Source organism: Streptomyces sp. HUAS MS02, from assembly GCF_055702265.1.
The window spans coordinates 4210287-4439972 of the sequence record NZ_CM146747.1; the positions used below are offsets into that span (position 1 = coordinate 4210287).

At 70.3% G+C, this 229686-nt stretch carries 196 protein-coding genes, 2 tRNA genes and 11 pseudogenes (1 of these 209 cut by a window edge); 94 read left to right on the top strand and 115 right to left on the bottom strand.

Features of this window, described 5'->3' with window-relative positions; all coding sequences use genetic code 11:
* Positions 1–309 precede the first annotated feature (309 nt).
* Positions 310–1371, bottom strand: a complete 1062-nt coding sequence (nth, locus tag ACZ9QC_RS18030; RefSeq protein WP_472921047.1) for an endonuclease III — start codon at positions 1369–1371, stop codon at positions 310–312.
* Between the two features lie 293 nt (positions 1372–1664).
* Here nth and ACZ9QC_RS18035 point away from each other — a divergent pair, with 293 nt between their 5' ends.
* The gene (locus ACZ9QC_RS18035) at positions 1665–2339 is read left to right on the top strand and encodes a Crp/Fnr family transcriptional regulator (RefSeq protein WP_005476003.1); all 675 of its coding nucleotides are present in this window, start codon (positions 1665–1667) and stop codon (positions 2337–2339) included.
* A 253-nt stretch (positions 2340–2592) separates the two neighbouring features.
* On the opposite strand, the gene ACZ9QC_RS18040 is transcribed toward ACZ9QC_RS18035, so the two are convergent.
* From ACZ9QC_RS18040 to ACZ9QC_RS18055, 4 genes are all read right to left on the bottom strand, one after another.
* Positions 2593–3423 (bottom strand): MBL fold metallo-hydrolase, encoded by an 831-nt coding sequence (locus ACZ9QC_RS18040; RefSeq protein WP_472921048.1) that lies wholly within the window; start codon positions 3421–3423, stop codon positions 2593–2595.
* 517 nt (positions 3424–3940) lie between these two features.
* A complete protein-coding gene (locus tag ACZ9QC_RS18045) occupies positions 3941–4810 on the bottom strand; it encodes an NUDIX hydrolase (RefSeq protein WP_472921049.1) in 870 nt (289 codons plus the stop codon).
* A 61-nt stretch (positions 4811–4871) separates the two neighbouring features.
* Entirely contained in the window at positions 4872–5339 is a 468-nt protein-coding gene (locus tag ACZ9QC_RS18050; RefSeq protein ID WP_472921050.1) for a RidA family protein, read from the bottom strand.
* Positions 5336–5494 carry a DUF4177 domain-containing protein gene (locus tag ACZ9QC_RS18055; RefSeq protein ID WP_086785308.1) on the bottom strand — a complete coding sequence of 53 codons (159 nt, stop codon included), beginning with the start codon at positions 5492–5494 and terminating at the stop codon, positions 5336–5338. The genes ACZ9QC_RS18050 and ACZ9QC_RS18055 overlap by 4 nt, the downstream gene beginning before the upstream one ends.
* Before the next feature lie 152 nt (positions 5495–5646).
* Between ACZ9QC_RS18055 and bagA the strand changes: the two genes are divergently transcribed.
* Entirely contained in the window at positions 5647–6624 is a 978-nt protein-coding gene (gene bagA, locus ACZ9QC_RS18060; protein ID WP_472921051.1) for an ATPase BagA, read from the top strand.
* Positions 6621–8012 (top strand): ATPase BagB, encoded by a 1392-nt coding sequence (bagB, locus tag ACZ9QC_RS18065; protein WP_472921052.1) that lies wholly within the window; start codon positions 6621–6623, stop codon positions 8010–8012. The genes bagA and bagB overlap by 4 nt, the downstream gene beginning before the upstream one ends.
* 224 nt (positions 8013–8236) lie before the next feature.
* On the opposite strand, the gene wblA is transcribed toward bagB, so the two are convergent.
* Positions 8237–8575 (bottom strand): transcriptional regulator WblA, encoded by a 339-nt coding sequence (gene wblA, locus ACZ9QC_RS18070; protein WP_033524587.1) that lies wholly within the window; start codon positions 8573–8575, stop codon positions 8237–8239.
* A gap of 575 nt (positions 8576–9150) precedes the next feature.
* Between wblA and ACZ9QC_RS18075 the strand changes: the two genes are divergently transcribed.
* A complete protein-coding gene (locus tag ACZ9QC_RS18075; RefSeq protein WP_472921053.1) occupies positions 9151–11475 on the top strand; it encodes a transglycosylase domain-containing protein in 2325 nt (774 codons plus the stop codon).
* 498 nt (positions 11476–11973) lie between these two features.
* On the opposite strand, the gene ACZ9QC_RS18080 is transcribed toward ACZ9QC_RS18075, so the two are convergent.
* The gene (locus ACZ9QC_RS18080; RefSeq protein WP_472921054.1) at positions 11974–12441 is read right to left on the bottom strand and encodes a GatB/YqeY domain-containing protein; all 468 of its coding nucleotides are present in this window, start codon (positions 12439–12441) and stop codon (positions 11974–11976) included.
* Positions 12442–12629: 188 nt separating this feature from the next.
* Here ACZ9QC_RS18080 and ACZ9QC_RS18085 point away from each other — a divergent pair, with 188 nt between their 5' ends.
* The 3 genes from ACZ9QC_RS18085 (at position 12630) to ACZ9QC_RS18095 (ending at position 14750) form a co-directional block, all read left to right on the top strand.
* Positions 12630–13562: a metallophosphoesterase gene (locus ACZ9QC_RS18085; RefSeq protein WP_184905360.1), complete on the top strand. Its 933-nt coding sequence runs from the start codon at positions 12630–12632 to the stop codon at positions 13560–13562.
* A gap of 251 nt (positions 13563–13813) precedes the next feature.
* Positions 13814–14647, top strand: coding sequence for a Pr6Pr family membrane protein (locus tag ACZ9QC_RS18090; RefSeq protein WP_472921055.1), 834 nt, complete (start codon positions 13814–13816; stop codon positions 14645–14647).
* Positions 14648–14676: 29 nt separating this feature from the next.
* Positions 14677–14750 (top strand) — tRNA-Pro (locus ACZ9QC_RS18095).
* Between the two features lie 107 nt (positions 14751–14857).
* Here ACZ9QC_RS18095 and ACZ9QC_RS18100 read toward each other — a convergent pair.
* A pseudogene (locus ACZ9QC_RS18100) lies at positions 14858–15145 on the bottom strand (tyrosine-type recombinase/integrase); the annotation flags it as partial.
* A gap of 108 nt (positions 15146–15253) precedes the next feature.
* On the opposite strand from ACZ9QC_RS18100, the gene ACZ9QC_RS18105 reads away from it, so the two are divergent.
* Positions 15254–15619 carry an ATP-binding cassette domain-containing protein gene (locus tag ACZ9QC_RS18105; protein WP_472921056.1) on the top strand — a complete coding sequence of 122 codons (366 nt, stop codon included), beginning with the start codon at positions 15254–15256 and terminating at the stop codon, positions 15617–15619.
* A gap of 57 nt (positions 15620–15676) precedes the next feature.
* Here ACZ9QC_RS18105 and pspAB read toward each other — a convergent pair whose 3' ends face one another.
* The 4 genes from pspAB to ACZ9QC_RS18125 are packed head-to-tail and all read right to left on the bottom strand — an operon-like array spanning position 15677 to position 18246.
* On the bottom strand, positions 15677–16255 hold the full coding sequence (pspAB, locus tag ACZ9QC_RS18110) for a PspA-associated protein PspAB (protein WP_472921057.1): 579 nt from the start codon (positions 16253–16255) through the stop codon (positions 15677–15679).
* A gap of 17 nt (positions 16256–16272) precedes the next feature.
* Positions 16273–17187: a zinc metalloprotease HtpX gene (gene htpX / locus ACZ9QC_RS18115; RefSeq protein WP_472921058.1), complete on the bottom strand. Its 915-nt coding sequence runs from the start codon at positions 17185–17187 to the stop codon at positions 16273–16275.
* 7 nt (positions 17188–17194) lie between these two features.
* A complete protein-coding gene (pspAA, locus tag ACZ9QC_RS18120; RefSeq protein WP_472921059.1) occupies positions 17195–17473 on the bottom strand; it encodes a PspA-associated protein PspAA in 279 nt (92 codons plus the stop codon).
* Complete coding sequence (locus ACZ9QC_RS18125; protein ID WP_472921060.1) at positions 17470–18246, bottom strand: PspA/IM30 family protein; 777 nt, start codon at positions 18244–18246, stop codon at positions 17470–17472. Before ACZ9QC_RS18125 ends, pspAA begins: the two co-directional genes overlap by 4 nt.
* Before the next feature lie 907 nt (positions 18247–19153).
* On the opposite strand from ACZ9QC_RS18125, the gene ACZ9QC_RS18130 reads away from it, so the two are divergent.
* Positions 19154–19720 carry a DUF4232 domain-containing protein gene (locus ACZ9QC_RS18130; RefSeq protein WP_472921061.1) on the top strand — a complete coding sequence of 189 codons (567 nt, stop codon included), beginning with the start codon at positions 19154–19156 and terminating at the stop codon, positions 19718–19720.
* Between the two features lie 56 nt (positions 19721–19776).
* Complete coding sequence (locus ACZ9QC_RS18135; protein ID WP_472921062.1) at positions 19777–20154, top strand: hypothetical protein; 378 nt, start codon at positions 19777–19779, stop codon at positions 20152–20154.
* Positions 20155–20180: 26 nt separating this feature from the next.
* On the opposite strand, the gene ACZ9QC_RS18140 is transcribed toward ACZ9QC_RS18135, so the two are convergent.
* From ACZ9QC_RS18140 to ACZ9QC_RS18165, 6 genes and pseudogenes are all read right to left on the bottom strand, one after another.
* Positions 20181–20906, bottom strand: coding sequence for a hypothetical protein (locus tag ACZ9QC_RS18140; protein ID WP_472922005.1), 726 nt, complete (start codon positions 20904–20906; stop codon positions 20181–20183).
* 711 nt (positions 20907–21617) lie between these two features.
* Positions 21618–21785 (bottom strand): annotated as a pseudogene (locus ACZ9QC_RS18145) (helix-turn-helix domain-containing protein); the annotation flags it as partial.
* Positions 21786–21846: 61 nt separating this feature from the next.
* The gene (locus ACZ9QC_RS18150) at positions 21847–23031 is read right to left on the bottom strand and encodes a cytochrome P450 family protein (protein ID WP_472921727.1); all 1185 of its coding nucleotides are present in this window, start codon (positions 23029–23031) and stop codon (positions 21847–21849) included.
* Positions 23032–23138: 107 nt separating this feature from the next.
* A complete protein-coding gene (locus ACZ9QC_RS18155) occupies positions 23139–24404 on the bottom strand; it encodes an MAB_1171c family putative transporter (protein WP_472921063.1) in 1266 nt (421 codons plus the stop codon).
* Positions 24401–24889, bottom strand: coding sequence for a M48 family metalloprotease (locus tag ACZ9QC_RS18160; protein WP_230215982.1), 489 nt, complete (start codon positions 24887–24889; stop codon positions 24401–24403). The genes ACZ9QC_RS18155 and ACZ9QC_RS18160 overlap by 4 nt, the downstream gene beginning before the upstream one ends.
* A gap of 737 nt (positions 24890–25626) precedes the next feature.
* A complete protein-coding gene (locus ACZ9QC_RS18165) occupies positions 25627–26082 on the bottom strand; it encodes a Secondary metabolite protein (RefSeq protein ID WP_472921064.1) in 456 nt (151 codons plus the stop codon).
* Positions 26083–26726: 644 nt separating this feature from the next.
* Between ACZ9QC_RS18165 and ACZ9QC_RS18170 the strand changes: the two genes are divergently transcribed.
* Positions 26727–31151, top strand: coding sequence for an nSTAND1 domain-containing NTPase (locus ACZ9QC_RS18170; protein WP_472921065.1), 4425 nt, complete (start codon positions 26727–26729; stop codon positions 31149–31151).
* A 286-nt stretch (positions 31152–31437) separates the two neighbouring features.
* Here ACZ9QC_RS18170 and ACZ9QC_RS18175 read toward each other — a convergent pair whose 3' ends face one another.
* Entirely contained in the window at positions 31438–32256 is an 819-nt protein-coding gene (locus ACZ9QC_RS18175) for a TIGR03943 family putative permease subunit (protein ID WP_472921066.1), read from the bottom strand.
* A complete protein-coding gene (locus tag ACZ9QC_RS18180; RefSeq protein ID WP_316726685.1) occupies positions 32253–33236 on the bottom strand; it encodes a permease in 984 nt (327 codons plus the stop codon). The genes ACZ9QC_RS18175 and ACZ9QC_RS18180 overlap by 4 nt, the downstream gene beginning before the upstream one ends.
* A gap of 169 nt (positions 33237–33405) precedes the next feature.
* Between ACZ9QC_RS18180 and rpmF the strand changes: the two genes are divergently transcribed.
* Positions 33406–33576 carry a 50S ribosomal protein L32 gene (rpmF, locus tag ACZ9QC_RS18185; RefSeq protein ID WP_033524576.1) on the top strand — a complete coding sequence of 57 codons (171 nt, stop codon included), beginning with the start codon at positions 33406–33408 and terminating at the stop codon, positions 33574–33576.
* 4 nt (positions 33577–33580) lie between these two features.
* Positions 33581–34732, top strand: a complete 1152-nt coding sequence (locus ACZ9QC_RS18190) for a GTP-binding protein (RefSeq protein WP_472921067.1) — start codon at positions 33581–33583, stop codon at positions 34730–34732.
* Positions 34733–34846: 114 nt separating this feature from the next.
* Here the strand turns inward: ACZ9QC_RS18190 and ACZ9QC_RS18195 are convergent, their stop codons facing one another.
* A complete protein-coding gene (locus ACZ9QC_RS18195; RefSeq protein ID WP_472921728.1) occupies positions 34847–36871 on the bottom strand; it encodes an NAD-binding protein in 2025 nt (674 codons plus the stop codon).
* A gap of 217 nt (positions 36872–37088) precedes the next feature.
* On the opposite strand from ACZ9QC_RS18195, the gene ACZ9QC_RS18200 reads away from it, so the two are divergent.
* Both ACZ9QC_RS18200 and ACZ9QC_RS18205 read left to right on the top strand, forming a co-directional pair.
* The gene (locus ACZ9QC_RS18200) at positions 37089–37781 is read left to right on the top strand and encodes a hypothetical protein (RefSeq protein ID WP_472921068.1); all 693 of its coding nucleotides are present in this window, start codon (positions 37089–37091) and stop codon (positions 37779–37781) included.
* A 237-nt stretch (positions 37782–38018) separates the two neighbouring features.
* Positions 38019–38660, top strand: a complete 642-nt coding sequence (locus ACZ9QC_RS18205) for a sigma-70 family RNA polymerase sigma factor (protein WP_472921069.1) — start codon at positions 38019–38021, stop codon at positions 38658–38660.
* Between the two features lie 108 nt (positions 38661–38768).
* Here the strand turns inward: ACZ9QC_RS18205 and ACZ9QC_RS18210 are convergent, their stop codons facing one another.
* Positions 38769–40598, bottom strand: coding sequence for a S9 family peptidase (locus ACZ9QC_RS18210; RefSeq protein WP_472921070.1), 1830 nt, complete (start codon positions 40596–40598; stop codon positions 38769–38771).
* Positions 40599–40805: 207 nt separating this feature from the next.
* Here ACZ9QC_RS18210 and ACZ9QC_RS18215 point away from each other — a divergent pair, with 207 nt between their 5' ends.
* Both ACZ9QC_RS18215 and ACZ9QC_RS18220 read left to right on the top strand, forming a co-directional pair.
* Complete coding sequence (locus ACZ9QC_RS18215; RefSeq protein WP_472921071.1) at positions 40806–41240, top strand: nuclear transport factor 2 family protein; 435 nt, start codon at positions 40806–40808, stop codon at positions 41238–41240.
* A 74-nt stretch (positions 41241–41314) separates the two neighbouring features.
* Complete coding sequence (locus ACZ9QC_RS18220; RefSeq protein ID WP_472921072.1) at positions 41315–42238, top strand: SURF1 family protein; 924 nt, start codon at positions 41315–41317, stop codon at positions 42236–42238.
* A 118-nt stretch (positions 42239–42356) separates the two neighbouring features.
* Here the strand turns inward: ACZ9QC_RS18220 and ACZ9QC_RS18225 are convergent, their stop codons facing one another.
* The 4 genes from ACZ9QC_RS18225 to ACZ9QC_RS18240 form a co-directional block, all read right to left on the bottom strand.
* Entirely contained in the window at positions 42357–43874 is a 1518-nt protein-coding gene (locus tag ACZ9QC_RS18225; RefSeq protein ID WP_472921073.1) for a hypothetical protein, read from the bottom strand.
* Positions 43871–44548, bottom strand: coding sequence for a SigE family RNA polymerase sigma factor (locus ACZ9QC_RS18230; RefSeq protein ID WP_472921074.1), 678 nt, complete (start codon positions 44546–44548; stop codon positions 43871–43873). Before ACZ9QC_RS18230 ends, ACZ9QC_RS18225 begins: the two co-directional genes overlap by 4 nt.
* 660 nt (positions 44549–45208) lie before the next feature.
* The gene (locus ACZ9QC_RS18235; protein WP_472921075.1) at positions 45209–46285 is read right to left on the bottom strand and encodes an aspartate-semialdehyde dehydrogenase; all 1077 of its coding nucleotides are present in this window, start codon (positions 46283–46285) and stop codon (positions 45209–45211) included.
* 109 nt (positions 46286–46394) lie between these two features.
* Complete coding sequence (locus tag ACZ9QC_RS18240) at positions 46395–47675, bottom strand: aspartate kinase (protein ID WP_472921076.1); 1281 nt, start codon at positions 47673–47675, stop codon at positions 46395–46397.
* Between the two features lie 337 nt (positions 47676–48012).
* On the opposite strand from ACZ9QC_RS18240, the gene ACZ9QC_RS18245 reads away from it, so the two are divergent.
* Both ACZ9QC_RS18245 and ACZ9QC_RS18250 read left to right on the top strand, forming a co-directional pair.
* Positions 48013–48750 (top strand): response regulator transcription factor, encoded by a 738-nt coding sequence (locus ACZ9QC_RS18245; RefSeq protein ID WP_472921077.1) that lies wholly within the window; start codon positions 48013–48015, stop codon positions 48748–48750.
* The gene (locus ACZ9QC_RS18250; protein ID WP_472921078.1) at positions 48747–50135 is read left to right on the top strand and encodes a HAMP domain-containing sensor histidine kinase; all 1389 of its coding nucleotides are present in this window, start codon (positions 48747–48749) and stop codon (positions 50133–50135) included. The genes ACZ9QC_RS18245 and ACZ9QC_RS18250 overlap by 4 nt, the downstream gene beginning before the upstream one ends.
* A 46-nt stretch (positions 50136–50181) precedes the next feature.
* On the opposite strand, the gene ACZ9QC_RS18255 is transcribed toward ACZ9QC_RS18250, so the two are convergent.
* On the bottom strand, positions 50182–50682 hold the full coding sequence (locus ACZ9QC_RS18255; protein WP_472921079.1) for an SgcJ/EcaC family oxidoreductase: 501 nt from the start codon (positions 50680–50682) through the stop codon (positions 50182–50184).
* A gap of 190 nt (positions 50683–50872) precedes the next feature.
* Between ACZ9QC_RS18255 and ACZ9QC_RS18260 the strand changes: the two genes are divergently transcribed.
* Entirely contained in the window at positions 50873–51712 is an 840-nt protein-coding gene (locus tag ACZ9QC_RS18260) for an alpha/beta fold hydrolase (protein WP_472921080.1), read from the top strand.
* Positions 51713–51796: 84 nt separating this feature from the next.
* On the opposite strand, the gene ACZ9QC_RS18265 is transcribed toward ACZ9QC_RS18260, so the two are convergent.
* The 4 genes from ACZ9QC_RS18265 to ACZ9QC_RS18280 form a co-directional block, all read right to left on the bottom strand.
* Entirely contained in the window at positions 51797–52732 is a 936-nt protein-coding gene (locus ACZ9QC_RS18265; protein ID WP_472921081.1) for a M56 family metallopeptidase, read from the bottom strand.
* A 177-nt stretch (positions 52733–52909) separates the two neighbouring features.
* The gene (locus ACZ9QC_RS18270; protein WP_472921082.1) at positions 52910–53575 is read right to left on the bottom strand and encodes a DUF5063 domain-containing protein; all 666 of its coding nucleotides are present in this window, start codon (positions 53573–53575) and stop codon (positions 52910–52912) included.
* Positions 53568–54167: a recombination mediator RecR gene (recR, locus tag ACZ9QC_RS18275; protein WP_086804188.1), complete on the bottom strand. Its 600-nt coding sequence runs from the start codon at positions 54165–54167 to the stop codon at positions 53568–53570. Before recR ends, ACZ9QC_RS18270 begins: the two co-directional genes overlap by 8 nt.
* A 204-nt stretch (positions 54168–54371) precedes the next feature.
* Positions 54372–54716: a YbaB/EbfC family nucleoid-associated protein gene (locus ACZ9QC_RS18280; protein WP_215448194.1), complete on the bottom strand. Its 345-nt coding sequence runs from the start codon at positions 54714–54716 to the stop codon at positions 54372–54374.
* 278 nt (positions 54717–54994) lie between these two features.
* Here ACZ9QC_RS18280 and ACZ9QC_RS18285 point away from each other — a divergent pair, with 278 nt between their 5' ends.
* Positions 54995–55762 carry an SLATT domain-containing protein gene (locus tag ACZ9QC_RS18285; protein WP_472921083.1) on the top strand — a complete coding sequence of 256 codons (768 nt, stop codon included), beginning with the start codon at positions 54995–54997 and terminating at the stop codon, positions 55760–55762.
* A 155-nt stretch (positions 55763–55917) separates the two neighbouring features.
* Here ACZ9QC_RS18285 and ACZ9QC_RS18290 read toward each other — a convergent pair whose 3' ends face one another.
* From ACZ9QC_RS18290 to ACZ9QC_RS18300, 3 genes are all read right to left on the bottom strand, one after another.
* Positions 55918–58575 carry a serine/threonine-protein kinase gene (locus ACZ9QC_RS18290; RefSeq protein WP_472921084.1) on the bottom strand — a complete coding sequence of 886 codons (2658 nt, stop codon included), beginning with the start codon at positions 58573–58575 and terminating at the stop codon, positions 55918–55920.
* Positions 58576–58767: 192 nt separating this feature from the next.
* The gene (locus ACZ9QC_RS18295; protein WP_472921085.1) at positions 58768–59235 is read right to left on the bottom strand and encodes a MarR family winged helix-turn-helix transcriptional regulator; all 468 of its coding nucleotides are present in this window, start codon (positions 59233–59235) and stop codon (positions 58768–58770) included.
* Positions 59232–59843 (bottom strand): DJ-1/PfpI family protein, encoded by a 612-nt coding sequence (locus ACZ9QC_RS18300; protein WP_472921086.1) that lies wholly within the window; start codon positions 59841–59843, stop codon positions 59232–59234. Before ACZ9QC_RS18300 ends, ACZ9QC_RS18295 begins: the two co-directional genes overlap by 4 nt.
* 177 nt (positions 59844–60020) lie before the next feature.
* Between ACZ9QC_RS18300 and ACZ9QC_RS18305 the strand changes: the two genes are divergently transcribed.
* From ACZ9QC_RS18305 to ACZ9QC_RS18320, 4 genes are all read left to right on the top strand, one after another.
* Positions 60021–61376 carry an aminotransferase class III-fold pyridoxal phosphate-dependent enzyme gene (locus tag ACZ9QC_RS18305; RefSeq protein WP_472921087.1) on the top strand — a complete coding sequence of 452 codons (1356 nt, stop codon included), beginning with the start codon at positions 60021–60023 and terminating at the stop codon, positions 61374–61376.
* A gap of 178 nt (positions 61377–61554) precedes the next feature.
* Positions 61555–62253: a GntR family transcriptional regulator gene (locus ACZ9QC_RS18310; protein WP_472921088.1), complete on the top strand. Its 699-nt coding sequence runs from the start codon at positions 61555–61557 to the stop codon at positions 62251–62253.
* A gap of 29 nt (positions 62254–62282) precedes the next feature.
* On the top strand, positions 62283–64739 hold the full coding sequence (locus tag ACZ9QC_RS18315) for a dolichyl-phosphate beta-glucosyltransferase (protein WP_472921729.1): 2457 nt from the start codon (positions 62283–62285) through the stop codon (positions 64737–64739).
* Between the two features lie 97 nt (positions 64740–64836).
* Positions 64837–65487 carry a hypothetical protein gene (locus ACZ9QC_RS18320; RefSeq protein WP_472921089.1) on the top strand — a complete coding sequence of 217 codons (651 nt, stop codon included), beginning with the start codon at positions 64837–64839 and terminating at the stop codon, positions 65485–65487.
* Positions 65488–65511: 24 nt separating this feature from the next.
* Here ACZ9QC_RS18320 and ACZ9QC_RS18325 read toward each other — a convergent pair whose 3' ends face one another.
* Positions 65512–65805: a DUF3303 family protein gene (locus tag ACZ9QC_RS18325; RefSeq protein ID WP_215448185.1), complete on the bottom strand. Its 294-nt coding sequence runs from the start codon at positions 65803–65805 to the stop codon at positions 65512–65514.
* 111 nt (positions 65806–65916) lie between these two features.
* Positions 65917–67200 (bottom strand): adenylosuccinate synthase, encoded by a 1284-nt coding sequence (locus ACZ9QC_RS18330; protein ID WP_472921090.1) that lies wholly within the window; start codon positions 67198–67200, stop codon positions 65917–65919.
* Positions 67201–67397: 197 nt separating this feature from the next.
* Between ACZ9QC_RS18330 and ACZ9QC_RS18335 the strand changes: the two genes are divergently transcribed.
* Positions 67398–68513, top strand: a complete 1116-nt coding sequence (locus tag ACZ9QC_RS18335; protein WP_472921091.1) for a diacylglycerol kinase family protein — start codon at positions 67398–67400, stop codon at positions 68511–68513.
* Between the two features lie 105 nt (positions 68514–68618).
* On the opposite strand, the gene ACZ9QC_RS18340 is transcribed toward ACZ9QC_RS18335, so the two are convergent.
* Positions 68619–68990 carry a peptidase inhibitor family I36 protein gene (locus ACZ9QC_RS18340; RefSeq protein WP_472921092.1) on the bottom strand — a complete coding sequence of 124 codons (372 nt, stop codon included), beginning with the start codon at positions 68988–68990 and terminating at the stop codon, positions 68619–68621.
* Positions 68987–69613, bottom strand: coding sequence for a hypothetical protein (locus ACZ9QC_RS18345; protein WP_472921093.1), 627 nt, complete (start codon positions 69611–69613; stop codon positions 68987–68989). Before ACZ9QC_RS18345 ends, ACZ9QC_RS18340 begins: the two co-directional genes overlap by 4 nt.
* A gap of 602 nt (positions 69614–70215) precedes the next feature.
* Here ACZ9QC_RS18345 and ACZ9QC_RS18350 point away from each other — a divergent pair.
* Positions 70216–70812 (top strand): hypothetical protein, encoded by a 597-nt coding sequence (locus ACZ9QC_RS18350; protein ID WP_472921094.1) that lies wholly within the window; start codon positions 70216–70218, stop codon positions 70810–70812.
* Between the two features lie 121 nt (positions 70813–70933).
* On the opposite strand, the gene ACZ9QC_RS18355 is transcribed toward ACZ9QC_RS18350, so the two are convergent.
* Both ACZ9QC_RS18355 and ACZ9QC_RS18360 read right to left on the bottom strand, forming a co-directional pair.
* A complete protein-coding gene (locus tag ACZ9QC_RS18355; RefSeq protein WP_472921095.1) occupies positions 70934–71134 on the bottom strand; it encodes a DUF397 domain-containing protein in 201 nt (66 codons plus the stop codon).
* Complete coding sequence (locus ACZ9QC_RS18360; RefSeq protein ID WP_472921096.1) at positions 71131–72000, bottom strand: helix-turn-helix domain-containing protein; 870 nt, start codon at positions 71998–72000, stop codon at positions 71131–71133. Before ACZ9QC_RS18360 ends, ACZ9QC_RS18355 begins: the two co-directional genes overlap by 4 nt.
* Before the next feature lie 183 nt (positions 72001–72183).
* Between ACZ9QC_RS18360 and ACZ9QC_RS18365 the strand changes: the two genes are divergently transcribed.
* Together ACZ9QC_RS18365 and ACZ9QC_RS18370 are read left to right on the top strand one after the other, a co-directional pair.
* Complete coding sequence (locus ACZ9QC_RS18365; protein WP_472921097.1) at positions 72184–72600, top strand: ATP-binding protein; 417 nt, start codon at positions 72184–72186, stop codon at positions 72598–72600.
* A gap of 244 nt (positions 72601–72844) precedes the next feature.
* Complete coding sequence (locus ACZ9QC_RS18370; RefSeq protein ID WP_472921098.1) at positions 72845–73057, top strand: hypothetical protein; 213 nt, start codon at positions 72845–72847, stop codon at positions 73055–73057.
* Between the two features lie 41 nt (positions 73058–73098).
* Here the strand turns inward: ACZ9QC_RS18370 and ACZ9QC_RS18375 are convergent, their stop codons facing one another.
* Positions 73099–73437, bottom strand: coding sequence for a hypothetical protein (locus ACZ9QC_RS18375; RefSeq protein WP_472921099.1), 339 nt, complete (start codon positions 73435–73437; stop codon positions 73099–73101).
* Positions 73438–73529: 92 nt separating this feature from the next.
* Here ACZ9QC_RS18375 and ACZ9QC_RS18380 point away from each other — a divergent pair, with 92 nt between their 5' ends.
* Complete coding sequence (locus ACZ9QC_RS18380; RefSeq protein WP_472921100.1) at positions 73530–74003, top strand: DNA-binding protein; 474 nt, start codon at positions 73530–73532, stop codon at positions 74001–74003.
* A gap of 20 nt (positions 74004–74023) precedes the next feature.
* Here the strand turns inward: ACZ9QC_RS18380 and ACZ9QC_RS18385 are convergent, their stop codons facing one another.
* Positions 74024–74869: a MerR family transcriptional regulator gene (locus ACZ9QC_RS18385; protein WP_472921101.1), complete on the bottom strand. Its 846-nt coding sequence runs from the start codon at positions 74867–74869 to the stop codon at positions 74024–74026.
* Positions 74870–75080: 211 nt separating this feature from the next.
* Positions 75081–75761 carry a TetR/AcrR family transcriptional regulator gene (locus tag ACZ9QC_RS18390; protein ID WP_472921102.1) on the bottom strand — a complete coding sequence of 227 codons (681 nt, stop codon included), beginning with the start codon at positions 75759–75761 and terminating at the stop codon, positions 75081–75083.
* Positions 75762–75870: 109 nt separating this feature from the next.
* Here ACZ9QC_RS18390 and ACZ9QC_RS18395 point away from each other — a divergent pair, with 109 nt between their 5' ends.
* Positions 75871–76836: an NAD(P)-dependent alcohol dehydrogenase gene (locus ACZ9QC_RS18395; RefSeq protein ID WP_472921103.1), complete on the top strand. Its 966-nt coding sequence runs from the start codon at positions 75871–75873 to the stop codon at positions 76834–76836.
* 35 nt (positions 76837–76871) lie between these two features.
* Here ACZ9QC_RS18395 and ACZ9QC_RS18400 read toward each other — a convergent pair whose 3' ends face one another.
* A complete protein-coding gene (locus ACZ9QC_RS18400; RefSeq protein ID WP_472921104.1) occupies positions 76872–77381 on the bottom strand; it encodes a GbsR/MarR family transcriptional regulator in 510 nt (169 codons plus the stop codon).
* A gap of 136 nt (positions 77382–77517) precedes the next feature.
* Between ACZ9QC_RS18400 and ACZ9QC_RS18405 the strand changes: the two genes are divergently transcribed.
* The 3 genes from ACZ9QC_RS18405 (at position 77518) to ACZ9QC_RS18415 (ending at position 80466) form a co-directional block, all read left to right on the top strand.
* Positions 77518–78435: an ABC transporter ATP-binding protein gene (locus tag ACZ9QC_RS18405; RefSeq protein ID WP_472921105.1), complete on the top strand. Its 918-nt coding sequence runs from the start codon at positions 77518–77520 to the stop codon at positions 78433–78435.
* Positions 78432–80075 carry an ABC transporter permease gene (locus ACZ9QC_RS18410; RefSeq protein ID WP_472921106.1) on the top strand — a complete coding sequence of 548 codons (1644 nt, stop codon included), beginning with the start codon at positions 78432–78434 and terminating at the stop codon, positions 80073–80075. The genes ACZ9QC_RS18405 and ACZ9QC_RS18410 overlap by 4 nt, the downstream gene beginning before the upstream one ends.
* Positions 80076–80223: 148 nt before the next feature.
* The gene (locus ACZ9QC_RS18415; protein ID WP_472921107.1) at positions 80224–80466 is read left to right on the top strand and encodes a hypothetical protein; all 243 of its coding nucleotides are present in this window, start codon (positions 80224–80226) and stop codon (positions 80464–80466) included.
* 200 nt (positions 80467–80666) lie between these two features.
* Here ACZ9QC_RS18415 and ACZ9QC_RS18420 read toward each other — a convergent pair whose 3' ends face one another.
* The 17 genes from ACZ9QC_RS18420 to ACZ9QC_RS18500 form a co-directional block, all read right to left on the bottom strand.
* Positions 80667–81908, bottom strand: a complete 1242-nt coding sequence (locus ACZ9QC_RS18420) for a cytochrome P450 (RefSeq protein ID WP_472921108.1) — start codon at positions 81906–81908, stop codon at positions 80667–80669.
* A gap of 96 nt (positions 81909–82004) precedes the next feature.
* Complete coding sequence (locus ACZ9QC_RS18425) at positions 82005–82670, bottom strand: response regulator transcription factor (protein ID WP_184905547.1); 666 nt, start codon at positions 82668–82670, stop codon at positions 82005–82007.
* Positions 82667–84013, bottom strand: a complete 1347-nt coding sequence (locus ACZ9QC_RS18430) for a sensor histidine kinase (RefSeq protein ID WP_472921109.1) — start codon at positions 84011–84013, stop codon at positions 82667–82669. The genes ACZ9QC_RS18425 and ACZ9QC_RS18430 overlap by 4 nt, the downstream gene beginning before the upstream one ends.
* 131 nt (positions 84014–84144) lie before the next feature.
* A complete protein-coding gene (locus tag ACZ9QC_RS18435) occupies positions 84145–85041 on the bottom strand; it encodes an alpha/beta hydrolase (RefSeq protein WP_472921110.1) in 897 nt (298 codons plus the stop codon).
* Positions 85042–85343: 302 nt separating this feature from the next.
* A complete protein-coding gene (locus ACZ9QC_RS18440; protein WP_472921111.1) occupies positions 85344–86696 on the bottom strand; it encodes a kynureninase in 1353 nt (450 codons plus the stop codon).
* The gene (locus ACZ9QC_RS18445; protein ID WP_472921112.1) at positions 86689–87534 is read right to left on the bottom strand and encodes a tryptophan 2,3-dioxygenase family protein; all 846 of its coding nucleotides are present in this window, start codon (positions 87532–87534) and stop codon (positions 86689–86691) included. The genes ACZ9QC_RS18440 and ACZ9QC_RS18445 overlap by 8 nt, the downstream gene beginning before the upstream one ends.
* 235 nt (positions 87535–87769) lie before the next feature.
* The gene (locus ACZ9QC_RS18450; RefSeq protein WP_472921113.1) at positions 87770–88183 is read right to left on the bottom strand and encodes a DUF3151 domain-containing protein; all 414 of its coding nucleotides are present in this window, start codon (positions 88181–88183) and stop codon (positions 87770–87772) included.
* A complete protein-coding gene (locus ACZ9QC_RS18455; protein ID WP_472921114.1) occupies positions 88180–89658 on the bottom strand; it encodes an MFS transporter in 1479 nt (492 codons plus the stop codon). Before ACZ9QC_RS18455 ends, ACZ9QC_RS18450 begins: the two co-directional genes overlap by 4 nt.
* A 73-nt stretch (positions 89659–89731) precedes the next feature.
* Entirely contained in the window at positions 89732–90754 is a 1023-nt protein-coding gene (fbaA, locus tag ACZ9QC_RS18460) for a class II fructose-bisphosphate aldolase (protein WP_472921115.1), read from the bottom strand.
* A gap of 166 nt (positions 90755–90920) precedes the next feature.
* Positions 90921–91475, bottom strand: a complete 555-nt coding sequence (gene pyrE, locus ACZ9QC_RS18465; protein WP_472921116.1) for an orotate phosphoribosyltransferase — start codon at positions 91473–91475, stop codon at positions 90921–90923.
* Between the two features lie 32 nt (positions 91476–91507).
* Complete coding sequence (locus ACZ9QC_RS18470; protein WP_472921117.1) at positions 91508–92308, bottom strand: aldose epimerase family protein; 801 nt, start codon at positions 92306–92308, stop codon at positions 91508–91510.
* Positions 92309–92494: 186 nt separating this feature from the next.
* Positions 92495–93502 carry an SRPBCC family protein gene (locus ACZ9QC_RS18475; RefSeq protein ID WP_472921118.1) on the bottom strand — a complete coding sequence of 336 codons (1008 nt, stop codon included), beginning with the start codon at positions 93500–93502 and terminating at the stop codon, positions 92495–92497.
* A gap of 123 nt (positions 93503–93625) precedes the next feature.
* Positions 93626–95266 carry a polyamine aminopropyltransferase gene (locus tag ACZ9QC_RS18480; protein WP_472921119.1) on the bottom strand — a complete coding sequence of 547 codons (1641 nt, stop codon included), beginning with the start codon at positions 95264–95266 and terminating at the stop codon, positions 93626–93628.
* 308 nt (positions 95267–95574) lie between these two features.
* A complete protein-coding gene (locus ACZ9QC_RS18485) occupies positions 95575–96096 on the bottom strand; it encodes a DUF2617 family protein (RefSeq protein WP_230214933.1) in 522 nt (173 codons plus the stop codon).
* 534 nt (positions 96097–96630) lie between these two features.
* The gene (locus ACZ9QC_RS18490) at positions 96631–97035 is read right to left on the bottom strand and encodes a hypothetical protein (protein ID WP_472921120.1); all 405 of its coding nucleotides are present in this window, start codon (positions 97033–97035) and stop codon (positions 96631–96633) included.
* A 154-nt stretch (positions 97036–97189) separates the two neighbouring features.
* Positions 97190–97411, bottom strand: a complete 222-nt coding sequence (locus ACZ9QC_RS18495; RefSeq protein ID WP_472921121.1) for a hypothetical protein — start codon at positions 97409–97411, stop codon at positions 97190–97192.
* Positions 97412–97560: 149 nt separating this feature from the next.
* The gene (locus tag ACZ9QC_RS18500) at positions 97561–97797 is read right to left on the bottom strand and encodes a hypothetical protein (protein WP_472921122.1); all 237 of its coding nucleotides are present in this window, start codon (positions 97795–97797) and stop codon (positions 97561–97563) included.
* A gap of 253 nt (positions 97798–98050) precedes the next feature.
* On the opposite strand from ACZ9QC_RS18500, the gene ACZ9QC_RS18505 reads away from it, so the two are divergent.
* The 5 genes and pseudogenes from ACZ9QC_RS18505 to ACZ9QC_RS18525 all read left to right on the top strand — a co-directional run.
* Complete coding sequence (locus ACZ9QC_RS18505; RefSeq protein ID WP_472921123.1) at positions 98051–98509, top strand: DUF8189 domain-containing protein; 459 nt, start codon at positions 98051–98053, stop codon at positions 98507–98509.
* 124 nt (positions 98510–98633) lie between these two features.
* On the top strand, positions 98634–99884 hold the full coding sequence (locus ACZ9QC_RS18510) for a pyridoxal phosphate-dependent aminotransferase (RefSeq protein WP_472921124.1): 1251 nt from the start codon (positions 98634–98636) through the stop codon (positions 99882–99884).
* Positions 99885–100155: 271 nt separating this feature from the next.
* Positions 100156–100572 (top strand): prevent-host-death protein, encoded by a 417-nt coding sequence (locus tag ACZ9QC_RS18515; protein ID WP_019524270.1) that lies wholly within the window; start codon positions 100156–100158, stop codon positions 100570–100572.
* Between the two features lie 98 nt (positions 100573–100670).
* The gene (locus tag ACZ9QC_RS18520; RefSeq protein WP_472921125.1) at positions 100671–100994 is read left to right on the top strand and encodes a cytotoxic translational repressor of toxin-antitoxin stability system; all 324 of its coding nucleotides are present in this window, start codon (positions 100671–100673) and stop codon (positions 100992–100994) included.
* Positions 100995–101115: 121 nt separating this feature from the next.
* Positions 101116–101556, top strand: a pseudogene (locus tag ACZ9QC_RS18525) (aminotransferase class I/II-fold pyridoxal phosphate-dependent enzyme); the annotation flags it as partial.
* A 335-nt stretch (positions 101557–101891) separates the two neighbouring features.
* Here the strand turns inward: ACZ9QC_RS18525 and ACZ9QC_RS18530 are convergent.
* The 4 genes and pseudogenes from ACZ9QC_RS18530 to clpB all read right to left on the bottom strand — a co-directional run.
* Complete coding sequence (locus ACZ9QC_RS18530; protein ID WP_472921126.1) at positions 101892–103541, bottom strand: M4 family metallopeptidase; 1650 nt, start codon at positions 103539–103541, stop codon at positions 101892–101894.
* Between the two features lie 233 nt (positions 103542–103774).
* Entirely contained in the window at positions 103775–103939 is a 165-nt protein-coding gene (locus ACZ9QC_RS18535) for a hypothetical protein (protein ID WP_472921127.1), read from the bottom strand.
* Between the two features lie 203 nt (positions 103940–104142).
* The gene (locus ACZ9QC_RS18540; protein WP_472921128.1) at positions 104143–104688 is read right to left on the bottom strand and encodes a YbjN domain-containing protein; all 546 of its coding nucleotides are present in this window, start codon (positions 104686–104688) and stop codon (positions 104143–104145) included.
* A gap of 293 nt (positions 104689–104981) precedes the next feature.
* Positions 104982–107588 (bottom strand): annotated as a pseudogene (gene clpB / locus ACZ9QC_RS18545) (ATP-dependent chaperone ClpB); the annotation flags it as partial.
* A 79-nt stretch (positions 107589–107667) separates the two neighbouring features.
* Here clpB and ACZ9QC_RS18550 point away from each other — a divergent pair.
* Positions 107668–108120, top strand: coding sequence for a pyridoxamine 5'-phosphate oxidase family protein (locus tag ACZ9QC_RS18550; RefSeq protein WP_472921129.1), 453 nt, complete (start codon positions 107668–107670; stop codon positions 108118–108120).
* A 319-nt stretch (positions 108121–108439) separates the two neighbouring features.
* On the opposite strand, the gene ACZ9QC_RS18555 is transcribed toward ACZ9QC_RS18550, so the two are convergent.
* Entirely contained in the window at positions 108440–108775 is a 336-nt protein-coding gene (locus ACZ9QC_RS18555) for a Rieske (2Fe-2S) protein (protein WP_033524521.1), read from the bottom strand.
* Positions 108776–108780: 5 nt separating this feature from the next.
* Entirely contained in the window at positions 108781–108963 is a 183-nt protein-coding gene (locus ACZ9QC_RS18560) for a hypothetical protein (protein WP_467317622.1), read from the bottom strand.
* A 116-nt stretch (positions 108964–109079) separates the two neighbouring features.
* Between ACZ9QC_RS18560 and ACZ9QC_RS18565 the strand changes: the two genes are divergently transcribed.
* The 6 genes and pseudogenes from ACZ9QC_RS18565 to ACZ9QC_RS18590 form a co-directional block, all read left to right on the top strand.
* Positions 109080–110099 (top strand): helix-turn-helix transcriptional regulator, encoded by a 1020-nt coding sequence (locus ACZ9QC_RS18565; RefSeq protein ID WP_472921130.1) that lies wholly within the window; start codon positions 109080–109082, stop codon positions 110097–110099.
* A gap of 24 nt (positions 110100–110123) precedes the next feature.
* A complete protein-coding gene (locus ACZ9QC_RS18570) occupies positions 110124–111134 on the top strand; it encodes a helix-turn-helix transcriptional regulator (protein WP_472921131.1) in 1011 nt (336 codons plus the stop codon).
* Positions 111131–112135, top strand: a complete 1005-nt coding sequence (locus ACZ9QC_RS18575) for a helix-turn-helix transcriptional regulator (RefSeq protein WP_472921132.1) — start codon at positions 111131–111133, stop codon at positions 112133–112135. Before ACZ9QC_RS18570 ends, ACZ9QC_RS18575 begins: the two co-directional genes overlap by 4 nt.
* Complete coding sequence (locus tag ACZ9QC_RS18580; RefSeq protein ID WP_472921133.1) at positions 112132–113124, top strand: helix-turn-helix transcriptional regulator; 993 nt, start codon at positions 112132–112134, stop codon at positions 113122–113124. The genes ACZ9QC_RS18575 and ACZ9QC_RS18580 overlap by 4 nt, the downstream gene beginning before the upstream one ends.
* 434 nt (positions 113125–113558) lie before the next feature.
* The gene (locus ACZ9QC_RS18585) at positions 113559–114377 is read left to right on the top strand and encodes an ISAs1 family transposase (RefSeq protein ID WP_472921134.1); all 819 of its coding nucleotides are present in this window, start codon (positions 113559–113561) and stop codon (positions 114375–114377) included.
* Positions 114374–114592, top strand: a pseudogene (locus ACZ9QC_RS18590) (ISAs1 family transposase); the annotation flags it as partial. The gene ACZ9QC_RS18585 and the pseudogene ACZ9QC_RS18590, both read left to right, overlap by 4 nt.
* A 371-nt stretch (positions 114593–114963) precedes the next feature.
* Here the strand turns inward: ACZ9QC_RS18590 and ACZ9QC_RS18595 are convergent.
* The 3 genes and pseudogenes from ACZ9QC_RS18595 to ACZ9QC_RS18605 all read right to left on the bottom strand — a co-directional run bounded on the left by ACZ9QC_RS18595 (position 114964) and on the right by ACZ9QC_RS18605 (position 116721).
* Positions 114964–115634 (bottom strand): annotated as a pseudogene (locus tag ACZ9QC_RS18595) (T3SS effector HopA1 family protein).
* Between the two features lie 56 nt (positions 115635–115690).
* The gene (locus ACZ9QC_RS18600; protein WP_472921135.1) at positions 115691–115972 is read right to left on the bottom strand and encodes a transposase; all 282 of its coding nucleotides are present in this window, start codon (positions 115970–115972) and stop codon (positions 115691–115693) included.
* Positions 115867–116721: an IS630 family transposase gene (locus tag ACZ9QC_RS18605; protein WP_472921136.1), complete on the bottom strand. Its 855-nt coding sequence runs from the start codon at positions 116719–116721 to the stop codon at positions 115867–115869. The genes ACZ9QC_RS18600 and ACZ9QC_RS18605 overlap by 106 nt, the downstream gene beginning before the upstream one ends.
* A gap of 81 nt (positions 116722–116802) precedes the next feature.
* Here ACZ9QC_RS18605 and ACZ9QC_RS18610 point away from each other — a divergent pair.
* Positions 116803–117882 (top strand): annotated as a pseudogene (locus tag ACZ9QC_RS18610) (IS630 family transposase); the annotation flags it as partial.
* Positions 117883–117941: 59 nt separating this feature from the next.
* On the opposite strand, the gene argS reads toward ACZ9QC_RS18610, so the two are convergent.
* Positions 117942–119603: an arginine--tRNA ligase gene (argS, locus tag ACZ9QC_RS18615; protein ID WP_472921137.1), complete on the bottom strand. Its 1662-nt coding sequence runs from the start codon at positions 119601–119603 to the stop codon at positions 117942–117944.
* Between the two features lie 137 nt (positions 119604–119740).
* On the opposite strand from argS, the pseudogene ACZ9QC_RS18620 reads away from it, so the two are divergent.
* The 4 genes and pseudogenes from ACZ9QC_RS18620 to ACZ9QC_RS18635 all read left to right on the top strand — a co-directional run.
* A pseudogene (locus ACZ9QC_RS18620) lies at positions 119741–120195 on the top strand (transposase); the annotation flags it as partial.
* Positions 120196–120476: 281 nt separating this feature from the next.
* Positions 120477–121793: pseudogene (locus ACZ9QC_RS18625) on the top strand (IS256 family transposase).
* A 394-nt stretch (positions 121794–122187) separates the two neighbouring features.
* Complete coding sequence (locus ACZ9QC_RS18630; protein ID WP_172629543.1) at positions 122188–122409, top strand: type II toxin-antitoxin system VapB family antitoxin; 222 nt, start codon at positions 122188–122190, stop codon at positions 122407–122409.
* On the top strand, positions 122406–122816 hold the full coding sequence (locus ACZ9QC_RS18635) for a PIN domain-containing protein (protein WP_472921138.1): 411 nt from the start codon (positions 122406–122408) through the stop codon (positions 122814–122816). The genes ACZ9QC_RS18630 and ACZ9QC_RS18635 overlap by 4 nt, the downstream gene beginning before the upstream one ends.
* A gap of 145 nt (positions 122817–122961) precedes the next feature.
* Here the strand turns inward: ACZ9QC_RS18635 and ACZ9QC_RS18640 are convergent, their stop codons facing one another.
* Genes ACZ9QC_RS18640 through ACZ9QC_RS18650 form a run of 3 tightly spaced genes read right to left on the bottom strand, consistent with a single transcriptional unit; the run spans position 122962 to position 123718 of the window.
* Complete coding sequence (locus ACZ9QC_RS18640) at positions 122962–123186, bottom strand: hypothetical protein (RefSeq protein ID WP_472921139.1); 225 nt, start codon at positions 123184–123186, stop codon at positions 122962–122964.
* The gene (locus tag ACZ9QC_RS18645) at positions 123186–123389 is read right to left on the bottom strand and encodes a hypothetical protein (protein WP_192362563.1); all 204 of its coding nucleotides are present in this window, start codon (positions 123387–123389) and stop codon (positions 123186–123188) included. Before ACZ9QC_RS18645 ends, ACZ9QC_RS18640 begins: the two co-directional genes overlap by 1 nt.
* On the bottom strand, positions 123386–123718 hold the full coding sequence (locus ACZ9QC_RS18650) for a transposase family protein (RefSeq protein ID WP_472921140.1): 333 nt from the start codon (positions 123716–123718) through the stop codon (positions 123386–123388). Before ACZ9QC_RS18650 ends, ACZ9QC_RS18645 begins: the two co-directional genes overlap by 4 nt.
* An 868-nt stretch (positions 123719–124586) precedes the next feature.
* Here ACZ9QC_RS18650 and ACZ9QC_RS18655 point away from each other — a divergent pair.
* The 10 genes from ACZ9QC_RS18655 to ACZ9QC_RS18700 all read left to right on the top strand — a co-directional run bounded on the left by ACZ9QC_RS18655 (position 124587) and on the right by ACZ9QC_RS18700 (position 142272).
* Positions 124587–127604 (top strand): non-ribosomal peptide synthetase, encoded by a 3018-nt coding sequence (locus tag ACZ9QC_RS18655; protein ID WP_472921141.1) that lies wholly within the window; start codon positions 124587–124589, stop codon positions 127602–127604.
* A gap of 97 nt (positions 127605–127701) precedes the next feature.
* Positions 127702–128616: a TauD/TfdA family dioxygenase gene (locus tag ACZ9QC_RS18660; protein WP_192362566.1), complete on the top strand. Its 915-nt coding sequence runs from the start codon at positions 127702–127704 to the stop codon at positions 128614–128616.
* A 263-nt stretch (positions 128617–128879) separates the two neighbouring features.
* Positions 128880–130124 carry a condensation domain-containing protein gene (locus ACZ9QC_RS18665; protein WP_472921142.1) on the top strand — a complete coding sequence of 415 codons (1245 nt, stop codon included), beginning with the start codon at positions 128880–128882 and terminating at the stop codon, positions 130122–130124.
* Entirely contained in the window at positions 130121–131464 is a 1344-nt protein-coding gene (locus ACZ9QC_RS18670) for an MFS transporter (RefSeq protein ID WP_472921143.1), read from the top strand. The genes ACZ9QC_RS18665 and ACZ9QC_RS18670 overlap by 4 nt, the downstream gene beginning before the upstream one ends.
* The gene (locus ACZ9QC_RS18675) at positions 131461–134712 is read left to right on the top strand and encodes a non-ribosomal peptide synthetase (RefSeq protein WP_472921144.1); all 3252 of its coding nucleotides are present in this window, start codon (positions 131461–131463) and stop codon (positions 134710–134712) included. Before ACZ9QC_RS18670 ends, ACZ9QC_RS18675 begins: the two co-directional genes overlap by 4 nt.
* A 41-nt stretch (positions 134713–134753) precedes the next feature.
* Positions 134754–138275 (top strand): acyl carrier protein, encoded by a 3522-nt coding sequence (locus tag ACZ9QC_RS18680; RefSeq protein WP_472921145.1) that lies wholly within the window; start codon positions 134754–134756, stop codon positions 138273–138275.
* Positions 138269–139465, top strand: a complete 1197-nt coding sequence (locus tag ACZ9QC_RS18685) for a phosphopantetheine-binding protein (RefSeq protein WP_472921146.1) — start codon at positions 138269–138271, stop codon at positions 139463–139465. Before ACZ9QC_RS18680 ends, ACZ9QC_RS18685 begins: the two co-directional genes overlap by 7 nt.
* A complete protein-coding gene (locus tag ACZ9QC_RS18690; RefSeq protein ID WP_472921147.1) occupies positions 139462–140634 on the top strand; it encodes an acyl-CoA dehydrogenase family protein in 1173 nt (390 codons plus the stop codon). The genes ACZ9QC_RS18685 and ACZ9QC_RS18690 overlap by 4 nt, the downstream gene beginning before the upstream one ends.
* Positions 140627–141514 (top strand): aminoacyl--tRNA ligase-related protein, encoded by an 888-nt coding sequence (locus ACZ9QC_RS18695; protein WP_472921148.1) that lies wholly within the window; start codon positions 140627–140629, stop codon positions 141512–141514. Before ACZ9QC_RS18690 ends, ACZ9QC_RS18695 begins: the two co-directional genes overlap by 8 nt.
* A 173-nt stretch (positions 141515–141687) precedes the next feature.
* The gene (locus tag ACZ9QC_RS18700; RefSeq protein WP_472921149.1) at positions 141688–142272 is read left to right on the top strand and encodes an NAD(P)H-dependent oxidoreductase; all 585 of its coding nucleotides are present in this window, start codon (positions 141688–141690) and stop codon (positions 142270–142272) included.
* A gap of 53 nt (positions 142273–142325) precedes the next feature.
* Here the strand turns inward: ACZ9QC_RS18700 and ACZ9QC_RS18705 are convergent.
* Positions 142326–143134, bottom strand: a protein-coding gene (locus ACZ9QC_RS18705) for an IS5 family transposase (protein ID WP_472921150.1) whose coding sequence is annotated in 2 segments (ribosomal slippage) — positions 142326–142814 and positions 142817–143134 — 807 coding nt in all. Because the reading frame shifts where the segments join, the coding sequence is not laid out codon by codon here.
* Between the two features lie 184 nt (positions 143135–143318).
* Here ACZ9QC_RS18705 and ACZ9QC_RS18710 point away from each other — a divergent pair.
* Positions 143319–143795: a hypothetical protein gene (locus tag ACZ9QC_RS18710; protein ID WP_472921151.1), complete on the top strand. Its 477-nt coding sequence runs from the start codon at positions 143319–143321 to the stop codon at positions 143793–143795.
* Between the two features lie 64 nt (positions 143796–143859).
* Here ACZ9QC_RS18710 and ACZ9QC_RS18715 read toward each other — a convergent pair whose 3' ends face one another.
* The 6 genes and pseudogenes from ACZ9QC_RS18715 to ACZ9QC_RS18740 all read right to left on the bottom strand — a co-directional run bounded on the left by ACZ9QC_RS18715 (position 143860) and on the right by ACZ9QC_RS18740 (position 150798).
* Positions 143860–144495, bottom strand: coding sequence for a transposase (locus tag ACZ9QC_RS18715; RefSeq protein ID WP_472921152.1), 636 nt, complete (start codon positions 144493–144495; stop codon positions 143860–143862).
* A 15-nt stretch (positions 144496–144510) separates the two neighbouring features.
* Positions 144511–144759, bottom strand: coding sequence for a transposase (locus ACZ9QC_RS18720; RefSeq protein ID WP_472921153.1), 249 nt, complete (start codon positions 144757–144759; stop codon positions 144511–144513).
* A 121-nt stretch (positions 144760–144880) separates the two neighbouring features.
* Positions 144881–147922, bottom strand: coding sequence for an AfsR/SARP family transcriptional regulator (locus ACZ9QC_RS18725; RefSeq protein WP_472921154.1), 3042 nt, complete (start codon positions 147920–147922; stop codon positions 144881–144883).
* A gap of 243 nt (positions 147923–148165) precedes the next feature.
* Positions 148166–148630, bottom strand: a pseudogene (locus tag ACZ9QC_RS18730) (AfsR/SARP family transcriptional regulator); the annotation flags it as partial.
* Positions 148631–148642: 12 nt separating this feature from the next.
* Complete coding sequence (locus tag ACZ9QC_RS18735; RefSeq protein ID WP_472921155.1) at positions 148643–148969, bottom strand: AfsR/SARP family transcriptional regulator; 327 nt, start codon at positions 148967–148969, stop codon at positions 148643–148645.
* 755 nt (positions 148970–149724) lie between these two features.
* Entirely contained in the window at positions 149725–150798 is a 1074-nt protein-coding gene (locus ACZ9QC_RS18740) for a helix-turn-helix transcriptional regulator (protein ID WP_472921156.1), read from the bottom strand.
* Positions 150799–151169: 371 nt separating this feature from the next.
* Between ACZ9QC_RS18740 and ACZ9QC_RS18745 the strand changes: the two genes are divergently transcribed.
* Genes ACZ9QC_RS18745 through ACZ9QC_RS18755 form a run of 3 tightly spaced genes read left to right on the top strand, consistent with a single transcriptional unit; the run spans position 151170 to position 154518 of the window.
* The gene (locus tag ACZ9QC_RS18745; protein ID WP_472921157.1) at positions 151170–152711 is read left to right on the top strand and encodes a circularly permuted type 2 ATP-grasp protein; all 1542 of its coding nucleotides are present in this window, start codon (positions 151170–151172) and stop codon (positions 152709–152711) included.
* Positions 152708–153643 (top strand): alpha-E domain-containing protein, encoded by a 936-nt coding sequence (locus ACZ9QC_RS18750; protein WP_472921158.1) that lies wholly within the window; start codon positions 152708–152710, stop codon positions 153641–153643. The genes ACZ9QC_RS18745 and ACZ9QC_RS18750 overlap by 4 nt, the downstream gene beginning before the upstream one ends.
* Before the next feature lie 5 nt (positions 153644–153648).
* Complete coding sequence (locus tag ACZ9QC_RS18755; protein WP_472921730.1) at positions 153649–154518, top strand: transglutaminase family protein; 870 nt, start codon at positions 153649–153651, stop codon at positions 154516–154518.
* Between the two features lie 123 nt (positions 154519–154641).
* Here ACZ9QC_RS18755 and ACZ9QC_RS18760 read toward each other — a convergent pair whose 3' ends face one another.
* From ACZ9QC_RS18760 to ACZ9QC_RS18775, 4 genes are all read right to left on the bottom strand, one after another.
* On the bottom strand, positions 154642–155799 hold the full coding sequence (locus ACZ9QC_RS18760; RefSeq protein WP_472921159.1) for a sugar ABC transporter substrate-binding protein: 1158 nt from the start codon (positions 155797–155799) through the stop codon (positions 154642–154644).
* Positions 155800–156334: 535 nt separating this feature from the next.
* On the bottom strand, positions 156335–157600 hold the full coding sequence (locus tag ACZ9QC_RS18765) for a zeta toxin family protein (protein WP_472921160.1): 1266 nt from the start codon (positions 157598–157600) through the stop codon (positions 156335–156337).
* Complete coding sequence (locus ACZ9QC_RS18770; RefSeq protein ID WP_472921161.1) at positions 157597–157968, bottom strand: hypothetical protein; 372 nt, start codon at positions 157966–157968, stop codon at positions 157597–157599. The genes ACZ9QC_RS18765 and ACZ9QC_RS18770 overlap by 4 nt, the downstream gene beginning before the upstream one ends.
* Positions 157969–158144: 176 nt before the next feature.
* Positions 158145–158651 carry a hypothetical protein gene (locus ACZ9QC_RS18775; protein ID WP_472921162.1) on the bottom strand — a complete coding sequence of 169 codons (507 nt, stop codon included), beginning with the start codon at positions 158649–158651 and terminating at the stop codon, positions 158145–158147.
* 261 nt (positions 158652–158912) lie between these two features.
* Here ACZ9QC_RS18775 and ACZ9QC_RS18780 point away from each other — a divergent pair, with 261 nt between their 5' ends.
* Both ACZ9QC_RS18780 and ACZ9QC_RS18785 read left to right on the top strand, forming a co-directional pair.
* The gene (locus tag ACZ9QC_RS18780; RefSeq protein ID WP_472921163.1) at positions 158913–160058 is read left to right on the top strand and encodes a hypothetical protein; all 1146 of its coding nucleotides are present in this window, start codon (positions 158913–158915) and stop codon (positions 160056–160058) included.
* 38 nt (positions 160059–160096) lie between these two features.
* Positions 160097–161866 (top strand): glycosyltransferase family 4 protein, encoded by a 1770-nt coding sequence (locus ACZ9QC_RS18785; protein ID WP_472921164.1) that lies wholly within the window; start codon positions 160097–160099, stop codon positions 161864–161866.
* 176 nt (positions 161867–162042) lie between these two features.
* On the opposite strand, the gene ACZ9QC_RS18790 is transcribed toward ACZ9QC_RS18785, so the two are convergent.
* The 6 genes from ACZ9QC_RS18790 to ACZ9QC_RS18815 form a co-directional block, all read right to left on the bottom strand.
* Positions 162043–163773, bottom strand: a complete 1731-nt coding sequence (locus ACZ9QC_RS18790) for a type IV secretory system conjugative DNA transfer family protein (RefSeq protein WP_472921165.1) — start codon at positions 163771–163773, stop codon at positions 162043–162045.
* A gap of 77 nt (positions 163774–163850) precedes the next feature.
* Positions 163851–165278: an outer membrane protein assembly factor BamB family protein gene (locus tag ACZ9QC_RS18795; protein ID WP_472921166.1), complete on the bottom strand. Its 1428-nt coding sequence runs from the start codon at positions 165276–165278 to the stop codon at positions 163851–163853.
* A complete protein-coding gene (locus ACZ9QC_RS18800; RefSeq protein WP_472921167.1) occupies positions 165275–167362 on the bottom strand; it encodes a peptidoglycan DD-metalloendopeptidase family protein in 2088 nt (695 codons plus the stop codon). The genes ACZ9QC_RS18795 and ACZ9QC_RS18800 overlap by 4 nt, the downstream gene beginning before the upstream one ends.
* Positions 167363–167368: 6 nt before the next feature.
* The gene (locus ACZ9QC_RS18805; protein ID WP_472921168.1) at positions 167369–168058 is read right to left on the bottom strand and encodes a hypothetical protein; all 690 of its coding nucleotides are present in this window, start codon (positions 168056–168058) and stop codon (positions 167369–167371) included.
* 333 nt (positions 168059–168391) lie between these two features.
* Entirely contained in the window at positions 168392–168754 is a 363-nt protein-coding gene (locus ACZ9QC_RS18810) for a DUF4913 domain-containing protein (RefSeq protein ID WP_472921169.1), read from the bottom strand.
* A gap of 48 nt (positions 168755–168802) precedes the next feature.
* A complete protein-coding gene (locus ACZ9QC_RS18815) occupies positions 168803–169420 on the bottom strand; it encodes a hypothetical protein (RefSeq protein WP_472921170.1) in 618 nt (205 codons plus the stop codon).
* A gap of 361 nt (positions 169421–169781) precedes the next feature.
* Between ACZ9QC_RS18815 and ACZ9QC_RS18820 the strand changes: the two genes are divergently transcribed.
* The 9 genes and pseudogenes from ACZ9QC_RS18820 to ACZ9QC_RS18860 all read left to right on the top strand — a co-directional run.
* Positions 169782–171578: a conjugal transfer protein gene (locus ACZ9QC_RS18820; RefSeq protein WP_472921171.1), complete on the top strand. Its 1797-nt coding sequence runs from the start codon at positions 169782–169784 to the stop codon at positions 171576–171578.
* A 59-nt stretch (positions 171579–171637) separates the two neighbouring features.
* Entirely contained in the window at positions 171638–171913 is a 276-nt protein-coding gene (locus tag ACZ9QC_RS18825; protein ID WP_184905623.1) for a TrbC/VirB2 family protein, read from the top strand.
* 52 nt (positions 171914–171965) lie between these two features.
* Positions 171966–172448 carry a hypothetical protein gene (locus ACZ9QC_RS18830; RefSeq protein WP_316726801.1) on the top strand — a complete coding sequence of 161 codons (483 nt, stop codon included), beginning with the start codon at positions 171966–171968 and terminating at the stop codon, positions 172446–172448.
* Between the two features lie 114 nt (positions 172449–172562).
* A complete protein-coding gene (locus tag ACZ9QC_RS18835) occupies positions 172563–175559 on the top strand; it encodes an ATP-binding protein (RefSeq protein WP_472921172.1) in 2997 nt (998 codons plus the stop codon).
* Positions 175560–175617: 58 nt separating this feature from the next.
* On the top strand, positions 175618–176232 hold the full coding sequence (locus ACZ9QC_RS18840; RefSeq protein WP_472921173.1) for a hypothetical protein: 615 nt from the start codon (positions 175618–175620) through the stop codon (positions 176230–176232).
* Positions 176233–176252: 20 nt separating this feature from the next.
* Complete coding sequence (locus ACZ9QC_RS18845; RefSeq protein WP_472921174.1) at positions 176253–178439, top strand: hypothetical protein; 2187 nt, start codon at positions 176253–176255, stop codon at positions 178437–178439.
* Positions 178440–178489: 50 nt separating this feature from the next.
* Positions 178490–178630, top strand: coding sequence for a hypothetical protein (locus tag ACZ9QC_RS18850; RefSeq protein WP_472921175.1), 141 nt, complete (start codon positions 178490–178492; stop codon positions 178628–178630).
* On the top strand, positions 178627–179379 hold the full coding sequence (locus ACZ9QC_RS18855) for a hypothetical protein (RefSeq protein ID WP_472921176.1): 753 nt from the start codon (positions 178627–178629) through the stop codon (positions 179377–179379). Before ACZ9QC_RS18850 ends, ACZ9QC_RS18855 begins: the two co-directional genes overlap by 4 nt.
* A 133-nt stretch (positions 179380–179512) precedes the next feature.
* Positions 179513–179812 (top strand): annotated as a pseudogene (locus ACZ9QC_RS18860) (WhiB family transcriptional regulator); the annotation flags it as partial.
* On the opposite strand, the gene ACZ9QC_RS18865 reads toward ACZ9QC_RS18860, so the two are convergent.
* Positions 179711–180091: a hypothetical protein gene (locus tag ACZ9QC_RS18865; RefSeq protein ID WP_472922006.1), complete on the bottom strand. Its 381-nt coding sequence runs from the start codon at positions 180089–180091 to the stop codon at positions 179711–179713. The pseudogene ACZ9QC_RS18860 and the gene ACZ9QC_RS18865 overlap by 102 nt on opposite strands.
* 162 nt (positions 180092–180253) lie before the next feature.
* Between ACZ9QC_RS18865 and ACZ9QC_RS18870 the strand changes: the two genes are divergently transcribed.
* From ACZ9QC_RS18870 to ACZ9QC_RS18880, 3 genes are all read left to right on the top strand, one after another.
* Positions 180254–181102 carry a hypothetical protein gene (locus tag ACZ9QC_RS18870; RefSeq protein ID WP_472922007.1) on the top strand — a complete coding sequence of 283 codons (849 nt, stop codon included), beginning with the start codon at positions 180254–180256 and terminating at the stop codon, positions 181100–181102.
* A gap of 28 nt (positions 181103–181130) precedes the next feature.
* Positions 181131–181406 carry a hypothetical protein gene (locus ACZ9QC_RS18875; RefSeq protein WP_215448046.1) on the top strand — a complete coding sequence of 92 codons (276 nt, stop codon included), beginning with the start codon at positions 181131–181133 and terminating at the stop codon, positions 181404–181406.
* Positions 181407–181535: 129 nt separating this feature from the next.
* Positions 181536–182717 (top strand): hypothetical protein, encoded by a 1182-nt coding sequence (locus tag ACZ9QC_RS18880; RefSeq protein ID WP_472921177.1) that lies wholly within the window; start codon positions 181536–181538, stop codon positions 182715–182717.
* Here ACZ9QC_RS18880 and ACZ9QC_RS18885 read toward each other — a convergent pair whose 3' ends face one another.
* From ACZ9QC_RS18885 to ACZ9QC_RS18905, 5 genes are all read right to left on the bottom strand, one after another.
* The gene (locus ACZ9QC_RS18885; protein ID WP_472921178.1) at positions 182718–182975 is read right to left on the bottom strand and encodes a DUF6406 domain-containing protein; all 258 of its coding nucleotides are present in this window, start codon (positions 182973–182975) and stop codon (positions 182718–182720) included.
* 8 nt (positions 182976–182983) lie between these two features.
* Positions 182984–184147, bottom strand: a complete 1164-nt coding sequence (locus tag ACZ9QC_RS18890; protein WP_472921179.1) for a C2 family cysteine protease — start codon at positions 184145–184147, stop codon at positions 182984–182986.
* 95 nt (positions 184148–184242) lie between these two features.
* Entirely contained in the window at positions 184243–184503 is a 261-nt protein-coding gene (locus ACZ9QC_RS18895) for a DUF6406 domain-containing protein (protein WP_472921180.1), read from the bottom strand.
* On the bottom strand, positions 184500–185744 hold the full coding sequence (locus ACZ9QC_RS18900) for a calpain family cysteine peptidase (RefSeq protein ID WP_472921181.1): 1245 nt from the start codon (positions 185742–185744) through the stop codon (positions 184500–184502). The genes ACZ9QC_RS18895 and ACZ9QC_RS18900 overlap by 4 nt, the downstream gene beginning before the upstream one ends.
* A complete protein-coding gene (locus ACZ9QC_RS18905) occupies positions 185737–188532 on the bottom strand; it encodes an ATP-binding protein (RefSeq protein ID WP_472921182.1) in 2796 nt (931 codons plus the stop codon). Before ACZ9QC_RS18905 ends, ACZ9QC_RS18900 begins: the two co-directional genes overlap by 8 nt.
* A 1174-nt stretch (positions 188533–189706) precedes the next feature.
* Here ACZ9QC_RS18905 and ACZ9QC_RS18910 point away from each other — a divergent pair.
* From ACZ9QC_RS18910 to ACZ9QC_RS18920, 3 genes are all read left to right on the top strand, one after another.
* Positions 189707–190522 (top strand): M48 family metalloprotease, encoded by an 816-nt coding sequence (locus ACZ9QC_RS18910; protein ID WP_472921731.1) that lies wholly within the window; start codon positions 189707–189709, stop codon positions 190520–190522.
* Positions 190523–190540: 18 nt separating this feature from the next.
* Positions 190541–192760 carry a hypothetical protein gene (locus ACZ9QC_RS18915; protein ID WP_472921183.1) on the top strand — a complete coding sequence of 740 codons (2220 nt, stop codon included), beginning with the start codon at positions 190541–190543 and terminating at the stop codon, positions 192758–192760.
* Positions 192761–192986: 226 nt separating this feature from the next.
* The gene (locus ACZ9QC_RS18920; RefSeq protein WP_472921184.1) at positions 192987–193190 is read left to right on the top strand and encodes a hypothetical protein; all 204 of its coding nucleotides are present in this window, start codon (positions 192987–192989) and stop codon (positions 193188–193190) included.
* Positions 193191–193670: 480 nt separating this feature from the next.
* On the opposite strand, the gene ACZ9QC_RS18925 is transcribed toward ACZ9QC_RS18920, so the two are convergent.
* Entirely contained in the window at positions 193671–194414 is a 744-nt protein-coding gene (locus ACZ9QC_RS18925; protein WP_472921732.1) for a 2OG-Fe(II) oxygenase, read from the bottom strand.
* 532 nt (positions 194415–194946) lie between these two features.
* On the opposite strand from ACZ9QC_RS18925, the gene ACZ9QC_RS18930 reads away from it, so the two are divergent.
* Together ACZ9QC_RS18930 and ACZ9QC_RS18935 are read left to right on the top strand one after the other, a co-directional pair.
* The gene (locus ACZ9QC_RS18930; RefSeq protein ID WP_472921185.1) at positions 194947–195219 is read left to right on the top strand and encodes a hypothetical protein; all 273 of its coding nucleotides are present in this window, start codon (positions 194947–194949) and stop codon (positions 195217–195219) included.
* A 192-nt stretch (positions 195220–195411) separates the two neighbouring features.
* Positions 195412–197475 carry a PA14 domain-containing protein gene (locus ACZ9QC_RS18935; RefSeq protein ID WP_472921186.1) on the top strand — a complete coding sequence of 688 codons (2064 nt, stop codon included), beginning with the start codon at positions 195412–195414 and terminating at the stop codon, positions 197473–197475.
* Between the two features lie 76 nt (positions 197476–197551).
* Here the strand turns inward: ACZ9QC_RS18935 and ACZ9QC_RS18940 are convergent, their stop codons facing one another.
* The 5 genes from ACZ9QC_RS18940 to ACZ9QC_RS18960 all read right to left on the bottom strand — a co-directional run bounded on the left by ACZ9QC_RS18940 (position 197552) and on the right by ACZ9QC_RS18960 (position 203667).
* Positions 197552–198007: a heat shock protein transcriptional repressor HspR gene (locus ACZ9QC_RS18940; protein ID WP_152174142.1), complete on the bottom strand. Its 456-nt coding sequence runs from the start codon at positions 198005–198007 to the stop codon at positions 197552–197554.
* Between the two features lie 5 nt (positions 198008–198012).
* Positions 198013–199191, bottom strand: a complete 1179-nt coding sequence (gene dnaJ, locus ACZ9QC_RS18945) for a molecular chaperone DnaJ (protein WP_472921187.1) — start codon at positions 199189–199191, stop codon at positions 198013–198015.
* 51 nt (positions 199192–199242) lie between these two features.
* Complete coding sequence (gene grpE, locus ACZ9QC_RS18950) at positions 199243–199926, bottom strand: nucleotide exchange factor GrpE (protein WP_316726821.1); 684 nt, start codon at positions 199924–199926, stop codon at positions 199243–199245.
* Entirely contained in the window at positions 199923–201770 is a 1848-nt protein-coding gene (gene dnaK, locus ACZ9QC_RS18955) for a molecular chaperone DnaK (protein WP_472921188.1), read from the bottom strand. Before dnaK ends, grpE begins: the two co-directional genes overlap by 4 nt.
* Before the next feature lie 730 nt (positions 201771–202500).
* A complete protein-coding gene (locus ACZ9QC_RS18960) occupies positions 202501–203667 on the bottom strand; it encodes an MraY family glycosyltransferase (RefSeq protein ID WP_472921189.1) in 1167 nt (388 codons plus the stop codon).
* 302 nt (positions 203668–203969) lie between these two features.
* Here ACZ9QC_RS18960 and ACZ9QC_RS18965 point away from each other — a divergent pair, with 302 nt between their 5' ends.
* Positions 203970–206264, top strand: a complete 2295-nt coding sequence (locus ACZ9QC_RS18965) for a (Fe-S)-binding protein (RefSeq protein ID WP_472921190.1) — start codon at positions 203970–203972, stop codon at positions 206262–206264.
* Between the two features lie 146 nt (positions 206265–206410).
* On the opposite strand, the gene ACZ9QC_RS18970 is transcribed toward ACZ9QC_RS18965, so the two are convergent.
* Positions 206411–207205, bottom strand: coding sequence for a DUF6281 family protein (locus tag ACZ9QC_RS18970; protein WP_472921191.1), 795 nt, complete (start codon positions 207203–207205; stop codon positions 206411–206413).
* A gap of 306 nt (positions 207206–207511) precedes the next feature.
* Between ACZ9QC_RS18970 and ACZ9QC_RS18975 the strand changes: the two genes are divergently transcribed.
* Complete coding sequence (locus ACZ9QC_RS18975) at positions 207512–208993, top strand: FG-GAP-like repeat-containing protein (protein WP_472921192.1); 1482 nt, start codon at positions 207512–207514, stop codon at positions 208991–208993.
* 193 nt (positions 208994–209186) lie between these two features.
* The gene (locus tag ACZ9QC_RS18980; RefSeq protein WP_472921193.1) at positions 209187–210569 is read left to right on the top strand and encodes an FG-GAP and VCBS repeat-containing protein; all 1383 of its coding nucleotides are present in this window, start codon (positions 209187–209189) and stop codon (positions 210567–210569) included.
* Here ACZ9QC_RS18980 and ACZ9QC_RS18985 read toward each other — a convergent pair.
* Together ACZ9QC_RS18985 and ACZ9QC_RS18990 are read right to left on the bottom strand one after the other, a co-directional pair.
* Positions 210563–210751, bottom strand: coding sequence for a DUF397 domain-containing protein (locus ACZ9QC_RS18985; RefSeq protein ID WP_472921194.1), 189 nt, complete (start codon positions 210749–210751; stop codon positions 210563–210565). The genes ACZ9QC_RS18980 and ACZ9QC_RS18985 overlap by 7 nt on opposite strands.
* Before the next feature lie 8 nt (positions 210752–210759).
* On the bottom strand, positions 210760–211605 hold the full coding sequence (locus ACZ9QC_RS18990) for a helix-turn-helix domain-containing protein (RefSeq protein WP_472921195.1): 846 nt from the start codon (positions 211603–211605) through the stop codon (positions 210760–210762).
* 207 nt (positions 211606–211812) lie between these two features.
* On the opposite strand from ACZ9QC_RS18990, the gene ACZ9QC_RS18995 reads away from it, so the two are divergent.
* From ACZ9QC_RS18995 to ACZ9QC_RS19015, 5 genes are all read left to right on the top strand, one after another.
* Complete coding sequence (locus ACZ9QC_RS18995; protein WP_472921196.1) at positions 211813–212223, top strand: ATP-binding protein; 411 nt, start codon at positions 211813–211815, stop codon at positions 212221–212223.
* A gap of 189 nt (positions 212224–212412) precedes the next feature.
* Positions 212413–212808: a nuclear transport factor 2 family protein gene (locus tag ACZ9QC_RS19000; RefSeq protein ID WP_230215013.1), complete on the top strand. Its 396-nt coding sequence runs from the start codon at positions 212413–212415 to the stop codon at positions 212806–212808.
* Positions 212809–212963: 155 nt separating this feature from the next.
* The gene (locus ACZ9QC_RS19005) at positions 212964–214439 is read left to right on the top strand and encodes an FG-GAP repeat protein (RefSeq protein WP_472921197.1); all 1476 of its coding nucleotides are present in this window, start codon (positions 212964–212966) and stop codon (positions 214437–214439) included.
* A 139-nt stretch (positions 214440–214578) separates the two neighbouring features.
* Entirely contained in the window at positions 214579–215637 is a 1059-nt protein-coding gene (locus ACZ9QC_RS19010) for a Yip1 family protein (RefSeq protein WP_472921198.1), read from the top strand.
* Between the two features lie 263 nt (positions 215638–215900).
* Entirely contained in the window at positions 215901–216998 is a 1098-nt protein-coding gene (locus ACZ9QC_RS19015) for a hypothetical protein (RefSeq protein WP_472921199.1), read from the top strand.
* Positions 216999–217287: 289 nt separating this feature from the next.
* Here ACZ9QC_RS19015 and ACZ9QC_RS19020 read toward each other — a convergent pair whose 3' ends face one another.
* The 4 genes from ACZ9QC_RS19020 to dcd form a co-directional block, all read right to left on the bottom strand.
* Positions 217288–218373, bottom strand: coding sequence for an FUSC family protein (locus ACZ9QC_RS19020; protein ID WP_472921200.1), 1086 nt, complete (start codon positions 218371–218373; stop codon positions 217288–217290).
* A gap of 237 nt (positions 218374–218610) precedes the next feature.
* Positions 218611–219183, bottom strand: a complete 573-nt coding sequence (locus ACZ9QC_RS19025) for a potassium channel family protein (protein ID WP_472921201.1) — start codon at positions 219181–219183, stop codon at positions 218611–218613.
* Between the two features lie 351 nt (positions 219184–219534).
* On the bottom strand, positions 219535–220050 hold the full coding sequence (locus ACZ9QC_RS19030; RefSeq protein WP_472921202.1) for a phosphoribosyltransferase: 516 nt from the start codon (positions 220048–220050) through the stop codon (positions 219535–219537).
* Complete coding sequence (gene dcd / locus ACZ9QC_RS19035) at positions 220047–220622, bottom strand: dCTP deaminase (protein WP_184905697.1); 576 nt, start codon at positions 220620–220622, stop codon at positions 220047–220049. Before dcd ends, ACZ9QC_RS19030 begins: the two co-directional genes overlap by 4 nt.
* 582 nt (positions 220623–221204) lie before the next feature.
* Between dcd and ACZ9QC_RS19040 the strand changes: the two genes are divergently transcribed.
* Positions 221205–221275, top strand: a tRNA-Gly gene (locus ACZ9QC_RS19040).
* Between the two features lie 337 nt (positions 221276–221612).
* Here ACZ9QC_RS19040 and ACZ9QC_RS19045 read toward each other — a convergent pair.
* The 5 genes from ACZ9QC_RS19045 to ACZ9QC_RS19065 form a co-directional block, all read right to left on the bottom strand.
* Positions 221613–224480: an FtsX-like permease family protein gene (locus ACZ9QC_RS19045; protein WP_472921203.1), complete on the bottom strand. Its 2868-nt coding sequence runs from the start codon at positions 224478–224480 to the stop codon at positions 221613–221615.
* Positions 224477–225214: an ABC transporter ATP-binding protein gene (locus ACZ9QC_RS19050; RefSeq protein WP_472921204.1), complete on the bottom strand. Its 738-nt coding sequence runs from the start codon at positions 225212–225214 to the stop codon at positions 224477–224479. The genes ACZ9QC_RS19045 and ACZ9QC_RS19050 overlap by 4 nt, the downstream gene beginning before the upstream one ends.
* A gap of 221 nt (positions 225215–225435) precedes the next feature.
* A complete protein-coding gene (locus tag ACZ9QC_RS19055) occupies positions 225436–226092 on the bottom strand; it encodes a PadR family transcriptional regulator (RefSeq protein WP_472921205.1) in 657 nt (218 codons plus the stop codon).
* Between the two features lie 96 nt (positions 226093–226188).
* Complete coding sequence (locus ACZ9QC_RS19060) at positions 226189–226452, bottom strand: hypothetical protein (RefSeq protein WP_472921206.1); 264 nt, start codon at positions 226450–226452, stop codon at positions 226189–226191.
* 598 nt (positions 226453–227050) lie between these two features.
* A complete protein-coding gene (locus ACZ9QC_RS19065; protein WP_472921207.1) occupies positions 227051–227953 on the bottom strand; it encodes a ribosome-inactivating family protein in 903 nt (300 codons plus the stop codon).
* Between the two features lie 357 nt (positions 227954–228310).
* Here ACZ9QC_RS19065 and ACZ9QC_RS19070 point away from each other — a divergent pair, with 357 nt between their 5' ends.
* Positions 228311–229686 carry the start of an ATP-binding protein gene (locus ACZ9QC_RS19070; protein ID WP_472921208.1) on the top strand. Its footprint extends 1501 nt past the window's final position, so 1376 of the gene's 2877 nt are visible here — the first part of the coding sequence; the start codon lies at positions 228311–228313; its stop codon lies beyond the right edge, outside the window.

Consider the following 229686-nt stretch of genomic DNA (forward strand, 5'->3'; position numbering starts at 1 on the left):
CCCGGAGGGCCGCTGATCGTTCCACTTGGGCCCCACGTCCCTCTTGTGGGTGGCGAAAGGCGACGGGGCGGGGAGGGCGTGTGCCGGAGTGGGGGCGCGGGACGGCGCGCGCGGTGCAGGGGATGCGAGCGCCTGCGCGCGTGCCTGAGGGGTCGGGTGTGGTGACGTGCGTGCCCGAGAGGGCGGGGGTGGTGATGCGCATGGATGAGGGGCCGGGTGTGGCGACGTGCGTGCCCGAAGGGGCAGGTGTGGTGGTGTGGGCGCCGCGGGGGCCGTCGGCGGGCAGGGCCGGGCGCTCGGTGCGGGCCGTCATCCGGCGGCTCCGAGCGGCGGGGCCGGGATGCCGCCCGCGTCCAGGTAGGACTGCGGGGGCTTGAGGCGCTGGCCGGGGAAGCCGCCCTTCTCGTACTTCAGGAGCTTCCTGGCCTTCTCCGGGTCGGTCTCCCCCTCACCGAACGCCGGGCAGAGCGGAGCGATGGGGCAGGCGCCGCAGGCCGGTTTGCGGGCATGGCAGATGCGGCGGCCGTGGAAGATCACGTGGTGCGACAGCATCGTCCACTCGCTCTTCGGGAAGAGCGCGCCGATGGCCGCCTCGATCTTGTCCGGGTCGGTCGCCTCGGTCCAGCGCCAGCGCCGTACGAGCCGTTGGAAGTGGGTGTCGACGGTGATGCCGGGGCGGCCGAACGCGTTGCCCAGGACGACGAAGGCGGTCTTGCGGCCGACGCCCGGCAGCTTGACCAGGTCTTCGAGACGGCCGGGGACCTCACCGCCGTGGTTCTCCACCAGGGCCTTGGACAGCCCCATCACCGACTTCGTCTTGGCCCGGAAGAACCCGCAGGGCCGCAGGATCTCCTCGACCTCCTGCGGGTCGGCCGCGGCCAGGTCCTCGGGGGTGGGGTACTTGGCGAACAGCGCCGGTGTCGTCTGGTTGACCCGCAGGTCGGTCGTCTGGGCGGACAGAACCGTCGCCACGATCAGCTGGAAGGAGTTCTCGAAGTCCAGCTCCGGGTGCGCGTACGGGTACACCTCGGCGAGTTCGCGGTTGATGCGGCGGGCACGGCGGACGAGGGCGGTCCGGGACTCGGGCTTGGCCGCCGGTGCCTTTCTCCGAGCCGGGGCCGCTCCCTGCGCCGCGACGGCTCCCTGCACCCGGGCGGCTCCCTGCGCCGCGGCAGCCTTCTTCACCGCCGCCGTCTTCCGGGCGGTGGCCTTCTTCACCGGGGCCGACTTGCTCACCGGAGCCGGTTGGCCCGCCGGGGCGGGTTTGCTCGCCGAGGCTGCTTTCGCCGGGGCCGTGGTCTCTCGGGCGGAGTTCTCCGCCGCTGATGGATCGGACACCTTCGTCGCCTTTGCCGTTTTGTTCGCTCCCATGGGGCCCTGTTCGCCCACAGCGGAATCACGCCGTACAACCACGCGTCCAGCCCCCTCGGCCTGTGCTCTCACCGGCGTTTTGGACACCCGGCCAGCCTAAAGCCCGGCACCGACATCCGCCCCGGGCCCAGAAGATCGGCCCCCAATTGGACCCCTGACGCTTACCCCGGGACATGTGTGCGGCATCCTTGTGACAGATCACACTGTTTGGACCGTCCGGCAAGATGGGGAACACGGTCCCCTGGTAATACGGGGAGCAAGATCCCCTGAGCAGGTCGACAAGGAGAGAACTCGTGGACGACGTTCTGCGGCGCGCCCCGCTCTTCGCGGCGCTCGATGACGAGCAGGCCGCGGAGCTCCGCGCCTCCATGAGTGAGGTGACCCTCGCGCGCGGTGACGCTCTCTTCCACGAGGGTGACCCGGGAGACCGCCTCTATGTGGTCACCGAGGGCAAGGTGAAGCTGCACCGCGCCTCGCCCGACGGCCGCGAGAACATGCTGGCCGTGCTCGGCCCCGGTGAGCTGATCGGCGAGCTGTCGCTGTTCGACCCGGGTCCGCGGACGGCGACGGCCACCGCGCTGACCGAGGTCAAACTGCTGGGCCTCGGCCACGGCGACCTCCAGCCCTGGCTGAACGCGCGGCCCGAGGTGGCGGCGGCACTGCTGCGCGCGGTCGCCCGACGCCTGCGCAAGACCAACGACCAGATGTCCGACCTGGTGTTCTCGGACGTGCCCGGGCGGGTCGCCCGCGCGCTGCTGGACCTCTCCCGCCGGTTCGGCGTGCAGTCGGAGGAAGGCATCCATGTGGTGCACGACCTCACACAGGAGGAGCTGGCGCAGCTCGTGGGCGCGTCCCGCGAGACCGTGAACAAGGCGCTGGCGGACTTCGCGCAGCGCGGGTGGCTGCGCCTGGAGGCTCGCGCGGTGATCCTGCTGGACGTGGAGCGACTGGCCAAGCGCTCTCGCTGACGCGGGGCTCGCTTTTCGATCGGTTCGTCTTTCGATCGGTTCGTCTTTCGATCGGGTTCGTCTTTCGATGGGGTTCGTCTCGTTCTCGGGGCGGACCCCATCGTTCTGTGCCGCCCTGGGCGCGCCTGGAAGGGGCTTCTGGGGCCTGAGAGGGGGCTGAGGCCGGGTGGCCGCCCCGGGCGTCCGGGAAGCCCGGAGACGGACACCCAGGCGCAAAGACGGTCAGGCTCGACCTCGGGCCGACTCGAAGCGGTCAGATCAGACCGTGTTCGGTCAGGTACTCCAGCTGTGCCCGTACCGAGAGTTCCGCGGCGGGCCACAGGGAGCGGTCGACGTCCGCGTAGACGTGGGCGACGACGTCGTCGGGGGTGCGGTAGCCGTTCTCGACGGCCGTCTCCACCTGGGCCAGTCGGTTGGCCCGGTGGGCCAGATAGAACTCGACGGCACCCTGGGCGTCCTCCAGGACGGGGCCGTGACCGGGAAGGACGGTGTGGACGCCGTCGTCGACCGTGAGGGACCTGAGGCGGCGCAGCGAGTCGAGATAGTCCCCGAGACGGCCGTCGGGGTGCGCCACGACCGTCGTGCCGCGGCCCAGGACGGTGTCACCGGTCAGGACGGCCCGGTCCGCCGGGAGGTGGAAACAGAGCGAGTCGGCGGTGTGGCCGGGGGTGGGGACGACCCGGAGCTCCAGGCCGCCGACCGAGACGACGTCGCCCGCGCCCAGTCCTTCGTCGCCGAGCCGCAGCGCCGGGTCCAGGGCCCGTACGTTCGTACCGGTCAGCTCGGCGAAGCGGGCGGCGCCCTCCGCGTGGTCCGGGTGCCCGTGGGTGAGCAGGGTCAGCGCGACGCGACGGCCGGCCTTCTCCGTCGTGGCGACGACGTTGCGCAGATGAGCGTCGTCCAGGGGACCGGGGTCGATCACGACGGCGAGGTCGGAGTCCGGTTCGGAGACGATCCAGGTGTTGGTGCCGTCCAGCGTCATCACGGAGGCGTTCGGCGCGAGCACGTTGACGGCGCGGGCGGTGGCGGGGCCGGACAGGACACCGCCCCTGGGCCGGCCGGGAAGGGCTGCTGCGTCGGTCATACGGAGGTGCCTTCCAGCGGGAGGGGAGAAGTGCGACGGTGCCGCGAGCGGGCCCGGACGGCACCCCGGCCCCCAAGCAGCGACACGAGGCACGCGGGCACGGGCTCGGACCGACCGCTCGACGGCCCCGAGCGGGCTGCGACTCGCCCGGAAAGCACTACCGCCCGACGCAGGGAGGCTGCCGCCCGCCCCGGCAACACTGTCGTCCGGCCAGGATGGGCTGCCGTCCGCCCCGGGAGCGCTATCGCCCGGCCCGGAAGGCCTGCCGCCCGACCCAGGAGCGCTATCGCCCGGCCCGAAAAGACTGCCGCCCGCCCCGCCGGCGCCGCCGTCCCGCCCGGAAGGGCAGTCGCCCGACGCGGGAGCGCTATCGCTCGGCCCACCAGCGCTGCCGATCGACCCGGAAGGACCGCCACCCGCCCCGCCGACGCAGGCGCCCGACACGGAAGGGCTGCCGCCCGCCCCGCCGTCCCGCCCGGAAGGGCTGTTGTCGCGCCCCGAACGGCTGTCGTCGCCGTCACGTCGGGTCTCCGGCGGCCGGAACTCGCTTGGTGAACTCGTCGTGGCCCGGCCAGGAGAGGATCACGTCGTCGTTCTCCAGGCGGGCCCGGGCGAGGACGGGTGTCAGGTCGCGGGCGGGGGCGGCGGCGAGCGCGGCGGCGGCCGAGTCGTACTCCGCGAGCCGGCGCAGGGTCGCGATGGTCGGCGGCATCATCATCAGCTCGCCCTTGTCGTAGCCGTCCGCCGCGTCCCGGGGCCGGATCCACACCGTGCGGTCGGCCTCCGTGGAGGCGTTGCGGGTGCGCTGGCCCTGCGGAAGAGCGGCCACGAAGAACCAGGTGTCGTAGCGCCGGGCCTCGAACTCCGGGGTGATCCAACGCGCCCAGGCGCCGAGGAGATCGGAGCGCAGGACCAGTCCCCGGCGCTCCAGGAACTCGGCGAAGGACAACTCCCGGGCGGCCACCGCGGCGCGGTCCGCCTCCCAGTCGTCGCCCGTGGTGTCGTCGATCACGGTGTCGGGGCTCGGCCCGGCGAGCAGGACGCCCGCCTCCTCGTACGTCTCCCGGACGGCCGCGCAGACGATCGCCTGGGCGTCGTCCTCGTCGACGCCGAGGCGGGACGCCCACCACGCGCGCGTGGGGCCCGCCCAGCGGATCTGGTGGTCGTCGTCGCGCGGGTCCACCCCGCCGCCCGGATACGCGTACGCGCCTCCGGCGAATGCCATGGAGGCGCGCCTGCGCAGCATGTGCACGACCGGGGTGTCGGCCGTGTCCTTGAGCAGCATCACGGTGGCGGCCCGCCTGGGGGTCACCGGTGTCAGCGTGCCGGCCGCGAGTGCGCGGATGCGGTCCGGCCACTCGGCGGGATACCACTGCCCGTTTGCCATGGGCGGAGGCTAACTCGTCACGGGCTGATGTTCGAGTGAGCCTCCGCGATCCCGGCGGGCTCTAGCCCTCGGCCAGCTCCACCTGGAGCTCCACCTCGACCGGCGCGTCCAGCGGCAGGACCGCCACACCGACCGCGCTGCGCGCGTGGACGCCCTTGTCGCCGAAGACGGCGCCGAGGAGTTCGCTCGCGCCGTTCAGTACGGCGGGCTGGCCCGTGAAGTCGGAGGCCGAGGCCACGAAGCCGACGACCTTCACCACACGCGCGACCCGGTCCAGGTCGCCCGCCACGGACTTGACGGCGGCCAGGGCGTTCAGCGCGCAGGTACGGGCGAGCTCCTTGGCCTCCTCGGGGGTGACCTCGGCGCCGACCTTGCCGGTGACGGGCAGCTTGCCCTCCACCATGGGCAGCTGCCCGGCGGTGTAGACGTACACCCCGCTGCGCACGGCCGGCTGGTACGCGGCGAGCGGCGGGACGACCTCGGGCAGCCTCAGCCCGAGTTCCGCGAGCTTCGCTTCGACGGCGCTCACGGCTTGGGCCGCTTCAGGTAGGCCACCAGCTGCTCGGGGTTGTTCGGCCCGGGCACGACCTGGACGAGCTCCCAGCCGTCCTCGCCCCAGGTGTCCAGAATCTGCTTCGTGGCATGGACGAGCAGCGGCACGGTTGCGTATTCCCACTTGGTCATGTGGCCGACTTTATCCGCTGCCCGGCCGCCGTCCGGCACGGGTTCCGCCGCCGTCCGGGCACGGGGCGCGCGGGGGCCGGGCAGACGGGAGGAGCACAAGTTGTCCACAGCCTCCCGCGTATGCCGCGCGCGGACTGGTTAGGCTCGAATACGTGAGCAGGCTCCAGGTCGTCAGCGGCAAGGGCGGGACCGGAAAGACCACGGTCGCCGCCGCACTCGCGCTCGCCCTCGCGACCGAGGGGAAGCGCACCCTCCTGGTCGAGGTCGAGGGCAGGCAAGGCATCGCACAGCTCTTCGAGGCAGAGGCACTGCCGTACGAGGAGCGGAAGATCGCGGTGGCTCCCGGGGGCGGGGAGGTGTACGCGCTGGCCATCGACCCCGAACTGGCACTGTTGGACTACCTCCAGATGTTCTACAAGCTCGGCGGGGCGGGCCGGGCCCTGAAGAAGCTCGGCGCCATCGACTTCGCGACCACGATCGCGCCCGGCCTCAGGGACGTCCTCCTGACGGGCAAGGCCTGCGAGGCGGTGCGGCGCAAGGAGAAGAGCGGGCGGTTCACGTACGACTACGTGGTGATGGACGCGCCGCCCACCGGGCGCATCACCCGCTTCCTGAACGTCAACGACGAAGTGGCGGGCCTCGCGAAGATCGGCCCGATACACAATCAGGCCCAGGCCGTCATGCGGGTCCTGAAGTCCCCCGAGACGGCCGTGCACCTGGTGACGCTGCTGGAGGAGATGCCCGTCCAGGAGACGACGGACGGCATCGCCGAGCTGCGGGCCGCGAGGCTGCCGGTGGGGCGGATCATCGTCAACATGGTGCGGCCCGAGGTGCTGGACGCGGGCGAGCTGGAGTTCGCGCGCGCGGTGCCGCGTACGGCCGTCGCCAAGTCCCTGTCCACGGCGGGCCTGGGCGGCGCGCGGCGCGGCGGCAACGCCGAGCGGCTGGTGGGGCCGCTGCTCGCGCAGGCCGAGGAGTACGCCGAGCGGTACACCCTGGAGCACGAGCAGCGGGGTGTCCTCGGCGAGCTGGGCCTGCCGCTGCACGAACTGCCGCTGCTCGCCGAGGGAATGGACCTCGCGGGCCTGTACGAACTCGCCACGGAACTGCGTCAGCAAGGGATCTCATGACTCCGGACCCGGCCGCCGAGCGCGACGCGGCGCACGACCACGACCTGGACCCCGCCCACGCCCCGTCCCAGACGCCGGACGGGCATCGTGTGATCAGCCCGACCCGGCCCCTGGCCGTGGATCCCCTGCTGGACGACCCGGGGACCCGCATCGTGGTCTGCTGCGGCGCCGGCGGTGTGGGCAAGACGACCACGGCGGCGGCCCTCGGGCTGCGGGCCGCCGAACGCGGCCGCAAGGTGGTCGTGCTGACCATCGACCCCGCCCGGCGGCTCGCCCAGTCCATGGGCATCGACTCGCTGGACAACACCCCGCGCCGGGTGAAGGGCATCGACGGGGACGGCGAACTGCACGCCATGATGCTCGACATGAAGCGCACGTTCGACGAGATCGTCGAGGCGCACGCGGACCCCGAGCGGGCCTCCGCGATCCTGAACAACCCGTTCTACCAGTCGCTCTCGGCGGGCTTCGCGGGCACGCAGGAGTACATGGCGATGGAGAAGCTGGGCCAGTTGCGGGCCCGGGACGAGTGGGACCTGATCGTCGTCGACACCCCGCCGTCCCGTTCGGCGCTGGACTTCCTGGACGCGCCGAAGCGGCTGGGGTCGTTCCTCGACGGCAAGCTGATCCGGGTGCTGCTGGCGCCCGCGAAGGTCGGCGGGCGGGCGGGGATGAAGTTCCTGAACGTCGGCATGTCGATGATGACGGGCGTCCTGGGCAAGCTGCTCGGCGGTCAACTGCTCAAGGACGTGCAGACGTTCGTGGCCGCGATGGACTCCATGTTCGGCGGCTTCCGTACCCGCGCGGACGCCACGTACAAGCTGCTCCAGGCGCCGGGCACGGCCTTCCTGGTGGTGGCGGCGCCGGAGCGGGACGCGCTGCGTGAGGCGGCGTACTTCGTGGAGCGACTGGCGGCCGAGGACATGCCGTTGGCCGGCCTGGTGCTCAACCGCGTCCATGGCAGCGGCGCGGCCCAGCTGTCCGCCGAGCGCGCGCTCGCCGCCGCGGAAAATCTTGACGAGCCCCGCATTGTGGATCAGATGGACGGGAAAGCAGTTCGTAACTCTCCCGACACGTACGACAGTTCAGCCAGTTCAGCCCGTTCCGCCAGTTCAGAATCTCCCGCAACGACCGGTCCGCAGGAGGGCTCCCCCGCCCCGGACCTGACAGTGGAACAACTCACGGCGGGCCTGCTCAGGCTGCACGCCGAGCGGATGCGTCTGCTCACGCGCGAGCAGCGCACGCGTGACCGCTTCACCGCGCTGCATCCCGAGGTGGCCGTGGCCGAGGTGGCCGCGCTGCCCGGTGACGTCCACGACCTGGCGGGGCTGCGGGACATCGGGGACCGGCTCGCGGCCATAAGGCCGGAGCTGCCCACCACCGACGACTGACGGGCCGACCCACCGACAACCGACCGGCGGACCTACCGACAACCGACCGGCCGACCCACCGACAACCGACCGGGAGACCTGCTGAACTGGCGGAAGGCCGAGGAGCCGTCCGCGGCCCCAAGGCCGATCCACGTCTCGGGGCACCCGAGAGCCGGCACACCTGCCCGACGCGCCGACACCTCAAGGGCGCCCTCGACCGACGTGGCCCGGAAGGGGCCTCGTCCTCAGCTCACCGCCGCGTAGTTCTCGTACATCTCGTCATCGTCGAGCGGCAGAATGCCCGCGCCACGCTCGTACTCCGTGCGCGCGGTCTCCAGCAGCCTGCGCCACGACGTGACGGTCGGTCGCCTGCGCAGCAGTGCGCGGCGCTCTCGCTCCGTCATTCCTCCCCACACGCCGAACTCGACGCGGTTGTCCAACGCGTCCGCCAGGCACTCCGTCCGCACCGGGCATCCGGTGCACACCGCCTTGGCCCTGTTCTGCGCTGCTCCTTGAACGAACAGTTCATCCGGATCGGTAGTGCGGCAGGCAGCCTGCGCACTCCAGTCGGTTACCCAGCCCATACCGGCGCCGTCCTCTCCCGAATCGAGGCTCCCCCACGGCGGCAGCGGCATATTCACCGCCGCCAGTTGAGGACGTTACGGAAGGTGGGCACAGCGCAACACCCCCTTCGGGCCCAATCTTGAATGGCCCGAACGGACTATGCGTAAGCGGCAGATCACCCGCGGGAGTGACCTGAGGACATACGTGACTATCCCGTCAGAACGGGACGGTTGACATGCGTCACAACGGACACCGAATGACACACGAGGTGGATTCGGACACGGCACCGGAAAAAAATCGGAAGAACGTCAGAACGATTCGGGCTCGCTGGACGTACTTGATACAAGGGCCTACGGCTGTGACAGTTGAGAGCAGCTTAGGCCAAGGCCTGCGCGCGTGTCCGGCGAATGAGAACGTAGACAGCCGTTCACGTTTCCCTCACGCCCCGACGCCGTCCGCGTCCCGAGCGCCAGGCCCTGGACCCCGGGCCTTGGATCCCGGACCCCGGGCCCCGGATGTCACGATCCGGCACCCGTACCCCTCCGGACGCACCTGCTCCTTCGGAACGGTCATCGGCACGGATTAGGCTGCCCTCATGCCAAACAAGCGCTCGGGTGGTGGTCTGTCCCCCACACAGCAGGCCGCCAAGTTCGTAGGTGTCAGCGTGCTCGCCGGCGCCGTCATGGCGGGCATCGCCCTGCCCGCCGTCGGCGCCCTGGGGCTCGCGGCCAAGGGTTCCGTCGAGGGGTTCGACGAGCTCCCCGCCAACCTCAAGCAGCCGCCGCTGAGCCAGCGCACCACGATCCTCGACAGCAAGGGCGACTCGATCGCCACGGTGTACAGCCGCGACCGTACGGTGGTCGATCTCAAAGAGATCTCGCCGTACATGCAGCAGGCGATCATCGCGATCGAGGACGCCCGGTTCTACCAGCACGGCGCGATCGACCTCAAGGGCGTCCTGCGCGCGCTCAACCGGAACGCGCAGGACGGCGGTGTCACCCAGGGCGCGTCCACGCTGACGCAGCAGCTGGTGAAGAACGTGGCGGTGGAGGAGGCCGGTGACGACCCGACGCTGGTCGCCCAGGCCACCCAGCAGACCCTCGGCCGGAAGATCAACGAGCTCAAGAAGGCGATCCAGCTCGAGGAGGAACTCAGCAAGAAGAAGATCCTCGAGAACTATCTGAACATCACGTTCTTCGGCCAGCAGGCCTACGGCGTCGAGGCCGCCTCCCAGCGGTACTTCTCCAAGTCCGCCAAGGACCTGGACGTCGAGGAGGCCGCACTCCTCGCCGGCATCGTGCAGTCGCCCAGCCGGTACGACCCGGTGAACGACCCGCAGGAGGCCACCAAGCGGCGCAACACGGTGCTGCAGCGCATGGCCGATGTCGGCGACATCTCCCAGACGGACGCGGACAAGGCCAAGGGGAAGCCGCTCGGCCTCGACATCAGCAAGCCCAAGAACGGCTGCATCACCGCGGTCAAGGGCGCGGGCTTCTTCTGCGACTACGTCCGCAAGATCTTCCTGAACGACCCGATCTTCGGCAAGACGAAGGAAGAGCGGGCCAAGATCTGGAACCAGGGCGGTCTGACGATCCGGACGACGATGGACCCGAAGGCCCAGAAGTCGGTCCAGGCATCCGTCAAGGCACACGTCCGCCAGAAGGACGAGGTGGCCACCGCCGCCACCATCGTGGAGCCGGGCACCGGCAAGATCCTCGCCATGGGCCAGTCCAGGCCGTACGGCCTGGACACCAAGAAGAACGAGACGTCCATCAACCTCTCGGTCGACGAGTCGATGGGCGGCGGAGCGGGCTACCAGCCCGGTTCGACGTTCAAGCCGATCGTCGCCGCGGCGGCCATAGAGGACGGCATGTCCCCGGGGAAGATCTACTCCGCGCCGTACAAGATGGCGTACCCGAGTCCGATCTCCACCTGCGGCGGCGGCACCTGGCGCAACGGCACCGGCACCAGCGCCGCGAAGCTCGAGAACGAGAGCGCGAGCGAGGTCGGCCCGTACTCGATGGAGAAGGCGACCGCGCTGTCGGTCAACACCTACTTCGTGCAGATGATCGCGGACATCGGCATCTGTCCGGTGACGAAGATGGCCGGGAAGATGGGCGTCGAGCGGGCCGACGGCCGCAAGATGGACCAGGCCCCGTCGATCGCGCTCGGCACGCAGGAGATGTCCCCGCTGACCATGGCGAACGCGTACGCCACCTTCGCCGCGCGCGGCATGTACTGCACGCCGGTCGCCATCGAGTCCATCACCCAGCGGGTCGGCGAGAAGTCGAAGTCGCTGGAGGTCCCGAAGTCGACGTGCTCGCGGGCCATGTCCGAGAAGACCGCCGACACGATCAGCACCCTGCTGGAGGGCGTGGTCGAGGACGGTACGGGACGGGAGGCCGGCCTCGGCCCCAGCCGCCCCAGCGCCGGTAAGACCGGTACGACGGACTTCCGTTACGCGGCCTGGTTCGTGGGCTACACCCCGAACATGGCCGGTGCGGTCTGGGTCGGTGACCCCGCGCACAAGCGCCGCATGGTGAACATCACCATCGGCGGCGAACGGCACGACAAGGTCTTCGGTGGCCGGGTTCCCGGTCCGATCTGGCGCGACATGATGTCCGGCGCACTGGCGGGCAAGCCGAACCCCGACTTCAACCGCGTCTACATCCCCGACGAGCGGCCGGACCGCGACCGTGAGGACGACGACAACGGCAATGGGAACGGAAACGGGAACGGGAACGGGAACGGCGACGACAACGGAAACGGTGACGACGGCGGCGGCTTCGTCGGCGGCAACGACGGCGGCACCAGCTTCCCGACCCCGGACTTCACCATCCCGGAGAACTGGTTCGAGGGCCAGACGAACGGCGGGAACAACGGGAACGGCAACGGCGGAGGCGGCGGCGGGTTCGGGTGACGGACGGACGGACGGACCGACGGACCGACGGACCGACGGAAGGACCGGAGCACGGCCGGGGTCCGGGAGGCGGTTCGCTGACCTCCGTGGACCGGTGACGGCCGTGGAGCCGGGCCGGGAGATATAGATACGGCGGTGGGGGGCGCCCCTGGAAAGGGGGCGCCCCCCACCGCCGTTGAGTGGGAGGGTCGGCGGGAGCCGGGGCGCAGGCGGGCGCCGCCAGGAGCCTGCCGGAGCCGGGGAGCTTGCCGGAGCCGGGGAGCTTGCCTGGCGCCGGAAGGGCGGGACGGAGCCGGAAGCCGACCGGGAGCCAGGGAGCCCTGGCTGGCCGGAACCGGAAGCCGACCGGGGAGCCGGAAAGCTTGGCCGACCGGGGCTGGAAGCCGACTCCGGAGCCAGAAGGCCGCGCCGGAGCCAGAAGGCCGCGCCGGAGCCAGGAGGCCGCGCCGGAGCCGGAAGCCGACCCAGAGCCAGAGAGCCTGCCGGAGCCAGTGGGCGTCAGCCGCCCGCGAGCTGCTGCTTGACGATGGCGGCGACTCGGCCGCCCTCGGCGAGACCGGCCACCTTCGGGTTCACGATCTTCATGACCTGGCCCATCGCGCGCGGCCCCTCGGCACCGGCGGCCCGCACCTCCTCGACGGCCTGCACGACGATCTGCCGCAGCTCCTCGTCGGAGAGCTGCTTGGGCAGGTACTCGGCGAGGAGCGCGCCCTCCGCCTTCTCCCGCTCGGCCGATTCGGTACGACCGCCCTGGGCGAAGGCTTCCGCGGCCTCGCGGCGCTTCTTCGCCTCCTTGGTGATCACCTTGAGCACCTCGTCGTCGGAGAGCTCACGCTTCTCCTTGCCCGCGACCTCTTCCTTCGTGATCGCGGTGAGGGTCAGCCGGAGCGTCGAGGAGCGGAGCTCGTCGCGCTCCTTGATGGCGGCGTTGAGGTCTTCCTGCAGCTTCGACTTGAGCGTGGTCATGGCGTCGATTGTCGCAGGTGTGGCGTGCGGAGCGCGCCTTGATTTCGCTGGTGTGTGCGGACCGGGTGCACGGAGCCGGAGTCGGTTGTCCACAGGGCGAGTTGACGACCGGTGACAATCGGCGGCGGTGAGCGGGGGTTGTCCACAGGCGGGCGCTCGGGCTCGGCGGGGTCTGACACGATGGACACATGCGAGCGCGATACGGAGTACCTCTGGGGATCGCGGCGGTCGGTGCCGCCGGTGTGGTGTACGCGGCGGGTTTCGAGGCCCGCTCCTTCCGGCTGCGTCGGGTGACGGTGCCGGTGCTGCCACCGGGCATGCGGCCACTGCGCATACTTCAGGTGTCCGACATCCACATGGTGAGCGGGCAGCGCAAGAAGCAGCGCTGGCTGCGGTCCCTGGCCGGGCTGCGCCCCGACTTCGTGATCAACACCGGGGACAACCTCTCCGACCCCGAGGGCGTCCCCGAGGTGCTGGACGCGCTGGGCCCGCTGATGGAGTTCCCCGGCGCGTACGTCTTCGGCTCCAACGACTACTACGGCCCCAAGCTGCGCAACCCCGCGCGCTACCTCCTGGAGAAGGTCCAGGGCCGACACGGTCTGAACGGCAACAAGCCGGTGGTCGGCGCCATCCACAACCCGTGGGAGGACCTGCGGGACGGCTTCGACGGGGCCGGCTGGCTCAACCTCACCAACACCCGCGGCACACTGAAGATCGAGGGCATGGCGGTCGAGCTGACCGGCCTGGACGACCCGCACATCAAGCGGGACCGGTACGCGCGGGTGGCCGGCGGCCCGTCGGACTTCGCCGACCTCTCCCTGGGCGTCGTCCACGCCCCCTACCTCCGCAGCCTCGACGCCTTCACCGCCGACGGATACCCCCTCATCCTCGCCGGCCACACCCATGGGGGACAGCTCTGCGTCCCCTTCTACGGCGCCCTCGTCACCAACTGCGATCTCGACACGGACCGCGTCAAGGGCCTCTCCACCCACACGGCCGACGGCCGCACCGCCTACATGCACGTCTCCGCCGGCTGCGGCACGAACCGCTACACCCCGGTGCGGTTCGCGTGCCCACCGGAGGCTTCGCTGCTGACGTTGGTGGGACGGGAGGAGGCGTAGGCCGAGCGGGTCAGGGCCTGGGACTGGGCCTGGGCCTGGACCGAGGTAGGGCCCGCTCGACGGGGCCTGGCCGGGCTGGACCGGGTCGAGGGGCCATGTTGTGCCCGACAGGCTCGCGCTCTGGCGGGACTTGGGCTGTGCCGCGACGAGGCCTTCGGGCGCGCCCGACATGGCCGATCCCCGCCCCTGACAACCACCCGTACGGATCGCCCTGAATAGCCCCTTTCGTCCGGTCGACTTAGCGTGAGCGCATGACCGCACCGATACCCAGGGACATCCCCGATCTGCCCGCGATCTCGGGCATCCCCGCCCCGGTGACGTCCGTCGTGCCCGCGACGGCGGTGGTGGCACCGGCACGACGCCCACTGGCAGGGACGTACCGCGCCCTGGTCGCACTGGCCGCGGCAGCGGCCGTGGTGACCGAGATGGTGCTGGGCAGCCCGCTGCGCGCGTTCAGCCATTTCGCGGTCCAGAGCGCGGTCCTGGTGGCGCTGGTCTTCGCCGTCTCGGCCCGCCGCGCGTGGACGGCCCACCGCCCCCTGCCGTCCGCGGTGACGGGCGGCACGGTTCTCTACGCCGTGATCACGGCGTCGGTGTATCACCTACTCCTGACGAACAGCCCGACGACCTTCTCGATGAGCACGTCGCCGACGGGCGCCCTGGTCACGCCCACAGGCTGGCTCGCCGTGACCGACGTCGCCCTCCACACGGTGATCCCCCTCGCGGTGGTGGCGGACTGGCTGCTGCTGACGCGCCCGTCCCCACCCCGGCTGATCCACGCGGCGGCCTGGCTGCTCTACCCGCTGGCGTACCTGGCGTCCACGCTCGGCCGTGCGGCCCTGGTGACCACCGACTGGCCGGCCCCGTACCTCTACCCGTTCCTGGACGTCGACCGCCACGGCTACAAGGGCGTCCTCGGCAACGCCCTCCTCCTGGGCCTCGCCTTCTGCGCCGCCGCCTTCCTGATCGTGGTCGTCGACCACCTCCGCCCCGACCCGGTGCACCCCCGCCGAGGGCGCCCCGACCGCCCTGACCGCCACCCCGAAAACCGGATTTCGTCTCCGGCCACCGGTGGGCTAAAGTAAACGACGTCGCCGCGACAAGCAGCGACAATCGGGGTGTAGCGCAGCTTGGCAGCGCGCTTCGTTCGGGACGAAGAGGTCGTGGGTTCAAATCCCGCCACCCCGACAGCTGGATAGCAGTTCAGAGGGCCCTTACCGAATCGGTAAGGGCCCTCTGGCGTTGCTGTCTACCTGCGTGACTATCGATCCTGAGTGCGTGCTGAGTGACTACGGCTACTGCGGCCCCGCTCCAAAGATGCCGTCCATGACGACGGCGCCAGTCTGGATCACCGGCCGGATCTGCTTACGGTAGACCTCCTCAGTGACAGCCGTCCCGGAGTGCCCGACGAGCCGCGAGATCTCTTCCAGCGGGACGCCCCGGTCGGAGAGCAGTGACACGAAGCTGTGCCGGAGCTCCCGAGGGGTCCACTCGTCGGCGTTGACCCTGTCGACGTCCTTGAGCGTCTGGCGGAAGGCGCGGCGGACGTCGGCCGCGTCGAGCGGCTTGCCGACAGCCGAGGAGAGCGGATCGAAGCCGAGGTTCGCCGTAGCGATCCACCGTTGCCGCTTCTCGTCCCAGTGCGGACCGCCGTCACCACGGCTTCGGCCCTGTCCGCCGACGCCGGCACCGTGACCCGCAGCGGGCGGCCGGGCCACTGCCCGCAGGAGCCGGTTGTCCACGAACGTCTCACCTGCGACGAACACTTCGAACTCTTCGGTCACGCCTACGGCTTGACCGACCAGGCCGAGCGCCGCGCCGGCCGGCAGCTGTACGAGGAGCTGGGGTTCGGGAGATACGCGGCCACGGGCACCGCCCGTCTCTCCGGCGGCACCCTCTCCAAACTGAACCTGGGCCTGGCGCTGCTGGCGGACCCGGAGGTGCTGCTGCTGGACGAGCCCTACGCCAGGTTCGACTTCGACACCTACCTGAAGTTCTGGGAGCTGGTCGGCCAACGCCGCCGGGCGGGAGGCTCGGTGCTGATCAGGTCGTCATGACGGGCGCAGATTCCTGTCACCTGCCACCTCCCGGACCCGGATGCCCGCGCCGGCCCTTCACAGGCCGGGGGCGCCCCACAGCGGGAACCAGCGGCTCAGGTCCTGCTCGATACGCAGGTCGTCCTTGACCACCGCCTTGACCTGGAGTTCCAGCGGGTTGTCGCGTTTCTGGTGGGGCAGCGGAGCGAAGGGGTAGAAGGTGCCGCGCTTGTAGAGGTAGACCAGTGCCAGGGGACGCAGCTCGGCGTCGTGGAAGGAGACCAGGGAGCACAGGAGTTGTGGTCCGAAGCCGCTGTCCTGCAGGGCGGTGTTCACCGCGTGCAGATCGCTCACCAGCGCGGGCAGACTGTCGGGATCGCGGCGCGAGAGCAGCCACGAGTACCCGTACTCGTCACGGCTGAACTCCACGGGCACACCTGCCCGTTCGGAGTCCGCGTCCAGCAGCGCCCTTACCTCCTGCTGGACTTGGGCGAATGCCCCGCCCTCGATGGATGCGAAGCACACCGAGCCCGCACCGGTCGGGGTGAAGCCGACGGCCGCCTGGAGGGTGATCGCCGCCGAGGGCAGGCCGAAGAGCTGGTCCAGGTCTGGCTTGACCGGCTTGGACCGGCCGAGCAGGGCGTCCAGGAATCCCACGAGCGCTCAGCTCCTTCTCATGGCGTCCGACTGCCCGGTTCGCCCAGCTCGGCGGAGATCTCCGCGAGGGCCTCCAGGCGGCTTTCCAGGCTGGGGTGGGTGGAGAACAGGTGGGCCACCGCGGTTCCGGGGCCGAGGGCGGGGGTGAAGAAGAACGCGTTGAACGCCTGGGCCGTACGCAGGTCTTGGGTGGGGATACGGGCGATGTCGCCGCTGACCTTGGTCAGGGCCGAGGCCAGAGCGGAGGGCTTGGCGGTCAGCATGGCTCCGGCGCGGTCGGCCGCCAGTTCGCGGTAGCGCGAGAGCGCGCGGATGAGCAGGAAGCTCAGCGCGTAGACGAGGGCCGAGACCGCCATCACCGCGACGAGCGCGACGGCGGCGTTCTGGTCGCGGTTGCGTCCGCCGAACAACTGGGAGTAGAAGGCGAAGCGGACGACGAGTCCGGCGATCACACCCAGGAACGAGGCGATGGTGATCACCGCCACGTCACGGTGCGCCACATGGGAGAGCTCGTGGGCGAGGACGCCTTCGAGTTCCTCGCTCGTCAGACGGCGCTGCAGTCCCGTGGTGACGCAGACGACGGCGTGGTCGGCGTTGCGTCCGGTGGCGAACGCGTTCGGCAGGTCCATGTCGGAGATGGCCACCTGGGGTTTCGGCATGTCGGCGGTGGCACACAGCCGGTCGATGACGCCGTGCAGTTGGGGTTGTTCCTCGGCTGTGACGAGTCGGCCGCGCATCGCGTAGAGGGCGATCCGGTCCGAGAACCAGTACTGCGCGGCCAGCAGCCCGGCAGCGATGACGACCACCAGGACGACGGACTTGAGCAGCACGATCAGTGCGGCAATGAATGCCACATACACCAGCCCGAGCAGGAACATGGTGACCGCCATGCGGGCGGTCAGCCGCCGGTCGGGCTCGAAACGACTGCGCATCGCGTCCTCACCCCGGGATCAGACCCTCGTCGGACAGCAGATCCCGTACCTGGGCGAGGCTGGTGCCGGCATCGGGCAGCACCAGGTCGGACGGTGTGATCCGCTCGTCCGGCAGTGCCGTGCCCAGGCTGCGTACCGCGTCCAGCAGGGCCGACAGTGCGGTGGTGAACGCCGCCTCGTCGCCCGCGTCGGCGGCCGACTGCAGGGCGGTGTCCAGCTCGTTGAGCAGGCTCAGGTGCTCTTCGGTGACTTCGTACTGGCCCTCGCCGAGAATCCGCATGATCATGATGTCGCCTCCTGGTCCGGCGAGGTCTTCGGGGGTTCGGCGCCCTCCACCGCCGCTGGGCCGGAGGCGGCCGGGAGCCGTGTCTTCATGCGGGCCAGTTCGAGCTCCACGTCCTGGCCGGCGCTCACGCGCTCGAGCTCGGCCTGGATGTCGTCCCGCCCGGCCGGCAGCGTGGCGTCCTCCAGCGCCCCGGAGGCGATCAACTCGTCAAGCGCTCCGGCGCGGGCCTGCATCTGCTCGGTCTTGTCCTGGGCGCGCCGCATGGCCAGGCCCACATCGCCCATTTCCTCGCCGATACCGGTGACGGCCTCGGTGATCCGGGTCTGGGCCTCCGCCGCGGTGTAGGTGGCCTTGATCGTCTCCTTGCGGGTACGGAACGAGTCGACCTTCGTCTGCAGACGCTGTGCGGCCAGGGTCAGCTTCTCCTCCTGCGCCCGCAACGACGTCTGCTGGTCCTGCAGATCGATGATCTGCGAGCCCACGGCCGTACGGCGGGTGAGTGCCTCGCGGGCCAGGTCCTCCCGACCGGCCGCGAGCGCCTGCTGCGCCTGGTCCTGCAGCTTGTCCGTGGACTGCCGCAACTGGTTCACCTGCAGGTCGACGCGCTTACGGCTGGTCGCCACGTCGGCCACGCCGCGCCGTACCTTCTGCAGCATCTGAAGCTGCTGTTCGTAGGAGTAGTCCAGGACTTCGCGCGGGTCCTCGGCCCGGTCCAGTGCCTTGTCGGCCTTGATCCGGAACAGGGTGGCGATACGGTGAGTGATGCTGGTCATGACGACCGCCTTCCTCTCGCCTCTTGGATGCCGGGTGACGCGGGAGAGACCGGCCGGGCCCGTTCGCGGGCAGGTGCGCGTCGGCGTCCGCCGCCGCGGTCACAGCCCGGACCATGGTTCTTCCATTGTCGGCGCGCACTGCCGGCCCGGCAGCTCCGCCGGTTCCGGGCCGGTGCGTGCCCCGGGCCGGTCATGGCGTCCTCCCGGCCCCAGCCGCGCCCTGAACGGCCCGGGTGTCACGGAGAGTGTCGGCAAAGGCGTGGGCGAGGGCCGCGGCGATGCAGAACATCATCGCCCGCCACTCACCTGCTGCAACTTGTCGGCGACGGAGAGTCGGATGGGCTTCCCCAAGGCTTTCCCGTCTTCACCCGCCTTCACCCGCATCGTCCCCTCTGCCCCATGTGGCGGTCTGGGGCCGGACGGTCCAGGAACAGTGGGCCGTTCAGCCCCTACCTGGCAGGGGTACCCGAGCGCGGATCAGCGAGCGAGGCGTGCGCAGCCCTTCGGAGACGGCGGGAAGGCGGGGCCGCCTGCGGTAGACGGCCCTCACCTCCCCCAGCCGTACGGAGCGGTGCTCGTCAGCCAGGGCCCCCGCCCAGGGTGCTGTGGTTCGGGGTCAGGCTGTTTTTCGGGGGGCGGCATCCCGGATCGGTATCCCAGGTGTTCTCGTTTTCGCAGGTGGTGGGGGTGGGATTGTTCCATCGTTGCGGGTTGGGGGGCGGGTGTTGTCCCCGGTTCGTGGGGCGGCCGAGGCTACGGGTGTCGCACCGGCTGGGGCGGTCGAGCGCCCTGCGGTGTCTCGGTGTTTCCGCCCAGCCCGTCCGCGGGAGCGTTCAGTTCTTCGAGCGCCCGGGACGCGGGCCGTGAGCGTGTGCGACCTCATGCAGATCAGCGAAGGAGCACGCACATGAACGTGAAGTCCCTTACGGGCCGTCGGGCGGCCGTGGCCGCGGGTCTCGTCCTGGCTCTCGGGTGGGGTGTGTCGGCTCAGGCCTCCGCCACCGGGCCGGTGGTGAAGAGCGGCAAGAGCGCCGTGGCCGCCTGCACGCAGAAGGTTCTCGGGGTGTCCGCCTCCAAGGAGCCGGCGGACAGCAAGGACGCCAGGCACCTCCTGCTGACCGTCCAGAACACCGGCACCAAGAAGTGCGACCTCTACCGCTACCCGCTCGTGCGGCTCGGCGACGGCAAGCGCACGGCCCCCGTGATCAAGGAGAGCGACCCGAACCCGGGGGTTCCCGTCACCCTCGCTCCGGGTGACGAGGCGTATGCCGGACTGGTCGTCAACGGTCCCATGGACGAGTACGAGGCGAAGAGCATCACCCTCGGCCTCCAGGGTCGTAAGCCCGGCAGCGGCGCGGGCAAGCCGATCGATGTGCCGATGCCCGTCGAGACGTTGTACGCCAACGACTTTCAGCGGGTCACCTACTGGACGACCGCTCCCGGTTTCGCCCTGGATTTCATCATGTCGAGGTGAGGCATCTCGATCCGTGACCGTTTCAGGCCCAACCAACCGCATTCAGTGGAGATTTGATGAGATCCGTCATCCGGAAGGTCACCGGCTTCGTGGGGGTGGGTGTGGCCGTGGCGACCATGTCCGTGACCGGCGCGACCGCCGCCCACGCGGAAGCCCCCACGCAGGGCTGCCCGTACCCCTACGTCTGCTTCTACGTGGACAACGACGCCCTGCTGGCAGGTCGGCCGATGGCGAAGTACCAGGTCGTCACCAGCGACTTCCAGTCGGTCACGCCCCGTCCGCACTACGGGGTCCTGAACACCCGCAACGACGACGTGGTGCATCTGCGGCTGCAGAGTGGGGGCTCGGTCTGTCTGGGGCCGAACTCCCACACCGTGTTCACCAACGCCTACAGGGTCAATGGGGTTCGGATCAGCAGCAGTTCCAGGTGCTGATCGCGGCTTGAGCCTTCGTCGGGGTGTCAGTCGCCGGTCTCCGATTCGGCCTCGGCTGAGGTCGTGGGGACCCAGCCGGCGTCTTGGTACCAGTAGTGCGGTAGGCCCTTGATGGTGGTGGTGCGGAAGGGGCGGCCGTGGTCGTCGATGCGCACCGTTCCCTTGCGGCCCTGTGAGGACCAGTCGAGGTCCACGTACCAGTCGCAGGTGCAGGAGTCGGTGCGTGCGGAGAGCAGCAGGACCTCCGGCTCCCGCAGGGACACCCGATAGGGGAAGTCGAGGGCCGGGTCCGGGTTGTCCGTCTGGTTTCCCGGGAGCGAACGGGCCAGGGGGCGGTGCGCGTCGAGGTCCACCGAGAAGTGGCGGGGGATCAGGATGGCGCCGCAGCCTTCGTACATGGAGTAGGCGATGCCCTTGGAAGCGGTGGAGGCAGTGGGGGCGGAGCGGCTGACCACCCGCACCCGCACTCCTTCGAGGGTGACGGGGGCGGAGCCGCTTCCCTGGACCGTGATCCGCAGATGGGTGGTACGCCCGTGGACCGCCCCCAGGGACGTGGCCCACACGGCGGCGTCCTGCGGGGCGGGGGGCGGCGGGACCTGCCGTGGGGGCTTGGCGATGACGTAGTCATGGTCGCATTCGGGTCTCCAGACGTGGGAGTCGGCCGTCCAGGTGAGGGGGACCGTGGGTGGGCGTGCGGTCGTGTCCGCGCTCGCCCGGTTGTCAGGAGGGCTGCTGTCGCCGGTGGGCATCATGGTCGGCCCTGACGTCTTCGTCGTGGGGCCGGCCGAGGTCGATGGCTCACCTGCGCCCGGGGAGGGTGTGGCAGCGGGTCCGGGGCTGCTGCCGGGGGTGGCCGATGCCCAGGGTTTCGGTGCGACGCGGGCCGAGGCCGTCGGTTCGCCGCCACCGGAGGTCGGTCCGGCGGCGGATGTGGTGAGGCCGGCGCACGTGACGGCGAGCGTGACCGCGAGTGCGATGGATCGGAGGGGGTGAGGTCGGGGGGAGCGTGGTCGGGCGGGGCGTCGGGGGGTGAGGCTTCGTGGGGTGGGCTGTCGTGGGGTGGGGTGTCGTGGGGTGGGTGCGGCTTCGTGGCGCCGGTCGGGCGATGAGGTGGGTGCGGGGGTGGGTGCGGGGGTGGCGTCGGACGATGGGATCGGGTCAGGGTTAGTGGCCGGCGACGGGGTGGGCTGCGGGCTCGGGGCGGTCTGCGCGGCCGGGGCGGTCCGCGCGGTCGGGTCGGGTGCCTCGTTCGGCGGGTCGGTGTGGCTTGGCGATGCGATCGGTGCGGTGGCGGTGCTCCCGGTGGCGTGGGAAGTCTGTCTCCTCGCCTCCGCGCGTGCTTGACGGGCCGCGGTTCGGCGTGGGCGTTGTCGTGCGGCGACTGCCAGGATCCAGCGGCGGTGCAGCTCCACGAGTTCCTCGGGCGAGGCATCGCAGAGTGCGGCGAACCGCTTGACCGTGTTGAAGTCCAGGGGGACCGCCTCGCCGGCGCAGTATCGGTGCAGCGTGGAGGCGTTCATGTCCAGACGGCCGGCCAGTGCCGCGTAACTGCGGTGCGAGCGCTCCTTGAGGCGCGTCAGCAGGAGCGCCAACTCCTCGATTTCTTCGTTGTGTTCGTGGGTTGCATCCATGTGTGTCAGTACGACGGGGAGGGGCTTTGGCGTTGCGGCGAATTGCTGCTTGAGACCACGCTCACTTGGGGTGATCTCGAAGGGTGAGGGGCAGGGACGCCAGGCCTCGGGTCAGGCGGGTGTGGCGCCAAGGGAGGGTTTCGGTGGGGGTCGCCAGGGCGGCGTGGGGGTAGCGGGTGATGACGCCGCGCAGGGCGAGTTCGGCTTCGGCTCGGGCCAAGGGGGCTCCCAGGCAGCGGTGGATGCCGTGGCCGAAGGCGAGGTGACCGGTGGCGCCGCGGGTGAGGTCCAGGCGGTCGGGGTCGGGGAAGCGGGCGGGGTCGCGGTTGGCGGCGCCGGGTGCGATGAGGACCGGCACGCCTTCGGGGATCTCGGTGCCGCCGAGCGTCAGCGCCTCGGTGCTGAAGCGGAACGTCGCGATCCCGACGGGTGAGTCGTAGCGCAGCAACTCGTCCAGCGCTCCACCGAGGAGCTGCGGCTCGGCCCTCAGGCGCGCGAGCGACTCCGGGTGCCGTAGGAGGGCCAGGGCGGCGTTGCCGATGAAGTTGGTGGTGGTCTCGTGGCCGGCCACCAGCAGGAGTGCGGCGAGCGAGACGAGTTCGTCCTCGGACAGGCGGTCCTGGCCGTCACGTACGGCGATGAGGTCGTCGAGCAGGCTGTCGCCGGGCGCGGTGCGCTTGGCGGCGACGAGGGCGGTCATGTACTCGCCGACGGCGTGGGAGGCAGCGTCGATCCGCTGCGGGTCTCCGGCGGCGAACAGGTCGCTCGACCAGGTGCGTACGGACGCGCGGTCGGACTCGGGCACCCCGAGCAGCTCGCAGATGACCGTGACGGGGAGCGGTACCGCGAGGTCGGCGATCAGGTCCACTGTTCCGTGGTCCGGCCAGGCGTCGAGCAACTCGTCGACCAGGGAAGAGATGTAGGGGCGCAGCCGCGCCACCGCCCCCGTGGTGAACGCCTTCGTCACCAGCGCCCGTAGCCGGGCGTGTTCCGGAGGGTCGGTGGCGAGCATGTTCCGGGAGACGGCCGGATGGAGATCGCGCTGCGACGGCCGGCCTGCGAAGAACCTCGCGGTGTCCTTCGAGAGGCGGGGGTCGGTGAAGGCCTCCCGGGCCTCGGCGTAGCCCGTGACCACGTAGCTGTGGCGGCCTCCCCCTGAACCGGTGGGCACCTTGTGTACCGGTGCCGCGTCTCGGAGGCGGGCGTAGGTCGGGTAGGGGTCGGCGAAGAAGGTGGGGTCCTGCAGTGGGTCGGTGGCCGAGGGTCCCGATGGGGTTGGGTGGGGCTGCGTTGGGCGGGACGGGTTGGGCGGGTGGGACGAATGGGACGAATGGGGCGGGTGGGGCGGGTCGGTCACGTTCGGGGGTCCGTTCCGGACGGTGTCAAGGGTTCGGTGGTGGGGGTGAGGGTGCGGGTGTCGTTCTGGGTGTATGCGTGGGCTACCAGGAGCAGCCATTCGGTCTCGGCACGGAGGTCGCCCGGTCGGGTTCCGGTCGTCAATTGGGTGCCGGTCGTCAATGGGGTGCCGGTCGTCAATGGGGTGCCGGTCATCGATGGAGGTCCGGTCACGGATCGGGTTCCGGTTCGCTTCGCGTGGACGGCTGCGCGGAGGATCGCGGCCTCCACGATCGCGTCGCCTTCCGGCGTACCTGCCAGGCCGCGTGCGGCGACGGCCCGTTCGGCGCTTTCCCGAACGCGCTCCGAGCGGTGGGGGCGGAGGGCGAGTACGCCGTCGTTGATCTCGATCACCCGGCGGTGGAGGAGGAAGTCGGAGTCGTCCACCTGCTGCGAGCCCTCCGAGGCCAGGACGACTTCGGGGGTCGTGTCGGTGATGTCTTTCCAGAGGGGCGCCAGCGCGGCGAACGACCTCGTCTCCCAGCGACGGCGCAGGAACTGGCTGAACGGCCAGACGACCGCCGGGAGCGTGAGCCCCAGGGTGATGAGGAGCACGGCCAGCGCCGGGGCCGTCACGCTGAACACGCAGCGGACGGGGCTGATGGGCGTCGAGCAGCGGACGCCGTGCGGCAGGAGGTTCAGTTCGAGACCGATGGAGACCAGGCCGAACACCTTGTAGGCCGCGTACAGCAGTGCGAAGACGCAGCCCACGGCGGTGATGCGCAGTCCGACGCGCTGGCTCCTGCGGCGGGAGTGACCGGCCTGCTTCCAGGTCTGCTTGCCGAAGTCCTTCGCGGTGACGCTGAGGTAGGTGATGTAGATCAGGACGTAGAGCGCGTACAGCTGGGGCGAGTCGTCGTTCAGTCGGCTGGCGGTGAACAGCACCGTCATGCCGGTGACGGAGATGCCGAGGAAGAGCACGCGCCGTCGGATGCTCCGCCGGGCCTCGTCGGGTTCCAGATCGAGTTGGAGCATGAACGCGAGCACGGCGGTCGCGGCGGCCAGGGTGAAGGAGTTGCTGAGCAGCCGCCCGCCGTCGGGGACGATGCTTTCGACGGCGTTCTCCACGACGGACACGTACGAGCCGAAGGCGCAGGCGAAGGAGACGAGCAGTGCGGCCATGGCCCAGGTGCCGGTCGGCCGGTGGCCGCCACGGCCCCGGACCCAGTAGCCGGCGGCGAGCAGCAGCACGAGGGCCACGCCTGCGAACAAGAGGTCGATCATCGGCGCCGACGGCCCTTTCTGGTGGGTTTGGCGAACAGGGCCTCCCAGCGTTCGGCGCCCTTCTCGGGCTCGCGGGGAGGTAACTCGCGTCCGCGGTAGATGTGCTGTCGGATGACGGTGGCCATCGTCTCGGCCTCGCGTTCGTCGTCCGTGGAGTAGCTGGTGCGTCCGTTCATCCGCTGGACGAGGGTGGGGTTGAAGCCGAGGGCCCGGAAGGCCTCGGGGTCCAGCTCCAGCGTGCCCGGGTGGTCGCAGATGATGTGGCTGACCTCGTGGGCGAGGATGTGGTTCTGGTGCAGGGCGGACGTTCCCTCCTCGTAGAAGAGGAGATCCGCGTCGGGTGTCTCCAGGCGGATCCCGCAGGGGGCGTCGATCGCGCCGAGGGTGCTCAGCGGTCTGAGGATGATCGGACGGCCGCGCTTCTCCGCCACGGCGTCGCAGAGGTCCCGGGTGTTGAAGCGGTGGGGGAGGTGAAGCGCGTCCACGCGTTCCTCGCACGCGCGGCGTAACCGCTCAAGGTCCATGTCCGGTCCTGACGTTGCTCGGGTCTGGCCGCCGACGGCGTGACCCCGTAAGGCCGGAGTGCGATCCGGGATCCCCGGCACCGAATCGTTCGAAAGCTTAGGCGAACGCGTAGGCCGGTCCAAGGGAATCTCCGGGCTGTGGCCGAATGGCCGGATCTCGCGTTCGGGGATCAGCGGGTGGTGCCGCGATCGATGCCGTGTCGGTGTCGTGCCGGCGCCGTGCCGGGTCCGGTGCCGGCAGCGTCGTCGGTCGGCTGCTGGAGGCCGCCAGGGTTGAGTTGAGGGGCAGGAGCAAGAGCCGGAGGCTGGGCTGGGCGGGGTGGGGCGGGGGCAGAATCCGCAACTGAGGCTGGTCGCCGGGTCCTGGGTGAGCTGGCCATCCGCCGGTCGCCGGCCCCGGAGGCGGCCGCCGAGCGTGGGATGTCGGTGGCGAAGGCGCGCTTCACCGGGTCCGGGTGCGGGTGCGGGTCAGGGGTCGGCGCAGGATTGGGGCAGGGTTGGCGCAGGGGTTGGGGCCGGGAGAGCCTTCACTCGGCCCCGGGCGAGTCGGCCGCCGGTCGCCGATACCCGGTCGCCCGTACCCGGTCGCCAAGCCACTGGCCGTCAGCCACTGACCGCCACCCCCGTTGCCGAGCGCCGCTCGTCGGCCCCGCAGCCCAGCACCGCCGCAGCCCCGCAGCCCCGCAGCCCCGCGGTAACTAATTGTCCAGGTCGAGGTCGGGTGGCAGCGTGTCGCCGGGGAGGCCTTCCAGGATGCGGGCCTGCTCGATCACCGCTGTGACCATCTGGAGGGTCTCCGCGCTCAGGCCGTTGGCCCGCAGGGCGACCGTGCGGACGTTCTGGTCCCGCATGGCGGCGAGGACGGCGATCTCCGCTCGGGTGCGTTCGGCGGCCTTCTCGTCGACGAAGTAGCCCGCGGGCACGCCGAAGAAGTCGGCCAGAGCCTTGATCGTGTGCCTCGTGGGGTTCTTCTTGGTGCCGGTGCGCAGTTGCTGGATGGCGCTCGCGGTGAGCCCCTTGCCCTCCTCCCCCGAAGCCTCTCGGATCCCTTCCGCGACCTCGGCGTACGTGTAGGGCCCGCGACCCGCAGGGTGGACCTCCTGGAAGAGGTGGTCCAGCAACTGCGCGAAGGTGCGCGGCTCGTCGTCTGTCACGTCCGGTTCGTCCTTGTCCTGATAGCCGCTGTGTCCACTCTGGTGTGTGTGAGCGCGGAACGTCGTGGCTTCTCATCAACTTTAGTTGACGATCGACCACAACTACGGTGTACGTTCTACGGGGGTCACTCACACCAGAGTGTTCCATGGCTCCGATCGGCTGTCTTCGGCGCGGGCCATGAGAGCTCCCAGCCGGTGGCCGGGTTCCGCGGGGGTGGGCCCGGCCACCTCGGAGCCGATTCCGCTTCCGCTTCCTCGCCCTCAGTTCATTTCATTCCCCGTGTACGCGTCGGCGCCTTGGGCGCCTCGTTCGGCACCGGTCCCTCCCCACGTGGGGACCGGTGCCGAACGGTGCGGGGTGTCGGTCCACGCTTGGGGACGTGGACCGAGGAGGGTGGCCAGGGGGCTTCGCCCAGGGTGGCCGGAAGCGTGCGGCATGATGGATCGGATTTGCGGGCGCTACGCCGGTGTCCCCTGCGGGGCGTGCACCGGCGTGGGCGGCTTGGGCCAGATCCTGCCAGTGGGGGCTGGTGGAAGAGGAGGGCTCTGGCGTCCGGTGGCGGCATTTCCGCAGGTCAGACCAGTAAGCCGAGTTTTCCGGTCCGGATGTCCACGTAAGCGGGGGAAGGTAAGGGGTAGATGCCTTGAGTCACGACTCAGAGGCACGCACGGCCTTCGCGGAACGTCTCGCGCTGCTGTACAAGGAAGCGGGCAACCCTCCCCTCAAGAGCGTCTCCGAGTCGGTCGTCCGGCTGCAGCGGGTCGACGAGCGCGGGCGCCCCGTGCGGGTCTCGGCCCAGCGGATCAGTGACTGGCGACGAGCCCGGAACGTGCCCGCGCAGTTCGCCGCCCTCGCCGCCGTCCTGCACGTGCTGATCCCCGAGGCACGACGGGCACGACCCGTTCCGGTCTCCAAGGGGCTGTACGACATGGCCCAGTGGCAGCGGCTCTGGGAGCGGGCCCTGGCCGATCCCGCCGGGGAGCGCCCCGGGGACTCCGCGTCCGGCGCCGCCACCGCCGCGTCGGGTACCGTCACGGACGAGCAGCCTCCCGGCGACGGCGCCTCCCTCCCCGGTGGTGTCTGCCCCTACCGGGGGCTGGCCTCGTACCGGCAGCAGGACGCCCGTTGGTTCTTCGGGCGGGAGCGGAGCACCGACGCGCTCGTCGAGCAGTTGCGTGCGGCGGGGCGCACCGGCGGTCTGGTCATGCTCGTGGGTGCCTCGGGCGCCGGGAAGTCCTCCCTGCTCAACGCCGGACTCGTGCCCGCCGTGCGCGGCGGCGCCCTGGAGTCGGACGGTGACGGCGGCAACAGCCGGCGGAGCGCGGGCGTCGGGAGCGCGGGCGTCGGGAGCACGGGCCTCGGGAGCACGGGCTCCGCCGGTGGGCGTAGGGCCGGTGATGTGCTCCAGCTCGTACCGGGAGCCGATCCGGTCGGGGAGTTGACCCGTCATATACCGGAGCTGGCGCAGGTCGTGTCCGCCGCCTACGAACCCGGTACGCCGATGTTCGCCGAGGCGGTACGGGATGCGGTCGCGGCGTGGGCACGGCGACGCGGGACCGAGACCCGCGACGGCGAGACCAGGGACAGCCGCGACATCACCAGCCACGGCACCGGCAGCCACGACAGCGCCGACACCGGCACCGGCACCGGCACCGGCAGCAGCGCCGGCGAGACCGGGAGCGCCGCCACCCCCGCCCCCCTCCGCCCCGTCCTGATCGTCGACCAGTTCGAGGAAACCTTCACGCTCTCCTCCGACGAGGCGGACCGGCGGACGTTCGTGCAGGTGCTCAGCGCGGCCTGCTCGCCCGGGGAGGAGGGCGGGGTGGCACCCCTGGTCGTGGTGCTGGGCGTACGGGCCGACTTCTTCGAGCAGTGCCTCGGCTATCCGGAGCTGGCCGACGCCCTGCAGCACCGGCACATGGTGCTGGGGCCGTTGACCACGGCGGAACTGCGGGAGGCGGTGACCGGCCCGGCCAAGGCCGTGGGGCTGGAGCTGGAACCGGGGCTGGCCGAGCTGATCGTGCGCGAGGTGAGCGCGGACGGGCCGCGCGGGGCGCACGACGCGGGCGTGCTTCCCTTGCTGTCGCACGCCCTGCTCGTGACGTGGCAGCGGCGGAAGGCGGGCCGGTTGACGCTGGCCGGTTACCGGGCGGCCGGCGGTATCCAGGGCGCGGTGGCGGCCACCGCCGAGCGGGCCTGGTCGGGGCTGGACCCGGCTGCCCGCGCGGCGGCGCGGCTGCTGTTGCTGCGGCTGGTCCGGCTGGGCGAGGACACCCAGGCCACCCGGCGCCGGGGCACCCGGCGGCAGCTCGCGGACGGTTCGGCGGACCCGGCGAAGACCGAGGAGTCGCTGGAGGCGATGGCCCGCGCCCGGCTGCTGACGCTGGACGCGGAGACCGTGGAGATCACCCATGAGGCGCTGCTGCACGCCTGGCCGCGCCTGCGGGGGTGGATCGACGAGGGCCGCAACGACCATCTGCTGCGGCAGCGGCTGGAGGAGGACGGCCGCGCCTGGGAGGACTCCGGGCGGGACTCCTCGCTGCTCTACCGGGGCTCGCGCCTCGAACAGGCGCACACCTGGGCGCAGTCCACCAGCAACGCCGGAGGCACAGGGAACGCAGGGAGCACAGGGAGCGCAGGGAGCACCGGCAGGGACGGCCGTGCCGGCCGTGCCGACGGCAAGGGGCGGAGTGGCGGGGACGGGCGCGCCAGGCACCCCAGCGGCACCGCCGACACCGCCGACACCGGGGCCGCCGGGGCCGCCGGGGGCGCCGGGGGCGCCTTCCTGACCCGTAGCGCGGTGGAGTTCCTGGCCGCCTCGGTCCGGCTGCGGCGGCGTACCGTCCGGATCCGGCGGAGTGCCGTGGCGGCGCTGGTGGCGTTCGCCCTGGTCGCCGTCGGCTCGGCGGTGGTCGCCTGGCAGCAGCGCAACGACGCGGTGTTCGAGCAGGTGGTCGCCCAGGCCGATCGGGTCCAGTTCTCCGATCCGTCGCTGTCCGCCCAGCTCGACCTGGTGGCGCACGAGCTGCGGCCCGACGACGAGGGCACCGGCAACCGGCTCGTCTCGATCGTCAACGCGCCCCTCGCCACCCCTCTCCTCGGCCACGGCGGTGCCGTCTACCTCACCTCCTTCAGCCCCGACGGGAAGTACCTGGCCACCGCCAGCTACGACCGGTCCGTACGGCTGTGGGACGTGGCGGACCCGTCCCGGCCCAAAGCCCTGGCCAAACCCCTGACCGGGCACACCAGCTGGGTGAGCAGCGCGGTCTTCGCGCCGGACGGCCGTACCCTCGCCAGCGCTGGCGACGACGGCACGATCCGTATGTGGGACGTGCGGGACCCGCGTGCGCCGCGCGCGCTGGGCGCACCGCTGACCGGCCACGACGGCACGATCTTCCTGATCGCCTTCAGCCCGGACGGGAAGACCCTGGCCTCCGTGGGCGAGGACCACACCGTACGGCTGTGGGACGTGAGCGATCCGGCGCACGCGAAGGAGATCGGCGCGCCCCTCACCGGGCACAGCGCTCCCGTACGCGCCGTCGCGTTCGGCCCGGACGGGAAGACCCTGGCGACCGGGGGCGACGACAACACGATCCGGTTGTGGGACGTGGCCGATCCGCGTGCGCCGCGCGCGCTGGGCACCGTGCTCAAGGGCCATACGAGTCTGGTGCACTCGCTGGCCTTCAGTCCCGACGGGCGGACGCTGGCCAGCGGCAGTTCGGACAACACCGTCCGGCTCTGGGACGTGACCGAGCCTCGGCGGGCGAGTGCGCTCGGCGCGCCGCTCACCGGGCACACCGGTCCCATCTGGTCCGTGGCCTTCAGCCCGGACGGCAGGACGCTCGCCGCCGCCAGCGCGGACAGTACGGCGAGTCTGTGGAATGTGGAGGACCCGGCGTACCCGTCGCAGGTCGGCGAGCCGCTGGCCGGGGCGAGCGGGGAGATGTTCGCCCTGGGGTTCAGCCCGGACGGCCGGACCCTCGCCACCGGGAGCGGCGACAGCAAGGTCCGGCTGTGGGCGCTGCCGACCTCCGACATGGTCGGCCGCAACGGGGTGTTCCGGCCGGACGGTCGGGTGCTGGCCACCGCCGGGCGCGACGGCCGGATCCGGTTGTGGAACGTGGCGGAGCCCGGTCGGCCCGTGCTGCTGGGGAAGGCGTTCACGCTGAAGGACAGCGGCAACCGTTCCCTGTCGTTCTCCCCGGACGGCCGCACCCTCTCGATCGTCGCCGGGAACCGGGCGCTGTATCTGTGGGACGTCGGCGACCCGGCCCGGCCGGTGCTGCGGGGGTCGCCGCTCCCGCTGCGGATCCGGTACACGGACGCGCAGGCCTACAGCCCGGACGGGCGTGTGCTGGCCACCTCCTACGGTGACCACGACGTGCAGCTGTGGGACGTCGGCGACCCGTCGCACGTGGTCCCGCTCGGCAAGCCCCTCACCGGCCACAAGGGCTACATCCTCGCCCTGGGCTTCAGCCCCGACGGCCGGACCCTCGCCAGCGGCAGCGCGGACGGCACCATCCGGCTGTGGGACGTGGCGGACCCGGCCCGGTCCACACGGCTCGGCGGGCCCCTGACCGCCCACCGCGGCGCGGTCAGCGATCTCGTCTACAGCCCGGACGGCAGGACGCTGGCCAGTGGCGGTGGCGACGACAAGGTCCGGCTCTGGGACGTCTCCGACCCCCGCGAGGCGAGGCGCCTGGGCGCGCCGCTCGTCGGCCACACCGAGGCGATCGTCTCGCTGACCTTCAGCCCGGACGGGCGGACCCTGGCCAGCGGTGGCAACGACAGCACCGTCCACCTCTGGGACGTCTCCCGCCCCGCCGACGCCTCCCCCATCGGCCGGGCGATGAGCCCCAACGCCAAGACGGGACAGTTCCTGTCCTTCAGCCCGAAGAGCGACATGCTCGGTGTCTCCAGCGGCGCCGACACCGTACGGCTGTGGAATCTGGACGTCGACGACGCCGTACGGCACATCTGCTCGTCGACACGCGGGGTGCTCACGCGGGAGAAGTGGGACGAGTACCTGCCCCGACTGTCGTACGAGCCACCGTGCGAGGGTTCCTGAACCCTCTCTGAGCAGCTCTTTTCCCGGTTCTCGCCGGTCCCGTCCGGCCTGCTGGGCGGGGCCGGGGGTGAGTGGAGGGGCCCGGGCTGTCGCGTGATACCGATCACAACTTGTCAACGCTATCGACCAGTCGGGTCCCGTCGCGCGAACAGCCTTGTTAGCCTTGGCCATAGCCCGGTCGCTGGTGCATCCCCCGTCGCCAGCGACCGGGCCCTTTCATGCCCGCCGGGGCTTCGCCCCCGCGCACTGGCCCCTCGCCCCCGCGCTCTTCCCTCCCCCGCCCGTCTCAGCCGTTCCAGGCCTCGTCGTACGGGTCCTGCGGTGCCTTGACCGGCTTGGTCGTCGTGACCTGGAGGTAGGGGACGGCGGTGCCGTTGAGGGGGTCCTCGGTCCGCTTCGGTGTGTAGGTGCCGGTGACCTCGATCCAGGTGTCGGGCTGGAGGACGGCGGGGAGCTCGCCGGTGAGGGCGATCTTGACGGGCTGGGCGTCCGCGGCGCAGCAGTTGAGGGCCATGCGGACCAGATACGGCCGGCCGGAGTCGTCGAAGGCGAGGAAGCCCGTGACCTTGAGCGTGCGGCCCGCGAGGGCCCGCCCCTTGTCGTAGACCGCGCGGCCCGCGTAGTCGGCGACGCTCAGGCGGAGGGTGCCGTCGGCGGGGAGCGTCGGATAGCCCCAGGGCTGCTCCTGGAGTGCCGTGCCGGTGCGCATCGCGGTGTAGGAACCGGCGGCGGGCGGGGCGACCAGGACGAGGGCGAGGAGCGGGAGGACGAGGAGCCAGGAGACCCGGGGTTCGCGGTGGGCGTGCGGTTCGGCTGCGGGCGACTGGTCGGCATGCGGCTCGTGGGCATGCGGCTCGTCGGCGTGGGTGTGCGGCTCGTCGGGGGTGTCCGGGTGGTCCCGTGTGGGCCGGCCGTCGCTCTGGCGTCGTGCCCGGCGTTCGTACCAGAGCGTGGCGACGGCGGCGGTGATCAGGACGATGCCCGCGCCTATGAGGAGAGGGCGCAGGCCGGCCTTGACGTAGCGGAGGTAGAGGTCGGTGAAGCCGGCGTGCAGCAGGGCTCCGCCGGTGAGGAACAGGACGACGGTCTGGGCCTGGCGGTTCACAGCAGCACCGCCCCGACGAGGGCCGACACCAGGATCGCGAGGGTGAAGGTGGCGGGGGCGAAGCGGAGCGCGAACGCGCGGCCGAAGGTGGCGGTCTGCATGGCGAAGAGTTTCAGGTCGATCATCGGACCGACGACCAGGAAGGCCAGCCGGGAGGTCAGGGAGAACTGGGTGAGGGAGGCCGCGACGAACGCGTCCGCCTCCGAGCAGATCGACAGCAGTACGGCCAGGACGGCGAGGGCGAGGATCGCGATCGCCGGGTTGTCGGCGGCGGCGTTCAGCCAGCTCGCCGGGACGACGGCCTTGAGCGTGGCCGCCGCCATCGCGCCGACGACCAGGAACCCGCCCGCGTGCATCACGTCGTGCCGCACCGAGCCCCAGAAGGCCGCGCCCTTGCTCTGCCCCTCGTAGGACGGCCGTTCCGGCGGGCGCATCCATTCGCCGCGGCCCACCCGCTGCCACAGCCAGCCCATCGCACACGCCACCAGCAGGCTCGCCACCAGCCTGGCCAGCACCATCTCGGGGTTCCCCGGGAACGCCACGGCGGTCGCGGTCAGCACGATCGGGTTGATCGCGGGGGCGGAGAGCAGGAAGGCGAGCGCCGCCGCGGGCGTCACACCCCGGCGTACGAGGGCGCCCGCGACCGGCACCGAGGCGCACTCGCAGCCCGGCAGCACCACCCCTGCCACGCCCGCCGCCGGGACCGCCAGGGCGGGCCGCTTCGGCAGCGCGCGGACGAAGAACGACGCGGGCACGAACACCGCGATGGCCGCCGACAGCAGCACCCCGATGACCAGGAACGGCAGGGCCTGCACGACCACCGCGACGAACACGGTCATCCAGCTCTGGGTCACGGGCGCGGACAGCAGGCCCCGCAGGGGGGCCTGCGCCACCACCGCGAGGACCAGCAGCATGGTGAGCAGCAGGGGTGGGTCGAGATGCCGGCCGCGGTGGGGGGCTTCTTCCTTGGTTGTGGCCACGGGGGACGGTACCTCCGTAGGGAACGGCTGCGCTGAGCGGGCCTGTTCGACCCTTTCCTCCCATACGGCGCCCGGCCCGCGGTTGCTCACGGCCTCCGGATCCCAATTTTAGTAATGGGATCCATTTTCATGTAGCGTTCCGGTCCATCACCCTGTGGAGGAGGACCCCATGGCCGTACCCAAGCGGAAGATGTCCCGCAGCAACACCCGCCACCGTCGCGCCCAGTGGAAGGCGAGCACGCCCCAGCTGGTGCCGTTCACGGTCGACGGCACCACCCACCTCGTACCGCAGCGGCTGCTGAAGGCGTACGAGCGCGGGCTGATCCACCCCGAGGGCTGAGGCCGTGACCACGCTCCACGAACGCCTGCCCGTCACCGTCCTGTCCGGGTTCCTCGGCGCCGGCAAGACCACCCTGCTCAACCATGTCCTCGGCAACCGCGAGGGACTCCGCGTCGCGGTCATCGTCAACGACATGAGCGAGGTCAACATCGACGCCGCGCTCGTGCGCGGGGGCGAGGCGGCGCTGTCCCGCACCGAGGAGCGGCTCGTCGAGATGACCAACGGGTGCATCTGCTGCACCCTGCGCGACGATCTGCTGGAGGAGGTGGACCGGCTGGCGCGGGAGGGTCGTTTCGACTACCTGCTGATCGAGAGCTCCGGGATCAGCGAACCCATGCCCGTCGCGGCGACGTTCGCCTTCGCGCGCGACGACGGCGCCACGCTCGGGGATCTCGCCCGGCTCGACACCATGGTCACGGTCGTCGACGCGGTGAACTTCCTGCCGGAGCTCGCGGGTGGCGACGAACTGGTGGCGCGGGGGCTCGACCAGTACGAGGACGACGAGCGCACCGTGAGCGATCTGCTCATGGACCAGGTGGAGTTCGCCGACGTGATCGTGCTCAACAAGACCGACCTGGTGGACACGGCGACCGCCGAGCGGCTCGCGGCGACCCTGGCGCGGCTCAATCCGGCGGCGCGGATCGTGCCGGTCAGCCATGGGCGGATCCGGGTCGGGGAGGTGCTCGGCACGCGGGCGTTCGATCTCGAACGGGCTCAGCAGGCGCCCGGGTGGGTGCGGGAGCTGAACGGGGAGCATGTGCCGGAGACCGAGGAGTACGGCATCTCGTCGACCGTCTTCCGCTCCGAACGGCCCTTCCATCCCGTGCGTTTGTGGGACTTCGTGACCGAGGGGCTGGACAGCGGCGCGTTCGGGCAGGTGCTGCGGTCGAAGGGGTTCTTCACGCTCGCCGGGCGGACCGGGGTCGTCGGGCTGTGGTCGCAGGCCGGGTCGGTGGCCCGCTTCGAACCGACGGCCGCGCAGGATGAAGAGGCTCCGTTCGCGCAGGAGTTGGTGTTCATCGGGACGGGGTTGCGGGGGGATGCCCTGCGGGCGGCTCTCGCGGGGTGCCTGGTGACGGAGGGCGAGGTGCGGGCCGGGGTGGCCTTCGACGACCCGTTTCCGGCGTGGGAGACGCATGGGGTGAGCTGCGAGTGAGGTTGTCTGCGGGCGCGTGGGGCTTCTCGCGCAGTTCCCCGCGCCCCTGAAAGGCCGGGGCTGCGCCCCTTGCATTTCAGGCCCGCAGGGCCGCAGACGACGCGCGGCCCAGGCCTACTCCCCCGCCCGTCTCCCCAACAACTCCGCCAACCCCCGTCGCGTCGCCGCCAGGACCACACGGTCCTCGGCCCGCAGGACGTACGTCGGCGGCAGGTCCCAGATCAGTCCCGAACCCGGCGGCGGCCCCGGGCCCCGCTCCGCGCCCGGCTCCCCGGACGCCGCCGTGTCGAGGGCCAGCACCCGCCACGCCCCCGCCCGGAACGCCTCCGCGACCGTCCGCCCCTCCAGGCGCCGGTGCCCTCGGACCTCCACGGCGGCGAAGAGGAGCACGCGGCGCTCGACGGGGATCGCGCCCAGGATCTGGCGCCCCATCATCGCGCCGGCGAACGCGGGCGCGGCCAGGTGCGTGACGCTGCGGCTGCGGGTGAGGGCGCCGGGGTGCGCGGCGCGCAGGGTGCGGTAGACGGCCGTGGCGAAGTCGTCGTCGTAGAGGCGGAGGACGACGCGCAGGTCGGGGCGTACGGAACGGGCGTACAGGCCGGCTTCGAGGTTCGTCGTGTCGGAGCTGGTGACGGCGAGGAGGGCGTGGGCGCGGTGGATCTTGGCGGCCTCCAGGACCCCCTCCTGGGTCACGTCGCCCAGGATGACCGGCACCCGCAACCGGCGGGCCTCGGCGAGACCGCGTGCCTCGGGGTCCTCCTCGACGCAGACCACCGGGATGTGGAGCTCGCGCAGCCTGGCGAGCACGCGGGTGCCGATCTTGCCGAGGCCGAGGAGGACGACGTGTCCGGACAGGCCGCGCGGCGGCTTGCGCAGGGCGGTGCCGCTGCGGAACGTGCCGAGCGCCTCCAGCACGGCGGCCAGGAGCACGGGCAGGAGGAGTAAGCCCATGAGGCCGGAGAGGAGTTGGAGGATCTGGCGGGAGTCGCTCTGGTCGGTCGCGGGGTCGGCGATCCCGAAGAGGTCGAGCAGCGTCGCGTACGTCGCCTGGAGCGGATGCTCCCCCGTGATCACCATCTGGGCCACGGCGAGGGCGAACACACACCCGATCATCCCCGCGAGGGACCACCGCAGCCGCCGCGAGAGCAGCGAGCCGACGGCGCCGAACGGACCGCCGCCGGACCGGCCGGGCGGCAGCGCGGGCCCCGTGTAGCGCACGGTGTCGAGGACGACGGTGCCGCGCCCGGTGGCCGCCGCCACCGCCGCCTCGTCGGGTAGGAGTTGGGGGCCGCGTTCCCCGCTGCCCTCGGAACCCTCGGTTCCGGCGGGGTCGTTGGTGGTGGCCGACAGCAACGCGAGGGTGCAGAGGCCGCCCGTGCCCCGTCCTCCCGAGCCCTGCCCTCCCTGACCCTGGCCTCCCTCGCCCTGGCCCGCTTGACCCGGCGGGCGTTCCACGGCCCTCAGCATCAGTCCGTCCGTCTGGACGACCTTGCTGGTCCCGGCCACGGCGGTCGCGGCCAGTGCGGGCGCGGCCGTGTCGGCGTCGGACAGGACGGTCGTCGAGGCACCCAGGCCGTCGACCCCGTCGGCGGCCGTGCCTCCCGTCGCCAACGCCGACGCTTGGTCCAGGAGTTCCTCGATGTGCTGGCCCAACCGGCGGTTGTAGAGCCTGAGAACGAGCCGCAGGCGCGGGTTGAGGCGGCGGGCGGTGAGGGCCGCACGGATGTTGGTCTCGTCGTCGTCGTACACCAGGGCCAGCGCGGCGGCCCGTTCCACCCCGGCCTCGGCGAGCACGGCCTCGGTGGCCTCGGCGGCCTCCAGGACCCGCTCGCCGCCGTCCCGTGGGCTGTTCCTGCCGCCGCCGGTGCGGTCGCCGACCACGCCGGTCCGGTCACCGGTACGGCTCCCGGAACGGTCGTCGGTCCGGTCGCCGGTGGGTGGATCGCCGTTGCCCGCCGCCCTGTTGACGGCCGCCGTCACCCGGTCGAAGAGCGCGGCGGCGGTGCGGGCGCGCCCGACGACCGGTCGCTGGGCGATCCGCGCGGTGGGCGGCACGACGAGGGTCACCTGCTCCCGGTACACGGTGCGCAGTTCGGCGGCGAGCCGGTGCGCCAGCCCGTCGTCCCCGCAGACGACCATGTGCGCGCCGGGGTCGGCGGGACCCGGCTGCCGGCCGGGGCCGGTACGGCTGTTGTGCTGCGAAGGGCTCCCCACGAGGCAGAAGACTGCCTCATCGACACCGCCGGTTCCCCAGTGATCCGGATCACAGTTGCCGGTGTGAGTGCGACGCCGGGTGGAAAAACGTACTCAAGGGGGACGGGATGACGGCGGTGTCCGGATGCGAGGATGGGGCGCCATGACCGCAGGGTGGGCTACACGCACGACACGCGCCGCGATGTTCGCGGCCGTCTGCGTGCTGCTCGCCGCCCTGGGCCACGTGTTGATGTCGGGGGCTCATGTCCCCTGGTGGGCCCTGGCCGTCGGGGCCGCCGCGACCGGTGCGGCGGGCTGGTGCCTGGCCGGACGTGAGCGCGGCCTGCCGCTGATCACGTCCGTGGTGGTCGCCGCGCAGACGGCCCTCCACTGGGGCTTCGAGCTGGCGCGGCCGTCGGGTTCGGCGGAGGCGGACGCGATGTCCGTCGGCGCACTGTCCGGCGGCGCCATGGACGTGGGCTCCGCCCACATGAATCACGCCGCCATGAATCACATGGTCCACATGGGCCCGACCGCCCACGTGGACCATGTGGACCCCACCGGTTACCTCCTGGACGGCGCGTACACGTCCTCCTCCGGCATGTTCGCCGCGCACCTGCTGGCCGCGCTGCTGTGCGGTCTCTGGCTGGCCCACGGCGAGCGCGCCGCGTTCGCGCTGCTGCGGGCCGTGGCCGGCCGACTGGCCGCACCGCTGCGGCCCCTCGCGCTGCCCCTCGCGGTGGAGCGGCCGCGTCCCCGGCTGCGGCGCAGCCGTACGGACCGCTCGCCTCGTCGACTCCTTCTCGTCCACGCGATCACCTCTCGGGGTCCACCCGCCGGGACCGCTGTCAGCTGACGACAGCCGGTGCCCCGGGGCAGCCACCACGGCTCGCTCCCGGGCTACGGCCGTACGCCGCCCACGCGCGTGCCGTACGGCCGGCTTCCCTCCCCTCCGGACCACCGAACGCGTTCCCACGCGTCCCCACGCGTCACACACGTCCGCACGCCTGCCTGCCAGCCCGCGTGCCCGCGTGCCCGCGTGCCCGCGTCGACGGATGGTCCGGGTCTTCGGACGACCCGAGAAGGACATCAGGTGATCACCCTTACTCCCCCGCCCGCGTCGATCCCGCGCGCCTCCCGGTCCACGACCGACGAGTCCATAACCGCCTGGGCGCTCGCCGCGCGCGGCGGGGACCCGGAGGCCGTCGAACGGTTCGTCGGCGCGCTCCAGCGTGACGTCCGGCGGTTCGTCGCCCACCTCTGCGCGGACCCGCAGGCGGTGGACGACCTCGCACAGGACACGTTCCTGCGCGCGCTCGGCAGCCTGCACCGGTTCGAGGGCCGCTGCTCCGCCCGTACGTGGCTGCTGTCCATCGCCCGCCGGGCGGTGACCGACAGCTTCCGGTACGCGGCGGCCCGGCCCCGGCTGTCCGACGTACCGGACTGGCGGCTGGCCGTCGAGCACGCCCAGCCGCGCGGGCTGCCCGGCTTCGACGACGGGATCGCGCTCGCCGATCTGCTGGGCGCGCTGCCCGAGGAACGACGTGAGGCGTTCGTCCTCACGCAGATGCTGGGGCTGTCCTACGAGGACGCGGCGGAGCTGACCGGGTGCCCCGTCGGGACGGTGCGGTCACGGGTGTCGCGGGCGCGGAGCACGCTCGTGCGGTTGCTGGCGGCGGCGGAGGGATGCCGGGAGGAGGGGCGGGAGGGCGAGCGCGTGCTGGTGGCGGCCTGAGGGGGTTCCGCGTCGTCGGTCGGCGTCCGGTGCCTCGCGCCGCGGGTCCGGTGGGGGTTCTCGCGCGGTTCCCCGCGCCCCGAAAGGGGCGCGGGGTGTTGCGCTCGCTCAGGGGCGTCCTCCCAGGTGGCGTGCCGCGAAGTCGAGTTCCAGGCGGAGTTGCTTGATGCGTTCGTCCACGACCAGGGAGCCGTGGCCGGCGTCGTAGCGGTAGACCTCGTGGACGGCGGAGCGGGCGGCGAGGCGGTCGACGTAGTTGTCGATCTGGCGGATGGGGCAGCGGGGGTCGTTGACCCCGGCGGAGATGTACACCGGGGCCTTCACCGCGTCGACGTAGGTCAGCGGGGACGAGGCCTCGAACCGCTCGGGGACCTCCTCGGGCGTGCCGCCGAGGAGCGTGCGGTCCATCGCCTTGAGCGCCTCCATCTCGTCGTGGTACGCGGTCACGTAGTCCGCGACGGGGACCGCGGCGATCCCGAGCGTCCAGGCCTCCGGCTCGGTGCCGAGGCCCAGGAGGGTGAGGTACCCGCCCCAGGAGCCGCCGGTGAGGACGAGACGGTCGGGGTCGGCGAAGCCGGAGCCCACCGCCCACTCCCGCACGGCCGCGATGTCCTCCAGCTCGATCAGGCCGACCCGGTGCTTGAGGGCGTCGGTCCAGGCGCGGCCGTACCCGGTGGAACCGCGGTAGTTGATGCGGATCACCGCGTATCCGTGGTCGAGCCAGGCGGCCGGGCCCGCCGCGAAGGCGTCGCTGTCGTGCCAGGTCGGGCCGCCGTGGATGTCGAAGACCGTCGGGTAAGGGCCGGACACGCCCTCCGGGCGCTGGACGAGGGCGTGGACGCGGCCCCCGGGTGTGTCCACCCAGACGTCCTCCACCGGCACCGAACCGGGAGACTTCATGCCCGGCGGATCGAGGACCACCTCGCCGGTCGTGGAGCGGACGACCGGCGGTTCGGCGGCCGAGGACCACAGGTACTCGACGCTGCCGTCGGGGCGGGCCGTGGCCCCCGACACGGTCCCTCGCGGGGTGTCCACCCGCTCCAGGACACGGGTCGCCAGGTCGTAGCGGAACAGCTCGCTGCGGGCCTCGAAGCTGTGGGCGACCAGCAGCGCGGAGCCGTCCGGATACCACTCGGCGCTCAGGTCGCCCTCCAGCCGGTCGCCGAGACCGAGGTCGGTCTCCTCGCCGGAGACCACGTCCCAGACGAGCGGCTCCCAACGGCCGCCCCGCTGGTGGCCGATGAGCAGCCGGGTGTCGCCGACGACGGGGGCGAAGCCCAGCACCTCCAGGCCCAGCTCGACCGTGCCGCCCTTGGTGTCGTCGAGCTCGGCGACCGTCGTGCCGTCCGGCCGGACCACGCGCAGCGCCGAGTGCATCGCGTCGCCGTGCTCGGTGTGCTCGATCGCGATCAGCGAGCCGTCGTGCGAGAGGTCGCCCACGCCGGCCGACTCACGGTGGCGGTAGATCTCGACGGGGGCCTCGCCCTGGCGGGACAGGTGGATCGTGGAGCCGTCCTCGTCGGTGGAGCGGCCGACGACCGCCGTCCGGCCGTCCCGGCCGAGGGCCAGGCCCGCCGGGTACGACGGCTCCAGGCCCGGGGCACCCTCCTCGTCCGGGCCGCCCTGGAACGGCTGGCGCCGCCAGATGCCGAACTCGTCCCCGTCCTTGTCGTCGAACCACCAGATCCACTCGCCGTCCGGCGAGAGCACACCGTCCGTCGTACCGTTGGCCCGGTCGGTGACCTGGCGCTGCTCGCCGGTGACGCGGTCCCACGCGTACAGCTCGTACGTGCCCGTGGCGTTGGAGACGAACAGCGAGCGGTGCGGCGCGTCCTCCGCCCAGTCCGGCAGGGACACCCTCGGTGCCCGGAACCTCTTCTCCCAGTCGGGCATGGACCCGTGCTGCTGCTGCGGGGTGGCCCCGTTGCTCTCAGTCATGGCCCCATATTGCCCCGACCGCACGGCATTGCGCCGACGAGGTCCCCAGCCTGTGGATAACTTCGGCCGCCACGGGGTCGGCCGGGCTGATCACCAGTGCCCGGGTCGGGGTCGGCCGGGCCGATTGTCAGTGCCCGGGTGCAGACTCGCCGCATGACCTCAACGACACGAAGGACGGACACGGGGACGACTACGGGGACCCCCGCGGTGACCGCTGCGGGGACGGCCGCGCGTGCCGATCTGCGCGGGACGGTCGAGCGGTTCTGGGCCACCGCCGAGGGCCGGGACTGGGCCGCGTTCGCCGAGACGCTGGCCGAGGACGTCGTGTACGAGCTGCCGCAGACGCGGGAGCGGATCCGCGGCCGCGAGCGGTACGTGGAGTTCAACCGGGAGTACCCCGGCGACTGGCACGCCCGGATCGAACGGATCGTCGCGGAGCCGCGCCGACCGGGATCACCGGGGCAGCCGGAACAGCCGGAACAGGTCGTCAGCTGGATACATGTCACCGTGGGGCCGGAGGAGATGTACGCGATCTCCTTCTTCACGGGGGACGAGGACGGCCGGATAGCCGCGATCACGGACTTCTGGCCCGAACCGTACGAGCCTCCGGCCGGGCGCGAGCACCTCGTCGAGCGGTACTGAGGGGGCGTCGCGGCGGTCTCGGCGGGGCGACCCCGGAGCCGGGGGCCCCGCGCGGGCACCGTACGGTGGAAGGCGTGTACCGGTTCCTGCTGACGCCCCGATGGTGGGGGATCAACGTCTTCGTGCTGCTCGCCATCCCGTTCTGCGTGTTCATGGGGTCGTGGCAGCTGAGCCGGTTCGAGGACCGGATGCAGGACCATCGCGCGGCGACCGAGCGGATCGACCCGGCGGACCGGGCCCCGGCACGCCCGCTGGACGCGTTGCTGCCGGTGGACAAGGAGACCTCCGGCGAACTGGCGACCGTGAGCGGGCGGTACGGCGAGCAGCTCCTCGTGCCCAACCGTGAGCTGGACGGCCGGACCGGGTTCTACGTCCTGACCCTGCTGCGCACCGGCGAGGGCAAGGCCCTGCCGGTGGTACGGGGCTGGCTGCCCGGCGCGGCGGACGCCGACCGGGCCCCGGCGGCCCCCTCCGGCGAGGTCACCGTCACCGGGTCCCTTCAGGCTTCCGAGACCCCGGGGTCGAACGGCGTGCCCGTCCAGGGCGGGCTGCCGGCCGGGCAGACCTCGGCGATCAGCGCGGCGGCGCTGGTGAACCTCGTGCCGGACGACCTGTACGACGCCTGGATCACCCTCGACAAGGGCGACTCGGGCATGAAGGCCGTCCCGGCGACGGCGCCGCAGGACACCGGGCTCGACCTCAAGGCCTTCCAGAACCTCGGTTACACCGGCGAGTGGTTCGTCTTCGCCGGCTTCGTCGTGTTCATGTGGTTCCGCCTGATCCGCCGCGAGGTCGAGTTCGTCCGCGACGCGGAACTGGGGCTGCTGCCCGACGCCGCCGAATCGGACGGGGAGGGAGACGGAGACGGTCCCGGCACCGCCGCACCGGACGGCCACGGCGACGGCGACGAGCGGGACGGCGGCGAGACGAACCGAGACGAGCCGCACGCCGACCGAGCAGACGAGAACCGCTCCCGCGAGGCCGAACCGGCCCCGTAGGACCGGCGGAGGCTCCCGCACCGGCTCACCCGACCGTGGGTGCGCCACGGTTCCGGCCTCTCCGGTTCCACCGGGAGCCTCACCGGGAGAAACCCTGCCGCACCCACCGGCAGGCCCGTCAGGTCGCTGCCATCAAACCCGTCCGGTAGACCACGCCCGCGCAGGCATTGCCGATGCCCGTCGAGAAGGTGGCGATGCCGCCCTCGGTGGTGTGGGAGACGAGGACGCTGCCGTCGACGACGCCGTCCTCGGTGAAGAGCTGGGTGGAGACGGAGTTGGAGCCGTCGGTGGTGGTGCCGGGGCTCGCCTCCCCCGTGGGCGTCGGGTCCGGTGACGGATCCGAACCGCCGGTGCCGCCGCCCGTCGTCCCGCCGGTGGTCGGACAGGGCTCGGACGGCACCCAGGCGAACCGCACCTCGTACGCCGCTCCCGGCTCCAGCACCAGCTGGGTCAGGGACAGCGACGGGTCGGGCAGTCCGGCCGCCGCGTCACCGGCGACATGGGTCGCCACGGTGATCTTCGAACCGTCCGCGGCACCCTGCGGGACGGCGCTCACGGAGCCCCCGCCGGTGACCGTACAGCTCGTGCCGGAGATGTTGGAGACGCGGAACGAGCCGTAGACGGCTCCGCCGGAGTCCGGTGCGCTCACGCTCCCGCCCCCGCCGAGCTGGGCCGCCGTGCAGAGCGCGGAGGCGGCGGCCGTCGGCGTCGCCTGCGTGCCGCTCGTGGAGCCGCTGCTCTGGCCCTTGCCCTTGTCGCCCTTGTCCTTGTCCGTGCTCTTGCCGGTCTCCTTGGACCCGCCGGAGGATCCTCCCGACGAACCGTTCCCGCCCGTCTGGCCCTTGGACTGGCCCTCGGTCTCCTGCTTGTTCGAGCCGTTGCCCATGATGGAGGTGTTGACGTCGGAGCCGGTGGAGTTGGAGACGTGCACCAGGGCCGGGATCGCCGTGCCGATGAGGAGCGCGGCGGCGGCCATGCCGACGACGGCCTGACGCTTGCGGGTCCGCCGCGCCGGTACCGCCCGCCGCAGATGCTCCAGCGTGCCGTCCCTGGGCTCGATCTCCGCCACCGCCTGGTGCAGCAGATTACGCAGCACCAGCTCGTCGGAGTCGAACGCGCCGAGGCCCTTCGCCCCGGAGCCGTTGAGCACCGAGCCGTTGAGCGCGGGACCGTCCGGCGCGGAGCCGTCCGAGGTCGCGTCGTCCGAGGTCGCGTCGTCCGGGGGCGCGTCGTCCGTACCCGGGTCAGCCGAATTCAGGTCGGCCGAACGCGAGCCGTCCGCACGCGAGTCCTCCGCATGCGAGTCCTCCGGGGCGTGGCCTTCGAGATCCTGGCCCTCGGGGTGGGGGCCTTGTTCTTCGGGGCCGTGATTCACAGTTCCGTTCCCAGCGTGCGATTGCGTTTCTTCGTGCTCATCGAGCCCGCGCCCCCCGACGCGCCCGTCCCGCCCGCGCTGCTCCGCGCGTTCGTCCCCGCGCTCCTCGGCGCGTTCGTCCTCGTCCCGGCGCCCCCAGGAGGCACGCCTCCTGGCGCCGAGCTCGTCCCGACCGCCCGGCCCGCCGTGCCTGTCGGCTCCGCCGTGCCTGTCGAGTCCCTCGCGCCCCTCGGGTCCGTCGTCCTTGCCGTGCGTGCTCATGCGGGCGCCTCCATGGCGACGCGCAGTGCCGCGATGCCCCGGGAGCCGTACGCCTTCACCGAGCCCAGCGATATGCCGAGCGTCTCGGCGACCTGGGCCTCGGTCATGTCGGCGAAGTAGCGCAGCACGAGAACCTCGCGCTGCCGCCGCTGGAGCCCCTTCATCGCTTTGATGAGCGAGTCGCGCTCCAGCTGGTCGTACGCGCCCTCCTCCGCGCTCGCCATGTCGGGCATCGGCTTCGACAGCAGCTTCAGGCCGAGGATGCGGCGGCGCAGGGCGGAGCGCGAGAGGTTCACGACCGTCTGGCGCAGATAGGCGAGCGTCTTCTCCGGGTCCCGGACGCGCTTGCGCGCCGAGTGCACGCGGATGAACGCCTCCTGGACGACGTCCTCGCAGGAGGCGGTGTCGTCGAGGAGGAGCGCCGCGAGTCCGAGGAGCGAACGGTAGTGGGCGCGATACGTCTCGGTGAGGTGGTCGACCGTCGTACCGGAGGCCGGCACCGTCGACGTGTCGTCCGAGCCGTCGCGCTGGCTGGGTATGCGGGTCGGCCGCGCCGCGGGCATCGGCGCGATCACCGGCATGCCGCCGGCCGAACCGGGCACGCGGGGACGGCGGGGTGGACGCAGGGCGGTGCCCCTCGTCTGTACCGCGGTGAAATCGAGTACCTCTGCCACGCCTGTTGGACCCGCATCCCCCCGTCGGGGTTGTACGAGACAGGCATCACTTTTGCGTCAGACCGCACACGTGTCCGTATGGCATGGGCGCTGGTCGGTATGGCGGCCACGTCCGTCGGCACGCAGCGCGCAGCCATCGGTACGACCCACCGAACACCGGACAGCGCGTCGAACGCTCTCATGCGTACCAGCTCTTCCCCTATGCCCCAAGTGGTGGCGCCCAGCCCCGCCGAAGGGCGCCCGGTAAAGACGCTCCCCGTACGCCGCGCGGTTGCGGCGGACGGGGAGAAAAATCCTCGATCACCGGGAGGCCTGAATCAACCCGGAAATCCGGCGGCGGTACGGGCGGAAATCGTCCGCCCATGGAACCGCCGACCCGAAGAACTTACACGCCACCTCTGACAAGGGCCGACGCCGCGGGGGCGGGGAGTGCGGGTTCGTCGGCGACCGCGGGCCCGGCGGGGCTTCTCGCGCGGTGCCCCGCGCCCCTGAAAGATCAGGCCCGGCGGGCCTGGACGGCGGCCGGGCCGCAGGATGAAGAGCACGGGGCGCAGCCCCGGCTTTTCAGGGGCGCGGGGAACTGCGCGAGAACCCCCACGCACCCGCACCCGCCAACGCGCCGCACCGCCCCGCACCGCAGAGCAGAGCAGAGCAGAGCGACTACGCCCCCTTCACCACCAGCTCAGCCACCTGAACCGCGTTCAAGGCGGAGCCCTTGCGCAGGTTGTCGCCGCAGACGAAGAGTTCCAGGGCCGTCGGGTCGTCCAGGGCCCGGCGTACGCGCCCGACCCAGGTGGGGTCCGTGCCCACCACGTCGGCCGGCGTGGGGAACTCCCCCGCGCCCGGATCGTCGTAGAGGACGACCCCGGGGGCCGTGGCGAGGATCTCCCGCGCCTTGGCGACCGTGACCTCGCCCTCGAAGCGGGCGTGCAGGGTGAGGGAGTGCGCGGTGACCACCGGCACCCGTACACAGGTCACGGCGACCGGCAGCTTCGGCATTCCGAGGATCTTGCGGGACTCGTCCCGCACCTTCATCTCCTCCGAGGACCAGCCGTCCGCGCGCAGGTCCCCGGCCCACGGCACCACGTTGAGCGCCACCGGCTCCGGGAACGGCCCGGTGTTGTCGCCCACGGCCCGCCGTACGTCACCGGGGGTGGTCCCCAGCTCCGTACCGGCGACCAGGGCGATCTGCTGGCGCAGGGTGTCCACGCCGGCCCGGCCCGCGCCGCTGACCGCCTGGTACGAGGAGGCCACCAGCGCTCGCAGCCCGAACTCCGCGTGCAGCGCGCCGAGCGCCACGATCATGGAGAGGGTCGTGCAGTTGGGGTTGGCGATGATGCCGCGTGGCCGGTTCCGGGCGGCGTGTGCGTTGACCTCGGGGACGACGAGGGGCACCTCCGGGTCCATCCGGAAGGCGCCCGAGTTGTCGACGACGACCGCGCCCCGGGCCGCCGCGACCGGTGCCCACCGCTCGGCGACCTCGTCCGGAACGTCGAAGAGGGCGATGTCGACCCCGTCGAAGGCTTCCTCGGCGCCCTCGACCAGCGCCGTCACCTCGACCTGCTCCCCGCGCACGGTCAGCTTGCGGCCGGCCGAGCGCGGGGAGGCGAACAGACGGATCTCGCCCCAGATGTCCGCACGGTGGGACAGGATCTGGAGCATGACGGTGCCGACGGCCCCGGTCGCGCCCACGACCGCGAGCGTCGGCCTGCCGGCGCGCCCGGCATCGACCGCCATCAGCGACCGATGCCGTGACCGCTGCGGACTCCGCCGCGGGCACCGCCGCGGAGTCCGCCACCGACACGCACGCCGGCACCGCCGTCGTACGCCCGGTACGAACGGACCGTCATCGTCCGGTGCCTCCGTAGACGACGGCCTCGTCGCTGTCGGAGTCGAGCCCGAAGGCGGTGTGCACGGCGCGCACGGCCTCCGGCACGTCGTCGGCGCGGGTGACGACCGAGATGCGGATCTCGGAGGTCGAGATCAGCTCGATGTTCACACCCGCGTCGGACAGCGCCTCGAAGAAGGAGGCGGTGACGCCCGGGTTGGTCTTCATCCCCGCGCCGACCAGGGAGATCTTGCCGATCTGGTCGTCGTAGCGCAGCGAGTCGAAGCCGATGCCGGCCTTGTTCTTCTCCAGCGCGTCGATGGCCTTGCGGCCCTCGGTCTTGGGGAGGGTGAAGGAGATGTCCGTCAGCCCGGTCGTCACGGCGGAGACGTTCTGCACCACCATGTCGATGTTGACCTCGGCGTCCGCGATGGCGCGGAAGATCGCGGCGGCCTCGCCCGGCTTGTCCGGGACGCCGACGACCGTGACCTTGGCCTCGGAGACGTCGTGGGCGACTCCGGAGATGATGGCGTGCTCCACCTTGTGGTCCCCTTGCGACTCTGGCTTCTCGTTGCTGACCCAGGTGCCCGGCAGTCCGGAGAAGGACGAGCGGACGTGGATCGGGATGTTGTAGCGGCGGGCGTACTCGACACAGCGGTGGAGCAGCACCTTCGAACCGGACGAGGCCAGTTCGAGCATGTCCTCGGAGGAGATCCAGTCGATCTTCTTCGCCTTCTTCACGACCCGCGGGTCGGCGGTGAAGACGCCGTCGACGTCGGTGTAGATCTCACAGACCTCGGCCTCCAGCGCGGCGGCCAGCGCCACGGCGGTCGTGTCCGACCCGCCGCGGCCGAGGGTGGTGATGTCCTTCTTGTCCGCGCTGACACCCTGGAAGCCGGCGACGATGGCGATGTTGCCCTCGTCCAGCGCGGTCCGGATGCGGCCGGGCGTGACGTCGATGATCCGGGCTTTGTTGTGGACCGAGTCGGTGATGACGCCTGCCTGGCTGCCGGTGAACGACTGGGCCTCGTGACCCAGGTTTTTGATCGCCATGGCCAGCAGTGCCATGGAGATACGCTCTCCGGCGGTCAGCAGCATGTCGAACTCACGCCCGGCAGGCATCGGTGACACCTGCTCGGCGAGATCGATCAGCTCGTCCGTCGTGTCGCCCATCGCGGAAACGACGACGACCACCTGGTGGCCGTTCTTCTTCGCTTCCACGATCCGCTTGGCGACGCGCTTGATGCCCTCGGCATCGGCTACGGAGGAGCCTCCGTACTTCTGCACGACAAGGCCCACGTGCGCTCCTCGCTCCGTTTCAGTCCCTTATCCGCACATACACGCACTCACACGTGCTGCGGCGGTCGGCTCAGTCTATCGAGCGGCCGAATATCCCTTCCCTGGTACCGCATGGTGAGATGTCCCGCTCACCCTTTGATCACCTGGGTTTTCTCCGGGCCTTCCACCGGTTTCACCCGGCTTCTCGTCCGGAGCCTCGACCGCTCCGGGAACGTCCCTGCCCAGGTCGTCGCCGAACAGTCGGCACGGACGGGGAAAAGTGCCTGGAGTCACACCCCGGCCCACCGCGGTCCTTCCGCCGAAGGAACCCCAACTTTCAAGCATTAAGGTCATGGCCGTGCGCGTACTTCTGGTGGAAGACGACGAGCCGGTCGCCGAGTCCCTGCGACGAGGGCTCCTGCGGTACGGCTTCGAGGTGCGGTGGGTCAACACGGGCGGGGCGGCCCTGTCGTTCGACGGCCCGTACGACGTCGTCCTCCTGGACCTCGGGCTGCCCGACACCGACGGCCTCGACGTCTGCAAGGCCCTGCGGGACCGCAGCCAGGTGCCGATCATCGTGATCAGCGCCCGCAGCGACGAGACGGACCGGGTGGTCGGGCTGGAGCTCGGCGCCGACGACTACGTCTCCAAGCCGTTCGGCGTGCGCGAGGTGATCGCCCGGATAAGGGCGGTGATGCGCCGGGTGCAGCCGCGCGCCGCCGGCTCACCCGCCGCCGGCCCCGACCGCTACGGCCCCCGCCTCACCGTCGACCGCAAGGCCGCGCGCGTCCATCTCGACGGTACGGAGGTCGCGCTCGCGCCCAAGGAGTACGACCTCCTCGCCTTCCTCACCGAGGAGCCGGGCGCCCTGATGTCGCGCGAGCAGATCATGGAGGCGGTCTGGGACGCGAACTGGTTCGGCCCGACCAAGACGCTCGACGTCCATGTGGCCGCGCTGCGGCGCAAGCTCGCCGGGGCGATCACCATCGAGGCGGTGCGGGGCGTGGGGTTCCGGCTCGTCGTCGACGAGGGCGCGGGCGCCGACGCCGGTGAGGGCCCGGGCGCCGACGGCAGTGTGGGCCCGGGCGCGTCATGATCCGTCAGCTCATCCGCAGCTACGTGTTCCTCGTGGCTGTGGCGATCGCCCTGTTCACCGTGCCCGTGGCGTTCACGCTCACGGACCAGCTGCGGGACGACACCAGCGAGGCGGTGCGGCGCGAGGCCAGGACGATGGCCCGGCTGCTGGGCGTCGGCGACACCGCCTCCTGCGCGGCCCTGGCGCGGCTGGCCGGCGCGTACCCGTCCGACGAGGAGAAGGTCGAGGTCACCGCGACCGAACGCTGCGCCCCGGAACGGCTGCGGGAACCGACGGCGGACGCGGCGCTGGAGAAGGCCCTGGAGCGCGGCGAGAGCACCGTCGACTGGGGCTCGGACGTCATCTGGGGCGAGAACCTGGTGGTCACCGTCCCCGCCTTCGAGCGCTCGCCGGACGGAGATACCCAGAAGGACGAGGTCGTCGGCGCCGTCCGGATCATGTTCTCGACCGACCACCTCACGTCCCGGCTGTGGCAGATCTGGGGCTTCCGGGCGGCGCTGGCCGTGCTGGTGCTCCTGGCGGCGGCGGTCATCGGCGTCTTCGCCGCCCGGCGCCTGACCGCTCCGCTCCGCCAGCTCAACGAGATGGCCAGCAAGATGAGCGACGGCGATCTCACGGCCCGCTCCCCCGTGACGGGCCCCCAGGAGACACAGACCCTGGCGCGCACGCTGAACCAGGCGGGCGAACGGCTGGACACGCTGATCGCCTCGCAGCGCATCTTCGTCGCCGACGCCTCCCACCAACTCCGCACCCCCCTCACGGCGTTGCGGCTGTCCCTGGACAACATCGCGGACGGCACGGACGACGAGTTCGTGCGGGAGGACGTGGAGCAGGCGACGGCCGAGGTGGTCCGGATGAGCCGTCTGGTCAGCGGTCTGCTGGTACTGGCGCGGGCCGAGGCGAAGGTGACGGCGGCGGAACCGCTGTCCCTGCGGGACGTCATCCAGGAGCGTCTGGACGTGTGGAGACCGGCCGCCGACGAGCGCGGAGTCACCATCACGCTCAGGGGGAGTGCCGACGGCCGGCCGCTCGTGCTGGCCAGCCCCGGTCATCTGGACCAGGTCCTGGACAACGTGCTCTCCAACGCCCTGGAGGTCTCGCCGGACGGTGCGACGATCACGGTCACGGTGGAGACCCGGGGTGACGAGGTGGTGCTGTCGGTGCTGGACGAGGGGCCCGGGATGACGGACGCCGAGAAGTCCCGCGCCTTCGACCGCTTCTGGCGCGGTCAGGGCCTCACCGGGAGGTCGGGGTCGGGCCTCGGTCTCGCCGTCGTCAAGCAACTCGTCACCGACGACAACGGGACCGTGGCCCTCAAGGACGCGCCCGGGGGCGGGTTGTGCGTCGCGCTCACGCTGCGCGCCGCGCGCCACGGGGGTGGCTGAGCCGGGGGGGGGTGGGGGGCTCGGCCACGCTCGCGGGGGCGGGTGCTCAGCCCTCGGGCATCGCCGACGAGTGGTGGTTCACGATCTTCCACACGCCGTTCCGCTTCTCGTACTCGTAGGTGTAGCGGGCGTCGACGCGCCGCTTCTCGCCGGTCTTCGGGTCGGTGAGGATGAAGTAGTACGAGCCGGTGTCGATGGCCGAGTTGGCGTCCAGGACGTTGATGACCGTCCTGGTCTTCTTGCCGACCGGCTTGTTCTCCAGGAAGTGGTCGAAGTAGTCGACGATGCCGGCGCGGTTCGTGCGGATCTTGTTGGAGACGGTCGGCAGGAGGACCGCGTCCTTCGCGTAGCGGTCCGCGACCTTCTTGGAGTCACCGGTCCGCAGCGCCTTGTTCCAGCCGTCGAACAGCGCCGCGATCTCCTTCTTGGAGGTCTTCTTCGGCGCGGCGTCGGCCCCGGCCATGCTGACACCGGCGGTGACCGTGCCGGCGGTGACCAGAGCGGTGGCGGTGACGACGGCGGCGCGTATCCGGTTCTTGCGGGTCATCGCGATCTCCCGTGCGAGGTGGGGGTGTTACTGCCTCCGCTTCCTGTGCGGTGGAAGTGACACAAGATTCGCGTGACGCCGGTTAGGGGCCGTGCAACGGACGTACAGCCGTGGGGCAGGGATCGTACAAAGCACAGACCGTGACGCGCCGTGCACAACTGGTGCGGGGCTGACGGGGTAACAGACAGCCATGAGCGAAGTACTGCTGAGCGAGAGTTTTCGTAGTGCGTCGGGGGCCGTGCGGTGGGGCACGGCCGGAGAGGCGGGTCGGGAGCCGGTCGTGCTCTGCCACGGCACACCCTTCTCCTCCTACGTCTGGCGCGGTATAGCCCAGACGCTGGCCGACACCGGCCGGTACCAGGTGTTCGTGTGGGACATGCCCGGGTACGGCGAGTCGGACATGCACACCGGCCAGGACGTCTCCCTGGCCGCCCAGGGGCAGGTCCTCGCCGACCTGCTGAAGTGGTGGGGGCTGGGTGAACCCCTGGTGGTGGCCCATGACTTCGGGGGAGCCGTCGCCCTGCGGGCCCATCTGCTGCACGGGGCCCGCTACCGCGCGCTCGCCCTCGTCGACCCCGTGGCGCTGGCCCCGTGGGGGTCGCCCTCCTTCCGGCTGCTCGGCCGGCACGCCGATGTCTTCGAACAGTTGCCGCCCGCGCTGCACCGGGCCCTCGTGCGGGAGTACGTGAGCTCCGCCAGCGGCCCCGGGCTGCACCCGGCGGTCCTCGACCGGCTCGTCCAGCCGTGGCTCGGCGAACACGGTCAGCCCGCCTTCTACCGGCAGATCGCCCAGGCCGACCAGGCACACACGGACGAGATCCAGGATCGGTACGGGGAGATCGGCCTTCCGGCGCTGGTGTGCTGGGGCGAGGACGACCGCTGGATCCCGCTGGCGAAGGGGCGGGAGCTGGCCGACCGCATCCCAGGGGCGCGCTTCGTCCCGATCGCGGGCGCGGGACACCTCGTCCAGGAGGACGCGCCCGCCGAACTCGCGGGCGCCCTGCTGGCGTTCCTCGGAACCGTCGCCTGAACCGGGACCGTCGCCCGAGCCGGAACCACCGCCCGAGCCGGGGCCGTCGCCCGAGCCGGGACCACCGCCCGAGCCGGGCCCGGCCTAGAGCGTCCCCAGCGCCGGGGCGAACGCGATGAGCAGCGGGAGCAGGGCCAGGAGCGCGGCGGCCGTCGTGGTGGCCGCGCGGCGGGTGCGGTCGAGGCGGGGCGGCGGCTCCAGCAGCCGCTCCACCCGGTCGCCCAGCAGGCGGCGGGTGTTGGAGCAGCTCAACACGCCCCGGTGCTGGTTGAGTTCGATGAGGGCGAGGGCGGTGGTCAAGTGCCCGCAGCGGCGCGATGCCGTGTCGTCGGCGGCGAGTTCGACGAGCCGGTGGGTCTGGTCGGCGAAGTGGGCGAAGAGGGGGACGCGTGGGAAGCCCGTGGCGAGGGCCGTGGAGAGGTGGAGCAGCCAGTCGTGGCGGGCGCGGGCGTGACCCAGTTCATGGGCGAGCACGGCGTCCAGCTGACGGTCGCTCAGCTTGCCCAACGCGCCCGTGGTGACGACCAGTCGGGGCGGCGCGCCCGGCATGAGCCACGCGTCGGGGTACTCGTCCTCCAGCACCAGCAGCGGCCCCTGCGCCTGCGGCAGGCCCGCCGGGAGATCGGGGGCCCGCTCCCGCAGGTGGGCACGGCGCAGCTGCCGTCGGCGCCGGGCCTCGACCAGCTCCCGGGCCAGCATCGCACCGCTCCAGGCCGCACCCAGGGCCAGCGCCAGCGTCAGCACGGCCGTCCAGGGCGGCGCGGCCGTGAGGTCGTACGCGGCGGTCACGGCCGGGGGCGCGGGGGCGAAGGCATGCGTGCGCACCGTCTCGAACACCGCCGCCGCGCCCAGCACCAGCGCCGCGAGGCAGCTCAGCAGCGCCGCCGCCACCAGGCACTGCCACGCCCACAGGGCGACCACGGGTTCCCGCTCGGGCCACCCCGCCTTCACCAGGGTGCGGGGGCCGAGCACGGCGGCGGTCAGCGCCACGGCGGCGAGAAGGAGCAGGAGAACGGTCACGTCACTGGGTCCGGTTCCTGTCGAGGGGCGGGGGCGGGCGACGGTGCTTACGCTACCGCCGGTCCCCGCACCCGCAGCACCCTTTGACGTGCCCGAAGCAGACGACGAAGCGGGCCCGCAGCAGGCGATGAAGCGGGCGACTAGGCAGGCGTTCGAGACGGACGACGGGCGGTGGAGCTACTTGACCTTCCGGCCCAGCCCCAGCGGCCCCGCGATCTCCTCCGCCATGACCTTGCCCGCCTCGAACTCCAGGGTCTCGTCGCCCATCAGTTCCTGGTCGGTGTCGAGGCCGTCCAGCTCGGCGAGGGGCTGGTTCAGGCGGACGTGCGCCACGAGGGACTGCAGGGCCCGCAGGGTCGCCGACGCCGTGGAGCCCCAGTTGGAGAAGTAGGAGAACTGCCACCACCACAGCGCCTCGGTGGTGCGGCCCGCGCGGTAGTGGGCCATGCCGTGGCGCAGGTCGGCGATGACGTCGGCGAGGTCGTCGGAGATCCGGGCCGGCACCGGCGCCTTGCGGGGCTCGTAGGGGTCGAAGACCTCGGAGTAGACGTCGACCGGGTCGAGCATGAGGGCGAGGCGTTCGCGCAGCTCGTCGACGTCCGGCTCGGGGCCGGGGTCGGGCTCGTAACGCTCGTCCGGGACGATGTCCTCGTGCGCGCCGAGGCGACCGCCGGCCAGCAGCAGCTGGGAGACCTCCAGCAGCAGGAAGGGGACGGCCGAGTCCGGCTCGTCGCCCTTGGCCACCTCGGTGACCGCGACCAGGAAACTCTCGATCTGGTCCGCGATCTGGACCGCGAAGTCGTCCGGGTTCAGGTCCGTCGCGTGCAGCGTGGCGTCAGACATCCAGCAATCGTCTCCCCTCGAAGGCGCGGCCGAGGGTCACCTCGTCCGCGTATTCCAGGTCGCCGCCCACCGGGAGGCCGCTGGCCAGGCGGGTGACCTTGAGGCCCATGGGTTTGATCATGCGGGCGAGGTACGTGGCCGTGGCCTCGCCTTCCAGATTCGGGTCCGTGGCCAGGATCAGCTCGGTGACCGTGCCGTCGGCCAGGCGGGCCAGCAGCTCCCGTATGCGCAGGTCGTCGGGGCCGACGCCCTCGATCGGGCTGATCGCGCCGCCGAGGACGTGGTACTTGCCCCGGAACTCGCGGGTGCGCTCGATCGCGACGACGTCCTTCGGTTCCTCGACGACACAGATGACGGACAGGTCGCGGCGCGGGTCGCGGCAGATGTTGCACAGCTCCTCCTGCGCCACGTTGCCGCAGGTCGCGCAGAAACGGACCTTCGCCTTCACCTCCAGGAGGGCCTGCGCGAGCCGCCGTACGTCCGTGGGCTCCGCCTGCAGGATGTGGAAGGCGATCCGCTGCGCGCTCTTGGGACCGACGCCGGGCAGTCGCCCCAGCTCGTCGATGAGGTCCTGGACCACGCCTTCGTACACGGACTGCCGTCCTTCCTGGTGTCTTTCAGTACGTACCGTAGTCGGCCGCCGCCGCTCCGAGGAAGGCGGTACCGGGCACGGATGGGCTCGCCGGGGGGTTGCGGGCGAGTTCTGCGGAGTTCGGAGCTGTCGGGAGGTGTTCGGCGGAAAAGTCGCGCCGGGGGCGCGGGGAGGGTGGGCAAGGGGGCGGCCGAGAGGCCCGGTTCAGAAGGGCAGGCCGGGGATGCCCGAACCGCCGCCGAGGCCCTGGGCGAGGGGGCCCAGTTTCTGCTGCTGGAGGGTCTGGGCGTTCTCGTTGGCCGCCTGGACGGCCGCGACGATCAGGTCGGCGAGGGTCTCGGTGTCCTCCGGGTCCACCGCCTTGGGGTCGATCTTCAGGGCGCGCAGTTCGCCGGAGCCGTTGACGGTGGCCCGCACCAGGCCGCCGCCCGCCTGACCGTCGACCTCCGTGCGCGCGAGCTCCTCCTGCGCCCTCGCCAGGTCCTGCTGCATCTTCTGGGCCTGCTGGAGCAGCTGCTGCATGTTGGGCTGGCCACCACCGGGGATCACGTTCAGCTCCCTCGCACGAGTACTTGCGGAGACCCGCGGGGACGGTTCTACGGACGCCCCCGGGGACCTTCTTGCGGTCGCAACGAGCCTACGTGGTCGGCACGGCCTCTGCCGCGCCACTCTTTCGAGTGAGTCGGCGGGGATTCGTATATCCGATCAAGGGCATCTTCCAGGGGATAAGCGGCGAAAACACCATCTTCGCCACCCATTGGGCGGTAGGAAGGGTCCGGCCGCGTCAGGGTGGTGCGTGAGCGCCGTACGTACGTAGGGAGTGCCGGGTGAGCCAGCCGGAGATGCAGCCCGAGGGGGGACCCCAGGACGGGCGGGGTGAGGGGTCCGGGCTGTGGGCGGAGCCGTGGATGGCCGCGACCGGACCGTGGGTGGGGGAACTGGCCGGCCGGCCGTTCCCGCAGGGGGACTGGGGGGCGCCGGCGGAGCGGCTGGAGGAGCTGTACCAGTGGGTCGAGCGGGCGGCGCTGGAGACCGCGTCGTGGTATCTCGCGGACCGGGTGTGGAAACGCCTCGCGGCGCGGGTACTGCGGGTCGGGGCGGCGACGGGCGCGCTGGTCGGGGCCGCGCTGCCGCTGCTCGACCTGACCGGGGCGGTGAGCGGGGCGGCCCCCTGGGGGTATCTCGCGCTGCTGTCCTGTGTGGCGTGCGTGGCGGTGGATCGGTTCTTCGGGGTCACCTCCGGGTGGATGCGGGACGTCGCCACGGCCCAGGCGGTGCAGCGGCGGTTGCAGATGCTGCGGTTCGACTGGGCGTCGGAGAGCGCGCGGGAGGTGCTGGGACCGGCGGAGGGGACGGCCGGGGAGGCCGCCGAGCGGTGCCTCGGGGTGCTGCGGCGGTTCTCCGAGGACATCACGGAGCTGGTGCGGGCCGAGACGGTGGACTGGATGGTGGAGTTCCGGGCGGGGGCGGCGCCGTCGGGGTTGCGGGTGGGGGGAGCCGTGGCTCGGCCTGAGGGGATGGTGAACGGGCGGGTGCCGTTGCCTCCGGGGGCTCGGCCGAACATGCCTCGGCAGCGGCCGCCGGAGGCTCGGTAGGGGTTTGTTCGCCCCCGCCGCCCCTACCCGTCCCATCGTCGCAAGGAGCTGCGCCCCTTTGACCCCCATGTGCGGCTCGGTGGGGGCCGGTCGCGCAGTTCCCCGCGCCCCTGAAAAGCAGGGGCTGCGCCCCGTGCTGTTTCACCCGCGCCGCTTCAGTCGGTCTTCGTGTACGTCACCGACTTGCCCGCCGTGTCGACGCGGCGGAGCTGTCCGTCGGGCAGGAGGGTGACGGTGGTGGCGGCGCCGGGGGAACAGGACTCGGCCGGTTCGCCGGTGGTGACGGTGGAGGGGCCGATCTGGAGCGGACCGTCGTCGTCCGGTTCGTCCGTGAGCGCCGCCTCGAACACGCAGTGGTACGTGCCGCCGCCGTCGAGCGGACCGTCCGCCGTGAGCGAGAGCACCGTGTCGCCGACCTCACCCTGCCGGATGACGAGCCGACGGGTGTTCGCGCCGTCGAGCGTGGCCTCCCAGGTGCCGAGGAAGTCCTCCGGGACGGTGCCCGCGTCGGGCGACTCGGTGGTCGGGTCCGGCGAGGTCGCGGGGTCCGTGGGCTCGTCGGTCGTCGGCCCCGGCGTCTCGGGCGCGCTCGTCCTCGTACCGCCCTTCGCGTCGTCCTTCTCGCCGCCGTCGCCCCCCTTCTTCATCAGCGCGTACACCGATCCGCCCGCCCCGAGAGCGACCACCAACGCGACGACGACGAGCAGCACGGAGCCGCGCCGGCTCCCGCGCTCCGCTTCGGGACCCCCGCCGGGGCCCGTCCCGGCCCCGGGCCCGTAGGGGGGCTCCGATCCGTAGAAGGGCTCCGGTCCGTACGGCGGGGTCGCGCCCAGCCCCGCCCCGGCGGCGCCTCCGGGCCCCTGACCGCCGCCGTACGGCGGCTGCCCGTACGCCCCGTACGGCGCCTGCGGCCCGCTCTGCGGGTAGCCGTAAGCGGGGGCGGGGGCGGGGCCCTGGCCGTAGCCACCGGCGGGCTGCTGGGTGTACGGCTGCGGGAAGCCGTAGCCGGCGGGCGCGGGCCCCGGGTTGTAACCACCGGGTGCGGCGGGCGCCCCCGCGATCCGTGTCGGCATCTGGTCCGACGGCTCCCCCGGCGGAGGCGGCACGGCGCCCTCGGGCGGGGCGGCATAGTGATCGGCCGGCGAGCCGGGGGCGCCGGGAACTGCCGCCGCCCCAGCCGCCCCACCGGAGTACGGGGACGGGGAAGCGCCCGACGCGGCTCCCGAACCACCGTACGGAGAGTGCGGATCACCCAGCGGATACACGGGCGGAGCCGACGGCGGCCCGGCGGCCCCGGCCGGGGCCGCGGGACCGGCAGACGGTGTACCCGCCAAGGCCGTACCGGCCGACGACCCCGAGGGCGGAGCGGACGGCGCGGTCGCGGGCGGGGTCGACGGCGGGGTCGACGGCGGAGTGGGGAAGTTCGGGGCCTGGCCCGCGGGCCCCGGGTGCGGGCCCGCGGCGGGCGGGGCCGAGGCCGAGGAAGTCGCTGCGGCCGGCTGCCCGGAGTGGCCGGAACCACCCGAAGCCGTAGGCCGACCGCCGACCGCCGGACCTCCCGCCGGACCTCCCGCCGGGCCTCCCGGCGCGCCGAGGCCGCCGCCCGACCCGCCCGGCACACCCGGCCCGCCCGCAGCCGCCGCGCTCGCCCCAGCCGCCGAAGCCGCCGGGCCTCCCGCCCCGCCAAGACCTCCGACAGCCTCTGAACCCCCTGCGGCACCGGAACCACCGGCCCCAGGCGCCCCAAGTGCCCCAGGCGCCCCTGGAACGCCGGGCACCCCCGAAGCCCCCGGCCCTCCCGCTCCCGGGCGCTCGGGCTGCCCGGGCCGCCCCGATCGGCCAGGTTCCCCAAGCTCTCCCGGCTGCCCCTGCTCCCCCGGCCCCCCGCTCTCCTCCGGATCCTCGGCCTCCAGCAAGCGCACCGCGTGCCGACCGAGTTGGGCGACCAGGGCGCTCGGCAGCCACGGGTCGCGGGAGCGGCCGGCGAAGACCGTGTCCTCGGCGCCGGTGCGCTGGAGGATCTGCGCCAGGGTGGGGCGGGCGGCGGGGTCCTTGCGCAGGCAGTCGCGCACGATGTCGTAGAGCCCCTCCGGCAGCCCGTCCAGGTCCGGTTCCTCCTGGGCGATGCGGTACATCAGCGCGTGGACACCGGAGTTGGCGGCGCCGAACGGCAGGTTGCCGGTGGCGGCGTAGGAGAGGACGGAGCCGAGGCAGAAGACGTCGCAGGCGGGGGTGACGCGGTCGCCGCGCACCTGCTCGGGCGCCATGAAACCCGGCGACCCGACGAGCGCTCCGGTGCGCGTCAGCCCGCCGTCCGTGACGGTCTCCAGCGCCCGCGCGATCCCGAAGTCGATGACGCGCGGCCCGTCGATGGTCACCAGCACGTTGGACGGCTTGAGGTCACGGTGGATGAGCCCGGCCGCGTGGATGTCCTCCAGCGCGTGCGCGAGCCCGGCCGCGAGGATGCGTACGGACCGCTCGGGCAGCGCCCCGTGGTCGCGCCCCACCACGGCCTGGAGGGAGGGCCCGGCGACATACCCGGTGGCGACCCACGGGATCCCCGCCTCGGTGTCCGCGTCCAGCACCGGCGCGGTCCAGTACCCGCCGACCTGCCGCGCGGCCCGCACCTCCTGCCGGAACCGCGCCCGGAACTCCTCCTGCTCCGCGAGCTCCCGCCGGACCAGCTTGACGGCGACGGTACGGCCGCGCTCGGACCGGGCCAGGTACACGTTCCCCATGCCGCCGGCCCCCAGCCGGGCGAGCAGCCGGTACGCCCCGATCCGTTGCGGATCCCCGGGCCCGAGCTTCTCCATGGCCACCGTCCCCCCGATTCCCCGTGCCGCCCCGCCGCGTCCGTGGACGCGTGCACGTATCCGTGTCTCCGTGTACTTGTACGTACGGGTACGTCGCCTACGTCGGCAACCTCATCAACGTCGTCTACGTCGCGTACGTGCGCAACGGACCGATCGTAGTGCGGCCGTGCGGGGAGGCGGATGGAGCGGTGTCTACGGTTCCGTAACAGCGTCCGGTGCCGCCGCGAGGTCGTCCAGGACGGCCGACAGCCGTTCCAGCGCCCGCACGGTCGCCGCGAACTCCTCCTCCCCGAGTGCCTGGGCGAGACGGGCGGCCAGGGCCGCGTGGCCCGGGTCGATCCGCTCGATCGCCGCACGGCCGGCGGGGGTCGGCGTGAGGAGTTTGGCGCGACGGTGGGCCGGGTTCGGCAGGTACGCGGCGAGCCCCCGGTCGACGAGGAGGTCGGCGACCCGCTGGACGCTCTGCCGGGTGATGCCCATGGCGCGGGCGACCCCGGCGACCGGCAGCGGCTCGGGCAGCACCGCGCCGAGCACCTGCCACCAGGCGGCCGTGAGCCCGGCGGGGCTCGCCAACTCGTCGGCCACGGAGAGGAACTGGCCGTTGAGCCGGAAGACGCCGAGGGCGGCGCGGCTGAGGAGGTCCTGCTGCTCGCGGCTCACTGTGCCGCCGCCTCCAGCACGGCGTACGCCTCCGCGTCGGAGTCGTGGAAGAGGCGGTACCAGGCGTCGAGGACCTCGCCCTCGTAGACGCCGAGGAGGCGGAGGACCTCGCGGGCGAAGGCGACGGGTTCGGTGGGGCCGGCGGTGACGAGCAGTCCGGAGCCGTCGGTGACGGCGTCCGCGTCGACGTAGCGCTCGCCGCCGGCGTATCCGGTGGCCGCGAGGTAGAAGGGGGCCGCGCTGGTGTGGTCCCGGTCGTCCAGGAGCCCTTCGCGGGCGAGCCCGGCGGTCGCGCCGCAGATCGCGGCGACGGGTACGCCGGCCGCGAGGAACTCCCGCGCCTTCCGGGCGAACGGCGCGAGCGTGTCCCCCGTGTCCCACAGGTCCGCGCCGGTGAGGACGAGCAGGGAGCTGTCCTCGGGCCGCAGCGCTTCCAGTGCCGAGTCGGGCTGGATCCGTACCCCCGCGATCGTCCGCACGGCGTCGGTCCCCTCCCCGACCGTCCTGACCTCGTACCCGCCCCGGGCGAGCCAGGCGGTGGTGTGCCCCGTCTCCCAGTCGGCGTAGGTGTCGTACACGGCGAGCTGAACGGGCTTCCGATTCGTCATGACAGTATCCTGACATGACGACAGTGTGCTGTCAATGAGGAGAGGGAGGGTGGCGTGTCCACTGCGGCTGAGTGGGGCCGAAGAGTTCGCGGGGGCGACACACTGTCGCGACAAACCACCTGCCCGCAGACACAAAGCCGATGTCCCCCACCCACCCCCCACCCCTAGCCTCACCTCATGACCCCTCGCCCCAACCCCCAGGCCGGCGCCCAGGTGAAGGCCACGGACCGCGCGCACGTCTTCCACTCCTGGTCCGCACAGGAACTCATCGACCCCCTCGCCATCGCCGGCGCGGAGGGCTCCTACTTCTGGGACTACGACGGCAACCGCTACCTCGACTTCACCAGCGGCCTCGTCTACACGAACATCGGCTACCAGCACCCGAAGGTCGTCGCGGCCATCCAGCGGCAGGCCGCCACGATGACGACCTTCGCCCCGGCGTTCGCGGTCGAGGCCCGCTCCGAGGCCGCCCGGCTCATCGCGGAACGCACCCCCGGCGACCTGGACAAGATCTTCTTCACCAACGGCGGCGCCGACGCGGTCGAGCACGCCACCCGCATGGCCCGTCTGCACACCGGCCGCCCCAAGGTCCTCGCCGCGTACCGCTCGTACCACGGCGGCACCCAGCAGGCCGTGAACCTCACGGGCGACCCCCGCCGCTGGGCCTCCGACACCGGCACGGCGGGCGTCGTGCACTTCTGGGCGCCGTTCCTCTACCGCACCCGTTTCCACGCGGAGACGGAGGAGCAGGAGTGCGCCCGCGCGCTGGAGCACCTGGAGACGACGATCACCTTCGAGGGGCCGTCGACGATCGCCGCGATCATCCTGGAGACCGTCCCGGGCACGGCCGGGATCATGGTCCCGCCGCCGGGCTATCTGGCCGGGGTCAGGGAGCTGTGCGACAAGTACGGGATCGTGTTCGTCCTCGACGAGGTCATGGCGGGCTTCGGGCGCACCGGCACCTGGTTCGCGGCGGACCTCTTCGACGTCGTGCCCGACCTGATGACCTTCGCCAAGGGCGTGAACTCCGGCTATGTCCCCCTCGGCGGGGTCGCCATCTCCCCCGCGATCGCCGAGACCTTCGCCCGCCGCCCCTACCCCGGCGGTCTCACGTACTCCGGCCACCCGCTGGCGTGTGCGGCCGCCGTCGCGACGATCGGCGTGATGGAGGAGGAGGGCGTCGTCACCAACGCCGCCTCCCTCGGCGCCGCCCTCATCGGGCCCGCCCTCCGCGACCTGGCCGACCGGCACCCCTCCGTGGGCGAGGTGCGCGGCACCGGCATGTTCTGGGCGCTGGAGCTGGTGCGGAACAAGGAGACCCGCGAACCCCTCGTCCCCTACAACGCGACCGGTGAGGCGAACGCCCCCATGCTCGCCTTCGGCGCGGCCGCGAAGGCGGGCGGCCTGTGGCCCTTCATCAACATGAACCGCACCCACGTCGTGCCGGCCTGCAACATCACCGAGGCCGAGGCCAAGGAGGGGCTGGCCGCCCTGGACGCGGCGCTGTCCGTGGCGGACGAGTACACCGTGTGACGCCGTGACAGGCGGCGGTGCCGAGCGGAAGGGCGGAAACTCCTCCCCCGAACCCGAACGCGTAAGGTGACGTGCTCGTAAGAGAACTCGGAAGAGCATTCGGAAGAGAACTCGTCAGAGATCGCAGAGAGCACGTACAGGACGCGTACGCGTACGCGGATGGGGGGCCCAGACCACGATGCCCGGCACCGGCGGCGGCACTGGCGCCGTGACCCGCAGCACCCTGCGGCAGCAGCTCGCGGACGCGCTCCGTGACGAGGTGCTGGCCGGCAGACTCAAGCCCGGGCAGGAGTTCACCGTCAAGGAGATCGCCGAGCAGTACGGCGTCTCGGCGACGCCCGTGCGCGAGGCGCTGGTGGATCTGTCCGCGCAGGGGCTGCTGGACGCCGTGCAGCACCGGGGTTTCGAGGTCCGCGCGTACTCGGTGGCCGACTACCGGAACATGGTCGAGGCCCGCATCCTGGTCACCGACGGCATGTTCCGGCGGCTCGGCGACCGCAAGGTCGACCCGCGTACGGCGGCCGCGCTCGCCGGGATCCGACGGCGCGGCGAGGAGGCGCGGCGGGCCGCGACCGCCGGGGACCTGGACATCCTCATCGGCTACGACCTGCGGTTCTGGCGCGAGTTGAGCGCCCTGTTCGGCAACCCGTACCTCACCGACTTCCTGCACCGGCTGCGTGTGCAGTCCTGGGTGTGCGCGGTGCAGTACCTGCGGCAGGGCTGCCACGGGGCGGACGACCTCAAGGGCCGGCTGTGGGCCGACCACACCGATCTCGTCGACGCCCTCAGCCGCCGGGACGCGCAGAGCGCGCAGGAGATCATCGCCGGTTACGACGAGCAGTCCCTGACGCTTGTGGAACGCCTGGCGGACGGATGAGCACGACCCCGAATACGGGCGACGGACGGATGGGCACGGTTCCGAAGCCGGGCGGCGGGCAGCTGAGCGTCGACCTCTCCGTGATCGTCCCCGCCTACAACGAGCAGGACCGCCTCGCCCCCACGCTCGACGCGATCATCGGTCATCTCTCGGTCACCGAGGCCGCCGCCCGCTGGGAGATCATCGTCGTCGACGACGGGTCGACCGACGCGACGGCCGAGGTCGTGGCCGCCGTCACCGCCCGCGACGCACGGGTGCAGCTGGTCTCCGGCGGCCCCCGCAACCGGGGCAAGGGGCACGCCCTGCGCCTCGGTGTCCTCGCCTCGCACGGCCGCCGGGTGCTGCTCACGGACGCCGATCTCTCCGCGCCCATCGACGAGTTGGAGCGGCTCGACAAGGCGCTCTCCGACGGCCACACGGCGGCGATCGGCTCGCGCGAGGCGCCCGGCGCCAGCATCGAGCGCCACCAGCACCGGCTGCGCGAGACGCTCGGCCGGGCCGGCAACTTCCTGATACGCGGCGTCGCGGTGCCCGGCATCCGCGACACCCAGTGCGGCTTCAAGCTGTTCGACGGCGACCGTGCCCGCGAGGCCTTCGCCGCCTCCCGACTCGACGGGTTCGGGATCGACGTGGAGATCCTGCGGTACTTCCACCGCAGCGGCTGGCCCGTCGCCGAGGTCCCCGTCCGCTGGTCCCACCAGCCCGGTTCGAAGATCCGCCCGAGCGACTACGCCCGGGTCCTCGGCGAACTCGCCGCCCTGCGGGCCCGTTCCGTCCGCCGGGCCGACGTCCTCGCGGTCCTGGGCTTCCTGCTGATGGCGGTGACCCTCTACATCGGCCGCTGGACCGACCCGAACGGCCGCTACCTCCCCGACTCCCTCCAGGACCAGAACCAGTGGGAGTGGTTCTTCGCGGTCACGGCCGACAACCTCGTCCACTTCCGCAACCCGCTCTTCACCACCTTCCAGGGCTTCCCCGACGGCGTGAACCTGATGGCCAACACGGTCATGCTCGGCCTGTCGGTGCCCTTCGCGCCCGTCACGCTCCTCCTCGGCCCGGCGGTCTCGCTCGCCCTGGTCATGACCCTGGGCCTCGCCGCCACGGCCGGCGCCTGGTACTGGCTGATCGTCAAACGGGTCGTACGGCACCGGGGCGCGGCCTTCGCCGGAGCGTCCCTCGCCGCGTTCGCGCCGCCGATGGTCAGCCACGCCAACGGGCACCCGAACTTCGTCGTCCTGTTCATGCTCCCGCTGATCGTCGACCGGGCGCTGCGCCTGTGCACGGGCGCCCGGACCCGGCGGGACGGAATCGTCCTCGGCCTGATGGCGGCCTACCAGATATTCCTCGGCGAGGAGCCCCTCCTCCTCGCCGCGATGGGCATGCTGCTGTTCGCCGTCGCGTACGGCCTGGCCCGCCCGGACGTGGCCCGCACGTCCTGGCGCCCGCTGCTGAAGGGCCTCGGCATCGCGCTCGTCGTGGCCCTCCCCCTCGTCACCTTCCCGCTCTCCTGGCAGTTCTTCGGCCCGCAGAGCTACGGCAACATCGCGCACGGCGCGAACTCCGGCAACAGCCCGCTCGCGCTTCTCTCCTTCGCCGAACGCTCCCTCCTCGCGGGCGACCGCGACCGCGCGGACGCGCTCTCCCTCAACATCACCGAACAGAACGCCTTCTACGGCTGGCCCCTGGTCCTGCTGGCCCTCGGCATCGTCGTACGGCTGTGGGAGCGCCCCCTGGTGAAGGCGCTCGCCGCCACCGCCTTCGCCGCCGCCGTGCTCTCCCTCGGCCCCGAGTTCCGCCTGCCGCAGACGGACCTGGTCCTGCCCGGCCCGTGGGCGCTGCTGGCGGAGAAGCCGCTCTTCGAGTCGGTCATCGAGGGCCGGGTGGCGATGATCTGCGCCCCGGTGCTGGGCATGCTGCTGGCGATCGCCTGCGAACGCCTGGCGGCGACCCCCTCCCTCGGCACCCGCTACGTCGGCTTCCTGTCCGTCACCCTCGCCCTGCTGCCGATCGTCCCGGCCCCGCTGAAGTCCGTGGACCGCGCCGAGGTCCCGGCGTTCTTCGCGGACGGCACATGGCGCTCGTACGTCGACGCCTCGGCCGGCGAGACCCTGGTGCCGGTGCCGCTGCCGGACCCGGGCAACGCGGAGGCGCTGCGCTGGCAGACCACGGCGGACTTCGGGTTCCGGATGCCCGGCGGCTACTTCAACGGCCCGTTCGGCGAGGACCGTGTCGGCATCTACGGCGCCGTCCCCCGCCACACCTCCAACCTGCTGCGTGACGTCCGCTACACCGGCAAGGTCCCGGTGATCGGGGAGAACTGGCAGGCGCAGGCGCGCAGGGACTTCGCGTACTGGCACGCGGGTGCGCTGGTCCTGCGCCCGCAGCCGTACGACGAACAGCTGCGGGAGGCCGTGGACAAGCTGGTCGGCCGCCCCGGGAGGTGGGTGGCCGGAGTGTGGGTATGGGACCTGCACGAAGGGGACTGAAGGCGCGTCCAGCGACTACGCTTCCCTGACCACTGTGTGCCGTACGCGAACGTATCCCTACCGTGCGTGTGCGGCCGGATGACCGAGGAGTTCTCTTTTGGCCTGTGACCTCTGGTTGGTCCCGCTCGTCGACGTGCTGTGCCACACGCCCGACAACCCCTTCGCCGAGGAACTCGCGCTCTACAACAAGCTGCTGGGCGAGGCCGGGCTGCCACCGGTTCCGGTGTACCAGTACATGCCGGGGCTGACCGGCGAGGTCGCCCCCGTCGCGGGTTTCGACTACGACGCGCTGCATTTCCTGCGCCGCGCCTATCTGTTGCAGGTGTGCGGGCTCGCGGTGACCCCGGTGGACGCGCTGGGCGGGGACTACGAGCAGCTCCTGGAGATGTTCGAGGGCACGGCCCAGCAGTCACACCTGGTATGGCACTACGACCACGCGGGCGCCTACGTCCCCGTCGACTTCCCGCAGCCCCTCTCCAGCGACGAACTCCTCGCCGGCGGCGGCCCCCTGGGCTCCTCCCAGGGCCTGCTGCGGGAACTGGAGTTCGTGGCCCCGGCCATCGGCATCGACCCGGCGAACCCCCCGGCACCGCCCGAGGCGCCGCTCACGCCCACGGAGTTGGAGGAACCGGCCGTCCCGCCGCCCTACGACCCCAGCCCGTTCGCCCGCGAACGGCACGTCTGGCTGGGCCTGCACGCGGCGACGACCCGCAGTCTGGCGCAGGGCTCGATGATCGTCTTCAGCTGAGCCCCGGTTCTCGACGACTTGGGCTCAGCGTCCCAGTGCCGCGAGGCCCTTCTGCATGTCCTCCGCGTTCATGACCGGGGTGTACGTGACCTCGGCGCCCATTTCGAGGAAGAACGGCTCGGCGATGGCGGGCATCTGCGAGCTGTCCTGCATGTCGAAGACCAGGTAACAGGTGCGCTGCCCACCGTCGGCGGTGAAGTACGCGGCCTCCGGCTTCACCTGCTCCATGGAGGCCTGCATCAGCTTCCCCAGAGTCCCGTTCCGAATGGCCTCGTTCGACTTCTCGGTGTCCAGCCGGGCCTTGAGCATCATCCGCATCACAACCACTTCCTCGGCTAGCCCGATATGCACACATTCGCGCACGTTTCCAGGATAGGCCCGGCCGGGCACGCCTGCGCGTGCCCGGCCGGGGCGGGAAGCGGGGTGGAGCTAGAGGAACGAGTTGATCTCGATCGTCTCGTCGCGGCCCGGGCCCACGCCGATCGCGGAGATCGGGGCGCCGGACATCTCCTCCAGTGCCTTGACGTACGCCTGGGCGTTCTTGGGCAGGTCGGAGAAGGACTTGGCCGAGGCGATGTCCTCGGACCAGCCCGGCAGGGTCTCGTAGATCGGCTTCGCGTGGTGGAAGTCGGACTGCGAGTACGGCAGTTCCTCGACGCGCTTGCCGTCGATCTCGTACGCGACGCAGACGGGGATCTGCTCCCAGCCCGTGAGGACGTCGAGCTTGGTGAGGAAGAAGTCCGTCAGGCCGTTCACGCGGGTCGCGTAGCGGGCGATGACCGCGTCGAACCAGCCGCAGCGGCGGTCACGGCCGGTGGTCACACCCCGCTCGTGGCCGATGCGGCGCAGCGCCTCGCCGTCCTCGTCGAACAGCTCCGTGGGGAACGGACCGGCGCCGACGCGGGTGGTGTACGCCTTGAGGATGCCGATGACCCGGCTGATCTTCGTCGGGCCGACGCCCGCGCCCGTGCAGGCGCCGCCGGCCGTCGGGTTCGACGAGGTCACGAAGGGGTACGTGCCGTGGTCGATGTCCAGGAGCGTGCCCTGGCCGCCCTCGAACAGGACGACCTTGTCCTCCTCCAGCGCCTGGTTCAGCACCAGGACGGTGTCGGCGACGAACGGCGCCAGCTTCTCCGCGTAGCCCAGCAGCTCCTCGACGACCTGGTCCACGGCGATCGCGCGGCGGTTGTAGAGCTTGGTGAGGAGCTGGTTCTTGACGTCGAGGGCCGCCTCGACCTTCTGCGTCAGGATCGACTCGTCGTACAGGTCCTGGACCCGGATGCCCACGCGGTTGATCTTGTCGGCGTAGGTCGGGCCGATGCCCCGCCCCGTCGTGCCGATCTTGCGCTTACCGAGGAAACGTTCCGTGACCTTGTCCACGGTGACGTTGTACGGCGTGATGATGTGAGCGTTGCCGCTGATCAGGAGCTTGGACGTGTCGACGCCGCGCTCGTTCAGACCGCTCAGCTCGGAGAGCAGGACCGACGGGTCGACGACGACTCCGTTGCCGATGACCGGCGTGCAGCCGGGGGAGAGAATCCCGGAAGGGAGAAGGTGGAGGGCGTACTTCTGGTCACCCACGACTACCGTGTGGCCGGCGTTGTTGCCGCCCTGGTAGCGCACCACGTAGTCAACGGATCCGCCTAGCAGGTCCGTCGCCTTTCCCTTGCCTTCGTCACCCCACTGAGCACCGAGCAGCACAAGTGCGGGCACGCGCGTACACCCCTTCCGGGCGGGGCATGTCCAAGGTCGGGGGCGTACGCGATGGCTTGTTACCGTCGCGTGCGCCGCGACCGTCGTTGGCCGCACACTGTGGACCCGGATGCCCCGGAATAGACGAAGCCCCTGGCGCAATAGCGCAAGGGGCTCTTGCACAAAGATGCTACCCGAGGAAGCGAGGCAGGACCGAGGTGGCGACTGACGACCAGCTCCTCGTGGTCATCGACCCCCTCGCCCGTCGCACGGACGGCGAGGCCGTACGGATCGCGAAAGACGTGCTCAGCGCGGGTGCGGCGAGTACGAAGGTGTGCCTTCCGGAAGGGCCCGAGGAATTCGCGCGGGCCCTCTCGCGGCGCGGTTCCCGGCGCCCGGTGGTGGTCGGCGACGACCGCGCGCTGCTGCGGGCGGTGGCTCATCTGCATCGGCGACGGGAGCTGGCGGGGTGCGCGCTCTCCCTGGTTCCCGTGGGCTCCGCCCTGGGGCTCGCCCATTCCCTGGGCGTGCCCACCGGCGCGGTCGCGGCGGCCCGCGCCGCCCTCGACGGCGTCGAGCGGCGGCTGGATCTGCTCGTCGACGACAGCGACGGCGTGGTCCTGGGCGCCCTGCGCATCCCGGCCCTGCCGGGCGCGCCCCCGGGGGACACGCCGGAGGCGGGCGGGCCGACGGCGGGCACGGCCCCGCCGGGCACTGGCAGGGGCGGCACGGCCCCGGGATCCGACAGGGGCACGGCTCCGGGCCGGGCCGGGCCGGCCTCCGGGACGGGAACCGGCTCCTCCCCGACAGGCTTTTCGGGTACGGGGGCGGGCCGGGAGGCGGGCAGCGGCGCGGGGCCGGACGGGGCGAGCCGGTCCGGGGACGGGTCGGCCGACGGTTGTGCGTCACCGCCGTCGGGCTCCCACTTCTGGCTGCGCGCCTGGCCGCAGTCCCTCGCCCGTACGTTGTCGACGCGTCCGGCGATACCCGCCCGGATGTCCCGTCCGCTGCGGCCCTCGCGCATACGGGTCGCCGCCGGGGGCGGACCCGGGCCCTCGCGGCTGCGGGTGGAGGTGGACGGGGTGATCCTCGTCGACCTGGACCAGCCCGTGGAGGCCGTGTCCGTCATGCCCGGCGTCGACGGCGGCGCCGACGTCGAGATCCGGCCGGTGTCGGTGGGCGCCGAGGCGGCCCCGCTGCTGGCGACCGGCCACCGGGTGACCGTCTCCGGCGCGGACTTCCGCTACCGGGCGGACTCCCTGGTGGCAGGCCCGGTGCGGACACGGACGTGGACGGTACGGGAGGCGGCGTGGGGGCTGACGCTGCCGGGGTGAAGGTGACCCGGGTGGTTCGCCTGGCGGCGTAGGGGGGCGGGCGTGCGTGGGGGCGCCCGGCGGGTGCCGGGCGCCCCTGGGTCATCGGATCACCGGGTCACTGGGTCAGCAGCTCATGGCCCAGGTGTGGGAGTCGCCGTTGTCGTTGGCGGCGCCGTTGTAGCCGACCTCCTGGCCGGGGGTGAGGCAGATGGTCATGTGCCCGCCGAGGTGGGCGCGGGAGTACACCCTGACGTGGTCCTTGACGCCGGGGCCGGAGACGCCGTGGTTGGCCCAGGAGGAGTCCTGGTCGGCGATGTTGCTCTCCCACCAGCGGTCGTCGCCGGGCCACTCGACCTTCATGCCGCCGAAATTGGCGTCGGTCCAGACACAGAAGTTGCCGGTGCCGCAGGCGGCGGCCTGAGCGGGCGCGGACGACGCGAGAACCAGTCCGGCGGAGAAGAGCAGGGCGGAGACCAGGGCGGTGAAGCGCTTCATTGTGGTGTGTTTCCCTTCGGGGGTGGGGGGTTGGTACCGCGGTTGGTACTGCCGATCAGAGAGGTGGCTTCGGTGAGGGCCCGGGAGCGCAGCCGCCGCCATTCGGCGAGTTCCGTACGCCGGTCCGCGCGGACCTCGGCGAGGGTGCGGTCGGTGTGGGCGGCCTCGGGAGCGAGGTTGTTGACGATCGTCGACGTACGGAACCAGCGGCTCTGGTCGCCGTAGAGGCGCCGCTGGGCCTCGGCCAGGCAGCCGTCGGTGTGGGCGCGGACGACGTGCCCCGTGGGCAGCCGCAACGACAGCTCCGTACGCCCCGCGCCGAACATGGCCTCCGCGACACGCGTCCGCCCGACGCCCGGCGGGCCGCTCTGCCCGGGCCGCGGCGGGGTGAGCCCCTGCCGGGTGAGGCAGTCGTCGGTCAGCCGCTGGGTCGCCGCCTTGATGACGTCGTCCGGGGAGAACCGGGGCGGCGGGGCCGACGCCGAGGGGGTCGGCGGGGCCGGAGAACAGGCGGTACCGGCGCCGAGGAGCAGCCCACAGACGAGGAGCACGGCGGGGGGCGTGGCGGAGGTGCGGACGCGGATGCGGGTGAGGAGGGCGACGGGGAGGACGGGTCGGCGCATGGGAGGGAGTTCCCGGAAACGGTGGTCGGTCGACAGGGGCCAGCCACAGCTGACACGGCGACCTGCCCATCGCGCACGCCGATATGCCCGTTTCCACCCGTACCGGCGAGCGTGCGGGGGGCGCGTGTTGCCGACGTCGCGACCCACACCGGAGGGCCGACGACGATATGCGCCGCCAGGCCCGCACGAGGGCGCGACACGCCGTCGCGATCACTTCCCGGAGACGGATTTCACGCGGCAGGGCGTACGGCCTTCCGGCAGGCAGTTACCGGCTCTTGAGGAACTGTCAGATACAAGCCAGAGCCGCGACCTGACGTTAATTCAGGGAGCGAGTACGTCCCGGCGCCCCCAAGAGGGTGACGACGTGTCAGCGTGTGCGGGTGTAGGTCGCGCCCGAATTCGAAATACCAGCTCATCGCCATATTTTGATGAGGCGTCAGGCACGCCGATCGTCACCCGTCAGAGCGACCGTTCATGCGGCCGTTCGGCCTCTTTTCCGGCCCCACCCCAGCCCTCCTCGAAATGACAGCGGAAATGGCCGTCATTACGTTCGTTCTCGTCGGCAGGTCCTGTCGATGAGAACGAAGAGAAGGGGAAGTGCATTGCGCACTCGTAAGATCACAGTGATCGCCGCCTCCGTCGGCGTGGCAGTCGCGGCAGCCACCGGTGTCACCTACGCCAGCTCCGCCCTGGAGTCGGCCCCCAAGTCCGCCTCGGCCGTCGCCGACGCCGCCCCGGCCCCCCGCGGCGGCAACGGCACGGGCACCAGCGCCGGCTCGAACGCGGCCAACGCCCCGGCCGACGCGGGCGCGTCGGACAGCTTCAACGGGCCCCGTAAGGGCAACGAGGGCCGCGGTCCGGGTCGTGGCGAGCGCCGGGACGAGGGTCAGATCCAGGTCAACGAGCGCGTGTACGGCGCCGAGCCGGGGTCCTGCATCGCGGTGGTCAACGTACGCCACGGGCAGAGCCAGAGGCAGGTCGCGGGCCAGGATCAGGGACAGGGACGGGTGGGCGCCGACAGCTTCAACATCCGGAACGACAGCGACAAGACCGTCGAATTCTTCAACGGGATCACCTGCGACAACGGGGCTCCCGTCGCCACGGTCGGCCCGCACAGCTCCAGCAGCGCGGTCGAAGGGGACCGGGAGGGACAGCTCCTCATCGGCAGCTTCCGCGTCGTCGGAAACGGCCACCACTAGTGATAGCCGAGAGGGCAAGCGCTCACCCCGGCATACCCAGTACCGGAAGCCCCGGCTCGCCGTAATCGAGCCGGGGTTCCGGCGCGGGGGTATCCCTACGGGATGACCATTTCCATGGTAGTCAGCGCGGCACGGCCGTTCCGGCGACGCCGCCGAGAAAAGCGTGCCATCCGGTGGGCGAGATGTGCAGGAGAGGGCCGTGGGGATTCTTGCTGTCGCGGATGACTCGGCCGCCGTTGGACACGAGGGCGACCTCGACGCATTCGCCTTGTGACGTGGAGTGCGAAGACTTCCGGAAGGGGCCTATGAACTCAGGGGTCACGATGCATCGTCCTTGCTTCTCTGTAGTGCGCGCCGGATGAGCCGCGCGCTCGCGTCCGGTGCCAGCGCGGCCGATCGTAGTTGGTCGAAGGCAAGGGTGTAAGCGGCGAGATCCTCGGGTGCCTCAAGGATGGAGGTCCCCCGCAGGTTGTCCAACGTCACCGCCTCCACGACCGGTTCGACGTCGAAGCTGAAGGAGGCGAACGCGGAGATCTCACCAGCGAGCGTCCCCGCACTCACGGGGAGGACCTGAATGGTGACGTTCTTCCGCTGCCCGACCTCCAGGATGCGTTCGAGTTGCTCGCGGTGGCTCTCGGCGCGGATCAAGGGATGAATGATCACGGGCTCCCAGATAATGGCCGTGTACGCCGCCTCCCCCTCGTCGATCTTCTCCTGCCGCGCCTCGCGCACCTTGACGAGCTGGGCCACGCGTTCCGGAGGGACATAGCTGGGCCCGGAGGTGATGACGGACTCCGCGTAGGCGGGCGTCTGCAGCAGGCCCGGCACCAGCACCTGGGCCCAGACCCGGATATGGGTCGCATCGCTTTCCAGAGAGATGTAGTCGAGGTAATTCGGCCGCAGGTGCTCGGCATGTTCGAGCCACCACCCCCGGTGCTTGGACCTCTTCGCCAAGTCCTCCAGTTTGGCCAGGACTTCAGGGTCGTCGACGCCGTACGCGTTCAGCAGCACGCGGATCTCGAGGATGCGCGCGGTCACATGCCCGCTCTCTATGCGACTGATCCGAGTCTGATGCACCCCGAGTACGTCCGCCGCCTGCGGCTGATCCAACTTGGCGGCCTGCCTGTACCTCTTGAGCGCGGCACCAAGTCGCCTGCTGCGTACGGTCGGCCGTCCCCCTGCGGGCATTGCTTCCCCTCTCCGGCGAGGTTTCAGAGCCACCACTCTAGGGCTGGGATCGCGCTCAGCAACCCCCGTTAGTGCATACATGCTCTTCATCTTGTTGCTAATCAGCAGGCCAACCATCTAGCCTCAGAGTGATCGCACCACTACTCGGCGCTACTTGCCTGCACGTCAGGGGGTTCATTCGCCATGCCCGCTCTCACCCCACGTCGCGACTCCTTCCGTATCCCCAAGCGCGTAAGACACGTCCCCGAAGCCCGCACCCACGTGCGGCGGATCCTCAAGGACTGGGCGCTCGACGGTGAACTCGCCGATGACGTCGCCACCGTGGCCACGGAACTCGTGACGAACGCGGTCCGGCACTGCCGGGTGACCCTCGCGGAGGTCGAGGTGGTGGTGTCGGTCCGGGGCTGCGGCGTACTGGTCGAGGTGTCGGATCCGGACAAGGGGAAGGTGCCGACACTGCGCGACGGGGACGCCGAACGGGACGGCGGCCGTGGACTCGTCCTGGTCGACGCGATCTCCGAACGGTGGGGCCATGAGGCGCGGCCCTTCACCAAGTGCGTGTGGGCGTACTTCGTGATCCCGGGGCGGGCAGTACGGTGAGCGCGGCGGTGCTGAGTCCGTACCGTGGGCGGTGGCGGCGCTGGGCGGCTCGCGCGGAACGGTATCGGGCCACGTACGGCCGGTGGTTGCCGTTCCCGACGCGCGAACCCTGTTGGGAGAGGCGTCCGATGAGAGCGGCGCCCGTGCGGGCCGTACTCATGGATGGACCGCACGCGGACGCAGCGGACGAGGGAGGCCTCGTGCGGGCGTATGTCACGGCGTACCTCGGGGAGGGACGTACGGCATGACCGACGGAACGACAGAACGAGCAGAGGGGTCCGCCCTGCCCTCCGACCCCGTCCTGGCCACGTTCAGCGAGTGGCTGGACCATGCCGTGGCCTGCGTGGACGCGTGCCGGCGGGACGGGGTCTCGTGCCTGCACTCGATGCGGCTGGCCAAACGTCACCGCGCGGCCAGGAAGGCGGCGGGGGCGGCGCGGCGGAACAGGCAGGACTGAGGCCGATGACGAGGTGGCTCCGGTACGCCGAAAGTCCGGAGCTAAACCGTCGGTGATGCCAGGGAAACCGTGATCACCAGCTGGGCCGGCAGCCCGGCCGCGCGCAGCCCGTCGGCGACCATCTCCACCAGCCACACGGCGATGTCCGGTGACCACTCACGGGTACGGCAGCCGAACCGGGCCACCTCACGCATCCCCTGGGTGTGCAGGACCCGGTCGAGGTCGAGTTCCAGTCCCGGCGGGCGGCCTTCCAGCAGGGAAGCATCCGCCGCGGAGACGTCCGTCACGGACTCCTGCGCCATGTCCCGCACCGCGTCGCGCACGGCCACGACGTCGTCCTCGGTCATCGCGCACTCGGCGGGGCGGCCGGAGACGGTCACCACCACCTCGTGCCGGGCGTCGGGACCTCGAAGCCCCAGGCTCGAAGCAATAAGACGTTGACAACATGTTGTTTGTCTCCGACGCTGACCGTATGACACCGCCGAACCCTCCACAACCGCCCTCCGACACCACCGACCCCGCAGGCCCCACAGCCCCGTTCACGCCACCGAGCGCGGACGAGGCGCGGGCGCAGCGGGTCCCCGCGTCCCTGTTCCGGATCGCGGAGCGCCACGCGGCCACGGACGAGCAGCGGCGCCGCCAGACCCATCCGCATGTGCTCGGGCCCCACGAGGCGGTCCGGCTGGTGTCGTTCCTGCTCAGCGGCGCCGCGCTCCTCGGCGACGGGGAGGACGAGGTCGACCGCGCGGACATCACCGCTGCCCTCACCCTCCTCCCTCTCGCCCGCGGCGAGATGGACGAACTGGAGGTCGGCCTGCTGGAGATGGCCCGGGGCAGGGGCATGACCTGGCCCGAGATCGCCTTCGGCCTGGGGCTCCAGACCCCCCAGGCGGCAAGGCAGCGCTACGAGCGCCTGGCGAGCCGTACGGAGAGGTCAGAATCCTGACGCACTGCCCACACCAGCGATCAGCTGTCGGCAGAGAGGTCCCCGTAAAGGAGCCGGCCCGTGAGTTCGATGCACCGCGTCCGGGCCGCGGAGAAGCCATAGGGCATCTTGGTGATCGCTTCGACGGCACTCATCCCGGTGTCCTCCTCGTCGCCCGTCAGGTCGGCGTCGTAGATCTCGAAGAGATTCTCATCGGCCTCGTCCAGTCCGGCCGCCGCCATGGCCTGTTCCATGGCCTTGTGGTGGGCGCAGTGCTGCGCGGCGAGTTCCTCGACCCGCGGGTCGAGAGGGTCGACGGTGTCATCGAGGGCGGCGTCGGCCGCGTCGAGGCGGTCCGCCTCGGCCCGTAGGCCGGGATGGGTGGCCAGGATGATGAAAACACTGGCCTGAATGGCGGCTCCCAGCGGCCCGAAGATCCGTTCCGTGACCAGCAGGGTGTCCAGGTCGGAGGGGCGCACTGCGCCAGGGGGCAGGTGACTGAGCCGGTCCGTGACCAACGGGGAGAGCAGGCCCAGTGGGCTGCCCACGGCTCGCAGGCGCTGGACTGCCGCGCGCTGACGCTTGATGTCGGCCTCCTGGGCGGCCAGGGTCTCCTCCAGTCGCCCCAGGACGTCCTCGACGTCCCGGGATTCGTCGAAAGCGGCCCGCATGTCGTCCAGGCTGATGCCGGCCTCGGACATCTTGCGGATCCACAGCAGGCGGATCATGTCGTCGTAGCCGTAGCGGCGGCGCCCGTCTCCGCCTCGCTCGGGCTCCGGCAGCAGACCGATCTGGTGGTAGTGACGAATGGCGCGCGGGGTGGTTCCGGCGAAGGCGGCGGCATCGCCGATCTTGACCTCGCGGGGAATCGTGACGGTGGGGTACATCGCAGACAGGGCCTTTCGTGCTGTGGTGCCCTCGACGACACCACATGCCGCTACGGCATGTGCAACCGCCCACCGCCCGGACCCTGACGGGCTGTCGGGCGGTCCCTCGCCATCGGTCCCGTCCCACCAGGACAGGCCCGGAAGGGGTGGGGAGATCCAGCCCCGGCACGGCCGCCTGAAGAGCGGGCCACGCGGCAGGCGCCGCTTCGTATCAGGCTCTGGTGGGTTGCTGTCCCTGGGAGCCGTCGGCCGCGAGCGGAAGACTGCACAGCGACAGCGCGCTCGGCGCCGGCAGCGCTCCGTGGGCCGCCTCGGCGCGGAACGACTGGAGCAAGTAGGCCACCAGGCGCCGGGACGCCGCACGGTCACCCGGCAGTGCGGTGACCAGACCGCAGTGGGACAACAGGGCCACGGCAAGGTCGGAGGGGTGGAAGTCCGCCCGCAGGGCGCCCGCGGCCTGCGCCCTGCGGACCAGGGTCATGAGGTCCCGCTCCGCCTGCTCCCGTACACGCGCGTGTTCTCGCGTGCTGTCCGGGAAGGCCGCGACGAACGCGGCCGGGAAGCCCCGTTCCTCCCGCTGCAGTTCGCAGACCGTCTCGAACAGCCGCTGGAAGCCCTGCCACGGATCGGGATCGGCCAGCGCGTCGGTGAGCGCCCGGGCACAGGTGTCCATCTGGTGCGCGAACGTGGCCCTCACCAGGGCGTCCCGCGTCGGGAAACGCCGGTACAGCGTCGCCACGCCGACCCCCGCTCGCCGGGCCACGGTCGCCATGGGTGCGTCGATGCCGTGCTCGGCGAAAACCAGGCGGGCAGCCGAGAGGATGCGCCGCCGGTTGCGCCGGGCGTCCGCCCGCAGACTGTCCTGCCCCGCGATCCGAGAGGATTCCCCCACCGTTGTCTCTCACCTCCGGTCAACTGGACGATCCCGTCCGCTTGTCAGCCTACGCTCGGCGCCACGATCCCCCGCAAGGCCACTGACAGCGAAGGTGAGAACGCAGGCGATGGACGACCGCACGATGAGAGCCGTACTGTTCGACCGCTTCGGCGGCCCCGAGGTGCTGTATGTGGGCCGGGTGCCACGCCCCGGACCGGCACCCGGCGAGGTCCTCGTGCGTGTGCACGCGTTCAGCGTGAACGGCGGCGAACTGGCCGCCCGTTCCGGTCGGGTCCGCTTCGTCACCGGCCGGAAGTTCCCGCAGCGCATCGGGCTGGACTTCACCGGCGAGATCGCCGCACTCGGCACCGGCGCGACCGGCGTGGCGGTCGGCGACCGGGTGTGGGGCGTCCTGGGCCGCACCTCCGGGTTCGGCAGCGCCGCCGAGTACGTGACCGTACGGCCCGAGCGGCTCGGCCGGGTCCCGGACGGGCTGGACCTCGTGGCCGCCGCCGCACTGCCGGTGGCCACCACGGCCGTCACGGCTCTGCGCGACAAGGCCGCACTCAGCCCCGGCGAACGGCTGCTCGTACGGGGCGCGGCGGGCGGCGTCGGCAACGCCGCCGTCCAGCTCGGAAAGGCGTACGGCGCCGAGGTCACGGCGCTGGCCCGCGCCGCCAACCTCGACTTCGTCCGTACGCTCGGTGCCCACCGTGCCGCCGACCACCGGACCGTGTCCCCAGCGGAACTGGGACTGTTCGACGTGGTCCTCGACACGGCGGGCACCGACCTGCGTACCGTACGGCGGTTGCTGAAGCCCGGCGGACGCATGGTCACCATCGCCTTCGACCTGACGCGGCCCGCCGCATCGCTGGGCTACATCGCGGTCAGCGCCGTCCACGGACGCGGCCGGGTGCGCTTCTTCAGCGGCAACCCCGGACGCGCGCTCTTCGACGATCTCGCCCGCCAGGTGACGGAGGGAAAGCTGCGGCCGGCGGTGGACACGGTCTTCCCGCTGGAGGAGACAGCGTCGGCACACCGGGCGCTGGAGGCGGGCGGGGTGCGGGGCAAGTACGTGGTCAGGGTCCACTAGGGCAGGCCCTGCGGAGAGGGGCGGCGGGGCGCCGGTCAGTCCCGGCCGAAGAGTTCGTCGCGGTGGGTGCGCCAGCGGTCCATCATCGACTCGACCTCGGTCTCGAGGAACTCGAAGAAGGCGAGGGTCTCGGAGAGCCGGCGGCCCGCCGGGCTGTCCGCGCCCAGGCTGGCGACGCCCTCGCGCAGCGCCTCCTCCCACCGTTTGATGATGGCCTCGCGGTTGGTGAGGGCCTCGTACCACTGTTCGCTGTGGACGCGGTAGCGCTCACGGCGCGACCCGGGCTCGCGTTCCCGTGAGACCAGGTGCACCTGGGCGAGATAGCGCACCGCTCCCGAGACGGCGGCGGGGCTGATCCGCAACTGCTCACCCAGCTCGACCGAGGTCAGCGCGCCGGTGTCGGAGGCCAGGAGCGCGGCGAAGACGCGGGCCGGCATACGCGCCATCCCGGCCTCGACGAGCTGCGCCGCGAAGTGCTCGACGAAACGGGAGACCGACTCCGGGTCCCGCTCCGGAACAGCCGCCTCGGCCCTCGACTCCACCATCCCTCGATCATCTCCCCTGGTCAGAGACCGCGCGCACGGCTCAGGCACCCTCTCCCGACGCCCTCGGCCAGCCTACCGGCGGTTTATACGTTTCCTTAACTTCACAAATTTCTGAAGTAAGCGTACGTTCTGAAGCATGACGACGGCCAACCCCGCCCTAGAGGTGTCCGGACTCCACAAGTCCTTCGGACGCACCCACGCCCTGGCCGGCCTCGACCTGACCGTCGAGACCGGCGAGGTCCACGGCTTCCTCGGCCCCAACGGCTCCGGGAAGTCCACCACCATCCGCGTCCTGCTCGGCCTGCTGCGCGCCGACTCGGGCGCCGCGCGGGTGCTGGGCCGCGACCCGTGGTCGGACGCGGTGGAGGTGCACCGCCGGATCGCGTACGTGCCGGGTGACGTGACCCTCTGGCGCAACCTGTCCGGCGGCGAGGTCATCGACCTCTACGGACGGCTCCGGGGCGGACTGGACTCCCGGCGCCGGACCGATCTCGTCGAACGGTTCGAACTCGACCCCACGAAGAAGGGCCGTACGTACTCCAAGGGCAACCGCCAGAAGGTCGCCCTCGTCGCCGCCTTCGCCTCCGACGTCGACCTCCTCATCCTGGACGAGCCGACCTCGGGCCTGGACCCGCTGATGGAGGAGGTCTTCCAGCGCTGTGTCCGCGAGGAGCGCGACCGGGGCCGTACGGTCCTGCTGTCCTCCCACATCCTCAGCGAGGTCGAGGAGTTGTGCGACCGGGTGAGCATCATCCGCAAGGGCGTCACCGTCGAGAGCGGTTCCCTCGCCGACCTGCGCCATCTGACCCGGACCACCGTCACCGCCGAACTGGCGTCCCCTCCCAACGGCTTGGCCCACCTCCCCGGCGTCCACGACCTCGACGTGCAGGGCAACCGCGTCCGCCTCCAGGTCGACACCGCCGAACTCAACGCCGTCCTGCGCTCCCTGACCGAGTCCGGCGTACGGTCCCTGACCTCGACGCCGCCGACGCTGGAGGAGCTGTTCCTGCGGCACTACCAGGCGGAACAGGCGGAAGAGGTGGCCGCGCGATGACCACCACCGCCGGCAGCTCGGGCGACACCGACACCGGTCTCGCGGGATCACCCGCCGTACGGTCCGGCGGGAGCCGTCAACTGGCCGGTACGGGGACCCTGTTGCGGTTCGCCCTGCGCCGTGACCGCGTGATGGTGCCGGTCTGGGTCGGGGTGACGGGGCTCATGGTCGTCTCCATGCCGAACAGCCTCGACGCCCTGTACGGCACCGCCACCGAACGCGCCGACCTCATGCGCCAGTTGACCACCAACTCCTCGCTGCGCGCCCTGGTCGGCCCGGTCTTCGACGACTCCCTCGGCGCCCTGACCGCCTGGCGCGTCGGCGTCTACGCCGGTCTCCTCGCCGCCGTCATGAGCCTCCTCGTCGTCATCCGCCACACCCGCGACGAGGAGGAGAGCGGCCGCCAGGAGCTGATCGCCTCGGGCACGGTCGGCCGCCGGGCCTCGCTGACCGCCGCCCTGCTCACGGCCGCCGTCGCCAACGGCGGGCTCGCGCTGCTGGTCACGCTGGGGCTGGCGGGGCACGGCGCGGCCGGCGCGCTGGCCTTCGGGCTGGGGATCGCGGGTGTCGGGATGGTGTTCGCGACGATGGCGGCGGTCGTGGCGCAGCTGACGGAGAGCGCGCGGCTGGCGCGGGGGCTGACGGCCGGTGCGCTGGGCGCGGCGTTCGTGCTGCGGGCGGCGGGCGATGCTTCCGAGAACGAAGGTTCGTCTTTCTTGACGTGGGTGTCGCCGTTGGGGTGGCTCGAAAACGAGCGTTCGTTCGCGGACGAGCGGTGGTGGGTGCTGCTGCTGTTCGTCGCGGCGGCAGTGGTCCAGGGCGTGGTGGCGTACGAGCTCGCCGGGCGCCGCGACGTCGGCATGAGCTTCCTGCCGACCCGGCCGGGACCGGCGACCGGCCGGCTGGGGACGGCCGGGGCGCTGGCCTGGCGGCTTCAGCGCGGCAGCGTCCTCGGCTGGAGCATCGGCTTCTTCCTCGCCGGGCTCGTCTACGGCGGCCTGACCGAGGGCACCGCCGAATTCGTCGGCGACAACGAGAACGCCCGCGAGATCTTCGAACGCATGGGCGGGCAGTCCTTGCTGACCAACGCGTTCCTGGCGTCGATGATCGGCATGCTCGGGCTGGTCGCGGCCCTGTACATCGTCGGCGCGGTGCTCCGGCTGCACGGCGAGGAGACCTCCGGGCGCGCCGAGCCGCTTCTCGCGAACCGGCTGAGCCGGCTGCGCTGGGCCGCCGGGCATCTGGTGATCGCCTTCGGCGGAACCGTCTGGATCATGGTCCTCGCCGGTCTCGGCTTCGCCCTCGGCTACGGCAAGGAGGCCGGTCCGATCCTGGGCGCGTGTCTCGTCCAGGTCGCCGGGGTCTGGGTGATCGGCGGTGCCGCCGTGCTGCTCCACGGGCTCACCCCCCGGGCGGCGCCCGCGGTCTGGGGCCTCGCCGGCGCCGTCCTCCTCATCGGCTGGATCGGCCCCGCCCTCAACGCCCCCCAGGCCGTCCTCGACCTCTCCCCCTTCGGCCACCTCCCGAAGCTGCCGGGCGGCACGATGGACTGGACGCCGGTACTGACCCTGACCGGGATCGCGGTGGTCCTGGTGGCCGGCGGTCTGGCGGGGCTGCGGCGACGGGATGTGGGCGGCTGAGGGGACGTAGACCACGGCGGGCAGGACCACGGCGGGCGGAAACGACGGCGGGCAGGCCGACGGCAGGCAGGGTCGGGCGAGGGGGCCGGGGTTGGATCGGCAGAGTGTTTCCGGGTGCGGTGGGTGTGCCCTGTCGGGGGTGGGCGCGGTGGTCGCGACGCTCGTCCGGGGGACCTCGGAACGGACCCGGCGCCATCTGGGGGGCGGCTTCGAGGGCGAGGGCACGGACTACACCGTCCTCGCCACCGAACTCCCCCTCGTCGCCCTGGCCGGAGCCGCCCTCCCTGCCGCCGTCTGCCTGGCGATCGCCCTCCTGCCGGCCCGCCGACGAAGGTCGAGGGCCGGGACGGGCACACGTCGGAGCCGGGGCCAGGAGAGCGGGCGGGAGTAGGGCCCGGGCCGGGGCCGGAGGCACAGCCGAGCGAGAGGCAAGCACCGAGGCCGGAGCCCGGGTCGGGACCGGGGGCAGACCCGGTGCCAAGGCCAAGGCCCGGGTCGGGGCCGGGGGCAGACCCGGTGCCAAGGCCAGGGCCCAGGTCGGGGCCAAGGCCCGGCCCCAGGTCGGGGCCGAGGTCGGGCGCCGCCGGACCCTCAGATCTCGACCGCCAGGCCGTCCAGGCCCCGGATCACGAAGTTCGGCTTGCGGGTCGGCTCGGTGGCGAGGGCGAGGGTCGGGGCCTGCTCCAGGAGCGCCGTCATCGAGGCCGCCAGTTCGATACGGGCGAGGGGCGCGCCGATGCAGTAGTGGATGCCCGCGCTGAAGGAGATGTGCGGGTTCTCCCGGCGGGTGAGGTCCAGCTTCTCCGGGTCGGCGAACACGGCCGGGTCGTGGTTCGCCGAGCCGAACAGCAGCGCGATCTCCGCGCCCCGGGGGACCGTCGTCCCGTCGATCTCGATGTCGTCCAGCACCCAGCGCTCGAACAGCTGCAGCGGGGTGTCGTACCGCATCAGCTCCTCGACCGCCGCCGGCACCAGCGAGTGGTCCGCGCGCAGGGCCGCCAGCTGGTCCGGGTTGCGGAACAGCGCCCACCAGCCGTTGACCGTGGCGTTCACCGTGGCCTCGTGGCCCGCGTTCAGCAGGAGCACACAGGTCGAGATCATCTCCTGCTCGGTGAGCCGGTCGCCCTCGTCGTACGCGGCGATCAGGCCCGAGATCAGGTCCTCGCCCGGCTCCGCCCTGCGGTGCGCGATCAGGTCCCGCAAGTACTCCGAGAACTCCACCGACGCGCGCACCGCCCGCTTCGCCGTCTCCTCCGACGGGCTCAGCTCGTACATCCCGCAGATGTCCGCCGACCAGGGCCGCAGCTGCGCCCGGTCCGACTCGGGGATGCCCAGCATCTCGGCGATCACCGCCACCGGCAACGGCTCCGCGACGTCCGTCAGCAGGTCGCCGCCGCCGGCCTCCACCAGCGCGGCCACCAGCTCACCGGCCAGCTCCCGCACGTACGGCTTCAGCTGCTCCACCGTGCGCGGGGTGAACGCCTTCGAGACCAGCCGCCGGATCCGGGTGTGGTCCGGGGGCTCCAGGTCGAGCATCCCGTGGTCGTTCAGGGTGTGGAACGGCTCGTGCTCCGCCGGCGGGGCGGTGCGGCCGAAGTCCTCGTGCGTGAACCGGTGCTGGTACGTCCGCCCGAGCCGCCGGTCCCGCAGCAACGCCGAGACGTCCGCGTGGTGCGGGACGAGCCACTGGTTCGTGGGCTCGAAGTACCGCACCCGGCCCCGGGCCCGCAGCTCCGCGTACGCCGGGTACGGGTCGGCCACGAAGTCGGGGTCCCACGGGTCGAAGCCGAGGTCGAAGGCGGGGGCGGAAGCGGGGTCGGAAGCAGGTGCCATGACCGGACGCTAACCCGCGAGCGGTGCCGATGAACAGGGGGAACCCGCGCGTGACCTCGCCGAAGCCGCCCCCGGAGTCCGGTCGGCCGTAGTCCGTCAGCCGGGCGTGACCAGCCGGGCCTCGTAGGCGAACACCGCCGCCTGGGTCCGGTCGCGCAGGCCCAGCTTGACCAGGATCCGGCTCACATGGGTCTTGATCGTGGACTCGGCGACCACCAGGCGCTCCGCGATCTCCGAGTTCGACAGGCCCTGGGCGATCAGGACCAGGACCTCGGTCTCCCGGTCGGTGAGCTCGCCGTACGCCAGCTGGGTGGCCGCCGAGGGGCGGGGGGCCTGGGCCAGCTTGGAGAACTCCGTGATCAGCCGCTTGGTGACGGACGGCGCGAGAAGTGCCTCCCCGGAGGCCACCACCCGCACCCCGTCGGCCAGTTGGCGGGCCGAGGCGTCCTTGAGGAGGAACCCGGAGGCCCCCGCGCGCAGCGCCTGGTACACGTACTCGTCCAGGTCGAACGTCGTCAGCACCAGGACCTTCGCCCCGCCGTCCGACGCGACGATCTCCCGGGTGGCCTCGATGCCGTTCAGCTCGGGCATCCGGATGTCCATCAGGACGACGTCCGGCGACAGCTCCCGGACCCGGTCGACGGCGTCCCGGCCGTTCACCGCCTCACCGACCACCTCGATGTCCGGCATCGCGCCGAGCAGCACGGAGAAGCCCTCGCGGACCATCATCTGGTCGTCGGCGATCAGCACGCGGATCGTCATGCGTCGGCCTCGCTCGCGCTCGGAACGGGCAGGAACACCGTCACCTCGTAGCCTCCGTCCGCCGTCTCGTTCGCCGTCATCTCGCCGTTCAGCATGGTGACGCGCTCCCGCATGCCGGTGAGGCCGTGGCCCGTGCCGTGGGTGGACTTCACCAGGTTCACCTCCGGGGACGGGCCGTTGACCACGCGCAGCCCGAGGCCGCCCAGGACGTAGCCGATCTCCACGCGGGCCGTCGCCCCGGGTGCGTGCCGCAGGGTGTTGCTGAGGGCCTCCTGCACGATCCGGTACGCCGACAGCTCCACGCCCTGCGGGAGCTCGCGGACCGCTCCGGTGACCGCCTTGTCGACCGTGAGGCCGGCCTCGCGCACATTGGCGAGCAGGCCGTCGAGGTCGGCGAGGGTGGGCTGCGGGGCGTCCGGGGCCTCGTAGTCCTCGGCGCGGACCACCCCGAGGACGCGGCGCAGCTCGGTGAGCGCGGCCACCGCGTTCTCCCGGATCGTGGCGAAGGCCTGCTCCAGCTCCGGCGGCGGGTTCTCCACGCGGTAGGGCGCGGCCTCGGCCTGGATGGCGACCACCGACATGTGGTGGGCGACCACGTCGTGCAGCTCGCGGGCGATCGTGGTGCGCTCCTCCAGGAGGGTGCGCCGGGAACGCTCGTGCTCGGTCACCGTCTGCTGGGCGGTGACCTCCCGCTGGGCCGTGCGGCGGATGGTCAGCGCGGAGACGGCCAGCAGGGACATCGCGGAGATGACGAGCAGGGGGCCCGTGTTCGACGCGTAGTGACCGCCGCCGATGGTGCTCTCCACGCACATCCCGTACGCCGCGGTCAGCCCCCACATCCAGGCGGCTGTGCGCGGCCGGCTGCGCAGGGCCACCACGGTCATCACCACGAGGTGGGTGGCGAAACTGCCGGCCGTCCACGGCCAGTCGTCCCACATGTCGCTGGACACCGAGGTCAGCGGGGTGGCGATCATGGACGCCCAGAAGGCGGCCACGGGCCGGACCATGGTCAGCAGGACCGGGATCAGGGCGAAGGCCGCCGCGATCACGGCGGCGAAGCCGTCGCCGTCCGTGGCGGAAGCGGCGATGATCATCGAGAGCAGGCCCGCCGTCACCACCACCGCGTGCGGGGCCCAGGCCACGTAATCACGGAGGCGGCCGGAGAGCCTGCTGGTGAACAGGCCGTCCATCTTCATGCGCGGCATCGGCCGGTAGGCGAACGCGTCGTGGAACAGGTCCTGCCGCAGCCTGCGCCACGCGTCCCTCACCACCCGGAACTCCGGGCTGCTCAGCCTGCCCCCGCCGCGCGAGGGCATCGTCTGCGTCTGGGTCGTCTCGGTCACGTGGAAAACGGTAGGCGGAGGGCGGGTGCGCCGTCGTCACCAGTGAGGAGGGTCTGTCCGGGTCCGTCTCAGGTACTACGGGTCGAGTGCGGGGCGGGGCCGGGAACCCGCAGGGGGCTCGGCGCCGTCGCTCACCAGGCCAGCTGGGCGATCTCCTCCACCACCACCGCGCAGGCGTCCGCCGCCGGGTCGATGAGGGGGAAGTGGCCCACCTCCTCCAGCAGGGTCAGGCCCACGACCTCCCCCGCCTTGGCCGCGGCGTCGGCGTACGCCTCGGCGACGGCCTGGGGGACGACGATGTCCGCGCGGCCCTGCACGAGGGTGGTGGCGATGCCGGTCGGGAGGAGGAGGGCCGGGTCGGCGTAGGGGCGCCGGTCCGTGAACTTGTCCTGGCCGCCGAGGAGTTGGGTGGCCGCCCCGCCGCAGACGTCGAGCTTCTCGGCCACGGCGAAGTCGGCGATCGGGGCGAGGGCCACCACGCCGCGCAGGGGGGCCGGGCGGGGGCTGCGCCACGGGGTGTCGGGCGGCAGTACGTGGCGGGCGGCGGCCCACAGGGCGAGGTGACCGCCCGCGGAGTGGCCGGTGAGGACCGTGCGGCGGGGGTCGGCCTGGGGCAGGGCCGCGCGCGCGAGGTCCGGGAGGGCGTCGAGGGCGGCGGCGGTGTCGTCGAACGTCTCCGGCCAGCGGCCCGCGACCGGCGCGGGGGTGCCGGTGGGGCCGGTCTGGGCCGGGAGTGAACTGCCCCTGCGGTACTCGACGTTGGCCACGGCGAAGCCGTGGCGGGCGAGGAAGTCCGCGAACGGGGTGATGTGGTGACGGTCGTACGGGGCGCGCCAGGCGCCGCCGTGCAGAACCACGACGAGGGGGGCGGTGGCCGAGGCCGCGACCGTGCCCCGGGGGGCGTAGAAGTCGATCACCTGGTCGGGGTGGTCGCCGTAGGGGGCGGTCGCGTCGGGGGTGACCGGGGGGTGCGAGAAGGCGGATGCCTCTTCGGCGGCATCGCGGGCTGCGGCGTCGTCGTCCGGCATGCGGCAACCTCTCGGGGGAACGGATTTGGAAGGGTTTGGGTGGGCGGGTACCGGGGAAAGGGGCGCCCGCCGTTGGCGGGGACGGTATCAGGCGGGTGACGTGCGCGGACACGGGGATGTGACGGGGGGTCAGGAGGGGTGGGGCTGGGCGGGGGTGGGTTGCGCTGACCGGCGCTTGCAGGGTGCCGCCTGCGCCCACCCTCCCCCACTCTCGGCTTCGCTCGAGCGGGAGGTGCCCCCATCGCCCCAGCGGCACGACTGCCCGCAGCTGTAGTCGCCCCGCCCCCGCCCCGCCCCGCGCGCTACCCCGCCCCCTCCAGCGTCTCCGCCAACACCCGTGCCGCTCGTTCCGCGTCCGTGAAGCTGACGTACAGCGGGGTGAAGCCGAAGCGGAGGACGTCGGGGTGGCGGAAGTCGCCTATGACTCCGCGGGCGATGAGGCGCTTCATGATGTCGCCGGCATCGTCACAGCGCAGGGCGACCTGGCTGCCGCGTTCCGCGTGGGCGGTCGGCGTGAGGCACTCCACGCGGCCCTCCGGGACGTACGCCGACACGCAGCGCAGGAAGAAGTCCGTCAGGGCGAGGGACTTGGCGCGGACCGCCTCGATCATCGCCCCGGCCTCCTGCGCCGGGCCCAGGCCCTTCCCGTCGCCGTGCTCCTTCCCGTCGACCCAGCCGTACCAGACGTCCAGTGCCGCCTCCAGGGCCAGCATGGACAGGATGTCGGGCGTGCCGACCCGGCCCCGCACCGCGCCCGGCGCGGGCTCGTAGGCCGGGCGCATGGCGAAGGGGGCGGCGTGGGAGGTCCAGCCCGGCAGGGGCGAGTCGAAGCGGGGCTGGAGGTCGCGGCGGACGTAGAGGTAGGCCGGTGAGCCGGGGCCGCCGTTGAGGTACTTGTAGGTGCAGCCGACCGCCAGGTCGACCCCGTGCGCGTCGAGGCCGACGGGGAGGGCGCCCGCGCTGTGGCAGAGGTCCCAGACGGCGTAGGCACCGGCCTCGTGGATCGCCGCCGTCAGCCCCGGGAGGTCGTGGAGGCGGCCCGTGCGGTAGTCGACGTGGTTGAGGAGGACGGCGGCCGTACGGTCGCTCAGGGCGGCCGGGACCTCCGCCGGGGTCACCGGGCGGAGCGTGCGGCCGGTCATCCGGGCCGCGGACTCGGCCAGGTAGCCGTCCGTGGGGAAGGTCGTCGCGTCGACGAGGATCTCGTCCCGACGCCCGACACCACCCCCACCGGTCCCACCGGTCCCACCGGTCCCACCGGTCGCGCCCTCCCGCGCGGCCTCGTCCTCGTCCTCATCGGCCATCCGGACCGCCGCCACGACCGCCTTGAAGACGTTCACGCTCGTGGAGTCGCCGACCACGATCTGCCCGGGGGCCGCGCCCACCAGCGGAGCGATACGGTCGCCGATGCGTTCGGGCGCGGTCCACCAGCCGCTCTCGTCCCAGGAACGGATGCGCAGCTCGCCCCACTCGCGGTACAGGACGTCCGCGAGCCGGCCGGGGACCGCGACCGGCAGCGCGCCGAGCGAGTTGCCGTCGAGGTACACCGCGTCGTCGAGGACGAAGCGGGTGCGCAGGCAGGCCAGCTCGTCGGCCTTGTCCAACTCCCTTGCCAGGGAGGCCAGTTCAGCGCTGAGCGCGGTCGGTTCAGACATGGGAGCGCGCCGTCCAGAGCTCGGGGAAGACGTTCTTGCGGGCGCGCTTCTCCAGCCAGGCCACACCGGCGGAGCCGCCCGTGCCGGCCTTGGAGCCCATCGCGCGGCGCGTGGCGACTAGGTGGTCGTTGCGCCAGCGCCACACCAGCTCGGCGACATCGGTCAACGCCTCGCCGAGGCGGGCGAGCTCGTGGTCCGGGTCGCCGGAGTACAGCGCGGTCCACACCTCCTCGACCTCGGGGGACGGCTCGTAGCGCTGGGAGACGTCACGGCTCAGGACGGACTCGGGGATCGCGTGGCCGCGCCGGGCCAGGAGCCGCAGGACCTCGTCGTAGAGGCTCGGCTCGTGCAGCGCCTTCTCCAATTCGGCGTGGACGCGGGGGGCGCCCCGGTGCGGGACGAGCATGGAGGCGGACTTCTCGCCGAGCAGGAACTCCATCCGGCGGTACATCGCCGACTGGAAGCCGGAGCCCTCGCCGAGGGCGGCGCGGTAGGAGTTGAACTGGGCGGGGGTGAGCTGGGCGAGCGGGCGCCAGGAGGCGTTCAGGGCCTCCAGTTCGCGCACGGAACGCTTCAGCGCGTCCCTGGCCCTCGCCACGTCGTCGCCCCGGATCGCGGTGGTCGCGGTCTCCCATTCGTGGACGATGACCGTGAACCACAGCTCCATCACCTGGGTCGTCACCAGGAACACCATCTCGCCGGGGTCGTCGGAGAGGGGGTGCTGGAGGTGGGTGAGGACGTCCGCCTGGACGTAGTCCTCGTACGGGGTCGTGCCCTGGAAGTCGAGATGCGGGGTCTCGGGCTCCGAAGCCTCGTGGGGCTGAGCCTGCTGGGACATCGCTGTCTCCTGTTGTGTACTCCGGGTAGCGGTCCGCCCCTGCCGAATTCCGACACGGGGGCCCCGGTCCCCACCGGCATGGTCGGCGATACCACCCCCGCACCGCAAGGTCCGCCTGGTCACACCAGGCGGACCTTGGCGAACGCCCCTCCGGCCGGCTCAGCGAGCGATCGGCGCCCGCTCGCCCCAGTGACCGATCGACGCCCGCTCGGGTCAGTACCCGAACGGCGTCCGCTCAGCTCAGCGTCTGCGCCGCCGTCGGGGAGGAGTCCTTCAGGAACTGGGAGCAGCGCTCGTACTCCTCCTGCTCGCCGATGTCTCCCGCGGCACGGGCGAGGGCGTGCAGGGCGCGCAGGAAGCCACGATTCGGCTCGTGCTCCCAGGGCACGGGGCCGTGGCCCTTCCAGCCGTTGCGGCGCAGGGCGTCCAGGCCGCGGTGGTAGCCCGTACGGGCGTAGGCGTACGACTCCACGACGCTGCCCCGCTCGTAGGCCTCGTCGGCGAGCTGGGCCCAGGCGAGGGACGAGGTGGGGTACTTGGCGGCGACGTCGGCCGGGGGCGTGCCGTTGGCGAGGAGTTCGCGGGGCTCCGGGTCGTCGGGGAGGTGCGTCGGGGGCGGGCCCCCGAGGAGGTTCTGGTGAATCGTCATGGGTTCCAGTCTGGCTCATCCGCCGCCCGGCCCGCCTCCAACGGCGGTGACACCACCCCGCAGTGCGTTCGGCACTCGGGATGGCGGCAGTCCGGCTCCGGGCGGCGGATCGTGGTGAAGGACAGCACCGCGCCCACCACCAGCGTCGCGGCGCAGACGATCATCGCCGTGCCGAACGCGTCGTCGAACTGGCTCGCCGACCGGTACGACTCCGGCCCCATCCCCGCGATCAGCGGCAACGCGGCCACGGCGACCAGGCCGGCCGCACGCGCCGCCGCGTTGTTGATGCCGCTCGCCAGGCCCGCGTGCTCGGTGTCCACGGAGGCCAGGACCGTCGCGGTCAGGGGCGCGACCAGGGTCACCATGCCCAGGCCGAGCACGAGCAGCGCGGGCAGGACGTCGAGGACGTACGACGCGTCCGGCCCCACCCGCAGCGCCAGCAGCATGCCCGCCGCGCACAGCAGCGGGCCGACGGTGAGGGGGATACGGGGGCCGATCCGTTCGCCGAGCGCGCCCGCGCGGGAGGAGAGCAGGAGCATCAGCACCGTGATGGGGAGCAGGGCCGTGCCCGCGCCCAGCGCCGAGTACCCCGACACCACCTGGAGCTGGAGCGCGGCGAGGAAGAAGAAGCCGCCGAAGGCCGCGTACACGCACAGGGTGACCAGGTTGACCGTCGTGAACTGGCGGGAGGCGAAGATCTCCGGCGGCATCATCGGGTCGGGCCGGCCGCGTTCGACGTACACGAAGGCCACGCCCGCCGCGACCCCGGCGACGGCCGAGACGGTCACCACCAGGGAGCCCTCCCCCGCCTCGATCAGGGCGTAGGTCACCAGCGCCAGCGACGCCGCGCCGAGGAAGGCGCCCAGCACGTCGAAACGGTTCTCGTGGGCCCGGCCGTCGCCCGACTCGGGGACGTGCCGGGTGGCCACGGGCACGCAGACGAGCGCCAGGGGGACGTTCAGCAGGAAGACCCAGCGCCAGCCGGGGCCGTCCACCAGCCAGCCGCCCAGGAACGGGCCGACGGCCGCGCCGATGCCGCCGAAGCCGGACCACAGGCCGACGGCCCGCGCGCGGTCGTCGGGGTGGAACGAGGCCTGGATGAGCGCCAGCGAGCCCGGGGTGAGCAGCGCCCCGCCCACGCCCTGCAGCGCGCGGGCCGCGATCAGGACGCCGACGTTCGGTGCGAGACCGCACAGCAGGGACGCCGCGGCGAACCACACCACGCCGATCACGAACACCTTGCGCCGGCCGAAGCGGTCGCCGAGAGCGCCGCCCAGCAGGATCAGACCGGCGAGGGTCAGCATGTAGGCGTTGACGGTCCACTGGAGGGCCGCGAGATCCGCGTCCAGGTCCTCGCCCATCCGGGGCAGGGCGACATTGACGACGGTGGAGTCCAGCAGCGCCATGCTGGAGCCGAGGATCGTGGTGAACAGGATCCACTTGCCCTGGGGCGAGGAGAGCCGGATGTCGGGCATGGGTCCAGGTATACAGCGAGCCCGGCGCCGTGGCGCCGGGCTCGTCGTACGGAACGGGACGGGCGAGCCGCCCTTACTTGATCTTCTGACCCGCCGAACGCAGGTTCTGCGTCGCCTCGACGACACGCGCGGCCATGCTCGCCTCGGCGAGCTTGCCCCAGGTGCGGGGGTCGTAGGTCTTCTTGTTGCCGACCTCGCCGTCGACCTTCAGGACGCCGTCGTAGTTCTTGAACATGTGCGCGGCGACCGGACGCGTGAAGGCGTACTGCGTGTCGGTGTCGATGTTCATCTTGACGACGCCGTTCTCCAGGGCGGTGCGGATCTCCTCCTCCGTGGAGCCCGAGCCGCCGTGGAAGACGAAGTCGAACGGGGACTCCTTGCCGAAGCGGGCGGCCACGCCCTCGTTCAGCTCCTTGAGGAGGTCGGGGCGCAGGACGACGTTGCCCGGCTTGTAGACGCCGTGGACGTTGCCGAAGGAGGCGGCCAGCAGGTAGCGGCCCTTCTCGCCCAGGCCGAGCGCCTCGGCGGTGCGGATCGCGTCGTCGACCGTCGTGTAGAGGGAGTCGTTGATCTCGTGGGAGACGCCGTCCTCCTCGCCACCGGTCGGGGTGATCTCGACCTCCAGGATGATCTTCGCGGCGGCGGCGCGGGCGAGGAGTTCCTGGGCGATGGAGAGGTTGTCGGCGAGGGTCTCGGCCGAGCCGTCCCACATGTGCGACTGGAACAGCGGGTTGCGACCGGACTTGACGCGCTCCTCCGACACCGCCAGCAGCGGACGTACGTAGCCGTCCAGCTTGTCCTTCGGGCAGTGGTCGGTGTGCAGGGCGACCGTGACGGGGTACTTCTCGGCCACGATGTGCGCGAACTCGGCGAGGGCGACGGCGCCCGTCACCATGTCCTTGCTGTACTGACCGCCCAGGAACTCGGCTCCGCCGGTCGAGATCTGGACGATGCCGTCGCTCTCCGCCTCCGCGAAGCCCCGCAGCGCGGCGTGCAGCGTCTGGGTCGAGGTCACGTTGATGGCCGGGTAGGCGAACTTGCCTGCCTTCGCCCGGTCGAGCATCTCGTTGTAGACCTCGGGGGTTGCGATGGGCATGGTCCGCTCCTTGTATGTGCGGGTGGCGTTGTGCTTACGGTCCCTGACCTAGGGTTGCGACGTCATCGTCGGCCCCATCCTTCCAGACGGGACCCGATGCTCCGGCCAGGGTGTCCGGAACTGGTCGGTAACCGCTGACCTTGGTGTTCCTCCCGGCGAGTCGGCCTCAGTCGAGACCCAGTTCGTCCTTCGAGAACGCGAACCGGTACGGGACTCCGGCGCCCTCCTCGATCTTCTCGGCGGCACCGGTGGCTCGGTCGACGATGGTGGCGACGGCGACGACCTCGGCACCGGCCTCGCGGACGGCCTCGACGGCGGTGAGCGGGGAGCCGCCGGTGGTGGAGGTGTCCTCGACGACGAGGACGCGACGGCCCTTGATGTCGGGGCCCTCCACCCGGCGCTGCATGCCGTGCGCCTTGGCGGCCTTGCGGACGACGAACGCGTCCAGCCTGCGGCCCCGGGCGGCGGCCGCGTGCAGCATCGCGCCGGCGACCGGGTCGGCGCCCATCGTGAGACCGCCGACGGCGTCGAAGTCGAGGTCGGCGGTCAGGTCGAGCAGGACCTGACCGACCAGCGGGGCGGCCTCGCCGTCGAGGGTGACGCGGCGCAGGTCGACGTAGTAGTCCGCCTCCAGACCCGACGACAGGGTCACCTTGCCGTGCACCACGGCCTTGTCCTTGATCTGCTGCAGCAGAGATCCACGTACGTCCACGTCAGTCATGCCAGTCAGCTTAAGGGGGCCCTTATGTCCGCTTACAGGCGACGCCAGGTCCAGGTCGTGCTCGCCTCCAGCGGGTCGATGGGGGTGACCAGCCGGGGGTGGGTGTTGAGGCCGTTCGGCGGACCGGTCTGCGGTTCGACGCACACGGCCTCGGCCTGCTCGTCGTAGACCACGACCCACTCCTCGCGCGAGGTCACCTTCAGTTCCAGCCGGTCCGGCCAGGTGAGGGTGACGTCGACGCCGCCGGGCATGCCGAAGCAGTCGTCCCAGGGGCCGGGTTCGGGGTCGACGCGGTTGCCGGTGGGGAGGTGGTCGGCCCCGCGCTCCTCCTGCCAGGCGGGGTGGAAGTCGATCCGTACGTCCGCGTCCTCGCCGCCGCCGTCCAGGTTCCGGTTGAACCAGGGGTGCCAGCCGACCTGCGCCGGGAAGGAGGAGTCGTACGCCTCCACGGACGTGGTGAGGGTGAGGGCGTCCGGGGTGAGGGTGAACACCTGGGTGACGCGGCCGGGGTAGGGCCAGGGGTCGACCAGGTCGTAGGTGAGGACGGCCTCGGTGGCGTCGTGACGGGCGACGCGCCAGGCGCCCTCGCGGGTGGTGCCGTGGATGGCGTTGGGCGGGGCGTTGAGGGGCATCTGCTGGACGGTGCCGCCGCTGAGGAACCGGCCGTCGCGGATGCGGCCGCACCACGGCACCATCGGGAAGCAGCCGAACCGCTCGCCCTGCCGCAGCAGTTCGACCCCACCGACGCGCAGCCCCGCGACCCGGCCACCGTTCCCCGGCGCCAACACGACCTCCGCGTCACCCGCGGCCAACGTGATCTCTTCACTACTCACGCCTCGACCCTACTGGTCGACGGGACGGGGGACTTACGGGACGACGGGGAGAGCCGGTGGGGCGCCGCTCGGGTGTGAGGGGGCGAGCAGGAAGTGGCCGGGCCCCGAGGGCCGGCGACACAGCCGGCGCCGACGGCAGGACCGGGCCCGGGGTACGAGGAATGGGCAGAGCCCGGCGGCGTGCGGTCAGCGGCGTTTGCGCAAGGCTCGGCTCACGATGATCGCCGACGCCACGGCCAGGGCCGCCGCCGGAGCCGCCCAGCGGAGCGCGGCGCTCGCGGAGACCGTTTCCGGGGCCGGGACCGGGGCGTATCTGCCGCGTGGTGGGGCGTGGTCCACCTCCTCCGCGCTGCGGCCGATCATCGTCCTGCGGGCGTGCGCCGCCTCGGCCGGGGGTTCGTCCCCGGCGACGAAGCCGCCCTCGCCGAAGGGGTCCAGAGCCGGGGGTGGGACGTCGGTCTCGAAGACGGAGGCCGACGGCTCAGCCTCAGCTGAGACCGGGGGTTCTTCGTCGGCGGAGACCGGGGGTTCCTCGTCGGGGGCGGGCGGGGGCTTCTCGTCGGTGGAAGCCGGGGACGCCTCGTCGGCGGTGGCACCGGGCTCGCCTTCGGCCTCGGGCTTGGCCTTGGCCTCGGGCTTGGCCTTCGCCCCGTCCTTGGTCTTGGGTGCGGTCGGCTGCTCTTCCTCGGCCGGGGCCGGGGGCTCCTCGTGGTCGTCCCGGTCGGCGGAGGCTTCGCCTTCGGATGCTTTCGGTGTTTTCTCGGCCGCCGGCCCCGCCGCCGCCCCCAGGTTCTCCGCGAACCTGTCCAGCAGACGGGTCGTCGCCGAGGTCACCGAGTCGGACGGGAGGTCGGTGATGCGGCCGGTCGCGGTGGCCGTGGCCGCGCAGCTCAGGGTGGTGCCCTCGGGGGCCGGGGCGAGGCGGAGGGTCAGGGTGAGTTTCACGGTGCCGGAGCCCCGGACCTCGGCGGCGTCCCCCTCCACGACGTAGGAGCCGTCCTCCTGCGGCGTGACACGCAGGGTGCCCCGGTAGGTGATGGTGTGCCCCGCGACCCGTACCTTCAGGCGCCCGGCGACCGGCGGCGTGCCCGCGTCCTGCTGGAGCCCGGGGACCGCTCGGGCCACCCGCTCGGGGTCGGACAGCGCCTCCCGGAGGCGGCCGACGGGAACCGGAACGAACACCTCATGCTCCATGGCAGTCGAGCCTACCCACGAGGCCCCGCACCGCACCCGTACATACGCGTTATTGCTCGTGTTCCGCCCACGCGGCCCCACACGCCCCACCACCCCCACCGCCCCCTCCACCCCGGCCACGGCTCAGCCCGCGTACCTCGGGTGCACCAGCGTCGACGGCGGCAGGTCCCGTACCCCGTCGGAGGCGCTGAGCCGCGTCGCCCCAGTGCCCAGCGCCGGGCCCGGACGGCGGCCGTCATTGGGCGAGGGACGGGTCGCCAGGACGAAGCCCCAGTCGTGCGGGGCGCGGGAGGTGTGGGCCGTACGGTCGGGGCGGGTGACGAAACCGGGATCGGCGGCCGTGACCCCGTAGGGCGTGGTGCGCAGCCCGGCGGCGCGCACGGTCGCGTCGACGGTCCAGAACACCTGCCGCCGGGACGCCACCGGCCCGGCGTGCACCACCATGCGCCCGTCGACCGCCAGGACCTCGCGGGCCAGCCCGTAGAACTCCTGTGAGTAGAGCTTGGTGCTCGCGGTGATCCCGGGGTCGGGAAGGTCCGAGATCACGACGTCGTACGGCTCGGTCGGCCGGGCGCCGCGCAGCCAGCCGAAGGAGTCCTCCGTGTGGACGCGTACCCGGTCGTCGTCGTGGGCATGGCCGTTCAGCGCGGAGAGCGCCGGGTCCGTGCGGGCCAGGCGCACCACGCCCGGGTCGATCTCGACGATGTCCACATGGCGTACGCCGTCGTGGCGGAGCACCTCGCGGGCGGCCAGGCCGTCACCGCCGCCGAGGACGAGGACGCGGGCGTGCGGTCCGGCGTTCATCGCGGGGTGGACGAGGGCCCGGTGGTAGCGGTGTTCGTCGTTGCCGCTGATGCGCAGCCGGCCGTCGAGGTAGAGGGAGAACCGGCGGCCGTCCCGGCCACCGGTGAGGACGACCTCCTGCCGGCCGGTCTGGAGCGCGACCCGGACGTCCTTGCCGTACACCGCGCGCCGGGCGGCACGCTCGAAGTCGTCCACGTGTACGGCGGCGGTGGCGAGGAGGCCGAGGACGGCGAGGTTGGTGACCAGCAGCAGCCAGCGGGCGCGGCGGGTCAGGTCGCGGTGGAACAGACCGAGGACGAGCGCGCCGCCGACCAGGACGTTGACGGTGCCGGTGAGTAGGCCACCGGTCAACTGGCCCAGCCAGGGCAGCAGGAGGAAGGGGAAGGCGAGGCCGCCGACGAGCGCGCCCACGTAGTCGGCCGCGAACAGGTCGGCGACCGCGCAGCCCGCGTCCTGGCGGCGGATGCGCTGGATCAGCTCCATCAGCAGCGGGACCTCGGCGCCGATGAGCACGCCGATGGCCAGGGAGAAGGCGACGAGGAGGTAGCGGGAGCCGCTCGCCCACATGCCGCCCCAGTCGCCGGTCCAGGCGAACGCGGCGTACAGCGCGAGGGCGCTGCAGCCGCCGACGAGGGCGAGGGCGGCTTCGATGGCGCAGAAACCGAGGGCGGCGCGGGGGCGGAGGCGTTTGGCGGCGAGGGAGCCGATGCCCATGGCGAAGACCATGACCGAGAGGACCACGGAGGCCTGGGTGACGGAGTCGCCGATCAAGTACGAGGCTAGGGCGACGAGTTCGAGTTCGTACACCAGTCCGCAGGCGGCGCAGACGAAGACGCCGGCGAGGACGAGGAAGCGGCCGAGTCCCGGGCGGACCGGGAGCCACGCCTGGGCACCCGGGCCGCCGTTGCCGCGCCAGGGGGGAGGGGCGCCGGGGGGTGCGGGGGCGTGCGGCTCGATCACTCCTGGCACGCTACCGTCACGGTCACGCTGCGCTGGGTCACCCACACGGGTGGTCTGCGACGCTTGGCCGGGTGCCTAATAGCTCGGGGGTTCGGGTGGGTGGGCGGCCGCGGGTGCGTGGGGCTTCTCGCGCAGTTCCCCGCGCCCCTGAAAAGCGGGGGCTGCGCCCCCGGCTTTTCGGACCCGCAGCCCCCGGCTCTTCAGGCCCGCAGGGCCTGATCTTTTAGGGGCGCGGGGAACTGCGCGAGACGCCCCACCGGAGCCGCACCCGCCGACGAACCCGCACCCCCGAGCTATCAGGCACCCCGTCACAGCGCCGCAGGCACCCGCACCCCCACCCGCGTTCTCGTGGCCACCAGTTGCCCGTCCTGCGGATACGCGTGCCACGTACGCCAGTGCACCTGTCCCTCGTGGCGCTGCGCCAGCATCGCCGTGAAGGCGTGCGGGCTGCCGGGGAAGACCCCGGCCAGCCCATGGGGATGGTCGGAGACGAGCGCCAGGAGTTCCTGGGCCCGGCCCGCGAAGGACCCAGGCGACAAGACCTCGACGCGCGCGGCGAATTCGTACTCCCAGTCGCCCACACGTTTGGCCACCCCGAGCGGGAGCGGCGTGCTGGATCCCGGGATGCACGCGACCGTCTCCGAACAGTGGCTCCCCCGCTCCTCCTCCAGGAGAACCTGGTGGGACGCGCCGAGCAGCCTCAACTGCAGCTTCGCACCGGTGAGTTCGAGATCGAGCGTGGCGAGCGCGGGCAGCGGCTCGCGCCCCAGCGCCCAGGCGAGGTCGGCCGCGCGCGTGTCGGTGTAGGCGGTGTTCAGGGTCGTGAGCATGGGTCGGCTCCGCAGCGACGCAAAGAGAAGAGGAGGTGGGTCCGGCGCACCCCGGTCGGCACCGGGAGCTGAGGCCCGGTCAGCCAGGTCACGTGAGGACGACGTCCCGGTCGGTCCGGTCAGCCAGGTCAGGCCTGCCGGGAGGGACGTCCGGGGGCTGCGTTGGCGATTTATAGGGAATCATGAACTGTGGCGCCACCACAGCGTTTTTACCCAACTTGACGTGCTTTCCATCCCCCCGAGGGCTGCCCAGCTCAACTGTTCAACCAGGCGTACGCCCCGTCGGTCGACGCGCTCCCCGCGCGCCCACCGGGCCGGGCGCGCGAACTCGGGGGAGCGCCTGCCGGACAACCGGGCCCACCCGGCGTACTCAGGCGTGAAGAAGCGCCGCATCGGTGCGCCTGCCCCCTCGTGCCGGACCTACACACCCGGACCTGGACACCCGGACCTGAACACGCAGACCGGGACACGCGAGCGCCCGCCGGGAGGTTCGTCCCGGCGGGCGCTCGTGTCGTGGAGCTCGGCTGCCCCGTGTCAGCTGCCTCCACCGCATCCGCCCCCGCCGCCACCTCCGCAGGAGGACCCGCCACCGCAGGACGAGCCACTACTGCTTCCGCACGAGGAACCACTGCTGCTGCCGCAGGACGAGCCACCACCACCGGACGACGAACCACGGTCGTCGCTGGAGGAGTGGGACGATCCCGAGTCGCCGGCGGTCGCCGCACCGAGCACCCACCAGCTGTTGTCGGAGCTGCTGTGGTGGGCGCCGCTGCCTCTGCGGCCGCCGCGGTACGCGCCGCCGCCCCGGGCGGACGTCCGACGGCGCCCTGCCGCCGTACGAGCCGCGTTCGCCCTGCCGCGGTTGACGGCCACGCCGACCACCGTCGTCACACAGACCACCGCCAGGATGATGCCGCCGATCACCACGATCGCGTTCATGGCGTCACCCCTCCCCTCTTGTCCTGTAGTCCCCCGAAGCGACCCCCATGGGTGCCTCGCTCAATGTCGTTGCCGCGCTTCGCTCGTGGGCGCTGTTGCCGCACTTCGCTCGTGGGCGATGTCGCCCAACTTCCTTCGTGGCGCTGTCGCGCGGTCAGCTGCCGCCACCGCAGCCGCCGCCCCCTCCGCAGGAGGACCCTCCGCCGCAGGACGAACCGCTCCCGCACGACGAACCGCTGGACGACGAACCCCCGGACGAGCCCCCGCCCGCCCACCAGCTGCCGCGCCGGCCGCGTCGCCGCGAACTCCTGACGACTCCGACGACGATGGCCAGACCGATGGCGCTGAGCACCAGGATGAGACCGACTTCCGCCATGGCCCACCCTCCCCTCTTCCTTGCTTGTGTCCCCCGAAGCGACCCCCCGTGGGTGCCTCGCTCACTTGCGTGTGGCGGGGATGCCCCCGCCGGTGACCGCTCAAAGCCGAGTTGAGCAAGTCCAGAGCTTCGCGCGCGGCGGCACGTCCTCAGCTGCCGCCACCGCAGCCGCCGCCACCGCCGCCTCCCCCGCCGCAGGACGACCCGCCGCCGCACGACGAGCCGCCGCCGCAGAAGAACCAGCTGCCTCCCCCGGACGACCGGTGGGACGACCCGCCGTCCGCCCACCAGCTGCGACGGCGGCTGCGCCGCGCGCCTCGGCCGAGCGACGACAGCACACCGATCAGGGCCACCGCGCCCAGGAAGAGAATGAAGAAGCCATCCATGACGGCACCCGCCTTTCGTTCCCCCGTACGAACCCCCCGTGGGCCGTGCGTGACGTGGGGATGCCCGGGCGTCTCACCGGTCAAAGACGAGTTGAGCAAGTTCAGAGGGTTCTCTCGGGTCAACACCTCCTGACCTGCGCAGACATGCAGCTCGGGGGTCGTCCGACTTGCGGTTCCGGGTGGCCGCACGAACGCTGGAGCCGAGGGGAGGGACATGAACGCTGTCTGGGCGTTGAGAAGGGAGTCGGATCATATGTCTGTTCGAAGCATGACGTCGGCGCGGCTCACGGACGGTCGTCCGCAGGTGTTCGCGGGGAGCAACCACGGGCTGTTCACCCGCTGGAAGGTCAGTGAGCACCCGGACGCCGGCTGGACCGACTGGCAGCCGTTCGCCTTCGACCACGGCCGCGTGGTGTCGCTCGCCGCGGCCCCGCTCACGGACGAACGGCCGCAGATCTTCGCCGTGTCCGAAACCGGCGAGCTGTGGAGCACCTGGAAGGTGACGACCGACGCGAGCGCCGCCTGGGCCGACTGGACGAAGTTCAACGGCCTGCCGGGGTCGGCCCGCAGTGTGGGTGTGGCCACCCTGACGGACGGCCGTCCGCAGATCGTGGTCGGCACCGACAACGGTTCGGTGTCGTCGTGGAAGGTGAGCACCCACCCCGACGACGCCTGGTCCGAGTGGTCCTCCTTCGACGGTCCGCCCGCCTGATCCCGGGCAGCACGGCGCCCGGCCGGGGTTTCCCGGCCGGGCGGCGCGTGGCCGGCGCGTGGGGCGACACCTCGGGCGCCACACTCCGAACGCGGGTTGAGGAACTCCGGAGCTTCGGCGCAGGATGGCGGCCATGACCTCCAGCGCCAACCCCGCCCCCGCCCCCCGCCCCGCGCTCAACCGGCGGCTCGCCGAGTTCGGGACCACGATCTTCGCCGAGATGTCGGCGCTCGCCCTGCGGACCGGGTCGATCAACCTCGGGCAGGGCTTCCCGGACACGGACGGCCCCGAGGAGATCCGCGAGGCCGCCGTACGGGCACTGCGGGACGGCCGGGGCAACCAGTACCCGCCGGGTCCCGGGGTGCCCGAGCTACGGGCCGCGATCGTCGACCACCAGCGGCGCCGGTACGGACTGACGTTCGACCCGGACACCGAGGTGCTGGTCACCGCCGGTGCCACGGAGGCCATCGCGGCCGCGCTGCTCGGGCTGCTGGAGCCGGGGGACGAGGTGGTCGCCCTGGAGCCGTACTACGACTCGTACGCGGCCTGCATCGCGATGGCGGGCGGGACGCGCGTACCGGTGACGCTGCGGCCGTCCGATGAACAGGGACAGGGCGAGGGGCCCGGCGACGAGGGCGGGGGCCGGCGGTTCCGGCTGGACCTCGACGAGCTGCGGGACGCCGTCACCGACCGGACGCGGCTGCTGCTGATCAACACGCCGCACAATCCGACCGGGACGGTCCTCACCCGCCAGGAGCTGACGGCGATCGCCGAGCTGGCGGTGGAGCGGAACCTGCTGGTGGTGACGGACGAGGTCTACGAGCACCTGGTCTTCGACGACGCCGAGCACCTGCCGCTGGCGACGTTCCCGGGGATGCGAGAGCGGACGGTCACCATCGGCTCGGCGGGCAAGACGTTCTCGTTCACCGGGTGGAAGGTGGGCTGGGCCAGCGGCGCCCCCGATCTCGTCGCCGCCGTCCGCTCGGCCAAGCAGTACCTGACGTACGTCAGCGCCGGCCCGTTCCAGTACGCGATCGCCGAAGCCCTGCGGCTGCCGGACTCGTACTTCGACGACTTCCGCGCCGACCTCCACCGCAAGCGCGACCTGCTCGGCGACGGCCTGCGCGCGGCCGGCTTCGAGGTCTACCAGCCCCAGGGCACGTACTTCATCACCACCGACATCACCCCCTTCGGCCAGAAGGACGCCTACGCCTTCTGCCGCGCCCTCCCCGAACGCTGCGGCGTCGTCGCCATCCCCAACTCCGTCTTCTACGACGACCCCGACGCCGGCCGCAGCCAGGTCCGCTTCACCTTCTGCAAGAGGGACGAGATTCTCGACGAAGCCACGAGCCGCCTGCAGCATCTCGCGTCCTGAATGAGGTCGGGCCGGCCACCTACCTGTTGGTATTGCCGTTGTGCGGTTGGTCCTGGGCGGTTGCTCCTGGGCGGCCTCTCGCGTGGATCTCACCGCCGCCGCGAGGCCGTCCGAGGTCAGCGGACGCTGCGCCGGGACGAGGCGGACGACAGGAGGCTCTGGAGCAATCCCGCCTCCAGCGACCGCACCCCTCCGTCACGTACGTGAAGTACTTGACGTACGTGACGGAGGGGTGCACGCTGGGAAGGCCGGACGATCGAGGAGGCAGGTCATGGCCGCTGTGCATTACGAGAGCTACACCCAGGCGCGCGCACACCTGAAGGACCTCCTCGACGCGGCCGACGAGGGACGGGTGGCGACCGTACGCCGTGACTCCGGGCGCTCGGCAGTCGTGGACGTGGAGCGGCTGCGCCACTATCTGTCGCTGGTGTGCCCCTCAAAGGCGGAGGTGGTCGCCGAGGCGGGCGGCTGGTCCGTCTTTCTGCCAGGCCTGCCGCTGGCCGCCGACGGGGCTACCTTCGACGAAGCCATAGGGGAGATGGTCCAGGTCCTTCGCGAGTATGCCGAGGACTGGCAGGACAGGCTGCGGACCGCACCCAACCACGCGGACAACTGGGGCCTGGTGCAGCTGATCGCTCTCAGTGACGACGGACAGTTGCGCGACTGGCTGGTGGGTGCTCCACGGTGACCTGGCCCCAGCCCGACCGCGAGAATCATGACCGTTTCTGCCGTGCCGAGAAGTGGGAACGCGTTCGGGACGCCCGCGGGCGCACCGGTACCCATCACGTGACCTACGAACTCACCCTGCACGACGGCCGGGTCCTGCGTACCAGAATCTCGCACCCGGTGGACCGCACCGCGTACGGCGCCGCGATGTGGCGACACACCCTGCGGGACCAACTGGACGTCACCGAGGACGAGTTCTGGGCCTGCGCCCAGCACGGCGAACTGCCTGACCGAGGTGCCCCCGAGCCGCCGAGCGAGGCCCTTCCCGCGGACCTGGTGCATCTGCTCATCCACCGTGTGGGCGTCGGCGAGGACACCGTGGCCGGGATGACCAAGGACGAGGCGGTCGCGCGACTCCAGAAGTACTGGACGGACGGGAGCTGAGCCCCCGTCCTGATCGCACAGTGCCGCTACCACTACGAAAGCTGACAGGACTCGGGGTCGGGCACAGTGCCCTCCTCGCGACCTGCCCCGCACCGCACACGAATAGGTGTGCGAACAGGGAGTGGGCTGGGTGACGGCCGCGCCCGAGCTGGTGACGGCGGTGCGCTCGGCGAAGCAGTACCTCACCTATGTGGCGTCCGGGCCGTTCCAGTACGCCGTCGCCGAGGCCCTCGCCCTGCCGGACAGCTACTTCGACGCGTTCCGAGCGGACATGCCGGCCAAGCGCGACCTGCTGTCGGCGGGAGTCGCGGACGCCGGGTTCGGCGTGTTCCGCACGGTCGGCACCTACTTCATCACCACCGACATCCGCCCCCTGGGCGAGAGGGACGGCTTCGCCTTCTGCCGCGCGCTGCCCGAGCGCGCGGGCGTGGTCGCCATCCCGAACGCCGTCTTCTACGACCACCGGGAGGCCGGCGCCCCGTTCGTACGGTTCGCGTTCTGCAAGCGCACCGAGGTGCTGACAGACGCGACGGAACGGCTACGCAAGGCATTCGCGGGCTGACCGCCGCCCTGCGGGACCGGTCAGGATCGCGGCCTGCTTCACGACCGGCAACCGGCTGGACCTGAGCGCCGCCGGGTGCGCCCTGCCGAGCCGTAGTGCTCCGCGGGGTCGGCCCATTCCGGTCCGCGGGTGCGTGAGGGCCGCTGCTCGCGCACCCGCGGCGGAGCGCGAGCCGATGCCGTCCCGCGGCCCGAGAGCGCTGCGGCGGAGCGCGAGCCGATGCCCGTCCCGCGGCCCGAGGGCGCTGCGGCGGGGCGCGCCGGACGGCCCGCCCGACCGGCGTCGAGCCGCCGCCACCGGCCGCGCCGTGTGACACGTCCGGGGCACGATGCCGCTCAGTTCACGTTGACCGCGCTCCAGGCCGCCGCGACCGTGTCGTACTCCGTGCTGCCCGCGCCGTAGAGGTCGCGGGCCGCGTTCAGGGTGGCCGTCCGCGCGCCGGCGAAGTTCGTCGTGGACGTCATGTAGACGGTCAGGGCGCGGTACCAGATCGCGCCGAGCTTGGCGCGGCCGATGCCCGTGACGGTCGAGCCGTTGTACGTCGGGGAGTTGTAGCTGACCCCGTTGATGGTCTTGGTGCCGCTGCCCTCCGCGAGGAGGTAGGCGAAGTGGTTGGCGACGCCGGACGAGTAGTGGACGCTGAGGTTGGCGACGGAACCGCTCCAGTAGTCCGCGGAGCCGCCGTCCCTGCTCGGCCTGTCCATGTAGCGCAGGGCGTCGCGCCCCAACCCGGAGCGGACGACCTTCTCGCCGATCAGGTAGTCGCCGGGGTCCTGCGGGTTCGCCGCGTGGAACTCGACCAGCGTTCCGAGGATGTCGGACGTCGCCTCGTTCAGGCCGCCGGACTCACCTGTGTAGACCAGTCCGGCGGTTCTCGAGGTCACGCCGTGGGACATCTCGTGGGCGGCCACGTCCAGCCCGACCATCGGCCCGAAGTGGACGCCGTTGCCGTCGCCGTACGTCATGCAGAAGCAGTCGTCGGTCCAGTACGCGTTGGAGTACTTGTTGCCGTAGTGGACGCGGTTGTAGGAGCCCTTGCCGTCGCCTGCGATGCCGTTGCGGCCGTGGACGTCCTTGTAGTAGTCCCAGGTCATGGCGCTGCCGTACTGGGCGTCGAGGGCGACTGTCGAGCGGTCGGCGGTCGTGCCCGTGCCCCAGTGGTTGTCGTCGTCCGTGAAGAGGGTCAGGGGGACACGGCCGCTGCAGGTGCCGCCGCCGCACACGTCCGTCCTGTCGGCCGCGTCACCGGTGTAGGTGTTGCCGCGCGTGGGGTCCTTGAGCTGGTACGTCGATCCCGAGAGGGTCGTCTCCAGCGGGACGGTGCCGCTGTACAGGGACTGGCCGTCGCCGGCGACGGTCTCCATGGTGTCCCAGGCGTCGATCTGGGCGCCGGTGCGCGCGTCGGACAGCACCGCGCGGGCGACCGGGTTGCCGAGGGAGTCCAGGGCGGAGACGTTCGTGCGCCAGGCCAGTCTCGGGGCACCGTGCACAGCGTCGACGACGAGCTGGGGGCTGGCCTTCACCTGCTTCAGCGTCTCGCCCGGCCTGGCCGAGCGCAGGGCCTTCGCGGCGACGTCGGCCGCCTCGGGGGCCGGCACCTTGGGGGTGGTGCTCGGCAGTGAGATCGCCGTCCTCGCCGCCCGGTCGGCGCCGCGGTACGTTCCGTCGGGCGCCAGGTGGACGACGAAGTCGCCGCCGAGCACGGGGAGTTGGCGGTACGTCCGGTTGTACCGGACGTGCTGGGCGCCGTCCTTGTCCACGACCACGTCACGCACGGAGGTGTCCTGCGCGGAGGTGAGGCCCAGGATCGCGGCCCGGTCGGCGAGGACCGCCGCCGCGTTGTCGAGGGCGGTGGCACGCGTCGGCCTGTCGGCGGCGTCGGCGGCCGGGGAGAGTGCGGCGGCCAGCAGTGTGGCGGTGGTGGTGGCGGCGATGCCGACGGTGGCGAGACGGGAACCTCGGACGTGCTGCCGTAACCGACTCATCAGTGTCTTCTGTCTCCTGGAGAAATGCCTGGGGGCGCGTGTGGGCGGCACCGGGGGCACATGAGAGGCGCTGGGGCGGCGCCGATCTTGTGTTGGCATTCAAGAGGACAGCAGCATGTCATGTCCATACCCAATACATGGGGGCAGGAGAAGGGGTACCTCACGTACTTCGACGCGCTCGACGAGAGACGTGTCGGCTGAATGGCATGACCACCGCGGTGAGGGCTGGTTGCTCACTCCGGACGCGGGAGCTCGTCGAGGTCGAGGGTGAAGGTGCGGCCGTCGGCCAAGGGGATGGGGAGCTTGCCCGTGCCGTACTTGTGGGTGTGTGCCGCGATGTAACCCGTGCCGGTCGGCTGGGTGTGGAGGACGACTTCCTGGGCGTAGGGGTCAACCACCAGGTAGGTCGGGATGCCGTCCTTGCGGGCGGAGGAGGTCGACGACCTCGGAGATCAGCAGGACTGGGGCACACCGGGCAAGGCCGCGCCCGAGCTGGTGACTGCGGTGCGCTCGGCGAGAGGGAGGGCTTCGCCCTCTGGCGTCCCTCCGGACGGCCACCGGGGGCAGTCGCCGCCGGTGGCCACGGAAGCGGGCGGGGCGGCTACGCGTCGCCCTCGTCGTCCTTGTCGTCCTTGGGCTTGTCGGCCTCGTCGACGTCCTCGGCCAGGCCGAGCTGCTCGACGAGCCACTTGTCGAACTCGATGGCGGCGCGCACCCAGCTGACCGTCGACGAGACGAAGTGCTCCAGGCTGACGCCGGTGCCGATCAGCAGCTGGGCCTCGCCGATGAGGCGGACCGTGCCGTCGTCGTGGGTGTGGCTGTAGACCTTGGGCCACAGGGTGCGGCGGTTCCAGTCGTCGATGGTCTCCAGCAGAGCCGGCTTCTCGTCGATCTGATGCGGGCGGTCGTAGAACGTGCGCACCGAGAAGACCTGCTGGTCACCCTCGCCACGGAACATGAAGTACGTACGGAATTCCTCCCACGGCGCCGCGAGGTCACCCTCGTCGTCGACGACGTACTTCAGCTCCATCTGGTCCAGGAGCTGCTTCACGAGGTCCTGATCCGGGACCACGGGGCCGGGCGGCGGGCCGGGCTGCGGCTCGGGCTGGCCCCCGAAGTTCGGAATCGAGGACGGGTCGATGCTCACCGTGATTTTCCCTTCGTACGGATTCCGCCATCCTCCCCCATGCGGGGGCGGGAGTGGCAACCCCCGCCCCGCGTGGTTCGTCGCCCTTGGCCGGATCCGGGAAGGGATTCGCCCGCGGATTCAGCTACGAGCGTGGACGGGAACCTTTCGGATACCCCCGGTCACGCGTTCTCGGGTACCCCCGGTCACGCGTTCTGCTCCTTCGACATCGACGGTCACGGGTTCTTCTTCTCCATCGACGGGGCGGTCGGGCCGTCCGTCCCGGGGGCGGTCCGGCCGTCCGTCGCGGAGGTGGCCGGTGTGCCCGTCGCCGGCCCCACGATCAGGCCCTCTCCCTCTCCGAACACGTCCACCCGGACCGTGTCGCCGTCCTTGACCTCGCCGGAGAGGATCTCCTTCGCGAGGCGGTCGCCGATGGCGGTCTGGACGAGGCGGCGCAGGGGGCGGGCGCCGTAGGCAGGATCGTTGCCCTCGTCCGCGAGCCAGGCCAGGGCCTCGGGGGTGATCTCCAGGGTGAGGCGGCGCTCGGCGAGCCGCTTGGAGAGGCGGTCGATCTGGAGCTTGGCGATGCGCTCCAGCTCCGCCTTGTTCAGGGCGGAGAAGACGACCAGGTCGTCCAGACGGTTGAGGAACTCCGGCTTGAAGGAGGCCCGGACCACGTCCAGGACCTGCTTCTTCTTCTCCGCCTCGGTGGTGACGGGGTCGACCAGGTACTGGCTGCCCAGGTTCGAGGTGAGGATCAGGATGGTGTTGCGGAAGTCGACCGTACGGCCCTGGCCGTCGGTGAGCCGGCCGTCGTCCAGCACCTGGAGGAGGATGTCGAAGACCTCCGGGTGGGCCTTCTCCACCTCGTCGAGCAGGACCACGGAGTACGGGCGCCTGCGGACGGCCTCGGTCAGCTGGCCGCCCTCCTCGTAGCCGATGTAGCCGGGGGGCGCGCCGACCAGCCGGGCCACGCTGTGCTTCTCGCTGTACTCCGACATGTCGATGCGGATCATGGCCCGCTCGTCGTCGAAGAGGAAGTCGGCGAGGGCCTTGGCCAGCTCGGTCTTGCCGACACCGGTCGGGCCGAGGAAGAGGAAGGAGCCGGTGGGGCGGTCCGGGTCGGCGATGCCCGCGCGGGAGCGCCGTACGGCGTCGCTCACCGCCCGTACGGCCTCGGTCTGGCCGATGAGACGGCGGCCCAGCTCGTCCTCCATGCGGAGCAGCTTCTGGGTCTCGCCCTCCAGCAGGCGGCCGGCCGGGATGCCGGTCCAGGAGGCGACGACGTCCGCGATGTCGTCGGCGCCGACCTCGTCCTTGACCATGGTGTTCTTGGACGCGGCGGCCTCCTCCTCCGCCTCGGAGGCCTCCTCCAACGCCCGCTCCAGCGTGGGGATCTCGCCGTAGAGGAGCTTGGAGGCGGTGTCGAAGTCGCCGTCGCGCTGGGCGCGTTCGGCCTGGCCGCGCAACTCGTCGAGCTTCTCCTTGAGTTCACCGACGGCGTTGAGGGACTGCTTCTCCTTCTCCCAGCGGGCGGTGAGGCCCCGCAGCTCCTCCTCCTTGTCGGCGAGGTCGCGGCGCAGCCGCTCCAGACGCTCGCGGGAGGCCGCGTCGGTCTCCTTGTCGAGGGCCATCTCCTCCATGCGGAGCCGGTCCACGGACCGCTGGAGCTCGTCGATCTCGACGGGCGAGGAGTCGATCTCCATCCGGAGGCGGGAGGCGGACTCGTCGACGAGGTCGATGGCCTTGTCGGGCAGGAAGCGGGAGGTGATGTACCGGTCGGAGAGGGTGGCGGCGGCGACCAGCGCCGCGTCCGCGATCACGACCTTGTGGTGGGCCTCGTAGCGGCCCTTGAGTCCGCGCAGGATCGCGATGGTGTCCTCGACGGTCGGCTCGGCGACCAGCACCTGCTGGAAACGGCGCTCCAGCGCCGGGTCCTTCTCGATGCGCTCGCGGTACTCGTCGAGGGTCGTCGCGCCGACCATCCGCAGCTCACCTCGCGCGAGCATGGGCTTGAGCATGTTGCCGGCGTCCATCGCGGAGTCGCCGCCGGCGCCCGCGCCGACGACCGTGTGCAGCTCGTCGATGAAGGTGATGATCTGCCCGTCGGAGTCCTTGATCTCGGCGAGGACCGTCTTCAGGCGCTCCTCGAACTCGCCCCGGTACTTGGCCCCGGCGACCATGGCGCCGAGGTCGAGCGCGACCAGCCGCTTGTTCTTCAGCGACTCGGGCACGTCCCCCTTGACGATCCGCTGGGCGAGCCCCTCGACGACGGCCGTCTTGCCGACGCCCGGCTCACCGATGAGCACGGGATTGTTCTTCGTACGGCGGCTGAGCACCTGCACGACCCGGCGGATCTCCTGGTCCCGGCCGATGACGGGGTCGAGCTTCCCCTCCCGCGCGGCGGCGGTGAAATCGGTCCCGAACTTCTCCAGGGCCTTGTACTGGCCCTCCGGATCGGCGGTGGTCACCCGGCGTCCTCCCCTTGCCTTCTGGAACGCCTCCTGCAACTTCCTGGCGTTCGCCCCCTGCCGGGAGAGTACGTCCCCGGCCTGGCCGCCCTTCTCCGCGATCCCGATCAGGAGGTGCTCGGTGGAGACGTACTCGTCGCCCAGCTCCTTGGCCTTGGCCTGGGCCTCGGCGACGACGCTCAGCAGCTCGCGGTTGGGCTGCGGCGGCGAGACGGTGGAGCCGGTCACGCTGGGCAGACCGGCGAGGATCTTCTCGGCGCCCGCGCGTACGGCCGCCTGGTCGGCGTCGACGGCGGCGAGCAGGTCGGTGATGTTCTCGTTGTCCTGCCCCTGGAGCAGAGCCAGCAGCAGGTGGGCGGGGGTGAAGTCGGGGTGTCCCTCGGACACGGCCCGGTTGCTGGCCGCGTTGATCGCGTCCCGGCTCCTGTTGGTCAGCTCGGCGTCCACGTTCGCGTTTCCCTCCTGGCGTCAGCCGTCGGCCATGGTGACTTGAGTAACGTACACAAAGTTGAGTCTATTCCACTCAATGTGGGGTCGGGAGCGTTCCCCGTTAGATTCCAGGACCGTGAGCACCTACCGAGTGGATCCGGGCGATCCCGACGACGCGTACCTGGCCTTCTGGCGGGAGCGCCACCTCTGCACCCTCACCACCCTCCGCGCCGACGGCAGCCCCCATGTGGTGCCGGTCGGGGTCACATACGAGCCCGGGGCGCGTCTCGCTCGGGTGATCACCAGTTCGACGAGTGCGAAAGCGCGGCATGTGGCTCTCGCCGGGGAGGAGGGCGCCCGGGTCGCCGTCTGCCAGATGGAGGGCAAGCGCTGGGCCACACTGGAAGGGCGCGCGTTCGTCCGCACGGACCGGGAGCGGATCGCGGACGCCGAGCGACGGTACGCCGAGCGATACGGCAGGGATCCGCGACCGAATCCGCAGCGCGTGGTGATCGAGATCGAGCTGACGCGGGCGTTGGGCCGGGGGTGACGGGGCCGTCGGCGGGAGGGGAGGGCTACGGGGCCGGCCGCCCGCGCCGGTGACGGGCCGCCGGGGGCGGCGGCGGGCCACCAGGGGCGAGGGCGGGCCGATCGTGACCGCCTGCTTCCGGTTGACCTTTTTTCGGACAGATGCCGGACGGACGACGGCCCGACGCCGGACCGATGGGCGGGCGGCGAGACGGCCCCGATACCGGGAGCAGTCCCGAAATATCCCCGTAAACCTGCAGCGGCGTCACCGTGTTCAGGTCACGGTGACGCCGCTGCTGGGGGGAAGCGCCTGAGCGATTTGAAACGACGGGGGAATCGCTTCAGGCACTGCGGGGGGTGGCTGAGACGGCCGTGGAGGCCTGGGTCTCCGGCTCGGCGAGCCGGTGGTCGCGCTGGTCGAGATTGACGAAGACCATCCCGTACCGAACGGCACACCGCACTGGCTGCGGCGCGCCGCGCGGTCGCCGCAGACATCGGTACGCCCGGATGTCCTCGTCCTCGTCCCGGGTCACCACCACCGGTTCGCCGAACACGGTCACCATCAACGAGTCACCGCTGTGGGGGATGGCGGTGGCCAGGTCGATGAAGTGCCAGCCGGAGCGATAGGCGGTGGCCATCTCGCGCCGGAAGGAACGGTCGTCGGGAGGAGTCGTCATGTCATTCAGTCCCAGACGCTGTCTTGTTCGCCGGTCTCCCCGGTAACACTGGCTTCGGCTGCCACCACGGCAGTCGACGCCTCGCCACCGTTCGCCGGGCGAGCACCACTCTCCGCGCCGGAAAGGCCGCTCAGCGCCCCGAAAGCCACAACGGCGGAGAAGGCGGCGACAAGCACCGAGCGAAGCATTCTGTTACGCATAGTCGGCTTCGTCCTCACTTGAAGGTCCCCTCTTCCCCCGTCGGGTATGACGATGACTCATTCGGGCACGTCATGGCCACATAATCGATGCATCATGTTCCTGCATGTTCAGGACCCTGGGGGGTGGAGATTTGGTGACAGATCCGACTAAAGCGACACATCCCCATCCAGTGACCGAGCTGTGCGAGGAAGGTGGGCGCCTCTACGCGAACGCGCTGCGGGTGGGACGTATCGCTCGCGCTGACGTAGAGTCTGCGCCCTGCCTGATGGAGTTCGCACTCCTCCACCCGGATCCGGACGACATCGGCTGGCTGCGCCCCGTGGCCCCCCTGGTCGCCCTGGCCCAGCGACTGACCCCCATAGAGCGCGAAATCAGTGAGCGCCGACGGCTGTCCATCGAACTCTCCGACGTATTCGAGCCCTTTATGGCCCTCACCGCCCAGGAGACCGCACCCACTCACTCGATCACGGTCCTGGAGGGCCTGGACCGCATCAACACGGCGCTTGACCTGGCTACCGCCGAGTGTCAGACCGAGATGCTGACGGTCCAGCCGAGTGGGCGCCGCCGACCCGAGCAGCGGCTCATCGAGGGATTGGAACGTGACCGGCCGCTGATCGAAAGAGGAGTGCGCCTGCGCACTCTCTACCAGCACACGGCTCGTTACAGCCCCGAACGTCTGGGTTACATCGACCAGATCGGCGACGGCAAGGTGGAGATACGCACGATCGACGAACTCGTCGAGCGGCTCATCATCTGCGACGAGAGCGTCGCTTTCATCCCCATCAGGGACGATCGGCAGGTCGCTCTGGAACTGCGCCATCCCGGGCTTGTCCGCTACCTGGTCAAGGTCTTCGAGTTCATGTGGGGCCGAGCTGTCCCACTGACCGCCGGCGCGCCCTATGAGACGGCCCCCGACGGCATCACGGACATCCAGCACTCCATAGCCAAGCTCCTCGTCGAGGGCCACGTGGACGAGGCCATCGCCCGCCGCCTCGGCATGAACGTCCGCACCTGCCGCGCCCACATAGCCAAGCTGGCGACCGCGCTCGGCAGCGGCAGCAGGGCCCAACTCGGCTATCTCATCGCGCAGTCGGGGATGCTGGAGCAGGGGCAGAGCCACTGAGACGGCCGAGGAAAGCGAGTACAGGTGAGCAGCGAGGTCCACGGGCATCGGACCGATGAACTGTGCGTAGTCGGCAGTGAGTTGTACGCGCGAGCGTTGCGGGAAGGACGGGTGCGGGGCGAGGAGGCGTTCGCGGCGCCGTGTCTGGTCCAGGCTGGACTGCTGCACCCGGTCGTCGAGGAACCCGACTGGCTGGAGCCAGCCGCCCCCGCCGTCGCCCTGCACCGAATGATGCGCGGCATAGCGGATCGCATCGCGGAGGATCGGCACAGGGAGGAGCGGCTGGCAGCGGCATTCGAGCCGATGCTGCGGATCGCGGAGCAGCGCACGGCACCCGCCGACAGCGACACACAGGCGATCACTTTGCTGAGCGGGATCGAGCAGATCAACGCCGCCATCGCCGAGGCCATTGCCGGGGCATCCGAGGAACTGCTGTGTATCCAGCCGCACACCAACTACTACGCCCCGCGCGGCCAGAAGGGCCAGCAGGGCCACGCCGTCGCCCTCGATCGGGATCAGTCCCTGCTGGCCCGAGGCGCCCGCATCCGCACGCTCTACCCGCACACCCTCCGGCACTCGCCCTTCGTCCTCGACCGCTACGAGCGACTGCGCGGCGACGCCGAGGCACGCACCCTGGACCAGGTCACCGACCGCCTCATCCTCGTCGACCGCACGGTGGCCTTCATCCCCGCCGACGCCGAGCGCACCATGGCTCTGGAAGTCCGGCATCCCGCACTGATCTCCTTCTTCGCCACCACCTTCGACCGCCTCTGGCATTTGGCGACGCCCATGTACCCCGAGGCCGTCCAGCTCCCCGTGATCGATGGCATCACCCCGCGCCAGCGTGCAATCGCCCGCCTCCTCGTCCTGGGTCACACCGACAGCGTCATAGCTGACCGTCTGGGCCTCAACGTCCGCACCGCCCGCCTCCACATCGCCAAACTCGCCGCCCAACTCGGCAGTGAGAGCCGCGCCCAACTCGGTTATCGCATCGCCGAGTCCGGCATTCTCAAGCAGGAGGACACGAGCCAGTGAGCGCGGAAGGACACCAGAGCCACACGACGGACGACGTGTGCGAGGCCGGCACAGAGGTGTATGCACGCGCCCTGCGCGAGGGACGAATACGCGGCGAAGACGCCAAGGCCGTGCCCTGTCTGATCGATGCGGGGCTACTGCACCCCGTGATCGGGGACCCGTCCTGGCTGGCGCCAGCCGCCCCGGAGACCGCCCTGCACAGACTGCTGCGCAACATCGAGGACCGGGTCGCCGAAGAAAGACGCCGTGAGGAACGACTGGCGACAGCATTCGAGCCGCTGCTGCGGATCGCGGAGCATCAGACGGCACCGGCCGACACCGGAACCCCGGCGATCACCCTGCTCAGCGGCGTCGAGCAGATCAACGCTGCCATCACGGAGGCCATGGCCGAGGCGACCCGGGAAATGCTCTGCATCCAGCCGCACACCCACCAACACGGCCCGCGCGGCCAGAAGGGCCAGGTCGGCGCTCTCGGCCGCGACCAGGCCTTGCTGGCCCGGGGCGCCCGTATCCGTACGATCTATCCGCACACCCTCCGTCACTCCCCTCTCATCCTGGCCCGCTACGAACAGCTGCGCGGCGACGCCGAGGCGCGCACCCTGGATGAGGTCACCGACCGCCTCATACTCATAGACCGCACGGTGGCCTTCATTCCTGTCGACGCCGAGCGGACTATGGCACTGGAGATCCGCCATCCCACACTGATCTCGTTCTTCGCCACGACCTTCGACCGGCTCTGGCATTTGGCGACGCCCATGTACCCCGAGGCCGTCCAGCTACCCGTGGTCGACGGAGTCACCCCCCGCCAACGCGCCATAGCCCGCCTCCTCGTCCTAGGCCACACCGACACCACCATCGCCGACCGCCTCGGCATGAACGTCCGCACCGCCCGCGTCCACATCGCCAAACTCGCCTCCATACTGGGCAGCGAAAGCCGCGCCCAACTCGGCTACCTCATCGGACAGTCCGGGATCCTGGAACAAGAAGGAAGCGCGCAGTGAGCACAGCGACACACACGGAACACGGCGCGGAGAAACTATGCGCCAAAGGGGCGGAGTTATACGAACGAGCCCTCCGCGAAGGACATGTACGCAGCGAGGACACAGCCGAGACCCCTTGTCTCCTCGCCTTCGGGCTCCTCCGCCCTGCCACCGACGGCCCGGGGCGGTTGGAACCCGTCTCACCCGTCGCGGCCCTCCATCGGCTCCTGCGCGGCATCGAGGATCGCATATCCCGCGAACGCCACCGTGAGGAACAGCTGACCGCGATGTTCGAACCGCTGATGCGCGTCGACACGCGCCACACGGGAATCGTGGACAATTCGGCGATCGCATTCCTCAGTGGTTCCGAGCAGATCAACGAGGCCATCACCGCGGCTGTCGCCGACGCGTCGCAGGAACTTCTGTGTATCCAGCCACACGTCAGATACCACCATCAGCAGAACCGCCATGTCGCACTGGACCGCGACCAAGCCGTGCTGGACCGCGGTGTCCGTATCCGCACCCTCTACCAGCACACCCTCCGCCACGCTCCCATGGTCCTCGCGCGCTACGAACAGCTGAAGGGCGACACCGAGGCACGCACGCTCGACGAGATCACCGACCGGCTCATCGTCGTCGACGGCGAAGTCGCCTTCATCTCCGGTGACAAGGCCGGCTCCACCGCTCTGGCGGTCCGCCAGCCAGCCCTGGTCGGATACTTCGCCACGTTCTTCGACCGCCTCTGGCGGCTGGCCACCCCGATGTATCCCGACGCGGTCCAGCCCCCAACGATCCACGGCATCACCCCCCGCCAACGCGCCATCGCCGCCCTCCTCACCGAAGGCCACACCGACACCGTCATCGCCGACCGCCTCGGCATGAACGTCCGCACCGCCCGCGTCCACATCGCCAAACTCGCCGCCACCCTCGGCAGCGAAAGCCGCGCCCAACTCGGCTACCTCATCGGACAGTCCGGAATCCTGGAACAGGAGCCGGGTACGCGGGAATGATCGGCAGCGGGTCCCTCGCCGAAGGTATCCCGGAGACACCCAGGGCTTTCGGCGTAGTCGCGTGACGCCCGATTCGTGGTGAACTGCCAGCTCAGCGGCAGTGTTCTCGGAGCGTGATAGGCACGGCTTCCAAGATCATGGAGTTCTCTACGCCCCGTGATCCAAGTGGGAGACCGTGCCTGCCGACGTATCATCTCTGATCCCTCGTGCTCTTGACCAACTGCGCGAGAATCCTCAGATCGGAACCGAGGAGGTCCCAGGCCTGCTGGAGTGGCTGGCCGAGGTGCCGGGCCCGCGTGACACCCGCGGGGTGCGCCACCGCCGGGCTGTCGTGCTCGCTCTCAGCGCGTGCGCGGTGTTGGCCGGTGCGACCTCGCTGCTGGCGGTCGGCGAATGGATCGCCGATGCCCCCGGTTATGAGCTGGAACAGGTCGGTGCGAACCCCGATCCGCTTCTGCCCAGGCGGGTCCTGCCCGGCCGAGACCACGGTCCGCCGACTGCTGGCCCGCATCGACGGCGACGCGCTGGACCGGGCGGTCGGACGCTGGCTCGCCGACCGCCGCCCGAAGGCGACCGGGCTGCGCGGCCTCGCAGTGGACGGCAAAAGCCTGCGCGGCGCGGCCAAAGCGAACGGCCCGCAAGATCCCCTGCTCGCCGCACTGGAGCACGCCACCGGCCTGGTCCTGGCCCAGCTGGACGTCGGCGAGAAGACGAACGAGATCACCTGCTTCCAGCCGCTGCTGGACACCGTCGCCGACCTGGCAGGAGCCGTCGTCACCAGCGACGCCATGCACACCCAGCGCGAGCACGCCGACTACCTCCTCGGCCGGGGTACCCACTACATCGTGATCGTCAAGGGCAACCAGTGCGCCACGAGGCGCTCTGACACATCCCCGCCACAGGCGGGACAGACTCGAAGGGAGGTCTGCTGGGTCCGATGGCTGACCTGGATCCGAAAGGTGAAGGGGACAAGAGCATGCCAGGAAACCGGCGACCGGGCCCAGGTGCCTGGAGCGGTGCGCCGGGGGACCCGCGCGGTATGGCGAAAGCTTGACTGCCTGAACCCTAATCTCCAGCGGCAGCAATTTACTGCGACCGGAACGGCACCTGAAACCGGTGCCCGTCGTGACCGGGGACGTACTGGTTCGCCCTGGTCAACCTTCGCGGCGGGAGCGATGCCCAGCGAGGGCATTGAAGGAGGGACATCGGCCACGGCCGCTCGGAGACCCGCCCGATCAAGGTCGCCACCGTGAACAGCCTCCTCTTCCCCGGGGCCCGCCAAGCCGTCCAGATCAAGCGCCGGCGCACTGACCGCAAGACGGGCAAGACCACCGTCAAGACGGTCTACGCCGTCACCAGCCTGACCGCGGAGCAGGTCACCGCGGCCCAGCTCGCCGGACTCGTCCGCGACCACTGGAAGATCGAGGCCCTGCACCATGTCCGCGACACCACCTTCGCCGAGGACGCCTCCCAACTGCGGACAGGCAACGCGCCTCGCGCGATGATCACCTGGCGCAACCTCGCCATCGGATTCCTCCGCACGGCCGGAACGAAGAACATCGCGACCGGCCTCCGCCGTAACGCCCGCGACCCTCGCCGCCCCCTCGCACTTCTCGGCCTCGGATAATCACGAACCGGACGTCACGCGACTACGCCGAAGCCCTGTGATGCCCCCCTACGACTGGACTCCTCAGCGAGGGATGTCAACAATAGGGGAGTTTCGGGGAGTTGATGTTTCGATGAATTGCAGTAAAATCAATGTTCGCCTCTCGAAATTCGCGCTCAAGGCACTCACGCAGAGGTCACCCATCACCTGCTGGCATGGCAGCGAATAGCGCGTCAGCGATAGCTGCTGCACGATGCCGACCAAAGCTCACCCCCCCCCCGCCGCCCAGGACGGGTATCTTTCGGCTCCCAAGCAAGGGCTACGCCTGGCGAAATAACCCTGGCAAACTCCGACGAAAGGTTGGGCTGACAAACTTTCTCTTTCGACTGCAACCCCTGGATTAGCGCGGGAATAATTCTCCAGGCATCTTCACCGATATAGACCACCCGACCATCTCGGCGTGGATAAAGTCGCTCAGTCGAAGTCACCTTCGCACGGTAGCAAACTCTCGCATATTCGAGGCGTCGAATAACTTCACCCACAGACGGACGCCGTCATCTGGATCATCAACCTGCAAGTAAATCCGCAGCAGCGGACCAGACGCAGGACGCCCCCGCGAACCGTCCACTAGCAGGAAGCCAGGGGAAAGCCCACGCCGCGCAGTAGGAAACCACACTTGACCGTCCTTTACCTCATCCGCCGACTCCAGAAGAATCCGAAGTCCGTCGATTACAACAATGCACGCGTCTACACAAGACCTATCGATACGGGAAATGGCTACCGGAGAGGCAGCATGCGGAATGGACGACTCCAGCCGCTTTACAAGAATTGGGTCGTGCAGCGTTCGCCGGAATGAATGTTCCGATAATTCAGAGGTGGCACTACGGCGGCCAACGTGAAACACCTCATAGATGACATTGGCAGTTTTCTGACATATATTGATCCGAAACTCAAAGGGTTCTATTCGAGGATGTAACGGACGTGCGGGCCGCCGAAGTAGCCGCGGACGATGTGTGGCTGGCGTTGGCGTCGGTGGAAGAACCGGCGGGTCTCGGCAGCGAGTTGGGCCTGGCCGCGGGCCCGGCTGTGCATCGGCAGGCTTCGTTTGAGGTCGGCGTTGACCAGTTCGTCGAGGTTCAGCTCCGGCGAGTACGACGGCAGGAAGTGCAGCTCGATTCGGTCCGGGTGATCGGCGAGCCAGGCGCGGACCTTGCGGGAGCGGTGCGCGGAGTGGCCGTCCACGACGAGGTGGACCTTGTGGTCGAAGTGGCCTGGAGCCGGTCGAGGAAGCGGCACATCACGTCGGCGTCGAAGGTTTCGGTGAACACCATGAAGTGCATCCGACCTTTCGTGCTGATCGCGGACATCGCGTTCACCGAGAACCGGTTGCCCGAGCGGTGCACTATGGGGGTGCACCTTTTGGAGCCCCAGGTGCGGCCGGTGACCTGGTCGGAGCGGATGCCGACCTGGTCGGCGAAGAGGACCTCACCGCCTTCGGCTTTCGCCTTCGCGCGGATCGCCGGCCAGGTCTCCTCCCGCCAGACGCGCACCGCCTCCGGGCTCTGCTCGACGGCCCGCTTGTCAGGGCGCTGGAACGACAGCCCCCACCGGCGCAGGTACTTGCCCACGCCCTGCTCGGTCAGCCGCACCCGGTACAGCTTCGCGATCAGGTCCCCCACCCCGGCACGCGTCCACAGCTGTCCGGCCAGCCCCAGGTCACAGGGACGGTGATCCAGCACGGCCTGTCGGATGGCCTGCTGCTCGACCGCGTCGAGCACCTGATGTTCACCGACCCGGCGCCCACGCGGCTGGGCCACGAGCGCCTCACGCCCGCCGGCCAGCCACTTCGCCCACCAGTTGTCCACGGCCTTGAGCGAGACCTGGAACACCGCCGCGACATCCTCACGAGTCCGGCCCGCCACCAACGCCGCCACCGCCCGCAGCCGAAGGGCCTCCTGTACCGACGGCGACAACTGCCGTGCATCCCCCACCAGTTCACTGCGCAGGGATCAACGACCCAGAACACCTATTGTCCTGAGTCGGTAGTTCGTTGGCGGTTGTAGTGTTGGGGGATGCCGGGCCCAAAGCCGTTGTCGTTGGAGTTGTCCGAGCGCGAACGCCGCGTACTACGAGGATGGTTGCGCAAGCGGACCGCGGGGCAAGCTCTGGTGCTGCGCGCGAGGATCGTGCTGGCGTGCGCCGAAGGCCGTCCGAACGCGCAGGTCGCACAGGAGCTCGGCGTCTCGCGGGAGACGGTGCGCAAGTGGCGGTCCCGGTTCGTGGTTGACCGCCTTGAGGGGCTTGTCGACGCTCCGCGGTCCGGAGCCCCGCGCAGGATCACGGACGAACAGGTCGAGTCCCTGGTCGCCCGGACCCTCGACCAGGCACCTCCTTCGGGGGATTCGCACTGGTCGACGCGGTCGATGGCCCAGGCTGCGGGCATGTCGCAGTCGGCCGTCTCCCGGATCTGGCGGGCCTTCGGCCTCAAGCCGCACATCGTGCAGACATGGAAGCTGTCCACCGACCCGCAGTTCGTGACCAAGGTCCGCGACGTGGTCGGCATCTACCTGTCCCCGCCGGAGAACGCCCTGGTCCTGGCGGTGGACGAGAAGTCGCAGATCCAAGCTCTGGACCGCACCCAGCCGATGCTGCCGCTGGCACCGACGGCGCCGGCGCGGATGACACATGACTACGTCCGGCACGGCACCACAAGCCTGTTCGCCGCCCTGGACATCGCCTCCGGCTCGGTCATAGCCCAGCACTACCGGCGCCATCGCCACCAGGAGTTCCTCCGCTTCCTGAAGACCATCGACGCCGCCGTACCCAAGGACCTGGACCTGCACCTGGTCCTGGACAACTACGCCACCCACAAGACCGAGACGGTCAAGAAGTGGCTACTGCGGCACCCCCGCTTCCACCTGCACTTCACCCCCACCTCCACGTCCTGGCTCAACCTCGTCGAGCGCTGGTTCGCCGAGCTGACCTGCCGCAAACTCCGCCGCTCGGCCCACCGCAGCGTCGTCGAGCTGGAACGGGACATCCGCGGCTGGATCAACGAGTGGAACAAGAACCCCAAACCGTTCGTGTGGACCAAAACCGCAGACGAGATCCTCGAAACCCTCGCCGCATACTGCACACGAACTAACGACTCAGGACACTATCGTCTCGAATCAATATCGGTAGCAGCCCAGACAGGGGCAGGCCACAAAGGTCACATACGTTCAGGCGCAGTAACGCCGAGCAGGTGGAGCCCATTACGCAGGACCACCCGGCTGGCGTCGGTGAGCCAAAGCCGGGCCTGGGTCAGCGAGGTGGGCAGTTCACCATCACGGGGCAACACCCGGCAACTGTCATAGAACCGATGGTAGGTACCCGCCAGTTGCTCCAGGTAATGCGCGATTCGGTGTGGCTCACGCAACTCGGCGGCGGTGGACACAACGCTGGGAAATTCGGCCAGCATGCGAAGCAAATCGTCCTCACGCTCGTGCGTGAGAAGGTCCGGGTCGAAGTCTTCGGCTGCGCCTCGATCGGCACTGATCGCTGCAGCCTTGCGCTGTACGGCACACAGACGGGCATGGGCGTACTGCGTGTAATAGACGGGATTGTCGTTAGTCTTCTGGGTCAATAGGTCGAGATCGAGGTCAATGGCCGCATCCACGCTGGCACGGGCGAGGGCGTACCGGGCGGCATCTACACCGACCGCCTCCACCAGGTCGTCCAAAGTGAGCACCGTGCCGGCCCGCTTACTCATCCTCACCGGTCCGCCGTCTTGAACGAGATTGACCAACTGACCGATGAGAATCTCGAGGCTGGTGTCCGGGTCATCGCCGAAGCAGGCTGCCATAGCCCGCATCCGCCCCACGTAACCAACGTGGTCGGCGCCAAGCATGATCACGACTCGGTCGAAACCCCTCTGCCGCTTGTTCAGGTAATACGCGCAGTCGGCAGTGAAGTACGTCCAGCTGCCGTCGCTCTTTACCAGCACCCGGTCCTTGTCATCCCCGAAGTCGGTGGTACGCAGCCATACCGCGCCCTGTGCTTCATAGACGTGACCGCCCTTACGCAGTCGGGACACGGCCGCATCGAGTTCGCCCCCGTCATGGAGCTCTTTCTCGTTGAAGTAGACATCGAAACGGGTGCCGAAGTCGGCGAGGGAGGTCTTGATCTCCCGGAACATCAACCCCGTGCCCACGTCCCTGAAGACGGCCAGGGCGTCGGCGGGGGGCAGTTCAAGCGCGTCCGGCCGCTGCTTGAGCACCTCGTCCGCGATCTGCTGGATATACGCGCCGCTGTAGCCGTCTTCGGGTACTGGAAGGCATTGCCCGGTGGCGAACAGCGACCTCGCGAATCGGTCGATCTGTGCTCCGGCGTCGTTAAAATAGTATTCCCGGGTCACCTGCGCACCAGCAGCCTCGAGCAGCCGGGCCAGAGCATCGCCGACCGCCGCCCATCTAGCCCCGCCGATATGGACAGGTCCGGTGGGGTTGGCAGAAACAAATTCAAGATTGAGCCGAAGGCCAGCAAGCTGGTGCGTACAGCCGTACGCACCGTCGGCTTGAACGATTTTCTGGACCAGCATGCCTTTGGCAGCCGACGTGAGGGTGATATTGAGGAAGCCGGGTCCCGCAACCTCCACAGAGTGCACCACCGGCGCGGCGTTGATGTAGGGCACCAGTGCCTCAGCGATTTCGCGTGCAGGTCGTCCGGCGGACTTGGCGAGCTGCAGCGCGATGTTACTTGCATAGTCTCCGTGACTGCGATGTCGGGGACGTTCGACCCGCACAGCGGCAGGCGGCTCAGCGGGGATGCGCGCGTCTGAGATCGCGGCGCGCACACAGTCGGCGACCAAAACTGCAAGATCGGCTGGGTTCATGCGGACAGAGTAGCGACGAAGCAGATCCTGGTGGACCCTGCAGTAAGAGATCAACCCCGCTGATCCCTCAGTAAGCCTCCAAGTCAAGTGGTTTATAGGCCAGAATTTTCCGGGACGACCGGTCGGCGCTCGGCGCAGAGGGCATGCGACTGATCGTCCGAAAGGAACGCCCCCATCCTGGCGCCCAGTTGAGGATCACGGACGCGGACGGCATGCGGATCACACCCTTGACCGGCCGATCGCCGCCCTCGAACTCCGTCACCGGCTGCGGGCCCGGGCCGAGGACCGAATCCGGGCCGCCAGGGCCACGGGCCTGCGCAACCTGCCCCTCCGCACAACAGCCCAGAACAGGGTTTGGCTGGAGATCGTCCAGATCGCCCTCGACCTGCTGGCCTGGATGCCCATGCTCGCCCTCACCGGCAAGGCACGACTCTGGGAACCCCGCCGACTGCGATTCCGCCTGTTCTCCGCAGCCGCCCAGCTCGTCACCACCGGCCGACGCCGGATTCTCCGCCTCACCCAGCACTGGCCCTGGACCAGCGAGATCACCACCGCCCTCGACCGGCTCGCGCTCCTGCCCAACCCCGGTTGACCAGCAACCTTCCACCGTCCCGACGACAACAGCACCCCCCGGGCAGTGGAACCCGGCACCCACCGACGCGACAGCCGGGCCGCCAGCCTGCCCACCATCAGCCCCTGAAAGCGAAAGGGCCCACCGACTCCATCGGCGGACCCTCACGAAAGATCGAGGCTAATGGTGCGGTTGTGGTGCGCCACCCGCGCACCGGTCTAGATAATAAAGAACCCCCGAGTCTCTGACCTGGGGGTTTCGCATGGAGCTGGAGTGTAAATCTAACGGCGGATCCGACGATCATGGGAGAACGTCAAGTGACTGATACCGCCGTGGAGTTGGAGACCGTGGAACCTGTCGAGAGTGCCCAGTCCGGGCCGTCCGTCCCCGTGTCGGATGAGCAGCTGGTCGCGATGCTGGTGGAACGGGCCCGGTCGGAGGGACTGCAGCTGACTGGGTAGGGTGGGCTGCTGCAGCAGCTGACCAAGCGGGTCCTGGAGTCTGCGCTGGAAGGTGAGATCGCCGATCACCTCGGCTATGAGAAGCACGATGCGGCCGGCCGGGGCAGTGGCAACTCCCGAAACGGGGGCCGGGCCAAGACTGTGCTGACCGACGTCGGGCCGGTCGAGGTCAAGGTGCCGCGTGACACTGCGGGCACGTTCGAGCCGCAGATCGTCAGGAAGCGGCAGCGGCGGCTGACCGGGGTCGACGAGATGGTGCTGTCGTTGTCCGCGAAGGGGCTCGCGCACGGCGAGATCGCCGCTCACCTGGCCGAGGTCTACGGGGCCGAGGTGTCCAAGCAGACCATCTCCACCATTACCGACAAGGTGATGGAGGGCATGGCCGAGTGGCAGAACCGTCCCCTCGACCGTGTTTACCCCGTTTTGTTCGTGGATGCCATCAACGTCAAGATCAGGGACGGGCAGGTCGCGAACCGTCCGGTCTATGTCGTGATGGCGGTGACGGTGGACGGGACCCGCGACATCCTCGGCATCTGGGCCGGCGACGGCGGAGAGGGCGCCAAGTACTGGCTGCACGTATTCGCCGAGCTGAAGAACCGCAACCTGGACGACGTGCTGATGCTGGTCTGCGACGGGCTGAAGGGCCTTCCCTAGGCGGTGGAGACCGTCTGGCCTCGCACGATCGTCCAGACGTGTGTGGTTCACCTGCTGCGGAACTCGTTCCGATATGCGGCCCGCCAGGACTGGGACAAGGTCGCCAAGGCTCTCAAGCCCGTCTACACCGCGCCCGGCGAGGACGCGGCGACGGAGCGGTTCCTCGAGTTCCAGGAGACGTGGGGCCGAAAGTATCCGGCGATCGTGAAGCTGTGGTCGGACGCCTGGGCCGAGTTCGTGCCCTTCCTCTCCTTCGACGTCGAGATCCGCAAGGTCATCTGCAGCACGAACGCGATCGAGAGCGTCAACGCCCGCATCCGCAGGGCTGTCCGGGCCCGCGGGCACTTCCCCAACGAGGCCGCCGCCCTCAAGTGCATCTACATGGCGCTGATGAGCCTGGACCCGACCGGCAAGGGCCGCAAGAGGTGGACCATGCGCTGGAAAGCACCCCTGAACGCGTTCCAGATCGCCTTCGAAGGCTGCCTCACCCCGAGCAACAACTGACCATCAACAACCAAGATCAGCCGTTAAATTGACACACCCCATGGAGCGGGTGACGAGAATCGAACTCGCGCTCTCAGCTTGGGAAGCGACGGCGCTTGGGTGGGTTCATTGGATCTGACCTGCACAGATGCCTTCCTTCGGCAGCGGTCGTGAGGGTGGGATCGCACCGTCGTTGACCGTGGTTGTCCGCTCTTATGGGCACGCTATGGGCACGGATGCCGGCAGCAGCCGGGCCATGCGTGCGCGCGACGCCTGCGCATATCGGAGCGCATCGAGTCTGGGGCTGATCTGGAATGCCCGTCGCGACTGCACATGCCGGGTGCCGGCACTGCCGTGGACTCGAGAATGTTGGTGACGTATTCCGTACGTCACCAACATCGCGAGGAGGTGTCGCATGTCTGTGACTCAGATCGACATCGACGACGACGCCCTGGAACGCGCCATGGCTCTGTCCAAGGTCAGGACCAAGAAAGAGGCGGTCAATCTCGCCCTGCACTTCTACGCCGAGCAGCAGGAGCGCGCGGCGCGCATCAGCCGTCACTTCGAGCGTGCGCGTGAGTGGGGTGCCGTCGAGGACGCAGAGCGTCTGCACCGGGCGGAGAAGCACAGCCGGTGATCTACTTGCTCGACACGTCCGGCCTGGTCCGGCTGCTCCGGGACCCAAGACTTCAGACGGCTTGGTACGACGCGATCGACGCCGGGGCCATCGCATCCTGTTACGTGCAGCGAGCCGAGTTCCTGTACAGCGCCCGGAACGCCCGCGAGTACGACGAGATCGCAGAGATGTTCACCGACCTCTATCCCGATGCGGCGGTACCGAAGAACGCGGGGCGTTGGATCAGCGCGGTGCCGCATCGTATGGCCCAGGCCGGGCAGCATCGCAGCGACTCGGCGGTGGACCTCGTCATCGACGCCACGGCAGCCCACCACGGCCTGGCTGTCCTCCACGACGATGCCGACTACCGTGCCTTTGCCCGGCACGCATCCGACCTGCTCGAGCACAACGTCCACGACATCGCCTGAGGCGCCCTCCCAAAAAGGGCATCGGTATCCGTCGCCTCTGCCGGGTAGCGACATCCTTCAGCCTCGTTGTGGAATGACGGGCTGAGGTCTGCTGGCGGAGGCCGACTGCGACGCGAACCGCTGAGCCGCAGGTCAACGGTGGGTTTCATTGCCGGGGCATTGCGCCCAGGGCCACCACCCGAGACCCCTGCCCTGCATGTGCTTCTTGTTGTGTGGCCTTCGACGCGCTGGAGCTGTAGCGGCTAAGGCCGGCGACGACGGCGTCAGAGTCCTGGCCAAGGCCGGTGACGAAGGTGTGCAGGGCCGGCAGGTCATCGGCCTGGACGCTGGCGATCCACTGGTCGAGGTGTTTGCTCTGGCGGTCGTTCATCAACTTGGCGAATGCGCGGACGTGGTGGGAGTCCGATCGAGCGCGGTGCAGCGGGTCAGGATCGTTTTGAGCTGCTGGGCCTGGTCGTCGGTGACGCGGTCGGGTTGGCGGGTGAGCCAACTGGTCACGTCCCGGGTGGACGATGCTTTGCGGGGCGGGTCGTGCGGGAAGTTCTCGCGGAGCTTGGCCACGTACTTCTTCACGACGCTCTCGCCGCCGGTGTAGCCGCGCTCGCGGACTTCCTCGAACAGGCGGCGGGCGACGGTGCAGCCCTCGGCCCACCGCTGGTGCAGGTGAGGCTTGCAGGGGTCGAAGATGCTGGTGCGGCTGGCCCACCGGCCGACCAGGAGCTCGTCCGGGTCCGCGGCGTCCCGCGAAGCGGCGGACCGTGTTGCGGGCCAGCCCTAGCTGGCGGGCGACGCCGCACCGGTAACTCGAGCAGCACCCGGCGTCCGCCGACCGCGCTGTCGGCGAGCCGACGTACGTATCGGCTGTGCACCCGGGACGGGTGTGTCCCGCACGCCGGACACAACCCGCTCGGCAGCAGCCCTGCTGGCCCGCACTGCCACCAACGCGCTGTCAGGCACGACGTTTTCGATCACGACACCTTCGACTGGTGGAACCACAGGTCCTGGAGGAGGACATCACCCACGGCCCTTCATGATCGCGGTCTTGGTGACTCTCCGTGGCCCTGCCACTGAAAGTGATCCAGAACCGCGGTTCAAGGAACGGCGACAGCTGGTCACCTTCGAGAGTGCGCCGATAGACGCCGATGCGCGGGAGAAACGCAACGCAAGTGGCCGCGCCCCGGCGCGGGGGTCGTGTCTTTCCCGACCGCGGACGAAGGTGGCCGCTGCTCCGAATGGATCGAGCAACACTTCCAGCGGCTTCCGCGATCCTCGGCCGTGCACCGTTTCATGGGCGCAGCACCCGCCTCGGCTGAGCCGGTGCGGGGTATCCGCCACAGGGCGTTGTGGCGAGGTTGGTCACGCCGCAGTCGACTTGAACAGACCGATATGGCCACCGATCACGCAGAACCTGCGCTGACAGAGCTCTCGAGGACGAGAGCTACCCCGATCCTCCTGCCAGATCCCGTCGGGCACTTCTCGCGGGAGCGGGACAGGACCGACGTGGGAAGCACCAGAGGAATCATGGGTGCCGGGGCGCAGCCGAGGTCCCACCGACGAGTGGCCTACTCGACGACCTGACGCGATGCCCATCAACTCGTGCTGGCTCATGGGGAGGCGGGCAGTAGCCGAAGGATTCGATGCCCGCGATGCGCTGGTTCAGTGTGCCCTTAGGACGATCACCACCCCGGACGACCGTAGGGCCGATGGCATAAAGACCCGCCGAAGGGCGCGTCGCCGGATAGCGGCGAAAGTGGCAGAAAAGGAAGAGGAATGGCTGACGAAGCAGCAGGGATACCTGTCTCTGCCGGACAAGAGCGAGTATGGCTGGCCGGGCAGGCCGTTCCAGGTTCACCCGTGTTCAACGTGCCGAACATCGTGTTGGTGCGGGCGCGGGACGCCGAGGTGATCCGGCGAGCCCTTGAGCGCGTGGTAGAGCGGCACGATGCACTGCGTACGTCCATACGTGAGGCGGACGGCAAACTGTGGCAGGTCGTACACACCACCGTGAGGGTAGAGGTGCCGGAGCATGACGTGCGCGGCGAACCGGATCCGGAGGCGGCGGCGCGGGACCTCGTGACGGGTCTGGTGGCCGATCTTCTCGCGACGGACGCGGCCCCGCTTTGGCGATCAGCTGCGATCCGCGTTGGTGACGAGGACTGGTGGGTCGCGTTCGTCGTCCACCGGATCGTGTTCGACGCGGAGTCCGCGGCCGTCTTCCGTCGGGAGCTGATAGCGCTGTGCGCCGTCTCCGGGCCGGAGCTCGCCAGCCCGGACCGGTCGTACGCGGAGTTCTCGGCCGGGCGACGTAACCAGGACAATGCGGAGCAGGTTGCGTACTGGCGGGAAACGCTGGCGGGGCTGCCCGTGGTGCACTCCCTGCCGACAGACCGCCCCCGTCCGGCGCAGCTGACCTACGACGCTGGCGAGGTCCGTTTCGAGGTTCCGCGAGGCGTGTCGGCTGGGGTGGCCGAGCTGGCCCGTCGGCACGCCGCGACCTCGTCCACGGTGCTCCTCGCCGCATACGCCACCCTGATCGCACGGCTCTCCGGTGACAGGGAAGTCGTCGTGGGGTTGACCGTGCCGGGTCGTGTCCGGCAGTCGGCCCCCGCGGTGATCGGCATGGCCGACAATCAGGTCGTCGTGCGTCTGGAAGTCTCCGGTGACCTCTCGTTCGCGGAGCTGGTGGCCCGCGTGGCGGGTAGGGTCGCCGACGCGCTCCGTCACGCCGACGTACCGTTCCAGACGGTGGTGGAGTCGGTCGCGCCTATGCGAATTCCCTCCGTGCAGCCGCTGCATCAGATCGGGTTCGACCACCACGCGGACTCGGAACTGACGGAGGTCCCCTGCCGCGGTACCACCCACGATCTGGCGATCGAGCTGACTGATGGCGAAGGCCGTCTGTGCTACCGGACCGATCTCTTCGATCACGCCACCGCGGAGGCTGTCGCCGCCCGTTACCTCCGCGTGCTCCAGGCCGGCCTGGACGCCCCGGACTCCTGCACAGACGACCTGGAGCTGCTGGACGACGCCGAACGTGCGCGCCTCTTCGCAGCGCCGCCGACCACCGCTCCGGACACGACCGTACTCGGTCTGTTTGAGGAGCAGGCGGCGCGTACGCCTGATGCCGTCGCGGTGATCAGTGGTGACCGGCGACTGAGCTACCGGGAACTGGAGGTCGCCGCCACGCGTGTCGCGGCGCGGCTGCGGGCCGCTGGGGCGCCGGCTGTGGTGGGCGTCTCGGCAGAGCCCTGCATCGAGCTGCTGCCCGCACTGCTGGGCGCCTGGAAAGCCGGCAGTGCCTGGGTCCCGGTCGACCCCGGCCATCCGGTCGACCGCGTGGCCTACCTGCTGCGTGACGCCGGGGCGCCACTGGTGCTGGCCAGGTCGGCAGGGACGTTCCCCGTGGAGGTTCTGCCGGTCGGCGACGAGCTGGGCGCGGACACGCCAGGCGACCCGGTCCCAGGTCCGCCCGGCCAGGTGGCGTACGTGCTGTACACGTCCGGGTCGACCGGTCGGCCCAAGGGCGTGGTGGTCGAGCACGGTTCGCTCGCCGCCTACCTGACCTGGGCGGCCGGTGCATACCCCGGGCTGGCGGGACAGTCCCTGGTGCACTCGACGTTGTGCTTCGACCTGACGATGACCGGTCTGTTCGGTCCACTCGTGGTGGGCGGCTCGGTGCACCTAGCCCCGCTGACGTGCAACGTGTCGGAGCGCCCCACGTTCCTGAAGGTCACGCCGAGCCACTTGCCGCTGCTGGAGGCCATCGGAGACGCCGCATCACCGACTCAGGACCTTGTCGTGGGCGGCGAGGCGCTGCCTGCCGACGCCCTCGCGCACTGGCGGGCCCGCAACCCGCAGGCGCGCGTCACGAACGAATACGGCCCCACGGAGGTCACCGTCGGGTGCGTCGCGTTGACCGTCGAGCCGGGTGCCGAGCCGCCGGTGGACGCCTCCGGCGGAGTCGTGATCGGGCGTCCGATACCTGGACACGCCGCCTATGTGCTGAACCCGGCGGGTCGGCCGGTCCCGGACGGAGCCCCCGGGATCCTGCACGTCGCGGGGCCGCAGGTGAGCCGCGGCTATCTGGGCCGTGACAGTGAGGCGTACGCGAGCAATCCCTTCCACCCGGGCCACCGGATGTACGCCACCGGTGACCTGGTGCGGCGCAGGGCGGACGGACTCCTGGAGTACCTGGGGCGCAACGACCAGCAGATCAAGCTCCGCGGGTTCCGTATCGAGCCCAGTGAGATCGAGACCCTGCTGCGCAGACAGCCCGGTGTGGAGCAGGCGGCCGTCGCCGTCCGCGGGGAACAGCTCGTGGCATATGTCGTCGGTCCGGGCCATCCCGACCCGGAGGCACTGGCGCGCGAGTTGCCCGACTACATGGTGCCCCGCATCTTGGTGAAGCTGGATGCGCTGCCGCTGACTACCAACGGCAAGCTGGACAGCGCCGCGCTGCCGACGCCCGAGATCAAGGCCGAGCCTGACTACATCGCCCCGCGTACCGACGTCGAACTGCTGGTCGCCGACCTCTTCGCCGATCTGCTCGGCGTGGAGCGGATTGGCGTGGAGGACGACTTCTTCGCCCTCGGCGGCAACTCGTTGACCGCCATCCGCACCATCGCCCGTATCCGCTCTCAGCTCGACGTCGACCTACCCGTCGGAGGGATGTTCAAGTTCACGACGGTGGCCGCGCTCGCTGCGGAGATCGAGCGGCTCATCATGGCGGACCTCGACGCCCTCAGCGACGAGGACGCAGTGCAACTCCTGCAGCAGGGCGTCGCCTGACCCTGCCCCCGCCCGACCGGTGCGCACCGCATCGCCCGGCGGCTCGACGACCTTCCCCTTGATGCGCTCACCGGAGCCGGAAAAGGAATCCGTACCCATGCAACTCATCGGTAATGAACACACGCATGTCGCCGTCTTCGACGACGTCACAGGACTGGACGACTGCCGGAATCTCCTGCGCGAGATGGACGCGGCGCTGCACGACCAGGGGGCGGTGCTGCTCCGCGGTCTTCCGGCCGATCTGGAACTCTTCGACGAGATCACCCGCCTGGTGGGCGGGTCGCCGCTGCAGTACACCGAGCGGTCCACGCCGCGGAGCGAGGTCCAGGGCGCCATCTACACGTCCACGGAATACCCGGCCGACCAGTCGATCCCGATGCACAACGAGAGCTCCTACTCGGAGAACTGGCCGCGACTGCTGTTCTTCCTGTCCGCCGTTCCCGCAGAGAGCGGCGGGGCGACGCCGGTCGCCGACAGCCGTGCGATGTACCGCCTTCTTCCGGCCGAGCTGCGCGAGCGGTTCGCCGACGGCGTTGTCTACACCCGCTCCTTCCGGGAGGGGCTCGGCCTGTCCTGGCAGGAGGCATTCCAGACCGACGACCGAGCAGCCGTCGAGCAGTACTGCACCGAGCACGGGCAGCAGTTCCAGTGGACTGCCGAAGGATTGCGGACCTCGCATCGCCGGCCGGCGTGGGAAGTGGAACCGCGCACCGGGGAGAGGGTCTGGTTCAACCAGGCGCACCTCTTCCACGCCACCAGCCTGGAGCCGGAGGTGCTCGAAGCGCTCCTCTCCCTCTACAGCGAGGAGGACCTGCCCCGGCACGCCTACTACGGTGATGGCTCCGGGATCGACAAGGCAGACCTGGACATCGTCCGGAAGGTCTACGAGCAGGTCACATTCGCCTTCCCGTGGCAGACCGGCGACGTGATGATCATCAATAACATGCTGGTAGCGCACGGTCGGCAGCCTTTCACCGGGACCCGCCGGACTCTCGTCTCCATGACGGACTAGGGGCCCGACCCATGACGATTCCCACGACGCCGGGCCTTTCCATCGATGGCGAGGAACGGCAGCACGACCCCGACCCCGAGTGCGACGTGAACGCGCCTCGCGCGTGGCTGGACTCCGTGTCCCAGGCGAAGCGCGAGTTGTTCGCGCAGCGCCTGGCCGGCCGTCGGAGCGAATCCGGCAGTCCGGCATCCCGCATCCAGCCGATGCGGGACCGGAAGTCCGTCTGGTCCAACTCGCTCAGCCCTGCGGAGGAACGCTTCTGGATGGCGTACACCTTCGAGGACCAGTCATCCGCCTACCACATCCCGATCACGTTCCGTCTCACCGGGCGCCTGGACATCCCCGCCCTGAACGCGGCGCTGCAGACGGTCATGGCGCGACATGACATTCTGCGCACCCGCTACACGCTCCTTGCCGACGGTGAGCTGACCGCGGTGGTCGAGGAGCCGCGGGCCCACGCTTTCGAGATCGTCGAGGTCCAAGGCGACCTGCAGGCATTCCTCGTAGAGTGCACGGAAGCGCCGTTCGACCTGGCCACCGGCCCGATGCTGCGTCCGGTGCTGGTGCGGATGGGTGAGGACGAGTACGTCCTGCACGTCACCGTGCACCACATCATCACCGACGGATGGTCGATCGGTAACCTCATCGACGAACTGGCGGCCGTGTACAACGCCGGCATCCAGGGCGTCGCGCCTGACCTTCCCGAACTCACCCTGCAGTACCGGGATCACGCGACCTGGCAGCGAGCGCAGACCGAGATGTTTGCCCGGCAGGCGGAGTACTGGAAGCAGGCCCTCAGCGGGGTGCCCCGCGAGCTCGGTCTGCGGACCGACCGGCCCCGGCAGTCGCGGATAACGGTGCCCGGAAGGTCCGTGACGGTCACCTTCTCCAAGGCTCCGGCCGTGGAACTGGCCCGGGCGACCAGGACCACTGTGTTCATGGTGCTCCTGGCGGCGTACTCCATTGTCCTGGGGCGGCATGCGAACCGTGAGGACGTGGTGGTCGGCACACCGATCGCCGGCCGTCAGGATCCGGCGACAGAGCCGCTCATGGGCTGCTTCATCAACACCCTGGTGATGCGGACAGACCTGTCCGGGGAGCCAACCTTCCGGGAACTGCTCAAGCAGGTGCGCAAGTGGACTCTGCGCGCCTACGAGAACCAGGACGTTCCCTTCCAGCAGGTCGCCGACGCTGCGATCGAACGTACTGGCGTGCGTAGCACGCTCATCCAGGCATGGCTGGCGTTGCAGAACATGCACAACCCCGCGCTCGACCTGGCGGGGCTCGTCTCCGAGGACGTGTTCGTCACCACCGATGCGACGAAGTTCGACGTCACGTATTACATCACCGAGCTCGAGAAGGAACTGGAACTCGAAGTGGAGTACGACAGTTCGCTCTTCAACGAGAGCACGATGCTGACCTTCGTGGAGGAGTTCTCAAGCCTTCTCGAGGCTGCGGCCGCTGATCCGGATCGTCGGCTGTCCGAGCTGCCGGGGGCGACCCGATGACGGCGGCCGCCAAGGAGCTTTCGCTCTTCCGGCAGGGGAATTTCCTGCTTCTGTGGTCGAGTCAGAGTATTTCGCTCTTCGGTGCGCAGCTGACCTACGTGGCGCTGCCACTGACCGCCGTTGTCATCCTGCATGCCACGCCGATGGAATCCGGAATACTGGGCGCTCTCACCACTCTTCCCTTCCTCCTGTTCGGCCTGGGAGTCGGCGCTCTGCTGGACCGGCGGACGCGCCGCCCCGTCCTCATCGCCGCCGATGTGGTGCGTGCTGTCGCACTGGCTTGGATTCCCATCGCGTATGCCCTCGACGTGCTGTCGATCCCGCAACTCTTCGTCGTCGCCTTTGTCGTCGGTACGATGACCGTGCTCTTCGATCTCGCCTACCAGTCCTACTTGCCGACCACGATCGGTCGGGCACGGATGATGGAAGCGAACGCGAAGATGCAGGTGTCGGAGTCGATGGCGGAGGTCGTCGGTCCCGGCGCCGCCGGAGCGCTGATTGGCCTGCTGAGCGCACCGCTGGTGATCGCAGCGGATGCCCTGAGTTACCTTCTGTCCAGCGTGGCGGTGCTCAAGCTGCCCCCGGACGAGTCGCCGGCCGGGAACAAGGAGCAGGGAGAGTCAGCCCCTTCGCTCTGGATGTCCATCCGCGAAGGCGTCGACGTCGTCAGGCGTCACCCGATCCTTCGGTGGTGCACGGCTGCCGCGGTCCTGGCGAATCTCTTCGAAAGCGCGCTGCTCTCAGTGTTCTTTCTGTTCTTGATCCGGGACGTCGGCCTCGGATCGACGCAGGTCGGTCTGATCGTCGCGGTCGGCGGTGCGGGTGCGGTCGTCGGTGCGCTGTTCGTGGAACGGCTGACCCGTCTGCTTGGAGCCGGCCCCATGCTCGTCGCGGCCATGGCCCTGCCCGGAATCGGCTATCTGCTCCTCGGGTCGGTGCACGGGGCCTCCGTGTGGACGGTCGGCGTGGCGGCCACGGCAAACTTCGTCGCGCTTTTCGGACTGCCCATCTTCAACGTGACGGTCATCAGCTTCCGCCAAGTGGTGACTCCCGACCGTCTGTTGGGGCGGGTCAACGCGACCGTGCGCACCTTCGCCTGGAGTGCGCTTTCCCTGGGGTCTCTCATGGGCGGTGCCCTGGGCTCGACGCTGGGCCTTCGAGGAACGGTCCTGGTATCCGCGTGCGGCGGGTTTCTGGCCTCCTTGCTGCTGTTCTTCTCCCCTTTGCGCAGCGTCCGTCAACTGAACGAGGCCGAAGCGGCGGAAGCGGAGTCCACCACGGATCTCGCGCTCCGGGCAGACGCCGAAGAATTTTCCGAGTCCTTGGGAGGTCCGCGATGACCGCAGCAGGTATCGAATCGGCCTATGTGCTCAAGCCGTCTACGTTCGTGCCCTTCATAGCGCCGGTCGGTGCGTGGGACGAATATGCGCCCCCTGAGACCCTGACCGTCCCCCTCCTGGGGTCCGTGGTGCAGCGCCTGCATGAGATGGCCGGTGAGCTTTCCGTGAGCGAAGCGGCGATCCTTCTGGCGGCCTGGCGGTCCCTGTACGCGCGGTACACGCAGAACCGCGACGACCAGGTACTGGTGGTGGCCGACGACCCGGTGTCGATGCGCCTGCCGCTGTCGCCGAGTGCTCCGTTCACCGATGTCGTCAAGGCGTCGGACACCGAGCTGCGGGCTGCCACAGAGACGCGGAGCCGAACGGGCACCGTCGGCGCGGCAGCGGCCGACGCCGATCTCGATCGTGGGCCGGTGCTGTCCTTCCGGTTCCGGCACGGTCCCGCGGATTCGAGCGCGGGTCAGGATGCCTTGTCCAGCGCCGATGTGCCGGGCGTCCTCCACATGCACTGTGACCGGGAGACGGAGCGTCTACGGCTCACCTTGGCCGGTACGCACGGGCGCGTCACCAAGTCCGACCTGGTTCTGATCGCAGAGGCGTTCGAGCAGTTGCTGACCGACGCGCTGGAGGAGCCAGACCGGGCGGTCGGTGTGCTCCGGCTATGTCCGCCGCGGGCCGCCGCGGCACCTCGGCACGGCCGGTACGAGTCGGTGCTGCACCGCTTCCTGGAACATGCCGAATGCCACCCCGGCCGGCCTGCGGTCCGTTGTGGAGACGAGGTTCTGTCCTATGAGGAACTGAGGGACCGTGCTGCCGCGGTCGCCGCGTTGCTGGATAAGCGTGGCGTCCGTGCCGGGGACAACGTGGCGGTCCTCGCCATGGCCTCGCAGGACACGCTGGCTGCGATGCTCGGGACCTGGATGGCAGGGGCGGCGTTCGTCCCCTTCGACGCGGCGTGGCCGGCGGAGCGGATCGCATCCGTACTGCGGCAGGCGGCGCCGCCGCTGGCGCTGGTGCCCGGTGCCGCCATGGTCGCCGACCTAGCGGTGCCCACGGCATCGGTACCGGCTGCGGTCGGCACGGGGCGGCCCGAGGGGCCAGCCCCGAACTCAGCCGACGCGGAGGGCACCGCCTACACGATCTTCACCTCGGGCACCTCGGGCACGCCCAGGGGCGTCGTCATCGGCCATGCGCAGCTGGCCCACTACGCCTCGGCAGTCCTCAACGAACTGCGTCTGCCCGAAGGGGCCGAGTTCGCGGCGGTGTCAACGCTGGCCTCTGACCTCTCCTACACGGCGATCTTCCCCACGCTGGCCGCCGGCGGCTGCGTCCGGCTGCTCGACCTGGACGACGCCACCAGCCCGCGGGCCCTTGCCGAGCGACTCCGGGCGCATCCGGTAGCCGCCATGAAGCTCGTGCCGTCGCACCTGCGTGCGCTGCTCGACGAGGCGAGCGACCCGGCAGAGCTGCTGCCGCAGGAAGCGCTCGTACTGGGCGGTGAGCTCCTGCCCCGTTCGCTGCGTGACCGGCTGCGTGAACTCGCCCCCCAACTGCGGGTCTACAACCACTACGGCCCGACCGAGACCACGATCGGTGCCTCCTGTCTGACTCTGGACGCGGCTCCAGACGAGCGGTGCGCCTCGCTTCCGGTGGGTACGGGCCTCGGCGAGAACGTCCTTACCATCGTCGACGACGAAAACAACCCGCTCCCGCCGTGGTGCCCCGGGGAGGTCCTGATCACCGGCCCCGGAGTCGGCATCGGCTACCTGTCGGAGCTGTGCGCCGGACGGTCCGGTTTCGCGGAGCGCGGGACGTCCGGGTCGTACCGGACCGGCGACCTGGGCCGTCTGGTGCCCGGCGTGGGTGTGGAGATCATCGGCAGACTGGACGACCAGGTGAAGCTGCACGGATACCGTGTCCAGCTGCGTGAGATCGAGTCGCTGCTGAACCAGCAATCCGGCGTGTCCACGTCTGCTGTGATCGCTCGCGCGGACGACAGCGGTCTCGTTTCCCACCTGGACGCCTACCTGGTGGGCGCCGGGCACCCGAGCGGCGGGACGCTCTCGCTCCCGGACGTTCAGGCGGCACTCGGCCGCCGACTCCCCGCTGCCATGATGCCGACAGGGTGGCAGATCCTCGAGCGGCTGCCGCTCACGCCCACCGGCAAGGTCGACCGCGAGGCGCTGTCCCCTGTCGAGACCCGGCAGACCCGGGTCGGCCGTCCTCGTGACTCCGTGGAGCAGCGGCTGCTGGCCTTGTGGGCCTCTGTCCTCGAAACCGACGCCCTCGCACCCGAGGACGACTTCTTTGAGTCCGGCGGTCACTCGTTGCGGGCGATCAAGCTGATCTCCCTCGTGAACAACGCGTTCGGATGCAGGCTGCCCATGTCGTCGATCTTCAGCGCCCGCACGGTGGCGGCGATGGCGTCGCTGATACGCACCAGCGAGCGACACGACTCGAACCTGGTGCCCCTGCGGGGTGCGCGGGGCGGGAAGCCCGTCTTCTGCCTGCACGCCGGCGGCGGGAACACGCTGAGCTACTGGGAACTGGCTCGCCTGCTGCCGGACGGTGTGCAGGTCATCGGCGTCGAGTCCTGGGGTCTGCATGGCCGGGAACCGCAAGAGAACTACACCGAGATGGTCGAGGAGTATGCCGCCGCCATCGCCGCCGAGAGCCAGGAACCGCCCGTGCTCATCGGCTGGTGCTTCGGCGGGGCCATGGCCTTCGAGACGGCTCAAGCACTACGCCGAGCCGGTACCGAGGTGGACAGGCTAATCCTGATCGACAGCTCCGTTCCGGGAGCCGACGGGGAGGAGTCCGACGACGCGGCCCAGGAGCCCACGCTCATCAGCCGCTTCGCCTGGCACTACGAACTGGGCCTGCCCGAGGAGACGGTTGACGCTCTCACCTACGAGGATCTCCTCTCCACGATGCAGAACAAGGGCCACCTGCCGCCCGACGCGGGAGAGGACGAGCTGCGCACTCTGCTGGCTGTGTACACGTCCAACATGACGGCATCGGAACGGCACTTCGAGAAGGAGCCGGAATTCCGGACGCCCGACTTCCCCGTCACTCTGGTCCGCGCCGAGCCCTCCGGGAAGCCCCTGGACCGGGATCGGACCTGGGGCTGGAGCAACGTGGTCGGCCAGGTCCTCGACTTCGCCTCCGCCGACGCGGACCACCACAGCATCATGCGTGAACCCGCGGTCTCCGAGCTCGCCGGTCACATCGGGCAGGTCCTGAAATGAATGGGCTGACTGCGCTCAACGAACCCCGCCCTGGCCTTACCGTGTCCGGTCTGGTAACCACGGCCGCAACTCGCTGGCCGGACCGCCTCGCACTGGTCCAGGGGGACCAGTCACTCAGCTACGCCGAGCTGGCCCAGCGTTCCGACGCCGTGTGCGCCTTCCTGACAGCGCACGGCATCGGTCCGGGAAGCACCGTGGGCGTCTGGATGGACCGCGGACCGGCCTGGCCGACGGCGCTGCTCGGCATTCTTAAGGCGGGGGCGGCGTACCTGCCGCTGGATGTCAAACACCCGCAGGACCGCTTGGAGTACATACTCAGTGACGCGGGGGCCACCTTCATCCTCGTGTCACGGGACCGTGGAGCGCCCCCTTCGGACCGGGTTCCGTTCGCCGTAGTGGAGGAAGTCCTCGACGCCAGTACGGACGCTGTGCCGCGGCCGGCCGATGCGGATCTTTCGGCACTGGCCTACATCCTCTACACCTCCGGTACCACCGGGCGCCCCAAGGGCGTGTGCGTCGACCACGGCAACCTTGTGCACACACTGCAGGCCGTCGCCGAGTGCTACGGACTCGTCCCGGACGACCGTGTGCTGCAGTTCTCGGCGCTGACTTTCGACGTCGCCGCCGAAGAGCTTTTCGCCACCCTCATCCGGGGGGCCACCGTCGTCCTCAGGGACGCTGGCCCCATGCCCGATGTCGGGGAACTGATGTCGCTGGTGGAGCAGCACGGCGTCTCGGTGCTCAATCTGCCAGCGTCCTACTGGCACGAGTGGGTCTCCGTCCTGCCCGAGTATCCGCCGTCGCGGCACGACCGGCTCCGCCTGGTCGTCGTCGGCAGTGAAGCCGTTGACGCGGGAAAGCTGGCGACCTGGCAGTCGCAGGCCCCCGCGCACGTGAGGTGGCTCAACGCCTACGGGCCGACCGAGACGACGATCACGGCAACCGTGTACGAGCCGCACGCCCCTGGTTCGGTCCCGACGCACCGGCCTTCCGGCGGCGCCGTCCCCATCGGCCGACCGCTGCCGGGAGTGCGCGCATACGTGCTCGACGCCTCGCTGAACCCTGTCCAGCCGGGCGTTCCGGGAGATCTCTACATAGCCGGCCCCGGCGTGGCGCGCGGCTATCTGGGGGACCCCGCGCGCACCGAGGCGTCCTTCCTCCCCGACCCGTGGGGTGAGCCGGGCGACCGGATGTTCGCGACGCGGGACCGCGTGCGTCGTACGGCCGAGGGAGTTCTCGAGTTCCTGGGCCGCAGTGACGATCAGGTCAAGCTCCGCGGTTTCCGTATCGAACTCGCCGAGATCGAGCACGTTTTGCGGACGCACCCCAGGGTCACCGACGCGGCTGCGGTGCTGCGCGAGGACCGACCCGGGGACCGGCGGCTCGCCGGCTATGTGACATCCAGGGCGGACGCCGGTGCCGAGGCCGGAGAGCTGTCGGCGCAGCTGGTCACCCTGATGCGGGACAGGCTGCCGGACTACATGGTGCCTGCGAGCCTCGTGGTGCTGGACGCCCTGCCCCGCAACGCGAACGGCAAGGTCGACCGCCATGCCCTGCCCGTGCCCCCGGCGTCCGTCGAGCCGCGCGACGCGGCGTCGGTGCCGCGGACGCGGACGGAGCAGCGGCTGAGTGCCATCTGGTCCGATGTGCTCGGGACGCCGGCGGTCGGCGTGGAAGACGACTTCTTCCACCTGGGCGGACATTCACTGCTGGCCACTCAGATGGTGACCCGGGTTCGACGGGAGTTCCGGGTCGAGGTGACCTTGCGCCGGCTCTTCGATCATCCCACTCTGGCCGGCTTCGCCGGTGTGATCGAGCGTGCCCCCGCCGACGGCACGGCACCGTCGGCCGAACCGATCCCGGTGACGGAGCGACCGGCACGCACTCCGCTGTCCTTCTCTCAGCACCGCATGTGGTTCATGGACCAGTTGGTGCCAGACAACGCGTTCTTCAACGTCGCCGAGGCGCTCCGGCTGACCGGCCCCGTCGACGTCGAGGCGTTGCAGGGCGCACTGAGCGCGATCGTCGAGCGGCACGAGGTGCTGCGTACGTGCTATCCGAGTCCCGGCGGCCAACCGCACCAGGTGATCGTGGCCAACGCGTCGGTACCACTGGACAAGGTCGCCGCCGGGGACGAAGAACAGGCACGGGCCGTCGTCGTGGAGCGCATCCGCCAACCGTTCGACCTAAGCCAGGGCCCGGTTATCCGGGCTGGCCTGATCCAGCTGGAGGGGTCGGACGCTGATCATGTCCTGTGGATATGCATCCACCACATCGCCTACGACGAATGGTCTAACAACCAGCTGCTGCAGGAGCTGTCCGCGCTCTACACAACGCTGACGACGGGGCGGACCATCCAGTTGCCCTCGCTCCCGGTGCAGTACGCCGACTTCGCCATGTGGCACCGCGAGTGGGTCTCCGCGACGGTTCGCGAGCACCAACTGGGCTACTGGCGACGGCAGCTGGCCGGTTCACCACCCTCGCTGCCGCTGCGCACCGATCTGCCTCGACCCAGGCGCCCCAGCCAGCGAGGGGCTGCTGTCACCTTCGACCTCGGCCCCGAAGTCACCGCCGGCCTGCGCCGCCTCGCCGACGCCCAGGGGTGCACGCCGTACATGGTGCTCCTCACCGTTTTCGGAGTGCTGCTACAGCGCTACGGAGCGGGTGACGACATCCCTGTCGCGACACCGGTCGCCAACCGGAACCGTCAGGAGACCGAGCCGCTGATCGGGCTTTTCTTCAACACGCTTGTCCTTCGGCTCGACCTGTCCGGTGAACCGGATCTCGGCGAACTGCTGCGCCGCACCAAGGACGTGGCTGTGGGAGCGTACGAGCACCAGGACTTGCCCTTCGAGCAGCTTGTCGAAGAGCTGCGGCAGCCCCGGGACCCGAGCCGCAATCCACTGGCACAAGTGCTGTTCCAACTGCACAACAGGCGCCCTGGAGCAGGGGAGCTGACACTGCCCGACGTCACCGCCGAGCGGTTCCACTTCCCATGGACAACGGCCCGGCTCGACTTGGAGTGGCACCTGCGGGAGACGGGAGACACCTTTACTGGCATCGTCAACTACGCCACCGACCTCTTCGCGCACGACACGGTGGCGCGCATGGTGGACGACTTCGAGACCCTGGTCGCTGCGGTACTCGATGCTCCGGACACGCTGTGCACAGTACGGCTGGCCGGTGCCGCGACAGCCACCAATGAGAACGCCGACCGGTCTGGCGGCAGCCGGTCGTCCCAAGACGAGACCACGGCGACCGTGTCACCCCCCACCGTGGGGCTGGAAGAGATACGGCAGCGCATGTGCGCGGTCTGGAGCGCGGTGCTCGGGCTGGACGAGGTCGGCCTCAACGACGACTTCTTCGACCTGGGGGGCCAGTCCCTGCTCGCCACCCAACTGATCGCGCGGATCGCTGAGGCGTTCGGTGTCCGGATTCCGCTGAGCGAGCTATTTGACCAGTCGACCGTCGGTGACCTCGTCAACGTGGTCGCCGAAGCAAAGGGAATTGCTGCTGAGGGCACGTCGCAGCTGGTTGCGGAGCTACGAGGAGAGACATGCTGAACACGATCGAAAGCTCTACGAACGGAGCGCTGGAGCAGCTGCGCGCCGGACTGTCCCACACGGGTACCGCCCAGTTCGGCAGTTGCGTCCAGCAGGCGACCTGCAACGTTCTGACGGCCCAGGGCTTGGCGGAGGCATCTGATCGGATCGGAGTGAGCTGGGGCTTCGGCTACGGGCCCGGTTCCGACCGGCTGCGGTGTGGTGAACGATGGCTCGCCCGGGTCGCGCGGCTGTCGGGGCTGAACATCCAGCGACAGCGGTTCGACTCGGCGACGGCCGCATTCGCCGCGGAGCGGGCCGCTCTGGACAGCGGTGTGCCAGTGGTGGCCGCGGTCGACTCCTTCGACATCGCCTCGCCCTACCTGGGACGTACCCACCTGATGCATGCGCTGATCCTCGTGGAGTGGGGCTCGGAGTCGGTGACCGTACTCGACCCGATGAATGAGCCGAGTCCGTCCTTCCTATCCCTCGACACCTACCGCCGTACCCGGGCGAGCGCGGTGGCCCGGGACTTCGAGCTGATCGCTTTCGAGGGGAAGGTCGAACACGCCTACTCCGCGATCGAGGCGTTCGCCGAGCTGCGCACCGACGCTCTCACGCACCGCGAAGCCGGACTGGCCGACCTGGACGTGTTCATCCGTGCGGTGGAGGCGGGGCATGCGGTGCCCGACGTCGCGGACGTGGCTGCGGAGCGCACCTACGCGCAGAAGGTGATGGCGGCTGCCGCACGAGAACTGCCGGCTCTGGAGCCGCTGGTCGCGAAGGCCGACGCTCTGGCCCGTCGCTGGTACTTCGCCCACACCATGGGGATGGAGGCCAGCGGGCATTCGCCGCAGCGGATGGCCAAGGTTCTGCGCGACTTGCGGGAACGCGAGATACGGCTGCTCGACGAGCTGGCAAGCGCCCTGGAGGCGCCGCCGCACTTGATCAGTCTCATCTCGTCGGTCCTCTCCCGGCAGACCGACGTCAAGACCGAGCACCTTCAGCTCACCGACGATCTTTGGGCGGCCGGACTGACCTCCCTGGAATCCGTCCGCGTGATGATCGGCCTGGAGGACGAGCTGGGCATCGAATTCCCGACATCTCTGCTGGCCCGGAACACCTTCGGGAGCATCGCCGCGATCGCAGAGGCCATCGGCGGCCTACTGGCCGGAACGTCGAACACAGCGGAAGGTCAGGTCGGACGATGACCCTTCAACTGACGGAGCAGCCGGGGCGGGAGCTGGCGATCACCGCCGCGGAGACCGCCGCCCGAACCCTGGCGGACCACGCGGACCTGGTCGACCGGGACGGGGTCTTCCCGGAAGCGTCCGTTGCCGCGCTTGCCCGGACCGGGCTGCTCAATGCCGTACTTCCGCACCACTTGGGCGGCATGGGCCTGAGCACCGCCACCCTCAGCGAGGTCGCCCGCACTCTGGGCCGTGCATGCGGCTCGACGGCGATGATCTGGACCATGCACCAGGTGCAGCTCGCCTGCGTCGCGCGCCACATCGACGCCGCGGATGCGGCGCTTGCCGAACTCTTCACCTTGATCGTCGCCGGGAACGGGCTGATCGCCTCGGTCACTTCGGAACTCGGGGTCGGTGGGAATCTCCGGGAGAGCCGCGTCCCCTGCCACAGCGAAGGAGGCCGGGTTTCCTTCGTCAAGCAGGCGCCCACCATCTCCTACGGCCTCATGGCGGACGCGTTCCTCATCACCGCGCGGCGGAACAGTGAGGCCGCCGCGAGCGATCAGGTGCTGGTGCTGGCGTCCAGGGACCAGGTGGAACTGCAGGACGTCGGGGAGTGGGACGTCATGGGCATGCGCGGCACGCGCAGCCCGGGCTGTCGCATCGCCGTCGACGTGCCTTCCGCTCAGGTGCTCAGCACCCCGTTCGCCGAGGTGGCGGCCCATACCATGGTGCCGCTCTCGCACATCCTGTGGAGCGCCGCCTGGATCGGTATCGCGGAAGAGGCCGCTCGGCGGGCCACGCACCGTCTCCGGCAGACCAGCCGGCTCGGGAAGCAGGGTGCGGCCCCGGACCTGCGGCTTGCCTCCATCGGACAGCGGCTTGACGCGCTGAACGGTCTGCTGCAGAGCGTGATCCGCGGCTATGAGCAGCTGGACGAGACGAACACGGGCATCGTGACCAGCGAATTCGCCGTCGAAGCGAACAGCCTGAAGCTGGCTGCCTCGACCGAAACCGTGGAGATCGCCGAGACCGCGCTGGAAATCTGTGGGATGCAGGGCTACCAGGAGCGCGGTGTGCATTCCGTGGCCCGCATGCTCCGCGACCTCTACTCCGCCAGGCTGATGATCTCAAACAGCCGACTTCAAGAAACCAATGCCACTGCGATGCTGATGAGGCGTTATGGCTGACATCATGACCCGTCCCGCCACTGTTCCCGCCGACGAGTCTGTGGTCCTGGACACCGGCGTACCCGGACTCGTGGCGTTCGGCGCCACCTTCGAGACGCTGATCGACAATCTGCAGAGATCCATTGGCCGCCTCGCGGCCGATGAGCGCGTGACAAGGATCGGCGTACCGCCGGTGATCTCCCGTCAGCTGCTGGAACGGCTGGGCTACGTAGAGACCTTCCCACACCTGCTGGGAACCGTGCACACCTATGAAGGCGACGACCGACAGTGGCGCGAAATGGCGTCGGCACTGCGTCGAGGCGAGTCCTGGACCCAGCGGCACGAACTCAGTGATGTCGCGCTGCTCCCGGCGGCTTGCTACCACCTGTACCCCCAGCTGGCTGAGGCGGAGTTCTCCGCACCCGCCGTCTTCGGCCTCACGGGCCACTGCTATCGGCACGAGCGCACGGCCGAGGCCGGCCGCATGCGCTCCTTCCGGATGCACGAGATCATCCGTGTCGACATGCCTGCCTCGGTTCTCGACTGGCGTGACGGCTGGATCGAGCGGGCGTCCGGCTGGCTGAGGGCACTGGGACTGACGGTCACCGTGGAACCAGCCAATGATCCCTTCTTCGGGAACGCGGGCCGGATGATGGGCAGGATGCAGCGTGCCGATCAGCTGAAGTGGGAGCTCGTCGTCGAGGTGGCGGACGGGCTCAGCCAGGCGGTCGTCTCGTGCAACTGCCACAAAGACCACTTCTCGGCCGAGTTCGGGTTCCGGATGTCGGCGGGCGAGGCACACACCTCGTGCGTCGCGTTCGGACTGGAGAGGATCGCGCTGGCCGTTCTGCACCGGCACGGTGCGGACCTCCGTAACTGGCCCGAGGAACTGACCAACTAAACGGACAGAGCGTCAGGCCAGCAGGCAGAAGCCCCCGGTGGAGGAGCTGTGCCACCAGTGGAGGACTCGTCCACCGGGGGCTTCGTCGTACGGCCGGCTGGGTCTGGTTTGCCGACGGCAGGGAGAGATCTATGTCAGAGTCGATTCTGACGAGGGACCCAGTGAAGCCAGGAATGAACGCGGCGACTTCGGTGCTCAGCAACGATTGCGTCAGGAGCTTCGCCTTCATGCTTGGCGGATCGCGCGCAGGAAGCGCGACCGAGTCGCTGGCGCGCCGCGCGGCCGGGGGCCTTCCCGCGGCGGTCGAGCGGAGTTGGCTCTGTTTGAACAAGCTTTCGTTTCCCGCGCAAGCGGTTCCCGGTACCAAAGCGGCGGAGGAGAGGCTGCTTGGCGCGACTCTCGACCACACGGACATCGTGGTGGTGTCGCCGCTTTACTGGTACAGCGTTTCGGCGCAGACCAAGCTGTATCTGGACTACTGGGCGTTCTGGATGGCTCGACCCGGCCTGGACTTCCGGGCTCGGATGGGTGGCAAGACACTGTGGGCGGTCAGCACGTTCGCCCGTGGAGAGGCCCGGGACGCGCAGCCTCTCGTCGGCATGTTGGAGCGGACCGCCCAGTACCTGGGCATGGCCTGGGGCGGGGCCCTGCTCTGCCGCGCACGCAGCACCGGCCAACTCGCGGATCATAATGCCGGAGGTGATGCCGCCGCCTTCTTCGCTGCGGCAGCGAGGCACCCAGAACCTGGGCTCTCTTGAAACCCCGCCGGGTCTGCTCTGTGGTGGCCGCTTGCTTAGAGCTCGTAACACGATCATGATCGGTTCTTCTTGAGGCGTCTCCAGCAGATGAGGCTGTAGGCCAACGAGAGGAAAGCGTCGTGGAGTTCGGTTCGGCGTTCCCACCGGACGGCGAGGCGCTTGAACTGGTGGAGCAGCGCGAAGGACTGCTCGACGACGTAGCGGAGTTTGCCCAGGCCTTTAATGTTCGGGGCGCCCTTGCGGGAGATGACCGGCAGGATCCGGCGCTTGCGCAGTTCCTCGCGGTTGGGGTTGGAGTCGTAGCCCTTGTCGCCGAGCAGCGAATCGGGGCGGCGGCGTGGCCGGCCGGGACGTCCGGCCACGGGCGGGATGCCGTCGACCAGGGCGAGGGTCTGGGTGACGTCGTTCACGTTGGCAGGGGTGGTGATGGCCTTGAAGGGGGTGCCGCGTCCGTCGCAGATCAAGTGGTGCTTGCTGCCTGCCTTCCGCCGGTCGACCGGCGACGGACCGGTGTCGGCTCCCCCTTTTTCGCGCGGATGTGGGAGCCGTCCGCACACGCCCTGGACCAGTCGAGTTCACCGGCCGCGTTCAGCTTGACCAGCAGAATGCGGTGCAGCTGGTCGAAGACTCCGGCCTGCTGCCAGCGGTCCAACCGTCGCCAGCAGGTCTGTCCCGAGCCGAACCCCAGCTCCAGCGGCAGGAGTTGCCAGGCTATGTCGTTGTGCAGGAGATACAGGATGCCCTGCAGACACAGCCGGTCCGCCACCGGCCGCGGGCCCGGCGACTTCTCCGGCCACGGCGGCAGCAACGGCTCGATCAGCGCCCACAAGTCATCGTCCACGATCCACGGCCGAGCACTCACACCATCCCGAACGGCCGAATCGTCACACCGGTCACGCCCAACCAGGGCACTTCAACAAGATCGTGTTACGAGCTCTCATGGAAGGGAGCCAAGAGGCACGCCTACCGCACGGTTATCTGACCAGGCGGAATCGTCTTTGCGAAAAGACCGACTCTGTGGCCATCGTCTACAGAAAGTTCTCCACTTGATTTCCTCATCAAACGATGGTGCGGCGCCTTACAGTTCCCTCGACGAGATCGTGGTGATGGAACGATTGGCCGAGCATATCGAGGTCGCGAACAATGTGCGGTCCTACGCCTCGGAGGAGACGCTGGACGGCCCCGTGTTCGGCGTTGCGACCTCCAGTAGCGAGGGCATGCACCACATTCTCGACATCTTCTCGCATCTGCCAGTGGACGGCCAAGAGCCTGCCCTCCAGGAGGCGACCGAGGCCGAGCTCACCCTGCTGCGCTCAGTGGTCAGAGCCGCACTTGATGTCATTGGGCACGAGTGTGGCGCTGCCCGTACCACAGTGGCCCTTACCGGCAGCGGGCCCCGGATCGCCACGATCCAGCTCGGAGGTGTCAACCTGGACGCCGCCGGACAACTCGATGAGACGGACGTTCCCATTCGAGGTAACGCCGCAGGAACGACACAGGAAGGCCTGCCCGCAGGATGGTGATGTCAACAGCGGACAACATACGGGGGCCCTGGCATGGGACGCAGACTGGCTGCATTGATCGGGATCACCACGGCGATACTGGCTTTCGGCCCGGCATCCGTTGTGGAGACGGGCCATTCCCAGCCGCATTACGTGGGACAGCACGCTCTTGCCGAGGGCAAGGGGCCGACGAGTACCAGGGCTTAGGCGCCAGGAGGAAGGCGTCGTGCATGTCGTCACGCCTTTCCCAGCGCATCCATAGGGGGCGAGGGCCGTGGAGCCAGGCGATGGCGGATTCCGCGACCCACCGGATCCTGCCCAGGCCCGAGCCATGCGGCTGACCGCGCCGAGCGATCTTGGGGACGATGCCGCGCTCACGCAGGCTGCGGCGGTAGACGTCGTGGTCGCAGCCACGGTCGGCGTATAATGTTCGGGGTCTGCTCCGAGGCTGGCTCCGCTTGCCCCGCACCGGCGGCAGCCCGTCGACCAGTGGCAGGAGCTGGGTGACGTCGTTGCGGTGACCGCCAGTCAGCGACACACGCAACGGGGTGCCGCAGGCATCGGTCAGCACGTGATGCTTCGAGCCCGGCCGCGCAACGGTCGACCGGGCTCGGACCGACTTTGGGGCTGCTTCCCCCCGCTTGGCCTGCACGTGCGACGCATCAATCGTGGGGCGGGAGAAGTCCAGACGGTCCGCCGCCCGCAACCCACTCAGCAGCACCCGCTGGAGTTCCTCTCACACACCGGCCTGCTGCCATTCGGCCAGCCGCCGCCAGCACGTGGGAACCGAACCGAACCCCGACTCCTGCGGCAGGAACTCCCACTGGATGCCGGTATAGAGGACGAACAGCACTCCCCGCAGTGTCTTGCGGTCATCGTTCCGCTTGCGCCCTGGGTGTCGAAACAGCCGTTCATGCTTCGGCAGCAGCGGCTCGATCACCGCCCACAACTCGTCACTGACCTCCCACGGCTTCCGCCGGGCCATGGTCACACCCCACAAGGCACGGGATCACATACATCTCCACCGTGCCAAAAAAGGATCATTCTGCAAGGACCCCGTAGCGGCCTCGGCAGTACGGTTGATGCTGGTCCAACGGCAGTCGTCCTCAGTTCCGCCGGCGGCCTGGGGACACGTCCATCGAGGCGAACAGCTCTTCGCATGCCGCCCTGTGCCTGGCGGCTGTCGTGGCATCGCCCAGGGCCTGCGTAGCCCGAGCCATGCCGAGGTGTGCGTACGCCTCTTCGATGCGATATCGGAGCCGTGAGGCGAGCTCACGGGCCTGCTTGTGGAGGTCGAGCGCTCGGCGGTGATTCCCGTGCTTGTGGAGCACCCGTCCGATCATGTTCTTGACCTTGACGGACCGCAGCGGTGACACACTCGATGTGATGCGGTCCAAGGAAGCCCGGACGTAATCAGCGGACTGTTCCTGTTCGCCCAGGTGGTAGGCGATCTCGGCAGATAGGGCCAGCGCCATAGCGACGATCCCTGCCTGCCGGGTGTCGTCGCACAGCTCGCGTGCCTGAGCCAACGCGGCGTCAGCGTCCGTGTACCGGCCCAGGCCTGCATACGCGAAGCCCAGGTCGACGAGCGCCACGAGCTTGTTCTCGTGTTGGCCGAGTTGCTGGGACAACGCCACTGCGCGCTTTGCCGCATCGGCGGCGTCCTCGTAGCGGCCCCACTGCTCGTAAAGCGTGCTGAGGATGGTCAAGCTCTCCGACTCGGCTCGACTCAGCCCCATCTGCCGCTCCTGCGCGACTGCCCTCTCCAAATGGGCCAGGGCCTCCGGAAACCTTCCCAGCAGGCTGTTGTAAAGCCCGAGTGTGCTGTCGCTGTGCGCTTCGGTGCCCCGGTCTCCAAGGCGTTCGGCGAGACTGCGGCCTTCCTGCGCCACTTCGATCCCCTCGGCGCATTTTCCCAGTTCCCAGTAGGCAACCCCTAGGTTGGCAAGGCTCACCCCCAGCAGGGCGTCGTCACCCAGTCGGCGAGCGGCCGTCACGGCGGTGCCAGCCAGCATTTCGAACTCGTCCAGGAGCCCGCGCGCGTTGAGATGGAAGATGACGTTGCGCGCCAAACACACGGCATGTCGGTCATACCTATGGCGTACGGCTAGTGTGATGGCGGAGAGCAAGGTGTTCTGCTCCCTGGCGAACCAAGCCTGGGCCTGTTGAGCGGTCTTAGTGGGGGGGCGTTCGAACGAAGAGTCGCTGATGCCGGTCGGTATGTTCCGCCGCCCAGGGAAGAGGATCCTGCACGCGGCCTCGGTGACGGTGAGGTAGTGGCTGAGTAGACGCTCCACTGCTGCCTCGTCGGTGGATGCCGGATCACTGCTGTGCAGACCTCGGGCGAAGCTGCTCACCAAGTCGTGGAAGGCGTAGCGGCCGATCTCCGGCTGTTCGACAAGGTGCACGTCGAGGAGGAGTTCCAGCACCTCCTCACCGTGGCGTGGCGATGTCCCGAGCAACGCGCCCGCGGCGTACACGTCAATGCCCCCGCCAGGGTGTAAAGCCAGGGTTCGAAAGGCGACGCGGTTCTCCTTGCCGAGGGCCTGGTACGACAGCCGCAGGGTCGCGGCGACGCTGCGTTCGCCCGTGCTCAGCTCGTCCAGTCGCCTCGTCTCGTCCCGGAGCCGATCGACCATGTACTGCACCGTCCAGCGGAACCGCTTGCCTAGCCGGGCAGTGGCGATGCGGAGGGCCAGCGGTAGGTAGTCACAGAGCCGGGCCAATTCCGCAGCAGCGGCCGATTCTGCGGCGACGCGCCGTTCACCCAGCGTCTCCCTGATCAGTGTGAGGCTTTCTTCGGGTGTCATCACGCCTAGAGAGAGCCAGTGGGCACCGTCCAAGTCGATCAGACGGGCTCGGGTGGTGAGCACGACCAGGCATCCGGGTTCGGTCGGCAGTAGTGGGCGAACATCCGTAGCGTCCGAGGTGTTGTCCAGGAGGATCAAGAGCCGTTTACCGGCGAGCGCGGTGCGCCACTGCGCGGTCCTGCCGGCAAGATCCTCGGGTATTCGGTCGTCGGGCAGACCTAGAACCCGCAGCAGAGTGCCCAAGGCGCTCACCGGGCTCATGGGTTGTTGGCCGGGAGAGTAACCACGCAGGTCGATGTAGAGCTGTCCGTCCGGGAAGGAGTCGGCAAGCCGGTGCGCGGCCCGCACCGCCAGCGACGTCTTACCGCTGCCGCCCATCCCGTCGATGGCGATAATGTGTGTGCCTGCGTCCCCTGATTGTCGTGCTCGGTCGAGGATCTCATTCAGTTGACATTCACGTCCGGAGAAGTCTGATATGTCATAGGGCAGAGTGCACGGCGAGTCGACGGCGGCGGGCGTTTCGGTGGGAGCGCTACGGGGTGACCAGGGAGCCGCCAACTCTGGGCTTTCCCGGAGAATATCTTCGTACAATTTGGTCAAACTCGGACCTGGGTCGATACCAAGTTCTTCTACGAGTAGCTCGCGGACTTTGCTGTACTCCGCCAGAGCCTCCGCCTGACGTTCCGACCGATGCAGGGCTAGCATCAACTGTCCTCGCATGGCCTCCCGCAGCGGGTACTTGGCGACGATCTCGCGCAGGTCGCTTACGAGCTCGGCGGCTTCACCCCGAGCAAGTCGAATGTCGAACAGTTGCTCGATGGCCGCCGCTTGGCGCTCCTCCAGCGCTGCGGAGGTCGCCTCGATCACCGGGCTCGCCGACCCGCCCAGCACTGGGCCGCGCCACAAGGCGACCGCCTCACCAAGTGCTCTGGCGACCTCGGCCGTGTTACCGATCGCCGCAACATCCCTGGCCTTCGCGAGCAGCCCATGGAACAGGCTCAGATCGAGCTGATCGGGCGACACCGCAGCCCGGTATCCGGGGCCGTCGGTGACCAGGATTTCCCCGCCCCCGGGGAGCCGACGACGAAGATCGGCCACTGCCTTGCGCACCTGGTGGGACGCGGTGGCAGGCGGGGCTTCGACCCAAGCTGCTTCCACCAGTCGCGTGACGGGCAGGGTCGTGTCGGTCTCGAGTAGCAAGGCGACGAGGATTCGTTCCTGGATCAACCCGCCAAAGCGGAGTCGTTCCGTGCCGACCCACACCTCCAGTGGCCCCAGCACGTTGAAGCGGAGCTTTCCGTGAGGGATAGTTCGCAATTCTTCGTTGTCGTGCGCCATGTGGTCTCTCCCCCGTGCTTGCAAAACCTCGTTGATCCTAGGTGGTGGTGCCCACGTCAACCAGTCGGTTGTTGGCTGACGGGAAGTGCGTGGAAGGGCATGGGTACGGTGACTGATCCAGCGCAGCTTCAGCCGGTCGCAGGTCGGTTTTCTAAGGGGGCTAAACGGCTGCATTGGAGGGCATTTCGGCCGTTTTATTATAACCGCGTCCTTTCCGAATTCTTACCCCTGAACAGCAACAGATCAGCATGAAAGAGGTTCGGCAGTGGCCGCGCGAGCAGCAATCAGCCGGAAATCCTCTTCGCGGTCCCATTTGAGCGCGGCTCTCCGCATCGCCTCCAAATTGGGAGGCAGGTCGAGACCCAAGTCCTCTGTGAAGAGAGCCTGACAACGTTTCACCGTATCCAAAGCCCCAACTGCATCACCGCTGATACAGTAAACACCAGCCAACAGCTCCCATAGATTCTGCCTATAAGGCTCTTCTGCGATGAGACTCTCGATCCGATAGCTCAGCATCTCAGTGCGTTTTGAGAGAATGCGCGCTATGAAGAGGTCCTCACACGCGTCAAAGCGCGCACTGTTGAGCCCCGTGGCGTGAGCGCTAAACCATCGGGTTAGCGGCAACTCCAACCCAAAAGATCCCCGCCACAGTGCCGCGGCAGCTTCCAACGTGTCCACTGCCGAGTTGATCTCGCCACTCTTGAGGAGGCTGCGACCGCGCTATACGATCAGCGTGAATGCCGCCAAGTCACATTCGTCTGAGGCGATGTCAGGCCCGTAACCACTCCGCCCGCCGCGAAAGGTCTTCACTTTGCGGCCGAGACCTGTATCCACCCCGTCGAGGTCGCGCCGCAAAGCAGTGACATGGCTGCGGATGTTGGCTGCGACAGATATCGGCGGATCATCCCACAGCAATTCGGCGAGTTCCCCAACGGATACGACCTGCCCAGGCCTCAACAGAAATGCAGTAAGCAACGCACGCCGGACAGGCGAACTCGACCACACGTCTCCCTGAATCCGTAACGGCCCCAGGATCTCGAATAACATTCTCCTCATCCTCTGCCTCTCATCAAGTTGCAGCTGAAGCGACATCACTCCGTGGAACGATCCCTCGATCCGTTCTTGCTCTGCCTCCCGCTGCCAGGCAGTCACCCGCTTTCACGGGATCCCTCAGCGGGCACACTACTTCTGCCGCCGTAGGCAGCGGTTTGGACACAGGCGCTTTGAGCAACTTACTTTACACCTGCAAACATAAATCCATCCCCCCGCCTGGTCAGAAATGGACGTACTGGCAAATTGCGACATTAACGCAGTCAATCAGCATCGACCGAGACGTCCCCCTTCGATGAAATTCCGCCGCCACAGAATGACTGAAAAGCCGTGGGCCGCGGCGCCCGGTTCGACTCGCTCACCGCATCCTCGACGACGCTCCAGCGCAGGAAGGTTGAACGAAGGACGAGCATCTTGTCGGCACCCCCGAAAAGCTCAGAATCGAGAACCCCCTCAGCCTGCGATACGCCCGGCAGGATGCTCGCTCCGAGCGTCGCTCCATGCACTGACAGGAGAAATCTAGGAGGGACGTTCCACAGACACCACCCTCATCTTGTGACGCCCGGAGGGGGTACATCCCTCAACTACCGATGGAATCTGGACATTACGGGTTGTCGTTCGCGGGGCGAGGTGAGTGCCGCAGGATCTTTGCTCGAACCCCGAGATGGAGACACGAAACCCGTCGCCACCCCAAAGAGGCTAAGCGTGCCGCAAACTCACGCCATCCAGCACACACGGCTGGCCCGCGCGGCTCACCTCTCCCGGTCTCGGAGCACGGTCGCGCCAGGCGTATCGGTCAGAGTGGAGGGCACGGATACCGGCAACTGCTCGCCCGTGGGACCGGCGTGTGCGGGCCTGTCCAGGCCCGCCTCCGCGATGCGAACGCCCAGTTGCGTGCGGCTGGCCGCGCCGAGGCGTTCGGAGAGGCGGGCGATGTGGGCCCGGCAGGTGCGGACGCTGATGCCGAGGCGTTCGGCGACCACCGCGTCCTGGTGGCCCTCCGCCAGCAGCGCCGCGATGGACCGCTCCCGGTGGGTGATGCCCGCGACCCCGGTGGACGGGAGCGACGTGGCGAGCGGGATTCCAAGGCGCCACAGGCGTTCGAAGACCGTGACCAGGTACTCGACCAGCGCGGGATGGCGGATCTCCAGGGCCATGGTGCGGTCGGAGTTCGCCGGGATGAAGGCCACCGTGCGGTCGAAGACGATGAGGCGTTCCACGACCTCGTCGAGGGTGCGGGCCTCCGCCGACTCCCCCATCAGCTCCATGTAGTTGTGCAGGCCCTGCCCGTGCCGGGCCACATGCGTGTACAGGTCCCGCATCCGTACGCCCCGGCGGCACATCGCCAGCGCCCGGTGCAGCCCCTCGCGCAGTTCGTCCTCGCGCCGGATGCCGCCCGGCTGCACGGTCAGCACCTCGGTCGTACAGCGGTCGGTGGCCTCGTCGATCGCCGCCCGGATCCGGGACAGCCCGTCCAGCACCCGGATCGCGGTGCTCTCGGCCGGATGCGGGCCCCGGGAGCTGCCGAGCCCGGCGTACCACTCGACCGCGTCGACCGCCGCGCCCATGCGGGCCTGGCTGGCGCTCACCTCGGCGTGGACGCTGCGCAGCAGCCGGGTCATGACCTCCTGCGGGGAGGTCGGCACCAGCCAGCCCATGTCGTCGGGGTCGGGGTGCAGCAGGGCGAGTTCGAGCAGACAGGGCACGGCGTCGGCGTCCGCGCGCGTGACACGGCCCCGCCGTACGGCCCTGGAGTACACCCGGTCCCCGGCCGCGCAGAGCCGGTCGGCACCGTGCGGATGCTCGTCGGTCGCGTGCCCGGCCATCACCCAACTCACCCCCGGTTCCAGCCCCTCGCAGCGCAACTATGCGCGGCCCGCCACCGGCACCGCAACACGGCTGTGCCGCGTTTATGTACCGATACCTCCGTTTACGTTCCTCTTTCTTCACCCCTCAGGCAGTGCGCTCTGCAACAAGCTGAAGTCGAGGACGAGCGTCCAGAACAACGGCCCCGGTACATCGCGCCCCGCGCCTACCCGGTCCGCCGCCCGGGTCACCACTCCCGGCGGGCGACACCCCGCATCCCCCGCCCGGCCGTACTTCAAACCCTCCGTTTCCGCAGGTCGTGGCCGTTCCCGCAAGGTGGCGGAAACGCGATGGTGATCACGGTGTTACTGAGCGCGCTTACCGTCGGCCCATGGCGGACATATTTGACGCGTACGCGTTGGCCGACGCGTGGGACGAGATGTTCGAGCGGCCGGGTGAGGTCAGGGCCGCCTACGAGCCGGTGCTCGCGGCGCTCCAGCCGATCGAGCCGGCCGAACTGCGGTTCAGGGCGGACCAGATGGCCCGCGCCTTCACCGACCGGGGCGTGACCTACGCCTTCGCGGGAGAGGAGAGACCCTGGCCGCTGGATCTGGTGCCGAGGATCCTGGACGCTCTGGAGTGGGACCTGATCCAGCGCGGAGTCGCCCAGCGGGTACGGGCGTTGGAGGCGTATCTCGCCGACGCGTACGGGCCGTGCCGGGCCTTCGAGGACGGCGTGGTGCCCTGGCGGCTGCTCCTCAACTCCCCCCACTTCCACCGGGCCGCGCACGGCGTGGAGCTCGCGGGCGGGGTCCGCATCCATGTCGCCGGCATCGACCTCGTACGGGACGAGGCGGGCGACTTCCGGGTGCTGGAGGACAACGTCCGGGTGCCGTCCGGGGTGTCGTACGTCATCGAGAACCGGCGCGCGATGACCCGGGTGTTCCCGTCCCTCTTCGCCGAGCAGCACGTGGTGCCCGTCGACGGCTACGCGCAGCGGCTGCTCGCCGCGCTGCGGGCCGCCGCGCCCGGCGGGATCGGGGACCCGCGCGTCGTCGTCCTCACCCCCGGCCCCAGCAACGCCGCCTACTTCGAACACGCGCTGCTGGCCCGGCTGATGGGCGTGCAGTTGGTGGAGGGGCACGATCTCGTATGCCGGGGCAACCGGGTGTGGATGCGGACCACCCGCGGGGAGATGCCGGTCCATGTCGTATACCGGCGCCTCGACGACGACTTCCTCGATCCCCTCCACTTCCGGCCCGACTCGGTGATCGGCTGCCCCGGGATCATGAGCGCCGCGATGGCCGGGAACGTGACGCTGGCGAACGCGGTCGGCAACGGCATCGCGGACGACAAGCTCCTCTACACCTACGTCCCGGACCTCATCCGCTACTACCTCTCCGAGGAACCGATTCTCCCGAACGTGGAGTCCTTCCGGCCGGACGAGCCCGGACAGCTGGAGGCGGTCCTCGACCAGATCGACCAGCTGGTGATCAAGCCGGTCGACGGGGCCGGCGGCCAGGGCATCGTCATCGGGCCGAAGGCGGACCGGGAGACGCTGGAGCGCACCCGGGAGGCCGTGGCGGCCGATCCGCGCGGCTGGATCGCGCAGCGACCGGTCGCGCTGTCCACCTCCCCCACCCTCGCCGGCGAACGGATGGCCCCGCGCCACATCGACCTGCGGCCCTTCGCCGTCAACGACGGCGACGAGGTGTGGGTCCTGCCCGGCGGGCTGACCCGCGTCGCCCTCCAGGAGGGCAACCTCATCGTCAACTCCAGCCAGGGCGGCGGCTCCAAGGACACCTGGGTGCTCGCCGAGGGCCCCACCGGGCAGCCCCCCGAGGCGACCGGCGGCCCGCTGCCGCAGAAGGCACCGCGTCTGCTCGGACCCGACGGCACCCGCGCGGTCGCGCAGGAAGGGGCGCAGCAGTGAACGACGTGATCCTCTCCCGGATAGCCGAGGCCCTGACCTGGACGGGACGGTACGTGGAGCGGGCCGACGCGACCGGCCGCATCCTCGACGCCTACCTCCACCGCCTCCTGGAGGACCCCTGGCGCGACGAGGACGCGGCCTGCCGCTCGCTCTACGCGATCCTCGGCGTCGACGCGCCCGACCGGCACTGCGACATGCAGCAGGTGCTGGACCGGCTGGCCTTCGACGCCCGCTCGACGGGGTCGATCGAGGGCGCGCTCGGGGCGGCGCGGCTGAACGCCCGCAGCGCCCGCGAGGCGGTGTCGTCGGAGATGTGGGAGTGCCTGAACTCCACCTGGCACGCGCTCGCCGACCAGCGCACGGCCGCGCGCCGCACGGGTGGCCCGTACGCGTACCTGGAACTGGTACGGCGTCGCGCGGCCCTCTTCTTCGGGCTCGCGGACTCCACGATGAGCCGGGACGACAGCTGGCGTTTCGTGGTGCTGGGCCGCAGCCTGGAGCGGGTGGACATGACGGTGCGGCTGCTGTCGGTACGGGTGCTGGACGCGGCGCACGCGCCGGACTGGCCGACCCTGCTGAGCGCGAGCGGCGCCGACGAGGCGTACGCGCGGGTGCACGGCGGCTTCGGCGACACCCCCAAGGTGGCGGAGTTCCTGCTCCTGGACCGCGACTTCCCGCGCTCCGCGCTGCACGCCCTCACCACGGCGGAGGAGTGCCTGGCGGCGCTCGGCCGCCCCCGCCAGGACCCGGCCCGGCGTCCGATCGGCGCCCTGCGCACCCACCTCGAATACCTCGACTCCGAGTCGCTGGAGGCCGGGCTGCCGGCGCTGCTGCGCGACCTCCAGCAGGCGTGCATGGCCTCGGCGGAGGCGGTCGCCGAGAAGTTCTTCCCGTACCAGGGGCCCGTCGAATGGGCTCAGGAAGGCGCGTGAGCACGATGAACCTGCCCGCCACGGCTCCCCGGGCGACCCGGCGCCTGCGCATCCGGCACACGACCCGCGTCGCGTACGCGCAGCCCGCGGCCTCCTCCCACAACGAGGTCCGGATGACGCCGCTGACGCTGCCCGGCCAGACCACCCTGGACGCCCGGGTCCTGGTGAACCCGTCGACGCCGACCTGGTCGTACTGGGACTACTGGGGCACCCAGGTCACCGGCTTCGACCTCATCGAGCCGCACTCCGACCTGACGATCACCGCGACCAGCCTGGTGGAGACGTCCCCGCCCGAGCGGCTCCCGGAGGCGCCGGACCGGGCGGAGATCCGCCGGGCGAGCGCCGACTCCCGTCTGCTGGAGTACCTGACGGCGACGGGCCGTACGACGCTCCCGCAGGACCTGCTGGACCGGGCCCGGGAGGCGTCGGAGGGTCTCTCCGCGCACGAGACGGCGATCGCGGTCTCGTCCCTGGTCGCCGACCACGTGGCGTACGTGCCGGGCGCGACCGGGGTGCACACGAGCGCCGCCGAGGCGTGGGAGCAGGGGGCCGGCGTCTGCCAGGACATCGCCCACCTCACCCTCGGCATGCTCCGGGGCCTCGGCCTGCCGGCCCGCTATGTCTCGGGCTACCTCCACCCGGAGCGCGAGGCCGAACTCCACCGCCCGGTCGCCGGCCAGAGCCACGCCTGGATCGAGTACTGGGCGGGCGACTGGACGGGCTACGACCCCACGAACAGCGTCCCCGCCGACGAGTCCCACGTGGTCGTGGGCCGAGGCCGCGACTACGACGACGTGACCCCCCACAAGGGCATCTACCGGGGAGTGGCGGGGGGCCCACCGGAGGTGACGGTCGAGTTCACCCGGGTGGCTTGAGAACTGCCACGGGTGGGCCGGGCCGCCTGGGCGCCACCTCGGCCCGGCCGACCGCCCGGGCGCTGCCTCAGGTCGGCCCGGGCCGTGTGTGCGCCACTTCAGGTCGGCCGGGCCGCCTGTGCACTACTTCAGGTTGACCGCGTCGCAGGCGGACTTGAACTCGGCCGTGCAGATCTGCTTGACGGTGTAGATCTCGTCGGCGACGACCGTGTCCTGGATGTTGTTCTTGGTGAGGGCGACCGGCGGCACCAGCTGGGCCGGGATCTTCTTGGTCGTCGGGGAGTCGACGCTGTCCTTGGCGAGGGCGTCGAACTCGATCGAGCGGCCCTGGACCTTGGCGACGGCCATCTCGGCGGCGGCGCTCGCCTGCGTCGGGAACGACTTGTACACGGTCATGTACTGGTCGCCCGAGAGGATCCGCTGCACCGCGTCCAGGTCGGCGTCCTGCCCGGTGACCGGCGGCACCTTGGCGACGCCGGCGGTCTTCAGCACGTCGATCACGGCGCCGGCGATGCCGTCGTTGGCCGCGTAGACGGCGTCGATGTTGTCGGCACCGAGCTTGGCGACCGCCTGCTCCATGTTGACCTTGGCGACCTTCGGGTCCCAGTCCTTGGTGTCGAAGCTCTCGGAGATCGTCACCTTGTCCTGGAGCTCGGAGAGCGCGCCCTCCTTGAACATGGCGGCGTTCGGGTCGGACGGCGACCCGTTCATCATGACGATCTTGTTGGCGGCGCTGTCACCCAGGTCCTCGACCAGCGAGCGTCCCTGCACCTGCCCGACGAGCTGGTTGTCGAAGGAGACGTAGCCGTCGATCGGGCCCTCGGCCAGGCGGTCGTAGGCGATGACGGGGATGCCCGCGTCGTCCGCCTTCTGCACGGCGGGCGCGACGGCCTTGGAGTCCACGGCGTCGAGGATGATGATGTCGACCTTGTCCGCGACCATCTGCTCGATCTGGCTGTTCTGGGTCTCCGGGTCCTTGTCCGCGTTGGCGTACTTGGTCACGCCCTTGTTGTCGGTGAGCTCGGCGATCTTCTTCTTGATGTTCGGGTAGTCGAACTGCTCGTACCGCTTGGTGTCCTTGTCGGGGAACAGCACGCCCACCGTGATGTCGTCGCCCTTCGTGGGGCTCGCCTCCGCGCTGTCGCCGATGTCCGAGACCCCGCAGGAGGCGAGGGAGACGGCCGCCGCCGAGGCGACGAGGGCAGTGGCCGTACGGCGCAGAACTGTGGCGCGACGACGTATACGAGTGCTGGGGGTGGAGCTGGTGGTACGGGCGTTCACATCAAGGGCCTTCCGGGCGTGGGCGCGCAGCACTGCGACCCAGGTGGCTGAAAGCCAACGCGGTGATCACCTCTGCGTCAAGGACCAATCACTTAACGAGATGACAACAGCCTTGTGTGGTCTCGGTGTGAAGAGGGTAAAGCAAAGGGCCCTCGATGCCACCGTGCGGCCTTCACCCCTGACGCGGGCGACCGGCTCCCGCCGGAGACCGCCGGGCCCCAAGGCCCGCGGCACGGCCGGACGTTGTCCGCGCAGGGGAGTGTGAGGGCCACCGCGGGGCGCCCGGGGAAGGGCGGCAGGTCAGGGCGGGGCCCGACCGGGGGGCGGGGGCACGGACGGCGGCCGACTGCGACGGGAATCACCGCGGGCTCGGTAGGGGCTCGGTACGGGCTCTGCCGCTTCTCGGGCCGACGGGGCGGGTGTGGAGAGGGTGGCGGACCTCACGTGGGGGCCCGTGATCGGGCATCCGCCACCCCGCCTCCGCCACCCGCCGAGCAGGATGTCGTCCGCCACCCGCCGAGCAGGACCTCGTCCGCTACCTGCCGCGCCGGTTGGGGTCGGGCCCGGGAGGACCCTGCGGAGGTGGCACGGCCGCCCGACCGGAGCCGGGACGGGGCCCCTGTCCTGGGGGCGGGGCCTGTCCCGGGGAGGCCGGACCGCCGGAGCGCGGAGTGCTGCGGGAGCGGGCGGCGGCGGCCGAGGGAGAGGGTGAGGCGGGAGGAGAGGCGGATGGCGAGGTGGAGGGCGAGGCGGGGGGCACTGTCGGCCCGGCTGCCTGCGGCGGCGCCGGGGGTGTCATGGGTGGCTGCGGCGTCGACGGTGGCGTGACGGGCAGCTGGGCGGCGGCGGCCGGAGTCAGCAGGGGGCGGGCCTGGTCCTCGATGCGGGTGAGGCGACCGGGCCATTCGGGGCCCAGGGCCCGGGCACTCTCGCGCAGGCGCAGCTGCGTACTGACGAAGGAGTCGCTCTCGGCCGCCGTCCAGGGGCGGGCCCGTTCCGTGGCGAGGGCCTGGCGCAGCTCCGGCGGGCCGGCCCAGTTGCCGGTGCCGTCGAGGGAGTTGCTGTAGCGGGGCTTGCTCTCACCCCGGCGGTAGACGCTCGCGAGGTCGGCGAGGGCGCCCCGGTCGACGCGGTCGGCGAGTTCGAGGATGCCGACGTAGGACTCGTCGGCGTTGGACTGCACGGTCAGCCGTCCCTGGCCCCGGTCGGCGAGCTGCTCGAAGTACCGGTTGACGATGCCCTGGTTGCTCATCGCCTGCGGCACGCCCATGAACAGGGCCTCGACACGGGCGCCGGAGTCGCGGTAGGCCCGCATCTTCTCCTCGACGGCACGCGCGTTCTGCGAGGTCTCCTGGATGATCGCGTGCAGCCCGTGTTCCCGGACGTACGCCTCGGCCTGGGCCATCCAGGCCCGCCCGTCGGCACGGGTGTACGCGGCCATCAGGGTGTCGTCCTCGGCCATCAGCCGGGCGTACGCGGGGTGGTACGGCTTGTAGAGATCGCTGTCGACGTCCGCGAAGCCGCCGTGCCGGTTCAGGGCGCCGGCCACCATCTCGGTGACGCGGCTCTTGCCCGCCCCGGGCTGGCCGACCAGGAAGACCACGGTGGGCGTCTCCTGCCCGACACGGCCCGCCAGGAGGTCGGGGACGATCCGCTCACGGAAGATCCGCCGGTTCTCGGCGTCGGACAGCCGGTGCCGCTCCACCTCGGGGGGGTCGATCTCGCGTGGCGGTGGGGCGGGCCGGGGCGACGGGCTCGGCTGCGACGGCGGGGCGGGCCGGTGTTCGGCCGGGTCGGTCACGCGAGGTCCGCCATGACCTCGCGGGCCAGCCGGGCGTAGCGCGAGCGGGCCTCGGCGATCTGCTCCCGGTCGGCCGAGCGCAGCCGCTCGCGCTCCCGCGCCAGCCGCCCCTGCGCGGCGCGCGCGGCCTCGATGACGGCGGGGTCGGGGGCGTCCTTGGCCTCCTCCGCCGCGATGCGCGCGCTGTACGCGCCGACCGCGCCGTTCACGGCCTCGATCGCCGCCTCGTACGCCGCGGTCTCCTCGTTCGACCAGTCGTGCGGTTCCAGGTCGTGGGTGACCGAGACGCCGCTGTTCCGCGCGGTGCCGCGTGCGGTGTCCCGTGGAGCGCCCTGCGGGGTGGTTGACGGAGTGTCCCGTGCGGTCATGTGTCCCTCCGGTGTCCCGGTGTCCAGTGGTCATTGTGGGGGACGGCGGACGAGGGGAACCGGGTTCCCGGGAACTCGGAGGGGAGCCGCGGAGGGCCGGAGGAGGGCCGGGGACGGCCGGGGAGGGAGAGGGGGCGACCGGCGAGGTCGTCGCGAGGGGGCCGCCCCCGAACGGCTCAGCCCCCGTTCGCCCAGGCCCGCAGCAGGGCTTCCCGCTGCTCGCGTCGCGGGGTGCCCTCGGCGGCGTGGTCGCGGCCCCAGCGCGCGAGGGTGTCGACGTCCGCCGTACCCGCCACGAGGCGGTCCAGCAGGGCGACGGAGAGGTCGTACTCGGACTGGACGTAACCGCCGAGGGCCGCGGCCGACAGCGCGTTGAGTTCGACGGTCCGGTCGGCGGTCTCCAGGTGCACCTCGAACGCGGCAGCGGCGTCCCCGCCTCCGGCGACGGCGTTGGTCACGAGGTCGACGGCGGTGGTGGCGAGCAGCCGGGCGCCGGACCGGACCCGCACGTACCGCACGGTGGCCGACTTGATCTCCGACCAGCCCCACACCGCGCTCTGCCCGGTCCCCAGCCCCTCCACCCAGTCCCGCGTCAGCCGCACCCCGAGCCCGAACCCCTCCGGCTGCGCCCCGACGTACACGCCACCGTCCTCGGCGATCCAGAACAGTCCGACCATGGCCATGAGTGCCTCCCCAACCGGCGACCTAAGCGTTTCGCCTGGTGAGACGTTACTCGGCCGTGGATGGTTCAGCGCCTCCGAGCCGTCCGCCAGGGGGCACATCTGACGGACGTGCAGGCTCCGTGCGGGGCGGGCGAACTGCCGTCCTCGGCCTTCGCCCCACGCTCACCGAAGGACCCGCTCCCACCGATTTGATCTTCACCGGTTCACTAAAGCGCAGTGTGAGAATGTGAGTTACTTGATCAGTCGTGAAGGAGAGCCGGGATGAGCGGCCAGATGCAGCTTGCCGACGCCTACGACCTCGTGTACTCGGCGGCGGCGCGGATGATGTGGGTGGAAGAGACCCGTGTGTGGCGCCTGGACAGCCCGGGTGGCGGCTGGCCGGAGGAGCGCCGGGAGGCCTGGCGCGCGCTGGAGGCGGCCCTCAGCGTCTCCGAGGGACCCGAGCCGCAGGCCGGTGAACCGTCCGACCCCGTACGTCATCTGATCTCCCGTCGTGCGGCGGGCCCCGTCGACCGGCCGATCACCTTCGCCGAGGCGGTCGCCGAGTGGACCGCCCGGCTGATCGAGGATCCCGGCCCCTACGAGCCGCGGATGGAGCCCTACCCGGACGACTACATGGTGCCGGGCCGGACCGTGGTGATCCCCGAGGGCCACATGATGGTGCTGTGTCGCCCGCTCGACGAGTTGGTCCACCGGCTGGCGGCGGGACGTCCCCCGGTGACCATCGCCGCGGACACCGCGGAGTTGAGCCGTCTACTGCACGAGGCGGCCGACGAACTGAGGGCGGCCATCGGCCTGCCCACACCGACCCCGCACCCGGTCGGCACGGTCGACGTGGCGCGGGTGTTCCACCGTCCGTCCGACGTGGACGACCTGCAGACGCGGTACGAGACCATGTCCCGGGCGGCCTGGCGTGCGTCGGAGAACCTGCCGTCCCTGAAGGACATGCGGGACCACGGGGACTTCTCGGTGACTCCGGCGACGACGATCGCGGCCGACGACCTGCAGAACCTGCTGGCCGGGCGGTCGGGACTGTACTGGCGTGAGCGGCACGAGACGATCGATCCGCGGGTGCACCTGCTGTTGGGGGTGGCGTGGAACGAAGGCCAGCCGGATCCCCGGCCGGTCACGAACATGGCCAAGGGCTTTCTGCGCAGTGTGGAGTTGGACCGGAAGCCGAGGGCCCCGCACGCGAACGAGCGCCGCATCTTCCGTGAGAAGGGCAACCCCGAGGACGTGGCCATCTCCGCCGTCCGCGCGGAAATCCTGGCGGAGCTTCTGGACGAGTACGCGGCGAGGATCCACCCGGGTGCCCAGTGCGGCGTCATGCACCTGTCCTCCTACGACCTGACGGACTTCATCGCCCAGGGAATCGGCCGCGAACTCAGGGCGACATTCGGCTTCTGAGACGGGACGGATGAAGGTTGCGAAGTACGGGGGAACCGGTGTCTGAAGCGCGCTACAACATTCTCGTCGTCTCTGACAACAGTGGTAGGGGTGCGGGAGGTGCCGAGGTCTTCAACCAGGAGTTGGCCGAGGCTCTCGCCCGTCGGCACAACGTCACGCTGTTCACGGCCAATCCCGATATGCCCGCGCACGAGGGCATTCAGAGGACGGTGCAGACGCAACCGCCCTTGATCGAGCCGGGACCGGGCGAGCAGGGTGAACCGAAGCCGATGGAACGGCGGGACTGGCTCGAACACCTCGCCCGTCAGAACCCGCAGCAGTACGGACTGGAAGACCCTGCGGCCCAGCCGTACGACATCATCATCGGGCACTCGCGCTTTTCCGGGCCGGCCGCCGCCGGGCTGCGGGAGAACTGGTACCAGGACGCGCGTCTGGTGCACTTCCTGCACACGAGCCCCGAGCGGCTTCCGTTCGTACGGGGCCTCACTCCCGAGAGGGCCGAAGCCAAGGCTGCCAAGGACTCCGCCATCGAACGCGGTCTGATGGAGCGTTCGGACGTCGTGGCCGGAGTCGGCCCACTGCTGGCGCAGGCGAGCAGAGACCTCTCCGCGGAGGGCGAGCACATTCCGCACTCCCACGAGTTCGTTCCGGGCACCAGGGTCTACGATCCCGTGCAGCACGACCCCGCCCCGGAGACGCTGAATCTCTTGGTGATGGGACGCGTCGGGGACCCCCTCAAGGGCGTGGACGACGCCGCGGAGGCAGTGAAGCGACTGAACGAGGCCGGTCTCCGGGTACACCTCACCGTCCGTGGCATCCGCCAGGAAGAACTCGAAGAACAGTACGAGAGGCTTGAGGATCTCACCGGCGGAAACGTCACGGTCAAGCCCCGCACGAAGAGCGTGGACGAGATCAACGAGGACATCAGGGCCTCCCACGCGATGATCATGCCGTCCAAGCACGAAGGCTTCGGCATGGTGGCCTCGGAGGGGCTGGGGCACGGTGTCCCCGTACTCGTCAACGAGGAGAGCGGGGCCGCTCAGTTCCTCCAGGACACCGAGCGGTTCCCGCCGGAGATCGGCCGACCGTGTGTGGTCGCCGAGCCTACGGACGGCAGCAGCCGCGCACAGGCGTGGATGCAGGCGATCCGTCAGCTCAGGCAAGAACTGCCTGCACGTCAGGCCGGTGCCCTGCGCATGCGGGAGATCCTCCAGCAGTACTCCTGGGAGCACGCCGCCGAGGCCACCGTTCAGGCCGCGATGGAGCAGACGCCGCTGCCGCACCGCGACCCCCGGACTCTGATCACCGCTCAGGAACGGGACCTGCTTCGTACGGTGCAGGGGCCCGACGGGCAGCTGCTCAGGCCCGACGCGCCGGAACAGGCGCCGCCCGCGATGGAGGAGCGGCCGGGACCCGGGGTCGGCGTGCAGCGGGATGGGCCGGCGCAGGAGGGCCAGGCACCCGGCGCTCCGGCGCCCGTGTGGCAGGCGGGTCTGCCGCAGAACGCGCAGAACGCGCAGAGCGCTCAGCAGCAGGCCGGCGCCGAGGCCGAGAGCGCCCGGGGTGCCGCCTCGCCCGAGCAGCAGACGCCGCTGTGGCAGGTGGGCCTTCCCCAGCAGGGCGGCACCGGCAGCCCCCGCGGCACCGCCCCGGCCGAGAGCGCGACGCCCCTGTGGCAGGTGGGCGTCTCCCAGGACCCGCCCGCCGCGGGGCGCGGTGCCGGGGAGAGCGGAGCAGGAGGGTCCGGGGGTGCACAGCAGCCGCCGCCGGACCTGTCCGGTCCCCGCGGCGGCGGAATCGAGGTGTGAGTGGTGAGGCCGGGGCGGCGCGTACCGCCCCGGCCTCACCACAGCGTCACCACGGCCTCACCGCGGCCGGGCGGGAGAGGCTCAGGGCGTGCACCGGCCTCACCGCGGGCTCACCGTGACTCACCGCAGCCGGGCGGGCGAGACCCCAGGGCGGGCGCCGGCCTCCGGCCTCGTTCTCAGCGCGCCCCGGGGTCGTACTTGCGCAGCGACTCCTGGACCTCGCGGGCGTACGGCCCCTCCCACCACGGGATGGTCTCGACGAGGACCGGCTTGGTGCCGGAGGCGAGGACGAGGGCGCGGCCCGGGGGCATGGCGCCCAGGTCGGAGACGCCGAGGACGCGCTGGCGGCTGACGGACTCGCTGACCGTGCGGTTGCCGCTCCAGCCGCCGAACTCCGACTCACGGCTCGCCTGGTACTCGCGCTGGTCGTACTCGCCCGCCAGCTCGCTGAGGTCGCCCAGGAAGCGGGTGTCGGAGACACCGCCGCCGTAGACGCGGATGTTCGCGGCGGACCACAGCTTCTCCATGCCGCGCTCGCCCCACACCTCGATGCCCTGGGCCCAGGACTGGAGGATGGTCATGAGGATGATGCCGCGCGAGCCGTAGTGGGAGTACAGGTCGGGCAGCGTGCGCCAGCGGCAGACGTTCGCGGCCTCGTCGAGGACGCCGACGAGGGGCAGCGGGAGGCGGCCGCCGCGCTGGGTGGTGGCGTACTCCTCGGCCGCCTCGACGACGGCGACGGTGAGCGCGGTGACCAGCGGTCCGGCGGAGTCGCGGCCCTCGCGGGAGAGGGAGTACAGGGTGCCGCCGGTACGGACGAAGGCATGCGGGTCGAACTGGGGTGCGTTCGGGTCGGCCGGCGGGGTCACCCAGCGGTTGACCTCCGGGTTGATCAGGCAGGACGCCATCTGCTGGGCGACGCCGTAGATGCCGCTGCGCTGCTTGTCGGGGGCGGTGAGCACGCCGTTGAGGCCGTCGGCGGCCATGGTGTGCCCGGAGCCGCGCAGGATCCGCTCGGGGGTGTCGTCCTTGGGGTTGGACAGCCAGGTGTAGATCTGCGTGATCGGCATCTTGCCGCAGGCGGCGGCGAGCAGCAGGTTGGCGAGCAGGTCCTGGCCCGCCGGGTCGAAGAAGGCGTCCGTGGAGGCGTTGGCGTCCCGCGAGCCGCTGGCGAAGTGGTCGGCCATCTTGCGGGCCTTGGCCACGTCGGTGACGTACGACAGCGGGTTCCACCACCAGCTGGGCGTCTCGGCGGCGACCTGCTGTGGGTCGAAGACCCAGACGGGTCCGCGCGCGGAACGGGGCCCCCGGGTGGAGTCCACGATGTCCCGCTTGTTGGAGGTGACGAGGACGGCGCCGGGCCCGTCGAGGATGGCGGGGACGGCCCGGCGGGTCGTCTTACCGGTCCTGGGCCCCCAGATGTCGACGTGCATGTCCTCGTACGAACCGAACAGCGGCTGGCGGCCCTTGACGGACCGTCCGATGAAGACACCGGGGGTCTGGGCCTTCACGCCGAGCCGTTCGGCGATGGCCGCGGCGCCCTTCATGGTCAGCTTGCCCAGTTCCTCGCCCTTGGCGAGATGCTGTGCCGCCCCGTCCACCTTGGGCTTCTTCCGGAACCGCTGGACCACGCGGTACACGGCGGTCCCGAGGATGCCGAGCAGCACGGCCTCGGCGGCGGCGACGGCGCTGGCGGGCGACCCCGGCCAGCTGTAGTCGCCCTTGACCAGGGCGACGAGGAACGTCAGCGGGTTCGACGCGGGCGCCGGCGCGTCCGCGAACGGCGCGCCGATCTTCGCCGCGAGCCAGGCCCCGACGACCCCCAGGAGCACGATCGCGACGACGATGACGATCTCGATCGTCCAGTCGTCCTCGGCGCGGGGCTTCTTCTGCTGTTCTGCGGTCACCCGCGGGTCCGTCCTTTCTGGGGGTGGGATGGGGGTTGGGGCGGCGTCCGCCACCACACCATGCGTGCCGGTCGCGGCTACCTCTTCGTCTCCGGGGCGAAGACGAAGAGGTCCGACCCCGCCAGCACCCCGTAGCCGTTCGTGGTGAATTGCAGGGGTTCGGCGTCGGCGGTCAGGCCGGGGCTCAGGTCCGGGGCGAGGTCGGAGGCCAGGACCTTCTTGGTCTTCGGGTCCAGCGCGGTGAGCCCCATGCCGTCGACGGAGGCGTAGAGGACACCCGTGGTCGTCAGACCCCAGGGTTCGACGATGTGCTCGTCCTCCTCCTGCCGCCACAGTTCGGCGCCCGTCCCCGGGTCCCAGGCCACCGCACCGCCACCGAACCGGGTGACCACAGTGCCGCCGTCCGGGGCCAGGACGATGTTCCCCTGTCCTCGGGAGAGCTCGTCGAGGTCCTGCTTCGGCCCTTCGGCGATCAGCCGACCGGTCTTCAGGTCGACGACGGTCAGGATCTCGTCGTCCGCGTCGTCGCCCGGCTGCTTCCAGGCGAGGATGCCCTTGTCGTCGGCGAGGGGGAGGAGACGGGCATCCAGGTCGCCGGAGTCCTCGACCGCGGTGAGGGCGGACGGCCGGTCGACGTCCCCGAGGTCCCACAGTTCCTTGCCGGCGAGGCGGTCGCTGACGACCAGGCGGCTTCCGCTGCCGTCGACCACGGACCAGGTCGAGGCGGTGCGGTAACCGAACCCGGGGCCCAGCGGCTGCTGGTCGAGGCCCCGGTCGCGGACCTCGACGGGGGCGCCGCCGCCGATGGGGGTGTACGTGTCGCTCTTGTACTCCTCCTTCGTGAGGAGGTGCCCGGCCTCGACGCTCAGGCCGGAGCCGTCCTCACCGGTGAGGGTGGAACTGCCCAGTTCCTTCCCGGACGGCGCGTACATGGTGTATGTCGTGGTGATCGTGGCCTTCTTCAGTCCGTCCGGCTCGACCACGTCACCGGAGACGACCAGGAGGGCCGGGGAGCCGTCCTTCCACTCGGAGATCTGCAGGAAACGGTCCAGGGACCGCTCCCGGTCGCCCTTCCAGTCGGCGGGGACCGTGACGTCGACGGTCCGACGGACCTCGCCGGTGGCCGGGTCGTACAGCCGGGCCCGGAAGCGGCTCTCCGTCTCCTCGGCCTCGGAGTGCTCCGAGAGGTCCTCGGTCAGGACCACGGCGTCACCCAGCACACAGGTCTGGGCGTCGAAGTGGACGACCTCGGTCGCGGCCGCCTCGGCCGGGTCGTCGGCGCAGCCCCTGAGGCCGCCGCCCTTCAGGCTCCACACCGGTTCCGCCGACAGGCCGGGCAGCCTCGCCCCTTCATAGGCGGGACCCGTCCGCCGCACGGCGGAGGGTGAGGCCTTGGACTTCGTCCTCTCCGTCGCCTCCGTGTCCTCGGGATCGCCGCTCCCGCCGCAGGCGGTCAGGACACCGAGGGACAGGATCGTCCCGGCCACCAGGAACGTGCGCCTCATGCGTCCTCCGTGCCGGTCTTGCCGTCGCCCTCGACCGCGTTCGTACCGGCCGGGATCGGCACGCGGTAGACGCCCGTGATCTCGTCCTGGACGTCCCAGGTGCTGAAGGAGACCGACTTGCCGGGGCGCGGTGCGTGGATGATCTTCTTGGTCTTGGGGTCCCAGACGAGGCCCACATGCCCGGAGAAGCCGCCCCCCTCGGGCCGGAAGAAGATCAGGTCACCGGGTTGCGCCTCGGACAGCGGCACCTCGTACTTGCGGAGCCTGGGCTCCTGATCACGGGTGGTGGCGCCGATGTTGATCTTCCCGTCGCTGGCCATGTAGTACGCCCACTGCGTGAAGCTGGAGCAGTCGAAGCTGGTCGGGTTCCGGCCCTGGAGTCGCGGCGCGCCGTACACGTACGGGACACCGACCCCGCGCTGCGCCCAGCCGAGGACCGCGCGGATCACCGGGTCGTCGGAGTCGGGGAGGACACCGGAGGCCCCGACTCCGTCGGGGGCGACGGCCGCGCCGCCGTTGTCCTCGGCGCACTCCTCGTACTGCGCGTTGCGGCCCTCGCCGTTGCTGTCGCCCGGGACGGTGCCGTAGTCGGGGTTCGCGGTGACCCGGCCCGCCATCCACTCCGCCGGGTCGACCATGCCGGGGCCCTGGTCCTGGCCGCCGACGAACGGGTTGTCGACACCGGGGACGAGGACCTCCCAGTGCAAATGGGGGCCGGTGACATTGCCGGTCGCACCGATGGTGCCGATCTGGTCACCGCGCTTGACGGACTGACCGACGGACACCTTGATCGAGGTCTGGTGGGCGTAGAGCGTGATGACACCGTCCGCGTGGCGGAGCTTGGTCATGTTTCCGTACGACCCGCCCGGCCCGGCGACGATGACCTCTCCGTCGGCCGGAGCATAGATCGGCGTGCCGGTGGTGGCCGTCAGGTCCAGGCCGGTGTGGTAGCCGAGGCTCCACATGTTGCCCTGTTTGTGGTAGGGCGTACCTATCTGGTAGGTGCCCTTCTTCATGGGCCACTGCCAGTCCTTGCCGCCGGTGACGGGCTTGGCGGCGGGGAGCGCGAGGGTCGTCGAACCGGTGGCGACGTCTGCGTCTGCGGAGTACGCGGCCAGGGACATCGCGGTGGTCGTGTCGTCGCCGCTGTCGTCCAGCGGGGGCGTCGACCAGGAGCGGGCCGGGCTCGCGGCGATGCTGAGGGCCCGGCTGGGCTGGGCGTTGTTGCCGACCGGCTCGGGGATGTCCGACTGCTTCCCCAGGGTGGGGAAGGCGGGGTTCTTCTCGATGGTCTCCTTCAGATGGGCGTACCAGCGCTTGATGAGGTCCTTGTCACCGGTGAGCGCCCCTCGGTAGCGGGCTGACTGGGTGAGGACGACACGCGGGTAGACGCTGTTGGAGGAAGCCGAACCGGAGTAGATCTGGAGGGCCTTGAAGGGCTGGGTCTCCGCCTTCTTGGCGTGCAGGAAGTTGGCCGCGGCGTAAGCCGCGTCGTCGATGTTGTACAGGTCCCTCTTACCGTCGCCGTTGCCGTCGTCGCCGTAGTCCGTCCAGGCCGGCTTGCCGAACTGCAGGATGCCCATGTAGCCGAGGGAGTTGGCGCCGCCGGGCGCGGCCGAGGGGTCCTGGCCGTACTTGGTCTCCTGGTACATCTGCCCGGCGATCATGGTCCAGTCGAGACCGTCGTAGCGGGCGGCCGCGCGCATCGCGGCGAGGATCATCTTCGGCGGGATCTCGTTGCGCGCGGTCTCGCTCGGCGTGTACATCTTCCCGGCCGGCATGACCGGGTTGGTGGCCGCCGCGTCGTCGGTGTTGCCCGCCTCGGCGTTGTCGGCGTAGTCCGCACAGGAGGCGGCGGCGGCTCCCGCTCCCATGCCTCCGAGGAGCGACCCCAGCAGCACGAGGACGAGGGTGCCGATCCCGGCCAGGGGCAGGAATCCGACACCCGCGGCTATCCACAGCCACTTCTTGTTGTTGTTCTTCTTGCCGCCACCCGAGCCGTTCTTGACCTGGGCCGCCGCCTTGGCCGCCTTGGCGACCTTCGCCGCCTTCGCGGCGGCGGCCAGTACCGCCGGTGCAACCATCGCGCGTCACGCCCCCGAGTCGTCGGAGGCGCCCACGTCACCGAGCCCGAAGATGTCGAAGCCGGAGACGACCCACTTGCCATTGACCTCCTGCACACTCACCAGCCACTGATTCGACTCGGTGATGGTCTCGCCGCCCTCGGTGCGCGTGGCCTTCACCTCGACCAGGCTGGAGATGGAGCGGCCGCTGCCGCGCACCAGATCGTCCGAGATCACCGCGTCGCGCTCCACGACGGCGGTGCCCTTGGAGGTGCACCGCTCGGCCTGGCAGGTGGCCCAGGCCTTGCCGGTGGGCAGTGCCGTCAGCTCCTTCATCCGCTCGTCGTTCAGGGTGAGTTCGAGGAGCGGTGCCCGCCAGGCCGCCGCCCTGGCCGTGTGGTCGTAGGTGTTGATGCCCGCCATGTACCGCGTCATGATCCCGTGGGCCTCGGCGGCCTCGGCTACCGAGACGATCGGCGCGGTCGCCGCGGCGCGGTCGCCGTCCGACGTGTCCTCGTCGGAGTCGGAGGTCTCCTGTCCGCCCGATCCCGTGCCACCCTGGCCGGCGGTGGCGGTGGGGCTCGCCGAGCCACCGTCCTCGTCGCTCCCCTCGTCCCCGTCGAAGACGGTGAACACGGTCAGGACGGCGATCAGGAGAACGCCGAGCACCCCCAGGGCCAACAGCCCCGTGCGCTTGTTCTCCTCAGGCAACTCCACGCTCCCGCGCCTCCCTTGTGCTGAGCCGGTCCGGCGGTCGACGGGTGACCGGGACACGGTAGGGGGAGGTGTGGGGCGGGCAGCCGAAGGGATTCCCGGCGGGGAAAGCACGGGGTGCCGTCGGGAAAGAACGGGACACCCGGGCGGGGGCTTGGGCTGAGCCTCCCGGACGGGCCACCCGGCGTCACCGCCCCCGGCGGAGGCGAGGCGGACCATCGGCGTCCGAGGCACTCGTGTCGACCCGTACGCCCGGCACCGCTTCGTCGCGCTGTTCCCCCCGCCCGCTCGTCACGCTCACTCCGGCCGCGCCGCTCCCCCGCCCGTCCGTCCCGCTCACTCCGGCCGGGCGTCCACCGGCAGCGGGTCGAACGGGTAGGCCGTGTGCCCGTCCTTGGGTGAACACGCCGCGAACGGGCCGGCGTCGGCGTCCATCAGCACCCGCAGATGCGGGTCGGCGTGGTGCAGCCACCACGTCGACATGCCGAGCGCCGGGTCCTGCCGCAGGTGTTCCCAGGCCAGCCAGAGTGCGGAGAGGCGGGCGCCTGCCTCGGGATGCTCCCACCACCGGGGGCACCATGTTGCCGACGAGCCGTTGACGCGACGCCGGACCATCTGGGCGAGGTAGTCGGAGACGAACGCGTAGACGTCCGCGAAGTAGAACTCCGGCTGTTCGGAGGATGCTTCGGTGCCGCTCATCGTTCCGCTCCTGCGGGCTTCTGTCGGGGGCCGGGGACGGTGGAGGGGTCAGGTCAGGACGATGCCGAGGAGCAGGAGCACCACGACCACCGCGCCCATCACGATGCGTGCCCTCGGGTCCTCGCGCTCCCACAGGTCATGGACGAGGGCCCAGCCGGTCAGCCGGGCGGCGCGGCCGCCGTGGAGACCGGGCGCATGGCCCTGCTGGTCCTCGTCCGCGCCCTCCCCGTCCTCCGGGAGCGGCCCGGACTCGGGGTCGGCGTCGAAACCGACCGGCAGCCCCTGCTGCTCCTGGGCCACCAGGACCATCTGCTCCAGGAGTTCGGGAATCGTGTGCGGGGTGAGGGGATAGGTGAAGGTGCCGTACGGCGTCTCCATGCACAGCCGCGCCTGCCAGGGGTTGCCGGGCTCGTAGCCGTCGACCCAGGCGTGGTCGGCCTGGAAGACCTGGGGCGCCTGGGGCGCCGCCGGTACGGCCGCGGGAACGGGGGCCGGGACGGGCGCCTGCGGTGCCGGCGGGGTGTGCTGGACCGGCGGCGTCTCCTGGACCGGCGTCTGCTGCGCAGGCGGCGTCGGCTCGACCGGCTCGACCGGTGCGGTCTGCTGGGCGACGTCCCAGGCGCGCGGATCGGGCTGCTGCTGCGGGTGCCCGTTGTGGTCGGTCAACTCTCGTCCTTCGCCGGGTCCGTCGGGTGCAGGGTGTTGCGGGTACTGGGTGTTCCGGGGCGTCGTGCTCACGGCGGACGCGCCCCGCCGTACGGCGGAGGCCCCCCGCGCATTGTGGGCCCAAGGCGGGCCGGGACAGCGAGCCCGCTTTCCCGCCGTGTCCCTGACACTTTTCCCGGCCGCTTTCCCGGAGGCCGCCCCGCCGGGAATCCACGCTCTCCCGGAGAGGAAAGCGGCGGCGGTCCGGTGACAGGTCTTTGTCACACTGCCTGCGCACCTGGCTGGGCCAGGGCCCGTCGTGCGGTGCGGTCGTGACCCGCCCAGGCGGACGGGGAACCGACTCGCTGGAGTAACCGACTCGATGACAGACCACAACAGCCCTGCTGGCGCGGTCGGCGGAGGCCAGCCTTCCGGGCAGCCCGGGTCCTTCGGTCCTCCCCCACAAAACCAACAGCCGCAGCAGCCCCAGCCGCCGCATCAGCAGGCGTGGCAGGCGCAGGGCCAGGGGCAGAACGCCCCGGCTCCGCACCAGGCGCAGCCCGCGGCTCCCCAGGCCTCGCACCCCCAGCCACAGCAGCTCCCCTCCGACGCGGCCCGTGCGCAGGTCGCCGCCGCCTGGGTACGCAACACGCCCCAGGCCGGCCAGGCCGCCGTACCGGCGCTGCCGCCGCGCGAGACGCGTCCCGCGAGCGAGACGAAGAAGGAGAAGCGCGAGCGCGAGCGGGCGGCCCGCAAGGCCGCGTACGAGCAGAAGAAGGCGGCGAAGGAGCAGCGCAAGAAGGGTGGTTCGGCTCCGGTCCCCGCCGCTGCCTCGGCCGCCCGGCCCGCCTCCCCGATCGCCCCCCACACCGCCGGGGGTTCGCCCGCGCACCAGGCGAACGTCCCGGCCAACGCCACGCTCACGCTCAGGGCCGGTGCCGCCTCGGCGACCGGGGCCACCGCGGGTAGCACGGCCGCCGGGCCCTCCGCCACGGGTCCGGCCGCCGGCGCTTCCGCCCAGACCGGCGCCAAGGCCACCCCCGCCGGCGACTTCGGGGTCCCCAAGCCCGGTGGCCGTATCCCCGCAGGTGGCCGCCGTACGCATGTCGCCCTCCGGGCCACCCTGCTGATCACCACCTGTGTGTTCGCGCTGGGCTCGTGCGGGGTGATGGGGCTGGTGATCGGCAAGTCGTCGACGCCCGCGACCGCCGGGCTCGACCCCGCCGACGCGGCCAAGTACCGCCTCAGCGAGTTCCCGACCCGGCAGGCGGCGACCTTCGCCGAGCAGTACGCGCTGCTGTGCATGACGTACTCCCCCGAGACCGCGTCCACGCGCCGTGACGACCTCGCCCGCTACATCTCCTCCGGCGTCGACGGCGAGTGCGGCTGGGACGGCAAGGGAACGAGCAAGGCCGTCGCCGCCACCTGGGACGGCACCGCCGAGACGCTGCCCGAGTACGGCGACCACGGCCGCTACCTGGGCGTGCAGGTCCGTAGCGAGGGCGGCAAGCTGACCACGCTCACCGTGCCCGTCTATGTGAAGGACCTCGCGACCGGCGAGGGCATGCGCGTCGCGGGCGACGTCGGCCAGATGCCGCTGCCGCCCCGCGCGGACGTGCCGCCGGTCGACCAGGACGCCGAGGTCGTGGACGACACCCTGTCCGACCAGCTGCGGGAGCAGGTGCTGCCCGGCTACTTCGAGGCATGGGGCGCGTCCGACACCACGGCCATGGCCCGTTTCACCACGTCCGACGCCACGCAGGCCGCGACCACCGGGCTCTCCGGCGAACTGTCCGAGCCCACCGTCAGCGAAGTCGACGCACTGGTACCGAGGAACGTCCAGGGCACCGACCCGTACTCCTACGCCGACGGCCAGGCCGTTCAGCTCCGGGTGGTCGTCGCCTGGACCGACCCGGCCGGCGGGGCCGTGAACCGCTCGTACCGGATGACCGTGGTGAACACGGCCCAGGGCTGGTTCATCAAGGACGTCCGCGGCGGTGTGCTGGACGCGGAGGGCGGCCGGGCCGACGTGGACGAGGAGACCGCCGCGCCCGACGACGACACCGGGTCCGACGAGGACACGGCACCCGACGAGGACGGCGCCGCCTCCCCGTCGCAGTCACCGTCCGCCTCCAAGTCCCCCCGGTCCTCGAAGGACAAGCAGTCCGACAAGTCCTGAGCGGGACCACGTCCCCCTCTTCACCACGCCTTTCACCGTCTGATCGAGAGGAACCACCCGTGTACCTGGCAGCCACCCTGGATTCGATGTTCGGAGAGATCCAGGACATCCTCACCAACGCCGGCACGATGGTCGCCGTCATCGCCCTCCTCGTCCTCGGCATCCGCATGCTGCTGTCGATGAAGCGCGGTGACGGCATGCGCGAGGCCTTCCAGGGCTTCGGCATGATCGCGCTCGCCGCCCTGATCATCGGCGGCGCCAGCGGCCTCGCCGGTGTGCTGATCGACCTCGGCAGCCAGATCGGCGGCGGCGAGGGCGGCCAGGGCAACAACTGACGTCCGTCCGACGGATCGTCAGCCACCCTAGGAACGAGGGGAGTCAGCCGCGATGGCCCAGGAGGCACCGGAGCCGCTGGTCGCGTACGACCACACCGATCTGGTCAACCGTCCCAAGCGGATCTGGAACTGGGGCAACATCCCGCTGCCCGGCCTGCTGCTGCCCGCGCTGGGCGCGGCCTTCGGCTTCGGCCTGGTCTGGCTCATCGGGCTGTTCACCCTGTCCGCGTTCCTGCCGTTCCTCGGCATGTCGATGTGGACGTCGATCCTCTACTTCGGACCGCCGTTCGCCGTCTACTTCGTCTGGGGGCGGCCCCTGCCCTCGGCGCTCACCCTGAGCCAGCAGCTGGTGGTGTGGACCGACTGGTGGTTCCAGCCCAAGCGTCTCCAGGGGCTCTCCGCCGACCAGGAACCGGAGGAACTGCACTGGCAGGTCATCCTCTGGACCCCCGGTTCACCACGCTGGCAGGCGCGTTACGACGACGCACGCCGGGCGGCCGCCGAACGCGGCACCGCCTTCGCGGCTCACCGCTGAGCCACACCCACGCACCGCTGAGCCACTACCGCGCACCGACCGGTCCCGCACCGACCCCCGGTCCCGCACCGACCCACCGCCAACCGACCTCGATCCACCGCAGGTGACTCCTCCATGTTCATGATGATCCTTCTGGGCGGGGCGGCCGCCTTCTTCGTGGTCGCCATGATCATGGCCGCCTCGTCGGGCAAGAAGCAGGGCCAGGGCGGAGGCGGCAGAAGCTCGTCCTCCTCCCGCTCCAGGTCCTCCGGTTCCTCGGCCTCCGCGCGCCGCGAGGACCTCCGCCTCCCCTACCGCTACGCCGACGACATGATCTTCGTCCACGGCGACTCGGTGTGGACGGGGCTCGTCCTGCCCACCGCCATCGACGAGTACCTCAACGCCGGCGAACTGCAGGCGATGGCCGAGGGCCCGCCGCGCGGTCTGCTCAACCTTGCCCGCGGTGACCGCAACGTCGAGTGCCACTACCGCAAGGTGTACCAGCCGATCACCGCGCTGACCTGGGCGGAGGACCTCAACGCGGTCGCCTGGGACCCGACCGACAACTACAAGGCGTACAACCTGCGCAAGGCCGAGTACCAGGAGCGCATCGGCGCCAAGCGCGAGCGCAACATCCTGCTGGTGAAGCTGGGTTCGGTGAAGCGCACCGGCGGCGGGACGGGTGTGCTGTCGCAGGACGACGAGCCGCACGACGACGCCGGCCTGCTCAAGGGCGTGAGCGGGGCCGCCGACCAGGTCACCGCCGCGGCGACCGGTGTCGCGGACGAGTACCTGTCCCCGTCCGTGGTGGCGGAGTGGACGCAGGTCGCCGCGGAGGTCCACGAGAGCCTGGAGAACCTCCGCGGGACACCCCTCACCCGCGAGGAACTGGTCTGGCTGATCCGCAAGCCGCTCCACGGCGACCTGCCGGTCCCGCCCGAGCCGGTGCTCGGCTCGCGCGCCTGGGGCCCCAACGCCTTCGACCTCGTCGTCGACTTCTCCGGTGAGAACCGCAAGACGCACATCGTCCTGAACCAGTACGACGAGATCACCGGTGAGCAGCAGACCAGCTACACGACGACCCTGGTCGCCGCCAACTGGCCTGCGGAGACCCGCTTCCGCCAATCGACGGCGTGGGCCCGGTACGCCGCGCAGCACGTGGACTTCCCGGTCGAGATCGACATGCGGTTCACGCTCATCCCGTACCTGAAGTTCAAGGACCGCGCCGACAAGATCCGCGGCAACCTCGTCGACGAGATGAACGACATGGCCAACTCCGGCCGCAGCCCCGACACCAAGCTGGCCACCCAGGTGACCCGCGCCCAGGAGCTCGTCGACGACATCGAGGAGCACAAGATGCCGGGGATGGAGGCGCAGATCCGCTTCACGATCTCGGCCCCGGACGTCAAGGAGCTGGAGCGTCGCCGCCGGGTCCTGGAGATGCAGTTCAAGCAGGACCTGAAGGTCACCTTGCTGCGCCCGACCCGCCAGCAGTGGCGCCTGCTGCAGTCCCAGCTCCCGGGCGACGCGCCGAAGCTTCCCATCGCCCCCTACCTCCGCCTCCAGGAGGTGGAGCAGCTGGGCGCCGGACTGCCCACCGCCGGAACGGAGTTGGGCGACAACCCCGAGCAGCGCTCCGGCAAGCGCCTCGGCTGGGTCGGCAACCTGGTCGGCTGGGCGGGCAAGATGCCGGTCCACTACTCATTGCACGTCGGCCCGGCCCGCAACGACGGCGGTGGCCTCGCCATCGTCGGCGCCTCCGGTGGTGGCAAGTCCTCCCTGGCCCTGCAGAAGTTCTACGAGGAGTCCGAGTCGGGCGTCCGCTGCCTGGTCATCGACCCCAAGACCGACTTCGCCCAGCTCTGCTACTACCTCGCCTTCGGCTCCCAGGTGAACGACCCGGACTTCGCCGGCGACGCGGAGACGGGCCTGCTGGGCACCCCGGCCAGCAAGTTCCAGCCGGTCAACCCGGAGTTCTGGGCGGAGACGGAGGTCGTCGACCTCCTCAAGGGCCAGGCGGGCGTACTGGACCCGTGGGTGATCGCCCGGGACGTCCCGGCCGGCCGTCTGCTCGCGGAGTCCATGCTGCGCGGCTTCCTCGGCGACGAGGACTACCAGCGCGTACGCCTCCCCGTCATCGAGGCGATGGCCACGGTCATCGGCCGCTACAACTCCGCGATCCGGCAGGCGGTGGACCAGGGCCTGACGGCCCGCGACGCCGACCAGCAGGTGCCCCGCCCGACGCTGTGGCAGGTCGTCGACGAGGTCGTGGCGGCGTACGACCACGCGATCGCGACGAACGACCGCGAGGCGGCGAAGGACCTGAAGCTCGCGCAGATGCTCCTCACCGAGCTGCGCACCCTCCCCTACGCCCGGCTCGCCTTCGCCGAGCGCCCGCAGCCGCTGTCCGCGATGCGCAAGCGCCGTACGGTCATCACCCTGCGAGGCTTCCAGTCACCCGCCGCCTCGGACCCGCGCAGCTGGAACCCGGCGGAACGGCTCGCGGCGACGGCCCTCATGGCGGTCGTGGAACTCGGCAGCCAGATGCTCGACGTCGGCTACGAGAAGAACCCGGTGACAGGCGAGATCGGCCTGCGCCCCAAGGCGCTGTTCGTGGACGAGGCATACGTCGTCACGGCCACGGAGTCGGGCCGCGACCTGATGCGCCGCGCCCTGAAGCAGGGCCGCTCCTACCTTGCGGTCACCGTCCTGATCACCCAGCAGGCCATCGACCTGGTGCAGATCGAGGACTCCGAGGCCCGCAGCGGTGGCGCCAACCAGATCCACACGGTCTTCGCCTTCAAGCAGAAGTCCGCGCAGGAGGCGTCCCTGGTGGCCCCGCTGCTCGGCCGCCCCGAGGACGACCCGAAGGTCATCGCGGCCCTCCAGGAACTGCGCACCGGTGTCTGCCTGCAGCGCGACGCCGACAAGCGCGTCGGCACGGTCGCCGTCGACCTGGTCTTCAAGGAGATCCTCGCGGCCACGGACACCAACGGCACGACCCGCCCGGCCCGCCAAGGGGTCAACCCGCCGCTGAGCGTGTGGGACTGGACGTTCCTGCAGGAGATGGCGGAGGACCCGGCCCGTCCCCCGGCCCCGGAGACGACCGCCCCGGAGACGGCCACCGTGTGACCTCCCACCGCCAGCGCCGCAGCGCCCCCCACCCGCAGCCCCCAGCCGAAGAAGGACCATGCGAATCAAACGAGCACTCACCATCGGCGCCCTCCTCCTCGTGTCGGTGTCCCTGACGGCATGCGGCGGGGACGACGACACGAGCAAGCCGTCGGGGAAAGCGAGCGCGGAGGCGGGCAAGGGCGGCAAGGAGTCGACCGGCGAGAAGCAGCCCGACGCCTTGCCGTCGGCTTCGGACATGGCGTCCATCGAGTACTTCCTCAACCAGCACGCCGCTTGCCTGGATCTCCAGACCGGCAAGGAGTACGACGCCTCCACCCAGGCGGAGCGCTACGCCGCCTGGCTGGAGGAGGACCAGTCGACCGACCCGGTCTGGGCGATCAAGGACCGTGCCGTCTGCATGGACCAGTACGACCATCCCAACACGCTGCTCCTGATCTCGGACATGAAGCAGTTCCAGACAACGATGAAGGAGAAGGGCTACCGCGGCATCCTCATCGGCAAGGACTTCGCGGTGTACCCGCAGGACGACCAGACGGCTGAGGCTCTGCGGACGTCGGGCCTCAACTACCTGGCGTGCGACCCGAAGTTCGAGGTCCCGAGCGGCTACGAGAAGAAGCCCGCGCAGGCCGACGGGTGCGTCATGACCACGTACATCCCCACAGACGTCTGATCCGCTCCGAAGGACTTCTCATGCTGACCCTCAGCCGGCCCCGCGCCGACCGCCCGGCACGGCGCCGGCCGAAGCGGTCCCTCCTCAAAACACTGGTCAGTGCCGGTGTCGCGGCACGCGCCGCGCTGTTCGTGGCACTCGGGGTGATCGCCCTCTCGCTCTCCACCCCGCAGTCGGCGAAGGCCCTCTTCGACACCTGCGACTGGACGTCCGACAGCATCAACCAAAAAGCCGACATGCCGGGCGCCTCGGAGAACATCTTCCCCTCGGTGAAGCAGTGGGCCGGCAAGCGTGAGCTCGTCTCCGGCGCCGTGCGCCTGGACGGCTCCCCCGGGGACTACACCGTCTACGAACTCGGCGCGCTGCGGGGCCTCAACTGGGCCTCGACCCAGCAGAGTCAGAACCAGGCGAAGCAGGGCGAGCGCGGCGAGAACGCGGACAACGACGACTGCAGCATCCAGAACGAGATCTACAACTCCATCGCCCAGATGGTGTTCGACCTCAGCAAGTTCATCACCCGCGCCTCCATCAGCATCAAGGAGATCTCCTCCAACCCCAGCCCGCTCGCCGCTCTGTACGAGGGCACCGTCGAGGGCAAGAACAGCGTCGTCGACCGGCTGAACACGAACGTCTTCCAGGTCGCCGTGCCCACCATGATCCTGCTCACCGGGCTCTGGGTCTTCGGCAAGTGGCGCAAGGGCGACATGCGCGAGGTGTGGTCGGGAGTGGGCTGGGCCGCGTTCGTCGTGATCGCGGTGTCGGCGTTCCTGGTCGACAACAACTACACGCGCGTGGTCGAGACGGCCGACTCCGGAATCGCCCAGGGCAACGCCGCACTGACCGAGGCGGTACTGGGCGGCGCGGTGGACGACATCGAACCGCCCTGCGACCTGGCGGCCAACGCGCCGCAGCGCGGTATGCGGATATCCAGCTGCGCCATGTACGACACCCTGGCGTTCCGGCCCTGGGCCATCGGCCAGTTCGGCGATCCGGGCAAGAAGCGCATGGAGTACAAGGGCTCCACGAGCTGCGACTTCGGCGAGAAGGCGCGATGCACCGATCTGCGGGTCAAGCAGGTCAACGTCCAGTCGGTGACCAACTTCGACTACTACAAGGACTGGTCGGACGTGGACGGCGGTGTGATGAAGCACAAGGAGAACCAGTACGGGGAACTGCGCAACTACATCGCCAAGAACGAGAAGTCCCGTGTGTACGAGCAGTGGAGCGGTCACAAGCCCGGTAACCGCATCACCATGGGCGTCTACGCGCTCATCGCCTCCCTCATCGTCGGCATCATGGTGGTCGTGCTCAGCGCGCTGACGCTGCTGTGGCACTCGGTCACCCTCATCATGATCATCCTGCTGCCGCTGGTCGCGATCATCTCGATCCACCCGACCCAGCAGAAACTGCTCAGGGGCTGGTGGCAGACGTTCGTGCACAGCTTCGTGCTACGCGCCGGCTTCGGCGTGATCCTGACCATCCTGCTGCTCTTCTACCAGCTGATCCTGCCGCTGTCGGTCCCGCTGGGCATGCAGCTGCTGATGCTGCTGCTGGTCACCATCTCCGTCGTCATGCTGCTGAAGAACCTGCTGTCCGGGAAGTTCTCGCCGCAGGTGGCGGGGGCGGAGGACGCCCTGGGTGTCGGGGACGCCGCGAACGCCACGTTCAACAAGGCCGCCGCCGTGGCCCCGGGCCTGGCCGTCTCCACGGCGGGCACCACCGCCCGCCAGACGGGCCGGGTCGCGGGCACCGCGGCCAGGGGAATGGGCCGGGCGGCGGGCAGCACGGCACGCAACGGCGCCTGGGCGGTGGACAAGCTCGCCTTCAAGGGCAAGTACCGGGACAAGATGCAGCGCAGGGGCTGGCTGGGCCAGTCCAAGCGTGAGCAGCGCAAGGACGCCTATCTGGCGAGGGAGGACGCGCGCGAACTCCGCGAGCAGCGGCACGGCGAGGACGCACAGCCGGAGCCGGAGGGACAGACGCCCACCGCGCCCAGGCGCAGCGGACGCGTCAGCGGATCGAGCGGTACGCAGACCCCGCAGCCGTCGCCCACACCCTCGCCCACGCCGAGTCCCGCACCCGCGGCCCCCGCGCCGAGGCCCCAGCCCACGCCGACGTCTCCTCGGACCACGCCGGCCGATCCGACGCCGCCCGCCATCCCGGCCCCTGCCCCACGGGACCCCCGTGGCCCGAGCGGCCGCGTCTAGCCGACCGCGGCCGTCCACCTGACCCCGCACCCGCACCGAGGAGCCGTCCCATGCCCGCCCCGAACGCCGAGCGCGACCCCGACCGGATGGTCGGGGACACGAAGCGGCTCTCCGGTGCGGCCCGGCCCACGGTGCGGGCGGGTGTCCGGGGCGGCGCGCCGCACAGCCACGGGAGAGTGACCGCCCCATGAGCCGCACCCCGCGCACCACGACCGACGCCCCGCGCACCACGACGGGCGCTCCGCGCACCACGACGGGCGCTCCGAGCGCCACTGCCGCTACTGCGAGCACCACTGCCGCTGGTTCGGCCCACGGCGCGCGCGGCGGCAGCCCCGCGCCGTCCCGTCTCGTCCGCCTCCTCCACCAGGACAAGTCCGACCCCTGGGCCGTCCGCATGCTCCCCCGCGTCGTCTTCGGTCTGGCTGCCGCCTACACCCTCTTCGCCATCGCGTCCCAGAGCGGCTCGTCCTTCGTGATGGTCTGCGCCACTCTGCTCCTCGGTGGAACCGTCTGGCTGCTCCGCCGCCGCACCCAACTCCTCCTCGCCCTCGCCTCGACCATCCTCACAACCGCCTTCACCGGCTACTTCTCCGCGGTGGGCGACTCGGCCCGGATGACCACCAGCGCTGCCGTCACCGGAACCGCCGCGTTCGGCTACTGGGCCCTCACCGGCATGGCCCTGCTCGGCGCCTGGATGGTGAAGGAGCACCCGGGCCGGCGCGGCGTCACGGTCGTGCTCGCCGATGTGATCCTGGTCATCGGCTCCGTCGTCGGCATGTTCGTGCCGGAGGCGGGCGTGCCGATCGGTTTCGTGGGCGTGCTCGGTGTCCTGGCCGTGCGCGGCGCATCCGCGAAGGCCATGACTGCCCGGGTCAGAAGGGTGGGCAGGGCGATACGTCGGCCGCGTCCTCGTGACACCCGTAAAACGGCGGACAGTTGAGGCTCCTGTGAATGGTTCGTCGCGGCACTGTTCGTTTCCAGCCAGCACTTTGCACATGCGTTGCATGAGTTTGACAATTTGTTCTAGAGTCCCCCGCGATCACAGATCACCACGGGGGCTATTACTCATGCGTATGGCAAGCCATACGACGCTGGCCAGGCTGCCTGTCCGACCTGCCCGCCGGGCGGTCGACCGGGAGGCCCACATACCCGACGCGGCCCTGCCGTGCCGGCGTCGGCCGGACGTCTTCCAACACCCGCTGCTGGACAACTCGGAGAATCCGCAAGGCCCGCACTCCCCGGTCGCCGCGGCTCCGGCACATCCGGGCGTATCACCCGATCAGCGCCGCCAACACCTCGTCCTCCTCCGCACCGCGCGCGATCTGTGCGCGTCCTGCCCCCTCTGGGCGGAATGCCTGCAGGACGCGGTCGCGTACGCCGAGCCGTACGGCTACACGGCGGCCACCACGCGGGAGGACCGGCGCGCACTGCGCCGCATGCTCGGCCTCGGCGACGAGAACGGCGACCTGCCGGCCCACGCCGCCGTCCGCTTCGACTCCGGTTCGCTCCCCCGACGGCTCACCCGGCTCCGGTCCCGCGCGGACGAGTCGTCGGCGACCCACTCCGGAATCCGTCGGTCGACCGCGCCGGACCTTCCCGAACTGGAGCGGATTCTCGACGCGTTCGACCAGCTCCAGCAGCTTCAGGGGCAACTGGCCGATGATCAGCGCATGTTGAGGGAACGTCCACCGCGCGCCGCTTTGACATCGCTGTTGCAACCACACACCCCCACACAGCCAACGCACAGACATACACCCCCTCCGGACGGGCCGTCACACACGTCCGGACCGTCGAACGGCAGGAGCGAGGAACCCATGGCAGCGGCCGAGGCCGGGCAACGGATCACCTTCTCGTACGAGGATCCCGCCCTGGCCGTACGGCAGGCCGTGCTCGGCCCCCTGGTGCGCTCCGCCCTCCCCGCGCTCACAAGCCTCGAACAGCTCGTCGCGATGCTGACGTGCATGCCGGGCGGCACCGACCCGGCCGCCGAAGCCCCGCGGAACCTGCCGGCCGTACGGGACGCCGTCGAGTCACTGCTCCCGGACGCCGCCGCAACCCCCTCGGACACCGACGGAACACCCCTCCCTCCCCGTCGCCCCCTCACCGGCTCCGTCTCCGTCGAGCTCGCCACCACCGACCCGGTGGCCGCGCTCCGGCGCGACTTCCTGGAACCGCTGCTGCGCGAACTCGCCGCCACGCTCGCGAACATAGAGAAGGTCGCGACGATGCTGGCGGCCGCCGGCGACGAGACCGGCGACGCCTCCCTGGAGACGATCCGCACAGCCGTACGCGAGATCCACGACCGCCTCCCGCGATCGGTCTCCCCCACATCGCACCCCACGCACACCGGGCACCCCGCCCCGGCCGCGGCAGGACCCGCCTCCCGCCGCACCCCCTCGACCCCCAGCATCCGCGCCGCCGTCGAGAAGGCCGTCGCCGGCTTTCCCGGCGCCTTCTCCGCCCGCGACGTGCTCCGCGCGCTCCCCGCCGGCGTCTACGGCGACCCGTCGAAGACCATCAGCAACGTCCTCTCCACCCTGGTCAAGTCGGGCCGCCTGCAACGTCTCTCACGCGGCACGTACGCTCGCGTCCTGGAAGCCCTGAACGTCGAGGACCTCGACGAGACCCTCCTCCCCGAGCGGGGAGAGGCGAAGAGCGCCTGACCCGAGCCGGAAGGAATCCCGACCCGAGATGACCGAACCCACCCCGTCTCCGATCCCGCCCGCCGCGAACCCCGGCGCGGCGGACGCCCAGGTGCACGTCTTCTCCCCCAACGCCGGCCTCATCGACGGCGTCCCGGTCACCGCGCCGCCGTACGGCGACATCCAGGACGTCGTCCTGTCGATCCTCCAGCAACGCGCCCAGCAACTCGGCGCCCCCACCCCGGCCACCATCACGGACAACCGCTACGGCGGCGCCATCCGCCTCCTGATCCACCCGGACGGGACGACGGAACAGCTGGACTGAGGTCCGGCAGCCCAGAACAGCCATCGCTGCCGTACTCGTCACAGCACTCTGTGCCGGACTCGTTCCGGTCCATCCCCGCCATCGCCAGGAGAACGTCACCAAGCTCCTGCATCAGCCCGAAGAGCAACCATGAGTCGTCAGAACCGGACCCCTCAGCAGTTCGTCACCGAATTGCTGGAACTGTCCGAGCTGGACTGGCGAGAAGTACTGCGCGTCCGTAGGCCTCCCCTGGAGCCGGGCGTGTGGTGTGCCCGGTTCGGCTGGGAACCGACCAGCTTCGCACCGTTCCTGGAGGTACGGACGGGTGCCGGAGGTGATCTCGCTCTGGACTTGGTGTCCAGCGGTGAGCTCAAGCTACGAGAAGCCCGCCACCGTGTCTGGAGCCGGGAGGCCCGAACCTCCGACGACAATCCCGTGCTCCTGGCAGAGGGGGCCCGGGCATGGCGGACCTACCTGGCCGCGGCACGCTCGGTGCTGGGAGAACCGACCTGGGAAGGATCCTGGGATTCCAAGGACTTTCCCGACCGACTGCGTGGCACGATTTTCACCGATCCGCTGATCCGGCTGGAGGAGCGGGACCCATACCGGCTCGCCTACTGGTTGCCTGATTCCGGCGTCGGTCCGTTCATCGTCATGGAGCTGACCCTTGCTGTGGGAACGGCTCACGACGTCTGGGGCGGTGCCGCAGCCCTGTCCGTGAAGTTCAGATCGCGCAGTGAACTGGACATCAGCCAGTCCAATGGTCTGAACCCCCACGGCGATTTCCACCCCCACAAGCCTTTCCTCCCAGGAGTCTGGAGTCGCTGGGCCGAGCGGACGTCCGCGGACGGGACGTATATGGCGCGAACGCAGCTGGGTGTACTGGTCACCACGAACGACTGGGGCCGCAAGTCCGCTCTCATCTACTTGAATCGGCTGACGTACCGCCAGTCGGACGGAGTCCGCCGGCTGGAGTCACCGCGTGTGTTCCAGGGCGAGGCAGGCGGCTCGTCAGAGGTGGTCGAAATCGCAGGTGCCTCGGGGCAGGTGCTCGCCCGACACGGCTTCCCTCCGCCGGGCCAGGCGCACAAGGGCATCCTGAGGTTCTTCAAGTGCCAGGAACTCGACGACGGCGAGTACATCGTCCGGATCCCTGACGGCACCCGGACCTCCTGGACCACCCCTGCGGATCAGCGTATCCGCGCCGCTGTCCCCCTCCCCTGCCACGAGGTCGCCTTCGCGATACAGGGGAGCGCGCCGACCGAAGCAAGGCCGACTCCCGAGCGAAAAATTGACGACGCCGACGACCCCTATCGCCCGTCCCTGTGGTGACTACTCCACCAGACGCAGAACCGCTCGCACGTCGTCACTCGTCGGGTCTACGCGAGCCACGACCCATGTCTCGTCACGGACCGAGAACGTCTCTCCGACCTCGAGGACGTATTTCTTCTCCTCGTCAGCGACGACAGTCAGCGAAATAGTCAACGGCCCTTCGTCCGGAGCCTTGACGTAGCGCAGAATAAAACGGATACCATTCCTGCGCTCAGGAACCGCGTGACGAAGCCCGACCTCTTTAAGAACAGCACTCACTCGACAATTCACCCCAGCGTAGTGTAACGGTTCTTGATGTTGTCCCTGAATTCTTCGATAGTCAACGGCTCCGGGTGGTCAACATTGTGCGGATTGCGCAAATGTATCTCATTCCGGTCATCCACTGCCGTAACCTCATAAACATGGGAAGGAATAAGATCTTTTGCAAGCGGCGCAGCCTTGGGGTCATCAGCATTCGTCCCGATCAACACCGGGAGCCCGTTGTCGAGTTTTTCGCGGAGCGTATCCAGGAGTTGACGGTCGGGGCTCCTCCCCTGCGAGTCGTGATCCTGAGGAAAGTCCTCCGAGTAGGCCGGCAGGCCGGTAAGTTGGGTGAGCATTTCCGCTCGACTGTCAGGATCAGAACCGAGGTCGAGACGACGATACCCCTCGGCCCCGTCAGGCGTCTTGTCGTTCCATGTCTGATCAACGCCCGCCAAGGCCTTCTCCATGACGGCCACCCACGCCATCTCACCCCCTCCCGTCGACGCGTAAGCAGGCCCCTCAGGAGAGAAAGTCGGCACGGGCAGATCCGGCGTCACGGTGAGCACCGCCTTCCCCCCGGTGGCCTCATAGTGCTGCCAGCCGTCGACGGTTCGGCTCTGCACCTGGTGAAGGGTGACCTCGTACGTCCCGTCACGATTCTCCCGAACGCAGCCGGCGATGTCCTCCGGACGGTGCCCCGCAACCGCACCGAGTGCCGCGATCACGCCACAGTCGCCGAGGCTCCCCTGTTCGGTCTGGTCACGACGCGGCGGCCCGTCGAAGAGAGGAACGCGATCTCCGTCGGGGCGTTCGAGCGGCTCGCCGTACTCGACGAGCCCGACGCCGATTCCTTCCACCCATTTTTCGTTGAAAGCCGGTCGGTCGACCGTCGCGTATAGGTCCTCCGACTGGTCGACGGACTTCCTCTCGAGCACGGTGCCGCGAATCTTCTCCCACATCCCACCCAAAAACGCGCCTTCAAGGTCACCGTCGGTGCGGTGGGACGGCGGGTACTCCCCGTCATGGGGGGCTGCAGGCTCTGTCGGCTCGCTCTCAGATGCCGGAGCACCATCACCGTCGTCGGCCGCGTCCATCGCCTCGACGTCCTCGGGCTCTTCCGGAGTGTCAAGCGGTCCACCCTCTCCGGGCGCCTCGAACTCCTCGGGCTCTTCGGGCTCCGCGTCCATATGCGCAGGTTCCGGTCGTGCGGGCGCTGTCAGCGCCTCGGCGGCAAGCCCGGCCTCGCGCGCCGCGTCCGCCGCATACAGTTCGCCCACTGATCTCACGCCACCCGTGAGAGAACGACCGTCCAGTCGCCGCTCGGGGAGTGGAGGTCCTCAATGCGGTCGAGCTTCCACTGCTGATCCTGGACAGGGAAGACGTCCCCTACCGCCAGCGAGTAGCGCGCCTCCTCCCCTGCCGATTCCACAGCAATCCGCACGGTCGCGGCCTGACCCTGAGGGGCATAAACATGGATGACGCTGAAGCTTCCAATGGGCCTGTTCGCCTGCATGTTGGGCGCCAGCGCAATTTCCTGAGTCATTTGGGTTCCAGAGTAGTGTAGTTCGGGAGAAAGTGCTTACGAAACTCTTCGAATGTCACGGGACGTGGATCTTTCCTGTTGTACGGGTTACGCAGATGAATGAACCCCTTGTCATCCACCTCGGTCACCTCGTACGCATGACCCGCGATGAGATCCTTGGGCGGCGGCTGCTCGTCCACCCTCGTCTTACGTGTACCAACTACGATCGGACAGTCGTTGCTCAACTTTTCCACGAAATGGTCCAGAACCTGCCGCCTCGGATCATGCCCTTCGAAGTTGTAGCCGGTTGGCAGCGGCCATGTCTCGGCGGGAACGCCAGTCAGCTGCACCATCAGTTCGGCGCGATCCCCGGATTTTGTCCCGTCGTCCAACCGTACGTATCCGGTGGGCATGTCCCCCTTGCAGTTGTGTACGGTCTTCCACGAGTCGGCCCGGTCCTCGGTCCATATCTGGTCGAGCCCCGCGATTGCCTTTTCCAGAACGGGCGCCCAGGCCGCGCCGGTCCCCACGGAATCCGCGAAGGCCGGCAAATCAGGCAGTTCGTCGTGAACAGGAAGATCAGGCGTCACCGTCAACTTGATGATGTGGCCGGTCGGCTCGTACCCACCCGCGCCCGTGGACTTGGCCGCATGCAACCTGACCTCGTAGGTGCCGTCCTCGTTCTCCCGGACGGCCGCCTGGATGTCCTCGGGTCGATGCGCCGCAACGGCCCCCATCGTGGCGATGACACCACAGTCCCCGAGTTCGCCCTGCTTGGTCTGTTCCCGGGTGGGCACTCCGTCGAAGAGAGGTGTCCGGGTCCCGTCGGGACGATCCAGCGGTGTGCCGTAGCGGTCCGGAGGATCCGATTTCCCGGGCGACTGGAACTCCGGCGTGTCCACGGTGTCCGTGATTTCCCGCACCCGATCGGCACCGCTGCCGCCGAACACGCTCTTCACCCGGTCCAGGAACTCACCCCGCAACAGGTCCTCGTCCCACGCCGAATCAGTCGTCGTATCCAGACCCACAGGCTCGCTCGGCTCGCCCGCGTCTTCGGCCGACGCGTCCGTGGTGTCGCTGTCCTCCGGCTCCGTGGGCTCAGTTGCTTCGCCGTCGCTCCCGTGGTCGTTCTCGGTCGGCGTGTACGAGCCCTCTACGGCGTCCGGCTCCTCCGGCTCCGCATCCGCTCGCCATGCAGATGTCCTGTCCACCTCGCTCGTGGTGCCATCCGGCGTCCGTTCTCCATCCCGGAGTTCAGTCACGTCGCGCCTGTCCTCCCACCGCGGCCCGGGGCCTTCTGGTCGTCCGTTCGAAGCAGGACAGGGCACGACCGAACTCTTTGCCCCACTCCTCCGACGGATCCGCACACCCGACGATCTGTTCGACCACTGACGGCGAGTGGCGACCGTGGTAGTAGACCCGCGTCTTCGTCCCCTTCCGCGCCCTGAACCGAGGCTCACCCACCGGGCACGGATCCTCCCCGTCGAGCTGCCCCCGCATCATCGCGGCCACATGCTCTGCCAGAGCATCCGGTGCGGCGGGCGCACCCACCCGACTGTGGACCGCCCGGTCCACAGCCTGGCCGATGGCGCAGTGCAGGAGGCGGCGGTCGTGATCGGTGGACAGGTACGGGTCGAGGGCCTTCCGCATCGCCTCGCCCGGCAAGGGCGTGGTCCACCCCAGCAGGTGCGCCGCCACCGCCATCTCCGCCCACAACGCGATCCGCAACTCTGGCTGCTCCACCAGCCGTTGCGCCCTGCGCAGGTCACGCAGGGTGCACGGCTCCGGAGTGCAGCAGGGGCCGCATGCCCGACTGCGCTCGCCCGTCAGCGCGGCAGCCGACGCCGGCCGGATCGCCCCGGCGTCCTCGCGGTCCGTCCCGTCCCGCATGCGGACCAGCAGCGGGTAATCCATACCGTCCGTGAAGACGGCGGCCTCTCCCGGCCGCAGGGTGACCAGGTACTCGGACTGGGCCGCCGTGATGTTCATCGTCGCGCCGACCGCCTCACGGTCGTCCTGGGCCGGGAGACGGTGGACGACCTTGGCGGCGGTGTTCTTGATGACGTCCGGGAGGAGCTTGGAGGGAATCTGGTCGGCGATGACCAGGCCCTCTCCGTACGCCCGGATCTCCGCCAGCAGACCGGCGAACATCTCCACCGCGTGGGCGCTCGCGCCGCCCTCCTCCGCTCGGCGGAGCAGCCGGTGAGCCTCCTCGAAGACGCTCAAGTGCCGCAAGGGGAAGGACAGTCGACGGGTCACGCGCTGTTCCATGCGCAGGTACTCGACGAGCCGGATGAGGATCGTGCCCATCAGGAACGCCTTGTCCTTGTCGTCGCCGACGTCCTCGATCTCGAAGACGACGTTGCGGCGCAGGAGTTCACCGAAGTCGAGCGGGCGTCCCCCCTCCAGGAAACGGCCCGTCGTGCCGAGCCGGAGACTGGCCAGACGGATCTTGATGAAGCCCTGGACGTTGTCGGCGACCTCTTTGCCGTACCCGATGTCGGTCACGACCTTCAGAGCCGTGTGCTCCAGGTCCTCCAGGGTCGGGTAGCGGGGCTCGGTGCCGGGGACAAGCGGTTCGCCGAGGGTGAGGTCCCAGCCCAGGTCCTCGTAGCAGCGGGTCAGCGCGGCGCTCAGTACCTGCGGGAACGGCTCCTGCGGGTCGAAGGAGGCGAGGAAGAGGGCGCGCACCATGTCGAGGTGCGTCTGGAGGGGGAAGCGCGAACCGTCCGCGTAGGCCGAGGGTTCCAGGGGGTTCAGCCCGGCCGGGAGCGCGTCGGGGTCGCCGGGCTTGATGACGACGACCTCGCTCGTGTCGCCGAGTCGCGCCGACATGAAGCGGTACTCGGCCTTGGCCGGCTCCACCACCAGCCACGGGATGCCCGCATGCGTAGCCGCCTCCAGCAGGCCGCGTACGGTCTGGGACTTGCCGCCGCCGGTCGCCCCGCACACGAAGGTGTGCCGGTTGAGGGTGGAGCGGGTCAGTTCCAGGTCGCCCACGGGGCTGCGGTTGCGGTCGAGCACGGACCCGAGCCGGACCGGAGGCGGGGTGTCGGCCGTGGCCGGACGGCCGGTGGTCTCGGGGGTGACGTCGAACTCCGGGCGCAACGCGAACCGTACGCCCGGTATCTCCTGAGCGGGTGGCCGGGCCAGGGAGGCCAGCAGGTCCGATCCGGCGTGGATCGGATACTCCTCGGGGGCCGGGAGGGCTCCGCCCAGTGCCGTGGGCAGGTCAGCGACCCGCCCGGTCGGCCGGAGCGCGTAGGGCAGCCCCTCCAGGTCCGCCGACGCGCAGACCAGCGCGGCGACGCGGTTCGCGTCCTCCGGCGTCCGCCCGCCGGCCAGCAGGCGTATCCGCCACAGTCCGGTGGCCCCCGCCTTGGCCAGGTCCTTGTGCCGTCGCTCCAAGCGGGCCGCCGCTATGGCGTACTCGGGCGAACCGTCCGCCTTGGACATGGCGCGGCGTTGTTCGTCGGCGATGTCGCCGGTGAGGTCGTCGAGTTCGGCGGCGGGCACCGGTTCGGCGAACACCATCCAGGCGAAGGGCTCCTGCCACACCGCGAGGAGGCAGTCCTCCAGGCTGGGCCGCTGCCGTGCGGCGCCGGCCCCGCTGGCGTTCGGCTCCGCGTCGACGAGCAGCCCGTCGGTCACACCGGCGACGACGCTCCAGTACGGGAAGTCGGCGAACAGGGACGCCGCGGTTCCCGTCGGCTGGGCCAGCCCACGGGCGCCGGCGGGGAGCCGTAGCAGAGTCGTGCCACCGTCCGCGTCGGCACGACCACCGAGCAGGGTGCTCCCCCCGACCATCACATCGATGGGCCGGTCCGCCGCCCGGCGTGCCCAACCGACGAACACCGCTCCGCCCGCCGGGTCGTCGGGTCGCCGTGCGTGATGCGCGGAGACCAGGGCGGCGAGTCGCTGGGCGTGCAGGTCGTCACCGGGGCCGCCGGGCCGGTCGTCCGTGAGGCGTTGGCGCGGGACCTCGCGCAACAGACATGCCTCCATGCCGACGAAGCGCTGCCACGTACCGCCGTACGACGTGGTGTCCATGGGGTTCAGACCGCTCCTGATCGCTGACCGACGCTGTCGTCGATCGAATGGGATCGCACCGCGCAACAGCAATTTCGAGCCGGGTCCACAGGATGCGGCCAGGTGCGCTCCTTGCCGTCCGGCTCGAAGGCGTTGCCGGAATCGGCGGCCCCACCTGCTTCACTCCGGCGAACGGGCGAAGCACCCCGGATGCCGGAGATGTCCGCCGACGTGAAGAAAGGGGTGTCAACCCTCACTTGACCAGGATCGTGCGCGAGCAGTGCGGTTGGCAACGTCTCCCCCGTTGTCGATCTTGCGGGCTATACCCTAGGGCCGGTCGGGGTCCAAGCCAAGCCTTGCAACTGTGACTTCGTTTCCGGCGGTTCCAACTGGACTCGGGGAGCGAATTCATGCAGCATGTTTCGGCTGCGAATAATGACTGGCTGTCCGCTTCGGCGGTCACGGGGGCGAGTTCAATCACCAGAGGCGTACGTGTTACCACCCTCGGGACGGTCATTTCCCAACTGTCCATATGTGACTGCCTCTTCGGCACACATTCTCCCCAGGGCGGACCTCTCACGTGACCCATCCTGTCGATCCGCACCAACCGGGCCGGCCGGTCGGCCCCGGCCACCCTCCCCACGGCCAACCTCCGCACGGTCAGCCGCATCAGGGGCCGCCCGCCTCGTACCCGGCTCCCGGCGCGCCGCCGACCATGCCGCCGTACGGCGCCCCGGTCCCGCCTCCGCAGGCGTACGCGCAGGGCCCCGCCCACCCGCCTCCGGCACAACCGCCCTACCAGGCGGCCCCACCCCAGCAGTTCGCACCGCAGCCGTATCCGCAACAGCCGCATCCCCAGCAGCACTACCCGGCGCCTCCACAGGCGCCGCAACCCCCCTACGCCACACAGCAGATGCCTCCCCAGGCCCCCCACCATCCGCTGTACGCGGCTCCGCAGGCCCCGCCGTACACGCAGCCCGCCCAGCCGCAGTCCGCGTACCCGCAGGCCCCACTGAGCTACCCGCCACACCCCCAGCCGCAGTCAGCTCTTCCGCAGACGACGCAATACCAGCAGTACGCACCGCCACCGCCTCCCCCGGCCCTCTCCACCGCCGCCCCCGCATCTCCTGCTGCCCACACCCCGGTGGGAACCCCCGAGATCCGCCGGGGTGCCGATTCCACGTCCGTGACCACCATGCTGCTCAACATCCCCCTCTTCCTGGGCAGTCTGCTGGTGATGATCCTCATATCGCTGTCCATGCCGAGCGGCGTGGACGTGGCGTTCGTCGTCGCCTGGGTCGCGTCGGGCGCCCTGGTGTTCAACCGCCCGACCGAACGAGGTCTCGCAAAGCTGTACTTCAAGATGCGCGAACCCCTGGCGAGCGAACTCGTCGTGCTCCAGCCGCTGTGGGACGAGGTGACCCAGCGGGCCGGCGTCGACGGGTCCAAGTACGACCTGTGGATGGAGGACACCGACGAACTCAACGCCTCGGCCGCGGCGGGCCACATCGTCGCTGTGACACGCGGTGCCATGCGCAACCTCCCGCCCCAGCACCTGGCCGCCGTGCTCGCCCACGAGCTGGGCCACCACGTCGGCGGCCACGCCTGGTCCGGACTGCTCGGCCTCTGGTACGCCGTGCCCGCCCGGCTCGTCATGAGTGCCCTGAGGCTGGTGATCCGCGTCATCGCCGCGATCTCCGAATTCCTCGCGGGGCTCTTCGTGCTGTTCCTCGGCGTCCTGGCCATCGGTCTGCTGTTCACCTTCCCGGCCGCGCTCGCCCTCTACGCCGTACCGTTCCTGCTCGCCTGGTCCGGGCGGCAGAGCGAACTGCGGGCCGACCGGTTCGCGGGCCTGATCGGCTACGGCCCCCTCCTGGTCACCGTGTTCACCGCATGGCACGCGGAGGGAGCCGACGACGCCCGCCGAAAGCAGCGAACGATGGCGCGCCTCATGTCCACGCACCCGCCGTTCCACAAGCGCATACGCGCGATCGAGACCTTCGTCGCCTGACCGGCCTGGAGCCCTCCCATGACGATCGAGAACACCGAGGCCGGGCCGCTCGGCCCGTATCTGAGACTCTTCGACCCCGGACAGCGCGTCGGTTGGGTCTACCGCGACCCCGAGTCGCTGCGTCAGCCCTTCGTCGAAGCCGAGCCACAACGCCAGGAGCTGGACGGCAGCTACGAGAACCGCATACAGGCCGCCCGGCTGGACCGCAAGGACCGCATCAGCTCCGCGCTGAGGATCGGTATCCCCGTCGCGGTGGTCTTCTACCTGCTGAGCCTCGTCTTCACGGTGATGCTCACCATCGGCGGTGTCATCGTCGGCATTCTGGTGGTGCGTGCCCTCTACGCCTCGGTGCGGTTCTCCGTCGCCACCCGCGCCCGCACCGCCCAGGAGAAGGCGCTGGAGGAAAGGTTCCAGCACGACTGGCAGTCATGGCACCAGCGCTGGACTCTTCACGAGGCACAGCAGACGCAGTGGGTCTCCGGCCTGGACGCCTGGGGCGCGCTGCCTTTCGGGGCGGACACCCGACGGCTGGACGTCTTCGGCGGCAGCCAGCGTGGGCGCGAGGGCTTCCTCACGGTGTTCGGCGCGTCGACACTGCGCGAACGGCCCCTGATCGTGCTGGACCTGACCCAGGCGATGGTCTGCCGCGAGCTGTCCGTGCTCGCCGAGGCGGGCGGCGTACCCGTGGACGTGCAACTGCTGCCCAGCCGTATGACGGAGAGCGGCATCGTGGGCGGGCTCGCGCCCCACGAACTGGTACAGGCCCTGGTCGAGGCCATGCACGGCGACAGCCCGGAGTCGGGTCGGGCCGAGCGGGCCGTGTACACCCGGATCCTCACCCAACTGTGCGGCGCGCTGGGCGACGACGTGTCCCTGGCGCGGCTCGGTGCGGGGCTGCGGGTCCTGGTGGGTGAGGCCGACGACGCCAAGGCGCTGAGCAGGGAGGAGCGCAACCGCATCGCGGACGACCTGTTCAGCGACAAGAACAAGGACCAGATGCGGGACAGCCTCATCCGGCTCGCGTCCTTCGTGCACCCGTTGGAGCAGCTGGGAACGGCCCGTGAGGGCCGCGGGCCGGGCTATCTGACCTGCGTCGCCCTGGACTTCGGCGCGGGCTCGGCGAGCACCGAGCTGCTGGCCGACCTCGCCATGCAGAGCGTGATGCGGCGGCTCTCCTCGTTCCAGGAGGAGGCCCCCAGCGTCGTCGTGATGCTCGGAGAGCAGGGTCTCCAGCGACGCCATCTGGAGAATCTGGCGCAGCTCTGCGAACGTCGCGGCTCCCAACTCACCTTTGTGCACTCGCATTTGAGGGAGGCCGGCGAGGAGCTCATCGGGGGCGGGACGGTCGCCTTCATGCGGCTCGGCAACCACCAGGAAGCCACGGTCGCCGCCGACTTCCTGGGCCGCCACCACTCTTTCGTCCTGCACTCGCTGACGGACACCGAGGGCCGGACCGTCAACACCTCCGTCGCCAGGACGATCGGCTCCTCCACCAGCCGCGGCACCACCACCAGCCACTCGGAGACGTACAGCCGGAACTGGGGCAGCAGCAGCTCCACGACCTACCAGGGCTGGTTCAACCCGCTCTCGACGTCGGACTCGACCAACTCGGGCGGCGGCTACAGCAAGACGACCGGCACCTCCACGAGCGTCACCCACACCACGAACGAGTCCACCACCCACACGACCGGCGACAGTGACAGCACGAGCCTGGCGACCGGGCGGCAGCGTGTCTACGAGTACGCCCTCGAACCCACGCAGCTCCAGTCGCTCGCCGAGTTCAACCTGCTGGTGGTGGAGCGGCAGCCCGGCGGTGCCGTGCAGGTGCACGCCGCCGACTGCAACCCCAACGTGGTCCTGCTGGACCGGGTGAGCACGCAGCCGTTGCCCCGCTTCGACACCCTGCCGCACCACACCCCCGCTCCCGCCATCGCTGCCGAGCAGGCGCCTCCGGAGCCCCAGCAGCAGTACTACCCGCCGGTGCAGCAGCCCGAGGCACCGCAACAGCCGTACGCCGGAGCGCCCCAGCAGCCGTACGCCCCGGCTCCTCAGGCCATGCCACCTCAGCAGCCGTACGCTCCGGCGGCACCGCAGGCCCCGGGCCCCCAGTGGTCGTCGTCACCTGGTCAGCCGGCCGACCCCCGCACGTGGGGCATGCCGCAGCAGCCGACCCCACCCCAGCAGCCCCCGGGCGGCTGGACCCAGGGGCCGCCGCCGAACTGGCCGGGGCAGCATTGACATGCTCCTCGCCCTGAAGGGCGAGGATCCTCAGTTGGGAGCCGCTCCGGCACCACAACCACAGGCAGTACGTGCGTACGGCCCCCGGAGGGCGCTTCCACTTCCTCCGGCACGGGAAGACACAGGCTTCGAGAATGGTGTTCGAGACGGGTGACAGGTAGTGGCGACCGCGAGAAGTAACCGGACTCCCGCCCAACTGCTCGACGAGTTCCGGGCACTTGAGCGTGTGCACTGGCCCACGGTGTGGGCGGGGCCGCCCGCACCGGGCCGTCCGCTGGAAGACTGGTGCGCCCAGTTCGGCCGGAAGCCGCGGTCCGCCGAGTGGCTCCTGGATGTCACCGGCCCCACCGGTCAGGGCATGGCGCTCTATCCCGTCGAGGAGCGTGGTTGGGCTCCGGTGAAGCTCGTCAGCTGGCCCCCTGGGGCCTGAGCGCCGACAACACCTACGAGAACGACGCCGTCTCGACCGGTCCGCCGACGCCTGGAGCGCCTTCGAGGCGGCCCTCCGGCCCGCTCTCGGTGAACCGGAGTACTCAGGTGCCTGAGACGACACGGACGTCCCCGAGCCCTGGCACGAGCGTCACTGGCTCATGCCCCTGAATATCCGGCTGGGAGGACATGTGCCCGTACCGGCTGACGATCTGGCGGGAGCGTCAGCCCGAGGATCGCATCACAGTCCTCCGAGTGGCCCTGGGCCCCGCACTCGAACCGGGCGAGCTGCGAAGGGCCTTGATCGCCATCACCTGCCGCCCACCCGAGATCCGACCCGGCCCACCCCACGGCGCATCGGTCAGATGACACGAGGGGCAGGTCGTCGAATCCGAAGCCCGCCCTGGGCGCCCACCCGGTGCCACCAGCCCGGGCGGGTACCACGTGAGCCCTCCTGTGCGGCGTTTGCCTTGCTGTTGCCTCAAGGCGCATCTACGGGCTCGTAGAGCACGTCGGTTCTGAGAATTGTTTTCGTACCTTCAAGAAGCGGGGCCGAGTCGTGAAGCGTCCGATGCCAGAAGAGGAGCGCATCGCCCGGTTCGGGGTGGTGGGCGCTCAATATTTCCTCAGGCTTCGCGAGCCGGGGCCAGTCCGAGAAGTCACGTTGCACAAAGGGAAGATCGTTCTGCTTATCGGCGATGAACCGCGTTTCTCCCCCCACTGCCTCATATGACAGGTAGACGACGACAGTCAGGAGAGTTCGCCTTCCGTCGGGGGCAAAATAGGGAGAATCGTAGTGCGGGACAAGAAATCCGTCGTGTTCGTACGTGATGAAGCGCATGCGCGGATTGACGGCCGCCGGCTTCCATGGCCTTCCGTCTGAATCCGTCGGATCGTCCGATCCCACCTCAAACGATAGAAACGTCCGCAGCCTGCGGTAGAACTCTGCCGCCAAGGCTTCGGATTCAGCCGTGGCACGGAGATGAGCGACCGGATCTCCGTCTGTATAGTTGGCGGCATTTCCATCTCGACCCACCGGCACAAAGCGCTGGGAAGCCAGTTCGGCCGCGAATATCTCCACTTCAGCCGGAGTGAGGAAATTGCGAATCACCCTGGCATCGACATTTGGGATCTCCAACTCGATCGGGGCCCATGAGTCATCGGCAGATATTCGACTCAGCGCTTCTTCGGAGAGCTCAAAGGGATTTACCGGCATTCCGAACATGCTCACTTCTCCGTCCTGCGGTCAGCGTCAATACCAACGTGACCGTGAACCCAACCGCCCGGAACAGTCACAGGCGGCATATTGAGGCGAATGGCAGGGCTGCGGGCCACGCACTTGTGCGCGTCGAATCCGTGGAGGTACTCGAGGCTGCTGGAGCCAATGCCTGCAGGGAGCGGAGACCACTGAGCAGTTATCGTCATGATGACGATATTAGGCCGAGGTGAACCCACGAAGCAAGCAGGACGTACCCAAAGCGGCGGAAGGGGCCGGGAGGCAGCCTCAAGCGGTTCCGCGCGATCGCGACCAGGTTCGACAAGCCCGCCGACCGCTACCGCGAGTCACCGCGGTCGACGAGGCCGGCAACAAGTCTGCGAAGTCCGCGGGCACCCACGTCTCGCGGGGTGATCACGCCCCCTCCGCGCCCACCGGTCTGACCGCGACCACGAAACCGGCGGCCGGCATCGGGTTGACCGGGGCCATCGTCGGTCAGGATGACGAGCTGACATGGCGAAGCGACCCCGAGGCGGACGAGGTGGACGAGGTGGACGAGGTGGACCACTATGACGTCTACCGGGGCCAACTCGTCGACGGCACCTGGCAGTACGAGCTGTGGAACTCCGTGCACGAGGGATGGACGGACCCCGATGAACCCCTGAGTCACGTCCAGGAGTTGTACGGCTCTCGCGGCGAGACCGTCCGCTGGGCGGTCATCGCCGTGGACATCCATCGCAACTCCCGCTTCGGCACCGGCGAGGAGTTCTCGTACGTCACCTTGACGGAACCGGTCGGCGCACCGGACGCGTGACCCGCGCTCCCTACGGGGAGGCGGCCGATACCTGTGCGCCTGGGGCCCCAGACCCCGACCGACACACACGCCCCACGGGGCCCGTACAACCAATCGCCCACCTCAGCTGTCTGTTCGTCGGCGGTAGTGTCCCTGGCCGCTGACGATCAGGCACCAGGCATCCCACACAGGCACCGGCGCAGAAGGACCCAAGTGATCCCGAAAACCCCAGTCAGACGTACGGCCGGCGCGACCGCCGTCGTGTTCGCCACCGCTGGTGGACTGCTCACCGCGACCGCCACGCCCGCGTCCGCCGCCGTCACCTGCTCCTCCCCCGTCTTCAAGCGGCAGCTCTTCGCGAACACCACCTTCTCCGGCACCCCGAAGAAGACGGACTGCGACAGCGCGATCGACCAGAACTGGGGCACCGGCGCCCCCGCCACCGGTCTGCCGACCAACAACTTCGGTGTCCGCTGGACCGTCACCCGGGACTTCGGGTCCGGTGGCCCGTTCACGCTCTCCGTCTCCGGCCTGGACGGGATCCGCGTCTATCTGGACCCGGGCACGACCGACGCCCGCAAGATCAGCCTCTGGAAGAACGGCTCGACGACCGTCTCCACGGCCGTCAACCTCACCATCCCCTCCGGCAGGCACACCCTGCGCGTCGACTACGTCAACTGGACCGGCTCCGCCAAGGTCAAGTTCACGTACACGCCCCGCACCTCCGCCACCGTCGACACGGTCAAGCCCCTTGTTCCGACCGGGACTTCGGTGTCGTACGACTCGGAGACGGGCAAGGCCAAGCTGACCTGGGCGAAGAACAAGGAGATGGACCTCGCCGGGTACAAGGTCTACCGGCGGCTCAAGGGCGCCTCGTTCGGCAGCACGCCGCTCGCGACGACCACCTCCACCTCGTACACCGACACCGGACTGCCGAAGTCGGGCGCGGCGTACTACTACGAGGTCCGCGCCTACGACAAGGCGGGCAATGCGTCGGTGGGCACGGCCGATCAGCTGGTCACCACGGTGGACCGGATCCCGCCCACCGTCCGGGATCTGAAGGTCAGCGGTGTGTCCGCCCTCGACGGGGTGTCGCTCTGGTGGATGTCCGAGGGGGCCGAGACGAGCCGGCTGCTGAGGGCCGTCTCGCCCGACGGGCCGTTCGAGGAGGTCAGGGGCCCCTGGGGCAACTCGGCGACCGATGCCACCGCCCCGTACGGGGAGACCTCGTACTACAAGGTCGCGGTGTCGGACGCGGCGGGCAACACCGCGTACTCGTCGGTGGTGTCGGTCGCCAGGCCGCTCGCGGTGCCGTACCTCTGGAAGACGGAGAACCGGCCGGAGGACGGCGGCGGTGTCGATCTGCGCTGGGACGTGTCGCCGTACGCGCCGACCGAGTTCCGGGTCCACCGCGAGGAGCGCCGTTTCGACAACGCGACCGGGACCTTCGACGTCGTCGACTCCCGGGTCGTGCCCTGCGAACCGAAGCTCACCGACACCGCCTACGGCACCAAGTACAGCTACACCTGCACCGACACCACCGTCGTGCCGAGCCCCAACGACGGGTTCTACGTGTACTGGGTGACGACCGTCGACGCGCTCGGCCGGGAGTCGGGCCCCTCGCAGACCATCTCCCACGGCTACGGCGACGGCACCGCCCCACCGCTCGTCACCGGGTTCACGGCCACCGCCACCGCGTACGGCACGGTACTGGACTGGGACGACAGCCCGGTCACCGACCTCGCCGAGTACAACGTGTTCCGGCTCAGCACGGTGGACGACGGGACCGAGTACACGCATGTGGGCACGGTCAAGGCGGGCACCAGCCGGCTCGTCGACTCGGGGAACCTCCAGGACGGCGAGCACCACACGTACTTCGTGGACGCGGTGGACACCTCGGGCAACTCCAACTACACGTCGGCCGACAAGATGGTGTCCACGACCGTCACCGAGCTCGACCTGCGGCCCACCGTGGAGACCCCCGCGGACTGGCTGGTCGACGCGAGGGCCGAGAAGGCCGTCGGCGGGGCCGGGGTCGACCTCACCTGGAAGCTGTCCAGCTCGTACCACGGGACGGACATCACCGGTTACCGGGTGTACCGGTGGAACCCGGCCACCGCCGCCTATGAGCTCCTGACCACCGACCCGGTGACCGGCACGTCGTACACCGACGCCACGGCCGCCGCCGGCACCACCCACTTCTACTGGGTGACCGCCCTCCACGCCGACGGCACCGAATCCGCCCCCGACGACGCCTGGGTGGCCCTGGCCCCCTGAGCACACCTACCAGGACACAGCAGGGGCCCGGAGGTTCAGCTGAACCTCCGGGCCCCTGTTCGCACTTGACGTATCGTCAGTCCGCCGACGCCTGCCGACCCTTCGGCCGCCACACCACCAACGCGCTGCTCTGCTGCACTTCCTGGTACGGCACCAGATCGCGCCGGTACGAGGCGTGGACCGCCGCCTCGCGCTGGCGCATGGCCGCGGCGGCGCCGTCGAGCGCGGCCTCCATCTCGGCCACCCGGGACTGGAGCGCGGCGACCTGGTTCTCCAGTTCGATGATGCGCTTGATGCCGGCCAGGTTGATGCCCTCGTCCTGCGACAACTGCTGGACGGTACGCAGCAGTTCGATGTCGCGGGCCGAGTAGCGACGGCCCCGCCCGGCGGTGCGGTCCGGGGAGACCAGGCCGAGACGGTCGTACTGGCGCAGGGTCTGCGGGTGCAGACCGGAGAGCTGGGCGGCCACCGAGATGACGTACACCGGTGTCTCTTCCGTCAGCTCATAGGGGTTTCGTCGGCGGCCGTCCATCACATTCATGCTCCCTTCGCGGCCTGGAACAGCTCCGCTCGCGGGTCCTCACCCGCGGTCGCCTCGCGATACGCCTCCAGCGCGTCACGAGCCTTCCCCGACAGGTCCTTCGGGACACTCACCTCGACCGTGATCAGCAGGTCCCCGCGCGTGCCGTCCTTGCGGACGGCGCCCTTGCCCCGGGCCCGCATCGTACGGCCGTTGGGGGTGCCCGGAGGCAGTTTCAGGGTGACCGACGGACCGCCCAGGGTCGGGACCCGGACCTCTCCGCCGAGCGCCGCCTCGGGGTACGTCACCGGGACGGTCACCGTGAGGTTGTCGTCCTTGCGGCCGAACACCGGGTGCGGGTCGACGTGCACGACGACGTACAAGTCGCCTGCGGGGCCGCCCCGTTCGCCGGGGGCACCCTTGCCGCGCAGCCGGATCCGCTGGCCGTCGGAGACGCCCGCCGGGATCCGGACCTGCATGGTGCGGGAGGACTTGGCGCGGCCCGAGCCCTTGCAGATGTCGCAGGGGTGCTCGGCGATCAGGCCGCGGCCCTTGCAGTCCGGGCAGGGGTCGGTGAGCGAGAAACCGCCGCCGGAGCCCCGCGCGACCTGGCCGGTGCCGACGCATGTCGGGCAGACCCGGGGGGTGCCGTTGGCGTCGCCGGTGCCCGAACATGCCTTGCAGGGGGACTGCGAGGACATGCGCAGCGGTACGGTCGCGCCCTCGATGGCCTCGGTGAAGCTCAGCGTGACCTCGGACTCGATGTCCTGGCCGCGCCGGGGCTGCACCCGGGTGGTGCCGGAGCTGCCCCGGTTGAACAGGCCGCCGAAGACGTCGCCGATACCCCCGCCGAAGCCGCCCGCTCCCCCGCCGCCCTGCGCGCCGCCTCCGAAGAGGTCGCCCAGGTCGAAGTTGAACGAGCCGCCGCCGGCTCCGGGTCCGGGGCGGAAGCCGCCGTTGCCGAAGAGGGTGCGGGCCTCGTCGTACTCCTTGCGCTTCTTGGGGTCACCGAGGATGTCGTTGGCCTCGGAGATCTCCTTGAAGCGCTCCTCCGCCTTGGCGTTCCCCTTGTTGGCGTCCGGGTGGTACTCGCGGGCGAGCTTGCGGTACGCCTTCTTGATCTCGGCCTCGGTGGCGTCCTTGGGGACGCCGAGGACCTTGTAGTAGTCCTTCTCGATGAAGTCCTTGGTACTCATCCTCGACGTCCCTCCTCCCACTCACCCTGCATGCCGTGCCGGCCTGTGGCGTCAGCCCTCGTCCGGGCCACCGCTCTCCTTGTCGTCGGCACCGGAGGCACCCTCGGCCTCCTCGGCCTTGGCCGTCTGCGCGCCGGGCTGCGGCTCGGCCACGGCCACCCGCGCGGGGCGGATGGTGCGCTCGCCGATGCGATACCCCGGCTGGAGAATCGCCACGCACGTCGTCTCGGTGACGTCGGGCGCGTAGCTGTGCATCAGGGCCTCGTGGATCGTCGGGTCGAAGGGCTCGCCCTCCTTGCCGAACTGCATGAGACCCATCTTCGCGGCGACGGTCTCGAGCGACTCCGCGACGGACTTGAAGCCGCCGACGAGTTCGCCGTGCTCACGCGCGCGGCCGATGTCGTCGAGCACGGGCAGGAGTTCGGTCAGGAGGTTCGCGATGGCGATCTCCTTGACCGTGATCCGGTCACGCTCGACCCGTCGACGGTAGTTCTGGTACTCGGCCTGGAGGCGCTGGAGGTCCGCCGTGCGCTCACCGAGCGCCGTACGCACCTGGTCCAGCTGCGCCGTCAGACCGGCCACCTGGGCCGTCGCTGCCGCGTCCCCGGCCGGGGCCGCCCCCTCCTGGGGGGCGGCCTTCGGCTCGGCGTCCTCGGAGCCGGAGGGGACATCAGGCTGCTGCGGCTGAGCCGACTGCGGCTGCTGCTCGTCGAAGCCCGGGGTCTCCTCCGTCACGCGGCACCGTCCTTGCGGTCACGCGGCTCGTCGACGATCTCGGCGTCGACGACGTCGTCGTCGGCCTTGGCGTCACCGGCGCCGGCCTCGCCGCCCGCGGCCTGCGCGGCCTGGGCGTCGGCGTAGAGCGCCTGGCCGAGCTTCTGCGAGACGGCCGCGACCTTCTCGGTGGCCGTGCGGATCTCGGCGGTGTCCTCGCCCTTGAGCACTTCCTTCAGCTCGGCGACGGACGCCTCGACCTCGGTCTTGATGTCACCGGGGACCTTGTCCTCGTTGTCCTTGAGGAACTTCTCGGTCTGGTAGACGAGCTGCTCGCCCTGGTTGCGGGTCTCGGCGGCCTCGCGGCGGCGGTGGTCCTCCTCCGCGTACTGCTCGGCCTCCTGGCGCATCCGGTCGACCTCGTCCTTCGGCAGCGAGGAGCCGCCGGTGACGGTCATCTTCTGCTCCTTGCCCGTGCCGAGGTCCTTCGCGGTCACGTGCATGATGCCGTTGGCGTCGATGTCGAAGGACACCTCGATCTGCGGGACGCCGCGGGGCGCCGGCGGCAGACCGGTCAGCTCGAACATCCCGAGCTTCTTGTTGTACGCCGCGATCTCGCGCTCGCCCTGGTAGACCTGGATCTGCACGGACGGCTGGTTGTCCTCGGCGGTGGTGAAGATCTCGGACCGCTTGGTCGGGATCGTCGTGTTCCGCTCGATGAGCTTGGTCATGATGCCGCCCTTGGTCTCGATACCGAGGGACAGCGGGGTGACGTCGAGGAGCAGGACGTCCTTGACCTCGCCCTTGAGGACACCGGCCTGGAGCGAGGCGCCGATGGCGACGACCTCGTCCGGGTTCACACCCTTGTTGGCCTCCTTGCCGCCGGTCAGCTCCTTGACGAGCTCGGCGACGGCGGGCATACGGGTGGAGCCACCGACGAGAACGACGTGGTCGATCTCGGACAGGGCGATCCCGGCGTCCTTGATGACGTTGTGGAACGGCGTCTTGCAGCGCTCCAGCAGGTCCGCGGTCAGCTGCTGGAACTGGGCGCGGGTGAGCTTCTCGTCGAGGTGCAGGGGGCCCTCGGCGGAGGCGGTGATGTAGGGCAGGTTGATCGAGGTCTCGGTGGACGAGGACAGCTCGATCTTGGCCTTCTCGGCGGCCTCGCGGAGGCGCTGGAGGGCCATCTTGTCCTTGGCGAGGTCCACGCCGTGGCCGGCGCGGAACTGCTGCACCAGGTAGTCGACGACGCGCTGGTCCCAGTCGTCACCACCGAGGTGGTTGTCACCGTTGGTGGCCTTCACCTCGACGACGCCGTCACCGATCTCCAGGAGCGACACGTCGAAGGTGCCGCCGCCGAGGTCGAAGACGAGGATCGTCTGGTCGTCCTTGTCGAGGCCGTAGGCGAGGGCGGCGGCGGTCGGCTCGTTGACGATACGGAGCACGTTGAGGCCCGCGATCTCACCGGCCTCCTTGGTCGCCTGGCGCTCGGAGTCGTTGAAGTAGGCCGGGACGGTGATGACCGCGTCCGCGACCTTCTCGCCCAGGTAGGCCTCGGCGTCGCGCTTCAGCTTCTGCAGGATGAAGGCGCTCATCTGCTGCGGGTTGAAGTGCTTCCCGTCGAGCTCGATCTTCCAGTCCGTGCCCATGTGACGCTTGACGGACCGGATGGTCCGGTCCACGTTCGTGACCGCCTGACGCTTGGCGACCTCGCCGACGAGCACCTCACCGTTCTTGGCGAAGGCGACGACGGACGGCGTGGTCCTGGCGCCCTCGGCGTTGGTGATGACGGTGGGCTCGCCGCCCTCCAGAACGCTGACGACGGAGTTAGTCGTGCCCAGGTCGATGCCGACCGCACGTGCCATTTCAATTCCTCCAACAATGACTTGAGTGGAACGGACTCAAGTGTGCATGACGCCCACCGATGGGTCAACAGAGCTGAGTCGAGGGGACTCAACTCTTATGTTTTCCTTATACGCAACTGGCTCCTGACCTGCGGAGATGCTTCCTGCGCGGGTGGACGGGGAGGGTGACGGACGGGCTGCGACCGGGGGCCGGAGGAAGGCGGGGCTGCGACCGGGGGCCGGAGGAAGGCGGGGCTGCGACCGGGGGCCGGAGGAAGGCGGGGCTGCGACCGGGGGCCGGAGGAAGGCGGGGCTGCGACCGGGGCACTGGGGATGACCGGAGGCGGGCGACGCTCGGCCGGAGGGTGATGGCGAACGACCGGGGGCGGCGCGGGACGACAGACGGCCGGAGGCTGGCGGCGGACGGCGGAGGCAGACGGCGGACGGCTGGCGGCAGGCGGCAGGCGGCAGGCGGCAGACGGCGGACGGCAGGCGGCAGGCGGCGGGCGACAGACGGCCGGAGGCGGGCGGCAAACGGCAGGCGGCTGGCTGCAGACGGCCGGAGGCAGACGGCAGACGGCAGACGGCCGGAGGCAGACGGCTGGCTGCAGACGGCCGAGGCAGACGGCCGGAGGCAGACGGCCGGAGGCAGACGGCCGGAGGCAGACGGCCGGAGGCAGACGGCCGGAGGCGGACGCCCGGAGGCAGACGGCTCGGGGCGCGGTGCGGGAGCCCGCTCGCGTCCACCCCCCTACCCCACCCACCCCCTCCGCCCCAGTTCCGCCGCCTCCTGTTCGCGGTAGCGCTGCGAGCGGGAACGGGGGCCCGGCGCTCGGCCTCCCGGGATGGGGCGGGGACGGGGCGGTTGCGCGGACGTGCGGTGGGCCCCCGTGGGGACGGGGCGGGGGCGGTGGATGCCTGTGGGGGCGGGGTGCGCCGCCGTGGGGGACGGTCGGGTCGGGCCGGGTGGGACGAAGAGCATGGCCAGGACCACCAGGGCGGTCGCCCCCGCCACCCACCACGCCGAACGCGGCTGCGTCCACAGCATGTGGATGGCGAGCCCCACGCCCGTGGACCCCGCGGCCGCGACCCCCATCACGACCACCACCCCCGGCGGCGTCAGCCCGACCCGCCGCAGCCGGTGCGCGAGATGGTCCGGCCCACCCCGCCACAGCTCCCGCCCCGCCCGCTTCCGCGAGACCAGGACGAGCACCGCGTCGGCGGTCGCCACGGCCGTCAGAGCGAAGGGCGCGCCCACCCCGGCCCCGTACCCGACGGCGTACACATGCAGCGCACCCCCCGCGAGCAGGAAGCCCACGAACAGCGCCCCGCACGTGCCGATCACGACGCGCGCGGGCGGCCAGTTGTGCATCAGGAACCCGGTGAGCGCGGCGGCCAGCACGCTGAACAGCGTGGCCAGCCCGTCCATCACCTCCGCCGCCGCGCACCCGCTCAACGCGAACGCGGTGACCGCGCCCACCACCCCGAGCACCCCGTCGGAACGCCCCATCCCCTTGAACCCGTGCACCACGAGGACGATCCAGACGACCCCCGCCATCCCGCCCAGCACCCCGAGCTCGCGGTACGGCACGACCAGCGCGGCACCGACGGCCACCCCCGCCGCCCGCACCACGGCCGGCAGCCGCCACACGTCCCCGACCAGACCGAACACCCCGAGCCCCGCCCCGACCACGATCAGCCATCCGGCCTCCCGCCCGAGCGGAGCGACCCCGCTCCACTCCCCCACCCAGGCCACGGCCCCCACCCCGCCCAGCACCGCGACGCCCCCGAGCACCGGCACCCGCCGCCCCCGCCGGCGCTCCACGATCCCCAGCCGCAGCGCGGGCACGCGGACGGCCGCCGAGAGCACGGCGGTCAGCAACAGGGCGGAGGCGGCGGCGAGGATTCCGTACAGCACGGATCCAAGTTAGGCGCGAATGTCACAATTTCTGATGAATAACACGATCGTTTTGAAATGGCACGCTCGCCCGATGCCCTCACGGGGTCACCACCAGGTCGCCACGGTGTCGCACTCAGGCAACCCTCAGCGACGCAGATCACCGCCCTCCTGGCTACAGTGCGGCAGAAGAACTGGGTAGTCTCAGACGGACTGCATAAGTTACCGCTTAGTAATGATCTCCGGTGATCTTCGCGGTGCCCGACGGGTACCCCGGAGAACTCCCCGGAGAAAACCCCCTCGCAGGCCCGAGGAGCCCCGAAATGCAACTCGCCGCGATCATCGTGTCGCTGGTCCTGACCGTGGTCGGCGTTGCGCTCATCGCCCGAGCCGTGGCGCAGATCTACCGGTTCGTGAAGCTCGGTCAGCCGGTGCCGGCGGGCAGCCGTACCGACGACCCGAAGGCGCGCACGATCACCCTGGTCCGGGAGTTCCTCGGCCACACCCGGATGAACCGGTGGGGGATCGTCGGCTTCGCCCACTGGTTCGTCGCGATCGGCTTCCTGACGCTGCCGCCGACCCTCGCCCAGGCGTACGGCCAGCTGTTCGAGGCCGACTGGACGCTGCCGGTCATCGGCGGCTTCCTGCCGTTCGAGATGTACATCGAGTTCATCGGTGTGATGACGATCCTCGGCATCCTCGTACTGATCGCCATCCGGCTGCTCAGCCTGCCCTCCCGGGCCGGCCGCAAGTCGCGCTTCGCGGGCTCGAAGGCCTGGCAGGCGTACTTCGTCGAGTACGTCATCCTCACCATCGGCCTGGCGATCTACACCCTGCGCGGTCTCGAGGGCGCCATCCACCACGTGGACCACTACGAGGCCGGTTACTTCGCCTCGTACCCGCTGGTCGTGGCCTTCCGGGACCTGGACCCGAACACCCTCCAGAACCTGATCTACCTCACCGCGATGATCAAGATCGGCACCTCGCTGATCTGGATGATCGTCGTCTCGCTGAACACCAACATGGGTGTCGCCTGGCACCGCTTCCTCGGCTTCCCGAACATCTGGTTCAAGCGCAACGCCGACGGCGCGACCGCGCTGGGCGGCCTGCAGCCGATGACCTCCGGCGGCAAGCCGATCGACTTCACCGACCCCGGTGACGACGACGTCTTCGGTGTCTCCCAGGTCGAGCAGTTCTCCTGGAAGGGCATCCTCGACTTCTCCACCTGCACCGAGTGCGGCCGCTGCCAGTCGCAGTGCCCGGCCTGGAACACCGGCAAGCCGCTCTCCCCCAAGCTGCTGATCATGTCGCTGCGCGACCACGCCCACGCCAAGGCGCCCTACCTGCTCGCGGGTGGCGGCAAGACCATGGAGGGCGAGGAGAAGGCGAGCGAGGAGCAGCTCAAGGACGTGCCCGCCGCGGCCCTGGCCGAGGCCGAGCGCCCGCTGATCGGGACCGTCGAGGAGAACGGCGTCATCGACCCGGACGTCCTGTGGTCCTGCACCACCTGCGGCGCCTGCGTGGAGCAGTGCCCGGTCGACATCGAGCACGTCGACCACATCGTCGACATGCGCCGCTACCAGGTGATGATCGAGTCCGCGTTCCCGTCCGAGGCGGGCACGATGCTCAAGAACCTGGAGAAGAAGGGCAACCCCTGGGGCCTGGCGAAGAAGCAGCGCCTGGAGTGGCTCAAGGAGGTCGAGTTCGAGGTCCCGGTCGTCGGCAAGGACATCGAGGACCTGTCCGAGGTCGAGTACCTGTACTGGGTCGGCTGCGCCGGCGCCCTGGAGGACCGCGCCAAGAAGACCACCAAGGCCTTCGCGGAGCTGCTCCACATGGCGGGCGTCAAGTTCGCCATCATGGGCGGCGACGAGAAGTGCACCGGTGACTCCGCCCGCCGCCTCGGCAACGAGCCCCTGTTCCAGGAGCTCGGCATGGAGAACGTGGCCGCGCTCAACATGGCCTTCGGCGAGGAGATGGACGACGAGGGCAAGGTCGTGCCCGAGTCGGCGAAGCCCAAGTCGGCCAAGAAGATCGTCGCCACCTGCCCGCACTGCCTCAACACCCTCGGCAACGAGTACCCGCAGCTCGGCGGCGACTACGAGGTCATCCACCACACCCAGCTGCTCCAGCACCTCATCGACGAGGGCAAGCTGATCCCGGTGACCCCGGTCGAGGGCCTGATCACCTACCACGACCCCTGCTACCTGGGCCGGCACAACAAGATCTACACGCCCCCGCGCGAGATCATGACCGCCGTCCCGGGCCTGCGCCAGCAGGAGATGCACCGCCACAAGGAACGCGGCTTCTGCTGCGGCGCCGGTGGCGCGCGGATGTGGATGGAGGAGCGGATCGGCAAGCGCATCAACAACGAGCGCGTCGACGAGGCCCTCTCCCTCAACCCCGACATCGTCTCCACGGCCTGCCCGTTCTGCCTCGTCATGCTGACCGACTCGGTCAACGGCAAGAAGAACGAGGGCAAGGCCAAGGAGTCCGTCACGGTCGTCGACGTCGCCCAGCTGCTGCTGGAGTCCGTCAAGACCCCGGTCCCGGACGACGAGCCCCCGGCGGGCACGGCGGAGACGGAGAGCGAGCCGGAGCCGCAGCCGGTGAAGTAGCCGTGTGTGCACAGCAGTTGGCGTGACGATGCCCCCGGTCCAGTTCGGACCGGGGGCATCGTCACGCCACAGCTCTCACAGATCTCACAGCTCTCACAGCTCTCACAGCTGTCACAACCCGCTCAGCCCGTGCGGCTCAGAACTCTTCAGAACTCTTCGTCCGGGAACAGCTTCTCGATCTCCGGCGGCAGGTCGTCGGCCATACGCACCACCAGGAACGGTTCCTCGTCCGGCGAGAGCCGGATCGCCACGGCGTCGGCCGGGTCCAGCCCCTTGACCTCGTACGCCTCGTACACCGCCGGCTCGGCTGTGATGTCGACCTCGCCGGGCGTGTCCCCACAGGGCACCGCACGGGCCGTCCCCGCCCTGGCCCCCAATGCGAACTCCACCTCGCCGCGGTCGCTGTAGCTTTCCCCTCCGTACTCCACGACGAAGGCGCACTTCGCGGCAACCTCCCCGCCGCCGCTATCGCCGCTGTCGCCGCTGCCGGCATCCCCTTCACCGTCGCTCAAGCCCCTCCCCTCCCCGAACACCCGCTCGACCGCCACGCTCAGCCCCTCGTCCTCTACCGCGTGGACCAGGACACGCACCTTGCCCCCCGGTGACTCGCGGACCGCGATCGCGTCCTGAGTGTCGACGCCCTTGATGGCATAGGCCGAGTAGACGGTCAGGTCCTCGGCCGCCACCTGGTCCTCCTCACCGCCGCCCTGGTCGTCGCAGACCGAGTCCCGTGCGGTGCCCACCTCGGCACCGAGGGTGTAGGCGACCTTGCCCGCCTCGACGTACTGGCGGTCGTCGTAGTCCACGGCGAACACGCACAAGGCCGAACTCGTGCCCCCTGTGTCCAGTGCCGCGCATCCGACGGCCAGGGGGACCGCCGCCAGGGCAGCCAGGGCGGCCAAGGCGATCCGTACGCGCCGTACACGGGTACCGCTCAGCATCTTGTCTCCTACCGGTTCGACGGCTGGCCTCTCGTTGCCTCGCACCGCAGACGCACGAGCACGGCGGAACGTTCGGAACCCGCGGAACCCCGGGCCGCATGCACAAGGACACGCGCAAGCCCCCTCTGTCTCCCAGGTCACAGAAGTTTCTCGAACTCCCGTACAACCCTCCCGTCACCCCACCGGTCTCCTGTTCGCCAACTTTCCCGTGAACCCTCGGAGAACTCCGGGCCAACGCGGACAGAAAGGGCACCCCATTGACTGCGGACGTCTGCCAGGCGTCCGCATGCAGCAGGAGATTCCCGCATGCACAGACACCTGCGACTCGCCCTCGCGACGGCCTCCGCGGCCGCGCTGACCGGCGGTCTGCTCACGTTCTCGGCCGCGACGGCGACGGCGGCCGACTCCGCCACGGTCCCGCAGGCCGACTTCAACAACGACGGCTTCGGCGATGTGGCCTTCTCGGCCGACGGCGCCTACGTGAACGGCAAGAAGGCCGCCGGCCAGATCGTCGTCCTCTACGGCACCGCCACCGGCGTCTCCTCCGCCAAGCGCACCGTCCTCAGCCAGGACAGCTCGGGCGTTCCCGGGACCGCCGAGGCGGGCGACGCCTTCGGCGCGGTCAGCGCGTACGGCGACTTCAACGGCGACGGCTACGACGACCTCGCGACCACGGCCTACAAGGAGGACGTCGGCGGTGACACCGACGGCGGCACGGTCGTCGTCCTGTGGGGCTCGGCGAAGGGCGTGACCGGCACCGGCAGCGTCACCATCGCCGACCCGGCAGCCTCCTCCCACGACCGCTGGGGCAAGAACCTGGCCGCGGGCGACTTCGACGGCGACGGCACGGACGACCTGGTCGTCGGCAACACGTCCAGCACCCTCTACGTCCTCAAAGGCGGCATCAGCTCCACGGGCTCGGCGGTGGGCGGCCGTTACAAGGTCAATCCCCCGATCCAGTCCGGCTCCCCCTCGATGGGCCCGCTCAACATCCACGCGGGCGACGTCGACGGCGACAAGAAGACCGACCTCGTGGTCGACGGCTTCGAGACCCAGACCGAGTCCGGCTGGAACACGAACTACTTCGTGCCCGGCACCGCGAGCGGCCTGAACGCCTCGTCCGCCACCACCCTGAAGGGGGGTGTGATCACCGGGATCGGCGACGTCAACGGTGACGGGTTCGGCGACATCGTCACGGGCACCCACTGGAACAACAAGACGCCCGAAGGCACGACCATCCCCGGCGGCGCGCTGGGCGGCAAGGTGAACGTCACCTACGGCACCGCGGTCGGTCCCGGTTCCTCGACGGGCTTCACCCAGGAGTCCGGCAACGTCCCCGGCGAGTCCGAGAAGGACGACTACTTCGGTTACGAGCTGGACCTCGGCGACATCAACGGCGACGGGTTCCAGGACCTGGTGGTCGGCGCCCCGGGCGAGGACATCGGCTCCATCGACGACGCCGGCTCGCTCACCGTCCTGTACGGCTCGGCGAGCGGCATCAACCTCTCCTCGGGCACCCAGTACTTCACCCAGGACACGGCCAACGTTCCCGACAGCGCCGAGGCGTACGACGCGTTCGGCGCCGAGGTCAAGCTCGACGACGTCAACGGCGACAGCAAGGCCGACCTGCTGGCGGGCTCGTACGAGAACGCCGGAAACGGCTCGGTGCTCTACCTGCCGTCCAGCGGCACGAAGATCACCACGTCGGGCGGTCGCACCATCAGCCCGAGCACCTCGGGCGTCTCCACGACGGGCGCCCCCGCCTTCGGCGTGAACTTCGCGAACTGACCGGTCCATTCATCCGGCTCGGCCGCGCACCACAGGGCCCGCGTCCACGATGGACGCGGGCCCTGCCGCCTCAGCAGCTCACCGAACTGCCGTACGACCCTCCCGCCCCACCACGGGTCTTCCGCCGGCACACCCTTACGACGGCAGTGGAGCCCGGTCCGCTCGGCGTACCCCCTTCCCTTCTGGAGTTCCCTTGCGCACTCGCTCGTTCCTCCTGGCCGCAGGCCTCCTCGCATCCGGCCTGACCCCGCTCGCCCTTGCCACACCGGCCGCCGCCGCCCCCGCCAAGTACGCCGACGACTTCAACGGGGACGGCCACCGCGACTACGCGGTCTTCTCGCACGGCACGGACACCCGCTTCAGCAAGGGCGGCGGCATCCTGGTCACCTTCGGCACGGCGAACGGTCCCGGTACGAAGACGCAGTTCGTCGACCAGGCGAGCGCGGGCGTCCCCGGCGCCGACGAGAACGACGACCTCTTCGGTGACGTCCGGGTGGCCGCCGACTTCAACAAGGACGGGTACGGCGACCTCGCGGTCTCCGCCAACGGCGAGGACGTCGGCAAAGCCAAGGACAACGGCACGGTGACGATCCTCTGGGGCAGCGCGAAGGGCCTCTCCGGCGGCACCACCCTCCCGTTCAAGGGCCCGAAGGGCGTCTCCGGCAGGGCGGCCGACTTCGCCACCGGCGACTTCGACGGCGACGGCCACCAGGATCTGGCCCTGGTGCGCGACAGCAAGACGTACGTCTACCGGGGCGCGATCACGAAAGCGGGCGTCAAGGGCTCGGTGACGGTCCTGGACAAGGAGACGTCGAGCTTCTACGCCACGGCCCTCGTCTCCGGCAAGGTCGACAAGGACGGCAAGACCGACCTGGTCGTCATCGGCGACGTGGTGTACCCGGAGTACATCGCCTCCGACGCCTGGTTCGTCAAGGGCGGCAAGGCGAAGCTGTACCCCGGCAAGACGCTGCGCCTGGAGCGACAGAACGGCAACGGCGGCCAGGCCGAACGCGGCGGCGACGGCGTCATCGCCGACTTCGACAAGGACGGGTACGGCGACATCGCCATCGGCACCCAGATCCACGACCGGGGCAAGGGCCGCGTATCGATCTGGTACGGCGCCTCGTCCGGCCCGTCGCGCAGCGCCCGTTTCACCCAGAACACCGCCGGGATCGCGGGCGGCGCGGAGCGCGGCGACTGGTTCGGCGCCTCGGTCTCCGCCGGTGACGTGAACGGCGACGGTTACCGCGACCTGGCGGTCGGCGTACCCGGCGAGACCATCGACGGCGCCGACGAGGCGGGCGGGGTGCACGTCCTGTACGGCACCAAGTCGGGCCTCGGGGCCAAGGGTTCGCAGTGGTTCGCCCGCAACTCCCCGGGCGTCCCGGGCGCCCTGGCCACCGGCGACTACGTCGGCCACACGGTCCGCCTCCGCGACACCGACCGCGACGGCAGGGCGGACCTGTACGTCATGGGCGACAACAGCTCGCTGCGCCTGCCGGGCACGTCGAAGGGCGTGACGACGACGGGCGTGGAGACGGTGAACGGTGACGTCATCACGGGAATGCTTCAGTAACGCGGCTCACGTATCGCACGTATGAGGGCGGCGAGCCCGGCGGGGGTGGAACGCACCACCCGGCCGGGCTCCTCGCTCTCCCGGAGATGGAGAGCTTCGCGATGGGCCGCGATCTCAAGGCAGTTGGGAGCGTCCTCGTCCTCGGAGAACGAGGACTTCTGCCATGCGGGAACAGCTGCCATGTCGTCCTTCACATCTCTTGAGCCAGGTCGCGCAGGAAGTCCCGCGACTCTGCGACGCCGAGCGCGGCCTTCTCCGCCACGGCGACCCTTCGCCGGTAGGTGACCAGCTCCGCCTCCGCGTCCAGAAAGGCACCCCCATGGGGGGCGTCGCGCAAGACAGTGTCCAACTGCGGAACCGGCCCGTCCAGCAACAGGATCGTACTGCTGATCGTGAACCCGTCCCGGTCGAACGGCACGACACGAACGGCGACCTGGGGCCGCTCCGACTGTTCGAGCAAGTGCCGCAACTGCCGCCGCGCGACCGCGCGATCGGCCTTCCTGATCCGCAGCGCGGCTTCATGGATGACGACCTCGTAGACGAAGTCGTCCCTTTCGAGGACCCGCTGCCGACGCAGCCGGAACTCCACGCGCCGGTCCCGCTGTTCCTGGCTCATCCCTGACGGAGAGCCCTCGTAGAGCGAGCGGACATACCCCTCCGACTGCAACAGACCCGGAATGCTCACGATTTCGAACGACCGCACGTGCCGCGTGTGGTGCTCAAGTTCCGCGAGGTCGAGAAACCCACGCGGGAGCAGTCCCCGGGAGTCCTCCCACCAACCCCGCCCACGCTCGGTCGCCATGGCCGCCAGCGCCTCCACGAGAGCGGCGTCATCGCTGGCGTACTGAGCCGCGAGGTACCGAACACGATCCGCACTGACGCCGACCCGTCCCACTTCCGTGGCGGACAACTTGCTCTCGGCGATCCCCAGGGCCCGCGCCGCCTCCCGACCGCTGAGCCCTGCCCGTTCCCGGAGTTTGCGCAGCTCAGCGCCGAGCCGCTCCTGACGTGCGGTGACGATGCTCCGTGCCGGCATGTGCGCGGTCCCTCCCCGAAGTCGGCTCTCCATTATCCCGGTTCAGCTTGACCGGGTTCAATTGAACCCCATACCGTCAGTGACGCGACGCACACGCTGCGGAATCACGGGACCCCGGAAGCGCACCGCCCCGCCCTGCCATGGCGGCCGCGACAGAGCCACCGCCCGCCACCCCAGCGCCCCCACCCCTCCGTACCGGGAGACCCCATGCGCACCGACTGGGAGTACACCCTCTACATCCCCCTCTACATCCCCCACGACCCCCGAGCCGTGGCGATCAGCCGCCGCACCCTCCGCGACATCCTCACCAGCCACCCCCTCCCCGCCCTCGTCGAACCGGCGGAGCTGCTGGCCTCCGAACTCCTCACCAACGCCCTGCACCACACCACCGGCCCGGCGGCCCTGAAGCTCCGCCAGTCCGGCCGCTCCTTCCGCCTGGGCGCCTGGGACACGGACCCGACGCCTCCGACGATCACCACCCCCGCCCTCACCCCCACCTCCGGCCGAGGCCTGCATCTCGTCGACGCCTACGCGGACGACTGGGGGTGGTTCACGGTGAACAGGAACAGCGGAAAGTACATCTGGTGCGAACTGGGTACGGAGTTGAAGCCCGGCTGAAGCCGCTCAGGCCCTGCCGCCGGTGTGGCAGAACTGACCGCACCCCCCGTTCCCCCTCACGCCTACCGGCCCCCAACCAGCTCCTCCTCCTGGCCCGCACCCAGCCTTGGCCTGCGAAGTACCCCACCAGTGGCGATAATCACACAAAAGGAGCACAACAGGCAGGCACCCCGAAAGCAGGCGATCCCCATGGCCGAACACCCGAACGCAGCGCTTGTCCGCAAGGGCTACGACGCCTTCACCCGGGGTGACATGGACACCCTCCGCTCCCTGATGGCCGCGGACTGTACGCACCACGTCCCCGGGAGCCACCTCCTGTCGGGCGACCACAAGGGGCAGGACTCGATCATCGGCATGTACCAGCGCCTCTTCGAGGAGACCGGCGGCACGTTCGACGTCACCCTCAGCCATGTGTGCGTGGACGGCCGGGGCCACGCCGTCTCCGTGCACCGCTACACCGCCGAGCGCGGCGGCAAGCGGATCGAGCAGAACGGCTGCCTCGTCTTCCGGATCGTCGGAGAGAAGTTCACGGACATCGACGAGTGCCAGGAGGACATGGACAAGGAGGCGGACTTCTGGTCCTAGTCCTAGCCCCTCCCGGCTCCCGGCTCCCGGCTCCCGGCTCCCGGCTCCCGGCTCCGGTACTACAACCCCGTACGGCCTCCAGGTGTCACACAGGTGAACCAGCCGAACCAGGCCAGCACCCCACCCCGATATCCGGCCATCACCTGGAGCCCCCCGTGCACAGACGGACCTACGCCCTGGCCGCCGCCACCGTGGCGACCGCCACCACGGCGGCCCTCGCCCTCACCCTGGCGCCGGCCGCCACCGCCGCCCCCTCCGCCGCCGCCGTGACCAGCGATTTCAACGGTGACGGCTACGCGGACCTCGCCGTCGGCGTCCCCGACGCGACCGTGAACGGCAAGGCCGAGGCCGGCCATGTGAACCTCGTCTGGGGCGGGGCCAAGGGCCTGGGCAGGTACGGCAGCATCCGGGTCAGCCAGGCCACCGCCGAGGTCCCCGGCACCCCCGAGGCCGGCGACCGCTTCGGCGCCTCCGTGCTGCTCGCGGACCTGAGCGGCGACGGCCTCGCCGAGCTGATCGTGGGCGCGCCCGGCGAGGACGTCACCGGCCGGGGCGCGGACGCGGGCACGGTCACCGTCGTCGGCGGCGCGCGGAGCGGCACGGGCCCGGCGTCCAACGCCCTCACCGGCACGTCGGGGAACGCGGCGTACGGCTGGTCGGTCGCGGCGGCGGACCTGACCGGCGACGGCGGCCGGGACCTCGTGGTCGGCGGCCGGGACAAGGTCGTCGTGCGGGCCGCCGTCGACAACGGCGAGGACCTGGTCGTCACCACCGTCCTCACCACGCCCATGGGCGGCCGCGCCCCGGTCCTCGCCACCGGCGACTTCACCGCCGACGGCACGGACGACCTCGCCCTCGCCTACTACACGGTCGACGCCCCCTTCACCCAGTCCCACGTACGGCTGTGGTCCTGGGACGAGACCGAGCGCCGCATGGCCAACGTCTGGAACTCCGACAACGGCGCCGCCTCCGCGCTCGCCGTCGGCGACTTCGACGGCGACGGACTGGACGACCTGGCCCTCGGCGAGTGCCGCGAGATCGCCGACGAGAACATCGACGACCCGTGCGGCCCCGAGTCGTACGCCGAGGGCGGCGGTATCCACCTCCTCTACGGCGACAAGAACTCCTTCGGCCTGCGCACCCAGACCCTCAACCAGGACACCGTCGGCGTCCACGGCGTCGCCGAGGACGGCGACCGCTTCGGCGCCTCCCTCGCCGTACTGGACTGGAACCACGACGGCCGCGACGACCTGGTCGTGGGCGCCCCGGGCGAGGCCATCGGCACCCGTGCGGCGGCCGGCGCGATGACGTTCCTGCTGAGCCACGAGGGCGGCATCGTCGACCGCTTCGGCGAGGCGACCTCCGTCCCGTACCACCAGGACCGGCCCAAGGTCCCCGGCGTGGCGGAGGCGAACGACGCCTTCGGCACCGCCGTCGCCACCGGCGACTACGACAAGGACGGCACCCCGGACACGGCCGTCGGCGCCCCGGGCGAGAACGCGAGGTCCGGCGGCGTCTGGGTCTTCCCGAAGACCTCGGTCAACGGCTCCTACGCCCTCACCCCGAAGAACCTGGGCCTGCCGTCCCCGGCGTCGGCCCTGTCGTACGGCAGGTACGTCAGCAGCCGTTGAGCTCGCGCCGATACGGCCGCCGACCTGCGCGGAGGCCGTATCGGCAGACCACCGGACCGACCCACCGGACCGACCACCGGATCGACCACCGGGCCGCCCCCGGCCCACCCCTCACACATCCCTGACGATCCCTTAGGGGATGTCACAGCTCGGCCGCAAAGCCGGGCCGGTTGGCCCCGGCCCGGCACGCGGCCGTCCGGGACCAGGTACGTTCGATGACGTGGCTGGATTCAGGATCGGACGCGGCCGGGACAACGGCGCTCCTCAAGCGCGACCGCACAACCCTCCGTACGGACAGCAGGCCCCGCAGGCCGGCGGCCCGTCGTACGGCTACCCCCAGACGCCCCCGGGACCGCCGTACGGCGGCGGGCGCGGCGGTCAGGGCGGCTGGCCCCAGACGCACGGCGGTGGACGCCCCGGCGGGTACGGGCCCCAGGGCAACCACGGAGGCTCTGGGGGCCACGGGGGCCATGGAGGGCACGGGAACCACGGCGAGCCGGAGTACTTCGGCGACGACGGCGGGCACCCCCACGGCGGCGGGCCGGACCCGTACGCGGCCAACAACCCGGGGCACACCCAGATGTTCTCCGTCGGCGAGGACCCGTACCAGCAGGGCGACACCTACCGCGCGGGCAACGCCCCGGCGGCGCCGCTCGGCCCGCGGCTGCCCTGGAAGGCGCTCCTCAAGGGCATCATCACCAACCCGAACCAGACGTTCCTGGTGATGCGCGACTACGCGGTGTGGGGCCCCGCCCTCATCGTGACGTTCCTGTACGGCCTGCTGGCCGTCTTCGGCTTCGACGCCGCACGCGAAGAGGCGATCAAGGCGACGCTCTCGGCGGCCGTTCCCATCGTGCTCGTGACCGGCGTGACGATGGTGGTCAGCATCTTCGTCCTGGGCGTGGTCACCCACACCCTCGCCCGGCAGCTCGGCGGCGACGGCGCCTGGCAGCCCACGGTCGGCCTCTCCATGCTGATCATGACCCTCACGGACGCGCCGCGCCTGGTCGTCGCGATGTTCGCGGGCGGTGACGCCTCCTTCGTCCAGATCCTCGGCTGGATCACCTGGGTCGCCGCAGGCGCCCTGCTGACCATGATGGTCGCCAAGTCCCACGACCTCCCTTGGCCGAAGGCCCTGGGCGCCTCGGCGATCCAGCTGGTGGCGATCCTGTCCCTGATCAAGCTGGGTACGTTCTAGGCAGGCATAGGCACGACGGTCGCGGCAGGTACGCGACGGGTGAGACCGAGCGAGGGGCTCCGGGCGGCACCAAGCCGGGAGCCCCTCCTCCTGTGTCCGGCCGGCGCGTCGGCCGTCAGGTCGGCCGTCGCGCCGGTCGCTGCTCTGAACCCCTACGGCGGCCAGGGTGGGCCGAGTTGACTGTGTGATGATGCTCGAAAATCACAGTCGACAACGACCGGCCCTGGGGTGGGACCGGGTGGGCGAGAAGGGCGGGGCCCGGCGTGGGCAAGGGTGGGGAGTCCATATCGGACGAGGAGTGGGAGCGCTTCCTCCGCGAATCCGAGGCGGGGGCCAAGGACGCGCCCGAGGAACCGTCGGCGCGGGCCCGCATGGTGGCGGGGCGTCTGCGGGAGGAGCCCGACCCGCCGGCGCCGTGGCGGAGCCACCAGCCGCCGCGGCGGCGAAGAGGCAAGGGCTGGTACGTCGTCGGACTGCTGGTCGCGGTCGCCCTGCTGGTCGTGGCGGTGGCGCCGGGGCGGGTGGTCGACTGGTTCGCGGGCGGGGACGGCGAGAGCACGCCGCTCGCCGTGGAGTCGGAGCGCCCGGACGCCCCGCCGCCGACGGAAGCGGCGGCCCAACAGCCCACGCTGAAGCAGCCGTTCAGGGGATCGCCCGCGGCGCGGTGGGGTGACGGGACGGCCGCGCTCGCCCTGCCCGAGGCACGGGCGACCGGCTGGATGAGCAAGGCGCAGGTCGCGGAGGCACTCAAGGAGAGCCGGGACTTCCTCGCCGAGTCCAGTCTGGATCGCGGTGTGCTGCGCGGGGAGCGCCCGAAGAAGGCGATCGCGCTGATCAATCCGCACCAGAAGGACGTGCAGGACTTCCTGGCGACCGCGTTCCGTTCGCCCAGCCGGGAGAACGATCCCCTGCTGCTGTTCAGCCGGTTCGAGAGCTCCGAGGTCCGGCTGGTCGGGGATGTGGTCAAGACACGCGGGCGGATCACGTACCGGGAAGGGAAGCGTGGCTCGGTCGAGGTGACCACGGATGTCACGTACGTCTACCCGGTCGTGCGCGCGGAGGCGGGAAGCGACGAGGTCGCCCGCACCATCGTGCGCCGCGAGGTCGTGATGAGCTGGGACGACCCGGCGAAGATCATCACCGAGCCCGGCACGTTCTCCCTGGTCTCCTACAAGGTGGACACCACCAACGGCGGCTGCGACACCTTCACGGGCTACCTCACCCCCGAGTTCGCCGCGGAACGCGCGACGTCACCCGAGGAATCGGGCCCGGCACTCGACCCGTACGACCGAAGCACGTCACTGGACGAGCGCATGCGGAAGTCCGACGGGGAGCGATGCGGGACGGCCTCACGAACGTGAGCCCTGGGGTGACCGGCCACACGGCCGCACGCGGACCGGTCGCACGGTGGGCGGCCACACCGGCCACACCGGCCGCACGGTGACCGGCCGCGCGGCGGCCCCTCGACCGGTGACCGGCCGTTGACCTGTCGGCCCCTCGATCACCGGTCGAGGGGCCACCGTGCCGCTCGTCGCGTCAGAGTGCCTCACCGCGCGCGGGCCGGCCCCGGCCGGGCCTGCGCTCCTGCCTTCATCCCGCTCCAGCCCGGCCGGCGGCCGGGCCGCGTACAGGGCGACCAGTAGCTTGAGGTCACGCTGGTTGTGGCGGCGTCTTGGTGGTGCGTTTGGCGAGCAGTCCCGCCAGCACCATGACGATCAGACCGATCCCCACACCGCACAGCGTCCACAGCACCCGGTAGCCCTCAGCCGAGTTGTCGGAGGGCTGCGGCAGGTCCACCAGGATGAGCGCTCCGGCGGCGATGGCAGCGCTGTAGAGCGTGTAGTTCCAGAAGCGGATCCCCGCCCCGTGCATCAGCAGGACGAGGGCGACCATTTCGAGTCCGCGATGCACCGCGAACAGCTTGAGCCCCTGTGCGCTCGCGGGCACCCACAGCAGCAGCGCGGCCACGACGGCACCGATCAGCGCGCCGACGAGGCGTTGCGCGCCGGCGAGCGCGGCCTGTTCCAGGCTCGGTTTCATCGCGATCATGGCGGCGATCGGGATCCAGGAGCCGTACGACAGGTCCAGTCCGAAGGCCAGCGCGACGGTGCCGGCGACGACCACGGCGCGGAGCACCGCGAACAGGACCAGCGGACAGGTCAGCTTCCTTTGGGTCGTGTCGCCCGGGAGCTCCGAGAAGGGCCGGCCCTGGTCCGTGCGGCCCCGGACGAGCCACCACAGGAAGGTCACCGTGATCCACAGCGCCGCTCCTCCGGTCCAGGAGAGCACCTGTGCCCAGACGTGGCTGGTGATGTGGCCCTCGTCGTGGATGCCGAACTCGAACCCGACAGCGACGATGAACCAGATGTTGAGAAGCAGCGCGTTGACGAATCTGCGCACCCCGAACGCGACCGCCAGACCGGCCGCCAGCGTGACCAGGAAAGCGACGAGCACCAGCCAGCCCCAGGCCTCTGACCCGATGCCGAAGGCCAGCGCGGTCACCCCGGCGCCGATCAACGCGAAGAGGGCGATGTGGAGCGCGCGGTGTCCGTAGCCGCCTCCGGGGTCGGCCAGCGCCGCGAACAGCAGGCCGAACAAGGCGCTGAGCAGGTACACCTCATGCCCGATCGCCCAGAAGACGAACATCGGCACCAGCGCGGCGTCCAGAAAGGCCACGGCCCGGGGCCAGTTCAGCCCTGCGGGATCGAGCTCGAACACCTTCGACAGCCAGGTCATGGCCTTCCCCCGGCGAACAGGCTGTGCCCCGCGTCTGCTCTCCGTGGCCACGACCGCCCTCTCTCGCACATGATTCGCAGAAATGAACAGTCTGTGACGAATTCTCCGATTCAGTCGAGAGTGCCCTGCGGCGACCCGCCGCAGGGCGGGACGAGAGGCTGCTGGGCACGGGTGTGATGACCGTGCTGCAGATCGAGGGTGTGCGCGGTCGTGTGACCCGCCATTCGTGCCCGCGGCCTAACGGCGGCCGGAGGAGTCCTCACCGTTGCCCCGCGCCGACGCTTCGTGATGTTTTAGCCCGGTCTTGACCGCGCCGAGGATCACGCGCGCCGCCACACCGACCAGGATCAGATCGCCGATCATCTGCACCATGACCATGACCCTGGCCCCCGGCAGCCGAGGGGCGATGTCACCGAAGCCGACCGTTGCGAACACCGTGACCGTGAAGTACAGCGCGTCGGTACGCGTCAATGACTCGCTGAAGGCATCAGCCTGGCCCCGGGCCAGCACGAAGTACGCCGCGGCGAACAACAGGAGGAACAACGGCAGATACGTAGCCAGGGCCTCGACGGCGCGCAGCCGTGGCACGTCGGAACGCATGATCTGCTTCGCCTGCCAGGCGACGAGAACCACCAGGCACAGCAGGCCGGTGATCAGCCAGACGGCGACAGCGGCCGAGTACGGCTGGTCCAGGGGCAGCAAGTAGTAGGCGAGCACCATGGCGGTCACCGTTATCGCCGCACGCAGCAGAGTGCGGAAGAACAGCCGCCGCCGCGCTGTGGGGGAAAGATCCTCGAAGCTCCGTCTCACCGCGCCTCAACCTTCGGCCGTGCCGACCTTCCGACGTTTCACCTCGCAGAACCCTGCCGCAAGAGTTCGCCCACGAGACCACGACACCAGCGCCGGAGCCCGCAGGTTTCACGCTGAGGGCCGCACCCGCTCGAAGACCATGGGCACGCCGTCCGCATGCTCACGCGACATCAGTTCCCTGCGCGGCTCGCCGAGGAGTGCCGTCGGCGTGGAGGCACAACGGCCCCTGACCAATAACCTGGTCAGGGGCCGTTTCACCTGGCGGTGGGTGGGATCTGGGCCCACGGTGACTTGCGCCGTGACGGTCCTCAAGACCGCTGGCGGTATGAGTCCCGGTCGCAACGAACCGAGTCAGAGCGCTTCCTTGGACGGAGTCAGGGGCTCCCCCGACCTACGTACCACAGGCAGGACACTCCACGGGAAGTTGATCCACTCGTCCGTCCGCTTCCACACGTACTCGCACTTCACGAGGGAGTGGGACTTCTCATAGATCACGGCGGACCGGACCTCGGCGACGGCGTCGAGGCAGAAATCGTGGACCAGCTTGAGCGTCTTGCCCGTGTCGGCGACATCGTCCGTGATCAGGACCTTCTTGTCGGAGAAGTCGATCGCGTTCGGGACGGGGGCGAGCATGACGGGCATGTCGAGGGTCGTGCCGACGCCGGTGTAGAACTCGACGTTCACGAGGTGGATGTTCTTGCAGTCCAGGGCGTACGCCAGCCCGCCGGCCACGAAGACCCCGCCGCGGGCGATGCTGAGCACGATGTCGGGCTTGTACCCGTCGTCGGCGATGGTCTGCGCGAGTTCGCGTACGGCGGTGCCGAACGCCTCGTAGGTGAGGTTCTCCCGGGGCTGGGACACGCTCACACCTGCGTCCGGTGGAAGTTGAGGAAGGACCGGGAGGCCGTCGGACCGCGCTGCCCCTGGTAGCGGGAGCCGTAGCGCTCGCTGCCGTACGGGAACTCGGCCGGCGAGCTGAGCCGGAACATGCACAGCTGCCCGATCTTCATGCCCGGCCAGAGCTTGATGGGGAGCGTGGCGAGGTTCGACAGTTCGAGGGTGACGTGGCCGGAGAAGCCGGGGTCGATGAACCCGGCGGTGGAGTGCGTGACGAGCCCGAGCCGGCCCAGGGAGCTCTTCCCCTCCAGGCGAGAGGCGAGATCGTCGGGGAGCGAGATCACCTCGTAGGTGCTGGCGAGCACGAACTCGCCGGGGTGGAGGATGAACGGCTCGTCCCCCTCGGGCTCGACGAGCCGCGTGAGGTCCGACTGCTCGATGGACGGGTCGATGTGCGGGTAGCGGTGGTTCTCGAACACCCGGAAGAAGCGGTCGAGACGCACGTCGATGCTCGACGGCTGCACCATGGTTTCGTCGTACGGATCGATCCGCACCCGACCGGCGTCGATCTCGGCCCGGATGTCCTTGTCTGAGAGAAGCACGCCCCGAGGATACGCAAGACGCGCGGGCCGCCCACCATCAGGACGGACTCCGCGCGCCTCGACGACTGCCGGCCGCAGGTAGCTCTACCTGTGGCGACCGTTGTGGATACCGCTTCGACTACCGTTTCGACTACCGCTTCTGCAACGCCACCGGCACGACGCTGCGCAGGCGCGCGCAGCGTGGGCAGCGCATGAGCCGACCGGGGCCGAGGCGCTCGGCCTGCTGCATCGGGAACGAAGCGGTGCTGAACACGTGCCCATCGGCACAACGGACGACGGTGCGCTCCATCAAGTCCAAGAGTCCCTTCCCCAAGAGCCGCGTCTGGCTGTCGACCTACGTCGACCTGACGACGAAGCGCCACATTACGGGATGAACGGGACGCCCCTCCAGGCGGCACTCCGATCCGTTCCAAGGCCCCCTCGGACCCTCTTCCGCGCCTCCACCGTACGCCCCAACTCCCGCGCCCCGCAGCCCCATCCCGGCCCCTGGAACACAACCGGGCCCCACGCCTTCAGCGCGCGGGGCCCGACATGAGGTAAAGTAACGAAGCGTTCCGACACCGGCACCGACCGGCGTCTTACGCGGGTGTAGTTTAATGGTAGAACATCAGCTTCCCAAGCTGAGAGCGCGAGTTCGATTCTCGTCACCCGCTCTTCTTCAAGCCCCAGGTCAGCGACCCGGGGCTTGTTTCATAGGGGGCCTCGTTGCTGCGGTTTGCGAGTACTCCCGGACTCCGAGGTTGGGCACGCAGAGGGCACGCACGCCTTGACGCAACGGTCGTCGCGCCCAGAGGTAGAGATGCCCGGAAGCGCTGGCCGGCTTCGAGCAGCATCGCTCCGGACGGGCACTACCTCGTCACCACCACCGACCAAGGAGTACGGCCGGAACGGAAGGTGATCCCTGGTCAGTGCCGCATGCTTTCCCACACGGAGTGCCCCTGGACGAGGGTGATCCGCCCTCGTCCAGGGGCACGGTCCGGCAACGGAGGCTCAGTGCGCGGCGCGGCGGGCCAGCGCCCCGCGCGAGCGGGTCACCAGCGCGGCCAGCAAGGCGGCGCCGAGGGGCACGGCCACCAGGAGGGCGGCGAGTGTCTCCCAGGGGACGACGATCGGCACGTACGGCGGGGCGTCACCGGCGCCGCCCCAGCCATTGTCGAGAGCGTCCTGGTAGAAGCGCGTCTGCTCGCGCTCCTCGGTGAGCCGCAGCCCGACCGCGGGCAGGACACCGGCAGCCGAGCCGAGGACCACACCCATCGCGGCGACCACACCGCACTGGAAGCCGCTGAGCGTGCGGCGCACCCGGGGCGGGGCGCCGACCGCTGCGAGCGTCTTGAGATCGGCCTCCGCGTCGGCCTGGGCGAGACCGGTGGCGATGCCGGCCGCACCGATGGTGACCAAGCCGGCGAAGACGGTCAGCGCGAGCAGGACGAGCCCGTTCTCGTCGACCCAGCCCTGCTCCACGGTCAGCTCGACGTTGCTGCCGAGCTTGGCGATCTCGGCGTCGAGCTTCTGCCGCTCCTCGGTGCTGGGCATCCGGTCGGTGCTGAAGAAGGCGCCGAGGGGGACGGTGGTCAGCCCGGCGGCCTTGGCGGCGGCGGGGCTGAGCACGCTCTGCAGTCCGTAGGAGTCGGGCGAGCCGGCCACCTGGTAGGCGGGGAAGGTCTTCAGCTCGCCCGGGACCGGCTTGTTCTGCTCGGCGGCGCGGTCGGCGGCCTTCAGGTCGGTGATCAGCTTGATGCCGACGGTGCCGTTCCTGTCGACCTGGGGCTTGTGGAAGCTGAGGAGCTTTCCGTCGGCGAGGGCCTTGGCCGCGCCCGGGTCGTCGATGCCGAGGACCTTCAGGAGCGGGGCGTCGGCGATGAGGAGACCGCCCTCGACGTAGATGCCGTTGCCGTCGCGCGTGAGGCAGCGCCAGTCCTTGGCGAGCGCGCGCCGCTGCTCCTTGGTGTACTTCTCCGCCGGGTCGGAGCCGTCGGGGGTGTTGACCCACAGCGGGCACTCGTTGGCCGGCGGGGTGACGACTTCGAAGCGGCCACAGCCCTCGCCCTCGCCGTACGGGGCGCAGCCGGGCTTTCCGACTGCGATCCGGAACACGTCGGCGCGGACGTCGACGGGCAGCGTCCGCTGCACGGCGTCGCGGACCTCGGGGACGTCCCGGCCGCCCTCCTCGGTGACGAGCGCGGCGACGGCCCCGTACGGCAGGCTGGCCCGGTACTCGGCCAGACTCTGGGCGTCGTGGCTCGCGGCGTACGTCGAGACGGCGACGGTGCCCGCGACGGCGGCCAGGACGGCGGCGACAGCGGGTGCCGTACGGCCCCGGTTGCGGACGGCGTCCCGCAGGGCGAGGCGCGGCGAGAGCGGCAGCCAGCGGCCGGCCCGGCCGAACAGGCCGACCAGGGCGGGCGTCATGGCGACCACGCCCAGCTCGGCGATGGCCGAGCCACCCGCGACCAGGACGAACTGGTCGGAGAAGACCGAGCCGTACAGGGCGATGGCCGCGCCGATCAGGAAGGCGCCGAGGCCGATCAGCGGCAGCACGCGGTTGCTGCGGCGCACGCCGCGACGGCCGGTGAGGGAGGCCAGGACGGTCTGCCGGGAGGCGGTGACGGCCGGGACGATCGCGGAGAGCAGGCCGGTGAGGACGGCGAGGGCGGCGATGGCGAGCAGTTCCAGCGGCTTGACGGTGAAGCCGCCGAACCGCTGCCCCATGTAGTCCTCGATGAGCGGCCGGAGGGCGAAGGTCAGGATCAGGGCGAGGACCGTGCCGACCAGGGCCGCCGCGACGCCGATGACGAGGCCGCCGCTCAGCATGATGGCCCGGATGTGGCTGCGGGCACCGCCGTTGGCGCCGACGAGGCCCAGCTGGCGGCGGGAACGACGGGCACCGACGGCGAAGGCGGGACCGGCGAGCAGGCAGATCTCCAGCATCGCCAGACCGACGACCGTGCCCACGGCGGCGAGTTCGGCGGCGCCTGCGGCCTCGCTGCTCTCGTAGTTGGCCCAGCCTTCCTTCTGGTAGAGCGGCACCTCGGAGTCGGCGGGCGGGTCGAGGGCCACGGCGCGCGAGGTGACCAGGACACCCTTGACGTTGATCGCCTGGACCGTGTTCCACGTGAAACCACCGGACTTCTTCACCAAGTAGGTGGTGGAGAAGTCGGGCTTCGGCAGTCCGGCCTTCTCGACCGCCTTGGCGTACGGCGCGAGGAAGGCCCCCGGCAGGGCGTTGACCTGCTGTGCCGTGAGGTCGCTGGGCAGCTCGTACGAGCCGCTGATCACATAGGTGCGGTCGAAGCCGCGGGCGGTGAGGGTGGAGCCGACGGACAGCCCGCTGCTCTCCAGGAACCGGGTGGTCGCGGCGATCTCGTCGTTCTTCTCGGGGAAGCGGCCCTCCTGCAGCCGCATGATGCCCCGGGCGACGGGATCGGCGGCGGCCAGCTCACGGACCTCGGCCTGGAGCAGACCGTGCCTGGTGGTCAGCTTGGCGCTGCCCCTGCTGTCGGTCAGCACCGTCGAACCGGCCGGGATGGTCTTGGTGACATCGGTCGGGCCGTCGGGCCAGGACTTGCCCGGCGAGTCGTAGTCCCCGGCCGGGGTGTGCTGCTCGCCGATGGGGTCCTGCAGGATGGCCACGCCGGCCGTCCGGGCGTCGGAGAAGCGAGCGTCGGCGGCACCCAGGGTGCGCTCCATCCGCTGCGCGGGCGTGAGTTCGGCGCTGCGCACGGTCAGGTCCAGGGCGCTCACGCCCAGGATCGGCAGCGCGATCATGGCGAGGACGAGGAAGCTGCGGCCCTTGGAGCGCCAGGCGTCACGGCGGGCGATGCGGACCGCGGCCCGCCAGGAGTGGAACCAGGTCGTCACCGCTGGGCCGCCGGGCCGTTCAGGAGCGACTCGGCGTCGCTGCGTACGGTCTGGTCGACGACGGCACCGTCCCGCAGGAAGACGACCCGGTTGGCCCAGGCGGCGAACCGCGGCTCGTGGGTGACCATGATGCCGGCGGCTCCGGCGTCGCAGCGAGAGCGCAGCAGGGCCAGCACGGACTCGCCGGTCTCGGAGTCGAGGGCGCCGGTGGGCTCGTCTGCGAGGACGAGCCGGCGGTCGCCGACGAGGGCGCGGGCGATGGCCACGCGCTGCTGCTGGCCGCCGGACATCTCGTCGGGGAACCGGTCGGCGAGATGTCCGAGGTCCATCTCGGCGAGGGCGGCGAGGGCCTCGGTGCGGGCCTTGCGGGCCGATATGCCGTCGAGTTCGCGGGGCAGGGCCACGTTCTCGGCGGCGGTGAGGGCCGGGATGAGGTTGTAGTCCTGGAAGACGTAGCCGATGCTGCGGCGGCGCAGGGCGGCGAGCCCCTTGATGCCGAGGGCCGTGACGTCGGTGCCCTCGACGAAGACCTGCCCGGAGGTGGGGGTGTCGAGGCCGCCGGCAATGGTGAGCAGGGTGGACTTGCCGGAGCCCGACGGGCCCATGACGGCGACGAGTTCACCGGGGTGGACGTCGAGGTCGACGCCGCGCAGGGCGTGCACCTCAGTGGCGCCGGAGCCGTGGACGCGGGTCAGGTTCTGCAGACGCAGCACGGGCTGCTGATGTGTGGACATGGTTCCCCCTCGGGCGTACGCCGGCGAACGGCCGGACGTCGGTGCGACGGACGGTCGTTGGCGCGCCGTGCGTACGGTATGGGTCTGGTCGGGTGGTTCGGAGTCTTCAGGTGCTACGGGTGGGTCGGGTGGAGCCGGTTGACTCGGTCGGCCCTGTGGATTCGGTCGGCCCTGTGGATCCGGTCGTTCGGGTGCTCAGGACCGGTCGTGAAGGGCGGACATCACGGGCGGTGGCGTGCGGCCCCCTCTGCCCCGGCCCCCGCCCGCGCCCCCATCCCCGCCGCTCCCGCTGCCGCCCCCGGCGAGGCCGGCTCCGGCCCCGCCGCCGGGGCGGTCGACGAGAGACGGATCAGCCGGGACTCGCAGTGGTCGAGCCAGCGCGCCTCGGCCTCGGTCTGGAAGATCAGCTGCTCCAGGACGAGGAGCCAGGCGAGGTCGTCCCGCTCCTGGGCCCCGTTCTTCTCCACGGCGGTGAGGGCCTGCGCCTTCAGCCGGGTGTAGTCCTGCATGGCCTTCACGGTGTGCCGGCGCTGGGACTGGATGACGTCACGGATGTCGACGCCGGACGCCCCGACGGCCATGGCCAGCTTGATGGCCAGCTCGTCACGGGCCGGGCTGGTGCGGTCGACGGGGTGCTCGAACCAGCTGCGAAGTTCGACGCGACCGCTGTCGGTGATCGCGTAGAGCGGGTGGCCGGCCTCGTCCTCGCCGTCCTGCACGACCATGCCGTCGCGTTCAAGCCGGCTGAGGGTCGTGTAGACCTGACCCACGTTGAGCGGCCAGGTGGAGCCGGTGCGGGACTCGAACTCCGTACGGAGCTGTGAGCCGTAGCGCGGGCCGCGTTCGAGGAGGGCGAGAAGCCCGTGGCGGATGGACATACCGAGTATGTATACCGAGTAAGTCCGCGTGGACAAGCGTCCTGAGACGGACGCCGGAGGTCCGACTCAAGGGGGACCCGGGCCGTCGCGAGCCGCTCAGCGGCGGCGCATCCGCACCCCGAGGAAGCCGATGCCGAGGCCCACCAGAGCCAGCCCCACGCCCAGTGTGAACACGGGAATCCGCCGGTCGGAGAGGTCGAGGGGGGAGCCTCGGTGCCGGTCCGGTGAGCGGCCGCCGACAGCTCCGCGGGCGAGCTCTCGGCGGCCGGGGGCGTCCGTCTTGGGTACCGCCTCGCCCCCCTCGCCCGACTCCTCGGCGGGCTCCTCCTCTGTTGCCGTTTCAGTACGAGCGGGCTTCACCGGGCTCGTGGAGGACGGCGAGCCGGAGAGGTCGGCCGGGCCGCTCCCGGCCCTCCCCCGCCGGCACCCCCCGAGGGAGGCGGAGTCGCTGGGCGCGGGCGCGTCGGGCGGCCCCGACGGCTCGGGGGCCGCCGGACGGGCGGGTCCGGCGGGTCCGGAGGAAGGCGACGCCGACGGGGCGGACGGCGATCGGGCGGGGTGGGTGCGGCGATCGTGGCCGCGGAACCGTTCGGAGGGGGCGTGAGCGGGCGGTGTGGGGGAGACCGTCGCCGTGGCCGGGCGCGAGGGGGCGGGCGCGGGACGGACGGGATGGTGGGCGGCCCGGAGGGGTGCCTCACGGCGGCGGCCTCCGGCCCGAAGGCGCCGGCGCTCCGCAGGGCGCGGGGCGCGCCCTCGCCCTCAACGGTGCAACCAGTCCCTCACACCTGCCGCCTGCCAACGAATCTGCCCAAGTCAGCTGCCCTATGGCCGCGCAAGCGCCGTCGCTTCCCAAGCTGAGGGCGCGAGTTCGATTCTCGTCACCCGCTCCATGATGAAACCCCAGGTCAGCGACCTGGGGTTTGTTTGTTGTGCAGACCGCCCGGCGACGGTAAGCGGGCTACTCGTTCGGGAACTTGATGTACAAGGCCATGGCCAGCTGCTCGTCAAGCGCCTGCATCGACGTGAAAGACCCACTGCCGATCGGATAGTTCAGGGGGAAGTGGTTGTGTGTCGAGTTCTCGGCCGCCTGGGACAGGCCTCCCCAGTTGTTCTCCAGATCCAGGGACGTCAGCTCGATGACGCCCGACCCGCCGTTGATGAGGGACGAGGACCCGGCGTAGAAGATGCCGCTGTTGCGCATCGCGTGGCCGACCCGGTAGGAGATGAAGTCGAAGCGGGCACCCTCGGAAAGGGCCTGGACAAGAACGAGCAGGGCCCGCGCCTGGTCCCGATTGTTGCTGCCCGCCAGGTCGCTGATCGCCCCCTGCATGGTGTTCATGGTGATGCCGAGGGAACCGCGGTCGACCCCGGCGGCACGCTCCATGTCGCCGTAGCTGAGCCAGCTCCTGTTCTGCCCGTCCTGCCCCTGGAATGCAGCGGGTCCGGCATTGTTCAGCCGGACGTACTGGTGGGTCTGTTCGTTGAACCAGCCGGTCACGTACAGGTTCCGCGCGTTGAAGATCAGAGTGACCGCCCTCGTGCCCACCCGCAGGGTGACGGGGAAGTAGTCGTCGCGCGTCCCCGTGAGACGGATGTTCTGGTAGAGGTTCCAGCTGCCGCCCCGTCCGCGGATGAAGTTGATCATGGCGTCGTACCGGTCGGGGCCGGCGTTCGTCAGGTCGAAGCTCATGCCATCGGTCGGGTACGTCGCGCTGGCCAGCTGGACGTGCCCGCCCAGCGACTGGTGCTGCGCACCGGTGGTGAGGTTGCCGCCCAGGCCGGCGAGGACGACGGCGCCGGCGAGGGCCGCCGAGAGTACGGCCGATGTGCTGAGCCTGCTGAAGATGTGTGCTCGGGACATGGTGTGCGCTCCGTTGTGCGTGGTCGGTGGGCCGACCCAGGAAGGAGATGGACTGTGTCGAACGGCGTGCGGGCCGTCGTTTTCCGACGTGACCGGACACCGGTACGCGGAGGTGATCGGGGGCTGCGCTTCGATGGGCTCGGCCCCTCGCGCTGTGCGCCATGCGGCAACAACGCTGTTGTCGTGGCTTCCACTTGTGTGGATGGCATTGACGATGCGGGTGAAGGACAGGCCGAAACAATGGGGGTCGCATTGAGTGGGTAGGGCCCCTATTAAGATGGGGATGGCCGATGATCTCGACCCGAGCGGTCACTGCACGTGACCGAAGCCGGGCGTCCCGTATAGGACGGTGATGGTATGGCGGCCCAGCAGGGCCCTTCGGGACTTGGGCGGGGCTTCGCGTTCGTCGGTCGCCGCCATGAACTCGACCTGGTGCTCGCCGCCATCCGGCAGCCGCCGGCCGTGGTGATGGTCGAGGGCGACGCCGGTATGGGCAAGTCCCGGCTGGTACGCGAGGCCACCGCGATCCTGAAGTCGCAAGGGTGGCGGGTGATGACAGGCTTCTGCCACCCGCTGCGCGAGCCCCTGCCGTACGGGCCGGTGATCGACGCGCTCGGCAAGATCGGTCCGTGGCTGACGGACGGCGCCCTGCCGCCGACCACCGGCGCGCTGGCCCCGCTGCTCCCGGACCTGGCCGACCGCCTGCCGCCGGCGCCGGCCAAGCCGCAGGGCCCGGGCGCGGCGCGCCACCAGCTGATCCAGGCCGTGCGCTCGGTGCTCGACGCGGTCGGGCGGGTGGTCCTGGTCGTCGAGGACCTGCACTGGGTCGACGATGCCACCCGTGAGCTGCTCCTGCTGCTCGCCCGCGACCTGCCCGACCAGTTCGCGCTGGTGGTCACCTACCGGGCCGAGGACCTGCCGCCGGGGGCCGCGGCCCTGGGCGCCGCCTGCCGCCCGTCACCCGGCGCCAGCGGCACGGTGATCCGGCTGTCACCGCTGACCGAGAACGATGTGGCCGAGCTGGCCGGCGCGGCGCTGGGCGCCCAGGCCACGCCCGAGCTGTGCGCGGTGCTCCACCGCCGCAGCGAGGGCCTGCCGCTGGTCGCCGAGGAAGACCTGATCACGCTGCGGGACCAGGCGCGCCTGGACGTCGGGGAAGTGGAGCGGGCCGAGGTGCCGGGCGGCCTGCGGGAAGCGGTCAGCGAACGGCTGACCTCCCTGTCGCCGGCCGGTGCGGCGGTCGTGAACGCGGCGGCCGTCCTGGCCGTGCCGTCCACCGAGACGCTGCTGGCCGAGGTCGCCGCCCTGGACGGCGAGGAGGCCGCGGACGGGCTGGTCGACGCGCTGCGGGCGGCCGTGCTGCGCGAGACCGCAAGTGGCCTCTACGGCTTTCGTCACGTGCTGGCCCAGCAGGTCGCCTACCGGCACATCCCCGGGCCGCGCCGCACACGCCTGCACCAGCGGGCGATCGACCACCTCCAGACCCAGGACCCGCTCCCGCTGGTGCAGATCGCCCACCACACCCTGGCCACCGGCGACCATCAGGGCTGGCTCGACCGCGTCGAGCAGGCCGCCGACCAGGCCGTCGCACTGGGCGACACCGGCACCGCGGCCTTCCTCCTGCACCAGATCCTGGACCGACCCCGCGTGGACACGGGGCGGCGGTCCCGGGCCGCGCTCACGCTCGCCCGGATCGTCAGCTACGGCGTCGACTACGCCGTGACCGTCCGCGA

Bases quoted from the DNA above. Each gene is read 5' to 3' on its own strand.
- ACZ9QC_RS18995 (WP_472921196.1), top strand. From the start codon at position 211,813: ATGCGCACCGACTGGGAGTACACCCTCTACATCCCCCTCTACATCCCC.
- ACZ9QC_RS18510 (WP_472921124.1), top strand. From the start codon at position 98,634: ATGGCGGCCATGACCTCCAGCGCCAACCCCGCCCCCGCCCCCCGCCCC.
- ACZ9QC_RS18530 (WP_472921126.1), bottom strand. From the start codon at position 103,541: ATGAGTCGGTTACGGCAGCACGTCCGAGGTTCCCGTCTCGCCACCGTC.
- ACZ9QC_RS18685 (WP_472921146.1), top strand. From the start codon at position 138,269: ATGCTGAACACGATCGAAAGCTCTACGAACGGAGCGCTGGAGCAGCTG.
- ACZ9QC_RS18990 (WP_472921195.1), bottom strand. From the start codon at position 211,605: ATGCCGGCACGGAGCATCGTCACCGCACGTCAGGAGCGGCTCGGCGCT.
- ACZ9QC_RS18560 (WP_467317622.1), bottom strand. From the start codon at position 108,963: ATGCTTCGCTCGGTGCTTGTCGCCGCCTTCTCCGCCGTTGTGGCTTTC.
- pyrE (WP_472921116.1), bottom strand. From the start codon at position 91,475: ATGACTGACGTGGACGTACGTGGATCTCTGCTGCAGCAGATCAAGGAC.
- ACZ9QC_RS18940 (WP_152174142.1), bottom strand. From the start codon at position 198,007: ATGGACGGCCGCCGACGAAACCCCTATGAGCTGACGGAAGAGACACCG.
- wblA (WP_033524587.1), bottom strand. From the start codon at position 8,575: ATGGGCTGGGTAACCGACTGGAGTGCGCAGGCTGCCTGCCGCACTACC.
- ACZ9QC_RS19065 (WP_472921207.1), bottom strand. From the start codon at position 227,953: ATGTCCCGAGCACACATCTTCAGCAGGCTCAGCACATCGGCCGTACTC.
- ACZ9QC_RS18315 (WP_472921729.1), top strand. From the start codon at position 62,283: ATGGGCACGGTTCCGAAGCCGGGCGGCGGGCAGCTGAGCGTCGACCTC.
- ACZ9QC_RS18500 (WP_472921122.1), bottom strand. From the start codon at position 97,797: ATGGATGGCTTCTTCATTCTCTTCCTGGGCGCGGTGGCCCTGATCGGT.
- ACZ9QC_RS18300 (WP_472921086.1), bottom strand. From the start codon at position 59,843: ATGACGAATCGGAAGCCCGTTCAGCTCGCCGTGTACGACACCTACGCC.
- ACZ9QC_RS19055 (WP_472921205.1), bottom strand. From the start codon at position 226,092: ATGTCCATCCGCCACGGGCTTCTCGCCCTCCTCGAACGCGGCCCGCGC.
- ACZ9QC_RS18975 (WP_472921192.1), top strand. From the start codon at position 207,512: ATGCACAGACACCTGCGACTCGCCCTCGCGACGGCCTCCGCGGCCGCG.
- ACZ9QC_RS18440 (WP_472921111.1), bottom strand. From the start codon at position 86,696: ATGTCTGAACCGACCGCGCTCAGCGCTGAACTGGCCTCCCTGGCAAGG.
- ACZ9QC_RS18425 (WP_184905547.1), bottom strand. From the start codon at position 82,670: ATGACGATCCGCGTGCTGATCGCCGACGACCAGATGATGGTCCGCGAG.
- ACZ9QC_RS18915 (WP_472921183.1), top strand. From the start codon at position 190,541: ATGACGATCGAGAACACCGAGGCCGGGCCGCTCGGCCCGTATCTGAGA.
- ACZ9QC_RS18290 (WP_472921084.1), bottom strand. From the start codon at position 58,575: ATGGAGAAGCTCGGGCCCGGGGATCCGCAACGGATCGGGGCGTACCGG.
- ACZ9QC_RS18740 (WP_472921156.1), bottom strand. From the start codon at position 150,798: ATGGCCGGGCACGCGACCGACGAGCATCCGCACGGTGCCGACCGGCTC.
- ACZ9QC_RS18695 (WP_472921148.1), top strand. From the start codon at position 140,627: ATGGCTGACATCATGACCCGTCCCGCCACTGTTCCCGCCGACGAGTCT.
- ACZ9QC_RS18435 (WP_472921110.1), bottom strand. From the start codon at position 85,041: ATGCCGGACGACGACGCCGCAGCCCGCGATGCCGCCGAAGAGGCATCC.
- ACZ9QC_RS18855 (WP_472921176.1), top strand. From the start codon at position 178,627: ATGAGCCGCACCCCGCGCACCACGACCGACGCCCCGCGCACCACGACG.
- ACZ9QC_RS18775 (WP_472921162.1), bottom strand. From the start codon at position 158,651: ATGGCCATGGTCGGACTGTTCTGGATCGCCGAGGACGGTGGCGTGTAC.
- ACZ9QC_RS18840 (WP_472921173.1), top strand. From the start codon at position 175,618: ATGCGAATCAAACGAGCACTCACCATCGGCGCCCTCCTCCTCGTGTCG.
- ACZ9QC_RS18870 (WP_472922007.1), top strand. From the start codon at position 180,254: ATGGCAGCGGCCGAGGCCGGGCAACGGATCACCTTCTCGTACGAGGAT.
- ACZ9QC_RS18910 (WP_472921731.1), top strand. From the start codon at position 189,707: ATGCTGCTCAACATCCCCCTCTTCCTGGGCAGTCTGCTGGTGATGATC.
- ACZ9QC_RS18405 (WP_472921105.1), top strand. From the start codon at position 77,518: ATGACGACGGCCAACCCCGCCCTAGAGGTGTCCGGACTCCACAAGTCC.
- ACZ9QC_RS18745 (WP_472921157.1), top strand. From the start codon at position 151,170: ATGGCGGACATATTTGACGCGTACGCGTTGGCCGACGCGTGGGACGAG.
- ACZ9QC_RS18965 (WP_472921190.1), top strand. From the start codon at position 203,970: ATGCAACTCGCCGCGATCATCGTGTCGCTGGTCCTGACCGTGGTCGGC.
- ACZ9QC_RS19020 (WP_472921200.1), bottom strand. From the start codon at position 218,373: ATGACCTGGCTGTCGAAGGTGTTCGAGCTCGATCCCGCAGGGCTGAAC.
- ACZ9QC_RS18260 (WP_472921080.1), top strand. From the start codon at position 50,873: ATGAGCGAAGTACTGCTGAGCGAGAGTTTTCGTAGTGCGTCGGGGGCC.
- ACZ9QC_RS18325 (WP_215448185.1), bottom strand. From the start codon at position 65,805: ATGCGGATGATGCTCAAGGCCCGGCTGGACACCGAGAAGTCGAACGAG.
- dnaK (WP_472921188.1), bottom strand. From the start codon at position 201,770: ATGGCACGTGCGGTCGGCATCGACCTGGGCACGACTAACTCCGTCGTC.
- ACZ9QC_RS18655 (WP_472921141.1), top strand. From the start codon at position 124,587: ATGGCTGACGAAGCAGCAGGGATACCTGTCTCTGCCGGACAAGAGCGA.
- ACZ9QC_RS18380 (WP_472921100.1), top strand. From the start codon at position 73,530: ATGACACCGCCGAACCCTCCACAACCGCCCTCCGACACCACCGACCCC.
- ACZ9QC_RS18780 (WP_472921163.1), top strand. From the start codon at position 158,913: ATGAGCGGCCAGATGCAGCTTGCCGACGCCTACGACCTCGTGTACTCG.
- argS (WP_472921137.1), bottom strand. From the start codon at position 119,603: ATGAACCCAGCCGATCTTGCAGTTTTGGTCGCCGACTGTGTGCGCGCC.
- ACZ9QC_RS18845 (WP_472921174.1), top strand. From the start codon at position 176,253: ATGCTGACCCTCAGCCGGCCCCGCGCCGACCGCCCGGCACGGCGCCGG.
- ACZ9QC_RS18665 (WP_472921142.1), top strand. From the start codon at position 128,880: ATGGCGTACACCTTCGAGGACCAGTCATCCGCCTACCACATCCCGATC.
- ACZ9QC_RS18490 (WP_472921120.1), bottom strand. From the start codon at position 97,035: ATGAACGCGATCGTGGTGATCGGCGGCATCATCCTGGCGGTGGTCTGT.
- ACZ9QC_RS18130 (WP_472921061.1), top strand. From the start codon at position 19,154: ATGAACGTGAAGTCCCTTACGGGCCGTCGGGCGGCCGTGGCCGCGGGT.
- ACZ9QC_RS18125 (WP_472921060.1), bottom strand. From the start codon at position 18,246: ATGACCAGCATCACTCACCGTATCGCCACCCTGTTCCGGATCAAGGCC.
- rpmF (WP_033524576.1), top strand. From the start codon at position 33,406: ATGGCCGTACCCAAGCGGAAGATGTCCCGCAGCAACACCCGCCACCGT.
- ACZ9QC_RS18080 (WP_472921054.1), bottom strand. From the start codon at position 12,441: ATGACCACGCTCAAGTCGAAGCTGCAGGAAGACCTCAACGCCGCCATC.
- ACZ9QC_RS18410 (WP_472921106.1), top strand. From the start codon at position 78,432: ATGACCACCACCGCCGGCAGCTCGGGCGACACCGACACCGGTCTCGCG.
- ACZ9QC_RS18670 (WP_472921143.1), top strand. From the start codon at position 130,121: ATGACGGCGGCCGCCAAGGAGCTTTCGCTCTTCCGGCAGGGGAATTTC.
- ACZ9QC_RS18085 (WP_184905360.1), top strand. From the start codon at position 12,630: ATGCGAGCGCGATACGGAGTACCTCTGGGGATCGCGGCGGTCGGTGCC.
- ACZ9QC_RS18640 (WP_472921139.1), bottom strand. From the start codon at position 123,186: ATGAACGACCGCCAGAGCAAACACCTCGACCAGTGGATCGCCAGCGTC.
- nth (WP_472921047.1), bottom strand. From the start codon at position 1,371: ATGGGAGCGAACAAAACGGCAAAGGCGACGAAGGTGTCCGATCCATCA.
- ACZ9QC_RS18345 (WP_472921093.1), bottom strand. From the start codon at position 69,613: ATGCGCCGACCCGTCCTCCCCGTCGCCCTCCTCACCCGCATCCGCGTC.
- ACZ9QC_RS18735 (WP_472921155.1), bottom strand. From the start codon at position 148,969: ATGTTATTCGAGATCCTGGGGCCGTTACGGATTCAGGGAGACGTGTGG.
- ACZ9QC_RS18340 (WP_472921092.1), bottom strand. From the start codon at position 68,990: ATGAAGCGCTTCACCGCCCTGGTCTCCGCCCTGCTCTTCTCCGCCGGA.
- ACZ9QC_RS18755 (WP_472921730.1), top strand. From the start codon at position 153,649: ATGAACCTGCCCGCCACGGCTCCCCGGGCGACCCGGCGCCTGCGCATC.
- ACZ9QC_RS18475 (WP_472921118.1), bottom strand. From the start codon at position 93,502: ATGGAGCATGAGGTGTTCGTTCCGGTTCCCGTCGGCCGCCTCCGGGAG.
- ACZ9QC_RS19010 (WP_472921198.1), top strand. From the start codon at position 214,579: ATGTCACAGCTCGGCCGCAAAGCCGGGCCGGTTGGCCCCGGCCCGGCA.
- ACZ9QC_RS18890 (WP_472921179.1), bottom strand. From the start codon at position 184,147: ATGGACGCGGAGCCCGAAGAGCCCGAGGAGTTCGAGGCGCCCGGAGAG.
- ACZ9QC_RS18235 (WP_472921075.1), bottom strand. From the start codon at position 46,285: ATGGCGGTCGATGCCGGGCGCGCCGGCAGGCCGACGCTCGCGGTCGTG.
- ACZ9QC_RS18485 (WP_230214933.1), bottom strand. From the start codon at position 96,096: ATGCTCACGACCCTGAACACCGCCTACACCGACACGCGCGCGGCCGAC.
- pspAA (WP_472921059.1), bottom strand. From the start codon at position 17,473: ATGATCATGCGGATTCTCGGCGAGGGCCAGTACGAAGTCACCGAAGAG.
- ACZ9QC_RS18385 (WP_472921101.1), bottom strand. From the start codon at position 74,869: ATGTACCCCACCGTCACGATTCCCCGCGAGGTCAAGATCGGCGATGCC.
- ACZ9QC_RS18515 (WP_019524270.1), top strand. From the start codon at position 100,156: ATGGCCGCTGTGCATTACGAGAGCTACACCCAGGCGCGCGCACACCTG.
- ACZ9QC_RS18555 (WP_033524521.1), bottom strand. From the start codon at position 108,775: ATGACGACTCCTCCCGACGACCGTTCCTTCCGGCGCGAGATGGCCACC.
- ACZ9QC_RS18835 (WP_472921172.1), top strand. From the start codon at position 172,563: ATGTTCATGATGATCCTTCTGGGCGGGGCGGCCGCCTTCTTCGTGGTC.
- ACZ9QC_RS18250 (WP_472921078.1), top strand. From the start codon at position 48,747: ATGATCCGTCAGCTCATCCGCAGCTACGTGTTCCTCGTGGCTGTGGCG.
- ACZ9QC_RS18630 (WP_172629543.1), top strand. From the start codon at position 122,188: ATGTCTGTGACTCAGATCGACATCGACGACGACGCCCTGGAACGCGCC.
- ACZ9QC_RS18075 (WP_472921053.1), top strand. From the start codon at position 9,151: ATGCCAAACAAGCGCTCGGGTGGTGGTCTGTCCCCCACACAGCAGGCC.
- ACZ9QC_RS18770 (WP_472921161.1), bottom strand. From the start codon at position 157,968: ATGACCGCACGGGACACTCCGTCAACCACCCCGCAGGGCGCTCCACGG.
- ACZ9QC_RS18895 (WP_472921180.1), bottom strand. From the start codon at position 184,503: ATGACTCAGGAAATTGCGCTGGCGCCCAACATGCAGGCGAACAGGCCC.
- ACZ9QC_RS18225 (WP_472921073.1), bottom strand. From the start codon at position 43,874: ATGAGCACGCACGGCAAGGACGACGGACCCGAGGGGCGCGAGGGACTC.
- ACZ9QC_RS18690 (WP_472921147.1), top strand. From the start codon at position 139,462: ATGACCCTTCAACTGACGGAGCAGCCGGGGCGGGAGCTGGCGATCACC.
- ACZ9QC_RS18550 (WP_472921129.1), top strand. From the start codon at position 107,668: ATGTGGGGTCGGGAGCGTTCCCCGTTAGATTCCAGGACCGTGAGCACC.
- ACZ9QC_RS18400 (WP_472921104.1), bottom strand. From the start codon at position 77,381: ATGGTGGAGTCGAGGGCCGAGGCGGCTGTTCCGGAGCGGGACCCGGAG.
- ACZ9QC_RS18395 (WP_472921103.1), top strand. From the start codon at position 75,871: ATGGACGACCGCACGATGAGAGCCGTACTGTTCGACCGCTTCGGCGGC.
- ACZ9QC_RS18495 (WP_472921121.1), bottom strand. From the start codon at position 97,411: ATGGCGGAAGTCGGTCTCATCCTGGTGCTCAGCGCCATCGGTCTGGCC.
- htpX (WP_472921058.1), bottom strand. From the start codon at position 17,187: ATGCGCAGTCGTTTCGAGCCCGACCGGCGGCTGACCGCCCGCATGGCG.
- ACZ9QC_RS18675 (WP_472921144.1), top strand. From the start codon at position 131,461: ATGACCGCAGCAGGTATCGAATCGGCCTATGTGCTCAAGCCGTCTACG.
- ACZ9QC_RS18875 (WP_215448046.1), top strand. From the start codon at position 181,131: ATGACCGAACCCACCCCGTCTCCGATCCCGCCCGCCGCGAACCCCGGC.
- ACZ9QC_RS18140 (WP_472922005.1), bottom strand. From the start codon at position 20,906: ATGATGCCCACCGGCGACAGCAGCCCTCCTGACAACCGGGCGAGCGCG.
- ACZ9QC_RS18905 (WP_472921182.1), bottom strand. From the start codon at position 188,532: ATGGACACCACGTCGTACGGCGGTACGTGGCAGCGCTTCGTCGGCATG.
- ACZ9QC_RS18255 (WP_472921079.1), bottom strand. From the start codon at position 50,682: ATGACCCGCAAGAACCGGATACGCGCCGCCGTCGTCACCGCCACCGCT.
- ACZ9QC_RS18970 (WP_472921191.1), bottom strand. From the start codon at position 207,205: ATGCTGAGCGGTACCCGTGTACGGCGCGTACGGATCGCCTTGGCCGCC.
- ACZ9QC_RS18795 (WP_472921166.1), bottom strand. From the start codon at position 165,278: ATGAGGCGCACGTTCCTGGTGGCCGGGACGATCCTGTCCCTCGGTGTC.
- ACZ9QC_RS18720 (WP_472921153.1), bottom strand. From the start codon at position 144,759: ATGGCCCGGCGGAAGCCGTGGGAGGTCAGTGACGAGTTGTGGGCGGTG.
- ACZ9QC_RS18045 (WP_472921049.1), bottom strand. From the start codon at position 4,810: ATGGCAAACGGGCAGTGGTATCCCGCCGAGTGGCCGGACCGCATCCGC.
- ACZ9QC_RS18420 (WP_472921108.1), bottom strand. From the start codon at position 81,908: ATGGCACCTGCTTCCGACCCCGCTTCCGCCCCCGCCTTCGACCTCGGC.
- ACZ9QC_RS18305 (WP_472921087.1), top strand. From the start codon at position 60,021: ATGACCCCTCGCCCCAACCCCCAGGCCGGCGCCCAGGTGAAGGCCACG.
- ACZ9QC_RS18310 (WP_472921088.1), top strand. From the start codon at position 61,555: ATGCCCGGCACCGGCGGCGGCACTGGCGCCGTGACCCGCAGCACCCTG.
- ACZ9QC_RS18445 (WP_472921112.1), bottom strand. From the start codon at position 87,534: ATGTCCCAGCAGGCTCAGCCCCACGAGGCTTCGGAGCCCGAGACCCCG.
- ACZ9QC_RS18455 (WP_472921114.1), bottom strand. From the start codon at position 89,658: ATGCCCGACATCCGGCTCTCCTCGCCCCAGGGCAAGTGGATCCTGTTC.
- ACZ9QC_RS18040 (WP_472921048.1), bottom strand. From the start codon at position 3,423: ATGACCGACGCAGCAGCCCTTCCCGGCCGGCCCAGGGGCGGTGTCCTG.
- ACZ9QC_RS18565 (WP_472921130.1), top strand. From the start codon at position 109,080: ATGTTCAGGACCCTGGGGGGTGGAGATTTGGTGACAGATCCGACTAAA.
- ACZ9QC_RS18725 (WP_472921154.1), bottom strand. From the start codon at position 147,922: ATGGCGCACGACAACGAAGAATTGCGAACTATCCCTCACGGAAAGCTC.
- dnaJ (WP_472921187.1), bottom strand. From the start codon at position 199,191: ATGAGTACCAAGGACTTCATCGAGAAGGACTACTACAAGGTCCTCGGC.
- ACZ9QC_RS18700 (WP_472921149.1), top strand. From the start codon at position 141,688: ATGAACGCGGCGACTTCGGTGCTCAGCAACGATTGCGTCAGGAGCTTC.
- ACZ9QC_RS18135 (WP_472921062.1), top strand. From the start codon at position 19,777: ATGAGATCCGTCATCCGGAAGGTCACCGGCTTCGTGGGGGTGGGTGTG.
- ACZ9QC_RS18195 (WP_472921728.1), bottom strand. From the start codon at position 36,871: ATGGTCGTCTGCGGGGACGACGGGCTGGCGCACCGGCTCGCCGCCGAA.
- ACZ9QC_RS18820 (WP_472921171.1), top strand. From the start codon at position 169,782: ATGACAGACCACAACAGCCCTGCTGGCGCGGTCGGCGGAGGCCAGCCT.
- ACZ9QC_RS18270 (WP_472921082.1), bottom strand. From the start codon at position 53,575: ATGTCTGACGCCACGCTGCACGCGACGGACCTGAACCCGGACGACTTC.
- ACZ9QC_RS18365 (WP_472921097.1), top strand. From the start codon at position 72,184: ATGCCCGCTCTCACCCCACGTCGCGACTCCTTCCGTATCCCCAAGCGC.
- ACZ9QC_RS18925 (WP_472921732.1), bottom strand. From the start codon at position 194,414: ATGTTCGGAATGCCGGTAAATCCCTTTGAGCTCTCCGAAGAAGCGCTG.
- ACZ9QC_RS18370 (WP_472921098.1), top strand. From the start codon at position 72,845: ATGACCGACGGAACGACAGAACGAGCAGAGGGGTCCGCCCTGCCCTCC.
- fbaA (WP_472921115.1), bottom strand. From the start codon at position 90,754: ATGCCCATCGCAACCCCCGAGGTCTACAACGAGATGCTCGACCGGGCG.
- ACZ9QC_RS18880 (WP_472921177.1), top strand. From the start codon at position 181,536: ATGAGTCGTCAGAACCGGACCCCTCAGCAGTTCGTCACCGAATTGCTG.
- ACZ9QC_RS18055 (WP_086785308.1), bottom strand. From the start codon at position 5,494: ATGACCAAGTGGGAATACGCAACCGTGCCGCTGCTCGTCCATGCCACG.
- ACZ9QC_RS19000 (WP_230215013.1), top strand. From the start codon at position 212,413: ATGGCCGAACACCCGAACGCAGCGCTTGTCCGCAAGGGCTACGACGCC.
- ACZ9QC_RS18800 (WP_472921167.1), bottom strand. From the start codon at position 167,362: ATGGTTGCACCGGCGGTACTGGCCGCCGCCGCGAAGGCGGCGAAGGTC.
- ACZ9QC_RS18810 (WP_472921169.1), bottom strand. From the start codon at position 168,754: ATGAGCGGCACCGAAGCATCCTCCGAACAGCCGGAGTTCTACTTCGCG.
- ACZ9QC_RS19050 (WP_472921204.1), bottom strand. From the start codon at position 225,214: ATGTCCACACATCAGCAGCCCGTGCTGCGTCTGCAGAACCTGACCCGC.
- ACZ9QC_RS18090 (WP_472921055.1), top strand. From the start codon at position 13,814: ATGACCGCACCGATACCCAGGGACATCCCCGATCTGCCCGCGATCTCG.
- ACZ9QC_RS18210 (WP_472921070.1), bottom strand. From the start codon at position 40,598: ATGACTGAGAGCAACGGGGCCACCCCGCAGCAGCAGCACGGGTCCATG.
- ACZ9QC_RS18830 (WP_316726801.1), top strand. From the start codon at position 171,966: ATGGCCCAGGAGGCACCGGAGCCGCTGGTCGCGTACGACCACACCGAT.
- ACZ9QC_RS18850 (WP_472921175.1), top strand. From the start codon at position 178,490: ATGCCCGCCCCGAACGCCGAGCGCGACCCCGACCGGATGGTCGGGGAC.
- bagB (WP_472921052.1), top strand. From the start codon at position 6,621: ATGACTCCGGACCCGGCCGCCGAGCGCGACGCGGCGCACGACCACGAC.
- ACZ9QC_RS18985 (WP_472921194.1), bottom strand. From the start codon at position 210,751: ATGGCAGCTGTTCCCGCATGGCAGAAGTCCTCGTTCTCCGAGGACGAG.
- ACZ9QC_RS18155 (WP_472921063.1), bottom strand. From the start codon at position 24,404: ATGATCGACCTCTTGTTCGCAGGCGTGGCCCTCGTGCTGCTGCTCGCC.
- ACZ9QC_RS18505 (WP_472921123.1), top strand. From the start codon at position 98,051: ATGTCTGTTCGAAGCATGACGTCGGCGCGGCTCACGGACGGTCGTCCG.
- ACZ9QC_RS18450 (WP_472921113.1), bottom strand. From the start codon at position 88,183: ATGACGATTCACCAGAACCTCCTCGGGGGCCCGCCCCCGACGCACCTC.
- ACZ9QC_RS18360 (WP_472921096.1), bottom strand. From the start codon at position 72,000: ATGCCCGCAGGGGGACGGCCGACCGTACGCAGCAGGCGACTTGGTGCC.
- ACZ9QC_RS18200 (WP_472921068.1), top strand. From the start codon at position 37,089: ATGACCGCAGGGTGGGCTACACGCACGACACGCGCCGCGATGTTCGCG.
- ACZ9QC_RS18660 (WP_192362566.1), top strand. From the start codon at position 127,702: ATGCAACTCATCGGTAATGAACACACGCATGTCGCCGTCTTCGACGAC.